Origin of the sequence: Mesorhizobium sp. M0074, assembly GCF_040322975.1 — a bacterium.
Taxonomy (GTDB): domain Bacteria; phylum Pseudomonadota; class Alphaproteobacteria; order Rhizobiales; family Rhizobiaceae; genus Mesorhizobium.
Genome location: NZ_JAMYUM010000006.1, coordinates 108,471 through 303,678, shown reverse-complemented (window position 1 = coordinate 303,678; position 195,208 = coordinate 108,471). Strand labels below are relative to the sequence as shown.

At 63.5% G+C, this 195,208-nt stretch carries 176 protein-coding genes and 1 riboswitch (1 of these 177 running past the window's edge); of the genes, 102 read left to right on the top strand and 74 right to left on the bottom strand.

All coding sequences use genetic code 11. The features are described 5' to 3' along the window. Positions 1 to 130 precede the first annotated feature (130 nt). The 3 genes from sbmA to NKJ73_RS11370 form a co-directional block, all read right to left on the bottom strand. The gene (gene sbmA / locus NKJ73_RS11380; protein WP_352569435.1) at positions 131 to 1,408 is read right to left on the bottom strand and encodes a peptide antibiotic transporter SbmA; all 1,278 of its coding nucleotides are present in this window, start codon (positions 1,406 to 1,408) and stop codon (positions 131 to 133) included. Between the two features lie 114 nt (positions 1,409 to 1,522). Further along, positions 1,523 to 2,638, bottom strand: coding sequence for a YbfB/YjiJ family MFS transporter (locus tag NKJ73_RS11375; protein WP_036237967.1), 1,116 nt, complete (start codon positions 2,636 to 2,638; stop codon positions 1,523 to 1,525). Between the two features lie 152 nt (positions 2,639 to 2,790). Next, positions 2,791 to 2,997 carry a hypothetical protein gene (locus NKJ73_RS11370; RefSeq protein ID WP_023674059.1) on the bottom strand — a complete coding sequence of 69 codons (207 nt, stop codon included), beginning with the start codon at positions 2,995 to 2,997 and terminating at the stop codon, positions 2,791 to 2,793. A gap of 97 nt (positions 2,998 to 3,094) precedes the next feature. Here NKJ73_RS11370 and NKJ73_RS11365 point away from each other — a divergent pair, with 97 nt between their 5' ends. The 3 genes from NKJ73_RS11365 to NKJ73_RS11355 all read left to right on the top strand — a co-directional run bounded on the left by NKJ73_RS11365 (position 3,095) and on the right by NKJ73_RS11355 (position 5,760). Next, positions 3,095 to 4,009, top strand: a complete 915-nt coding sequence (locus NKJ73_RS11365; RefSeq protein WP_352569433.1) for a LysR substrate-binding domain-containing protein — start codon at positions 3,095 to 3,097, stop codon at positions 4,007 to 4,009. A gap of 80 nt (positions 4,010 to 4,089) precedes the next feature. Continuing rightward, positions 4,090 to 5,346, top strand: coding sequence for an aminopeptidase (locus NKJ73_RS11360; RefSeq protein WP_352569432.1), 1,257 nt, complete (start codon positions 4,090 to 4,092; stop codon positions 5,344 to 5,346). A gap of 57 nt (positions 5,347 to 5,403) precedes the next feature. Next, positions 5,404 to 5,760, top strand: a complete 357-nt coding sequence (locus NKJ73_RS11355; RefSeq protein ID WP_352569431.1) for a DUF488 domain-containing protein — start codon at positions 5,404 to 5,406, stop codon at positions 5,758 to 5,760. Between the two features lie 191 nt (positions 5,761 to 5,951). Here NKJ73_RS11355 and NKJ73_RS11350 read toward each other — a convergent pair whose 3' ends face one another. After that, entirely contained in the window at positions 5,952 to 6,305 is a 354-nt protein-coding gene (locus NKJ73_RS11350) for an ArsC family reductase (protein ID WP_352569430.1), read from the bottom strand. A gap of 169 nt (positions 6,306 to 6,474) precedes the next feature. Between NKJ73_RS11350 and NKJ73_RS11345 the strand changes: the two genes are divergently transcribed. Both NKJ73_RS11345 and NKJ73_RS11340 read left to right on the top strand, forming a co-directional pair. Then, positions 6,475 to 6,825, top strand: a complete 351-nt coding sequence (locus NKJ73_RS11345) for an ArsR/SmtB family transcription factor (RefSeq protein WP_352569429.1) — start codon at positions 6,475 to 6,477, stop codon at positions 6,823 to 6,825. Then, positions 6,822 to 7,307: an SRPBCC family protein gene (locus NKJ73_RS11340; protein WP_502896663.1), complete on the top strand. Its 486-nt coding sequence runs from the start codon at positions 6,822 to 6,824 to the stop codon at positions 7,305 to 7,307. Before NKJ73_RS11345 ends, NKJ73_RS11340 begins: the two co-directional genes overlap by 4 nt. A 128-nt stretch (positions 7,308 to 7,435) precedes the next feature. Here NKJ73_RS11340 and NKJ73_RS11335 read toward each other — a convergent pair whose 3' ends face one another. From NKJ73_RS11335 to NKJ73_RS11305, 7 genes are all read right to left on the bottom strand, one after another. Then, complete coding sequence (locus tag NKJ73_RS11335) at positions 7,436 to 8,863, bottom strand: aldehyde dehydrogenase family protein (RefSeq protein WP_352569428.1); 1,428 nt, start codon at positions 8,861 to 8,863, stop codon at positions 7,436 to 7,438. 34 nt (positions 8,864 to 8,897) lie between these two features. Continuing rightward, positions 8,898 to 9,983 carry an ABC transporter ATP-binding protein gene (locus tag NKJ73_RS11330; protein WP_352569426.1) on the bottom strand — a complete coding sequence of 362 codons (1,086 nt, stop codon included), beginning with the start codon at positions 9,981 to 9,983 and terminating at the stop codon, positions 8,898 to 8,900. Next, a complete protein-coding gene (locus NKJ73_RS11325; RefSeq protein WP_352569425.1) occupies positions 9,973 to 10,581 on the bottom strand; it encodes a cupin domain-containing protein in 609 nt (202 codons plus the stop codon). The genes NKJ73_RS11330 and NKJ73_RS11325 overlap by 11 nt, the downstream gene beginning before the upstream one ends. A gap of 205 nt (positions 10,582 to 10,786) precedes the next feature. After that, positions 10,787 to 11,857: an ABC transporter substrate-binding protein gene (locus tag NKJ73_RS11320; protein WP_352569423.1), complete on the bottom strand. Its 1,071-nt coding sequence runs from the start codon at positions 11,855 to 11,857 to the stop codon at positions 10,787 to 10,789. Next, a complete protein-coding gene (locus NKJ73_RS11315; protein WP_352569421.1) occupies positions 11,842 to 12,720 on the bottom strand; it encodes an ABC transporter permease in 879 nt (292 codons plus the stop codon). Before NKJ73_RS11315 ends, NKJ73_RS11320 begins: the two co-directional genes overlap by 16 nt. After that, the gene (locus NKJ73_RS11310) at positions 12,717 to 13,604 is read right to left on the bottom strand and encodes an ABC transporter permease (protein ID WP_352569420.1); all 888 of its coding nucleotides are present in this window, start codon (positions 13,602 to 13,604) and stop codon (positions 12,717 to 12,719) included. Before NKJ73_RS11310 ends, NKJ73_RS11315 begins: the two co-directional genes overlap by 4 nt. A gap of 84 nt (positions 13,605 to 13,688) precedes the next feature. Next, positions 13,689 to 14,972: an NAD(P)/FAD-dependent oxidoreductase gene (locus NKJ73_RS11305; RefSeq protein ID WP_352569418.1), complete on the bottom strand. Its 1,284-nt coding sequence runs from the start codon at positions 14,970 to 14,972 to the stop codon at positions 13,689 to 13,691. A 226-nt stretch (positions 14,973 to 15,198) separates the two neighbouring features. On the opposite strand from NKJ73_RS11305, the gene NKJ73_RS11300 reads away from it, so the two are divergent. The 6 genes from NKJ73_RS11300 to NKJ73_RS11275 all read left to right on the top strand — a co-directional run bounded on the left by NKJ73_RS11300 (position 15,199) and on the right by NKJ73_RS11275 (position 21,384). After that, positions 15,199 to 16,356: a fumarylacetoacetate hydrolase family protein gene (locus NKJ73_RS11300; RefSeq protein WP_352569417.1), complete on the top strand. Its 1,158-nt coding sequence runs from the start codon at positions 15,199 to 15,201 to the stop codon at positions 16,354 to 16,356. Positions 16,357 to 16,432: 76 nt separating this feature from the next. After that, entirely contained in the window at positions 16,433 to 17,227 is a 795-nt protein-coding gene (locus NKJ73_RS11295) for an SDR family oxidoreductase (RefSeq protein WP_352569416.1), read from the top strand. Between the two features lie 250 nt (positions 17,228 to 17,477). Then, a complete protein-coding gene (locus tag NKJ73_RS11290) occupies positions 17,478 to 18,410 on the top strand; it encodes a substrate-binding domain-containing protein (protein ID WP_352455167.1) in 933 nt (310 codons plus the stop codon). Positions 18,411 to 18,517: 107 nt separating this feature from the next. Next, positions 18,518 to 19,504 carry an ABC transporter permease gene (locus NKJ73_RS11285; protein ID WP_023674041.1) on the top strand — a complete coding sequence of 329 codons (987 nt, stop codon included), beginning with the start codon at positions 18,518 to 18,520 and terminating at the stop codon, positions 19,502 to 19,504. Between the two features lie 3 nt (positions 19,505 to 19,507). Continuing rightward, the gene (locus NKJ73_RS11280; protein ID WP_352569415.1) at positions 19,508 to 20,302 is read left to right on the top strand and encodes an ATP-binding cassette domain-containing protein; all 795 of its coding nucleotides are present in this window, start codon (positions 19,508 to 19,510) and stop codon (positions 20,300 to 20,302) included. Positions 20,303 to 20,361: 59 nt separating this feature from the next. After that, complete coding sequence (locus NKJ73_RS11275; RefSeq protein ID WP_352569413.1) at positions 20,362 to 21,384, top strand: LacI family DNA-binding transcriptional regulator; 1,023 nt, start codon at positions 20,362 to 20,364, stop codon at positions 21,382 to 21,384. A gap of 549 nt (positions 21,385 to 21,933) precedes the next feature. Here the strand turns inward: NKJ73_RS11275 and NKJ73_RS11270 are convergent. Then, a complete protein-coding gene (locus tag NKJ73_RS11270) occupies positions 21,934 to 22,515 on the bottom strand; it encodes a TetR/AcrR family transcriptional regulator (protein WP_352569411.1) in 582 nt (193 codons plus the stop codon). Positions 22,516 to 22,767: 252 nt separating this feature from the next. Between NKJ73_RS11270 and NKJ73_RS11265 the strand changes: the two genes are divergently transcribed. Genes NKJ73_RS11265 through NKJ73_RS11255 form a run of 3 tightly spaced genes read left to right on the top strand, consistent with a single transcriptional unit; the run spans position 22,768 to position 27,384 of the window. After that, positions 22,768 to 23,040 (top strand): hypothetical protein, encoded by a 273-nt coding sequence (locus NKJ73_RS11265; RefSeq protein ID WP_352569409.1) that lies wholly within the window; start codon positions 22,768 to 22,770, stop codon positions 23,038 to 23,040. After that, on the top strand, positions 23,034 to 26,213 hold the full coding sequence (locus NKJ73_RS11260) for an efflux RND transporter permease subunit (RefSeq protein ID WP_352569407.1): 3,180 nt from the start codon (positions 23,034 to 23,036) through the stop codon (positions 26,211 to 26,213). Before NKJ73_RS11265 ends, NKJ73_RS11260 begins: the two co-directional genes overlap by 7 nt. A 16-nt stretch (positions 26,214 to 26,229) precedes the next feature. Continuing rightward, the gene (locus NKJ73_RS11255) at positions 26,230 to 27,384 is read left to right on the top strand and encodes an efflux RND transporter periplasmic adaptor subunit (RefSeq protein ID WP_352569406.1); all 1,155 of its coding nucleotides are present in this window, start codon (positions 26,230 to 26,232) and stop codon (positions 27,382 to 27,384) included. A 319-nt stretch (positions 27,385 to 27,703) separates the two neighbouring features. Here the strand turns inward: NKJ73_RS11255 and NKJ73_RS11250 are convergent, their stop codons facing one another. Then, entirely contained in the window at positions 27,704 to 28,114 is a 411-nt protein-coding gene (locus NKJ73_RS11250) for a cupin domain-containing protein (RefSeq protein WP_352569404.1), read from the bottom strand. 49 nt (positions 28,115 to 28,163) lie between these two features. After that, positions 28,164 to 28,784, bottom strand: coding sequence for a TetR/AcrR family transcriptional regulator (locus NKJ73_RS11245; RefSeq protein WP_352455172.1), 621 nt, complete (start codon positions 28,782 to 28,784; stop codon positions 28,164 to 28,166). A 251-nt stretch (positions 28,785 to 29,035) separates the two neighbouring features. Between NKJ73_RS11245 and NKJ73_RS11240 the strand changes: the two genes are divergently transcribed. From NKJ73_RS11240 to NKJ73_RS11225, 4 genes are all read left to right on the top strand, one after another. Continuing rightward, positions 29,036 to 29,761, top strand: a complete 726-nt coding sequence (locus NKJ73_RS11240) for a GntR family transcriptional regulator (RefSeq protein WP_352569402.1) — start codon at positions 29,036 to 29,038, stop codon at positions 29,759 to 29,761. A 50-nt stretch (positions 29,762 to 29,811) separates the two neighbouring features. Further along, complete coding sequence (locus tag NKJ73_RS11235) at positions 29,812 to 30,918, top strand: mandelate racemase/muconate lactonizing enzyme family protein (RefSeq protein ID WP_352569400.1); 1,107 nt, start codon at positions 29,812 to 29,814, stop codon at positions 30,916 to 30,918. A gap of 214 nt (positions 30,919 to 31,132) precedes the next feature. Continuing rightward, on the top strand, positions 31,133 to 32,455 hold the full coding sequence (locus NKJ73_RS11230) for an NAD(P)H-dependent oxidoreductase (protein ID WP_352569398.1): 1,323 nt from the start codon (positions 31,133 to 31,135) through the stop codon (positions 32,453 to 32,455). A gap of 20 nt (positions 32,456 to 32,475) precedes the next feature. Further along, a complete protein-coding gene (locus tag NKJ73_RS11225; protein WP_352569397.1) occupies positions 32,476 to 33,969 on the top strand; it encodes a xylulokinase in 1,494 nt (497 codons plus the stop codon). On the opposite strand, the gene NKJ73_RS11220 is transcribed toward NKJ73_RS11225, so the two are convergent. After that, the gene (locus tag NKJ73_RS11220; RefSeq protein ID WP_031211026.1) at positions 33,966 to 34,928 is read right to left on the bottom strand and encodes a sugar-binding transcriptional regulator; all 963 of its coding nucleotides are present in this window, start codon (positions 34,926 to 34,928) and stop codon (positions 33,966 to 33,968) included. The genes NKJ73_RS11225 and NKJ73_RS11220 overlap by 4 nt on opposite strands. 307 nt (positions 34,929 to 35,235) lie before the next feature. Here NKJ73_RS11220 and NKJ73_RS11215 point away from each other — a divergent pair, with 307 nt between their 5' ends. From NKJ73_RS11215 to NKJ73_RS11195, 5 genes are all read left to right on the top strand, one after another. Continuing rightward, positions 35,236 to 36,219, top strand: a complete 984-nt coding sequence (locus tag NKJ73_RS11215) for an ABC transporter permease (protein ID WP_198023514.1) — start codon at positions 35,236 to 35,238, stop codon at positions 36,217 to 36,219. A 150-nt stretch (positions 36,220 to 36,369) separates the two neighbouring features. After that, positions 36,370 to 37,308 (top strand): sugar ABC transporter substrate-binding protein, encoded by a 939-nt coding sequence (locus NKJ73_RS11210; RefSeq protein WP_023674026.1) that lies wholly within the window; start codon positions 36,370 to 36,372, stop codon positions 37,306 to 37,308. 33 nt (positions 37,309 to 37,341) lie between these two features. Next, positions 37,342 to 38,850 carry a sugar ABC transporter ATP-binding protein gene (locus tag NKJ73_RS11205; RefSeq protein ID WP_352455178.1) on the top strand — a complete coding sequence of 503 codons (1,509 nt, stop codon included), beginning with the start codon at positions 37,342 to 37,344 and terminating at the stop codon, positions 38,848 to 38,850. 126 nt (positions 38,851 to 38,976) lie between these two features. Beyond that, positions 38,977 to 39,741 (top strand): SDR family oxidoreductase, encoded by a 765-nt coding sequence (locus NKJ73_RS11200; RefSeq protein ID WP_352569396.1) that lies wholly within the window; start codon positions 38,977 to 38,979, stop codon positions 39,739 to 39,741. 8 nt (positions 39,742 to 39,749) lie between these two features. Next, positions 39,750 to 40,535, top strand: coding sequence for an SDR family oxidoreductase (locus NKJ73_RS11195; protein ID WP_352569394.1), 786 nt, complete (start codon positions 39,750 to 39,752; stop codon positions 40,533 to 40,535). Between the two features lie 57 nt (positions 40,536 to 40,592). Here the strand turns inward: NKJ73_RS11195 and NKJ73_RS11190 are convergent, their stop codons facing one another. Together NKJ73_RS11190 and NKJ73_RS11185 are read right to left on the bottom strand one after the other, a co-directional pair. Next, entirely contained in the window at positions 40,593 to 41,669 is a 1,077-nt protein-coding gene (locus tag NKJ73_RS11190; RefSeq protein ID WP_352569392.1) for a D-alanine--D-alanine ligase family protein, read from the bottom strand. Positions 41,670 to 41,701: 32 nt separating this feature from the next. Next, positions 41,702 to 41,830: a hypothetical protein gene (locus NKJ73_RS11185; protein ID WP_352569390.1), complete on the bottom strand. Its 129-nt coding sequence runs from the start codon at positions 41,828 to 41,830 to the stop codon at positions 41,702 to 41,704. A 399-nt stretch (positions 41,831 to 42,229) separates the two neighbouring features. Between NKJ73_RS11185 and NKJ73_RS11180 the strand changes: the two genes are divergently transcribed. From NKJ73_RS11180 to NKJ73_RS11165, 4 genes are all read left to right on the top strand, one after another. Then, the gene (locus NKJ73_RS11180; RefSeq protein WP_352473408.1) at positions 42,230 to 43,201 is read left to right on the top strand and encodes an ABC transporter substrate-binding protein; all 972 of its coding nucleotides are present in this window, start codon (positions 42,230 to 42,232) and stop codon (positions 43,199 to 43,201) included. Positions 43,202 to 43,275: 74 nt separating this feature from the next. Beyond that, on the top strand, positions 43,276 to 44,352 hold the full coding sequence (locus NKJ73_RS11175; RefSeq protein WP_031211022.1) for a quaternary amine ABC transporter ATP-binding protein: 1,077 nt from the start codon (positions 43,276 to 43,278) through the stop codon (positions 44,350 to 44,352). Continuing rightward, complete coding sequence (locus NKJ73_RS11170; protein WP_352569388.1) at positions 44,349 to 46,331, top strand: ABC transporter permease; 1,983 nt, start codon at positions 44,349 to 44,351, stop codon at positions 46,329 to 46,331. Before NKJ73_RS11175 ends, NKJ73_RS11170 begins: the two co-directional genes overlap by 4 nt. Before the next feature lie 158 nt (positions 46,332 to 46,489). Continuing rightward, positions 46,490 to 48,052 (top strand): hypothetical protein, encoded by a 1,563-nt coding sequence (locus NKJ73_RS11165; RefSeq protein ID WP_352569386.1) that lies wholly within the window; start codon positions 46,490 to 46,492, stop codon positions 48,050 to 48,052. Positions 48,053 to 48,175: 123 nt separating this feature from the next. On the opposite strand, the gene NKJ73_RS11160 is transcribed toward NKJ73_RS11165, so the two are convergent. The 5 genes from NKJ73_RS11160 to NKJ73_RS11140 all read right to left on the bottom strand — a co-directional run bounded on the left by NKJ73_RS11160 (position 48,176) and on the right by NKJ73_RS11140 (position 52,969). Then, positions 48,176 to 49,357, bottom strand: coding sequence for a M20 aminoacylase family protein (locus tag NKJ73_RS11160; RefSeq protein ID WP_352455185.1), 1,182 nt, complete (start codon positions 49,355 to 49,357; stop codon positions 48,176 to 48,178). Between the two features lie 45 nt (positions 49,358 to 49,402). Continuing rightward, on the bottom strand, positions 49,403 to 50,176 hold the full coding sequence (locus NKJ73_RS11155; protein ID WP_023674014.1) for an amino acid ABC transporter ATP-binding protein: 774 nt from the start codon (positions 50,174 to 50,176) through the stop codon (positions 49,403 to 49,405). Next, positions 50,163 to 51,083 (bottom strand): amino acid ABC transporter permease, encoded by a 921-nt coding sequence (locus NKJ73_RS11150; RefSeq protein WP_352452533.1) that lies wholly within the window; start codon positions 51,081 to 51,083, stop codon positions 50,163 to 50,165. The genes NKJ73_RS11155 and NKJ73_RS11150 overlap by 14 nt, the downstream gene beginning before the upstream one ends. Positions 51,084 to 51,091: 8 nt before the next feature. Then, complete coding sequence (locus NKJ73_RS11145) at positions 51,092 to 51,922, bottom strand: ABC transporter substrate-binding protein (protein WP_502897751.1); 831 nt, start codon at positions 51,920 to 51,922, stop codon at positions 51,092 to 51,094. Positions 51,923 to 51,994: 72 nt separating this feature from the next. Further along, the gene (locus NKJ73_RS11140) at positions 51,995 to 52,969 is read right to left on the bottom strand and encodes a substrate-binding domain-containing protein (protein WP_352569383.1); all 975 of its coding nucleotides are present in this window, start codon (positions 52,967 to 52,969) and stop codon (positions 51,995 to 51,997) included. Between the two features lie 109 nt (positions 52,970 to 53,078). Between NKJ73_RS11140 and NKJ73_RS11135 the strand changes: the two genes are divergently transcribed. From NKJ73_RS11135 to NKJ73_RS11120, 4 genes are all read left to right on the top strand, one after another. Further along, positions 53,079 to 54,416, top strand: a complete 1,338-nt coding sequence (locus NKJ73_RS11135; RefSeq protein WP_352569381.1) for an aminotransferase-like domain-containing protein — start codon at positions 53,079 to 53,081, stop codon at positions 54,414 to 54,416. 294 nt (positions 54,417 to 54,710) lie between these two features. Then, positions 54,711 to 55,985: an MFS transporter gene (locus tag NKJ73_RS11130; protein WP_352569379.1), complete on the top strand. Its 1,275-nt coding sequence runs from the start codon at positions 54,711 to 54,713 to the stop codon at positions 55,983 to 55,985. 121 nt (positions 55,986 to 56,106) lie between these two features. Next, positions 56,107 to 57,600 (top strand): cysteine synthase A, encoded by a 1,494-nt coding sequence (gene cysK, locus NKJ73_RS11125; protein ID WP_352569378.1) that lies wholly within the window; start codon positions 56,107 to 56,109, stop codon positions 57,598 to 57,600. 236 nt (positions 57,601 to 57,836) lie between these two features. Then, positions 57,837 to 62,555 (top strand): alpha/beta fold hydrolase, encoded by a 4,719-nt coding sequence (locus NKJ73_RS11120; RefSeq protein ID WP_352569377.1) that lies wholly within the window; start codon positions 57,837 to 57,839, stop codon positions 62,553 to 62,555. A gap of 63 nt (positions 62,556 to 62,618) precedes the next feature. Here NKJ73_RS11120 and NKJ73_RS11115 read toward each other — a convergent pair whose 3' ends face one another. The 4 genes from NKJ73_RS11115 to NKJ73_RS11100 all read right to left on the bottom strand — a co-directional run bounded on the left by NKJ73_RS11115 (position 62,619) and on the right by NKJ73_RS11100 (position 65,758). Further along, positions 62,619 to 63,449, bottom strand: coding sequence for an alpha/beta fold hydrolase (locus NKJ73_RS11115; protein ID WP_352569376.1), 831 nt, complete (start codon positions 63,447 to 63,449; stop codon positions 62,619 to 62,621). Then, positions 63,446 to 63,703, bottom strand: coding sequence for a YjiS-like domain-containing protein (locus NKJ73_RS11110; RefSeq protein WP_352569375.1), 258 nt, complete (start codon positions 63,701 to 63,703; stop codon positions 63,446 to 63,448). Before NKJ73_RS11110 ends, NKJ73_RS11115 begins: the two co-directional genes overlap by 4 nt. Positions 63,704 to 63,827: 124 nt before the next feature. Beyond that, entirely contained in the window at positions 63,828 to 65,114 is a 1,287-nt protein-coding gene (locus NKJ73_RS11105) for an NAD(P)-binding domain-containing protein (protein WP_352569373.1), read from the bottom strand. 44 nt (positions 65,115 to 65,158) lie between these two features. After that, complete coding sequence (locus NKJ73_RS11100) at positions 65,159 to 65,758, bottom strand: OsmC family protein (RefSeq protein WP_023674002.1); 600 nt, start codon at positions 65,756 to 65,758, stop codon at positions 65,159 to 65,161. A gap of 466 nt (positions 65,759 to 66,224) precedes the next feature. On the opposite strand from NKJ73_RS11100, the gene NKJ73_RS11095 reads away from it, so the two are divergent. Then, a complete protein-coding gene (locus tag NKJ73_RS11095; RefSeq protein WP_352569372.1) occupies positions 66,225 to 66,404 on the top strand; it encodes a hypothetical protein in 180 nt (59 codons plus the stop codon). A 26-nt stretch (positions 66,405 to 66,430) separates the two neighbouring features. On the opposite strand, the gene NKJ73_RS11090 is transcribed toward NKJ73_RS11095, so the two are convergent. Continuing rightward, positions 66,431 to 67,789: a trimethylamine monooxygenase gene (locus NKJ73_RS11090; protein ID WP_352569371.1), complete on the bottom strand. Its 1,359-nt coding sequence runs from the start codon at positions 67,787 to 67,789 to the stop codon at positions 66,431 to 66,433. Positions 67,790 to 68,048: 259 nt separating this feature from the next. Between NKJ73_RS11090 and NKJ73_RS11085 the strand changes: the two genes are divergently transcribed. Then, positions 68,049 to 68,768: a helix-turn-helix domain-containing protein gene (locus NKJ73_RS11085; RefSeq protein WP_352452528.1), complete on the top strand. Its 720-nt coding sequence runs from the start codon at positions 68,049 to 68,051 to the stop codon at positions 68,766 to 68,768. Between the two features lie 367 nt (positions 68,769 to 69,135). On the opposite strand, the gene NKJ73_RS11080 is transcribed toward NKJ73_RS11085, so the two are convergent. Genes NKJ73_RS11080 through NKJ73_RS11065 form a run of 4 tightly spaced genes read right to left on the bottom strand, consistent with a single transcriptional unit; the run spans position 69,136 to position 72,892 of the window. Next, the gene (locus tag NKJ73_RS11080; RefSeq protein WP_352569370.1) at positions 69,136 to 70,176 is read right to left on the bottom strand and encodes a heme-dependent oxidative N-demethylase family protein; all 1,041 of its coding nucleotides are present in this window, start codon (positions 70,174 to 70,176) and stop codon (positions 69,136 to 69,138) included. A gap of 9 nt (positions 70,177 to 70,185) precedes the next feature. Further along, positions 70,186 to 71,151, bottom strand: a complete 966-nt coding sequence (locus NKJ73_RS11075) for a PDR/VanB family oxidoreductase (protein ID WP_352569369.1) — start codon at positions 71,149 to 71,151, stop codon at positions 70,186 to 70,188. Next, entirely contained in the window at positions 71,148 to 71,744 is a 597-nt protein-coding gene (locus tag NKJ73_RS11070) for a dimethylamine monooxygenase subunit DmmA family protein (RefSeq protein ID WP_352569368.1), read from the bottom strand. Before NKJ73_RS11070 ends, NKJ73_RS11075 begins: the two co-directional genes overlap by 4 nt. 14 nt (positions 71,745 to 71,758) lie before the next feature. Beyond that, a complete protein-coding gene (locus tag NKJ73_RS11065; protein ID WP_352569367.1) occupies positions 71,759 to 72,892 on the bottom strand; it encodes an aminomethyl transferase family protein in 1,134 nt (377 codons plus the stop codon). Positions 72,893 to 73,177: 285 nt separating this feature from the next. Between NKJ73_RS11065 and NKJ73_RS11060 the strand changes: the two genes are divergently transcribed. From NKJ73_RS11060 to NKJ73_RS10985, 16 genes are all read left to right on the top strand, one after another. Then, positions 73,178 to 73,465 carry a hypothetical protein gene (locus tag NKJ73_RS11060; protein WP_023673993.1) on the top strand — a complete coding sequence of 96 codons (288 nt, stop codon included), beginning with the start codon at positions 73,178 to 73,180 and terminating at the stop codon, positions 73,463 to 73,465. Between the two features lie 11 nt (positions 73,466 to 73,476). After that, on the top strand, positions 73,477 to 73,854 hold the full coding sequence (locus tag NKJ73_RS11055; protein ID WP_352452523.1) for a hypothetical protein: 378 nt from the start codon (positions 73,477 to 73,479) through the stop codon (positions 73,852 to 73,854). A 16-nt stretch (positions 73,855 to 73,870) separates the two neighbouring features. Next, complete coding sequence (locus NKJ73_RS11050) at positions 73,871 to 74,032, top strand: hypothetical protein (protein ID WP_023673991.1); 162 nt, start codon at positions 73,871 to 73,873, stop codon at positions 74,030 to 74,032. 15 nt (positions 74,033 to 74,047) lie between these two features. Further along, positions 74,048 to 75,448 carry an APC family permease gene (locus tag NKJ73_RS11045; RefSeq protein ID WP_292653875.1) on the top strand — a complete coding sequence of 467 codons (1,401 nt, stop codon included), beginning with the start codon at positions 74,048 to 74,050 and terminating at the stop codon, positions 75,446 to 75,448. A 46-nt stretch (positions 75,449 to 75,494) separates the two neighbouring features. Continuing rightward, the gene (locus tag NKJ73_RS11040; protein WP_352569366.1) at positions 75,495 to 76,175 is read left to right on the top strand and encodes a hypothetical protein; all 681 of its coding nucleotides are present in this window, start codon (positions 75,495 to 75,497) and stop codon (positions 76,173 to 76,175) included. After that, positions 76,172 to 76,504 (top strand): hypothetical protein, encoded by a 333-nt coding sequence (locus tag NKJ73_RS11035; protein ID WP_352569364.1) that lies wholly within the window; start codon positions 76,172 to 76,174, stop codon positions 76,502 to 76,504. Before NKJ73_RS11040 ends, NKJ73_RS11035 begins: the two co-directional genes overlap by 4 nt. An 84-nt stretch (positions 76,505 to 76,588) precedes the next feature. Continuing rightward, positions 76,589 to 77,482, top strand: coding sequence for a class II glutamine amidotransferase (locus tag NKJ73_RS11030; protein ID WP_023673986.1), 894 nt, complete (start codon positions 76,589 to 76,591; stop codon positions 77,480 to 77,482). A 4-nt stretch (positions 77,483 to 77,486) separates the two neighbouring features. Beyond that, positions 77,487 to 78,221, top strand: coding sequence for a GltB/FmdC/FwdC-like GXGXG domain-containing protein (locus NKJ73_RS11025; protein WP_352453795.1), 735 nt, complete (start codon positions 77,487 to 77,489; stop codon positions 78,219 to 78,221). A gap of 6 nt (positions 78,222 to 78,227) precedes the next feature. Further along, positions 78,228 to 79,556 carry an FMN-binding glutamate synthase family protein gene (locus NKJ73_RS11020; protein ID WP_023673984.1) on the top strand — a complete coding sequence of 443 codons (1,329 nt, stop codon included), beginning with the start codon at positions 78,228 to 78,230 and terminating at the stop codon, positions 79,554 to 79,556. A 33-nt stretch (positions 79,557 to 79,589) separates the two neighbouring features. After that, a complete protein-coding gene (gene glnT / locus NKJ73_RS11015) occupies positions 79,590 to 80,897 on the top strand; it encodes a type III glutamate--ammonia ligase (RefSeq protein WP_352569363.1) in 1,308 nt (435 codons plus the stop codon). 36 nt (positions 80,898 to 80,933) lie between these two features. After that, the gene (locus tag NKJ73_RS11010; protein ID WP_352569362.1) at positions 80,934 to 82,187 is read left to right on the top strand and encodes a sarcosine oxidase subunit beta family protein; all 1,254 of its coding nucleotides are present in this window, start codon (positions 80,934 to 80,936) and stop codon (positions 82,185 to 82,187) included. A gap of 17 nt (positions 82,188 to 82,204) precedes the next feature. Further along, the gene (locus tag NKJ73_RS11005) at positions 82,205 to 82,480 is read left to right on the top strand and encodes a sarcosine oxidase subunit delta (protein ID WP_352569361.1); all 276 of its coding nucleotides are present in this window, start codon (positions 82,205 to 82,207) and stop codon (positions 82,478 to 82,480) included. Beyond that, a complete protein-coding gene (locus NKJ73_RS11000) occupies positions 82,480 to 85,464 on the top strand; it encodes a sarcosine oxidase subunit alpha (RefSeq protein WP_352569360.1) in 2,985 nt (994 codons plus the stop codon). Before NKJ73_RS11005 ends, NKJ73_RS11000 begins: the two co-directional genes overlap by 1 nt. After that, the gene (locus tag NKJ73_RS10995; protein WP_352569359.1) at positions 85,457 to 86,086 is read left to right on the top strand and encodes a sarcosine oxidase subunit gamma; all 630 of its coding nucleotides are present in this window, start codon (positions 85,457 to 85,459) and stop codon (positions 86,084 to 86,086) included. The genes NKJ73_RS11000 and NKJ73_RS10995 overlap by 8 nt, the downstream gene beginning before the upstream one ends. A gap of 273 nt (positions 86,087 to 86,359) precedes the next feature. After that, positions 86,360 to 88,729 carry a trimethylamine N-oxide demethylase gene (locus NKJ73_RS10990; RefSeq protein WP_352569358.1) on the top strand — a complete coding sequence of 790 codons (2,370 nt, stop codon included), beginning with the start codon at positions 86,360 to 86,362 and terminating at the stop codon, positions 88,727 to 88,729. 216 nt (positions 88,730 to 88,945) lie between these two features. Beyond that, on the top strand, positions 88,946 to 90,655 hold the full coding sequence (locus tag NKJ73_RS10985; protein ID WP_352569356.1) for a trimethylamine N-oxide permease: 1,710 nt from the start codon (positions 88,946 to 88,948) through the stop codon (positions 90,653 to 90,655). Positions 90,656 to 90,793: 138 nt separating this feature from the next. Here NKJ73_RS10985 and msuE read toward each other — a convergent pair whose 3' ends face one another. From msuE to NKJ73_RS10950, 7 genes are all read right to left on the bottom strand, one after another. Continuing rightward, positions 90,794 to 91,354 (bottom strand): FMN reductase, encoded by a 561-nt coding sequence (msuE, locus tag NKJ73_RS10980; RefSeq protein ID WP_352569355.1) that lies wholly within the window; start codon positions 91,352 to 91,354, stop codon positions 90,794 to 90,796. A gap of 115 nt (positions 91,355 to 91,469) precedes the next feature. Further along, positions 91,470 to 92,825 carry an LLM class flavin-dependent oxidoreductase gene (locus NKJ73_RS10975; RefSeq protein WP_352569354.1) on the bottom strand — a complete coding sequence of 452 codons (1,356 nt, stop codon included), beginning with the start codon at positions 92,823 to 92,825 and terminating at the stop codon, positions 91,470 to 91,472. 133 nt (positions 92,826 to 92,958) lie between these two features. Then, positions 92,959 to 94,452, bottom strand: a complete 1,494-nt coding sequence (locus tag NKJ73_RS10970; protein WP_352569353.1) for an aldehyde dehydrogenase family protein — start codon at positions 94,450 to 94,452, stop codon at positions 92,959 to 92,961. Between the two features lie 70 nt (positions 94,453 to 94,522). Continuing rightward, complete coding sequence (locus NKJ73_RS10965) at positions 94,523 to 97,663, bottom strand: efflux RND transporter permease subunit (protein ID WP_023675996.1); 3,141 nt, start codon at positions 97,661 to 97,663, stop codon at positions 94,523 to 94,525. A gap of 208 nt (positions 97,664 to 97,871) precedes the next feature. Beyond that, a complete protein-coding gene (locus tag NKJ73_RS10960) occupies positions 97,872 to 99,020 on the bottom strand; it encodes an efflux RND transporter periplasmic adaptor subunit (protein ID WP_023675997.1) in 1,149 nt (382 codons plus the stop codon). 62 nt (positions 99,021 to 99,082) lie between these two features. Further along, positions 99,083 to 99,691, bottom strand: coding sequence for a TetR/AcrR family transcriptional regulator (locus NKJ73_RS10955; protein WP_023675998.1), 609 nt, complete (start codon positions 99,689 to 99,691; stop codon positions 99,083 to 99,085). A gap of 237 nt (positions 99,692 to 99,928) precedes the next feature. Continuing rightward, positions 99,929 to 101,569, bottom strand: a complete 1,641-nt coding sequence (locus NKJ73_RS10950; protein WP_023675999.1) for an acyl-CoA synthetase — start codon at positions 101,567 to 101,569, stop codon at positions 99,929 to 99,931. 188 nt (positions 101,570 to 101,757) lie between these two features. Between NKJ73_RS10950 and NKJ73_RS10945 the strand changes: the two genes are divergently transcribed. Both NKJ73_RS10945 and NKJ73_RS10940 read left to right on the top strand, forming a co-directional pair. Next, positions 101,758 to 102,723 (top strand): sugar-binding transcriptional regulator, encoded by a 966-nt coding sequence (locus NKJ73_RS10945; RefSeq protein ID WP_023676000.1) that lies wholly within the window; start codon positions 101,758 to 101,760, stop codon positions 102,721 to 102,723. Positions 102,724 to 102,806: 83 nt separating this feature from the next. Beyond that, complete coding sequence (locus NKJ73_RS10940) at positions 102,807 to 104,861, top strand: bifunctional aldolase/short-chain dehydrogenase (protein WP_352569352.1); 2,055 nt, start codon at positions 102,807 to 102,809, stop codon at positions 104,859 to 104,861. 68 nt (positions 104,862 to 104,929) lie between these two features. On the opposite strand, the gene NKJ73_RS10935 is transcribed toward NKJ73_RS10940, so the two are convergent. From NKJ73_RS10935 to NKJ73_RS10925, 3 genes are all read right to left on the bottom strand, one after another. Beyond that, positions 104,930 to 105,985 carry a substrate-binding domain-containing protein gene (locus NKJ73_RS10935; protein ID WP_023676002.1) on the bottom strand — a complete coding sequence of 352 codons (1,056 nt, stop codon included), beginning with the start codon at positions 105,983 to 105,985 and terminating at the stop codon, positions 104,930 to 104,932. Between the two features lie 47 nt (positions 105,986 to 106,032). Further along, positions 106,033 to 107,028 carry an ABC transporter permease gene (locus NKJ73_RS10930; protein ID WP_023676003.1) on the bottom strand — a complete coding sequence of 332 codons (996 nt, stop codon included), beginning with the start codon at positions 107,026 to 107,028 and terminating at the stop codon, positions 106,033 to 106,035. A gap of 83 nt (positions 107,029 to 107,111) precedes the next feature. Beyond that, positions 107,112 to 108,623: a sugar ABC transporter ATP-binding protein gene (locus NKJ73_RS10925; RefSeq protein ID WP_023676004.1), complete on the bottom strand. Its 1,512-nt coding sequence runs from the start codon at positions 108,621 to 108,623 to the stop codon at positions 107,112 to 107,114. A gap of 135 nt (positions 108,624 to 108,758) precedes the next feature. On the opposite strand from NKJ73_RS10925, the gene mtnK reads away from it, so the two are divergent. The 10 genes from mtnK (at position 108,759) to dhaL (ending at position 119,452) form a co-directional block, all read left to right on the top strand. Further along, a complete protein-coding gene (gene mtnK, locus NKJ73_RS10920; RefSeq protein ID WP_023676005.1) occupies positions 108,759 to 110,030 on the top strand; it encodes an S-methyl-5-thioribose kinase in 1,272 nt (423 codons plus the stop codon). Continuing rightward, on the top strand, positions 110,027 to 111,121 hold the full coding sequence (gene mtnA, locus NKJ73_RS10915; protein ID WP_352569351.1) for an S-methyl-5-thioribose-1-phosphate isomerase: 1,095 nt from the start codon (positions 110,027 to 110,029) through the stop codon (positions 111,119 to 111,121). Before mtnK ends, mtnA begins: the two co-directional genes overlap by 4 nt. A 181-nt stretch (positions 111,122 to 111,302) precedes the next feature. After that, entirely contained in the window at positions 111,303 to 112,187 is an 885-nt protein-coding gene (locus NKJ73_RS10910; RefSeq protein WP_031211585.1) for a helix-turn-helix domain-containing protein, read from the top strand. A gap of 129 nt (positions 112,188 to 112,316) precedes the next feature. Beyond that, positions 112,317 to 112,976 (top strand): 2Fe-2S iron-sulfur cluster-binding protein, encoded by a 660-nt coding sequence (locus NKJ73_RS10905; protein WP_352453241.1) that lies wholly within the window; start codon positions 112,317 to 112,319, stop codon positions 112,974 to 112,976. A 3-nt stretch (positions 112,977 to 112,979) separates the two neighbouring features. Next, positions 112,980 to 113,966, top strand: coding sequence for an FAD binding domain-containing protein (locus tag NKJ73_RS10900; RefSeq protein WP_352569350.1), 987 nt, complete (start codon positions 112,980 to 112,982; stop codon positions 113,964 to 113,966). A 71-nt stretch (positions 113,967 to 114,037) separates the two neighbouring features. Continuing rightward, complete coding sequence (locus NKJ73_RS10895; protein WP_352569349.1) at positions 114,038 to 114,508, top strand: nuclear transport factor 2 family protein; 471 nt, start codon at positions 114,038 to 114,040, stop codon at positions 114,506 to 114,508. Positions 114,509 to 114,606: 98 nt separating this feature from the next. Further along, the gene (locus NKJ73_RS10890; RefSeq protein ID WP_352569348.1) at positions 114,607 to 116,916 is read left to right on the top strand and encodes a xanthine dehydrogenase family protein molybdopterin-binding subunit; all 2,310 of its coding nucleotides are present in this window, start codon (positions 114,607 to 114,609) and stop codon (positions 116,914 to 116,916) included. A gap of 116 nt (positions 116,917 to 117,032) precedes the next feature. Continuing rightward, a riboswitch (FMN riboswitch) is annotated at positions 117,033 to 117,179 on the top strand. A 77-nt stretch (positions 117,180 to 117,256) separates the two neighbouring features. Further along, positions 117,257 to 117,730 carry a 6,7-dimethyl-8-ribityllumazine synthase gene (locus NKJ73_RS10885; RefSeq protein ID WP_023676012.1) on the top strand — a complete coding sequence of 158 codons (474 nt, stop codon included), beginning with the start codon at positions 117,257 to 117,259 and terminating at the stop codon, positions 117,728 to 117,730. 66 nt (positions 117,731 to 117,796) lie between these two features. Further along, complete coding sequence (locus tag NKJ73_RS10880) at positions 117,797 to 118,804, top strand: dihydroxyacetone kinase subunit DhaK (RefSeq protein ID WP_352569347.1); 1,008 nt, start codon at positions 117,797 to 117,799, stop codon at positions 118,802 to 118,804. 9 nt (positions 118,805 to 118,813) lie between these two features. Next, complete coding sequence (gene dhaL / locus NKJ73_RS10875; RefSeq protein WP_352569345.1) at positions 118,814 to 119,452, top strand: dihydroxyacetone kinase subunit DhaL; 639 nt, start codon at positions 118,814 to 118,816, stop codon at positions 119,450 to 119,452. Here dhaL and derI read toward each other — a convergent pair. From derI to NKJ73_RS10860, 3 genes are read right to left on the bottom strand one after another with little or no spacing between them, the layout of a single operon-like run. After that, a complete protein-coding gene (gene derI / locus NKJ73_RS10870; RefSeq protein WP_023676015.1) occupies positions 119,449 to 119,892 on the bottom strand; it encodes a D-erythrulose-4-phosphate isomerase in 444 nt (147 codons plus the stop codon). The genes dhaL and derI overlap by 4 nt on opposite strands. 26 nt (positions 119,893 to 119,918) lie before the next feature. After that, entirely contained in the window at positions 119,919 to 120,677 is a 759-nt protein-coding gene (locus tag NKJ73_RS10865; RefSeq protein WP_352569344.1) for a triose-phosphate isomerase, read from the bottom strand. Positions 120,678 to 120,687: 10 nt separating this feature from the next. Then, the gene (locus NKJ73_RS10860) at positions 120,688 to 121,452 is read right to left on the bottom strand and encodes a DeoR/GlpR family DNA-binding transcription regulator (protein WP_352569343.1); all 765 of its coding nucleotides are present in this window, start codon (positions 121,450 to 121,452) and stop codon (positions 120,688 to 120,690) included. A gap of 255 nt (positions 121,453 to 121,707) precedes the next feature. On the opposite strand from NKJ73_RS10860, the gene fba reads away from it, so the two are divergent. Continuing rightward, positions 121,708 to 122,772 (top strand): class II fructose-bisphosphate aldolase, encoded by a 1,065-nt coding sequence (gene fba, locus NKJ73_RS10855; protein ID WP_352569342.1) that lies wholly within the window; start codon positions 121,708 to 121,710, stop codon positions 122,770 to 122,772. 47 nt (positions 122,773 to 122,819) lie between these two features. Here the strand turns inward: fba and NKJ73_RS10850 are convergent, their stop codons facing one another. From NKJ73_RS10850 to NKJ73_RS10805, 10 genes are all read right to left on the bottom strand, one after another. Then, the gene (locus NKJ73_RS10850; protein WP_352569446.1) at positions 122,820 to 123,758 is read right to left on the bottom strand and encodes a sugar phosphate isomerase/epimerase family protein; all 939 of its coding nucleotides are present in this window, start codon (positions 123,756 to 123,758) and stop codon (positions 122,820 to 122,822) included. After that, a complete protein-coding gene (locus NKJ73_RS10845; RefSeq protein WP_352569341.1) occupies positions 123,758 to 125,275 on the bottom strand; it encodes a glycerol-3-phosphate dehydrogenase in 1,518 nt (505 codons plus the stop codon). The genes NKJ73_RS10850 and NKJ73_RS10845 overlap by 1 nt, the downstream gene beginning before the upstream one ends. Before the next feature lie 19 nt (positions 125,276 to 125,294). Continuing rightward, the gene (locus NKJ73_RS10840) at positions 125,295 to 126,335 is read right to left on the bottom strand and encodes a 2-hydroxyacid dehydrogenase (protein WP_352569340.1); all 1,041 of its coding nucleotides are present in this window, start codon (positions 126,333 to 126,335) and stop codon (positions 125,295 to 125,297) included. A 7-nt stretch (positions 126,336 to 126,342) separates the two neighbouring features. Further along, positions 126,343 to 127,905: an FGGY-family carbohydrate kinase gene (locus NKJ73_RS10835; RefSeq protein ID WP_352569338.1), complete on the bottom strand. Its 1,563-nt coding sequence runs from the start codon at positions 127,903 to 127,905 to the stop codon at positions 126,343 to 126,345. Then, positions 127,905 to 129,029 carry an ABC transporter ATP-binding protein gene (locus NKJ73_RS10830; RefSeq protein WP_352569337.1) on the bottom strand — a complete coding sequence of 375 codons (1,125 nt, stop codon included), beginning with the start codon at positions 129,027 to 129,029 and terminating at the stop codon, positions 127,905 to 127,907. Before NKJ73_RS10830 ends, NKJ73_RS10835 begins: the two co-directional genes overlap by 1 nt. Further along, entirely contained in the window at positions 129,026 to 130,144 is a 1,119-nt protein-coding gene (locus NKJ73_RS10825; RefSeq protein WP_023676024.1) for an ABC transporter ATP-binding protein, read from the bottom strand. The genes NKJ73_RS10830 and NKJ73_RS10825 overlap by 4 nt, the downstream gene beginning before the upstream one ends. Before the next feature lie 4 nt (positions 130,145 to 130,148). After that, positions 130,149 to 131,006 (bottom strand): carbohydrate ABC transporter permease, encoded by an 858-nt coding sequence (locus NKJ73_RS10820; protein ID WP_023676025.1) that lies wholly within the window; start codon positions 131,004 to 131,006, stop codon positions 130,149 to 130,151. 9 nt (positions 131,007 to 131,015) lie between these two features. Further along, positions 131,016 to 131,939: a carbohydrate ABC transporter permease gene (locus NKJ73_RS10815; protein WP_352452414.1), complete on the bottom strand. Its 924-nt coding sequence runs from the start codon at positions 131,937 to 131,939 to the stop codon at positions 131,016 to 131,018. A 152-nt stretch (positions 131,940 to 132,091) separates the two neighbouring features. Continuing rightward, on the bottom strand, positions 132,092 to 133,537 hold the full coding sequence (locus NKJ73_RS10810) for an ABC transporter substrate-binding protein (protein ID WP_023676027.1): 1,446 nt from the start codon (positions 133,535 to 133,537) through the stop codon (positions 132,092 to 132,094). A gap of 44 nt (positions 133,538 to 133,581) precedes the next feature. Further along, entirely contained in the window at positions 133,582 to 134,556 is a 975-nt protein-coding gene (locus NKJ73_RS10805; protein ID WP_352569336.1) for a sugar-binding transcriptional regulator, read from the bottom strand. Between the two features lie 228 nt (positions 134,557 to 134,784). Here NKJ73_RS10805 and NKJ73_RS10800 point away from each other — a divergent pair, with 228 nt between their 5' ends. The 12 genes from NKJ73_RS10800 (at position 134,785) to NKJ73_RS10745 (ending at position 150,490) form a co-directional block, all read left to right on the top strand. Then, positions 134,785 to 135,828: a LacI family DNA-binding transcriptional regulator gene (locus NKJ73_RS10800; protein ID WP_352569335.1), complete on the top strand. Its 1,044-nt coding sequence runs from the start codon at positions 134,785 to 134,787 to the stop codon at positions 135,826 to 135,828. Positions 135,829 to 135,864: 36 nt separating this feature from the next. Further along, positions 135,865 to 137,133, top strand: coding sequence for an ABC transporter substrate-binding protein (locus NKJ73_RS10795; RefSeq protein ID WP_352569334.1), 1,269 nt, complete (start codon positions 135,865 to 135,867; stop codon positions 137,131 to 137,133). A 77-nt stretch (positions 137,134 to 137,210) separates the two neighbouring features. Beyond that, on the top strand, positions 137,211 to 138,056 hold the full coding sequence (locus NKJ73_RS10790; RefSeq protein WP_023676031.1) for a carbohydrate ABC transporter permease: 846 nt from the start codon (positions 137,211 to 137,213) through the stop codon (positions 138,054 to 138,056). Beyond that, positions 138,053 to 138,895, top strand: a complete 843-nt coding sequence (locus NKJ73_RS10785; protein WP_023676032.1) for a carbohydrate ABC transporter permease — start codon at positions 138,053 to 138,055, stop codon at positions 138,893 to 138,895. The genes NKJ73_RS10790 and NKJ73_RS10785 overlap by 4 nt, the downstream gene beginning before the upstream one ends. A gap of 21 nt (positions 138,896 to 138,916) precedes the next feature. After that, positions 138,917 to 139,957 carry an ABC transporter ATP-binding protein gene (locus NKJ73_RS10780; protein WP_023676033.1) on the top strand — a complete coding sequence of 347 codons (1,041 nt, stop codon included), beginning with the start codon at positions 138,917 to 138,919 and terminating at the stop codon, positions 139,955 to 139,957. Between the two features lie 32 nt (positions 139,958 to 139,989). After that, positions 139,990 to 141,270, top strand: coding sequence for an amylo-alpha-1,6-glucosidase (locus NKJ73_RS10775; RefSeq protein WP_023676034.1), 1,281 nt, complete (start codon positions 139,990 to 139,992; stop codon positions 141,268 to 141,270). Between the two features lie 192 nt (positions 141,271 to 141,462). Next, positions 141,463 to 142,863, top strand: a complete 1,401-nt coding sequence (locus NKJ73_RS10770; RefSeq protein WP_023676035.1) for an SWIM zinc finger family protein — start codon at positions 141,463 to 141,465, stop codon at positions 142,861 to 142,863. A gap of 305 nt (positions 142,864 to 143,168) precedes the next feature. Next, a complete protein-coding gene (locus NKJ73_RS10765; protein ID WP_352569333.1) occupies positions 143,169 to 144,293 on the top strand; it encodes a DUF5691 domain-containing protein in 1,125 nt (374 codons plus the stop codon). 20 nt (positions 144,294 to 144,313) lie between these two features. Next, a complete protein-coding gene (locus NKJ73_RS10760) occupies positions 144,314 to 145,393 on the top strand; it encodes an ATP-binding protein (RefSeq protein WP_023676037.1) in 1,080 nt (359 codons plus the stop codon). A 4-nt stretch (positions 145,394 to 145,397) separates the two neighbouring features. Next, entirely contained in the window at positions 145,398 to 147,656 is a 2,259-nt protein-coding gene (locus NKJ73_RS10755) for a DUF5682 family protein (RefSeq protein ID WP_352569332.1), read from the top strand. Then, positions 147,649 to 148,905, top strand: a complete 1,257-nt coding sequence (locus NKJ73_RS10750) for a VWA domain-containing protein (RefSeq protein WP_352569331.1) — start codon at positions 147,649 to 147,651, stop codon at positions 148,903 to 148,905. The genes NKJ73_RS10755 and NKJ73_RS10750 overlap by 8 nt, the downstream gene beginning before the upstream one ends. A gap of 184 nt (positions 148,906 to 149,089) precedes the next feature. Continuing rightward, complete coding sequence (locus NKJ73_RS10745; protein ID WP_352569330.1) at positions 149,090 to 150,490, top strand: FAD-binding oxidoreductase; 1,401 nt, start codon at positions 149,090 to 149,092, stop codon at positions 150,488 to 150,490. Between the two features lie 35 nt (positions 150,491 to 150,525). On the opposite strand, the gene NKJ73_RS10740 is transcribed toward NKJ73_RS10745, so the two are convergent. From NKJ73_RS10740 to NKJ73_RS10730, 3 genes are all read right to left on the bottom strand, one after another. Then, the gene (locus tag NKJ73_RS10740; protein WP_352569329.1) at positions 150,526 to 151,455 is read right to left on the bottom strand and encodes a pseudouridine-5'-phosphate glycosidase; all 930 of its coding nucleotides are present in this window, start codon (positions 151,453 to 151,455) and stop codon (positions 150,526 to 150,528) included. Positions 151,456 to 151,467: 12 nt separating this feature from the next. Beyond that, positions 151,468 to 152,577, bottom strand: coding sequence for a carbohydrate kinase (locus NKJ73_RS10735; RefSeq protein ID WP_352569328.1), 1,110 nt, complete (start codon positions 152,575 to 152,577; stop codon positions 151,468 to 151,470). A gap of 242 nt (positions 152,578 to 152,819) precedes the next feature. Then, entirely contained in the window at positions 152,820 to 153,668 is an 849-nt protein-coding gene (locus NKJ73_RS10730) for a MurR/RpiR family transcriptional regulator (protein ID WP_352569327.1), read from the bottom strand. A 186-nt stretch (positions 153,669 to 153,854) separates the two neighbouring features. Here NKJ73_RS10730 and murA point away from each other — a divergent pair, with 186 nt between their 5' ends. The 9 genes from murA to NKJ73_RS10685 all read left to right on the top strand — a co-directional run bounded on the left by murA (position 153,855) and on the right by NKJ73_RS10685 (position 164,502). Then, complete coding sequence (gene murA / locus NKJ73_RS10725; protein ID WP_352569326.1) at positions 153,855 to 155,111, top strand: UDP-N-acetylglucosamine 1-carboxyvinyltransferase; 1,257 nt, start codon at positions 153,855 to 153,857, stop codon at positions 155,109 to 155,111. Next, positions 155,108 to 155,998, top strand: a complete 891-nt coding sequence (locus NKJ73_RS10720; protein ID WP_352569325.1) for a glucosamine kinase nucleotide-binding domain-containing protein — start codon at positions 155,108 to 155,110, stop codon at positions 155,996 to 155,998. The genes murA and NKJ73_RS10720 overlap by 4 nt, the downstream gene beginning before the upstream one ends. 185 nt (positions 155,999 to 156,183) lie before the next feature. Further along, positions 156,184 to 157,107, top strand: a complete 924-nt coding sequence (murQ, locus tag NKJ73_RS10715) for an N-acetylmuramic acid 6-phosphate etherase (protein WP_352569444.1) — start codon at positions 156,184 to 156,186, stop codon at positions 157,105 to 157,107. Between the two features lie 99 nt (positions 157,108 to 157,206). Next, the gene (locus NKJ73_RS10710; protein WP_352569323.1) at positions 157,207 to 158,727 is read left to right on the top strand and encodes an ABC transporter substrate-binding protein; all 1,521 of its coding nucleotides are present in this window, start codon (positions 157,207 to 157,209) and stop codon (positions 158,725 to 158,727) included. 34 nt (positions 158,728 to 158,761) lie between these two features. After that, positions 158,762 to 159,721: an ABC transporter permease gene (locus NKJ73_RS10705; protein WP_352569322.1), complete on the top strand. Its 960-nt coding sequence runs from the start codon at positions 158,762 to 158,764 to the stop codon at positions 159,719 to 159,721. Next, positions 159,721 to 160,560, top strand: coding sequence for an ABC transporter permease (locus NKJ73_RS10700; RefSeq protein ID WP_352569321.1), 840 nt, complete (start codon positions 159,721 to 159,723; stop codon positions 160,558 to 160,560). The genes NKJ73_RS10705 and NKJ73_RS10700 overlap by 1 nt, the downstream gene beginning before the upstream one ends. After that, positions 160,557 to 162,305 (top strand): ABC transporter ATP-binding protein, encoded by a 1,749-nt coding sequence (locus NKJ73_RS10695; protein ID WP_352569320.1) that lies wholly within the window; start codon positions 160,557 to 160,559, stop codon positions 162,303 to 162,305. The genes NKJ73_RS10700 and NKJ73_RS10695 overlap by 4 nt, the downstream gene beginning before the upstream one ends. Positions 162,306 to 162,374: 69 nt before the next feature. Next, entirely contained in the window at positions 162,375 to 163,376 is a 1,002-nt protein-coding gene (locus NKJ73_RS10690) for a serine hydrolase domain-containing protein (RefSeq protein WP_352569319.1), read from the top strand. A gap of 10 nt (positions 163,377 to 163,386) precedes the next feature. Then, positions 163,387 to 164,502 carry an anhydro-N-acetylmuramic acid kinase gene (locus NKJ73_RS10685; protein ID WP_352569318.1) on the top strand — a complete coding sequence of 372 codons (1,116 nt, stop codon included), beginning with the start codon at positions 163,387 to 163,389 and terminating at the stop codon, positions 164,500 to 164,502. Here NKJ73_RS10685 and NKJ73_RS10680 read toward each other — a convergent pair. Both NKJ73_RS10680 and NKJ73_RS10675 read right to left on the bottom strand, forming a co-directional pair. Next, complete coding sequence (locus NKJ73_RS10680; RefSeq protein WP_352569317.1) at positions 164,499 to 164,930, bottom strand: GNAT family N-acetyltransferase; 432 nt, start codon at positions 164,928 to 164,930, stop codon at positions 164,499 to 164,501. The genes NKJ73_RS10685 and NKJ73_RS10680 overlap by 4 nt on opposite strands. Positions 164,931 to 164,985: 55 nt before the next feature. Continuing rightward, positions 164,986 to 166,167 (bottom strand): MFS transporter, encoded by a 1,182-nt coding sequence (locus NKJ73_RS10675; RefSeq protein WP_352569316.1) that lies wholly within the window; start codon positions 166,165 to 166,167, stop codon positions 164,986 to 164,988. Between the two features lie 48 nt (positions 166,168 to 166,215). Here NKJ73_RS10675 and NKJ73_RS10670 point away from each other — a divergent pair, with 48 nt between their 5' ends. From NKJ73_RS10670 to NKJ73_RS10660, 3 genes are all read left to right on the top strand, one after another. Next, entirely contained in the window at positions 166,216 to 166,755 is a 540-nt protein-coding gene (locus tag NKJ73_RS10670; RefSeq protein ID WP_352455265.1) for an Lrp/AsnC family transcriptional regulator, read from the top strand. A gap of 139 nt (positions 166,756 to 166,894) precedes the next feature. Beyond that, positions 166,895 to 167,434 (top strand): dihydrofolate reductase family protein, encoded by a 540-nt coding sequence (locus tag NKJ73_RS10665; protein ID WP_023676056.1) that lies wholly within the window; start codon positions 166,895 to 166,897, stop codon positions 167,432 to 167,434. A 10-nt stretch (positions 167,435 to 167,444) separates the two neighbouring features. Beyond that, the gene (locus NKJ73_RS10660; protein WP_352569315.1) at positions 167,445 to 168,362 is read left to right on the top strand and encodes an RNA polymerase sigma factor; all 918 of its coding nucleotides are present in this window, start codon (positions 167,445 to 167,447) and stop codon (positions 168,360 to 168,362) included. 75 nt (positions 168,363 to 168,437) lie between these two features. Here the strand turns inward: NKJ73_RS10660 and NKJ73_RS10655 are convergent, their stop codons facing one another. From NKJ73_RS10655 to NKJ73_RS10630, 6 genes are read right to left on the bottom strand one after another with little or no spacing between them, the layout of a single operon-like run. Then, positions 168,438 to 169,697: an ABC transporter substrate-binding protein gene (locus NKJ73_RS10655; RefSeq protein WP_352569314.1), complete on the bottom strand. Its 1,260-nt coding sequence runs from the start codon at positions 169,695 to 169,697 to the stop codon at positions 168,438 to 168,440. A 48-nt stretch (positions 169,698 to 169,745) separates the two neighbouring features. Beyond that, positions 169,746 to 170,186, bottom strand: coding sequence for a DUF4440 domain-containing protein (locus NKJ73_RS10650; protein ID WP_352569313.1), 441 nt, complete (start codon positions 170,184 to 170,186; stop codon positions 169,746 to 169,748). Beyond that, positions 170,183 to 171,238 carry an aldo/keto reductase gene (locus tag NKJ73_RS10645; protein WP_352569312.1) on the bottom strand — a complete coding sequence of 352 codons (1,056 nt, stop codon included), beginning with the start codon at positions 171,236 to 171,238 and terminating at the stop codon, positions 170,183 to 170,185. The genes NKJ73_RS10650 and NKJ73_RS10645 overlap by 4 nt, the downstream gene beginning before the upstream one ends. After that, positions 171,235 to 171,594, bottom strand: a complete 360-nt coding sequence (locus NKJ73_RS10640) for a TIGR04076 family protein (RefSeq protein WP_352569311.1) — start codon at positions 171,592 to 171,594, stop codon at positions 171,235 to 171,237. The genes NKJ73_RS10645 and NKJ73_RS10640 overlap by 4 nt, the downstream gene beginning before the upstream one ends. Then, positions 171,595 to 172,083, bottom strand: a complete 489-nt coding sequence (locus NKJ73_RS10635) for a DUF3830 family protein (RefSeq protein WP_031211593.1) — start codon at positions 172,081 to 172,083, stop codon at positions 171,595 to 171,597. Next, positions 172,080 to 172,817 carry a GntR family transcriptional regulator gene (locus NKJ73_RS10630; protein WP_352505374.1) on the bottom strand — a complete coding sequence of 246 codons (738 nt, stop codon included), beginning with the start codon at positions 172,815 to 172,817 and terminating at the stop codon, positions 172,080 to 172,082. The genes NKJ73_RS10635 and NKJ73_RS10630 overlap by 4 nt, the downstream gene beginning before the upstream one ends. A 126-nt stretch (positions 172,818 to 172,943) precedes the next feature. On the opposite strand from NKJ73_RS10630, the gene NKJ73_RS10625 reads away from it, so the two are divergent. The 6 genes from NKJ73_RS10625 (at position 172,944) to NKJ73_RS10600 (ending at position 177,878) form a co-directional block, all read left to right on the top strand. After that, entirely contained in the window at positions 172,944 to 173,741 is a 798-nt protein-coding gene (locus NKJ73_RS10625; RefSeq protein WP_352569310.1) for an ABC transporter ATP-binding protein, read from the top strand. After that, complete coding sequence (locus NKJ73_RS10620; RefSeq protein ID WP_023676065.1) at positions 173,738 to 174,487, top strand: ABC transporter ATP-binding protein; 750 nt, start codon at positions 173,738 to 173,740, stop codon at positions 174,485 to 174,487. The genes NKJ73_RS10625 and NKJ73_RS10620 overlap by 4 nt, the downstream gene beginning before the upstream one ends. Further along, the gene (locus tag NKJ73_RS10615) at positions 174,484 to 175,392 is read left to right on the top strand and encodes a branched-chain amino acid ABC transporter permease (RefSeq protein ID WP_352569309.1); all 909 of its coding nucleotides are present in this window, start codon (positions 174,484 to 174,486) and stop codon (positions 175,390 to 175,392) included. The genes NKJ73_RS10620 and NKJ73_RS10615 overlap by 4 nt, the downstream gene beginning before the upstream one ends. Continuing rightward, positions 175,389 to 176,366, top strand: a complete 978-nt coding sequence (locus NKJ73_RS10610) for a branched-chain amino acid ABC transporter permease (RefSeq protein ID WP_352569443.1) — start codon at positions 175,389 to 175,391, stop codon at positions 176,364 to 176,366. The genes NKJ73_RS10615 and NKJ73_RS10610 overlap by 4 nt, the downstream gene beginning before the upstream one ends. After that, positions 176,363 to 177,655, top strand: coding sequence for an NAD(P)/FAD-dependent oxidoreductase (locus tag NKJ73_RS10605; RefSeq protein ID WP_352569308.1), 1,293 nt, complete (start codon positions 176,363 to 176,365; stop codon positions 177,653 to 177,655). Before NKJ73_RS10610 ends, NKJ73_RS10605 begins: the two co-directional genes overlap by 4 nt. 76 nt (positions 177,656 to 177,731) lie before the next feature. Beyond that, positions 177,732 to 177,878: a hypothetical protein gene (locus NKJ73_RS10600; protein WP_352452379.1), complete on the top strand. Its 147-nt coding sequence runs from the start codon at positions 177,732 to 177,734 to the stop codon at positions 177,876 to 177,878. A gap of 51 nt (positions 177,879 to 177,929) precedes the next feature. Here NKJ73_RS10600 and NKJ73_RS10595 read toward each other — a convergent pair whose 3' ends face one another. The 6 genes from NKJ73_RS10595 to NKJ73_RS10570 all read right to left on the bottom strand — a co-directional run bounded on the left by NKJ73_RS10595 (position 177,930) and on the right by NKJ73_RS10570 (position 183,867). Then, the gene (locus NKJ73_RS10595) at positions 177,930 to 178,766 is read right to left on the bottom strand and encodes a GNAT family N-acetyltransferase (RefSeq protein WP_352569307.1); all 837 of its coding nucleotides are present in this window, start codon (positions 178,764 to 178,766) and stop codon (positions 177,930 to 177,932) included. 5 nt (positions 178,767 to 178,771) lie between these two features. Next, a complete protein-coding gene (locus tag NKJ73_RS10590; RefSeq protein ID WP_023676071.1) occupies positions 178,772 to 179,512 on the bottom strand; it encodes an aspartate/glutamate racemase family protein in 741 nt (246 codons plus the stop codon). 2 nt (positions 179,513 to 179,514) lie between these two features. Continuing rightward, entirely contained in the window at positions 179,515 to 180,333 is an 819-nt protein-coding gene (locus NKJ73_RS10585) for an ABC transporter permease (RefSeq protein ID WP_352451583.1), read from the bottom strand. A 4-nt stretch (positions 180,334 to 180,337) separates the two neighbouring features. Continuing rightward, entirely contained in the window at positions 180,338 to 181,249 is a 912-nt protein-coding gene (locus tag NKJ73_RS10580) for an ABC transporter permease (RefSeq protein ID WP_023676073.1), read from the bottom strand. A 203-nt stretch (positions 181,250 to 181,452) separates the two neighbouring features. After that, positions 181,453 to 182,742 (bottom strand): ABC transporter substrate-binding protein, encoded by a 1,290-nt coding sequence (locus NKJ73_RS10575; RefSeq protein ID WP_352569304.1) that lies wholly within the window; start codon positions 182,740 to 182,742, stop codon positions 181,453 to 181,455. 36 nt (positions 182,743 to 182,778) lie between these two features. Then, complete coding sequence (locus NKJ73_RS10570; RefSeq protein WP_352569303.1) at positions 182,779 to 183,867, bottom strand: ABC transporter ATP-binding protein; 1,089 nt, start codon at positions 183,865 to 183,867, stop codon at positions 182,779 to 182,781. Positions 183,868 to 184,125: 258 nt separating this feature from the next. Between NKJ73_RS10570 and NKJ73_RS10565 the strand changes: the two genes are divergently transcribed. Beyond that, positions 184,126 to 184,839, top strand: coding sequence for a GntR family transcriptional regulator (locus NKJ73_RS10565; protein WP_023676076.1), 714 nt, complete (start codon positions 184,126 to 184,128; stop codon positions 184,837 to 184,839). Between the two features lie 7 nt (positions 184,840 to 184,846). Here NKJ73_RS10565 and NKJ73_RS10560 read toward each other — a convergent pair whose 3' ends face one another. Continuing rightward, positions 184,847 to 185,944: a lactonase family protein gene (locus NKJ73_RS10560; protein ID WP_352569302.1), complete on the bottom strand. Its 1,098-nt coding sequence runs from the start codon at positions 185,942 to 185,944 to the stop codon at positions 184,847 to 184,849. 190 nt (positions 185,945 to 186,134) lie between these two features. Between NKJ73_RS10560 and NKJ73_RS10555 the strand changes: the two genes are divergently transcribed. The 9 genes from NKJ73_RS10555 to NKJ73_RS10515 are packed head-to-tail and all read left to right on the top strand — an operon-like array spanning position 186,135 to position 193,669. Next, positions 186,135 to 186,686 (top strand): MaoC family dehydratase, encoded by a 552-nt coding sequence (locus tag NKJ73_RS10555; protein WP_023676078.1) that lies wholly within the window; start codon positions 186,135 to 186,137, stop codon positions 186,684 to 186,686. Positions 186,687 to 186,689: 3 nt separating this feature from the next. Further along, positions 186,690 to 187,850, top strand: a complete 1,161-nt coding sequence (locus tag NKJ73_RS10550; protein ID WP_352569300.1) for a CaiB/BaiF CoA transferase family protein — start codon at positions 186,690 to 186,692, stop codon at positions 187,848 to 187,850. Between the two features lie 20 nt (positions 187,851 to 187,870). Further along, entirely contained in the window at positions 187,871 to 189,013 is a 1,143-nt protein-coding gene (locus NKJ73_RS10545; RefSeq protein ID WP_352569442.1) for an extracellular solute-binding protein, read from the top strand. Between the two features lie 20 nt (positions 189,014 to 189,033). Beyond that, a complete protein-coding gene (locus NKJ73_RS10540; protein ID WP_352569298.1) occupies positions 189,034 to 189,861 on the top strand; it encodes a substrate-binding domain-containing protein in 828 nt (275 codons plus the stop codon). Next, a complete protein-coding gene (locus tag NKJ73_RS10535) occupies positions 189,792 to 190,220 on the top strand; it encodes a type 1 periplasmic-binding domain-containing protein (RefSeq protein ID WP_352569297.1) in 429 nt (142 codons plus the stop codon). The genes NKJ73_RS10540 and NKJ73_RS10535 overlap by 70 nt, the downstream gene beginning before the upstream one ends. A 57-nt stretch (positions 190,221 to 190,277) precedes the next feature. Further along, positions 190,278 to 191,015, top strand: coding sequence for an ATP-binding cassette domain-containing protein (locus NKJ73_RS10530; protein ID WP_352569295.1), 738 nt, complete (start codon positions 190,278 to 190,280; stop codon positions 191,013 to 191,015). Beyond that, positions 191,008 to 191,751 (top strand): ATP-binding cassette domain-containing protein, encoded by a 744-nt coding sequence (locus NKJ73_RS10525; RefSeq protein WP_352569293.1) that lies wholly within the window; start codon positions 191,008 to 191,010, stop codon positions 191,749 to 191,751. The genes NKJ73_RS10530 and NKJ73_RS10525 overlap by 8 nt, the downstream gene beginning before the upstream one ends. Further along, complete coding sequence (locus NKJ73_RS10520) at positions 191,748 to 192,698, top strand: ABC transporter permease (RefSeq protein WP_352569291.1); 951 nt, start codon at positions 191,748 to 191,750, stop codon at positions 192,696 to 192,698. The genes NKJ73_RS10525 and NKJ73_RS10520 overlap by 4 nt, the downstream gene beginning before the upstream one ends. Positions 192,699 to 192,703: 5 nt before the next feature. After that, positions 192,704 to 193,669: an ABC transporter permease gene (locus NKJ73_RS10515; protein WP_352569289.1), complete on the top strand. Its 966-nt coding sequence runs from the start codon at positions 192,704 to 192,706 to the stop codon at positions 193,667 to 193,669. A gap of 68 nt (positions 193,670 to 193,737) precedes the next feature. On the opposite strand, the gene NKJ73_RS10510 is transcribed toward NKJ73_RS10515, so the two are convergent. Next, entirely contained in the window at positions 193,738 to 194,574 is an 837-nt protein-coding gene (locus NKJ73_RS10510) for an amidohydrolase family protein (protein WP_352569287.1), read from the bottom strand. A 91-nt stretch (positions 194,575 to 194,665) separates the two neighbouring features. After that, positions 194,666 to 195,208 carry the 3' portion of an IclR family transcriptional regulator gene (locus NKJ73_RS10505; protein ID WP_352569285.1) on the bottom strand. Its footprint extends 222 nt past the window's final position, so the window shows 543 of its 765 coding nt (coding positions 223-765); the start codon falls outside the window, past its right edge — the gene reads right to left on this strand; it ends in the stop codon at positions 194,666 to 194,668.

Below are 195,208 nucleotides of genomic sequence, written 5' to 3'. Positions count from 1 at the left end.
ACCGGTTTGCGGGGTTGGTCGGCGTTATCAAACAAGGCGAGTCAATCATTTTTCAGTTTTTTTTTTCGCGGCGCGGCTAAAGGCCCGCGGGGGTGGGCGGCTGAGGGTAAGCGCGCGCCGCCCGCCAGTCTTAGCTTGCCGGCTGGTCCTCAGGGCGCAACCCGGCTTGCTCACGTTCGAGATAACGCTGGTCGATTTCCGGCAGCGGCTCGCCTTCGAGCGTGGCCTCGAAGGCGCGCAAGCGTTTGTAGATCGAGATCAGTTCCACGACCGTCGGCCAGGCATTGACCAGATACTGAAATGAAGATCGGACCTGCTCAAAGGAGTTGAGAATCTGGTTCAGAGCGCCGAGCTTGATCTTTCCCGCGACCATCGTAGGGACAAGAACAATATATGGAAATATATTGTCGATCTGTAGATAGAATATTCTAGCGACGTTAAAATATAAGTAGTGGAAGTATTTACGAAAATAGATGCTTCTTACACTTCTAAAAAGGTCAGCGACAGTTGGCGGTTGGGCGCGATCTGCATCGTCCTCACCATAGACCAATTCTTTGCGGTAGGCTGCCTCGACACGTTGGGTGCGGAATTCGAGACCCGGCAGTTTGATTCCTACCGCAGCTAAGAAAGTAGTTCCGAAGGCCGACCAAAGGATTGCTACAACGACCAGGGAGTAAGGCACCGTGCCGACAATCGGCAGTTCCGTGACGTTTTCAGAGAGATGCAGCAGCACGGGAAGGAACGCTATCAGTGTCATGATGGACCCGACTAAGCTTACGCCCAGATCCTCCATCGTGCTGGAGAAGCGCATCGTGTCTTCTTGAACACGCTGGGACGCACCTTCGATGCGCCTCAATCTTTCCCAGTTGGTCATGTAGTATTCGTTCATTGCGGTGCGCCAACGAAATATCCAATGACTTACAAAAAACCGGTTGAGGGCGCCAACGGTCACAGCCAGAAGCGCAATCCACATGATTGTCAGCAGTTGGATATAGAAGTCCCACGGCGTCGTAGAGTACGGTGTGCCTAAAGCCTTCTGAATAAGATCGTAGAAAGGGCCATACCAGTCATTGAAGGCGACATTTACCTGCACCTGGTAATAGATCACAAAGAGAATCAGTGAGGTGCCAAGGATCGACCAATTCCGCCATGGATGAGGTCGGTACCAGGCCCAAAAGCCGTAGAAGATGAGGACGACAGCCGCAAAATATATATAGAACCAGAGAAATGGCTTCGACCAAAAGAGCGACACGCCAATGATCTTGTCGACGCCGGCGGCCATCGGGGGCAGTCCAAACACTGCTCCAAGTTGCTCTCCTCCAAAAAACCAAAACAGAACGACCGCGAGGCTCCAGACGGCGACCGAACTGAAGAACAGCTTCGGCTGCGGAAAAAACGATACGAACACTGTGGCGAAATCCTCGGTCGATGCGCAAATCAGCGGGTTCAGCGGGCATAAAGTCACACATTAGCGGGAAAGAAAATGCCCGTGCCCAACGCCCGGCGCCGAGCAAGACCATAATCATGGCGATTTTGGCGCAGCCGACCAGGCGATCGCACCCGAGGCGAGCAGGACGGCGGCGGCCACGATCGAGGCAAGGAAAAAGTTACCCGAGGCCTGCGCAAGCAGACCGGCGACGATCGGGCCAATGATCTGGCCGAGGCCGAAGGCGGCCGTCATCACCGCCAGCATCCGGCGTGGTGCTTGCGGGGCAAGCTGCCGTCCGGCCTGGAGGCCAAGCGCGGTTATGGCGATGAAGGTGCCGCCGACAAGAAGGCCGCCGAGCAGCGGCCCGGTGCGCCCGCCCATGACGACACTGGCGCTGACGCCGACCACCTCGACCAGGCACCCCAGGGCGTAGGTGGCATAGAGCCCGATTTTAGCCGTAAGCTTCTGCCACAGCCAGACCGATGGGAAACCGGCAAGTCCGGTGACCATCCAGACCACGGCCTCGAAGACGCGGCCGCCGCCGCCCTGGCGGACGATGGCGACCAGGAACGTTGCCGTGACGATGTAGCCGAAGCCGAACAGGCCGTAGGCGACGATGATCTTCACCAGCGACCGGTCTTTCGGCAGTGCCGGCTCGCTCCCGGTGGTGCTGTTCGCGGCCGAGGTGCCGCCGGCCAGCAAGGCGACGACGGCAAAGCCGCAGGCCGAAATCACCGCGGACCACAGCCAGCCCGCCGCCCAGCCGGCATGTTCGGTGACGAGGACTGCCAACAGCGCCGAGGACGCCGCGATGCCGAGGCCGACACCGCCGAAATACAGCGCCTGCAGGTCGTTTCGCCCGGCCGCGGCGAGATGACCGAAAACGATGCTGGTCATGAAGACCAGCACGAAGGCGCTGGCGAGGCCGGCAAGAAAGCGGATGAGGAGAAAGCCGGGCATGGTGCCGCTCAGGCCCATCAGGCCGGCGAGGATCGCGGTGGCGGCAAGGCCGGCCAGCATCAGCTGGCGCTCGCGGCCTTGCGCCCAGCCGCCGGTGGCGGCAAGCGCGCCGACGAGATAGCCGAGATAATTGGCCGATGCGATCCAGCCGGCATCAGCCGGCGACAGGCCGAGCTCTTCCATCATGCCAGGCAGGATCGGCGTATAGACGAAGCGGCCGATTCCCATGGCGACGGCCAGGGCAATCATGCCGGCGATTGCCAGGCGCAAGGGCGAAGCGGCTTTCATCGCGATGCACAATAGGTGCGCCTGCCGGTCAGACAATCCGCCTTTTGTTGGGCCAGAAGGGTTGCGCAGCCGCGTCGGCGGCCGGCTCACCTGAAGTGCCAGCAAGTCCTTGTTCAGCCGCAGCAGGTCCTTGGCGCCGTCTCGAAGCGGGTACGACACGCGGTCAGCCTGAATGGCATGTCGGCGAGTTCGCGCTCCGACATGGTGTCGAGCACCGGATGCGACAGCGGATCGGTCACCCAGCTGGTGGCCTGGCTGTCATCCCGGTGCGGCTGCGCCCCGATCGGGGAAAAGGCGCCAAGCCATGACAAAATCTTCATCGGATTTGCCTCCTCACTCTGAGTAGCCCACTTAGAATCCGCCGTTCCTTAGCGTCTGGCAATTGAGATTTCAGCCGCTCCAGTTTAGAAAAACTGTATGGCTACTCTGAACCGCGTCCATCTCAACGGCTTGCGCGCCGTGGAAACTGTTGCCCGCCTGGGCTCGCTCGCGGCGGCGGCCGGCGAGCTCAACGTCTCGGTCAGCGCCGTCAGCCAGCAGATCAACCGAACAGAAAAGCAGCTCGGCCGGGCGCTATTCGAACGAACGCCAGCTGGCCTGGTGGCGACGGAATTCGGCACCGTCTTTACCGCGCGGCTCAGCGCAGGCTTCCGCGAACTCGCACAGGCGGTGGCGCTTGCCGATGAAAGCTCGGAGTGCACGCTGGTGGTTTCGGTGGCGCCGGCTTTCGCCTCGAAATGGCTGCTGCCGCGGCTGTCGCGGCATTTCGCCCGGCATCCGAACGTGCTTCTGCGCATCGATGCCTCGGTGCGGCTTGCCGATCTCGATCGTTCGGACATCGACGTCGCCATTCGGCTCGGCGACGGCAAATGGCCGGGCGGGCGGGCCGAATTGCTGCTGGCGCAGGAGGTGTTTCCGGTCTGTGCACCGGTGATCGCCAGCAAGCTGAAATCGATCGAGGACCTTGCTTTGACCTGTGCGATCACGGACGAAAGATCGATGATCAGTTGGGAGAGCTGGTTCGAAGCGGCCGGAGTGGAGCCTGTCACCTTCATGAAGGGCGCGCGCTTCACCGATCCGATGCTGTGCCTGGAATCGGCGATTGCCGGCCACGGCGTCATGCTCGGCTGGCAGTTGCTGGCCGCCGACGCGCTGGCCGACGGCCGTCTCGTTGCGCCGTTCGGCATACGCGCCCAGAGCGGGCTCGGCTATTGGCTGGTGACCTCGGCCATCAAGAGCGAAAGCCGTAAGGTCAGGGATTTCAAGACCTGGATCCGCGAAGAGATCGAGGCGACGATGGCGCAGTTCAGGTCGCTCGAGAGCACGCGCTAAACCTGCCGGCACATCACAGTGGAAAGGTCGGCAGCGCCGGTCTATGTAAGAAACAGTCCCCAATCACGGCAGGCAGGATCATGACCACACATTCGCGCGGCGTTTCCGCAAGCATCGACCCGGTGAAGCTCGACAGGCTGGCGGAGGTCGCCGTCAAGGTCGGGCTGCAATTGCAGCCGGGGCAGGATCTGGTGCTGACCTCGTCTATTGCCGCGCTGCCTTTGACGCGGCGGATCGTCGAGCACGCCTACAAGGCAGGCGCGGGCCTGGTGACGCCGATCTTCAACGACGATGAGATCACTCTCGCGCGCTTCCGCTACGGCGCCGACGCCGGCTTCGACCGCGCCGCCGGCTGGCTCTATGAAGGCATGACAAAAGCCTTCGCCAACAATGCGGCGAGGCTTGCCGTGCGCGGCGAGGATCCGTCGCTGCTTTCGGCGCAGGACCCGGCAAAGGTGGCGCGTGCCAACAAGGCGAATTCGATGGCTTACCAGCCGGCGCTGGAGAAGATCACCGGCTTCGACATCAACTGGAACATCGTCGCTTATCCCGATGAGGCCTGGGCCAAGCAGGTATTTCCGGACGATGCCGAAGACGTCGCCGTGGCCAAGCTCGCCGACGCTATCTTTGCCGCCTCGCGCGTGGATGTCGAAGACCCGATCGGCAACTGGACGGCGCACAATGCGGCGTTGAAGAGCCGCACCGAATGGCTGAACGGCCACAATTTCCACGCACTGCATTTCACCGGCCCCGGCACCGACCTGACCGTCGGGCTGGCCGACGGCCACGAGTGGATGGGCGGCGCCTCGACCGCCAAGAACGGCATCACCTGCAACCCCAACATCCCGACCGAAGAGGTTTTCACCACGCCGCATGCAAGGCGCGTCGAAGGCCATGTCACCAGCACCAAGCCGCTGTCCTATCAGGGTACCCTGATCGACGGCATTGCGGTGCGTTTCGAGGCGGGCCGCATTGTCGAGGCCAAGGCCACGAAGGGCGAGGATGTGCTGCAAAAGGTGCTCGATACCGACGAAGGCTCGCGCCGTCTCGGCGAGGTGGCGCTGGTGCCGCATTCCTCGCCGATCGCCAAGAGCGGGCTGCTGTTTTTCAACACGCTGTTCGACGAGAACGCCGCCTGCCACATCGCGCTCGGCCAGTGCTATTCGAAGTGCTTCGTCGACGGCGCCTCGCTCAGCCAGGACGAGATCGCGGCGCGCGGCGGCAACAAGAGTTTCATCCACATCGACTGGATGATCGGCTCGGACAAGATCGACATAGACGGTGTCCATAAGGACGGCAGCCGCGTGCCGGTGATGCGCAAGGGCGAGTGGGTTTAGGCCCGGGATCTCTAAACGAAGGCCAGCAAGCAGCGGCGCCTGCTGGCCCATGCGGAGTTGGCAATGGAGCTCGCGGTCAAGCGCATCTATGAGCCGCCGGCGCCCGATGACGGGCAGCGGGTGCTCGTCGACCGCATATGGCCTCGCGGCGTCCGCAAAGAGGACGCGGCGCTGACGCTCTGGCTAAAGGACATCGCGCCAAGCAATGGGTTGCGCAAATGGTTCGGCCATGAGCCGGCGCGCTGGGCGGAGTTCCAGCGGCGATACCGCGATGAGCTCGACCGGAACGGCGAGGCGGTGGCGGAACTACGTGCCTTGCTCCGTGAAGGCAAGGTGACGCTGCTCTACGGCGCCCATGACGAGGCGCACAACAATGCGGTGGCACTGGCGAGCTATTTACGTGGGATCAATTAGCCACGCCGGCGGGACAGCGCCCCCCTCTGGCCTGCCGGCCATCTCCCCCTCAAGGGGGGAGATTGGCAGCTTCGCCGAAAGCGCCCTTCTTTGGAGACTAGCAAAAGCCGAAGTGACATCCAATCTCCCCACCAGAGGGGGAGATGTCCGGCAGGACAGAGGGGGGCGCGACGGATCGCGGCGGGTCGGTTCTACTTCCCACTCACCGCCTGCTGATAAACATCGGGCTTGAACCCGACGAGAACCCTGTCGCCAAGTTCCAGCACCGGACGCTTGATCATCGTCGGTTTGGCCAGCATCAGCGCCTTGGCCTTCTTCTCGTCCAGGCCCAGTCTGTCCTCGTCCGACAGTTCACGGAACGTTGTGCTCGCCTTGTTGAGCAGAATTTCCCAGCCGACCTTGCCTGACCAGCCGTTCAGCCGATCCGCGTCAAGGCCGTCTGCCCTGTAGTCGTGAAAGCGATAGGCAACATCGTGGCTCGCCAGCCAGGAACGCGCCTTCTTGACCGTATCGCAATTGGTGATGCCGTACATGGTGATCGTCAAAACGCGTCCTCGGACCAGTCGAATCTGACGGCACCCTAAAACCGCGCCTCTCACTTTTCCAGCGGCCTCGCCGGCCGTCTGCGATTTTCGCGCTTGCCAATAGTAAGGAATCTTCCTAACTATTTCCCGAGCTAATTTTCTCACGAAATAGCCGAGGCAAGGAAACGACATGACGGGCCTGCAGACCGAAAGCCCCCCGCCCATTGACGGCATTTTCCGGGCGCTCGCCGATCCGACCCGGCGACGCGTGGTCGAGCGACTGAACCGAAGCCCCGCCTCGGTCAGCGAGCTTGCCCGGCCGTTCGAGATGGCCCTGCCATCCTTCATCGAGCACCTCAGGGTTCTGGAAGGCTGCGGGCTGGTGCATTCGGAAAAGGCCGGCCGCGTCAGGACCTACCGGCTCGCGCCGGAGCCGTTGAAGCTCGCGGAAAACTGGTTGGCCGAGCAGCGTGCGCTGTGGGAGCGCCGTCTCGACCAGTTCGACGACTACGTGCTGAAACTCAAGGAGACAGACAGATGAATATGGTCCCGTTGTTCCAACCCGATCCGAAGCTCGACCTCGTGCTCCAACGGACGATCGAGGCGCCGCGAGAACTGCTGTGGATGGCCCTGACGAGACCCGAGCATGTCAGCCAATGGTTCACGCCGAAGCCGTGGATCATCACCGATTGCGAGATCGACCTGCGGCCCGGCGGCCTGTTCCGCACCCGCATGCAGTCGCCCGACGGCAAGGAGGTCAACGATAGGCGTTGCTGCTACCTCGAGATCGTCCAGGACGAGCGGCTGGTGTGGACCGATGCGCTGCTGCCCGGCTACCGGCCGTCAGGCGACCCATTCATCACAGCCGTCATAGCGCTGCAATCGCATGGCGAGACGACGCGCTACACCGCCACCGCCATCCACCGCGACGAAGCCACGCGCAACAGCCACGAGGAGATGGGCTTCTACGACGGCTGGGGCACGGTGGCGGATCAGTTGGCCGGCTATCTCAAGACGATCTGAGGCGACCCTGCTTCGCACTCACATTGCGGCCACGCAATCGTTGTGGCCGTTCAGCCGAACGCCGGTGCCGAAGGCACCAACGCTCGGAACAAATTTCGATGGTTGGCGCAATGCCAGATGTCGAAGGCTCAGGCGCCGTAGCCGATGATGCCCTTGATCTCGAGGAAGTCGTGGATCGCCCAGTCGGCGTATTCGCGGCCGTTGCCGGACTGCTTGTAGCCGCCGAAGGGCGCGAACGTATCCCATTCCGGATAGTTGATCGACACCTGCCCGGCGCGCAGCCGGCTGGCAATCTTGCGGGCGTGGTCGATATCCCCGGACTGCACATAGGCAGCCAGGCCATAGACGGTGTCGTTGGCGATCTTCACCGCATCATCATCGTCATCGTAGGAGATGACCGACAGGACCGGCCCGAAAATCTCCTCCTTCTCGATGGTCATGCCAGGCCTGACGTGGCCGAAAACGGTCGGTCGCACATAGTAGCCACGGTTGAGGTGCTCCGGCCGGCCGGGGCCGCCGGTGACCAGCGTCGCACCCTCGGCGATACCGGCCTCGATCAACCGCTGGATCTTGTCGAACTGGATGTTGCTGACCACCGGCCCGAGCTTGGTCTCCTCCGAGCGCGGGTCGCCGACCTTGTGCCGTTCGGCGGCCTTCCTGGCGATCGTCAGCGCCTCGTCGTGACGGGCGGCCGGCACCAGCATGCGGGTCGGCGCATCGCAGGACTGGCCGCTATTGCCGAAGCAGGCGTTGACACCCTTGCGCACCGCCGTCTCGAAGTCAGCGTCGGGCAACACGATGTTGGCCGATTTGCCGCCCAGCTCCTGCGCCACGCGCTTGACGGTCTCGGCCGCCGTCTTGGCGACGATGATGCCGGCCCGGGTCGACCCGGTGAACGAGACCATGTCGACGTCGGGATGGCCAGCCATGACCTGGCCGACATCCGGACCGGTGCCATTCACCATATTGTAGACGCCCTTCGGCGTGCCGGCGGCGTCCATCACCTCGGAAAAGATGATGCCGCTGATCGGCGCGATTTCGGAAGGCTTTAAAACGACGGTGCAGCCGGCGGCGATGGCCGGCGCCACCTTGCAGACTATCTGGTTGAGCGGCCAGTTCCACGGTGTAATCAGCGCGCAGACGCCGATCGGCTCCTTGACCACCATGGTGGTGCCGCGCTTCTCGCTGAACTCGTAATCCTCCAGCGCCTTGATAGTGGCTTCCATGTGCGCCCTGCCCGCCCAGGCCTGCGCCTCGCGCGCCCACCTGATCGGCGCACCCATTTCCTGGCTGACCGCCTGGGCGATGTCCTCGTAGCGCTCATTGTAGACTTCGAGGATACGCTTCAGCAGCTTCAGGCGCTCGGCCTTGGTCGTTTGCGAAAAGGCCGGGAATGCCGCCTTGGCTGCAGCCACGGCCTTGTCGACATCGGCTTTCGAGCCGACCGAGATTTTGGTGTAGGCCTCTTCAGTGGACGGATCGATCACATCCAGCGTTGCCGGAACCACGGGGCCGACCCATTTGCCGCCGATGAAAAAATTGAGATGATTGCTCATGGGCCGTGCTCCGGTTTTCTGGAAATGAGTGAGACTAGCTAGGCAGCATAGGGCAGTTGGCACCACGGCGCAGGCTGATATGCGCCACGTCGCCGACGCTGAATTGAAAACCCTCTGTCCGGCGCGGCGCGTCGATCACCACCTGTGTCCCCTGCCCCAACTCTGCATGAAGGCGCAAGGTGCGGCCGTGAAAGACGATGCTGTTCACCCGCACCGGTGCAGTACCGGCCGCCGCCTCGGTCGTGGCCAAAAGGTCCTCCGGACGCACGCCAATGGTGCGCACCGTGCCCTCGCCAGGCAGCTCGCCTTTATCCGAAATCGCTTCCAGCGGCAGAGCGCCGGCGATGAACCGCAAGCGCTCGCCGTCACGGCCGACAAAGCGCGACTGCAGAAGGTTCATGGTGCCGATGAAGCTGGCGACGAATTTGGTGGCGGGTCGATCGTAAAGGGTCGCCGGCGGCGCAATCTGCTCTATGCGGCCCTTGTTCATGACGACAATGCGGTCTGAGATCGACAGCGCCTCGGTCTGGTCGTGCGTGACCATGACGAAAGTGGTGCCAAGCCGCGACTGCAGTCGCTTCAGTTCGACCTGCATCTGCTCGCGCAGATGCGCGTCGAGCGCCGACAGCGGCTCGTCGAGCAGCAGCACACGCGGCTCGCAGACGATCGCGCGGGCAAGCGCGACGCGCTGGCGCTGGCCACCCGACAATTCCGACACGCGGGCGCCGAGCTTTTCAGCAAGGCCGACCATGTCGAGCGCTGCGCCGACGCGCTTTGCCTGTTCGGCACCGGAGAGCTTGCGCAGCGACAGGCCGAAGCAGACATTTTCGGCAACGTTCATGTGTGGGAACAGCGCGTAGTCCTGGAACACGGTATTGACGGGACGGCCGAAGGGCCTGAGCGCCGTGATGTCGCGGCCTTCGAGCAGGACCCTGCCGTTCGACGGGCTCTCGAAGCCGGCGATGACACGCAGGCTGGTGGTCTTGCCGCAGCCGGACGGTCCGAGCAAGGTCAGGAACTCGCCGCGGGCAATGTCAAGATCGACGGCGTCGAGCCCGATGATGCCGCCGGGGAAAATCTTGGAGACCTTGTCCAGCCGGACGAGCGGATCAGGCGCCATCGCGAACCTCGGACGGTTTGGTCGTGTTGACCCACAGGATCTGGCAGCGCTCGCTGCCCGGATTGCGGAAGGCATGCAGCAACGTGCTCTTGAAGGCGAAGCTGTCGCCGGCCTTCAGCCCGTACCTGGTCGAATCGACCACCAGCTCGACCTCGCCGGACAGGACGAAGCCGAATTCATGGCCGGCATGAGCGTAGGCTTCGGCGGTGCCGCCACCGGCTTCCACGGTCACCAGCATGCCGGTCAGCGTGGCGGCCGGCGGCGACAGCAGCGCCTTGGCGATGCCTTCCGACTTGACCGGGATCTGACGCCGGCTGTTGGCGCGCACACAATAAAGATCGTTGCCGACATCATTGCCGTCGGCGATCAGCGCCGACGGCTCTACATCGAGGGCGGCGGCAAGCGGCCAGATCACGCGGACCCGCAATGACGACATGCCGCGCTCGATCTGGCTTAGCGCACCTATCGAGACACCGGCTTTGGCGGCAAGTTCGGCCAGCGAGAGATTGCGCTCCAGCCTGAGCGCCCGCACGCGCCGGCCGACCCTGACGTCGGCGTCGTCCTTCGGCTTCTCAGCCGCTTCGTCCAGCATGTCCATTCGTTCGTCCTTGTTACAGTATTTTTGGCCGGCGCCGCGCGGTCTTTCCTTCTCCCCCTTGTGGGAGAAGGTGGCCGAGCGAAGCTCGGTCGGATGAGGGGTGTTCCAGAAAACACCAACGCCTCATTCCTTCCAACACCCCTCAACCGTCTTGGCGCTGCGCGCCAATCCACCTTCTCCCACAAGGGGAGAAGGAAGAGCGAACTCAGCCGCCTGCCTTGACCTTCTCGAACATCTTGGCGAGTTCGTCATTCTGTTTCATCGGCCCGGTGAAGATCGTGGTCTTCAGCATCACCTCGGGATCGGACGGCAGCTGCAGTTTCTCCAACTCCTCCTTTGGCACGGCGGCGAAAGCCGAGCTGGTCGAGCTGCCATAGCCGTAGGCCTGGATCAGATACTTTCCGGAATCCGTCTCCAGCCGGCTGTTGATGAAGTCATAGGCTAGGTCGACGTTCTTGGCGTCCTTGAGCATGACGAAGCCGCAAGCCCAGGTCAGCATGCCTTCTTTCGGCTTCATGAACTCGACAGGCACGCCCTGCTTCTTCAGCGAGGTGGCCGAGGCGTTCCAGGTCATGGCCGCGACCAGCTGGCCGCTCGCCAGTGCCTGTTCGACCGAGGTCATGTCGGTGGTGTAGTTCGAGAGCAGCGGGCGCTGCTCGCGCAGTTTCTCCGCCACCTTGTCCATCTGTTCCGGTGTCATGTCGAATGGATTGACGCCGGCCAGAAGGGCCGCCACCACCGGTGTGTCGTGGACGGCATCGATGGTCGCCATGCGCCCGGCATATTGCTTGTCCCAGAGCAGATTCCAGCTGGCTTCCGGGTTCTTCACCAGATCGGTGCGGTAGAGGATCGAGGTATTGCCCCAGTCCCACGGCACCATCCAGACCTTGCCGTCGCCGGCCTGCAGGTCGGGCAGGTTCTTGAAGACCGGGAAGATCGAATCCCAGTTCTTGATGCGCTTGGTGTCGATCGGCTGCAGCAGGCCTTCCTTGTTCCAGCGCGCCACCTTGTCATAGCAAGGGTGCGCGACATCGGGGCGGAAGCCGGCCTTGACCTTGGTGAAGGCGTCATCGTCGTCGCCAAACATCGAGGCTTCGACGCCATCAGGGTGCGCGGCGAGGAAGCTCTTGTTGAAGTCGGGCAGCTCGTAACCCGACCAGGTGAAATATTGCAGCTTGTCGCCGGCAAAGGCGACAGTCGATGCAAGCGCCAGCGCGAAGGCGGCCAGTCCGGTTTTCGCTGTCTTTGTCGTTATCGATTTCAAGTCGAATGCCATTGCAGTTCTCCTCTTTCGGTTTCTTCTGGTTTTGACAGGCTGGCGGGCGCTGGCCGCTGAGCGGCGGCAAGCCCGCGATGGCGCAGGATTTCGGCGAGTGCGGCGATGACGAACGACACGGCCAGGATCGCCGTGCCGAGCGCCATGACGGTCGGCAGCGATTTCGGGAAGCGCAGCTGGCTCCAGATATAAAGCGGCAGCGTCGGCTCGGTGCCGGCAAGGAAGAAGGCGACGATGAACTCGTCGAACGAGGTCAGGAAGGCCAGCATGAACGCCGAAATAATGGCGGGCAGGCTGAGCGGCAGCATCACCCGTCTGAAGGTCGTCCAGTCCGAGGCGCCGAGGTCGAGCGCTGCCTCGCGGATGGTCTTCGGGATGGCGGCGAAGCGGCTGCGCATGACCACCACCGTCGTCGGCAGCGCCACCAATACATGGCCGAGCACAATGGCAATGCGTGACGGCCCGAAACCGGCGAGATTGACCAGGATCAACAGCGAGATGCCGACGATGACGCCGGGGATCAGGATGGGCAGCCGCGCAATGGCACTGATCGTGGCGGCCAGCGGCGAGCGGCCGTAGAGGTCCATATAGGACACGGTGATGCCGCAGAGTGTTGCGCCGGTGGCGGCAATGGCGCCGATGACGAGGCTGGTGGCAAGCGCACCGGACAGCGCCGAATTGCCGACCAGCGTGCCGTACCATTCCAGCGTGAAGCCTTGCAGCGGAAATGCCGCCTGGATCGAATTGTTGAATGAAAACAGCGGGATCAGCAATATCGGCAGATACAGAAACACCAGATAGGCAAGGACGTAGGCTCCGAGCCAGCCGCCGCCTTGCTTTGCGTCCAGGCGCGCCGTGTTCATGTGCGGCTGCCGTATCGCCGGTCGGCGAAGCGCACCACCAGCACCACGGCGAGAATGACCAGCATGACGGCGACGGCGAGTGCGGCGCCGAACGGCCAGTCATTGGCCTTGCCGAACTCGGCCTGGATCAGTGTGCCGATCATTGTACTGGCAGGGCCGCCGACCAGCGCCGGCGTCACATAATCGCCGACGGTCGGCACGAAGACGACGAGAGCGGCCGCCAGCACGCCCGGCATCGAATTGGGCAGCACGATGCGGCGGAAACTGGTGAATGGTTTTGCGCCGAGATCGGAAGCGGCCTCGAGCAGCGATTTCGGGATGGTGTCCAGCGCCACATAGATGGGCAGGATGGCGAACGGCGCATAGGCGTGGGCAAGCGTGACGACGACCGCTGCCGGCGTATTCAAGAACGCCAATGTCGGCTCCGACCAGATGCCGCTTTCGATCAGCGCCGAGTTCAGCACGCCATTATAGGCAAGCACGATCTTCCAGGCGAAGACGCGCAGCAGATAGCTGGTCCAGAACGGCAGGGTCAGCAGGAACAGCAGCAGCCCACGCCGCCGCCCGGCATGGAAAGCCAGATAGTAGGCAACGGGATAGGCGGTGACGACGGTTGCCAGCGTCACCAGCCCGGCGATGCCCAGCGAGCGCAGCGTCACCGTCCAGTACAGCGGATCGGTGGCCACAGTGACGAAATTCGCAAGGGTGAAACCAGCCCCCAGCAGCGAGCCGTCATTGCCGCGAAAGGCGAGAAAGAACACCAGGCCGAGGGCGAAAAGGATCAGCAAGAAGGTGACCAACCCGCCGGGCAGCAGCATGGCGAAGCGAAAACCCGGCGAAGACCGGGTTTCCGGCAGCGGCTGCGTTGCGGCGATGGTCGACATCGACTACCCATCATAATTTGAAATCGACTAAACTTTTTTCATATTCGTGAAGCTGTCAAGCTGTTTCACGCTTGGGCATGAACGTCAGCGTTCGAAGGCGTCCAGCATCCGGTACCAGGCGATCGTCGCGGCAACGCCGACCTGCCGAAACGCATGAAACGGGATCGGCCGGATCGGCGAGACCGGGAACGGCAATTGCCTGGTGTCGCCGCTCGACAAATAGGAGGCGATGCGCTCGCCAAGCGCGGTCATCAGGCCGATGCCGCGGCCCTGGCAACCGACGACCGCCAGCAGGCCCTTCTCTGGCTCGTGGATATGCGGGAGATGGTCCGGCGTCATTGCCACCCGGCCGAACCAGCGCTTTTCAATGGCAATGTCTGACAGCGCCGGATAAAGCCGCAGCAGCGCGCGTTCCAGATGCGCCCAGTCGGCCGGGCCGTTCGGCAAAGCCATGCGGCCGCGCCCGCCGAGCACCAGCCGGCCGTCGGCACTCTTGCGATAATAGACGAGGATGCGGCGCGAATCCGACACCGCCTGCCCTTCCGGCAGGATCGCCGCCGCGAGATTGGACGATAGCGGCGCTGTCGCGATCTGAAAGGAATGCAGCGGCACGATCGTCTCGGCGAGGCTGGGGAGCAGGTCGCCGGTATAGGCGTTGGTCGCCAGAACGACCGCCTTGGCCTGGAGTTCGGCGCCGCTTTCCGTAGAAACGTGCCAAAAGCCAGCATTCTTGCTGATCTGCATCACGTTCTGGCGCTCGGCGATCTTTACGCCCGCCGCTGCAGCGACGCGCGCCAGTTCCGACGTGTAGGCGAGCGGATCGATGGCACCGGCGCGGCGATCGAGCCAGCCGCCGAGATAGCCTTGCGCGCCGGTCATCGTCGCGATCTCCGTCCCGCTCAGCAGCCGGACATCGGCGCCGCGGGCGCGCCACTGCCGATCCCGGTTCGCCGCCGCTTTCAGCGCGGTCTCGGTATGCGCGGCCTGGATCCAGCCATTGCGGACGAACGGCACCGCCAGTCTTTCGTCGCGGATCAATTCGAAGACGGTGTCAGCGGTCGAGGCGGCAAAGTTGACGAGCGCTTCGCCGCGTTCGAGACCAAAATGCTCCAGCAGCCAATCCGGATCGTATTTCAGGCCGGGAATGACCTGACCGCCGTTCAGGCCGGATGCGCCATTGCCAATTTCGCCGGCCTCCAGCACCTGGACAGCAAGGCCGAACCGGGCAGCGTGCAAGGCTGTCGACAGCCCCATGATACCGCCGCCGACGATAACGACATCGACGCATTGGCCGGCGGGAAAAAGCGACTGGAACGCGGTGGCTGTCCGCGGCTTCTGCCAGATTGGATCGGAAAACCGTACGGGCAAGCGTCCACCTGGAGATTTCAGTAGGTGAAAACCCTAGCGACGGTTTCATTATTTTGAAAGAGCGTTTTCCGTCGCCGTTGGCGCACGTCAGGCTCGATCAAGGTCCAGCGATGCGAAGACCGCTTGAAAGAATTGACAAAGCTCGCCCTGCAAGCGGGATAGACCTTTGGCGGGAATTTGTTGAAAGTGCCGCGGCCGAAGGACAAGACAACAGGAAATGTAAGCCATGACGAACGCCACACATTTGCCCGCCGAAGGCCTCTTCGTGGGCCGCGCCCGGGCGAGCGATGCTTCCCATCCGCTGGTGGTCACGGTGCGTGACGGCACGGTCTTCGACATCACGTCAAATGTGGCGCCGACCGTGCGCGACGTTTGCGAATTGCCGGATCCGGCGGGGCACGTCCGCTCGGCCAAGGGGCGGCCGATCGGCCCGCTCGATGCCATTGCCGCTAACAGTTTCGAGACAGCGCGCGATCCGGGGAAACCGTATCTGCTGTCCCCCGTCGACCTGCAGGCGATCAAGGCATCTGGCGTCACCTTTGTCGTCAGCCTGCTCGAACGGGTGATCGAGGAGCAGGCGCGCGGTTCGGCGGAAAAGGCCGACGCCATTCGCGCCGACATCGCCGGGCTGATCGGCCACGATCTGTCGAAGCTCAAGCCCGGCTCGCCGGAAGCGATGGAGATCAAGGCCAAGCTGATTGCGCGCGGCGCCTGGTCGCAATATCTGGAAGTCGGCATCGGCCCCGATGCCGAGATCTTCACCAAGTGCCAGCCGATGGCCTCGGTCGGCTTCGGCGCCGATGTCGGCCTGCATCCGGTTTCGACATGGAACAATCCGGAGCCGGAGATCGCCATGATTGCCGCCGGCAGCGGCAGGATTGTCGGGGCGACGATCGGCAACGACGTCAATCTGCGCGACGTCGAGGGGCGCTCGGCGCTGCTGCTCGGCAAAGCCAAGGACAACAACGCTTCGGCAGCACTTGGCCCCTTTATCCGGCTGTTCGATGAGACATTTTCCATTGGCGACGTGAAGCAGGCGATCGTACGGTTGAAAGTCGAAGGCGAGGATGGGTTCTCGCTGGAGGGCGCCAGTTCGATGGCCGAGATCAGCCGCTCGCCGGAAGAGTTGGTCGCCGCCGCCATGGGGCCACATCATCAATACCCCGACGGGCTGGCGCTTTATCTCGGCACCATGTTCGTGCCGTCGAAGGATCGGGGCGAAACAGGCAAGGGCTTTACCCACAAGGTCGGCGACATCGTCACCATCTCGTCGGAGAAATTCGGCGCCTTGGTCAACCGCGTGCGGCTGTCGCCCGACTGCCCACACTGGAGCTACGGCGCCAGCCACCTGATGCGTGACCTCGCAAGGGCCGACCTCATCTAGTCCCGCAGCCTAACATCCGATAGATTCTAGAATTCTCTGATTGGAATACCTGCTCGTCGGCATTCGGGAGAGTCCATTGATCGTCGCTCTTGAGGGCAAGACCCTTGTCGTTACCGGCGGAACGCAAGGGCTTGGCGAGACCATCGCCCGGCTGGCCTCAGCCGACGGCGGCGAAGGGATCGCCATTGTCGGCCGCAATGCCGAGCGTGGCAGACGCATCGCCGAAGAGCTTTCACGACCAAGCCGGCCCGTCGTCTTCATCCAGGCCGACCTTGGAGATCCGGCCGCGCCTGCAGCTGTCATGGCGGAAGCGATCAAAAGACTCGGCCGCATCGATTGTCTGGTGAACGCCGCGGCCCTCACCGACCGGGCCTCGCTGGAAACTGGCACAATCGACGACTGGGACAGGTTGTTTTCCGTCAATGCGCGCGCGCCGTTCTTCCTCATGCAGGCGGCCGTAGCCGACATGAAGACACGGCGGGCGGCGGGCGCCATCGTCAACATACTGTCGGTGAATGCGCATTGCGGTGCGCCGGACCTTGCCATCTATTCCGCAACCAAGGGCGCGCTTTCGACGCTGACCAGAAACATTGCCAACGCGCATCTTTCCGATCGCATCCGCGTCAACGGCATCAACATGGGCTGGGTAGCGACGCCGGCCGAACAAGAGATGCAGGCGCGCACGCTGGGCAAGGGCGAAAACTGGGCAAAGATTGCCGCCGCCGGCCTGCCGCTTGGTCGATTGCTGACCATGGACGAAGTCGCCCAGCTAACGCTGTTCCTGCTCAGCGACGCCTCCGGGCTGATGACCGGGACGCTTATCGACCTAGAGCAATACGTGCTCGGCGCGCCGCCGCGCAGCATTGCATGACGGTCGCAAGGCCGATCGTCGGCCGCCTGGAAAATATCAGCCAAACTGATGCAATCTGATGGGATTGCTGATGGCGTGGTGCCTTGCGCCAACGTCCATTGGCAATCGAGGCTTGCCATCGATCGAAAAAGGGAATGCTCTAATGCGCCCAGGTCGACGCTGGCAAATGCGATCACGGCTTTGGCCGCGCACGGTTTTTGGCCGCGATCGTCGTCGGAGGAGGAGTTCGGTTCAAATGGGAGGAAATCAAATGCTGACGAGGCTAAGACTGCTTGTACTTGGCTTGATGGTGGCGCTGGCCATTCCGGCCGCGGCACAGGCCAAGACGTTCTACTGGATTTCGCATGGCGGCCCGGCCGATCCGGTCTGGACATACTTCCTTGCCGGCGCCAAGCAATGGGCGGCGGACACCGGCAACACCGTCAACACGTCGTTCCACAATGGCGACGTGGCGTCGCAGCAGGAGGCTGTTCGCGCCGCGATTTCCGCCAAGGCCGACGGCATCACCACGACCAGCCCTGATCCGGGCAGCCTTGTCGAGATCGCCAAGGAAGCGCGGGCGGCGAACATCCCGATCATCAACTTCAACACGCCCGACCCGAAGGCGGACTTCAACGCCTATGTCGGCGGCGACAACGTCACCTTCGGCAAACATTGGGCGCAGTATCTGGTCGACAAGGGCCTTGTGAAGAAGGGCGACTTCGTCTGGATGCCGGTCGAAATTCCCGGTGCCACCTATGGCGTCCAGGAAGAGGAAGGCATCAAGAGCGTGTTCGAGCCGCTCGGCATCACCTACGAAATCACCGAAGCGACGCTCGACCAGGCCGAAGTGATCAACCGCATGGTCGATTACCTCACCGCCAACAGGGCCAAGGTCAAGGCGGTTATCGGTCTCGGCGATCTTGTCACCGGCTCGATCAAGCGGGTGTTCGACCAGGTCGGCGTCAAGCCGGGCGAAATCCCGGTCGTCGGCTGGGGCAACTCGCTCGACACCACCCAGGAAGTGCTGAACGGCTACGTCAATGCCGCGCAGTGGCAGGATCCGCAGGCGACCAGCTACGTCGCGCTCTCGCTCGCCAACATGGCGGCGAGCGGTATTCCGCCCGGCTTCGACGTGATCACCGGCGCGCTCTACGAGAAGGACACCGCGGCAGTCTACGACAAGATCCTGTCCGGCAAATAAATCCGCGATCGAGTTGGTCACGGCCGCTTCGGCGGCCGTGACTGTCTCATCATTCCGCCGAAGCCGGTTGCGGTCGCGGCCAAATCCAATCCTATCGCGGGTCCAAGGTGGAAAATCGTTCTCTTATCCAACGCTCGATCGCGCGGCCCGAGTTCGGGCCGTTTGTGCTGCTCGTCGTCGAGATCGCCGTGTTCTGGGGCATCAACCACGACTTCCTGTCGCCGCAAAACATCTCGAACACGCTGGCCTTCACGGTCGAGCTCGGGCTGATCGCGCTGGCGATGACGCTGTTGATGACATCAGGCGAATTCGATCTCTCGGTCGGCTCGGTGTTCGGCTTCTCGCCGGTCCTGATGTGGACGTTGTTCAACAGCGGCGTCGCCTCGCTGGAAGCCGCCTTCGTCATTGCGCTGGTGGTCGCTGCGTTCATTGGACTGGTCAACGGCTGGTTCGTGACGCAGCTCAAGATCCCGTCCTTCCTGGTGACGCTGGGCATGCTGCTGGTGGTGCGCGGCACCGCTTTGTTCGTCACCAACGGGTTTCCGCAGCGGACCTGGAGCGCCGAGGGCAGCTGGCTGGCGGAAGCGCTGGTCGGCGATTTCTTCATCGGGCCGTTCCGTATCTACATGTCGCTGTTCTGGTTCATCGCCGCCGCAATCGCGCTCGGTTACGTGCTGACGCAGAGCCGGACAGGCAACTGGATCCAGGCGGCCGGCGGCAACCCGAGTGCTGCAAGGGCGCGCGGCGTCAATGTCAGCGGCGTCAAGATCGGCCTGTTCATCCTGTCGTCGATCCTGGCCTCGCTGGCCGGCGTCATCTCCTCGCTGCGCACCTCGGCGGCCAACCCCAACAGCGGCACCGGCTACGAGCTCGAAGTCATCGCCATGGTGGTGATCGGCGGCACGGCGCTGACCGGCGGGCGCGGCACAATCATCGGCACGGTGCTCGGTATCCTGATCCTGCGCGTGATGCGCAACGGCATCGTGCTGATCGGTGTGCCGGGCCTTGCCTATAATATTTTCATCGGCGCCATCATCCTCGGCATGATGGCGCTCCATTCATGGCTGGAACGCCGGCATCAGGCAGGGACTTGAACCATGGCCGAACCGCTTGTCCGCATGGAAAATATCCGCAAGTCCTATGGGCGCGTGCAGGCGCTGGTTGATGCCAATTTCCATGTCAACGAAAGGGAGATCGTCGGCCTGCTCGGCGACAACGGCGCCGGCAAGTCGACGCTGATCAAAGTGCTGTCGGGCGCGGTCCCGCTGACCAGCGGCGACATCTTCATCCGCGGCAAGAAGGTGAATTTGCGCAGTACCAGCGACGCCATCGCCCATGGCATCGAGACGATCTACCAGGACTCGGCGCTGGTGACGCAGCTGTCGATCGCCCGCAACCTGTTCCTCGGACGCGAGCCGATCAAGCCGCCGCGTTTCCTCAACCGCATGGACCAGGAGGCGATGAACGTGGTTGCCCGTGACCTGCTCAAGCAGGTCGGCATCTCGAAGAACATCCCGCCGACGACGCCGATCGGCTCGCTCTCCGGCGGCGAGCGGCAGGCGGTGGCGATTGCGCGCGCCATGCATTTCGACAGCGATCTCATCATCCTCGACGAGCCGACCAACAATCTCGGCGTCGCCGAAACGCAAGGCGTGCTGAGCTTCGTGCGCAGTGCCCGCGATTCCGGCCATTCCTGCATCTTCATCGCCCACAACATCCATCATGTCTTCCAGGTGGTCGACCGCATCGTCGTCATGCGCCGCGGCAAGGTGGTCGCCGACGATATCGACCCGAAGAAGACCAGCGTCGCCGAAGTCGAACGCGTCATCACCGGCATGTCGGACAAGGAGATCCATGACGCGCTGGTCGAGGGCACGCAACGGCCCAGCTGAGCAGCCGGGGGTCGGCCTGATCGTCGAGGCACTGGATCGCATCGCCACATGGTTGCGCCATGAAAGCCACCGTTTCGGATATTGCCAGGAGCTGCGGCCTGTCGACCGCGACGGTCGATCGTGTGCTCAACAACCGGCCGGGAGCCAGTGCCGCCAACCGGCAGCGCGTAATGGAGGCGGCCAAGCAGCTCGGCTATCTGCCGGTCGTCGACCAGGTTGCGTTGCCCTCGCGGCCGGCGCATCTCGAATTCTTCCTGCCGATAGGCAGCAATGCCTTCATGGCCGATCTGGCCAGGCACATCGAGGATTATGCGGCGCGCCTGCCGCTGGTCGCCTCCTGCCGCATCCACAAGCTCGCCGGCATCTCGCCGAGTGCCTTGCAGGCGGCCGTCGAAAACCTCTCGCTCAAGGCCAACGGTGTCGGCGTCATCGCCATCGATCACCCGAGAACGCGCAACATCTTGCGCGAGATCGTCGAGGCCGGCATCCGCCTGGTCACACTGGTGTCCGATGTTCCGGGCGCGCCCCGCTCGGCCTATGTCGGCATCGACAACCGGGTGGCCGGCCGTACGGCGGCGCTGCTGATGGGACGGTTCCTCGGCGGCCGCCAGGGCCATCTGGCGATGGTCGTCGGTTCACGCTCCTACCGCGGCCATGAGGAACGCGAGATGGGCTTTCGCTCCGTGCTCGGCGAGGAGTTCCCCAACCTAACCGTCACCAGCGCCGTGGAGATCAACGACGAGCCGGAGGCCAGTTATACCGCGACCATGAAGGCGCTGCACAACGAGCCGGAGCTGCTCGGCATCTATTGTATCGGCGCCGGGCGCTCGGGCGTGGCAAAAGCATTGCTCGAAGTCAGGCCGCAGACGAAGCCGGTGTTCATCTGCCATGATCTGACGCGCGAGACGCGCGGCTATCTCGTCGACGATCTGCTCGACGTCGTCATCGACCAGAATGCGCGGCTGATCGCCGAACAGTCGGTCATTCGCCTGCTCGGCTCGATCGCCTCGTCGGCGCCCTATCTGACGCGGAAATTCATCGAGCCGCGCCTGATCTTCAAGGAAAATGTCCCGGTGCAGTGATGTCGCGCGAGGCGATGGTCGCTCGGGCCTCGATCGTTAAAATTCGGTTGATACCGCAAATCTGCACATCACCTATGCAACTTTTGTGGTTGCCGAATCATTGGGCAATCGATAGTTTCGCAGGTGTCGGCCATCTACTCCTCCCAGATGCGATGCCGACGCTGAGTGCGGTACACCTCCTCCCGTGCCGTATTCGAAATCGAGCCCGCTGCCACCTCCTCCCGGCAGCGGGCTTTTTTTGTTTCGGCTCCGGGATAGCGGCCAATGCTTGCGGTCGGGACAGCACCGGACACGTTTGCTGATCCGCGGATCGATGAGCTTCGCTGCGACCGCCGCGGCTTTGTCGGGCAGAATCCTGTCACACTTGTCACTCTCACCGGTTCGCCGGCGGCCCTATCCTGCCTCACGACCAGCAATCAACGCCGCGCCGGCCATGGTGCGGAGGATCGGCACAGGAGACGCGAGATGGCACATCGCGATGGGACGAGACATCACCCGGCGGCGCGGCCCGCAATCGAAACGCCACGTATCGTTTCGCCGCTTGCGAGACTATCTGGCCCTGAAAGACGTGATCAGGCCTTCCGCCATGCGGACGAACTGCGCGCTCGGGCCCTCGGCGCCGACGCTTTGCAGGCTGACGCGGGCGCCCTCGAGCAACAGCGACAGCGTGTCCGCAAGAAGCTCGGCCTGTCCGATGCCGGCATCGCGACACAGCGAAACCAGCCGCTCGCGCTGCGCTTCCTTGAGTTCCTTGATCACTTGCCTTGCCGGATGATCCGCCTCGCTCAGCTCGATGGCGGCGTTGGCCATGTCGCAACCGCGGCGGTCCGACATCAGGCAATCGGCCGCCATCCGGACCCAGGCATGCAGCTGCGCCAGCTTGTCGCCCGGATTCTCAGCCTCGAACTTTTCCCACATCGCGTTGGCGCTGCAGGCGGTTGCCCGCAGACATTCGATGATCAGGTCGTCCTTGGACTCGAAATGCCGGTAGAGCGTCATCTTGTTGGTGCCGGCGGCCTCGGTGATGGCGTCGATGCCGACGCCGCGAATGCCATGCTTGTGAAACATGTCCCGTGCCGTCTCCAGGATCCTGTCCCGGGGGCGAACACGCTCCACAACAACGTCTGTCATCAAAACCTCCGTGATTGCGTTTCCCGAAATTCCCTCGGTGCACCTCTTGACTAGGGTGTTACCGGTCTGTAACGTTAGAGATGTTACTTACCTGTAACACCCGCATTGCATCATGTCAAACTCGCAAGTGCCGGCCATCAGCCCTGCCCCGATCGGCAAGGGGACGAACCGCACCTCACGGCCTCGGCCGGCGAGCAAGAAAACACCAGATCCGCGGCTTGCCGCGGATACCAAAAACCAGGAGCCGCTTCGATGTCGCAGCGCAATGATCTGACGATCGATGAAGTCGTAAGGGATCCGATGATCCGCATGCTGATGAGGGCCGACCGCGTCGACCCGCGGTCCTTCGAGGCGATGCTGCGTGCGCTGGCGGACGAACAGGCCGAGCGCCGCAATGCGCCGCGCCGCCTTGAAGATTTCGGCTTTCTCGAAGATTCCGGCTCAACACGCAGCCGGCGGCTTTCCAGGGTAGCCAGGGCGTTTGGCCGGGCCAGAGCATCGGGCGAGGCGTGCATATCATGGTAAACTTCTTCATTCATCGTCCGATCTTTGCGTCGGCTATCGCCATCATCATGGTGCTCGCCGGAGCGATCTGTTATTTCCTCCTGCCCGTCTCGCAGTTTCCCGACATCACGCCGCCCCAGGTCGTGGTCAGCGCCCATTACCCGGGCGCCAGCGCGCAGGTCGTCGCCGACACGGTGACGACGCCGCTCGAACAGCAGATCAACGGCGTCCAGGGGATGACCTATATGTCGTCGTCGAGCTCCAATGACGGCTCCTCGACGATCACCATCACCTTCGACGTCGGCTACGATCTGAGCACGGCGGCCGTCGACGTCCAGAACCGCGTTTCGCAGGCGGCTTCCTCGTTGCCGGCCATCGTCAATCAGGGCGGCGTGACGATCAAGAAGCAGAACCCGAACTTCGTCCTGATCGTCGACCTCACCTCGCCGGACGGTTCCGTCAACCCGGTCGCGCTGAGCAATCTCGCCTATCTGCAGGTGGTCGATCCGCTGAAGCGCCTGCCCGGCGTCGGCGACGTGCAGATCTTCGGCGAGCGGCGCTATTCGATGCGCATCTGGCTCGACCCCGACAAGCTCGCCAATCTCGGCATTACTGCCGTCGACGTGCAGAACGCCGTCGCCGAGCAGAACGTCCAGGTGGCGGCCGGCAAGATCGGGCAGTCGCCGGCTCCGGCCGGCACCGCCTTCGAGATGCAGGTCAACGCCGTCGGCAGGCTGAGCGATCCCAAGGAGTTCGGCGACATCGTCGTGCGGGCCAATACCGCCAACGGCTCACTGGTCAGGCTGCGCGACGTTGCGCGCATCGAGCTCGGTGCGCTGCAATATTCGTCGTCGGCCTTCTTCGGCAAGGACCCGACGGTGGTGCTCGCGGTCTACCAGATGCCGGGGTCCAACGCGCTCGATCTGCAGCAGCGCGTCAAGGACAAGATGCAGGAGCTGTCGGCCCGTTTCCCGAAGGGCGTCAGCTACGCCATGCATTACGATACGACACGTTTCGTTTCGGCCTCAATGCACGACGTGCTGATCACGCTCGGCGAAGCGCTGGTCCTGGTCGTCGCCGTGGTGTTCATCTTCCTGCAAAGCTGGCGCACCACGATCATCCCGACGATCGCAATTCCGGTGTCGCTGGTGGCGACGCTGGCCGTCATGCACATGCTTGGCTTCTCACTGAACATGCTCAGCCTGCTCGGCATGGTGCTGGCGATCGGCCTCGTCGTCGACGACGCCATCGTCGTCGTCGAGAATGTCGAACGCCAACTTGAGGCCGGCCTCAAACCGCTGGCTGCCACGCGAACGGCGATGGCCGAGGTCACTGGCCCGATCATCGCCACGACCGCCGTGCTGATGGCTGTGTTCGTGCCGGTTGCCTTCATTCCCGGCGTGTCCGGCCGGCTCTACAACCAGTTCGCCCTGACGGTGGCGATCTCCTTCGGCATCTCGGCCTTCGTCTCGCTGACGCTTACCCCGTCGCTCAGCGCGGCCTTCCTGCGCCACCGGCCGGAAACACAGTTCGTGCTGTTCCGCTGGTTCAACATGGGCTTCGAACGGCTGGCGCATGCCTATGCGAATGGGGTCCGTATTCTCATCCGCCTGCGCTGGATCATGCTCGGCGTGTTCGCGGCCGGACTTGTCGCGACCTATTTCGTCTGGCAGCGCCTGCCCTCGACCTTCCTTCCGGTCGAGGACCAGGGCTATTTCTTCGTCGTCATCCAGCTCCCCGACGGGGCCTCGCTGGAACGCACCGACGCGGTGGCGCAAAAGGCACGCGACATCCTGCAGAACACGCCCGGCGTCGACATCGTCGGCTCGATCAGCGGCTTGAACTTCCTGACCAGTGCCGCGCAGTCGAATTCGGCGGTCGAATTCGCTATCCTGAAGCCATGGGACGAACGCGGCCCCGATCAGAGCGCGTCTAAGCTCGTCGCCGACGTGCGCAACAAGCTGCTGCAAATTCCGGAGGCTTTTGCGCTGAGCTTCGACCCGCCGTCGATCCCGGGCATCGGCACCACCGGTGGCTTCGAGTTCCAGGTCGAGGACCTGACCGGGCGCGGCAGCGTGGCGCTCAACGATGCGACGCAAGCGGTGATTGCCGAGGCGCGCAAGCAGCCCGAGCTCAACCCGCAGCAATTGTTCTCGTCGTTCTCGACCTCGACGCCGCAGTTCAACTACGATCTCGATCGCGCCAAGGCGAAGCTGCTCGGGCTCAACCTGCCGGACGTGTTCAACACGCTACAGATCTATCTCGGCTCGCTCTATGTGAACGATTTCAACCTGTTCGGCCGCACCTTCCGGGTGACGATACAGGCCGACAAGGACTCTCGCGCCGGTCCGGCCGACATATCGCGGCTCTATGTCCGCAATGCGTCGGGTGGGATGGTGCCGCTGAGCACGCTGGGCAAGCTTGTGCCCGTCGTCGGCCCCGAGACCGTGCCACATTACAACAACAATGCGTCGGCCCTGATCAATGGCGGCGCCGCGCCCGGCTTTTCGTCCGGCCAGGCGGTGGCGGCAATGGAACGTGCCGCTGCCACGGCGTTGCCGAGAGACTTCGGCTACGAATGGACCGGCATCACCTATCAGGAGCTCAAGGCGGGATCGATCGCATCCGTCGTCTTTGGTCTCGCGATCGTCTTCGTCTTCCTGATCCTCGCCGCGCAATATGAGAGCTGGGCGATGCCGTTCATGGTGCTGCTGGCGGTGCCGCTCGCACTGTTCGGTGCGTTCGTCGTGCTGTGGCTGCGTGGCATGCAGATCGACGTCTATTCGCAGATCGGCTTCGTCATGCTGATCGGACTGGCGGCCAAGAACGCGATTCTGATCGTCGAGTTTGCCCGGCGCCGGCGCGAAGAAGGCCTCAGCATCGTCGACGCCGCGATGGAAGCGGCGCGGCTTCGGCTGCGACCGATCCTGATGACCGCCTTCGCCTTCATCCTCGGCGTGCTGCCGCTGATGTTCGCTACAGGTGCGGGTGCCGCAAGCCGGCAGTCGATCGGCACCACCGTCTTTGGCGGCATGGTCGCGGCGACGATCCTGTCGCTGGTGTTCGTGCCGGTCTTCTATGCGGTGATCGAACAGCTGCGCGAGCGCCGCGGCGAGAGCGAACCGGTTTCCGAAGCGACCGAACAACCAACTGCCGAACCCGCCTTCGAGCCATTGGCCGAAGCGGCCGAATAGGACTGGAGAATTGATCATGCGTAAATGGAAAATCGCGCTGGGAACGGCCGTCGCCCTTGGGGCGATTTCGGTGGCGAGCGTTCACCTGCTCGACATGGGCAGCCTCAGCCTCAACGCGGGCACAGCCGGGGCGGCGACACCCAAGCCGGAAGCCTTTGTCATGCCGGTGCCGGTGGTGAGCGTCGTCAAGAAGACGATCCCGATCTATCTCGACTACGCCGCCCGGGTTGAGCCGATCCGCAGCATCACGCTGCAGGCGCGCGTGCCGGGCTATCTGCAGGAGCAGGTCGCCACCGACGGCAGCGACGTTGCGAAGGGCGACCTTCTCTACAAGATCGCGCCGGAGGATTTCCAGGCTGCCCTCGAGCAGGCGAAGGCGCAGGTCCAGCGCGACACGGCAACGCTCGACTATGCGCGCTCCAATCTCGGGCGCGGCAGCGAGCTCGCCAAGAGCGGCTATCTCGCCAAGGACGTGTTCGACCAGCGCACCAGCACCTTGCGCGGGGCACAGGCCTCGCTCGCCGTGAATCAAGCCGCCGTACGGACCGCCGAGCTCAATTTGAGCTACACCGAAATCCGTGCCCCGTTTGCGGGACGTATCGGTCGCAGCCAGGCTTCCGTCGGAACGCTGGTCAGCGTCGCCGGCACGGTGCTCAACACGTTGGTGCAACTCGATCCGATCTACGTCACCTTCAATCCGAGCGAAACGGACCTGGCCCAGATCGAGGAGGCCCGCGCCGCAGGACCGATCAGCGTCGACGTCCTGCTTCCCGGTGAAACGGAACCGCGCCAGAAGGGCGATCTTACCTTCATAGACAACACGATCGATCGCTCGACCGGCACGATCACGGCACGGGCGACGGTCGGCAACGGCAAGTTCACGCTGCTCCCCGGCCAATATGTCCGCGTCCGGCTGCACGTCAAAGAGCAGCCCGATGCGCTGATGGTACCGCAGACGGCACTCGGCTCAGGCCAGCTCGGCAAATACCTCTATGTCGTCGGCAAGGACAACACGGTCGACCAGCGTATCGTTTCGCTCGGACCGACCAATGGCGATCAGGTCGCCATCTTGAGCGGTGTGGCCGAAGGCGACCGGGTGATTACCGGCAATCTGCAGAAGATCGGCCCGGGAATGCCGGTCTCGCCGCTGCCCGAGAAACCGGCCACCTGATAACCCCCATCAGGTCCGGTCCCGCGGCGCCCTCGGCTCCCACGCCAAGGGCGCCGTTTTTGCTGATGTTTTCGACACGGCCGATTCAAGCCGTAGTGCGAACGGCGGCTCTGGCGACGATGGCAGCATAGAGGCGCTCTCCAACTGTGAAGGCAGTTTGTGGATCAGCAAACGAGACATCCATCCAGCCGACGGCTTGTCGCGGCCACACGTATCACTCGCGCGAACGCCCGCTTCGACCTGGATGGATGGACTGCTGGATTTAGGCGGCATAAGGCACCGTCTTCCAGGTCAAATCCTGGCGCAACGGTTTCGCCGGTCAGGCCGCCTGCAGGATCCGGATCCCATGGCGTCCGGTAAGCTCGATCACGCGGTTAATCATGCCAGCGGTCGGCGGGCCGGAGGGCGCGTCCTTGGATGCAGCCTCTTCGAAAAATGCGATCATCTGGTCGTCGACGATCGCCATGAAAATAACCGGCACGGGACCAGCATTGCGATAGCCATGGGGCGCGTTGCCCGGAATGGTGACGACATCACCGGGTTCCACCTCATATTCTTGCGCGACCCCATCGATCATTGTCCATATCGTGAGGGTGCCCTCGAGAATGCGGAAAATTTCCGCGGAAGGATGCGTGTGGGGCGGCGTGCCGCTTCCAGGAGGTACCGTGACGTCGATCACGTTGAGTGCCGTCCCAGCGAGCTTTGCCCGGACAGCGACCTGATCGCCCATCACCCAGAAGCCTTGAACCGAATCGGCCGGATGGACCGTCGCTTTGGTCTTATGCCAAGTCACTTGCTTTTTCCTTTCGAACAGCGCCTTGCTGCGATTTTGCCGCATTGAGCAAGGCGCGAATTGCCCAGGCGGCTGCCTCTCCGGCCTCACGGCCGGTAAGACCCCAGTAGTCTTTCATCGTCTGCCAGGCAGTGGCGCTGAACAGGAGCTGGATCACGGCCTCAAGCTGGCGCGCCGCCTTCGGGTCCATTCCGTTTGCGACTTGCGAAAGGCTGCTCTGAAAGGCACGTTGCCGCTCACCATTGGCTTGCAGGCGCATCTCGCGCCCGGTAGCGCTCGCATGCGAGGCTCTGACTACGCCTTCGATTGCGTCCAACGAGGCGAAAAGGTCGGGAGGAAGATCGATCAGATCCTGCTCCCGCTCAGGCCAGAACCGCACTCCCAGAGAGGCATTGGTGCTGGCCCAAAAGGCCTCCAAAAGCGCTTCCTTCGTCGGGAAATGGCGGAAGATGGTCCGTCGGTTTACGCCCGAAACCTCGGCAACCTCATCGAAGCCAAGGAGGCTGTACGGATTTTGCTCCAGAATCGTTCGAATGGACGCGAGGATGCGCTCGCGCGTGGCCTGCGCCTGCTCTGCCCGCAGCGGGCTCTCGTATTTCTGAGTCATCGTTTGTGAATTCATGTCACTGCTAGTGACACAAACCTTCCCAGTCGTCAATGGACATTGCGAAGGCTACGCACCGGGCCGTTTCCCGCTGCGAGAAGCCAGCTGACGCTCAGCGGCCGGGACCTAGTCGGCTTGCATGGCCAAGCTGGCTGAGGCCGGAAGGGCGCCAATGTCTCCAGGATCGCGAATCCAGCTCTTGTTAGATTGTCGACAATCTGCTTGTCTTGCTTTCGGTTCCCTGGAGCAGCCGAATGGCAAAGCTGGATTTCAGTCCGATCGCCGACACGACAAGACGCGCCGAGATCGTGGGGCTGCTCCGGCGGGCGATCCTGACCGGCCGGCTGGAACCGGGACAGAAGCTCAACGAACTCAGGATTTCCGAGCAGATGCGGGTGAGCCGCGCGCCGCTGCGCGAGGCGATGCGCGAGCTGGTGCAGGAAGGCATCCTGACCAGCATTCCCTACGCCGGAACCTTCGTCATCAACGTCACCGCCAAGGACATCGACGACGCCTATTCGCTCAACAAGGTGCTCGACGAGTTCGCCATCGAGCGGACCTGGCCGGTTCGCGACCAGCGCTTCTTCGACGAACTCGACCGGCGCCATGCGGCGGTGAAGCAGGCGACGCGCGACCTGGACACCACGCGACAGATCGAAACGGCGCTGCAACTGCATGGCCTGATCCACGAATGGGCCGACAATTCGGTGCTGCTTGAAACGTGGCAACGGCTGACCAGCCGGCTGCAGATGTATTTCGCGCTGCACCAGCGGGCGCGCAACGAGCCGGTGCCTGCCGTAGGTGCTCACGAGACCTATGTTCGGCTGCTCAAGGGCAGCGACATGCGCGCCGCACAGCGCCACGCCAAGGACCATATCGATTTGGATTTCGAAGAACTGCTCGCCTATGCGCGCGGGCTGGAACAGCGCGGCTCAAAGGGCGCCGGCGCCGATCGTGCCGGCCGACCTAGAGGCGGCTGAGCCCGACAAATTTGACGGACATCCCGGAACACAGACAACGGACAGAACACGTGCAGATCAAAACCATCAAGGCCTACCATGTCGTGCAGCCCTTCGTGGATGGGCCTTACCGCATGTCCAAGGGGCGTGTCGCCGATGCGTTCGACGCGGTGATCGTCGCCGTCATCGCCGATAGCGGGCTCACCGGCTGGGGCGAGATGGCGCCGCTTGGCAATTTCTATTCGCCTGCCTTCGCTGCGGGTACTCGCGCCGGCGTCGTCGAGATCGCGCCGCATCTCATTGGCCATGACCCACGCGGGCTTGCCAGTATCAACAGGCTGATGGACACGGTGTTCAAGGGCCATCCCTACGTCAAGTCGGCGCTCGACATGGCGTGCTCGGATCTTGCGGCGCGCGCCGCCGACGTGCCGCTGGTCACCCTGCTCGGCGGACGCGAGAGCGAGACGGCCGAACTCTACAAAGTCGTCACCCACGGCACGGTCGACGCGATGGCCGCGCTCGCCAAGCACATCATCGGGGAAGGATTTCACCGGCTGCAGGTCAAGGTCGGCGGCAACGTCCATGACGACATCGAACGCGTCACAGCCGTTGCCGCCGCGGTGCCGAAGGGCACCGTCATCTTCTGCGACGCCAATGCCGGCTGGACGCCTTACCAGGCGCGCCAGTTCGTGGATGCGACGCGCACCATCGACTACACGTTCGAGCAGCCCTGCACGACGATCGACGAATGCCTGTCGGTGCGCCGCTCGCTCGACAAGCCGATGGTGCTCGACGAATCCGTTGCCTCGCTGGACGATATGCTCGACATCCACCGCAAGGGCGCGGCCGACGGGCTGACGCTGAAGATCTCGCGCCTCGGCGGCGTTACCAAGACGCGCCAGATCCGCGACCTTGCCGTCGACCTCGGCTTCATGATCACGGTCGAGGACACCGGCGGCGCCGAGATCGACACATCGGCGATGGCGCATCTGTCGCTGTCGACGCCGGAGGAGCGCCGGCTGCACGCCATCGCCTTTCACGAATGGGTGACGGTGCGCACCGCATCCAACATGCCGCCGGTTTCGGGAAGCCGTATGGGCATTCCGGATGGGCCGGGCCTCGGCATCGATGTCGTTCCCGGCCTGCTTGGTGCGCCCTTCTTCGAAATCGGCAGCTGAGCTGCAATAAGGCTGCACCCAATCAACCTGAATATGCCGCGTCCTTCTGACTGCGGAGGCACGGCCGCGTGGACCGACCGCTCATCCAATCGTCTTCGGCCGATTGCAGAGCGACAATGCCCAATTGCCGGTTGAAATATTTTTCATTTGCAAATAGAAATGTTCAAAACGTTGATTTGGACGCTGCGGCGCGTCAGGAACTGGAGGAAGCGACATGTCCCATCCGCAATTTGCAGCGGAACTTCTGCAGCGCGCTGAACAGCAGGGGCCGATCACCATCGGGCTTGCCGGCGCCGGACAGATGGGCACCGACATCGTCGTCCAGGTCGCGCTGATGCCGGGCATGCGGATCGGCGCCATTTCCGAAGTCAGGCCGCAGGCAGCGATCGACGCGGCGCTGCTCGCTGGCCATGACCGTTCCGACATCGTCCAGGCCGGCAATGCGGCCGCGATCGACCGCGCCATCGAGGCCGGCAAGATCGCGGTGACCGAAGATTTGCATGCGCTGGCGGCGGCCGGCCGGATCGACGTCATCATCGACGCGACGGGCAATCCCAATATCGGCACGCTGTTCGCGCTCGAAGTGATGAAGAACGGCAAGCACATCGTCATGCTCAATGTCGAGGCCGACATCACCATCGGCCGTTTCCTCAAGGACGAAGCGCGTAAGGCCGGCGTCGTCTATACGGGTGCGGCCGGCGACGAGCCGGCCTGCACGCTGGAGATCATCGGCTTTGCCAAGAGCCTCGGCTTCAACATCATCGCCGCCGGCAAGGGCAAGAACAATCCGTTGAAGATCGACGCCATGCCGGCCGACTACGAGAAGGAGGCGGCCGAGCGCAACATGAATGCGCGCATGCTGGTCGAATTCGTCGACGGCTCGAAGACGGCGATCGAGATGGTGGCGATCGCCAATGCGACCGGCCTGGTGCCCGATGTGCCGGGCATGCACGGCCCGACCGCGACGCTGGAGGAGCTCGCAAGCGTGCTTTGCCCGCGCGAGGATGGCGGCGTGCTACACCGCAAGGGCGTTGTCGATTACTCGATCGGCAAGGGTGTGGCGCCCGGCGTGTTCTGCATCATCGAGACCCGGCATCCGCGTGTGCTGGAGCGCATGATCGACCTCAAGGTCGGCAAGGGCCCCTATTTCACGATCTTCCGGCCCTATCATCTGACCAGCCTGGAAGTGCCGCTGTCGGCGGCGCGCGCCGTGGTCTACAAGCGGGCCGACATGGAGCCGCTCGACCATCCTGTGGCCGAGGCGGTGGCGGTCGCCAAGAGCGATCTTGGCGTTGGCCAGTCGCTCGGCATGATCGGCGAGAACGACTATCGCGGCTTCGCCATGACCTGGGGGGATGCGCGCGCCCGCGGCGCCCTGCCGCTCGGCCTTGCCGAACGCGCCAAGGTGGTCAAGCCGCTCAAGACCGGCGACTTCCTGACCTATGAAAATTGTGTACCCGACGATTCGATGGTGATAACCCAGATCCGCCGCCGTCTCGACCAGTCGGACGGACGGTTCGTTACAAACGCAGCCTGACCCCGCCGGATCTCCGCCTGATGGACGATGTCGTAATCGGGATCGACGCCTCGACCACGGCCGTGAAGGCGATTGCCTTCGCGCGCGACGGCGAGGAGCTGTTCCAGGCGCGCGAGCCGTACCCGCTTTCAAATCCGAAGCCCGGCCGTTTCGAGCAGGACGCCGAACATTGGTGGACGGCGCTGCTTGGCGCATTGAAGCAGGTCACCGAGGCGGTCGGCGCTGCGCGGGTGGCGGCGATCTGCATCGCTCACCAGCGAGAGACCTTCACGCTGGTGGACAGCGCCGGCAAAGCACTCATGCCGGCGATCCTGTGGCTCGACGAACGCGCCCGGCCGCAGGTTATCAGGCTTTCGGCCGAACTCGGCCGCGAGGCGATCCGCGACTGGAGCGGCAAGCCGCCGGACCCGACGCCGGCGCTCTACGCCATTGCCTGGCTTGCCCAGCACCAGCCGCAAGTGCTTCGCCAGGCAGCGGCACTGGTCGACGTGCACGGTTTCTTCGTCCAGCGGCTGACCGGGCGATTGGTCACCAGCACCGCGAGTGCGGACCCGCTCGGGCTGCTCGATGTCGAGAAAGGTACCTGGCATCCCCGCCTCGTTGCGGCCGCCGGACTGCAGATGGAGCAATTACCCGAGCTGGTCGCGCCAGGCGTGGTCTGCGGCAGTCTTTCCGCAAGCATAGCCCAGCTGACCGGCCTGAGGGCCGGCACGCCGATCGTTGCCGGCGCTGGGGACGGCCAGGCGATGGGCCTCGGCATGGGCGTCTACGGCGAGGGCAAGAGCTATCTCTCGCTCGGCTCCGGCGTGGTCAGCGGCTGCTATTCCGGCAAGGTGAAAACCTCGGACGCCTTTCGCACGCTGGTCTCGCCGACCGGCTCCGGTTTCATGCTGGAGACCGTGCTGCGCTCGGGCATGCAGCTGGTCGACTGGATCGTGCGAACCACCGGTTCGCCCTCGGCGGCAGCGCTGGAGAAAGTGGCGCTGGATGTTGCCGCGGGCAGCGAGGGCCTGCTCATCATGCCCTATTGGGCCGGCGTCATGAGCCCGTATTGGGACGGTGCGGCGCGCGGCGCCATTGTCGGCCTGTCGCTCGATCACCGGCCGGAGCATCTCTTCCGCGCTGTCCTGGAAGGCATCGCCTTCGAGCAGGCCGTCGCCACCGAGGCCATGGAAGCCCAGGCCGGCGGACCGGCGGCGATGATAGCCGCCGGCGGCGGCACCAATTGCGCGCTGCTAATGCAGATCATGGCAAGCGTGCTCGAGCGGCCGCTCTCGGTTTCGCCGGTCAACGAAGCCGCCGCACTCGGCGCTGCCATGCTGGCGGCAGCGGCTGTCGGCTGGTTTGCCTCGCCGGAAGCCGCAGCAGAGGTAATGGCTGCCGCTCCCACCAGGCATGTCGATCCGGTCGACGGGCTTGTCGCCGCCTATCGCAGCCGCAAGGAAATCTACCGCGACCTTTACCAGGCGACGCGCGATATCCACACCCGCCTCGGCGCTCTCGGCGAAATCTAGCGGTTGAGCAGCCCCTTTGCCGCGTCTTCGTCGGTGATCAGAACCGATACCTTGGTGTTGGCGAGCGCAGCCCGCATTACCGCTACCTTCTCGCTGCCGCCCGACACCAGGATGATGCTCGGGATATCCGACAGATCCTGCAGCGGATAGGCGCAGACGCGGCGGTTGACCTCGTGGTCGACCGGGCGGCCCTCGGCGTCGATGAAATGACACAGAATATCGCCGACGGCACCGGCCGCCTGCAATTCCTCGAGTTCGCTTGGCTTGATGAAGCCGTAATTGGCGATCGGGCTGTCGTTGGAAAACGAGCCGACGCTGAGCACGGCGATGTTTGCCCGGCGTGCACGGAAGACGACGTCCTGAACGCTGCGCTGGCTCATGAAAGCGTCGCGCTGCTCCGGCCTGTCGGCATAGACCGGCACCGGCAGCAGGAAGCACTCTGCACCGATCTTTTCGGCGAAATCCCAGGCGCTTTCTGTCGGGTTGAGCGGCTGGGCATGGGTGAGGCCGCCAAGCATCGAAACCACCGTCGTCCTGGCGATGGGCCGCCGCGGCAATTCATTGATGGCGAATTTCAGTGTCCGCCCCCAGCCCAGTGCGATGACATCGCCGGCATTCACATGGTCGGCCAGGTAGGCGGCGGCGGCGTGGCCGATCATCAGCGGCGCGTTGCTTCGGTCGGCCGCCGACGGCACCACAACAGCCTGGCTGAGCCCGAACCGCTGCTTGAGGCTTTCCTCCAAAATCACGCATTCGACGACGCTGTCGCGGATGCGAAACTGGACGACACCCTCTTCGCGGGCGGCGGAGAGAATGCGATGCACCTTGATGCGGCCGACGCCGAGAATTTCGGAAATCCGCTCCTGTGTAAGGCCCTCGACATAATAGTGCCAGGCGGCGCGGGCCTTGAGTTCGGCGTCGGGGAAGCGCGAGGCTCTTTCGTTCTCTACGATCGTCATCTGTTTGCCTTGCCGCAGCCGCCGGCTCTGCTCATGATATTCCAATCCGGCGACTTCGAAATGCCCAAGATTTTCGAGACCTTGCGTAAGGCAAACCGGCGGACAGCGCAAACCGTGCTCGAATGAAGCGGCAGGCCTTGACAATTTTCCGATGAACAGTTTAGCTGAACAAAATTGCATGTTAAAGATAAATTGTTCACAGGGAGGGGCCTGGTGAACAAAGTGGCCCGGTGATGCAGCGCCGGATTGCTGTGGAGGAGACAAAGTGGCTGTGAGCAACGACGCAAGCAATTTGAAGGCAGGCGAGTTGAAGGCAGGCTCTGGCGCGCAGGCTACGGCGGGCGCAAGGTTTTCAGCTGTCTTTGCCGGAACCATGGGTCCGCTGATCGGGCTGGTTCTGCTGTGCCTGGCGCTCTCGCTGACTACCGACACCTTCCTGACCATCCGCAACATCCTCAACGTGCTCGACCAGGTCACTGTGCTCGGCATCATGGCGATCGGCATGACGCTGGTCATCCTGATCGGCGGCATCGACCTGTCCGTCGGCTCGGTGCTGGCGCTGGCTTCCATGGTGATGGGCTTCGTCGCCCATCCGGACTATCTCAATCTCGGCCTGCCGGCCGGTATCGCCGCAGCCCTCGTCGTCGCCGGCCTTTGCGGGCTGGTTTCGGGCCTGCTGGTGACGGTCACCAAGCTGCCGCCCTTCATCGCCACGTTGGCGATGATGTCGGTGGCGCGCGGCCTCGCCAACATGATCACCGACGGCTCGCAGATCGTCGGCTTTCCCGACTGGTTCACCAGCCTGTCGATAATCCGCCATTTCGGATTCCTCTCGGTCACCGTCGGGCTGATGATCGTGCTTGCCGTCATTTTCGCGATCTTCCTGAATTATCGCGCTACCGGCCGTAGCCTGTACGCAATCGGCGGCAGCGCCGAAGTCGCCCGGCTGTCCGGCATACCAGTCAAGTCGCTGACAAACTGGGTCTATGCGATCTGCGCCGTGCTGGCCGGTCTCGCCGGCATCGTGCTTGCCGCCCGGCTCGATTCCGTCCAGCCGAGCTCCGGCCTTGGCTACGAACTCGACACCATCGCGGCGGTGGTGATCGGCGGCGCCAGCCTGTCGGGCGGCGTCGGTTCGATCGGCGGCACAGCCATCGGCGTCCTCATCATCGGCGTGCTGCGCAACGGGCTGAACCTGCTCGGTGTCTCGCCCTTCATCCAGCAAGTGGTTATCGGCGTGGTGATTGCGCTGGCGGTGGCCACCGACACGTGGCGGCGCCGAGCACAATGAAGAATGGGGCACAATGAAGAATTGGGCTCAATGAGATTTGCCCCGATATTCGGGCGAAAACGGATCGGTGATCCGAAACTGGGAGTTGTTCAGCCAAGGGGCGCCGCGATGCGCGGGCAGGACAGATTGAACATCAACGGAGGAATAAACATGCTGACCAAACGTTCATTGCTGCTTGCCGCCGCGGCCGTCATCCCGCTGCTTGGCCTGTCCGACATGGCCTCGGCCAAGGAGGCCAAAAAGCTCGGCCTCGCCGTCGCCAATCTGCAGGCCGACTTCTTCAACCAGATCAAGCAGTCCGTCGAAGCCTACGGCAAGGAAAAGGGCATCGAGGTCGTTACCGTCGACGCCAAGGGCGATTCGGCGACCCAGGTCAGCCAGGTGCAGGACCTGATCACGCAGAACATCGATGCGCTGATCTATATTCCAGCCGGCGCCACCGCCGCCACCGTGCCGACCAAGACCGCCAAGGCTGCCGGCATCCCAGTCGTCAATGTCGACCGCAACGCCGATGGCGCGCCCGGCGATACCTTCATCGCAACCAACAGCGTGGCATCGGCCAAGGCGGTTTGCGACTACATCGCCAAGCAGGCCGGCGGCAAGGGCGAGCTGATCATCATCCACGGCCAGAAGGGCACGACGCCCGAAGTCGACCGCTCGAAGGGCTGCGGCGAAGCGCTGAAAGGCTATCCCGACATCAAGGTTGTCGGAGAATTGTGGAGCGAAGGCTGGCACCAGGACGAAGGCTTCAAGCTGACGCAGGATCTGTTGCAGTCGCACCCCGACGTGTCGATCGTCATCGGCCAGGCCGACGCGCTGGCGCTCGGTGCGGCACAGGCCGTCAAGGTCGCCAATCCCGGCCACAAGGTCTGGGTTGCCGGCTTCGACGGCGACGTGGCGGCGCTCAAGGCACTGAAGGACGGCGTCTTCGACGTGACCGCGACGCAGCAAACCCAGGGCATGGGCCGGCTCGCCGTCGATGCAGCAATCAAGCTGGTGGCCGGCGAGACCATTCCCGCCGAACAGCTGCAGGATGCGACGCTGACCACCAAGGACAATGTCGAGCAGTTCATCGCCAAGCATCCCTGATTGAGACCAGTCCGGCAGTCGACGAGCGCAACGATGTCCACCGATCCTCGCCACACGCACAGCCCCCATAACGGGCTCGTCGTCAGCGGCCTCTGCAAAAGCTACGGGCCGGTGCAGGTCCTGGCCGATGCGAGCTTCGAGGTGCGGCCGGGCGAGGTCGTGGCGCTGCTTGGCGAAAACGGCGCCGGCAAGTCGACTGTCTCGAACATCATCGCCGGGTCGACGAAACCCGATGCCGGCACCATCACCTGGCGGGGGAACGCTTATTCCCCCGCCAATCCTGCCGCGGCGATCGACGCCGGCATCGGCATGATCCACCAGGAGCTGAAGCTCTTGCCCGATCTGTCGGTCGCCGAAAACGTCTATGTCGGGCGCCTGCCGATGCGTGGCGGCCGCATCGACCGCGCAGCAATGAATGCACGGGCATCGGCCCAGTTGAAGCGCCTCGGCCTCGATGTCTCGCCCGAGCGCAAGGTGCGCACGCTGCGTATCGCCGCCCAGCAGCAGGTCGAGATCGCCAAGGCGCTGACGCTCAATGCCGAGCTGCTGATCTTCGACGAACCAACGGCAGCCCTTGGCGGCGAGGAAACGGAGCTCCTGTTCCAGCAGATCCGCAAGCTCAAGGCAGAAGGCATGTCCTTCATCTATATCAGCCACCGGCTGGACGAGATCGCCCAGATCGCCGATCGCGTGGTGGTGATGCGCGACGGGCGCATCGTCGCCCGGCACGAGCGCGCCGACATTCCGGTGCGCACTGTCGTCGAGCAAATGGTCGGCCGCAGTGTCGAGCGGATGTTCCCTACGGTATCGGCGCCGGGCAACGACACGCTGCTCGAGGTCGAGAACCTGTCCTCGCCGGAACGCAGCTTTCAAAATGTCAGCTTTTCAGTGCGGGCCGGCGAAATCCTCGGCATTGCCGGGCTGATCGGCGCCGGACGCACGGAGCTGGTGCGGGCGATCGCCGGTGCCGATCCGATCTCATCGGGATCGGTGCGCGTCGCCGGCAAGCCGGTGCATCTCAATGGCCCGGCGGCGGCGATCAAGGCCGGCGTCGTCCTGGTACCGGAAGACCGCAAGGCTCAGGGCGTGGTGCTCGACCAGACGATCGGCGAGAACCTGGCGATCGGCAATTTCGACCATGTCGCGCCGAATGGCTGGGTGTTCCCGAAGGCGGTGCAGAAATTCGCCGAGGCCGGCATTCGCCGGCTCGGCGTCAAGGGCCGGCCGAACCAGGCGGTCAGCAAGCTCTCCGGCGGCAACCAGCAGAAAGTGATCATCGCCAAATGGGTGTCGCGCCCGCCCAAGGTATTCATCCTGGACGAGCCGACGCGCGGCATCGACGTCGGTGCACGCGCCGCGATCTATGATGTCATCGCCGACCTTGCCCGCTCCGGCATGGCGGTGGTGGTGGTGAGCTCCGACCTCGAGGAAGTTCTCGGCCTGTCGCATCGCGTGCTGGTGCTGAGCCGCGGCCGGCAACGCGGCATTCTCGACCGCAGCGAAGCAAGCAATATCGCCGTCATGGAACTCGCCACGAGCTAGGAACAGCCATCGAAACAAAGCGCAGCAGGTGGTATCCTCCCGAGCACCAGACCGCGCGGGGCGCCAGCAACAGAGTTGGCGCCCCTTTATTTCCGGAGGACGGCGGTTGGAGTAGAGGGACCGACGATGAAATTATTCGACCTTCATGGTGACGTGGCACTTGTGACAGGCGCCGGCAGCGGCATCGGGCAGGCAATCGCCATTGGGCTGGCCGAGGCCGGCGCCGACATAGCCTGCTTCGGCCACGCCTCGAAAGGCGGGCTACAGGAGACCGCGCACCGGATCACGGCACTCGGCCGCAAGGCGCTGGTGCTGAACGGCACGGTGACTTCAGAGGCCGATCTCGCGGCCGCGATCGAGCGTACGGAGATGGAACTCGGCGCGTTGACCATCGCCGTCAACAATGCCGGCGTCGCCGGAGCTGAGCCGGCAGAGACGCTGTCGCTGGAGAAATGGCAGAAGCTCTATGACGTCAATGTCAGCGGCGTGTTCCTGTCCTGCCAGGCCGAGGCCCGCGCCATGCTGACGCGGCGCAAGGGCTCGATCATCAACATCGCGTCGATGTCGGGCTCGATCGTCAATCGCGGCCTGACCCAGGCGCATTACAATTCGTCGAAGGCCGCGGTGATCCACATGTCGAAGAGCCTCGCCATGGAATGGGCCGATCGCGGCCTGCGCGTCAATGTCGTCAGCCCCGGCTACACGCTGACGCCGATGAACAAGCGGCCGGAGGTCGCCGACCAGGTCAGGATCTTTGAGCGCGACACGCCGATGGGCCGCATGGCGGCGCCGGAAGAGATGGTCGGCCCGACCGTGTTCCTGGCCAGCCGCGCCTCGAGTTTCGTCACCGGCATCGACCTGATCGTCGATGGCGGCTTCGTCTGCTGGTAGGAGAAAAGATGCAGAAGCGATTCCTGGGAAAAACGGCGGTCATCACCGGCGCCAGCGGCGACATTGGCGCGGCAATGGCCAGGCGCTTCGCGGCGGAAGGTGCCGCGGTCGTTGTCAGCGCCATCGACCCGCGCGTCGAAGAGGTCGCCGCCGATCTCAAGGCTACGGGCGCCAGGGTCGCATCGCTGCGCATGGACGTGACCAAAAAGGACGAGGTCGTCGCCCTCTATGACCTGGCCGAGCAACAGTTCGGCCGCGTCGACATCTCCGTGCAGAATGCCGGTGTCATCACCATCGCCAGGATAGAGGCGATGACCGAGGCCGAATGGGACAAGGTGATGGCGGTCAACACCAAGGGCGTGTTCCTGTGCTGCCAGGAGGCGATCGCGCGCATTCGCAAGCATGGTGATGGCGGCCGGCTGATCAACACCGCATCCGGCCAGGCGCGGCAGGGCTTTATCTACACGCCGCATTATGCGGCCTCGAAATTCGGCGTCGTCGGCGTCACCCAGAGCCTGGCCAAGGAAGTGGCCAAGGAGAAGATCACCGTCAACGCGATCTGCCCCGGCATCATCGACACCGATATGTGGGCCTATAACGACGCCGCATGGGGCAAGTTGATGGGCGAGTACAAGCCCGGCGAGCTGATGGCCGAATGGGTGAAGAACATCCCGATGGGCCGCGCCGGCAGCGGCGAAGATGTCTCCGGCCTGGTCAGCTTTCTGGCCAGCGACGATGCAGCCTACATCACCGGCCAGACCATCAATGTCGATGGCGGCCTGATCATGTCGTGAGCGGCGGCGCGGGCCAACGTACCATCCACCGGGATCTGAAAGCCCCCTTCGCCGCGTTCAGACCGGTCGGCCGGCCCGTGCCAATCCATGCTCCACGAGCCGGTCGATGATTTCGGAATAGCTGACGCCGCTCGCCGCCATTGCCTTGGAATACATGCTGATATCGGTGAAGCCGGGGATGGTGTTGATTTCATTGACCAAGAATTGCATGTCCGGTGTCAGGAAAAAGTCGACGCGCGCCATCCCGTCACAGCCGACGGCTCTGAAAGCCCTTGCGGCCACGTCCCGCATGGCTGCCTCGACCTCCGGCGGCAGTTCGGCCGGCACTTTAAGTGCCGCGCCGTTCTCGTCGATGTATTTGGCATCGTAGCTGTAGAAATCGTGGCTTTCGGCCGGCACGATCTCGCCTGGCCGCGAGACGAACAGGTCGCCTGCCGGGTCCTCCAACACGCTATATTCGATCTCGCGCCCACGAATGAATTCCTCGGCCAACAGCTTGCAATCGTGCCGGAAGGCTTCAGCAAGCGCTCCATCGAATTCCTGGCTGGCATGGACTTTTCCGACGCCGACAGACGATCCCTGACGCGCCGGTTTGATGAAGAACGGCAGGCCGAGTTCGCTTTCCAGTATGGCGAGGACAGGCGCCGCACCTTCATGGATCGTCACTGAGCGCGCGATTGGCAGCCCCGCCGCTTCCAGGAGCCGTTTGGCGATGTCCTTGTCCAGCGCGGTTGCCGAACCCAGGATGCCGCAGCCGGCGAGCGGCACCCGAGCCACCTCGGCCACCCCCTGTACCGAGCCGTCTTCGCCATGAGGGCCGTGCAGGACAGGAAACAAGATGTCGATCTTCGGCAGATCATAGGGCGTGCCGTCGGCCGGGATCGCCATCATCCGTCCGCGCCCACCCGGAACCAGGCAAACTTCCGTGCCGGCCGCAGGTTTTGCGAGCGTACCATCCTGGAAGCTGCTCAGCAGCCACTGTCCTTCGCTCGTGACGAAGATTGGGAGGGCATCGTATTTGGCGGACAGCAGCGCACGCATGACATTGGTTGCTGAAAGCACCGAAACGTCATGTTCGGCGGAACGTCCGCCAAAGAGCACGGCAATTCGCAGTCTGTTCAAGGGAGAGGTCATGAAAGCCTCGGATATGATCTGGTGTTGAAAGGTCACAAGCCGGCGGCGATCCCGCGGTTGGCGAAGAAGTAAGGCATTTTGGTGTGCTGCATTGTATCGGTACCCTGTCCTTGCGGCTCGCACACGGGATGACCGGCAATCTTGGCTTTTTTCAAACTCATCTACGGGTCCACGCAAAAGACGGGCCGTGAAATTGGCACCGGCGTTAATCGTTGCGCGACGTGAACGTTGGTATATATAATTTCATCCCATGAAAGTGGCGCTGGGCGAGTTGCCGAGCCAACAGCCGAGATCATGGGACTTTGATGGTTTGCCCCTCAAGACCGGCGATCGATCCGTGGATGACTGCCTTGGCAGCAATCCTTCGGCAGTCATGACGCGGCCGGTCCCGCCACATCTTCACCAATTTGGGCACCAACCCCGTTTTGCGCCGGCATCCGCTTCGGCAGCATTGTGGCGCCTACGGCCTTGCGCAACGACCAGCTGTTCCAACACAATCAAAAAAGACGCAAGAAGGGAACTAACGATAACGTCCACCAGAGCTTGACAGGAGAACAAGCATGTCACTTCGGAGCATGATTTCGAATTTCTCAATGGGAGCCTTAACACTTGCCGCAGCCGCACTGACATCTTCGGCCTATGCGGCAGCGCCGGAATCCAACGACCCGATCAAGATCGCACTGTTCGATTGGACCAGCGTCAATCTGAACGCCAAGATCCTCGGCGGCATCCTCGAAAAGCTCGGCTATACCGTCGAGTATCCGACCGCCGACTATCTCTCCAGCCTGACCACCGGCCTGACCAATGGCGACATCGATGTCGGCCTGGAATTCTGGGACACGACGGCCGGCGAGGCGATGAAGGCCTCGGACGCGACGGGCCAGACCGAACGCCTCGGCAAGCTCGGACCCAAGGCCAAGGAAGAATGGTGGTTTCCCGAATATATGAAAGAGAAATGCCCCGGCCTGCCGAACTGGGAGGCGCTGAAAGACCCGAAATGCGCCGAGGCCTTCTCGACGGCCGAAACCGCGCCGAAGGGGCGTTATCTCGGCGGACCCGTGACATGGGAAGGTTTTGACGACGAACGCGTCGAGGCGCTGAAACTGCCCTTCACCGTCATCCATGCCGGTACCGATGCGGCGATGTTCGCCGAACTGGACTCGGCCTATCAGCGCAAGGCGCCGATCATGCTGTGGATCTATTCGCCGCATTGGGCGCCGGCCAAATACAAGGGCGAATGGGTCGAATTCCCCGACTATACGACAGAGTGCTACACCGACCCGAAATGGGGTGTGAACCCCGACGCGAAATATGACTGCGGCAAGCCGCATGGCGAGATCTGGAAATATTCCTGGGCCGGCATGAAGGACAAATGGCCTGTCGCCTACAAGGTCGCGAAAAACTACACGGTCGACACCGACGAGCTCAACAAGATGAGCGGCGAGATCGATCTCGAAGGCAAGACGCCGGAAGACGTCGCCGCCGCCTGGATCGCCGCCCACGAAGCCGACTGGAAAGCCTGGGCCGAGTGACCGTCTGACTGGAAATCCGATGACCCGGCCATCCGTGGCCGGGTCGCGATCCCGTGTTCCAGAAGGACGATCGCATGACCGATACGATTGAACAGGCGGCGAAAGCGGGCAACGACGCCCGCCCGATAAAGCTTGCCTGTCGCAATGTCTGGAAGCTGTTCGGGGCGGACGCGGCCGATTTCATCCGCCGGCGCGACGGCAAGGCCAGCCTGGCGGACATCGCCGCTGCCGGACTGGTTGGCGCGGTGCGCGCCGTCGATCTCGAAATCCGCCAGGGCGAGATCTTCATCATCATGGGACTTTCGGGGTCCGGCAAATCGACGCTGGTGCGCTGCATGTCGCGGCTGATCGAGCCGACCCACGGCAAGGTCGAGTTTGAAGGCAAGGACCTGCTCAAGATTTCCGATGCCGCGCTGATCGAGCTGCGACGCCACCGCATGGGCATGGTGTTCCAGAATTTTGCCTTGCTGCCGCATCTCAACGTACTGGAGAACATTGCCTTCCCCCTCGGCATCCAGGGGCAGGACCGGCCGACGCGCGAGGCGCGCGCGCGGGAAGTGATCGAGCTGGTCGGCTTGCGCGGTCGCGAGCATTTCTATCCGCGCGAGCTTTCCGGCGGCCAGCAGCAGCGTGTCGGCATCGCCCGCAGCCTCGCCACGAAGCCGGAAATCTGGTTCCTCGACGAGCCGTTCTCGGCCCTCGATCCGCTGATCCGCCGTGAGATGCAGGACGAGCTGATGCGGCTGCAGACCATGCTGCACAAGACCATCGTCTTCATCACCCATGATTTCGACGAGGCCATCCGGCTGGCCGACCGGATCGCCATCATGAAGGACGGCGAGGTCATCCAGATCGGCACGCCGGAAGAACTGGTGGTCAATCCGGCGACCGACTATGTCGCCGAATTCACCCGCGATGTCGATCGCGCCAAGGTGATATCGGCGCGCAGCCTGATGCGCGCCTGCGACGGCGCCGAGTACGGCGGCACGGTCGCGCCGGATGCCAAGATATCAAGTTTTTCGGCTGATATCGTCTCTGCCGGCAAGCCCTTCGCGGTGGTCAACGGCACCGGCAAGCCGATCGGCTTAGTCACGCCGCAGGCGGTGATCGATCTTCTCGCCGGCATAGAACGTCGTGGGGCCGGCGCATGACGGTCACGGCAAGCGCCAGCGCAGCGAGGCCCCGGCCGGTTCAGACCTGGCTGGCGATCTGGGCCTGCGCGCTCGCCGCCGTGCTTATTGTCTTCCTGCTGCAGGAAAGCCTGCCCTGGGCGGTCAATTACCCGGCCGGCGCGATCGTTCCTGTCGCAGACTGGGTCGGTGCGCTGATGAACTGGGTGAAGTCGAACTTCTCCTGGCTGACCCGCTCGATCACCGCGGTGCTCGGCGTGCCGCTCGATTTCGCGCTCGGTCTTCTGGCCAAGAATTTCAAGATCGGCCATGGCGCGGATATGATCGTCTTGCCGCGCCTGTCCTGGGTCGGCGTCTGCGCTGCCGCCTACCTTGCCGGACGCGCCGCCGGCGGCTGGAAGCTGGGTGCGCTGGCCGGCGGCTGTTTTCTCTACATCGCGCTGTTCGGGCAGTGGACCAGCGCCATGCTGACGCTGGGCTTGATCTCGATCGCCGTGCCGTTTTGCATTGTCACCGGGCTGTTCGCCGGCATCTGGGCATGGCGCAAGCCTTGGGCGGAGAGGTTGTTGATCTCCCCTGCCCTCGATCTGATGCAGACGATCCCGACCTTCGCCTATCTGATCCCGATGCTGCTTCTGTTCGGCAACAGCCCGGTCTCGGCAATGATCGCGACGGCAATTTTCGCGACGCCGCCAATGGTGCGGGCGACGATGCTCGGCCTGTCGCGGGTGCCGTCGGAGATCGACGATTTCAGCGAGATGGCCGGCTGCACGGCACGGCAGAAGCTGTGGCGGGTGCTGTTGCCGTCGGCGCGGCCGACATTGATGGTCGGCGTCAACCAGGTCATCATGCTGGCGCTCAATATGGTGATCATCGCCTCGATGATCGGTGCCGGTGGGCTCGGCTATGACGTGCTTTTGGCGTTGCGCGCGCTCAAGGTCGGCGAGGCCATGGAAGCTGGCCTCGCCATTGTCGCACTGGCAATTGCACTCGACCGGCTGAGCCAGGCGATCGCGCACAATCACGCCAAGGGCAATGTCCGCCACCAGGCCAGCACCAGTTTCTGGCGGCGCTATCCCAATCTGACGCTGGCCGTTGCCATCCTCGCCGTCGCCACGCTGCTCGGCCTGTTCGTGCCGGCGTTCGCCGCGGTGCCGAAAGCGATCACCTTCACCACCGCGCCTTTGTGGAAGGCGGCGGTGAACTGGATCACCATCAACTTCTTCGACACGATCGAAGCGTTCCGCGTGGCGCTTATCCTCAACGTGCTGAACCCGGTGCGCGCCTTCTGCGAGGGTTTTCCGTGGCTGGGCGCGGTGTGTCTCCTCGGCCTTGCCGGCTACCAGCTCGGCGGCTTGCGCCTCGCCGCCCTGGTCGCGGCTTTGACAGCGTTCTGCGCCGTCACCGGACTTTGGGAAAAGACCATGGCGACGGTCTATTTGTGCGGCATCTCGGCCTTTATCGCCTGCCTGATCGGCATCCCGATCGGGCTGATGGCATCGCGCAGCGACCGCTTCGAAAAGACCGTCACTCCGGTCATCGACACGCTGCAGGTGCTGCCGTCGTTCTGCTTCATCATTCCGGTGGTGATGCTGTTCAGGGTCGGCGACGTCACCGCGATGATCGCCACCGTCGCCTTCGCCGTGGTGCCGGCGATCCGCTACACCATTCACGGCATCCGGCAGGTGCCGCCGGCGCTGATCGAGGCGGCGAAGGTTTCGGGCTGCACCAGGCGGCAGACCTTCTTTCGCGTGCAGCTGCCGCTGGCGTTGCCCGAGATCATGCTCGGCGTCAACCAGACCATCCTGATGGCGCTGGCGATGATCATCATCTGCGCCATGGTCGGCACGCGCGATCTCGGCCAGGAGGTGTTCATCGCCCTGTCCAAGGCCGATTCCGGTCGCGGCATCGTCGCCGGCCTGGCCATCGCCTTCATCGGCATCGTCGCAGACCGGCTGTTCAACGCCTGGACGGCGAAGGCTCGGGCAAGGCTGGGATAGTCCGGAATAGGACGGCCTCAGGAAGCTGCCGCCAAGCGCGCCGGTGACGAGGCACCGATCCCTACGTCTAAAGACATAGCCATTCGGGATTATTGCTCGTTTTTGCCTCACATCTTACGGCTGTCATGGGACGGGTAGGCTCAACAGGAGAGCGGATAATGTCTAAACGTGTTCCCTTTACTACCGGTGATCTAGCAGATCATCAGTGGGGTATCGATGACGCCCTCACAGGCGATCCGAATACGAATATCTTGACCGGCGACGCTGGCGGCAGCCTGCTCGATTTCTCAAGAGGCGGCAACGACACCTTTACGGAAACCGCACCGTCGACCTACACCTTCTACGGCGACGCGGCTCGGAGCTTGTTCAATTTTGCTCGGGGCGGTGACGATACCTTCACCACGGGGCTGTCATCCTCCACCACCACTGCCTTTGGTGACGCGGGCGACGATATGTCGGACCATAGCAGGGGCGGCAACGATACCTTCAACAGTGGAGTGGCAAGGCAGGTAGTCGATACCTTCTATGGTGATGCCGGTGGCAAGATGTTCGGCTATGCTCAGGGGGGTGACGACACTTTCCTGACCCAAACCAAACAAGGAACTGCCCACACCTTCTACGGTGATGCGGGCGGCGAAATGTCGGACCACAGCAAGGGCGGCAACGACACCTTCCAGGGTTCCCAACAGGCCACCAACACTTTCTTCGGTGACGCCGCCACCAACATGTCCGGCCATGCGCAAGGCGGCGACGACAGCTTTACGAGCCGGACCGACTCCGTCAATATTTTCTACGGTGATGCCGGCGGCGATATGTCAGGCCACAGCAAGGGTGGCAACGACACCTTCACGAGCAGCTTCTTTTCCACCAACACTTTCTTCGGCGATGCCGGCGGCAACATGTCTGACCATGCTCAGGGCGGCGACGACCATTACACGGACACGGGTGGGGCTCTTCTGAGCAAAACTCTCTATGGCGATGCGGGCGGTGATCTTTCCGGTTTCGCCGAGGGCGGCAACGACAACTTCACGAGCGCTGGTGGGTCCCAGATAAGTTTCTACGGTGACGCGGGCGCCAACATGTCCGACCACGCTCGCGGTGGCGACGACGTGGCCGTGCTGCAAGGCACTCATGATTTGGGGTATGGCGATGCGGTCACGATGCTGGGCAGCGCTGTGGGCGGCAATGATTCCCTGACTGGTGGCGACAGGAACTCCGGTCCGGATGTTCTAAGCGAGTTGTACGGCGACGCCCTCGCTATGTCCGGTTCCGCCAGGGGCGGCAACGACATTCTTACCGGGGGCCACAATAGCGAAAGCGGCCAGGTCCGCAACTTCCTGTGCGGCGACGCTCTACAAATGTCCGGTTCGGCTCTGGGCGGAAACGATACCCTGTACGCCGGGAGCGCGGCACCCGGCTGCACCGTCATCAACGACATGTGGGGTGACGGGCAACTGAGCGAACTGGCTCAGGGCGGCAGAGATCAATTCATATTCAAGGACGATGGTTCAATGACGGTCGGAACCCAAAACACCATCTACGACTTCAGCCAGACCCAAGGCGACACCATTGTATTTAGTGGCGTGGAGGGCGTGCAATCGTTCGATGATCTCACAATTGCGCAAAGTGGAACCGACACCATCATTACCGCAGGAGTCGATCAAGTTACTCTCGCAAACTTTACAAGCCCGCTGACGACGAGTGACTTTTTGTTTGTCTGAAAGCGAAGCTCTTATCGCATTCGAAGAGGGGGAATGCGTGAGAATTCGTTGAGCATCGTCGCGCGGCCGGTCGCCCCAATAATGCTCGACCGGCCGATCGACAATCCCAGCCGCAAGTATGGATCAAGCGGCCAGGAATCTCTCGGTCAAACGAGCCCAGAGCGCTGCGCCGACGGTCAGATTGCCGTCGTTGAAATCATATTTCGAGCTGTGCAGGATGGCTGAATCCTCGCCGTTTCCGAGGCGCAGGAAGCAACCGGGTTTGTGTTCGAGGAAATAAGAAAAATCTTCGCTGCCGGGGATCAACGGGCAGACGGACACCTTGTCCTGACCGACGAGTTCGACAGCGATGTCTGTCGCAAAGGACGTCTCGCGCTCGGAGTTGACCACCACTGGGTAGCCGCGCTCGTAATCGATCTCGACCGTTGCGCCATGCGCCTGCGCCACAAGTGCTGCGATATTGCGAATACGCTGCTCGAGCGTGTCGCGGATCTCGGCCGAGAAGGAGCGGACGCTCAGCGTGATTTCGGCGTGTTCCGGGATGACGTTGGAGGCCGTGCCTCCGTGAATCGTGCCGACGGTGACGACAGCTGTCTCGATCGGGTTGACGTTGCGCGACACAACCGTCTGCAGGGTCATGACGATGTTGGCGGCAGCGACGATCGGGTCGACCGTCAGGTGCGGACGCGAGGCGTGGCCGCCACGCCCGGCGATCCTGATGGTGACGGTATCGCTCGCCGCCATCAGCGGCCCGGCGCGCATCAGGAACGAACCCGTCGGCGCGCCCGGGTGGTTGTGCAGCCCGAATATCGCATCGCAGGGAAAGCGCTCGAACAGGCCGTCGGCGATCATCGCCTGCGCCCCGCTTCCCTTGCCGGCTTCCTCGGCCGGCTGGAAGATAAGGTTCACCGTGCCGTTGAAATGCCGTGTGCGTGCCAGGTATTCGGCGGCGCCGAGCAGCATCGTGGTGTGGCCGTCATGACCGCAGGCGTGCATCTTGCCGCTGGCCTGGCTGGCATAAGGGAGATTGGTAGCTTCGGTGATCGGCAGGGCGTCCATGTCGGCACGGATGGCGATGCTGCGGCCGCTGCCCTGGCGCAGGCGGCCGACGACCCCGAGCCCGCCGACATTGCGCGTCACCTCATAGCCCCAGCTTTCGAGCCGTTCGGCAACGTATGCAGCCGTTTCGTGCTCCTGGAATGAAAGCTCGGGATGCGCGTGCAGGTGCTGGCGGGCCGCTGCAAGCTCGGCGGCCTTGTCGGCGAAGTCGGAAATGTCGGCGAACTGGTTGGAGGTCTTTGGCATGGGAGGTCCTTTGCCGGCCGAGCAGGTGCCGCGCCGGCTTTGCTTTTAGATGAAACGGCTTAAGAAAGCCCGCGTGCGCGGGTGCCTGGGTTTAGCGAGAACCTCGTCCGGAGGCCCGGCCTCGATCACATTACCGTCGTCCATGAACACCACCCGATCCGCCGCTTCGCGGGCGAACCCGATCTCATGCGTGACCACGATCATGGTCAAGCCCTGCCTGGCGAGATCGCGCATGGTGGCGAGCACCTCGCCGACCAGCTCCGGATCGAGCGCCGACGTCGGCTCGTCGAAGAGCATCAATTTCGGGCGGATGGCGAGCGCACGGGCGATGGCGACGCGCTGCTGCTGGCCGCCTGAAAGCTGGCGCGGATAGGCGTCGATCTTGTCGGCAAGACCGACACGGGTCAGCAGTTCGCGGGCGTAGCCGATCGCCTCCTTGCGGTTCTCCCGGTGAACGCCGACCGGAGCCTCGATGACGTTCTGCAGGGTCGTCATGTGCGGATAGAGATTGAACTGCTGGAACACCATGCCGATCTTGCGCCGCTGCGCGGCGATCGCGCGGTCGGAAAGCTTGTCGAGGCGGCCGTCGTGCAACCGGTAACCGATCTGCTCGCCGTCCACCTCGATCGACCCCTGGTCGATCGCCTCGAGATGATTGATGCATCGCAGGAAGGTCGACTTTCCGGAGCCGGACGGTCCGAGAATGACCACCACCTCGCCAGGCGCGACGTCCAGATCGATGCCCTTCAGCACCTCGAGCGGGCCGAAGGCCTTGTGAACGTTGCGCGCCCGGACCAGGGGCGTGTCATGCGCGCTCATTGGCGGCCTCCAGGGTGGCGGTCGCCGTCTTCTCGCGCGCGCCGCGGTCGCCGCGGCTGTAGTGGCGTTCGATCGCGCCTTGCGCGACATTGAGGACCGAGGTGATCAGCAGGTACCACAGCACTGCAACCATCAGCAGCGGAATGATTTCGAAGGTGCGGTTGTAGATCGACTGCACCGAGTAGAGCAGGTCGGCCATGGCGATGACGCTGACAAGCGACGTCGCCTTGATCATGCTGATCAGCTGATTGCCGGTCGGCGGCACGATCGACCGCATCGCCTGCGGGATGATGATGCGCCGCAAGGCCCGCGCGCGGGTCATGCCGAAGGCTTCAGCCGTTTCGGCCTGTCCCTTGTCCACCGACAGCAGCCCGCCACGGATGATCTCGGCCATGTAGGCGGCCTCGTTCAGCGCCAGACCAAGAACGGCGGCCGTCAAAGGCGTGATCAGGTCGTTGGTGTTCCAACTGGCGAAGCCAATGGAAATGCGCGGAAACAGCGTCGAAAGGTTGTACCACAGGATCAATTGCACCAGCAGCGGCGTTCCCCGGAAGAACCAGATGAACAGGCCGGAGAGAAGGGATGCCAGCCTGTCGTTCGACATGCGCGCGATGGCGAGCAGCAGGCCGAGCACGATACCCAGGATCATCGCCACGACCGTCAGGCCGAGCGTTACGGAAAGCCCCTGCATGACCGTCGGATCGAAGAAATACTGGGCGACGACCGGCCAGCCGAAATTCGGGTTGACCGCAACGATATAGGCGAAGCCGGCTGCCACGGCGACGGTGAACGCCCAGAGCGCCAGCCGGACGAGCGGAAACGGCCGGTGGGCTCGTTTGACGTCGCGCAGCGCGTCGTCGGGATGTCGCGGCAGCCCGGCCGCGTAGGCAGCGGTGGCGTCGGTCATGGCAGCCTCTACTGGCCCTGGTTGATGCCTGGCGCATCGATCATGTTCTTCTCGAGACCCCACTTCTTCATGACCGCGGCGTAGGTGCCGTTCTTCATCAGGATCTTGAACGCGTCGAGCAGCACGCCGCCCAGCGGCGAGCCCTTCTTGACGACGGCGCCTTGATAGATGTCCTTGAAGCCGTTGGCCTGGCCGACCCCGGCGAGTTCCAGCTGGCCCTTCGCCTGCTCGACGAAATAGGTCAGCGGCGCCTGCGAGGAGAAGAATGCGTCGGAGCGTTTCGACCGGACGGCCAGTATCGAGCTCGGCTGGTCGGTGAAGGATTGCACCTCGACGGCCGGCTTGCCCCCCTCGGTGCATTTCTGCGCCTGCTGCTTGATGACCTTTTCGGCCGAGCCACCCGACATGACGGCGATGCGCTTGCCGCACGCGGTGTCGAGCGAGGTGATGCCTTCCGGGTTGCCCTTCTCGACGGCGAAGACGACGTATTCGCGCACCCAATCGATGAAGTCGTTGGATTTCTGCCGGTCGGGATAGTCGCCGACAGGCCCCATCGCGAACTGATAACGGCCGGCATTGATGCCGCTCAGCAAAGCCGGCAGGCCGGCGACCGAGGCATGATCGATCTCGACACCGAGCAGCAGGCCGATGGCGTCGGAAATGTCCTTGGTCGCCCCCGACAGTTCGGTGCCGGTGACGATCTCATAGGGCGGGAACGAGCCGTTGTTGACGGCTGTGATCTTTCCCGCCGCGCGGATCTCTTCCGGCAGCCGGGCCCGCAAATCCTCGTTCACCGATTGCTTCTGGATATCCTGGGCAAAGCTGGCCTGCGCCAGCATGGTGACGAGCGAGGCGAATATGAAGCTGATTGTCCTCATGGCATTCTCCTTCGTGTTCTTCGTTGTGCGTTCTCAGGCTGCGGTGGCCCGCGATCTGGCCTCGAAAGGAAACAAGGCTTCGGCGGAAATCGGTTCCGCCAGAATGCCCTGGGCATGGAGCTCGGTGACGAAATCCTCGATCATGCGCCGGTTGGCCGGCAGGCCGCTGGCGTTCCAGGAGGCAGGCAGGTCGCGCCCCGCATGAAGCAGCTCCTCGAGGATCCAGGGCGAGGTATCGGCATATTTTCGGCGCTTTGCCGTCCAGACGCGCTGGCTTTCGTTGATCAGCCTGGCGAGTTCCTGCGGCAGCCAGGGGTGCTCCCTGACTAGGGCGGCCTTGACAGCGACCAGATGCATGCCCGGGACATAACCGACGTCGGCGAAATAGGCGCGTTCGGCCGCGCGAAAATCGCGCAGCACTTGCCGGAAGCCGGAAGCCGGGCCGAAAAAGCCGTCCGGCATGAAGGGCGTGAAAACGGCGTCGAGCTCGCCTTGCGCCAGCAGCTCCATCATCGGGCGCTCGCCTGGTGCTGCTTCGATGCGCCCCGGCCTGCCGAATCCGTCGAGGCGGTCGGCGATCGGGTGCCCCGATGTCAGCCTGCCGGCGAACCAATAGGCATCCTCGACGCCGACGCCTCCCCGGCGAAGTGCTGCGCGCGTCCATGTGTTGCCGGAATCGCGCCAGCCGGTCACGCCGATGCGTTTGCCGGCAAGGTCGGAAAGCCGTTCCAGCGGGCTGGTCTCGACCGTTATGATGCAGCGATGGCGAAAGCCGCGCATGATGAAGCACGGTAGTCCAACCACCGTATCGACGCCCGAAGCCATGGCCGACACATAACGGCTGAATGAGACCTCCGCCGCATCGTAGTGCGGATCGGTGCCGAGGTCCGGAATGAGCGTGGCGACGCGATCAACCTTCACCGACAAGCGGCTCGAAGTAACGTCACCCAGCACCAAAGGGGTGAGATAGTCCCAATCGCGGGTGGCTACAGTGATGGAAACGGGCATCGGCATGAACTTCAACGCTATGTTTGACCGGCGATTGGTAAATGTTTATTTTTGGCCGATCAAATGTTATTATGTTATTGAACATTAGCTTTAATGGTCGCGGGTGCCGATGGATTTCGATGCAGGATGGTTCGCTGATCGCCTTGGCGACCGCACGATGCGCGGCATCGCGCGCGAGACCAGTGCGCTGATCAGAAGCGGCGCGCTGCCTGTCGGCGCAAAGCTTCCGCCGGTGCGCGATCTGGCCTATGTGCTTGGCGTCAGCCCGGCGACGGTCTCGCAGGCGTGGAGCGAGTTGCGGCGCTACAAGATCATCGGCGGCCGCGGACGCAACGGCACCTGGATCATGGGCAACCGCTTTGCCGCCCGGCCCGAGCGCCACATGAGCGGCGGCAATTACGGACAGGATGTTCTGAACCTGGCGATCGCGGAGCCCGATGTGAGGCTCTTGCCGCCGCTCGACATCGCGCTGGCGCATGGTGCGCGCGCCGAAAAGCTCAACAGCTACGAGCGGGTGCGCATCCTGCCCGAGCTGGAGGCCGCAGTGCGCCCGTCATGGCCGTACGATCCCGGCGCGTTCCTGGCCACCAATGGCGGTTACAACGCCATCTACACCTTGCTGCATGCGCTGGTCCCGCCGGGGGCGCCGGTGGCCATCGAGAACCCGACGGCGCTTCGCCTGCTCGACATCCTCGAGGATCTCGATGTGCCGATCATCCCGGTAGACGGCGACGGTGACGGTCCCTTGCCGGATGCACTTGCCAACGCTCTGCGGCAGCGGCCCGTCGCGTTCCTGTTCCAGCCGCGCGTCCATTCGGTTACCGGCGCCTGCATGTCGTCGGCGCGGCTGGAAGTCATCGGCGACCTGCTCGCCGGCACCGACGTGCTGATTGTCGAAGATGACGGCGTCGGCGATATTGCCTCGGCGCCGCGCATTTCGCTTGGCCGGCGTTTTCCCGATCGCGTCGTCCATATCCTGTCCTATTCCAAGACCCACGGCCCGGATCTGCGGCTCGCTGTGCTGTCCGGATCGGCGACGATCGTCGAGCAGATCCAGTCCTACCGCAGCTTCAGCTCGGGATGGACCAGCCGCATCCTGCAGGCAGCCACCGCCTGGCTGCTGCAAGACCCGGCCACGGCCGCCCTGGTGGAGCAGGCGAAGGAGGTATACCGCGGCCGTCGCGAACGGCTCGCTGGCGAACTGGCCAAACGCAATGTCGATATCGACGCCGGACACGGTCTCAGCGTCCTCATTCCGGTTGCTTCGGAACCTTACGCGATGGTCACGCTGGCCGCCCACGGCATCGCGGTCCATGCCGGAGCGAAGTTTTCGACGGGAAAAACGAACGCTGTCCGCGTCGCGACCAGCATTCTGGACGAGGAGCACCTCGAGCACGTCGCAAATTCCCTGGCGCTGGCAGCCGATCCGGCGCGGGAGGTTAGCTAAAGGGTCAGCTGCTCCGACGGATAGTTGGCGACCGGCCATATACAGACCCTGTCTTCTTTCGCGTTCAACTGCCGCTGGCCGGTCCCGAGATCATGCTCGGCGTCAACCAGTCCGTCATGGTGGCGCTGGCGATGATCATAAGATCTCCCTGATCCGCCGTTCACCGAGAGGAGGCTGCAAGTTTAGGCGGGGCGTTTCCACGGCCCGCGTTGGAGCTTTCCACGCTGACGCACACGCCTGCTTCCATACCGCTGGCCGATGACAGCTTCGAAGAGGTCCTTCGAGGTCAGAAACATGTCGAATCGTCAGGTATCACCAACTGGAGGCAGGGAGGTTCGGGACGGCGCAATACGGCTGCGCGGCCTGTTGGCTGCGGCCGGTGCCACAACCGCCATGGCGTTCGGATTTGGCAGCCTGGCGCTGACATCCGTCTTCATCAGACCGCTTGAGGCGGAGTTTGGCTGGTCGCGAGCCGACATCAGCCTTGCCTACACGCTATCAAGCGTCGGCATGGCGTTGGGCGGGCTGTTCTGGGGCCGGCTGTCGGACCGCCTGAATGTCAAAAGCCTGCTATTCATCGGCTCGGCTGGCATGGTGATCGCGCTCGCCGCGCTTTCCTCCGCCACTTCGCTCTGGCAGATCTATGCGGCCAACTTCGCTTTGGGCGGGCTAGGCTTTGCCTGTCTGTACGCGCCGGTACTTGCAGTGACCGGACTCTGGTTCGACCGCCGCCGCGGCCTGGCGATAGGGATCGTCACAGCAGGCGGAGCCCTAGGCCAAGGCATAATGCCCTACGCCGCAAATGCCTTGATTGACGGCGTCGGCTGGCGCCTCGCATACGCGATCATGGCGGCGGGGACGATGGCTGCGCTGGCGATCTCCATGCCGGCGGTTCAGGCGCCGCCCGTCAGTGAGGTCCTTCCCGCGCCGGTGCGTTTTTTAGCAAAGCCAGGGTTCCAAAGTGGCCGGCTTTCTCCGGTGGCGCTGCTATCAGCTGCAGCCTTCCTTTGCTGCGCCTGCATGGGCGTCCCGCTGATGCACCTCACGAGCTTCGTCACGGCTGTGTGCGGGTTTTCGGATGTCGGATCGCTCAGCCTGCTGACCGCCATGCTGTTCGGCGCCGTCGGGCGGATCGCGTTCGGGCTCCTCGCCGACCGGGCAAGCAATCTTGCCGCCTATGCCCTGGCGTCGTTTATTCAGACGGCATGCGTTGCGATTTTTCCCGCGCTGGACCAGCAGCTGAGCCTGCTGGCGCTGTCGGCGGTTTTCGGCTTCGGCTTCGCCGGAAACATGACGTGCCTGATCCTTTGCGTGCGCCAGTTTGCGCCAGCCGAACGCTTTGGCCAGTCACTCGGCATCGTCATGCTGATCGCCTGGCTGGGCATGGGGGTGGCCGGTTATTTCGGCGGTTTCGTCTATGACAGCTTCGGCAGCTATGGGCGTGCTTTCCTGGTGGCATTTGTCGCTGGCGCGGCCAATCTCGTGGTTCTGGGCGTATTGGCGGCGTCATCCGGCGCGAGAGCGCAGGTCCCATGCGGCCGCCTTCCGGACCCTGCGATGAGCCGCTGATTCAAACGTCGAAATCCATTTGATTCCACGTTGGTTCGAACGCTGCAAACCACGGCCTTCCTGCCAACCTCAGAGATCGAAGAGGGCGGAGCACCGTCATCACCAGGCAAGGACAGCTGAGATGAGCAGTATCTACGACAGCATTCTCGACACGATCGGCGATACGCCGGTCGTCCGTCTTTCCCGCATCAACAACGGCGCCGCTTCGCTCTATGCCAAGCTCGAGGCGTTCAATCCTGGCGGCTCGGTCAAGGACCGGCTTGCCGCCGCGCTCATCGAAGAAGCGGAGAGTTCCGGGGCACTTCGGCCTGGCCAGACGGTGATCGAGGCGACGAGCGGCAACACTGGCATAGGACTCGCCATGGTTTGCGCGAGGAAAGGCTATCCTCTCGTCATCGTAATGCCGGAGAACGCCAGCCTCGAACGCCGCAAGCTGATGCGTTTCTTCGGTGCCAAGGTCGTGTTGACCCCTGCCGTCGAGCGCGGCAGCGGCATGCTCGCCAAGGCGGTCGAGCTGGCCGGAGCGCACGGCTGGTTCCTCTGCCGGCAATTCGAGACGCCCGTCAACGCCGATGTCCATGCCCGCACGACAGCGCTCGAAATCCTCGCGGCGTTCCAGGACCGTCCACTCGATTACTGGGTCACCGGCACCGGGACCGGCGGAACGCTGGCCGGTGTGGCGCGAGTACTCAAGCGCGAGCGCCCGGAAACGCGGATCATCGTCTGCGAGCCCGACAATTCGGCGCTGCTGTCGAGTGGCATTCCCCAAACTTTCGACGAACACGGACTGCCCACTCGGGCGCACACTCGCTTCCGGCCACACCCGATGCAGGGCTGGAGCCCTGATTTCATTCCGCAGATCGTCGGCAACGCGATGGCTGACGATCTTGTGGACGAAATCTTGCCGGTTTCAGGCGCCAGCGCTTTGGAAGCTGCGCGCCGGCTTGCGACGGAAGAAGGAATACTGGCGGGGATCTCCGGCGGGGCTACCTTGAGCGGGGCACTGGAAATCGCTGGACGCGTCGGACCGGAGCGGAACGTGCTCTGTATGTTGCCTGACACGGGCGAGCGGTATCTCAGCACGATCCTGTTCGATCACATCAGCGAGGAAATGTCGCCAGCCGAAGAGGCGATCTCTCGCTCCACACCCGGCTACCGCTTCGACCGGCCGCCGTCCTTCGCCCTTTCATCGGCGCCCGTGAACGAAATCCAAATCGATCAGTCGGCGCATGCGTTTGTCGATGAGGCGATCTATGATCCGGAGCATCCGGTGGTCATATTCGCCCTGACATGGTGCGAATTCTGCTGGACGGTAAGAAAGCTTTTCGACCGTGCCGGAATCGCCTACAGGTCCATCGACATCGATGCTCCGGAATTCCAGAAGAACGGCCGGGACGGGGAAATCCGCAAGGCTCTGAGGGCCCGGATCGGTTCGCCTACAATTCCGCAGGTCTTTGTCGGCGGCGAGCATATCGGTGGCTGCATGGATACGCTTGCGGCCTGGCGGGACGGCACGCTCGCCGCCCGGCTGGAGTTCGTTGGCGCAAACTACACGCCCGGCGCATGCGCAAATCCCGAGAGCCTGCTGCCCCGATGGGTGCGCGCGGCAGCGTGAGACCCCGCCTCCGGGCCTTTTCAGAGTGCCGTCGGCACCATCAAAGCGAGCCGGAACGGGCGTGATCCCGTTCCGGCTCGGCATTCATGTGGACTTGTCCGTGTCGGCCTTCCCACGAAGGGAAGGCAAATCAGAGCGCAGGCGGAAACCTCACGCTTCCGGAAACGAAAGCTTTCGGCAACGGCACGGACTTGATACAATCCATGGCTAATTTAGCAGCGACTGGGATTGGCAAAGTGTCGCTCGAAATTCGCGTTCTCGGAGATCTGACCGTTCTTCGCCTTGGCGAGGTCGTTTCCTTGCCGCCTTCGAAAAAGACGCGGGCGCTACTGGCCTATCTTGCGCTCGTAGAGCGCCCGCAGCGGCGCGAGCGCCTTTGCGAAATGTTTTGGGAGGTACCGGACGATCCTCGCGGCGCCCTGCGCTGGAGTCTCTCGAAGATCCGACAGGTCGTCGACCTCGGGAACGGCGAGATCCTGCAAGCCGACCGCAACGCAGTTCGCCTGAACACCAGCGAAGTCGTGCTGGACATCGCGCCGCTCCGGGGCCTCGGCGGTCGTGACATAGAGGCTCTCGAACCGGAGAAACTGGAGGCCCTCGCCGGAGCGTTCCGCGGCCGTTTCCTGGATGATCTTTCACTGCCGCGCTGTCCGGAATTCGAAGCCTGGCGCCTTGCGACCGCCGACGAACTGCACGTGACGCATCTGCGCATCCTTCGGGTGCTCGTCGACCGGCTTGAGCCGGCGCGGGCACTTCCGTACGCGCATGTCCTGGACGGGTTGGAGCCTGGGGACGAGGCTCTTCGAGCGGACATCCGCCGGCTGAGCGAGGCAGCACGGCAATCCGCCATGGTCCAAAGCCGCGCTTCGAGAACCGACATCGAGGTCGCTCCCGCCGATGAGACCGTCCCTCCGACTCGTGTTTTGCCTGCGTCGGAGATACAGCTTGCCTCTCCGCCGGAGCGAACCCTGGCGCAGGAGATTCGCCGGTGCACGACGCCCGACGGCGCGCGCTTGGCCTATTCCTTGAGTGGTCAAGGCCCCCCTTTGGTAAGGGCCGCCCACTGGATGTCCCATCTCGAGCTCGAATGGGACAGTCCGGTGTGGAAGCATTGGATCGAGGGCCTCTCCGCGCACTACCAGCTGATACGCTACGACCAGCGCGGCAACGGCCTGTCGGACCGGTATCCCGCCGACCTGTCCTTCGAGGCCATGGTTGCCGACCTGGAGAGCATCATCGATGCCGCTGGTCTGCGCCGCGTTTCCCTGCTTGGCATTTCCCAGGGGTGCGCCGTTTCGATAGCCTATGCCGTCCGGCATCCAGAGCGTGTGGCGGGGATGGTGCTGTATGGCGGATTCACCAAAGGTTGGCGCAAACGGGGCAATCAGCGCGAAATAGCGCGCCGCGAAGCGATGGGAGCGCTGATACAGGAAGGCTGGGGCCAAGACGACCCGGTGTTCCGGCAAATGTTCACCTCCCTCTTCATTCCGGAAGCAACGCCGGAACAGAGGAATTGGTATAACGAGCTGCAACGCAATACCGTCTCGCCGGAAATTGCCCATCGCATTTTCGAGGAAGGCGCCGTCATCGACGTCGACGAGCTGTTACCGCGGGTCCGCGTCCCAACCCTGGTGATGCATGCCACGGGGGACGCGGTCATTCCATTCGATCATGGCCGGGCGATGGCCGGCAAAATCCCCGGCGCGCGTTTCGTTGCGCTAGACGGCGTCAACCACGTGCTGCTTGGCCACGAACCGGCATTCGCGACCTTCGTCGACGAAACGCGTCGTTTCCTTGCCGACCCCGAACAGACGCAGCAACTGGCAGGCCCTCCGGCGTCCTTGGGAATCAACCGCTCTCGGCAATACATAACAGTGCTGGCCGCGGAAGTGGTCAGTCCCATGCATCTCCTCGAAACGGAGGATCCCGAAGTGGCGATCCGCGAATTCCAGCCCGTCGAGGATCGGGTGGTAGAAGTCGTGGAGAGCCATGGCGGCGTCGTCACGTCGGCTGCTGACGGGACAATCACCGCAGCATTCGGCCTCGCTCGCGCCACCGAGGATCACGCTTATCTTGCATGCCGCGCCGCGCTTGCGGCCAAGCTGGCAGTGGAGGAGCTTTCCCAGGGCGGGATCCAGTTGAGGGCCGGAATAGACACCGGCGAGGTGATCGTACGGCAGCAATGGACGACCAAAGCCAGCAAGGTTGAACTGGCCGGAGCCGCGCCGCGTGCGGCCAACCGGCTGATGCGTGCCTTGCACCGTGCGACGATCGCCGCGACAGGCCGGGCGCGCGCAGCCGCCGGCGGCTATGTGCAGATGCACCGCTTAGCGCATTCGGAGCATCCGCAACTTGGCCAAGAGGAACGCATTTACGAGCTGTTGGGCGAAAATCACGCTTTGTCGCGCTGGCACCTGAGGGCCAACCGTGGCCTCACCGGACTGGTGGCGCGCGAGCTCGAGCTGAAAATCCTGCTTGCAACCTGGCGCCGGGTCAGGGAGGGCCACGGCCAGGTCGCCGGGATCGTCGCCGACGCCGGCATGGGCAAGTCGAGGCTTGCCCATGAATTTCTCTCCCTCGACGAGGTGGCCGGTTTTACTGTGCTTGAATGTGGCGGTCTGGAGTTTGATTCATCAGTTACTCTGGGTGCTGTAAAGAAGCTGCTGCTCTCGGCTTGTGGCATTCGTGGCGAAGACGGCTTGGCGGAAGCCCAGCGCCTGTTTGCCTTCAAACGGGCTGAACTGGACCTGGACCCAAGTCATACGGCGCCGCTTTCCTTCCTCGCGGACCTGCCGGTCGACGATTCTTCCTGGTGGCATCTCGACGCGCGGGAGCGGACCTCACGGGTATCCGAGGCGATGAGCGCATTTCTCGTTGCCTTGAGCCGGGCCTCGCCCGTAGCCGTGCTTATCGAGGATCTGCACTGGATCGATGCCGAGAGCGAGGCCGTAATGAACAGGCTGGTCGAGGTCATGGGCGCCAACCGTATCATGCTGCTCGCCACCTACAGGCCGCAGTACCGACACGAATGGAACCGCCGCGGCTATTTCCAGCAGATAAGGTTGGAGCGGTTCGCGCGGGACGAAATGGAGCAGTTCCTCACCGAATTGCTGGGATCCGATCCCAGCTTGGGGGAACTGCGGCAATCGCTTGCCGAGCGGGCCGAGGGCACGCCGCTATTCCTGGAAGAAATGGTGCGCGGATTGGTTGCGGACGGTGCACTTGCCGGCCAGTCCGGCCGCTACGAGCTCAAGAGGCCAGTGGATTCCATCACCATCCCGTCGACAGTTCAATCGCTCATCGCCGCACGTATCCAGCAGCTGGGTGACTCGGAAAGGCAGGCACTCCAACTCGCTTCGGTTATCGGCAAGAATGTTCCGTATCCCCTGCTGAGGGCGCTCTCGCCGCTCTCGGAGGCGGAGCTGGGGGTATGCCTGGCCAAACTGCAGAGTTTGGAATTCCTGTTCGAGGTCCAGAGCTATCCTCACGTGGAGTATACGTTCAAGCACGCGTTGACGCTCAAGGTGACCTACGAATCTCTCCTGGCGGAGGACCGAAAAAGGCTGCATCGGGCTGCATTGGTTGCGATGGACAGACTCTATGCCGGATCGCTGAACCACCACATCGAGGAACTGGCCGAACACGCGCTTCGTGCCGAGGCTTGGGAACCGGCCGCGGATTATCTGCTGCAAGCGGCGGGCCGGGCCGAGGAACGCTCGGCCTATTCCGCCGCGGTCCAGTTCCTCGAAAACGCCCGCAAAGCAGTCGCCGCGCTGCCCCGAAATCCGAAAACCCTCGCCCAGGCGATCAACCTGCGGGTGCGGATGCGGCCCGCCTACGGCGCCCTGGGTGCCTATCGGAAGGCGCTGCCGCAGCTATTGGAAGCGCGCGAACTGGCCATGGAACTGGGCGATCCGCAACTCATCTCCGACGTGTTGCTCCACTTGAGCTATCTCAACAGCTCCCACGGCCGCTACGAGGAGGCGCTGGAACCGGCCGACACACTCAAGCGCGGCGCGACGGCAAATGGCGTGCAGCGCTGCATAAGCGAGTCGGACCTGGCCGCCTCACAGGCGCTTCTGATCCGCAGCGAGGCGCGGCAGGTGCTGGAGCGGCTTGTTCCGCATGAGGAGAGGTTCACCAAAGCTTGGCGTCTGGAGCGTTTCGGACAGCTCGGTGCGCGTGCGGTTTGGTACCTTGGGCACCGCGCGCAGGCGGAAGCGCGGCTTGGCCGGTTCGATGATGCGGAACGTTCGCTTGCCGAACTGCAGAAGGTCGCCGCCGAAGTGGCGCGCCCGATCGATAGCTGCGCGGCCGCCTATTTCACCGGTGTGGTGGGCGTCCTGCGCGGGCCCGAGCCGGCGCTTGTCGAGGCGCTGCAATTGTGGTCCTCCGAAGCCGCTACCAGCGCATCTATCCTACTCCGGCCATGGCTGTTGACCGTGCTCGGGCATGCGGAATTCCTGCTCGGCCGCAACCACGACGCGGGCGCCACCTTGGAAATGGCGGTGACCGAGGCTGAGCGGCTCGATCTTGCCCAGTTCGAATGTCACGCGCGCGCGGTGCTCGCATGCGTGCGTGCGCGCCTGTATGAGCCGGAAGCTGCGGCCAATCTCGGCCATGCGCTCGAGCTTGCGCGGGGACGCGGCGACCCGTGGAGCGAGATCATCGTACTGCGCGGCCTTGCGGAGCTGAAATCTTCCAGATCGGCCATTAGTTGGCTCGAACAGGCCTGCAGCCTTGCCAGGCGCGTTGAGCTACGGCCAGAGCTTGCCCGCTCCTTGCTAGCTCTCGGGCTCGCGAAGCGGCGCGGCAAAATCGCTGGCGTGGATGCCACTCTCGCGGAAGCGGCCAAGCTCTACAGAGAAATGCAGATGCGGGAGGATTTCTCCGGCACGGAAGAGCCGGCCGGAAGTGTCCTGCCCGATCGCGTTCGCATGGCGGTTACGGCTTGATCCCTCCGCATCCAGGGATCTGCTTCGAAGGTTTGCGCTGCCTGTAGGGCAAGCAAGCCGCGGTCACGCAGCTCGCGACCCCGCGGTGTCATGGAACGATATCTGCCGGACCAAACGATCCGCCACCACGTCTGCGTGGGTCAGCGGTCCCATATGTCCGGCGCCAGGAACAATCGCCCCGATTGCGGCCGGAACGCGGGAAACGAGTTCGCGGGCGATGGGCCGCGTCGGAGCTGGTGCAAATTCGCTGCGCAATACCAAGACCGGAAAGCCAAATCGGGCATATTCGCTTGCTGGCGTCGATTCATGGATCAATGCGTGGAAGTCCAGGCTGGCCTTCGGCAGAAACCGCACGAGTGCGGCCTGAAGTTCCGGCTTCATCGCGGCGAAGATGCCGGCCCCACCCCAGTAGTCGATGAAATGAGCTGTCGCGGTCAGGTAACTGCCGTTGATCAGGCCGTCATGGACGGTGCCTGCGATCGCCAAGACTTCGCCGAGCGCCTCGTGGCCCTCACAGTCCAGCTCGCGCAGCAGGTGAAAGGCAGACGGCTCATAAAGCGAGAGGCTGGCCGGCCGGTCTGGACGCACCGCTGCTATATGCAGGGCCAATCCACCACCATAGGAATGGCCAACAAGATGCACAGGCCCGTCATGGTGGTCGATCATCTCCAGGATACCGGCGGCTTCGTGGGTCAGATGGAAAGCGCCGGCACCAGTCCAGGTGCCGCCGCCCGGCGCCCCGATCAGATCGGGTGCGATGAGCCGGTAGCTGTCATCGAGCCGCTCCGCCAGGCTGCGCCATTGCCGTCCGCTGCCGCCTGAGCAGTGCAGGGCGATGACAAGCGGTGCCTGGCACGCCCTATGCGAGACGTGGGACGTCGATGCGGCAATCATCGAGCCCCGCCCTCCTCCGCCCTCAAAAAACGCGTGCGGCGGCTGGGATCACGCCCGGCAAACGAAATGATCCAGTTGATCTCGAAGCGGGTGATGCCGATGTCGCGCAAGATGTAGTCCGGCAACTCATAAAGCTGTCGACGGTCCCGTTGGATACGAATGAAACGCCAGACTGCGGCCAACATTGTTCCGCCAGCCCAGCGCAAACCTCGCGTTGTGGTGAGGCACAGGGATGGGTTCACCATTGCACTCATTTTGATTTTCTCCATGGTTGCGGGCGCTGACTACGGCGCCAGTGGAGCCCTTGTCGTTGTCCGCCGTGAGCGTCATCGTTGAAGGCAACGTCGATTTTTGCCGCGCCAGCGTTGTATTCGGCGGTCAGGCCGCGGCTCGGCGGGAGACGTCGAGAAACATTGCCAGGTGAGCCGCCAGCGCCTCCGCATCGCGGCCGACGCCGTCGAGGAAGCTGGAGCTTCGATGGCGCATGAAATTGAGGCCGAGCACATAGAGTCCCGGATACGCGCAGACGCCGCCATCGTTCAGGATTTCGCCCCGGGCGTCGAACACATCCAGCTTCAGCCATGGGTATTCCCGGCGATAGCCGGTGGCCCATATGATCGTCTCGATACCCTGGTCGATGAGGTCGATTTCGGTCGCCTCGGCGCTCAGGATCAGGCTCGGAATGGAACCGGGATCGATCGAGTAGAGGCCGTCTCCGGCGGCCGCGCGGTCGATATTGGCCAGCACGCGCCTCAGCCTGCGTTCCGCCGCCATGGTCGTGTCGGCGAGATCGCCGTTGAACCGAATGCGTGTATCGCAAGCGGCAGCCGCTCGACCGACAAGACGAACGCCTTGCTCCCGAAGACCGGCAAGGTCGAGCGTCCTGCGCTCGGGTGTGCCTATCAGCTGCAGGGAGGGCTGCCGCCGTGCCGCGGTGAGATCCGGAACTTCAGCGACAGGCTTGGCAAGCATTCCCAGCCGGTCGAGCCACCACAGGATGTCGTGCCCGCGGTAAAGCCTCGGTAGGCGTGTATGACTGCCGACCGACAGGGTCACCGGGCGCCCGGAGCGATTGATCTCCTCCGCAAGTTGTATGCCGGTCGCCGAGGCCCCGGCCACGAGAACGCCACCCTGGGGCAGTTGCTGAGGATTGCGATAGTCCCGCGGCACGATTTGCCTGATACGAGAGGAGATCTGCTTTGCGATTGGCGGAATGTATGGCCGGTCGCTGTATCCGGTCGCGACCACGATCGCACGCACGCTCCATTGGCCGCGATCGGTCAGCAGCCGGAAGCCTCCGTCGACCCTTTCGGTCGAAAGCACCTCCACACCGTCCTCCACCGGTGCGGTGATCGAGCACGCGTAATCCTCTAGGAACCCCACCGTCTCGGCCATTGTCATGAAGCCGTCGGGCTTGGCCCCGCGATAACCGCCGCCGGGCAGGCGCGTCATCCAGTTAGGCGTCAGCAGGCGGAGCGAATCCCACCGTTCGCTGCGCCAGCGCTCCGCGATCCGGCCGCGCTCCAGCACGACGTGGTAGACCCCGCGCTCGGACAGGCACCGGCTCATGGCTAAACCCGCCTGTCCGGCGCCGATAATGGCCACGTCTGTATGCTGCATGGAATCCGCGCCTTGTAAGCAGGGGCAACAGATCGCCGGCGCCATCCTTTTCAGGACGAGGCCGGCGATATTGCTCTTGCGGACCGAAGTCAGCCTTTCACGGCAACCGAGACCGGCACGCCGTTGGTCAGCACGTCGAACACCGCGGAACGGGCGCGCGACTGCATCACGATTTCCTCGAGCTTCTCAGCCGAAGCATCGCCCTTGATCTTGAAGGAGATACGGATGCCCTGGTAGCCGTTGCGGACTTCGTTGGAGATGCCGAGGATGCCGCGAAGGTCGATGTCGCCTTCGACGGTCGATTCCACCTCATGCAGCGTCACGCCGCGCGCGGCCGCGATGTTCGCGATGCCGGCGGTGAGGCAGGAAGCAAGCGCGTGGAGTAGGTATTCGACCGGCGTCGGGCCGTTGTCTTCGCCGCACAGGACCGCCGGATGATCGCTGTCGGCCTGGTATGCCGTCACATGCGGCTGCTCGGCGCCAGCGCCGAAGAAGTTGGCCATCGTGCTGCGGCTGTGCGTGCCGGTGATCCAGCGGCTCTTGGCCCGGAACTGGAACTTGGCAAGCTCCGGCTGGCCCGCGACGGCATTGATGGTGGCCAGAAGGGTGGGCGTATTGACGCCGTTCCTCGGCTCCCGCGACGCCTTCTTAACGGAAGCCTTTTCCATGACCATTGTATCGTCCTGCATGTCATTCACTCCTGGGTTCGGATGTTGCGCGACCGGGATCGCCCCGGACGGCTAAACCTCGGCCGGCAGCGTTTGACGTGCAGTGGGAACAACAGTGGGAAAACGAGAGGTTTTTTTGCGTCAACCAGTCGTGAACAGCGCCAGATCCGCAATCAGCGAAACGGCGGGCCTTCAAACGCTTTGCTTCCTCGCGCGGTGCGATCTCCCGTAAGCGCCGAGAACGCTTCGCAACCGAAACCACAGGAGATCAGACCATGTCTCGTTCATTTGGAAAGGATACCCGCCCGTCCTCAACCGACTGGGCTGTCATAGCTCGCGGGCCAAGCAAGGCCGAGGTGCTCGCCCATATCGCGAAGATTCACACATACGCGAGCACCCTAAATCGGCCCGGCCGCGAGAAAACCACATGAGGCTTGTTGCGGCGGGAGTGCCGATCGGCCCCCCGTCGACAACAGTTGTCGGGATAATGTTTTCGGTCGACGCCCAGCTGGCCGCACACGGCATCGCGGTCCATGCCGGAGCGAAGTTTTCGACGGGAAAAACGAACGCTGTCCGCGTCGCGACCAGCATTCTGGACGAGGAGCACCTCGAGCACGTCGCAAATTCCCTGGCGCTGGCAGCCGACCCGGCGCGGGAAATTGTCTGAGGCAAGTCAATCGCCGTTCGGACTGCCTACTCCGCCGCGACGCCCTTCACCTCGAGATAGCTCTCCATTGAATCGTCCATCGCCTGCAGCCAGGGCGTATGGTGCAGCGGCGCCATCGTGCCGGTCATCAGCGAGCGATAGGAATGGTCACGGAAGCCCATAATGTCTTGCGCCTTGTGGTGCTCCCACTCCATGAAGGTCTGATTGACAGCCTCGACATCGAAGCCCGGATAATCGGTCTGCTCCATCAGCTCCCCGGTGTAGTCGCCCTGGAACCAGATCATCTGCTCGGCGTCTTCAAGTGTTTCTTCACGTGCCCGCCATTTCCGGCCGTGCTCGGCCATCGCTTCGGCCGATGGCAGCTTGATGCGGCCCATGATGACGTCGCGGGCGAACCAGGCCTGCGCGTCGAACATGTTGAAGGTGTAGAACTGGTCCTGCATGCCGATATAGGACAGCTTCGGGTTTTTCTCCCAGACGACGCCCTCGTAGAGCCCGTCCGGCCACATACGGTTGGCGGTCTTCAGCTTCAAATCCTCGGTGAGGAACGGGAAGGAATGGAGGTAGCCGGTGCACAGGATGATGGCGTCGACGTCTTTGGTGCTGCCGTCCTTGAAATGCGCCGTCTTGCCGACGACCCTCTGCAGCAGCGGCACTTCCTTCCAGTTCTCCGGCCATTTGAAGCCCATCGGCTTCGAGCGGTAGCTGGAGGTGATCGATCTGGCGCCGTATTTGTAGCATTGCGAGCCGATGTCCTCGGCCGAATAGGAACGGCCGATGATCAAAATGTCCTTGCCCTTGAATTCCATCGCGTCGCGGAAATCGTGGCTGTGCAGGATACGGCCGTTGAAGGTCGAAAAGCCCTCGAAATAGGGAACGTTGGGCACGGAGAAATGCCCCGAAGCGACGACGACATTGTCGAACTCTTCCGAATAGGTGACGTCGCTGGTGCGGTCATGCGCGGTGACGGTGAATTTTTTTGTTGTTTCGGAGAAGGTGACCATGCGCACCGGGCTGTTGAAGCGCACCCATTGGCGCACGCCGGATTTTTCGACGCGGCCCTTGATGTAGTCCCACAGCACGGCGCGTGGCGGATAGGAGCCGATCGGCCGGCCGAAATGCTCCTCGAAGGTATAGTCGGCGAATTCGAGGCATTCCTTCGGCCCGTTCGACCAGAGATAGCGGTACATCGAGCCGTGCACCGGATCGCCGTGCTCGTCGAGGCCGGTGCGCCAGGTGTAGTTCCACAGGCCGCCCCAGTCGGACTGCTTTTCGAAGCAGACGATCTCGGGAATATCGGCGCCCTTGTCGGCGGCCGACTTGAAGGCCCTGAGCTGGGCCATGCCGGACGGCCCGGCTCCGATGACGGCAACACGATCTTTCATTGCGGGCCTCCCGATCTCATTTCCCTAACGAAACAAATTTCACTGACAGGACAGTAATTGCCCCTTCGATGCTGTCAACAGGGCTTGTCGCGAAACCGCGCTTCGCCCAGCTGGATTTCCAAGCGACGCAGTAGCTCGGGCGAAATCCGGACATTGCGCAATTCGACACGGGTGGCTTGCCGTGGCAGTTGCGCTTCTGTATCGGCACCGAATATGTTCACCGTGAGTGAAATGAATCGGCAAGGTCCGGGGTGGCAACATGGCGAAAAAAGCATCCAGTCTAAAGCCCGCTGCGGCCGTCGTCGCCGCCAAAGCCAAGCCGTCGGTCGCTGCAATCGATCCGCGCAAGATACGCGCGCCGCTCACCCAGAACCCGCACGCCATTCGCGACACCCGCGAAAAAGTGCTGGAGGTCGCGATCGGCCGCGAGGTGCGGGCATTCCGCAAGAAGCTCGGCATCACCGTCGCCGATCTGGCTGCCGCCACCGACATTTCGCTTGGCATGCTGTCGAAGATCGAGAACGGCATCACCTCGCCGTCGCTGACCACGTTGCAGGCGCTGTCGCGGGCACTCGGCGTTCCCGTCACCGCATTCTTCCGCCGCTTCGAGGAAGAGCGCAGTGCCGTCTTCGTCAAGGCCGGCGAAGGCCTCGACGTCGAACGCCGTGGCACGCGCGCCGGCCACCAGTACAATCTGCTCGGCCATATCGGCTCCAACACCAGCGGCGTCGTCGTGGAACCCTATCTGATCACGCTGACCGAGGATTCCGACGTGTTCCCGACCTTCCAGCACGAAGGCATGGAATTCCTCTATATGCTCGAGGGCGAGGTGGTTTACCGGCACGGCAGCAATCTCTACCCGATGAAGCCCGGTGACAGCCTGTTCTTCGACGCCGATGCGCCGCACGGACCGGAAGTGCTGAGCGTTCTGCCGATGCGCTATCTGTCGATCATCTGCTACCCGCAAAGCGCGGGGTGAGAGTTCGATCTCCCCCTCGTGGGACCTCGTGGGGGGAGATCGGCAGCTTCGCCGACGACGCCTCTTTTGCAGCGTTGGCGATTGGCGAAAGCCGAAGTGAAATCCAATCTCCCCCCTTGAGGGGGAGATGTCCGGCAGGACAGAGGGGGGCGAACCGCGATGTCATTCGCGATATCGATAATGTCTGCCAGCATATCGTGATTGTGGCTGGGCTGGCTGGCGCGTCGTGATCTTCGCCGAAGCGGTGGAGTGGGCATTATGGGAAGGCCGGCGCTCTACGGCGCCCCCCTCTGCCCTGCCGGGCATCTCCCCCTCTTGGGGGGAGATTGGCAGCTTGACGGGCAGCGCGAACCTCGCAAACAGAACCTCAATCCGGCCCAAACCCCGGCGACGTCGCACTCCCGTCATCCAGCTTCGACAGCCATTCGACCAGCGTCGCGCGGTAGCGCGTCAGGCCCTTGTAGGCGGCGAGTTCGTCGGGAAGGTCGCGCATGACGCGGTGCAGCCGCCTTGCCCATTTCGGCTGCGTCACCAGCTCGTCCATCTTGATCAGGTAGCAGCGGATCGGGAAGACGATCGCATTCGAGCGCGGCAGCCGCCAGAAGCTCTGCAGCTCGACGCGCAGATGCACTTTTTCGCCGACATTTTCCGGCGTCACCGTGGCGCGGTCCGGACCCCACTTGTGGTAATTTTCCGGGCTGGTATCGAGGCGCGGATTGATGGTCATCGTCCAGTTCAGCCGGCGCGCCGGCTTGCCCTGCTGGATGTTGGTGAGGAACTTCAGCGCCCGGACGAATATCCCCTTCTCGTGCGCCAGCGGTACCGGCGCGTGCCACTCGAAGAAGTTCATGCCGATGTCGAAATCGAGCGACCAGTCGGCCTGGGTGGTGACCATGCCGGCGTCCATCCACAGATTGCCGTCGCGCTGGTCGAGGATGCAGAAATCGCCCTGGCTCTGGCGGGTGATGTATTCCATCGGCCCATAGGGCAGCGTCGAAACGTCGCCGAAGGTGAAACTGTCGTCGATGCCGAGCGGCCGGTTGATCCAGCGCCAGCGGTCGCCGTCGCGGATCAGCGTGAAATGCTCGGGATAGCCCAGCGCCTGCTGCTCCATCAGCAGTTCGAGCAGGTCCCAGCCGGCCAGCGTCATGTGCGGCAGCGACTGGCAGCGCAGCGGGTCTTCGGCCAGCACCAGCGCGCGGTCCTGCATCTCGGCGACATAGTGCTCGTCGACGTCGATCAGGTTCTCCAGCACGCTGCCCTTCGGCCCGACGACATGCGGCTCGATGTTGACCGCATACATGTAGCTGTCTTCATGGAACGGGAACGGGAACCGCCTGATGTGCTCGGGGCTGTTCCTGAAGGTGAAGTCGTCGCGGAAGGTTTCCTTGCGAAAGGTGATGCCCAAGCTCGCCTCCTATCTTTCCAGCACCAGCGACCTGCCCTCGAAGCGCGAGACGCAGGGCATGATCTTGCAGCCCGAACGGTGGTCTTCCTCGCTCAGCCAGTGGTCGTTGTGGATGAATTTGCCGTCATGCGAGATGACGTTGGTCTCGCACTGGCCGCAGACGCCGCCGCGGCAAAGATAGGGCGGATCGACGCCGGCCGCCTCGATCGCCTCGAGCAGGCTCTGCTGCTCGTCGACGCGGATGGTCTTGCCGCTGAGCGCCAGCGTCACGTCGAAGGGCGCGCCGGGCTGCGGTGCCGCGAAATGCTCGAAATGCACGGTCTCGGCAGGCCAGCCTAAGGCAGCCGCGCGATCGCGCACCCAGTCGATCATGCCGGACGGGCCGCAGACATAGAGATGCGTGCCGAGCGGCTGCGAAGACAGCAGCCGGTCGAGATCGACGCGCTCGTCGCGGTCGTCGTGATAGAGCCTGACCCGGCGATCGTAGCGCTCTCTCAGCAGGTCGGCATAGGTGCCGAGCGAGGCGGTGCGGCAGGTGTAATGCAATTCGAAATTGCCGCCTTCCGCCGCCAGCTGCGCGGTCTGCGCCATGAACGGGGTGATGCCGATGCCGCCGGCCAGCATCAGATGCTTCCTGGCGCGCAGATCGAGCGAGAACAGGTTGACGGGATAGCTGACCACCATCTCCGTGCCCGGCCTGACCTGCCTGTGCATGAAAAGCGAGCCGCCGCGACCGGCGTCGTCGCGGCGCACCGAGATGGTGTATTCGCGGGTGTCGAGCGGCGAGCCCATCAGCGAATAGGGATTGAGCCTGGTGCGTTCGCCATCGCGCATCTCGACGACGACATGCGCGCCGCCGGAAAAGGTCGGCAAAAGCTCGCCGTCGCGCCGGCGGAAATGAAAGCGCGTCACCAGCTCGTTGACCGGGACGACATCGCTGACGACGACATCGAGTTTGGTGGTGCCGGTGCTCATCGAAAGACCTCCTCGATCGGAGGAATTTCGCTGCGGTCCTCGGCGTTGATGCAGACGCCCTGGAAGGCGGCGAGGCGCCGCGAATAGTGATCGCGCACCAGAAGCAAGAGGCCGCAATGCGAACAGGTTGCCGGCTGCGTCGTCACGTTCTCGGTGATGCCCTTGCAATGGACGCACTGCATGCGGCGCGCCAGCGAGCCGCGATGCTCGGTCTGAACCGAGGTGTGGTCGATGCCGGCTTCGAGCGCCGCCTGCATGGCCTGGCCGATCAGCCCCTCGGTGCCGGCAAGGTAGAGCCTGAGGCCCATATGGGCGTTGGCCAGCGTCTGCTTCAGCCGCGGCAGGGCACTGGTGAAGGAATGGCCGAGGTAGAATTGTGCCGGCTTCAGGGCTTCGAGCGCATCGGCGTATTTGCCGTCGCGGCCGGGAATGAAGATGATGTGGGCGCCGCCGAAGAAATCCGCCGGTGCCTTGGCGGCCAGATCGGCAATGGCCAGCGCTCCTTCTGCATCCGCTATGAAAAGATGATGCTTGCCGGGCTGCGGAGACAGGGTCCCATAGACCGGCCGGCTGATGATGCTTTTCGCTGCCATACCCGCAGTATGCCTCAGCCTTTCGCCGTGCGCTTGGTCTTCTTCGGATCGTTGAAAGGAAGCGGCTCGGCGGTTGCGCTGATGGCGCCGCTCTTGTTGCGGATCTCGAGCCTTGTGCCCTGTACGGCGCAGTCGGCGTCGAGCCGGGCGATGCCCATCGATTTTTTGACCAGCGGCGAATACATGGCGCAGGTCACCACGCCGACCTTTTTGCCGTCGCGATAGACCGGTGCGCCCTCGTCGGCCGGCTCCTTGCCTTCGAGCAGCACGCCGAAGATCTTGAAGCGCTCCTTGCCCTTGAGGCGATAATGCTCCTCGGCACCGCGAAAGCCCGTCTTGCCGGGGCTGACGGTGAAGTCGAGACCAAGCTCCCACAGCGTGTCGCCCGGGCCTTCGTTCTCAAACGGGTATTTCTGCGAATTGTCGTAGGGGTAAAACAGCAGGTAGCTCTCGACGCGCAGCATGTCGAGCGTGGTGAAGCGGCACGGGATGATGCCGGCGCTCTTGCCCTCGTCGAGGATCCTGTCCCAGATCGTTCCGGCGTCCTGGCCACGGCAGAAGATCTCGTAGCCGCGCTCGCCGGTGTAGCCGGTGCGCGAGATCATCACCGGAAAGCCGAACAACTGCGTCTGCATGTGGTGGAAATAGTTGAGGTCGCGAATGCCGGGCACATGCTTTGCCAGATAATCCACGGCTAGCGGCCCCTGCAGCGAAAGGTCGTGCAGATTGTCATCGAAGCGCAGCGACACGTCACGACCGACCGAAGCGCGCTGCAGCTCTTCATGGCCGGTGCCCGAGCCATGCACGACCATCCAGGAATTCGGGCCGGTGCGGTAGAGGATGCAGTCGTCGGTGAACTTGCCGGCCTCGTTGAGCATGCAGGCATAGGCCGACTTGCCGGGATAGATCTTTTCGACGTCGCGCGTCGTCGCCAGATCGATCAGGTGCGAGGCGTGCGGCCCGGTGATGTGGACCTTCTTCAAGCCGGACACGTCCATCAGGCCGGCCTTGGTGCGGATGGCGATATACTCTTCGTCGGCGTCCTTGTCGTAGGTCCAGGCGGTGCCCATGCCGCTCCAGTCCTCGAGCTTCGAGCCGAGCGCGCGATGGCGGTCCGCAAGCGTCGAAAATCTCCAGGATGCCGTCATCCGCTGTCCTCCGTTCGAAAGAAACTTTTTTGCTTTCCCCTGCTCCCTGCACACAGGCGGGAGCGTTGCCTTGAATATTGACCGCAAACGCCGGGAGCCTGCAATACCCGTAAGCAAATAATTTCATTGTCAGGCAAATCCGGCGAGCCCAAACAAACGGTTAACGTCGCGTAAAATCGTCTTGACAATTCCAGAATTCGGCCGGATTTTATGAAAAAAATTTCACTCTCTTGAAAGAGGGCAATGACCGGCCAATCCGGACCGGCGTTGAAAAGGGGAAAGCCGATGTCCGACCTGCAACAGCGCGTGGAAGCGTTGTACCGTTCCGACGTGCGTGGATCCATGCTCCTGATCGTCTGCCTGTGGGCGACGATCCTCTTTGTCCTGTTCATGACATGGCCATACGTCCCCGACGCCGGCATCAAGCTCGTCGTCGCGGTCGCCGCCGCCGCCGTGCTGATCTTCAACACGGCGGCGATCCTGGCGATGGTCAACCACTACAAGGAAGACAAGGACTTCATCTACGGCCTCGACATCAAGAATGCCGACGCCTACCGCAACCGCAAGTCCTGAGGGGGAGACGCATGGCCCGCTATACACCGCCCGAACAGAGCAAGGCCGGACAGGTTTTCGATATCGCCGTCGTCGTGGTCGCGATTTTCGTCGCGCTGTGGCTGCCGCTGAAACTAGGGCTGGCAGGGGCGGCAAAATCCATCGACGCGCTCGACGCCAAGACGTGGGAAGCGCTCGGACAAAACCCGACCATGGCCTCGATCTGGGAAAAGCTCGGCTACACGCCGGAAACCGCGCACGACGTCATCCAGAACCGGTTCCACTACATCATCGACTGGCCGACGCTGATCATCATGGCGGCGGTGCTGATCGGCTATTTCATCTTTCTGTTCCGCGCATCGGACCGCGAATACCGCGACGTCATCGACGAAAAGTTCGGCGACAAATAGATAGGGAAGCATCGTCATGTGGGTGGCACTCTCTTACGCATGCTGGGGCATCTCGATCGTGCTCGCGCTGTGGATGCTCTACGACTGGTTCAAGATCGACACGACCTATTCCGAAGAGATGCTGACCTCGTCCAGGGAAGGCGAACTTGAAGCCGTGTCCGAAAAACACCGGATCTGAGTGGGGGATTGAACGATGACGATCACGGCTGAACCAGCGGTGCAAGTGCAAGGCGACAGGGTTTCACTGCTCAGGGTGCTCGGCCCCGCCCATGTCTGGGCGCTCGGTGTCGGCATCGTTCTGGTCGGCGAATTCACCGGCTGGAATTTCGCGGCGGACAAGGGCGGCGCGCTGGCGGCGCTGATCGTCTGCTGGATCGTCGGGCTGCTCTACACGTCGGTCGCGATGATCGATTCCGAAGTTACCTCGACGGTTGCCGCCGCCGGCGGCCAATATGCCCAGGCCAAGCACATTGTCGGGCCGCTGATGGCCTTCAACGTCGCGCTGTTCCTGGTCTTTGCCTATACCATGCTCGAAGTGTCGGACGCGATCCTGCTCGGCGACACCATCGTCGCCAAGGCCGGCGTCGAGGGCCTCAACCACAATTCCTTCATCGCCGCGACAATCGTCGTGCTGGCATGGCTGAACTATCGCGGCGTGCTGATGACGCTCAACGTCAATTTCGTCATCACCGCGATAGCCTATGTCTCGATCGTCATCCTGTTCTTCTCGGTCAGCCCGTGGACGCAAGGCGCCGTGCTCAAGCTGAACGAGTTGGTGACCCCGGGCAACGCCCTGCCCTATGGCTGGATCGGCGTCATCGCCGCCTTCCAGTTCGGCATCTGGTACTATCTCGGCATCGAGGGCACCACGCAGGCCGCCGAGGAAGTGCGCTCGCCGGCGCGCTCGCTGCCCTACGGCACGATGGCCGGCATGATCACGCTTCTGATCGCCGCCGCCATGACCTGGTATGTCTGCGCCTCGCTGATGCCCTGGGAATATCTCGGCATCACCTATTATCCGCTGTGGGACGCGGGCAAACTGACCGGCAGTGCGCTGCTGGAAAACCTGTTGTTCATCGCGACGCTGCTTGCCGCGCTCGCCTCCGCCAATGGCTGCATCAACGACGCCGCGCGCGCCTGGTTTTCGCTCGGCCGCGACCGCTATCTGCCGACCTGGTTCTCGGCGGTGCATCCGAAATACCGCACGCCCTATCGCTCGATCCTGTTTCTGCTGCCGATCGCGCTCGCCTTCGCCTTCATCGCCGACCTCAACCAGGCGATCACCTTCTCGATCCTGTCGGGCGTGCTGCAATATACCTTCATGAGCATCAACATCATCATGTTCAGGAAAAAGTGGCCGCTCGGCTCGATCCGCCGCGGCTACACCCATCCGTTCCATCCGCTGCCGGCGATCGTCTTGTTCTGCCTTTGCGTCGTCACCTTCTTTGCGATCTTCCTCGGCTTCGGCTCGCAGCTGATCGCCATGGTCGCCTTCTACTTCCTGATCTCGCTGTGGTTCCACTTCTACCGCTACAAATTCGTGCGCCGTGGTGCCCAGTTCACCATGCCGTGGCCGAAGCCGCAGGGCTACTGACGGCGCGCCCGGTCTGGGCGGGCATTTGCGTGACGAGGTGCGTTAGGTGATCTCAGCATTGCTCGCCGGGGCGGTTGCCCTGGCTCTCGTCCTCCATATAGCCTGGCTTGCGCGGGCCAGCCGCGCCAAGGCTTCGACCGGTCTTGCCGCCGACGAAGCCGGCGTCCGCGCCGTCATCCCCGACGTGGCCAACATCTCGGACGGCACTGCCGGCGTCGTTACCTTCGCCGGCTCGTGGAACGGCCGGCGGGTGCAGGTGCGGACCATCGTCGACACGCTGGCGATCAGGAAGCTGCCGGCGCGCTGGCTGAGCGTTTCGATCACCGAAAAGGTCGCGATACCAGGCACTTTCGATATGATGATGCGGCCGGGATCGCCGACGACTTTTTCCAATTTCGATCATCTCGTCCATCCGCTGCCGAAGGCGGCGGGGTTTCCGGCCGAGGCGGTGCTGCGGAGCGACCGCAAGGGCGTGCGCTTCCCCGAAGCCATCATCGCCGGCCACCTCGATATCTTTGCCGAGGAGCGCACCAAGGAATTGCTGATCACGCCGAACGGCGTGCGCATCGTCTGGCTTCTGGCCGAGGCCGAGCGCGCGCGTTACGGCGTATTCCGGCAAGCCGAATTCGGCACGGTCAGGCTCGATCCGGTGCTGATCGAGAGGCTGCTGTCGTCGGCTTCGGCGCTGCGCGATGCCATCAATCAAAGCGAACGGCAAGCGGCATGACCAGCCAGATCACCACCTCCCCCGCACCACCGAGCCCCTATCTGGTTCTGGGCGCTGCGATCGTCTTGCCGGCGAGCGGGCATGTCGTGCTCGGCGTGCCGGTGCGCGGCCTGCGATTTCTGTTCTTCATGGTGATCCTCGCCTGGGTCACCGCCAAGATCGCGCCGCCCGATGCCAGCTTCGTCGGCCGCCATGCCGGCGGCTTCCTGATCTATGCCCTATCGATCCTGGATGCCTACAAGATCGCCCGCATCCGCTATGCCAAATGGGCTCACAATGGCGGCCAGCGCGGCGATAGTGCGGCCGGCGGCGCCTCAGCCGAAATATAACGACAGGAAAATTTTTTTCATACCAATTGAATTCTCGGGACTCATTCGATACATCTCGGAGGGAACGAACTCGCGGAGGCTGACATGTGCGGAATCGTCGGACTGTTTTTGAAGGACAAGTCGCTCGAGCCCCAGCTTGGCGCGATGCTGTCGGAGATGCTGATCTCGCTCAGCGATCGCGGTCCCGACAGCGCCGGCATCGCCATCTATGGCGCGCCCTCCAGTGAAGCCAAGATCACCATCCAGTCGGCCAAGCCGGAGCGCGATTTCCGCGGCCTCGACGCCGAACTCGCCAAGGCAATCGGCGCGCCGGTGAGCATTGCTGCGAAGTCGACGCATGCGGTGGTCCGGACGACGCCTGCCAAGATCGACGAAGCGCGCGAGGCGATCCAGACGCTGCGCCCCGACATCCGCATCATGGGCGCCGGCGACGTCGTCGAAATCTACAAGGAAGTCGGCTTGCCGGAAGCGGTCGTCGACCGTTTCGGCGTCCGCGAGATGACCGGCACCCACGGCATCGGCCATACCCGCATGGCGACCGAATCGGCGGTGACGACGATGGGCGCGCATCCGTTCTCGACCGGCGCCGACCAGTGCCTGGTGCATAATGGCTCGCTGTCCAACCACAACAATGTCCGCCGCGAGCTGATCCGCGAAGGCATGACATTCGAGACCGAGAACGACACCGAGGTCGCTGCCGCCTATCTCTCCTCGCAGATGGCGCATGGCAAGAATCTGGGCGAGGCGCTGGAAGGCACGCTGAGCGATCTCGACGGGTTTTTCACCTTCGTCGTCGGCACCAAGAACGGCTTCGGCGTGGTGCGCGACCCGATCGCCTGCAAGCCCGCAGTAATGGCCGAAACCGACCAGTATGTCGCCTTCGGCTCAGAATATCGTGCGCTCACCAAACTGCCCGGCATAGACAATGCGAAGGTCTGGGAACCCGAGCCCGCAACCGTCTATTTCTGGGAGCATTGAACCAATGCCGGCAATTAACCTCTCCAAGGCGGCTCGCGAGCCGGGCCATGCGTCACGGGTCTTCGATCTGGCCGAAATGTCGCTGCGCGAGCTCAACCAGGCGCTGCACGATCTGGCGCCCGGTTCGAACGAGACCGCCTGGGAGGTGCTCCACCCGCGAGGCAGCCATTCGGTCGCCGTCGGCGTCGACCAGCCGGTCGCCATCGATGTGCGCGGCAGCGTCGGCTATTATTGCGGCGGCATGAACGACGGCGGCACCATCACCGTGCATGGCTCGGCCGGGCCCGGCGTCGGCGAGAACATGATGTCCGGCCAGATCGTCGTCAAAGGCGATGCCAGCCAGTATGCCGGCGCCACCGGCCGGGGCGGGTTGCTCGTTATCGAAGGCAACGCGTCGTCGCGCTGCGGCATCTCGATGAAGGGCATCGACATCGTCGTCCATGGCAATATCGGCCACATGTCGGCCTTCATGGCGCAGTCCGGCAACCTCGTGGTGCTGGGCGACGCCGGCGATGCGCTCGGCGATTCCATCTACGAGGCGCGGCTTTTCGTGCGCGGCAAGGTCGAAAGCCTCGGCGCCGACTGCATCGCCAAGGAGATGCGGCCCGAGCATCTCGAATTGCTGCAAGGCTTGCTCGACCGCGCCGGTGTGACCGGCGTCAAGGCGGCGGAGTTCAAGCGTTATGGCTCGGCTCGTACCCTCTACAATTTCAATATCGACAACGCCGACGCGTATTGAGGCTCAATGACCTATCGCAACCCGCCGACGACGCCGCGCAAATCCGCGACCTTCGACGACTACACGCTTTCCGAGATCCGCCGCGCCGCGGCGACCGGCATCTATGATATCAGGGGCGCCGGCGCCAAGCGCAAGCTGCCGCATTTCGATGACCTTCTGTTCCTTGGTGCCTCGATCTCGCGCTACCCGCTCGAAGGCTATCGCGAGCGCTGCGACACCAGCGTCGTGCTCGGGTCGCGCTATGCGAAGAAACCGATCGAATTGAAAATCCCGATCACCATTGCCGGCATGAGCTTCGGCTCGCTGTCCGGGCCGGCCAAGGAAGCGCTTGGCCGCGGCGCGACGCTGTCCGGCACCTCGACGACCACCGGCGACGGCGGCATGACCGAGGAAGAGCGCGGCCATTCGAAGACGCTGGTCTACCAGTATCTGCCGTCGCGCTACGGCATGAACCCGCGCGATCTGCGCCGTGCCGACGCGATCGAGGTGGTCGTCGGCCAGGGCGCCAAACCCGGCGGCGGCGGCATGCTGCTCGGCCAGAAGATCTCCGACCGCGTCGCCGAAATGCGCACGCTGCCGAAAGGCATCGACCAGCGCTCGGCCTCGCGCCACCCCGACTGGACCGGGCCGGACGACCTCGAGATCAAGATCCTCGAACTGCGCGAGATCACCGACTGGGAAAAGCCGATCTACGTCAAGGTCGGCGGCGCGCGGCCGTATTACGACACCGCGCTTGCGGTGAAATCGGGCGCCGATGTCGTCGTCGTCGACGGCATGCAGGGCGGCACGGCGGCGACCCAGGAAGTGTTCATTGAAAATGTCGGCCAGCCGACGCTTGCCTGCATCAGGCCGGCCGTGCAGGCGCTGCAGGATCTCGGCATGCACCGCAAGGTGCAGCTGATCGTCTCCGGCGGCATACGCAACGGCGCCGACGTCGCCAAGGCGCTGGCGCTCGGCGTCGACGCGGTGTCGATCGGCACGGCAGCGCTTGTCGCGCTCGGCGACAACGACCCGCGCTGGGAAGCGGAATACAACGAGCTCGGCACCACCGCCGGCGCCTATGACGACTGGCATGAGGGTCGCGACCCGGCCGGCATCACCACGCAGGATCCCGAGCTAATGAAACGGGTCGATCCGATTGCGGCCGGCCGACGGCTGGCGAATTATCTTAAGGTGATGACACTTGAGGCTCAGACAATCGCCCGCGCCTGCGGCAAGAACAGCCTGCACAATCTCGAGCCCGAGGATCTTGTGGCCTTGACGATCGAAGCCGCCGCCATGGCCGGCGTGCCGCTGGCCGGCACCAACTGGATACCGGGCAAGAACGGCTTCTAAGACAAACCAAATGCCAGTAAGCGAGGAACTATAATGGGGAACGATCTCGCCGCCTTCGCCAAGGAGAAGGGCGTCAAATATTTCATGATATCCTACACCGACCTGTTCGGTGGGCAACGCGCCAAGCTGGTGCCGGCGCAGGCGATCGCCGACATGCAGCGCGACGGTGCCGGCTTTGCCGGCTTTGCCACCTGGCTCGACCTGACGCCGGCGCATCCCGACATGCTGGCGGTGCCGGATCCGGCCTCGGTGATCCAGTTGCCTTGGAAGCCGGAAGTCGCCTGGGTCGCCGCCAACTGCATCATGGACGACAAATCGGTCGAGCAGGCGCCGCGCAACACGCTGAAGCGGTTGATCGCGGAGGCCGCTGGCGACGGCATGCACATCAAGACCGGCGTCGAGGCCGAATTCTTCCTGATCTCGCCGGATGGCAAGACGATTTCCGACGAATATGACACGGCGTCGAAGCCCTGCTACGACCAGCAGGCGGTGATGCGCCGCTACGATGTGATCGCCGAGATCTGCGACCACATGCTGGCGCTCGGCTGGGGCGCCTACCAGAACGACCACGAGGACGCCAACGGCCAGTTCGAGATGAACTGGGCCTTCGACGATGCGCTGGCGACCGCCGACAAGCATTCCTTCTTCAAATTTATGGTGAAATCGGTCGCCGAAAAGCACGGCCTGCGCGCAACCTTCATGCCTAAACCCTTCCAGGGCCTGACCGGCAATGGCTGCCATGCGCATATCTCGGTGTGGGACAAAGACGGCAAGACCAATGTCTTTGCCGATGATGCGATGGAGCTCGGCCTGTCGGCCAAGGGCAGGAATTTCCTCGGCGGCATCATGAAACATGCGTCCGCGCTTGCCGCCATCACCAACCCGACAGTCAATTCCTACAAGCGCATCAACGCACCGCGCACCATCTCCGGCGCCACCTGGGCGCCGAACACGGTGACCTGGACCGGCAACAACCGCACCCACATGGTGCGCGTGCCTGGGCCAGGCCGCTTCGAGCTGCGCCTGCCGGACGGCGCGGCAAATCCCTATCTGCTGCAGGCCGTCATCATCGCCGCCGGCCTTGACGGCGTCCGCTCGAAGGCCGACCCCGGCCGGCGCTACGACATCGACATGTACCAGTTCGGCCATACGGTCGAAGGGGCGCCGAAGCTGCCGCTCAACCTGCTCGACGCATTGCGCGAGTTCGACAACGACAAATCGCTCAAGGCGGCGCTGGGTGAGGAATTCTCGTCGGCCTATCTAAAGCTCAAGCAGCAGGAATGGAATTCCTATGCTTCCCACTTCACCCAGTGGGAGCGCGACCACACGCTCGACATCTGATCCGGAATTGTTGCACGCCCGGCGCGAAACAGGTTCATGAAATACTCGATCTTCTCCCTCGCCCGGGCGGCATTTTCCGGCCATAAGAACTGGCAGCGCACCTGGCGCGACGCCAGCCCAAAGAGCCACTACGACGTGGTGATCATCGGCGGCGGCGGCCATGGCCTGGCGACGGCATGGTTCCTCGCCAGCGAATACGGCATCAGGAATGTCGCCGTGCTGGAAAAGGGCTGGATCGGCTCCGGCAATGCCGGCCGCAACACCACCATCATCCGCTCCAATTACGGGCTGCCCGGCAATACCGGCTTCTACGAGCTGTCGATGAAGCTGTGGGAGCGGATGGAGCAGGACCTCAACTACAACACCATGGTCAGCCAGCGCGGCGTCATCAATCTCTACCATTCCGACGCGCAGCGCGACGCCTATGCGCGGCGCGGCAACACCATGCGCATCAACGGCATCGATGCCGAACTGCTCGATCTGACGGCGGTCAGGAAGATGATGCCGTTCCTGAACTTCGACAACGCACGTTTCCCGGTGCAGGGCGGGCTTTTGCAGCGGCGCGGCGGCACGGCGCGCCACGACGCCGTGGTCTGGGGCTATGCGCATGCGGCGAGCGCGCTCGGGGTCGACATCATCCAGAACTGCGAGGTGACCGGTTTTGTCCGCGATGGCAGCGGCAAGGTGACCGGCGTCGAGACGAGCCGCGGCAGGATCGGCGCGGCCAAGGTCGGCATGGCGGTCGCCGGCTCCTCGTCGCGCGTCGCGGCGATGGCCGGCATGCGGCTGCCGATCGAAAGCCATGTGCTGCAGGCCTTCGTCTCCGAGGCGATCAAGCCGCTAATCCCCAATGTCATGACGTTCGGCGCCGGGCATTTCTACGTCAGCCAGTCCGACAAGGGCGGCCTGGTCTTCGGCGGCGATATAGACGGCTACAATTCCTACGCCCAGCGCGGCAATCTGCCTGTCATGGAAGACGTCTGCGAAGGCGGCATGGCGCTGATGCCGATGATCGGCCGGATACGGCTGCTGCGTCAGTGGGGCGGCATCATGGACATGTCGATGGACGGCTCGCCGATCATCGACAAAACACCGGTCGACGGGCTCTATCTCAACGCCGGCTGGTGCTATGGCGGCTTCAAGGCGACGCCCGGCTCCGGCCTGGTCTTTGCTCATCTTCTGGCGCGCGACGAGCCGCACAAGGAGGCTGCCCGCTTTCGTCTCGACCGCTTCCGGCGAGGTGCGATGATCGACGAAAAGGGCCAAGGCGCCCAACCGAACCTGCATTGAAGGCTGGCTGAAGAAGCATGCGCATTGTCTGTCCCTTCTGCGGCGAACGCGAACTCGGCGAGTTCACCTATCTGGGCGACGCCAAGCCGACGCGTCCGGCGGCCGGCGCCACCGAAGACGAGGTCTTCGACTACGTCTATCTGCGCGACAACATCGCCGGGCCGATGAGTGAGTACTGGTACCATGGCGGCGGCTGCCGGGCCTGGCTGAAAGTCGCCCGCAACACGCTGACGCACGAGATTTCCTCCGTCGAGCCGGCTGCGGGCGTCGGTGCCGCCGAGGTTGGGGCCTGATGGTTGGCCCCGCGCAGACACACCGGCTGGAGAGCGGCGGTCTCATCGATCGCGCCGCGCCGCTGGCCTTCCGCTTCGACGGCAAGAGCTTTGCCGGCTTCCAAGGCGACACGCTGGCCTCGGCGCTGATCGCCAATGGCGTCAAGCTGGTCGGCCGCTCTTTCAAATACCATCGACCGCGCGGCATCCTGACCGCTGGTTCGGAGGAGCCCAACGCGCTGGTCGAACTGCGCAGCGGAGCGCGGCGCGAGCCGAACACCAAGGCGACCACGGCCGAACTCTATGACGGGCTCGAAGCCGCCAGCCAGAACCGCTGGCCGTCGCTGCGCCACGATCTGATGGCGGTCAATCAGCTGTTCGCGCCGATCTTCGTCGCCGGCTTCTACTACAAGACCTTCATGTGGCCGGCGAAATTCTGGGAAACGATCTACGAGCCAACGATTCGCCGCGCCGCCGGCCTCGGCCGCGCTGCAGGCGTCGCCGATCCCGACCATTACGACAAGGCGTGGGCGCATTGCGACGTGCTGATTGCCGGGTCCGGCCCGGCCGGGCTGGCTGCGGCATTGGCGGCTGGGCGCGGCGGCGCCCGCGTCATCCTGTGCGAGGAAGATTTTGCGCTTGGCGGCCGCCTGCTCGCCGACGGCGGCATGATCGACGGCGCGCCGGCGGCCGAATGGATTACGCGCACGCTGGCCGAACTCGCCGCACTGCCCGATGTCCGCATCATGACCCGCACGACATTGTTCGGCGTCTATGATGGCGGCACCTATGGCGCGATCGAGCGGGTCAACGACCACCTGCCCTCGCCGCCCGAGCACCAGGTGCGCCAGCGGCTGTGGCGGATCGTGGCGAAGCGCTCAATTGTTGCCGCTGGCGCCATCGAGCGGCCGATCGTCTTTGCCGGTAACGACACGCCGGGCGTGATGATGGCTTCGGCTATGCGGACTTATGTCGCGCGCTACGCGGTTACCCCTGCCAAGAGGATCGCGCTGTTCACCAACAATGAGGATGGCTGGCGCACGGTCGAGACCGCGCTTGGCGCCGGTTTGCAGATCGCGGCGGTCGTCGATGCGCGCCCGGACGTCTCCGCCGCGCATCGCGCGCTTGCCGCCAAAGGCGGCTTTGCCGTGCTCAACGGCTCGGTCAGCGGGGTCGAAGGCGGCAAGGACGGGCTCCGGAAAATCGTGGTGGCGCTGACCGGCGGCGCACGGGCGGAAGTCGAAGTCGACGGGCTTGCCGTGTCCGGCGGCTGGAATCCGGCGGTCGGGCTGACCTCCTATCATCGCGGCCGGCCGAAATGGCAGGACGATATCGCAGCCTTCGTACCGGATGGTGCGCCGCCCGGCATGGTGGCCGTCGGCGCCGCCAACGGCGCCTTCGGGCTGGGCGACTGCCTGCGCCAGGGCTTTGCCGCGGGTGCTGCGGCAGCGCAGGGTGCTGGACGCAGCGGCAATGCCGGCACATCGCCGGTCGCCGACAGCGAGGCGTTTTCGCTGACGCCGCTTTGGTATGTGGCCGGCAAAGGGAAAGCCTTCGTCGATTACCAGCATGACGTGACCGCGTCCGATATCGAACTGGCGCAGCGCGAAGGTTTCGAATCGGTCGAGCATCTCAAGCGCTATACGACGCTCGGCATGGCCACCGACCAGGGCAAGACCTCGAACGTCGCCGGTCTCGCCATCATGGCGGCAATCAGCGGCAAATCGATCCCCGAAACCGGCACGACGATCTACCGCCCGCCCTATGTGCCGGTCGCCATCGGCGCCTTCGCCGGCCATCATCGCGACGAAGACTTCCATGCGACGAGGCTGACGCCGTCGCATCACTGGGCAGCCGAACAGGGCGCGGTGTTCGTCGACACCGGCCTGTGGAAGCGGGCGCAATGGTATCCGCGCGCCGGCGAAAAGGACTGGCTGGAATCGGTCACCCGCGAGGTCAAGGCGGTGCGCTCCGGCGTCGGCTTCTGCGATGTCTCGACGCTCGGCAAGATCGACGTGCACGGCCCGGATGCCGGCGCCTTTCTCGACCGCGTCTACATCAACACCTTCTCCAGTCTCGCCGTCGGCAAAGCCCGCTACGGGCTGATGCTGCGCGAGGACGGCATCGTCTATGACGACGGCACGACGTCGCGGCTGGCCGAGGATCATTATTTCCTGACCACCACCACCGCCAAGGCCGGGCTGGTGATGCAGCATCTCGAATTCTGCCGGCAGGTGCTGTTCCCGGAATTCGACGTGCAGTTGACCTCGGTCTCCGACCAGTGGGCGCAATTCTCGATCGCCGGGCCGAAGACCCGGGACCTGCTTCGGGAAATGGTCGATCCGGCGGAGGATTTGTCGAACGAAGGCTTTCCCTTCATGGGGGCGCGGGAAGTTGCGCTTCGCGGTGGCATCAAGGCGCGGCTGTTCCGCATCTCGTTTTCGGGCGAAATGGCGTTCGAGATTTCGGTTCCCGCCCGCTATGGCGAGGCGCTGGTGCGCAATTTGATGCTGGCCGGCAAGCCGTTCGGCGTTACGCCCTACGGTACCGAGGCGCTCGGCGTCATGCGCATCGAAAAGGGCCATGTCGCCGGACCGGAGCTGAACGGCACGACGACGGCCGCCGACCTCGGCCTTGGCAAGATGATGTCGACCAAAAAAGATTTCATCGGCCGCGTCATGGCCGGCCGCGAGGCGCTGATTGCCCCGGACCGGCAGGTCGTCGTCGGCATCAAGCCCGTCGACAAGACGCGCCGCCTGCGCTCCGGCGCGCATATCATTCCGAAGGGCGAGACGCCCGGCCCCGATAACGACCAGGGCTACGTCACCTCGGTCTGCTTCTCGCCCATGCTCGACCAGTGGATCGGGCTGGCGCTTGTTGAGCGTGGCCGCGAGCGCATCGGCGAGATCGTCCATGCGCACGATCCGCTACGCGGCGAAGACTACGACGTCGAGCTGTGCAGCCCGGTCTTATACGATCCGGATGGAGGGCGCCAGCGTGGCTGAGTTTTCCTGGATTGCCCGCAGTCCGCTGGAGAAAGCGCTTGTTGTCGGCGCCTATGGCGCGCGCGGCACGGCGGCCGGCGTATCGCTCACCGAGATCCGCAATTTCGACCTGATCCAGGTGATGGCGCGGCGCGGCAAAGCGGCAGAACTGGCGAAGGCCGCCGAAACCCGCTTCGGCGTTGCCGCCCCGGAAACGCCCAAGGCGACCCGAACTCCCGACGCTAGGCTGATCTGGTCGGGACCGGATCAGTTCCTGGTCCTGTCCAATGGCGGCAAGCACGCGAGCGAACCGCTGAGCCAGGCGTTTGCGCAATCCGCCTCGTTGTCCGACCAGTCGCATGCGCGCGCGCTGATCAGCGTTTCCGGAGAAAAGGCGCGCGCGATGCTGGCCAAACTGTCGTCGCTAGACCTGCACCCCGCGGCGTTCCCGGCCGGCACCGCTGCGGCGACCTCGGTCGATCACACCAGCATCAATCTCTGGCGCGCCAATGACCGGCCGAACGGACAGGCGGTGTTCAATCTTCTGGTGTTCGCCACCTTCGCGGAAAGCCTGTGGCATACGATGCTGGACGCTGCCGCCGAGTATGGCGTCGAGATCGGGCATTCCGAGGAATTGGGGTAGGATTGTGCGCCACCTTCCCTTCTCCCCCTGTGGGAGAAGGTGGCCGAGCGAAGCTCGGTCGGATGAGGGGTGCTCCAGCTTGGCTATGACGGCACTCCGTCCAACACCCCTCAACCGTCTCGGCGCTGCGCGCCGATCCACCTTCTCCCACAAGGAGAGAAGGAAGAGGCGCGCGCGCCGCCTTCACTTGCCAACTCCGGCTCTTCTATCCTATTCTTCCCGCTAAAATAATTTCACACACAGGCAAACTTGTTTCTCGAAACCAAGGTTGAGATGAGCCAGTCGCCCTACCCCGCCGTCGTCGCCGGACCGCCCCGGCCGAGCCTGATCCTGCGGCCAGGCCAGATTACGCTGCCGGCCGGGATGGAGCGCTACTCGGTTCAGGGCAATGGTGCGGTGCTGATCGAGGTCGAGGCCGGCGACATTGTCACCGTGCGCGATGTCGAGGGCGGGCAGGCCTGCGAGCTGCTGGCATGGGACAGCAGCGACGCGACCGATCCCGGCATTCTCGGCGAGAAATCGAACAGCAATGCCGCCGGCATCAAGGCGCTGCTGGCCGAAGGCGACGACAGCCTCGCATCCTTGCGCCGGGGGCTCGAGCGGCGCCAGGTGCAGATCGACCAGGCGAAGGCGGTTCGCGTTTTCGGCGGCGCCACCCCTGCCGGTACCGAACAGGCTTTTACCGTCGCCCGCGATGGGTCGATGCTGATTGCCGCGCCCGGCGGGCCGATGCTGGTCGACGGCCACGATACGGCGACGCCGGTTAGCGTCATCGTCCGCCGCGCCACCATCCGCCCGGCGGCAAAATCCGGGCTTGCCGACCCGCTGGCCGATCCCGTGCTCGACCTGCGCGTCCATTCGGCGACGGCGGAGGCCTACTTCGTCAAGGCGGGCGACTATCTGCAGATCATCGATGTCGACGGGCGTCAATGCACCGACTTCCAGTGCTTTTCGGCGCGCAAGCTGGACAAGGGCCGCGATCATCCGCTCGACGTGACGACGACGCGCACGCTGATGGGTTCGAGCTATCCGATGCCCGGTCTGCACTCGAAATACTACGACCAGGACATGGAGCCGCTGGTCGAGGTTGTGCAGGACACTTGCGGCCGCCACGATGCATTCGCGCTCGCCTGCGCGGCCAAATATTACGACGACATCGGTTATCCCGGCCATCCCAACTGCTCGGAGAATTTCAACCGCGCGCTGGCCGACAAGGGTGTCACGCCTCGCGCCGGCTGGATGGCGATCAACTTCTTCTTCAACACGGCCATCGACGCGCATGGCGTCGTGGTATCGGACGAGCCGTGGTCGCGGCCGGGCGACTATGTGCTACTCAGGGCGCTCACGGACATCGTCTGCGTCTCGTCCGCCTGCCCCGACGATACGACGCCGGCCAATGGCTGGAACCTGACCGACATCCATGTGCGAACCTATTCCGGCCAGCACAAATTCTCGCGAGCGATCGCCAGACGCATGACGCCCGATTCGGAACCGAAAATGACCCGCGAGACCGCCTTTCATTCGAGCTTTGCCAAGCACACCCGCAACTTCGTCGAGTACAAGGGCTATTGGCTGGCCAATTCCTTCGCCAGGCAAGGCCCGATCGATGAATACTGGGCCTGCCGGCAGGACGCCGTGATCATGGACCTGTCGCCGCTGCGCAAGTTCGAGGTCACCGGGCCGGACTCCGAGGCGCTGCTGCAATACACGCTGACCCGCGACATCAAGAAGCTCGGCGTCGGCCAGATCGTCTATTCCGCCATGTGCTACGAGCATGGCGGCATGATCGACGACGGCACACTGCTCAGGCTCGGCAAGGATAATTTCCGCTGGGTCGGCGGCGACGATCTATCCGGCGAATGGCTGCGGGAAACGGCGCAAAAACTCGGCCTCACCGTGCTGGTGCGCTCCTCGACCGACCAGATGCACAATGTTGCCGTGCAGGGACCGAAAAGCCGCGACATCCTGCGGCAGATCATCTGGACCTCGCCGCTACAGCCGTCGATCGACGAGCTCGAATGGTTCCGTTTCGCCGTCGCCCGCATCGGCGGCGGCAACGGCATTCCCGTCGTGGTGTCGCGCACCGGCTACACCGGCGAGCTCGGCTATGAGATCTGGTGCCATCCGCGCGACGCCGAAAAGGTGTTCGACGCGATCTGGCAGGCCGGCCAGCCGCACGGCCTGAAGCCGATGGGGCTGCAGGCGCTCGATATGGTACGCATCGAGGCCGGGCTGATCTTTGCCGGCTACGAGTTTTCCGACCAGACGGATCCGTTCGAGGCCGGCATCGGCTTCACCGTACCGCTGAAGACCAAGAGCGACGATTTCATCGGCCGCGAGGCGCTGATCCGGCGCAAGGAAAACCCGCAGAAGAAGCTGGTCGGCCTCGACATCGACGCCAATGTCGCCGTCGGCCACGGCGATTGCGTGCATGTCGGCCGGGCCCAGATCGGCGTCGTCACCTCGGGCATGCGCTCGCCGGTGCTGAACAAGACTATCGCGCTGGCCAGGCTCGACGTCGCGCATTCGGCGATCGGCACCGAGGTCGAAATCGGCAAGCTCGACGGCCACAGCAAGCGGCTACCGGCGCGCGTCGTCGCCTTCGCCCATTACGACCCGCAAAAGACCAGGCCGCGCTCGTGATCGACGCTGCCTGGTTCTTCCCTTCTCACACAAGCGCAATGTGCACAGCGTCACAAAGCGCTTGACGTGAAAGCGCGTTGGGTCAATCTTCACTGCTAAGAAAAAAATACTACTGAGCGGAAAACGCCTGGGGCCGTTCAACGTGAGCGTCGATGACGCCTCGCGAGATTGCGGCTGTTGCCGATGGGGAACATCAAAAATGGGGAATCCACGTAAATGAGCACGATAGTCACCACCTTGGTGCCGCCTGCCGAAGGGCAGCTGCACCGGAACATCGATTGGCGCGGCGCCTTCTGGGTGGCAAGCGGCGTTCCGGCCCTTGTCCTGTTTTCGATCGGCGGCATCGCCGGCACCACCGGAACACTGGCCTTCCTGATCTGGGCCGTATCCATGGTCATGGGCTTCCTGCAGTCCTTCACCTATGCGGAGATCGCCGGGCTGTTCCCGAACAAATCCGGCGGCGCCTCGGTCTACGGCGCCACCGCGTGGCTGCGCTATTCGAAATTCATCGCGCCGCTTTCGGTGTGGTGCAACTGGTTCGCCTGGTCGCCGGTGCTGTCGCTCGGCTGCTCGATCGCCGCCGCCTATATCCTCAACGCACTGGCGCCGGTGCCGCTGTTCACCGACACTTCGCCGGAAGTCGCCGCCTATATTGCGGCCCATGCCGGAACCAGCGCCGCTGACGCCATCACCGCGGTCACCGCGGCGGCGACGCCGGCGATCCGTAACTGGACGCTCTACGGTCACACGCTTGGCCCGGTTTCCTTCACCTTCAACGCAACCTTCTTCATCGGCGCGGTGCTGATGCTGATCATCTTCTCGATCCAGCATCGCGGCATCCTGGGCACGGCCAACGTGCAGAAATATATCGGCCTGCTGGTGATCATCCCGATGCTCATCGTCGGCGTGGTGCCGATCGTCACCGGCCAGATCAACTGGGCAAACTTCTCGCCGCTGGTGCCGCTCGCGGCAGCCTATGCGCCGGAGCCCGGCGCATGGAACATCGCCGGCTGGACGCTGGTGCTCGGCGGCATGTTCATCGCGGCATGGTCGACCTACGGCTTCGAGACCGCGGTCTGCTACACCTCCGAGTTCAAAAACCCGGGCACCGATACCTTCAAGGCGATCTTCTACTCCGGCCTGCTATGCATGCTGCTGTTCATCCTGGTGCCGTTCACCTTCCAGGGCGTGCTCGGCTTGAACGGCATGCTGGCGACGCCGATCGTCGACGGCTCCGGCGTTGCCGATGCGCTGGCCGGCATGGTCGGCGGCGGACAGCTGATCCACAGCCTGCTGGTGATGCTGATGATCCTGGCCCTGGTGCTCTGCATCATGACGGCGATGGCCGGCTCCTCGCGCACGCTCTATCAAGGTTCGGTCGACGGCTGGCTGCCGCGCTATCTCAGCCATGTCAACGAGCACGGCGCCCCGACGCGGGCGATGTGGACCGACCTGATCTTCAACCTGATCGTGCTGGCCATCGCCTCGGCCGACGCAACGAGCTTCTTCTTCATCCTCGCCGTGTCGAATTGCGGCTACATCATCTTCAACTTCCTTAACCTCAATGCCGGCTGGATTCACCGCATCGACAATGGCCACATCGCGCGGCCATGGAAGGCGCCGAGCTGGCTGCTCGGCCTCGGCGCGATCTTTGCCTACGTCAACGCGGTCTTCATGGGCGCCGGCGCCAAGGTGTGGAACCCGATGGCATTGTGGGCCGGGCTGATCACGGCAGCCTTGATCATCCCGGTGTTCTGCTTCCGGCACTACATCCAGGACAAGGGCAGATTCCCCGACCACATGCTGGCCGATCTCGGCATGAGCTCGTCCGACCTTGCGGTGAAAAAGGCGGGGATGCTGCCCTATCTGACGCTGGTCGCCGGCGTCGTGGTGATGCTGCTCGCCAACTGGCTGTTCGTCATCTGACGGCTTGCCTTGAGAATCGGGCGCGCAAGGCGCGCTCGATCCCTGCATTTTGTTCTTGCTTTGTGCCGGCAGCTATGCTACTAACTTTGGTATTCGCCCCGAGACCCGCCGCCGAGGCGGGTTTTTTCTTTTTAGGGGCTATTCGGCAGCGGTGCCAGCGCGGGAGCGACCGCCAAGCGCTGCACCGATATCCTCGATCACCTGTCCGACGCGCGCCTGGATCGTCTCGGACGCAAGCACGCCGTCGATGAAATCCCTGTCCGAAGCGTAGATCGCGGTCGGCAGCGTAAAGGCCTCGAAGAAGCCGAACAGCGGTCTCAGCTGGTGCTCGATGATCAGCGCATGCCGGTCGCCGCCGCCGGTCGCCAGCAGCACCACCGGCTTGCCCCTGAGCGCCGTTGGGTCGACAAGATCGAAGAAGTGCTTGAACAGGCCGGTATAGCTGCCCTTGTAGGTGGGCGAGCCAACGACGAGCACGTCCGCCGCGACGACGCGCTTGAGGATATCGCCCGCTTGCGCATCCAGTTCACGCGCCCATTTGGCGCCACCGAGGCTGGGGCCGAGGTCGACGACGTCATGCGTGCTGGCGGCCAGGCCATATCTGCCGGCTACCTCGTTCACGATACGATCGACGAAGCCGCGCGTCTTGGACGGCCGGGTGAAATTGCCTGAGAAACCGACAACGGCCGGATTGGTCATGATGCAAAGCCCTCGCGATGATTTCGGGCTGCCAGCCCGCTGCTCATGACCCTATGGACATTCGGACCGAACGAAAAGAACGGATGCTTGCCACGGTCTAAAATCATTACCGGTTCTAACCAGCTTTGCGGATCGCTGCCGTCTCAGGTTGGAAGAACCGGTTTGGCGGCCGCTTCAGGCCAAGATTTTCGCGCAGGGTCGATCCTTCGTATTCGCTCCTGAAAATGCCGCGCCGCTGCAATTCGGGCACGATTTTCTCGACGAAATCATCCAATCCGGCGGGAAGATAGGGGAACATGACGTTGAACCCGTCCGAGCCTTCGGTGACCAGCCATTCCTCCATCTCGTCGGCGATGGTTTTCGAAGTGCCGACGAAGGCAAGACCGGAATAGCCGCCCAGCCGCTGCGCAAGCTGCCTGACGGTCAGGTTTTCCTTGCGCGCCAGTTCGATGACGCGCTCGCGGCCGCTCTTGCTGGCGTTGCTTTCCGGGATTTCGGGCAAGACTGAATCCGGATCGAACCGCGACGCGTCGTGGCCGAGCGCGATCGACAGCGAGGCGACGCCGCTCTCGTAATAGACGAGGCTGTCGAGCTTGGCCCGCTTCGTCTGCGCCTCCTCGACGGTCTCGCCGACAATGACGAAGGCGCCGGGCAGGATCTTGATGTCGTCGCGCGACCGGCCAAGTTTTTGCGCACGTTTCTTGACGTCGGCAAAGAAGCGCTGCCCCGAGGCGAGATCGGCATGGGCGGCGAAGATCACCTCGGCCGTTTCCGCGGCGAGCTGCCGTCCGGCCTCCGACGCGCCGGCCTGCACGATGACCGGCCAGCCCTGCACCGGCCGCGCGATATTGAGCGGTCCCCGCACCGAAAGATATTCGCCCTTGTGGTCGAGCACATGCAGCTTCGCCGGATCGAAATAGAGCCCGCTTTCGGCGTCGCGGATGAAGGCATCGTCGGCAAAACTGTCCCACAGGCCGGTGACGACATCGTAAAACTCCCGCGCCCGGCGATAACGCTCGTCGTGCTCGACATGCTCGTCGAAGCCGAAATTCAGCGCGGCGTCGGGATTGGATGTGGTGACGATATTCCAGCCGGCGCGCCCGCCGCTGATATGGTCGAGAGAGGCGAAACGACGGGCGATGTGGTACGGCGCGTCGAACGTCGTCGAGGCGGTTGCGATCAGCCCGATACGATCGGTGACGGCGGCAAGCGCCGACAACAGCGTGAACGGCTCGAAGGACGTGACCGTGTGGCTGCGCCGCAGCGCCTCGATCGGCATGTTGAGCACGGCCAGGTGGTCGGCCATGAAGAAGGCGTCGAACTTCGCCGCTTCCAGCCTTTGCGCGAAGTGCTTGAGATGCGCGAAATTGAAGTTGGCGTCGGGATAGGCGCCCGGGTAGCGCCAGGCGCCGGTATGAAGGCTGACGGGCCGCATGAAAGCGCCAAGCCGCAATTGTCGATTTTCTGCCATGGAAAAACGCACCGATGACGACGAGCGTAACGCTCCAATTGCTCGAGCATGGGATGGCTTTGCGGCCATGGGAAGGAATTCTGTTTTGCAAAACCGGCGTCGGGGAGCATTTTTTGTGCGGGCGGCGGACCGATCAATCGATCTTGATGAACACGCCCTTGGTGTTGAGATATTCGGCGAGGTGCTCGGCGCCGCCCTCGCGGCCGTAGCCGCTCATCTTGTAGCCACCGAAGGGCACGGCCGGATCGATCGCGTGATAGGTGTTGACCCAGACCGAGCCGGCGCGGATCTTTCGCGACAGCTGGTGGGCGGTGGCGAGATTTTGGGTGCAGACCCCTGCAGCCAGGCCGTAAGGCGTGTTGTTGGCCCGCTCGACCGCCTCGTCCAGAGCATCGAACGGCAAGGCTGAAATCACCGGCCCGAATATCTCCTCACGGGCGATCTTCATGTCGTCCGAGACGCCGGCAAAGACAGTCGGCGCGACGAAATTGCCGGCGGCAAGTGCGCCTTCCACAAGCCGGGTGCCTCCGGTGACGAGTTTCGCCCCTTCCGCGGTGCCGGCCTCGAGGTAACCGGTGACCCGTTGCAGCTGCTTTTCGGAGACGAGCGGACCGATCTCGGTCGCCGGGTCGATGCCGTCGCCGACCCTGAGACCCTTGGCGTATGCCGCGAGCCGCTCGACGAACTCGTCATGGACGGCGCGTTCGACGAAAAGGCGCGAACCGGCGATGCAGATCTGGCCGGAATTGGCGAACACCGACATCGCCGCCACCGGCACCGCCTTGTCGAGATCGGCATCGGCGCAGACGATGACCGGCGACTTGCCGCCGAGCTCCAGCGAGACGCGCTTGAGGTTGCCGGCCGAGGCCCGCACGATCGACTGGCCGGTCGCCGTCGAGCCGGTGAAGACGATCTTGTCGACGCCCATATGCTCGGCGAGTGCGGCACCTGCCTCGGTGCCGGTGCCGGTGACGATATTGACGACGCCTTCCGGAACGCCGGCCTCGTTCATGATGTCGGCGATCAAAAGCGGCGTCAGCGGCGCCTCTTCCGATGGTTTCAGCACGATGGTGCAACCGGTCGCCAGCGCCGGGCCGATCTTCCAGATCGACGCCGCCGTTGGCGCGTTCCAGGGAATGATGGCGCCGACGACGCCGACCGGCTCCTTGCGGGTGAAAGAGACGATTTCGCCGGGCAGCGAGTTGTCGATCGTCTCGCCGTGCAGCGCCGTCGCCATGCCGGCATAGTAGCGCAGCATGCCGATGACGCGGTTGCGATTGGCGCGGGTGCGTATGATCGGCATGCCCATGTCGGTGGTGTCGGAGCGGCTGATCTCTTCCCAGTGCTTTTCGAAGAGGTCGGCGATCCTCAGCAGCAGCACCTGCCGCTCATAAGGCTTGAACCGGCTCCACGGGCCCTCGAACGCCTTGCGCGCAGCAGTCACCGCCGAGTCGATGTCCTGCCGGTCGGCGCGCGGCACCGTGGCGATGACCGCGCCGGTGGCGGGATTGCGGCTCTCCGTGGTCCGGCCGGAGCGGGCATCGACCCAGCCGCCGCCGATGAACATCTGGCGATGGCGCCCGTCGATCGGCAGCCGCAGCGGTGCCTTTGTCTGAGCCATGGTCATGACGGTCCTCCTCCGGCGCCTACGCCTGGTGGGCGGATTAAACCGCCGGAGGTCACATTTGCCAACAGCTCTATTCGGCCGCCAGGGCCAGTTGCGGCCTTTCGCTTTCTTCTGCCACCTTGGCCGCCTCTTCCGTTGCCACCACCTTCTTGGGCTCCCTGCCGAAGAACAGCGCATAGGCTGCCGGCAGGACAAGGATGGTCAGCACCGTGGCGACGAGAATGCCGCCCATCATGGCGTAGGCGAGCGGCCCCCAGAAGACGCCGCGCGAGATCGGGATCAGCGCCAGCACCGCCGTCAGCGCCGTCAGCACGATCGGCCGGAACCGGCGCACCGCCGAGCCGATGATGGCCTCGGAGCGCTCCACGCCGGCGGCGATGTCCTGGTCGATCTGGTCGACCAGGATGATCGAGTTGCGCATGATGATGCCGAGCAGGGCGATGACGCCGAGGATGGCGACGAAGCCGAACGGCGCGCCGCTGATCAAAAGTGCCGCGGCCGCGCCGATGATGCCGAGCGGACCGGTGGCCAGCACCAGCATGGCCTTGCCGAAATGCTGCAGCTGGATCATCAGCAGCACGACGATGACGGCCAGCATGATCGGCGCTTTCGCCGCAATCGAGGCCTGGCTTTCGGCCGCATCCTCGGCGCCGCCCTGGATCTCGATCTTGTAGCCGGGTGCGAGGCTGGCGCGCAGGCCCTGCATCTCGCTGTACATTTTCATGGCGACATCGTTCGGCTGCACGCCGTCCGGCAGCGTGGCGCGCACGCTGATGGTCGGCAAGCGGTCGCGCCGCCATTCGACGCCTTGCTCCAGCACCGGGACGATCTTGGCGACCTGCGACAGCGGCACGGAGCCACCGAAATCGGTCGGGATGTAGACGGAGTCGACCGCCGACAGCAGGTGACGGCTTGCCTCCGGCTCACGGGCGACGATCGAAACCGTCTCCTCGCCGTCGCGGAAGTCATCGAGCGGCGCTCCCGACATGGTCGCCTGCAGTATCTGGCGGATGCGCTGCGAGGTGACGCCGAGCGCACGGGCGCGATCCTGGTCGATCACCAGCTTCATCGCCGGCACCGGCTCCAGCCAGTCGTCGTGGATGGCGCCGAGCAGCGGATTTGCCTGGAACTTCGCCTTCACCTCGTCGGCGATGCGGCGCACCTCCTGGCGATCCGGACCCATGACGCGCATCTGCACCGGCCAGCCGGTCGGCGGACCAAGGAACAGGCGATCGACCTTGGCGCGGATCGATGGGAAATCCTCGGCCAGGATGGTGCGCAGCTTGACGATCAGCCGCTCGCGGGCTGGTTCGTCATTGGCCATCACCAGAAGCTGGGCGAAGTTCGGGTTGCGAAGCTGCTGGTCGAGCGGCAGGAAGAAGCGCGGCGCGCCTTCGCCGATATAGGTGGCGATGAAGCGCTTGTCCTTGTCGTCCATCATCCTGGCTTCGAGCGCCTTGGCCTGGGTCTCGACTTCCTTGATGCTGGTGCCTTCCGGCAACCAGAGGTCGACAAGGATTTCCGGGCGCGACGATTGCGGGAAGAAATTCTGCGGGATGAACTGGAACGCCCACAGGCTGGTGGCAAACGTCATCAGCGTCATCACCAGGACGATGATGCGGTGGCGCACCGCCCATGCAACGGTCGAGCGAAGACGGCGGTAGAAGCGCGTGTCGAAGACATCGTGATGGTTGCCGGCGTGCTTGCGCTGCTTCAGGATCATGTGGCCGAGCCATGGCGTGAAATAGACCGCCGCGAACCAGGACACGATCAGCGCGATGCCGACGACGTAAAAAAGGGTGCGCACATATTCGCCGGCGGTCGAGGCAGCGAACCCGACGGGAATGAAGCCGGCCGTCGTGATCAGCGTGCCGGTCAGCATCGGGAAAGCGGTCGAGGAGTAGGCGAAGCTCGCCGCCTCGACCTTGACCAAGCCTTCCTCTAGTTTTCGCTCCATCATTTCGACGACGATCATCGCGTCGTCGACCAAGAGCCCAAGAGCGATGATCAGCGCGCCGAGCGAAATGCGCTGCAGGTCGATGCCGAGCTCGTACATGATGGCGAAGGTGGCGGCCAGGACCAGCGGAATGACGATCGCGATCACCAGGCCCGAGCGCCAGCCGATCGACAGGAACGATACAAAAAGCACGATCAGCAGCGCTTCGCCGAGCGCTTCCATGAACTCGCTCACCGCCTCCTTCACGACATGCGGCTGGTCGGAAATCTGATCGACCGAAACGCCATAGGGCAGCGCCTCTTCGAAGCGCTTGTAGGTCGCTTCGACGTCCTTGCCGACGTCGGTGACGTTGAAGCCCTTGGCCATGACGACGCCGAGCTGGACGCTGTCGTGTCCGTTGAAACGGTACTTGCGCTGGTACGGATCCTCGAGGCCCGAGGTCACGGTGGCGATGTCGCCGAGGCGCGTCACCTGGTTGCCGGCGCGCAGGCGAAGCTCGCGGATGTCGGCCGCCCTGGTGACATCGCCCTCGACCGAAATGCGCACCGAACGCTGGCCGGTGTCGACCGAACCTGCCGGGTCGACATTGTTCTGGCCTCGGATCGCATTCTGCAGGTCGGTCAACGTCAGGCCACGTTCGGCAAGCGCCTTGGATGAAACGTCGATGTAGAGTTTTTCCGGCTGGTCGCCGATGATCACGGCCTTCTCGACACCGGGCGTCGTCAGCAGCATGTCACGCGCCTGGATGGCGAATTTCTTCAGCTCGGGATAGCTGTAGCCGTCGCCGCTGATCGAATGCAGGGTGATGAACGTGTCACCGAATTCGTCATTGAAGTAAGGCCCAAGCAGCCCCTGCGGCAGCTCATTGGCGATATCGCCGACCTTCTTGCGCACCTGATAGAAAGCATCGGCGACCTGCGCCGGATTGGTGTCGCCCTTGACCTGCAAGGTGATGATGGCGCTGCCGGCGCGGGTGTAGGAGCGGACGAAATCGAGGTGCGGCGTTTCCTGCAGCTTGCGCTCGATCTTGTTGACGACCTGGTCCTCCATCTCCTTGATCGAGGAGCCTGGCCAGATCGCCTGGACGACCATGACGCGGAAGGTGAAATCGGGGTCTTCCTTTTGGCCCATGCGCATCAGGCCGAGCGCACCGGCCACGATGATCAGCCCGAACAGGAAGCGGGCAATGCTCGGATGGCCGATTGCCCAGCGCGAAAGATTGAAAGACCGCTTTTCATTGGTGTCGATGGTCATCGGCGTCAGTCCGTTTCAATTTGATCAACAGAGCACGCGCTTTCGCATGCCCAAGGAACTTCCGATGTGGGCTTCCGGGCGGCGTGGCTTTCCGAGTTGAGAGATCTACATCGCGGTGGGACGCGAGGATCGACGTGGGGGTTACATCGACCTGAGATCTCGAAAATCGGGGGCGCCTGCCGCCCGGAAACCGTGAATTGCCTGGCCGTCAGCGCAAGCGCCTTGCAGCGTCATCGGCCGACGCCGACTGTTGCGCCGCATCACCGGTCAGCTTGACTTTCAGATTCTCGGTCATGAACTGCGTGCCGGCGGCGACGACGACGTCACCCGGCTTCAGCCCATCGGCGACACTGACGCCGTCGGGGGTGAAGGCGGCGACCTTGACCGGATGCGCATGGACGGTCCCGCCGTTGCGGTCGACTGTCCAGACGATCGATTGGCTGTCCTTTTGCGCCAACGCGGCCAGCGGGATCGACACCAGTTGCTGCCGGTTGTCCGCCGCGGCTTCGATGGAGGCGGTCATGCCTAGCAGCACGCGAGAATCGTTGGGCAGGCTGACGCGAACGGCAAAGGTGCGCGACTGCGGATCGGCGCTGCCGGCGACTTCGCGGACCTTGCCGTCGAGCGTCAGCGCCTCATCGGACCAGAAGCCAGCCTTGACGGTCTTGCCCGGCTTGAATTCGGCGATATCGGTTTCCGGAACAGCGATCAGGACTTCCTTCTCGCCGTCGATGGCAACGGTCACCACCGGCGTGCCGGAGCCGACCACCTGGCCGACATCGGCGGCAACGGCAGTGACGATGCCGTTCTTGTCCGCCTTGAGATCGGTATAGCGGACCTGGTTCTGTGCCTGGGCAAGCTGCGAGCGGGCGGAGTCTCGCGTGGCGACAGCCTGATTATAGGCGAGCGTCGCCTGCTCGAGCTGCGACTTCGGCGCGAAATTCTTGGCGTAGAGCTGTTCGGCCCGCTTGCGCGTAAGCTCGACTGTCTCGACCTGACGGTCGGCAGCATCGAGGCTGGCCTGAGCGCTTCTCACCGAAAGCTCGTAGTCGGTGGGATCGATGCGGGCGAGAACGTCGCCCGGCTTGACGCGGTCACCGATGTCGACAAGGCGCTCGGTGATCTTGCCGTTGATGCGAAAACCGAGATTCATCTCGGTGCGGGCACGCACCGATCCGGAATAGGAAAGCTGACGGGTATCGCTCGCCTTAGCGATCTCGACCACCTTGACCGGGCGGATGATCTCGGTGACCTCGGCTTTCTCCTGCGAGCAGCCGGCGAGGCCGAGAGCGACAACCATAATCAATGCTAGGCCGGCGGCCGGTCGCCTGTAGGTGATGGACTTGGACAAAGACACTTTTCGTACTCCCGAACTGTGGGGATGAATTGCCGGTATCGCCGCCCGACGGGCGGCAACGGTCATTTCTTCAAGGCTCTGATGGCAAACTCGGTAAGCTCGTCCGGCGTCGCCCGGTTCTTCTTGGCGAGGCACTGGGCCATCATCTGCGGATGACAGAGGCTGATAATGGCAGCGCCGAAGCACCGGGAAGCGATCACCGGATCCTGATCGACGAACTCGCCGGTAGCGATTCCCTCGCGGATCACTTCCGCGACCAGTTCATGGATGCTGTCGATGTGCTTTTCGATGACGTGCCAGTCGCGCTCGATGGCGACGATGACCATCTCGTGCACCTTCTCCTGGTCGATCATGGTCTCGAGCGTCCACTGGTAGTGCGTATGCACGTAGCGGCGGAGCTTTTCGCTGGCGGTGCCGGGGCCATGGCAGGCTTCGTAGGTCAACCGGTAGCAGGTCTCGAGCATACGGCCGCAAACCGCCTGGTGGATTTCCACCTTGGAGGCGAAGAAGCGGTAGATGTTGGCGGTCGACATGCCGAGTTCGCGCGCTATGTCGGCGACGTTGGTCTTGCCGTAGCCGTAGTGGCGAAACAATCGCTCCGCGCAATCCAGGATGCGCGTGACATTTTCCTGGCGGGCGGAATCGGCGGTGGTGTCTAGGGTTTCAAGCATCTCGTTGGCCAATTTACGACTGACGAATTTAGAATTTCGTCACTCGTAAATTGAAAACCATCACCTGTCAAGGCACGATTTTGGCTGCTGATGACAGATGGTGACATCCCTGGACGGAGTTGGCCCATGAAACGCATGTGGTTTCCGCCGGGCGAGCCTGCAACGCCGCCCCGTGTTTTTTTGCGAAGGATCTTGAAAAGATGCTTTCCGAAATCGGTTCCGTTTTCGGATCAGGCCCTAAGGCTGCTTTGCCATCTCCCGCAGCCGGAACTTCTGGATCTTGCCCGTCGAAGTCTTCGGGATTTCCGCGAAGATCACCGCTTTCGGCACCTTGAAGCGGGCGAGCAGCGCGCGGCAGTGCTCGATTACCTCCGCCTCGGTCGCCGCCTTGCCCGGCTTCAGCTCGACATAGGCGACCGGGACCTCGCCCCATTTGTCGTCGGATCGGGCGACAACGCCGCAAGAAGCGACGGCGGGATGCTTGTACAGCGCCTCCTCGACCTCGATCGAGGAGATGTTTTCGCCGCCGGAGATGATGATGTCCTTGGAACGGTCCTTGAGCTGGATGTAGCCGTCCGGATGGATGACGCCGAGGTCGCCCGAATGGAACCAGCCGCCGGCAAAGGCCTCGTCGCTCGCCTTGCGGTTCTTGAGATAGCCTTTCATGACGATGTTGCCGCGGAACATCACCTCGCCGATGGTCTCGCCGTCGGCCGGCGTCTCTTGCATCGTCTGCGGGTCCATCACCGTCAGGCCTTCGAGCGCGGCATAGCGTACGCCTTGCCTGGCCTTCTTCGCCGCCCTCGCCCCTTTCTCCAGCCGGTCCCACTCGCCATGCCATTCGTTGACGACGGCCGGGCCATAGGTTTCGGTCAGGCCGTAGAGATGGGTGACGGCAAAGCCCGCATCGGCCATGCCCGACAGCACCGCCTCGGGCGGCGGCGCCGCGGCGGTGTTGAAGGTGACGGTCTGCGGGAACTGCCGCTTGTCCTCGTCCCTGGCGTTGATCAGCACCGACATGACGATGGGTGCACCGCACAGATGGGTGACGCCGTGATCGGCGATGGCGTCGTAGATCGGCTTCGGCCGCACCCAGCGCAGGCAGACATGCGTGCCGCCCTGCACGGCAAGCGTCCAGGGAAAGCACCAGCCGTTGCAGTGGAACATCGGCAATGTCCACAGATAGACGGGGTGCTTGCCCATGCCGGCATGGATGGTGTTGGCATAGGCCATCAATGCCGCGCCCCGATGGTGGCAGACGACGCCCTTCGGATTGCCTGTCGTGCCGGAGGTGTAGTTGAGCGAAATGGCATCCCATTCGTCGTCCGGCATCGACCAGGCGAAATCCTCGTCGCCGCCGGCGACAAACGCCTCATAGTCCAGCGTGCCGATCCGCTCGCCCTTGGGATAGGGCGCATCGGCGGCATAGTCGGGATCGTCGTAATCGATCAGCAGCGGCCTGACCTTGGCCAGCGTCAGCGCTTGCCGAACCACGCCGGCGAATTCGCGGTCGACGATCAGCACCTTGCTTTCGGCGTGATCGAGCTGGAAGGCAATGACGGCGGCGTCGAGGCGGGTGTTGAGCGAATGCAGCACCGCCCTGGTCATCGGCACGCCGAAATGCGCTTCCAGCATCGGCGGTGTGTTGGACAGCATGACGGTGACGGTGTCGCCCTTGCCGATACCGCGCTTCGCCAGCGCCGAGGCAAGCCTCAGCGAGCGCTTCCAGAAATCGCGATAGGTCGTGCGCTGGCGGCCATGGATGATGGCGGTCTGATCGGGAAAGGTTTTTGCCGCCCGCTCAAAATAGGTCAGCGGCGTCAGCGGCTGGTGGTTGGCCGGGTTCCTGTCTAGGTCCTGTTCGTAGGGATTGCCCATCCCGTCCTCCGCAATGTGTTCGTCGAGAACTTTAGCTACCGGCTTCCGACCCGTCACCACCAACGATGCCATCATAGACCGCGTTTGGCACAAGAAAGGTCTAGATTCGGCGAGCGAAAGGGCATCTATGCCTTCCTCCCAATTTGACTTTTGTCGAGAGCCGTGAATAATGTCAGCAAGGAGATGGCATGGCGATCCGACCGGCAGAACAGCTTATCCACAAGGCCGCCTGGCTTTACTATGCACACGGCCTGCGCCAGGACCAGGTGGCCAGCCAGCTCAAGATTTCCCGTGCCTCGGTGGCGATGTATCTGCGCAAGGCGCGCGAGACCGGCATCGTCAACATCTCGACCTCGACCCAGCTTTTCACCGACGACGTGCTGGCACGCAAGCTGGAAGACGCGCTGAAGCTCGACGCGGTCTGGATCGCGCCGGAAAACGGCTATGTCGCCGACCCCTCGACCGACATCGCGGTGCTGGCGGCAAGCGTCTTTCTCGAGCTGATCAGGAAGGGCGACCGCATCGGCGTCGCCTGGGGACGGACCATCTACACGATCGCCGACATCATGTCCTATGCCGATCTGCAGGACGTCACCGTGGTGCAGCTCTGCGGCAATCTGGGCGCCCCCTATTCGTACCGGCCGGACCAATGCACGATGGAAATCGCGCGCCGGCTCAACGCCAAGGGGCTGAATTTCTACGCGCCGCTGGTGCTGACGACGGAAGAACTGGCACGCGGCCTGCGCGCCGAGCCGGTGATCCGCGAGCAATTGTCGGGCATCGGCGAATGCGGCCTGGCGCTGTATTCGGTAGGCTCGGTGGACACCGACAGCCATCTGGTCAAATGCGGCGCGCTGACGCCAAGCGAAATGGCTGTATTGCGCAAGGCGGGTGCGGCCGGCGTCATTGCCGGGCAGATCATCGACGCCCGAGGCCAGGCGCTCGACTGCAGCTACAACCGCCGGCTGATTTCGGCAGAGCTGTCATCGCTGCGCAGGATCGGAAAGCGCCTTGTAGTGGTGCAGGAGGACAGCAAGTTCGAACCGCTCGCCGCGGCGATCGCCGGCGGGCTCTGCACCCATCTCGTCGTCGGCGCGCGCATGGCGCGGCGGCTGCTCGACCACGCTGGAGCAACAGCAGAAGAGGTCGCCTGATACCCAGTTCCAGCCGCCGGCGCGTTGGCATCAATGTGTCGCGGCATTCCTGTTCCAACAAAGAGAAATCGGACGAAGCTGACATGAAGAACCTGTGGAATGACGGCGAGGCGGAGAAGCTGGTCGCCGACTATGCAAAGAAGGGTGTGGCCCGCGATCTGGCGCTGCGCGTCTATACGACCAGGCTGCTGGGCGGCGAGCCGCGGCTCGTCCTGCATGGCGGCGGCAACACCTCGTGCAAGACCAAGGCCACCGACCTTGTCGGCGACGAATGGGACGTGCTCTGCGTCAAGGGCAGCGGCTGGGACATGGGCGTCATCGAGCCGCAGGGCCTGCCGGCGGTCAAGCTCGGCGCGCTGTTGAAGGCGCGGTCGCTCAAGAAGCTCTCCGACGAGGACATGGTCGCGCTGCAGCGGGCGAACCTCATCGATCCGTCCTCGCCCAATCCGTCGGTCGAGACGCTGCTGCACGCCTTCCTGCCGCACAAATTCGTCGACCACACGCATTCGACAGCGATCCTGGCCATCGTCGACCAGGAGGACAGCGAAGCGCTGAGCCGGAAGGTGTTCGGCGAAAAGATGGGCTTCGTGCCTTACATCATGCCGGGCTTCGATCTGGCCAAGGCGGCCGCCGATGTATTCGACGCCGATCCGACGGTCGAAGGCCTGATCCTAGACAAGCACGGCATCTTCACCTTCGGCGACGATGCCAGGCAGGCCTATGACCGGATGATCCATTATGTGAACGTCGCCGAGGATTTCATCGCCGGGAACGGCAAGCCGCGCACCGAAAAAGTGGCACTGCCGGCCAGGCTGGCGAAGCCCGCGGACATTGCGCCGATGCTGCGCGGCGCGGTGGCGGTGGCACGCGGCGAAGGCCGCTTCGATCGGATGATCAGCGATTTCCGCACCTCGGATGCGATCGTCGATTTCATCAATTCGGCAAAAATTGCCGACTATGCCGGACGCGGCGTGTCGACACCCGACCTGTCGATCCGCATCAAAACCGGACCGATGGCACTGCCGGCGCCCGACGCGGACAAGGTCGGCGACTACAAATCCGTCATCCGCCAGCATGTCGAGAAATTCGCCAAGGACTATCGCGCCTATTTCGAAACCAATGATGCGCTCGACGACGTGAAGCGCACCATGCTCGACCCGATGCCGCGGCTGACGCTGGTGCCCGGCCTCGGCATGTTCGGCCACGGCCGCACGCTGAAGGATGCGAAGATTGCCTCGGACGTCGGCGAAATGTGGATCGAGGCGGTACGCGGCGCCGAAGCCGTCGGCGATTTCCGCCCGCTCTCCAAAAGCGATCTGTTCCCGCTCGAATACTGGTCGCTGGAACAGGCCAAGCTCGCCGCCAACAAGCCGAAGCCGCTGACCGGCCAGGTGGTGCTGGTCACCGGCGGCGCCGGCGCGATCGGTGCTGCCACGGCAAAGCTGTTCGCCGACAACGGTGCCCATGCCGTCGTCGTCGATCTCGATGGGTCAAGGGCTGCCGAGGCGGCAAAAAAGGCTGGCAACGGTTCGATCGGCATTGGCGCCGACATCACCGATCCGGTGCAGATGCGCGCCGCCTTCGACAAAGCGGTCGACGTCTACGGCGGCCTCGACATTCTCGTCTCCAATGCCGGTGCTGCCTGGGAGGGCCGGATCGGCGAGCTCGACGACGCCACCTTGCGCAAAAGCTTCGAACTCAATTTCTTCGCCCATCAGTCGGCGGCGCAGAATGCCGTGCGCATCATGCTGGAACAGGGCACCGGCGGCGTGCTGTTGTTCAACACCTCCAAGCAGGCGGTCAATCCGGGGCCGAAGTTCGGCGCCTATGGCATTCCCAAGGCGGCAACGCTGTTCCTGTCCAGGCAATATGCGCTCGACTACGGCGCGCATGGCATCCGCTCCAATGCCGTCAACGCCGACCGCATCCGTTCGGGGCTGTTGACCGATGCCATGATCACCAGCCGCTCGGGCGCGCGCGGCGTCTCGGCGAAGGAGTACATGTCCGGCAACCTGCTCGGGCAGGAAGTGACGGCCGAAGACGTCGCCCAAGCCTTCCTGCATCAGGCGCTGGCCGAGCGGACCACCGCCGATGTGACGACAGTCGATGGCGGCAACATCGCGGCGGCGTTGAGGTAGATCTAAACACCGGACCAACAAAAAGAGCGGCCCGCGAGCCGCTCTTTTCCTTTGCCTATAGCGAAAGACTACTTCGCGTTCGGGTTCGGCATCCAGGCCGGCATCGCGACGTCGGCATGGGCGAATTGCGGCAGCTTGGCCGAGAGGTCTTCCATGTTCTTGATGTCCTTGTCGACGAGGTCCTTCTGGGTGATCAGCGTCGGCGGTACAATGACGTTGTGGCCGGGATCTTCACCGGCCAACAGCTGCGCCAGCGCACGCACCGAGACCTGGCCGACGACGGCCGGGTTGGTGGCGGCGGTTGCCGCCCAGGCGCTGTCCGGCTCGCGCATCGCGGCGATGTCCGAGGTCGAGATGTCGGCCGAATAGATCTTGATGTCCTTGTTCAGTCCGGCTTCGTCGACCGCGATCTTCACGCCCTTGGCGAATTCGTCATAGGGCGCGAACATCACCTTGATGTCGGGGTGGGCCGATAGCACCGAACGGGCCTGGTTGGCGACCGAATTGGCGATCGGATTGTCGAGCGTGCCGAACATGGCGGCTTCGTTGATGCCCGAATATTTCTTCTTGAATTCGACCCAGGTCTCGTTGCGGCGGTCGAGCGGCGCGATGCCGGCGACATAGACATAGCCGGCCTTCCAGCTCTCGCCATTGTCCTTGACCGCCTGTTCGAGCGCCAGGCGCGCGAGGTCGCGGTCGGATTGCTCGATCTGCGGGATCTTGGGGTTTTCGACATTGACGTCGAAGGCGACGACCTTGATGCCGGCCTCGACCGCGCGCTGGGCGGCGTCCTTCATCGATTCCGTCAGGCCGTGCTGGATGATGATGCCCTGGACGCCGAGCGCGATGGCCTGGTCGACCATGTCCGCCTGAAGCGCCGCGTCCTGGCGGCTGTCGAGCACGCGCAGGTCGACACCGAGTGCCTTGGCCTGCGCCTCGACGCCGGACAGATACGCCTGGAAGAAGTCGCCAGTCGAGAGATAGCGGACCAGCGCTATCTTGACGGCGCCCGGCTTGTCGAACGGCGCCGGCCTGTCCTGCGCCATCGCCGGCAACTGCATAAGCAATGTTGCGCCGGCAAGCCCGAGCGCTGCCTTCCCTAAAAGCCTTCTTGTGATGTTCACGTCGTTTCCTCCACTTGTTGAACCCAAAATGTGACCCGGTCGAACCCCTATCTCCTGCCCCTGCCGGAAAGGGCGAAGGTAAAGACAAGGGCGACCACGAGAACCACGCCCTTGACGAAATCCTGCGTGTAGTAAGGCGCGTTCATCATCGTCAGGCCCTGCAACAGCACGCCGACAAACACCGCGCCGACAGCCGTGCCGAAGGCGTTCGGCTTGGCGGCGCCGAGAACCGCGTAACCGATGAGTGCCGCAGCCACCGCGTCGAGCAACAGATTATTACCCGAGGCGATGTCGCCGCGTCCAAGCCGGGCAGCGAGCAAAATGCCGCCGATCGAGGCAAAAACTCCCGAAATCACATAGGCCCAGATTTTGTATGCCTTGACAGGCGCGCCGGCGAGTTCTGCGGCGCGTTCGTTGCTGCCGACCGCATACATCATGCGCCCGAAACGCGTGTATTCGAGAAAGAACCAGATCAGCACCGCCAGCACGAGCAGGACGACGACCGACACCGGAATGAGGTTCGGGATGAAGAAATCGAAGCGATGGCGGCCAAGCGCCAGGAACGCGGCGCCGAAACTGCCGTTGGCGACCGAGCCGTCGGGCATGGTCATGCCAGTGGCGATCGAACGGCCCTCGGTCGGTATGCGCTGCAGGCCGACAAGCAGGAACATCATGCCGAGCGTCGCCAAAAGGTCCGGAACCCGCATATAGACGATCAGCCAGCCATTGATCAGGCCGACGACGGCGCCGATCACAAGACAGACGACGACCGCCACGACGGCGTTCTGCCCCAGCACCACCATGACATAGGCAGCCGCCATCATGGCGCTGGTGGCGACAGAGCCGATCGACAGGTCGAAGCCGCCGACGACCAGCGTGGCGGTGACGCCGAGCGCCAGAACACCGGTGATGGCGACCGACTGGAAGATGAAGACGGCGCTTTGCGGCGAGACGAAACCATCGGCGGCAACAGCGAAATAGGCGATCAGCCCGAACAACAGAACGATGAAGCCGTAGCGAATAGCATTGTCGCGCAGGATCATTCAGCGCTCCCGCACGCTGGCACCGTCTTTATCCGACCCGAATTCATGCCCTCTCCATTCCAATTCTCATCGTCTTCCCGCTCTCAGGCTGCGCTGTGCAAAGGCCCGCCCGCCACTTCGGCCAGCAGACGCTCGAGATCGACATCGGTATTGCGGTGCTCGCCGACGATCGTCTGCTCCGACATCACCAGGATGCGATCGGCCGTCTCCAGGGCTTCGTCGAGTTCGGTGACGAACAGCAGCGTCGCGCGGCCGTGGGCGCTGGTCCGCAGCTTGGCGGCGATATCGCGTCTGGCCGAGATGTCCACACCTTGAAACGGCTCGTCGAGGATGAAAAGCCTTGCCGCCTGCGACATCCAGCGGGCGACCATCACCTTCTGCTGATTGCCACCGGAAAGCGACGCCATCTCGTCCCTCTCGGAGCGACAGACGATGCCCAACTCCTGGATCTGCTGGCGAGCAATGGCGCGTTCGATACGGCGCTTGAGGACGCCGAGACGCGACATGCGCCTGTGGAACGGCAGGCTGATATTCTCCTGGACGTTGAAGTCGCCGACGATGCCGTTTTCGCCCCGGTCCTTGGCGACGAGAAACACACCGGCGGCAATCGCTTCGCCGGTCGATGCCGGCGCATAGGGTTTCCCGTTCAGCATCATGGTCCCGCCCAGCGGCTGGCGCAGGCCGAACAGCGTCTCGGCGAGCGCGGTCTTGCCGACGCCGACGAGGCCGGTGATGGCAACGACCTCGCCGTCGCCGAGGGTCAGCGAAATCGGCCGGGCGCCTTCTGCAACCCGCAACCCGTCCGTGGCAAAAATTGCTTTGGCCGAATTCCTGGCGACGATCCGCTCGAGCTGGATCTTGCGGCCGAGCATGGCGTTGACCGCACCTTCGTAATCCAGCGGCTTCTTGTCGAAGATGCCTGAGATGACCCCATCGCGCATCGAAATGATGCGATCGGCAAGCCGCCTGATGTCAGACATACGGTGCGAAATGTAGAGGATGGCCACGCCTTGCTGGCGAAGCCGGTCGAGCAATGCGAACAGCCGGTCGGCCTCGGCGCTGGACAGCGAGGAAGTCGGCTCGTCGAGGATCAGCACTTTCGGCCGGTGCGCCATGGCGCGGGCGATCGCCACCATCTGGCGGTCGGCCAGAGAGAGATCGCTGATCCGGGCCTTGAGGTCGATGGCCAGTCCCATGCGGTCGGCCACCGCCTTTGCCTCGCGACGCACCCGGCCTGGATTGAACAGGGTCGGCACGCCGCTGCCGCTCAACCTGTCGAGGGTAAGATTGGTGGCGACGTCGAGGTCGGCGACGACACCGTCATTAATGTTCTGGTGGACGGTGACGACGCCGGCGCGGATCGCCTCCGCCGGCGTTTTCGGGTCGAACTCATGACCGGCAAGCGACATCGAGCCGCCGCCATGGTCGTAGACGCCACTGATGATCTTGACGAGGGTGGATTTGCCGGCGCCGTTGGCGCCCATCAGCACGGTCACTTCGCCGGCATGCAATTCGAGCGAGACGCCGCCAAGCACCTCGATATGGCCAAAGGATTTCCTCAGGCCGTCGACGCGGAACACGGCATCATTGCCCATTCGTTCCTCCCTGACCATGACGCTATGGGCTATATCGGCAATTGTCAACACGATTGACAATTGCCAGCAGGCTTCCTAGCTTGGCCCGACCGCGTTGGCTCCGCTATCATCGGAGCACATGAGCGGGAGGTGAGGATGACTGGGAAATCGCCGTTCGAAGCACTGTCGGTCGAGACACTGGCGGGCCGTCTCGGTGCCAACGAGCCCCTGTGTTCGCAGATCGGCAAGGATACGAGCCAGTGGAAGGTTCGTGAAGTCGGCGATGGCAATCTGAACCTGGTGTTCATCGTCGAGGGTGCTGAGGGTGCGGCCGTCGTCAAGCAGGCCCTGCCCTACGTCCGGCTGGTCGGCGACAGCTGGCCGCTGCCGCTAAAACGCTCCTTCTTCGAATACCATGCGCTGACGCGGCAACAGGCGCGGGCGCCGGGTTCGGTGCCCGATATCTATCACTTCGACGAAGGCCAGGCGCTGATCATCATGGAGTATCTGTCGCCGCACATTATCCTGCGGCGGGCGCTGATCGAAGGCCGGCAATTGCCCAACATCGCGACAGACATCGGCTTGTTCATGGCCCGCACGTTGTTTCGCGGCTCCGACCTGCATATGGCGACCAAGGACCGCAAGGCCGATCTGGCACTGTTCGCCGACAATGTCGAACTCTGCGACATCACCGAGAACCTGGTTTTCTCGGATCCGTATTTCGATGCCAAGATGAACCAGCACACCAGCCCGCAGCTCGATGGCATTGTCGCCGAGCTGCGCGCCGACCGCGACCTCAAGGTCGAGGCGCAGCGCATGAAGCACATCTTCGCTGCCAATGCCGAGACGCTGCTGCATGGCGACCTGCATTCCGGCTCGATCATGGTCACCGACATCGAAACGAGGATGATCGACCCCGAATTCGCCTTCTACGGGCCGATCGCCTTCGACGTCGGCATGCTGCTCGCCAATTTCTGGATGGCGTTCTTCTCGCAGCGCGGCCATGAACAGGACGGAAGCCGCGACGCCATGCGTGACTATCTGCTCGGCGTTACGGTCGAGACATGGTCGGTGTTTCGCGCCGAGTTCTCGCATCTGTGGCGAACCGAGCGTACCGGCATGCTCTACCAGAAGAGCCTGTTCGAAGATCAGGGCGACAGGCTTGGCGCCGAGCAGGCGCTAGACCACATGCTGCATTCGATCTGGACCGATCTGCTCGGCTTTGCCGGCGTCGAGGTTCACCGGCGAATTCTCGGCCTTGCCCACAATGCCGATTTCGAGACCATTGCCGATCCGGATCTGCGCGCCAGATGTGAGGCAAAGGCGCTGAAATTCGGCCGTCACCTCGCCGTCAACCGGCGCCAGATCCACAGCATCGACGAGGTCAACCGGTTGGCCGCGCTGATCGAACGGGAGAGCAGGATTTGAACGTCGGCGACCGCCACTACCGCACCATCTGGCCGAGTGACGACGGGCGTTCGGTGGAGATCATCGACCAGCGCTGGCTGCCGCATGATTTCCGCATCGAAAAGATCGATTCCGTCGCCGGCATCGCCACGGCAATCCGCGACATGTGGGTGCGCGGGGCGCCGCTGATCGGCGTCACCGCGGCCTATGGCGTCGCCATGCAGATGGCCGACGATCCGTCGGATGCAGCACTCGACGCCGTCTGGGCAACCTTGCACGAAACGCGCCCGACGGCGATCAATTTGCGCTGGGCGCTGAACGAAATGCAACGCTTCCTGCTGACGCTTCCCCTGGCAGAACGTGCCGCGGCTGCCTATCGGCGTGCCGGCGAGATCGCCGACGAGGATGTCGGCCTCAACCGCGCCATCGGCGCCCATGGGCTCGAAATCATCAAGGCGATCGCGGCGCGCAAGCAGCCGGGCGAACCGGTCAATATCCTGACCCACTGCAACGCCGGGTGGCTGGCCACGGTCGACTACGGCACCGCCACCGCGCCGATCTATCTGGCGACGGAAGCCGGCATTCCAGTCCATGTCTATGTCGACGAAACACGACCCCGCAACCAGGGTGCCCAATTGACCGCCTGGGAGATGGCCGGCCACGGCGTGCCGCATACGCTGATCGTCGACAATGCCGGCGGCCATCTGATGCAGCGCGGCCAGATCGATATGGTCGTCGTCGGCACCGACAGGACCACCGCCGACGGCGATGTCTGCAATAAGATCGGTACCTATCTCAAGGCGCTTGCCGCCGACGACAACGACGTGCCGTTCTATGTCGCGCTGCCGTCGCCGACGATCGACTGGACTGTGGGCGACGGGCTGGCCGACATCCCGATCGAACAGCGCTCGCCCGACGAGGTCTCACTGGTCTGGGGCAAGACCGCTTCCGGCGAGATCGCCCAGGTCCGCGTATCGCCGGAAGCCACGCCGGCGGCCAATCCGGCCTTCGACGTGACGCCGGCGCGGCTGGTCACCGGCTTGATCACCGAACGCGGTGTCGCTACGGCCTCGCGCGAAGGCCTGAGGGCGATGTTTCCCGAGCGCGGATGATCCGCTTTGCCGAGAGGGCGCTCCGGATTTGCCTGATCTCACGATTTCTTGAACGCGGCACGGTTAAAAACGCCCGTTGCCTGTCCCACATGGACGGCCGTATGCGTAGCGGCGGGGCGGCGCCCAACGCTCGAAGCCGGGGTTGCCCACGGCTCGGCGAGTGAACCAGCGGGATACCGCGATGTCATTCAGACCGTTGCTTGGTGACGGACGGGTTCGGAGCCAGGACGAGAAGTCGGAGCCCCTGCAAACCGCGTCATGGGTCAGCTCCTCGATCGTCTTCGACAACCGGCGGTGGGCGTGCCGGGAGGCGGAGCTCCGCTGGACAGCCCCTCATCATCTGATCGTGCTGACCGAAGAAGGCGGCACGTCCCATACATCCATCCGGCACGAGGCACGATCCCTTTACGACGGAATGGACCGTCCCGGAGCCCTCACCTTCGTCCCGGCAGGCGCGGAACGACAGGGCTTCTATCGCGATGTAAACCTCTCCTATTCAGCCCTGTGGATCGATCCCGATATCGGGCTTCCCGGATGCGAACGCCTGAGGAACCTGCCTATACTGGTAAACAAGAAAGACGCGGTCGTCGCCACGCTCTTGAGTTCGCTTCGTGACGAGATGGCACTCGGCCACAAGCCAGACACTGCCTATGTCGAGCATCTGGTCGCCCTCGTCAGTCTCCGCGTGGCCAACCTGAGCCGGGAGCAACCGCGGTTTGTACGTCACGGCTGTCTCAGCCGCCGGGCACTTGGTCGCGTTCGGGATTACATCGATGCGCATATGAATTCCGACATTTCGCTAAGCGAGCTGGCAGCCGCCGCGGGCATGGCCGTCGACAGTTTTGCGCGTCGCTTCAAGGCGACGACCGGCCTTGCACCCTACGCCTATGTGATCGAGGAACGGGTGCGGCGAGCGGAGGCGCTGCTGCGCGAAACGGGTTTGTCGATCGGTGTCATTGCCTTTCGGCTCGGCTTCTCAAGCCAGAGCCACTTCACCACGACCTTCCGACGTCTGAGGGGCATGACGCCTCGTGCCTATCGGGTGAATTCTTCTCCAGAATCCTGATAGTGCCGCCGGTTTCTTGAAAGAAAGCCGCCGCCCGCACTCCCACCTCCAGTGTCGTTGGGTGACAGAACCCGAGGGTTCGCTCGGGTCAAGTTGCCGTCTGCGCTTCATTGCGGCTGGGAGATCATGATGGCCAAAACGGACAACAGGAGCGGGCCGACGCGTCGGATGGTATTGGAAGGCGGTGTTGCGACCGGGGTGCTCCTGGCTACCGGACTACCGGTTGACGCCGAGCCGGCCGAGACCGTCACGGCGGCTGCGTCGTCCTCACCGCTACCGACGATGACGATGTCGTTACGGATCAACGCGAAGGATCTTGCCATCGAGCTCGACCCGCGGACGACGCTGCTCGACGCCCTGCGCAACCATCTCGGCCTCACCGGCTCGAAGAAGGGCTGCGACCACGGCCAGTGCGGCGCATGCACGGTGCTCGTCGATGGGCGCCGGATCAATTCCTGCCTGACGCTTGCCGCAATGCATGAAGGCGACGAGATCACCACGGTCGAGGGCCTTGCCGAGGGTGACCGGCTGCATCCGGTCCAGGCCGCCTTCGTCGCCCGCGACGGTTTCCAGTGCGGCTACTGTACGCCAGGCCAGATCTGCTCGGCGGTTGGCATGCTGGGCGAGGCGCGGGCCGGCTGGCCAAGCCATGCGAGCGCCGACGTGGCAGCGGCTTCCGTCGCTCTCACCGATGCCGAGATCCGCGAGCGGATGAGCGGCAACATCTGCCGTTGCGCCGCCTATCCGAACATTGTCGCTGCAATCCGCGACGCGGCAGAGGAGGCATGAGCAATGCAGTCCTTCACTTATGAACGTGCGACGAGTGCTGAGCAGGCGGCGGCCGCGGTTGCGGCCCGGCCGGACGCCAAGTTCATCAGCGGCGGCACCAACCTGCTCGACCTGATGAAGCTCGAGATCGAGCGCCCAGCGCATCTCGTCGACATCAGCCGGCTGCCACTTGATCGGATCGAGGAGACGGCGGAAGGCGGGCTTCGGGTCGGCGCCCAGGTCCGCAATAGCAATCTCGCCGCCGACCCGCGGGTAAGGTCGCGCTACCCGATGCTCACGCAAGCGCTGCTGGCGGGAGCGTCCGGCCAGATACGCAACAAGGCCTCGACCAGCGGCAATCTCCTGCAGCGCACGCGCTGCCCCTATTTCTACGACCGCAACATGCCCTGCAACAAGCGCCAGCCGGGTTCGGGCTGCGCGGCACTTCAGGGCTTCAACCGCATGCACGCCGTACTCGGCGCGAGCGAAGCCTGCATCGCGGTCCATCCTTCTGACATGGCGGTCGCCATGTCCGGGCTCGACGCCAGGATCGAGACCGTCTCGCCCGGCGGCGAGACCCGCACGATCCCGATCGGCGATTTCCATCGGTTGCCCGAGGCGACGCCCCAGGTGGAGACCGTGCTCGGCCACGGCGAAATAGTCGTTGCGGTTGCCCTGCCGCCACCACCGCCCGGCCGACAGGCTTACCGCAAGGTGCGCGACCGTGCTTCCTACGCCTTCGCGCTGGTGTCGGTGGCAGCAATCGTCGAGAAAAGCGGCGACCGTATCCGAAGCGCTCGGATCGCCATGGGCGGCGTGGCAGCGAAACCCTGGCGCGCGACGGAGGCGGAGCGCGCGCTGGCAGGCGCGGCGGCGTCCGACGGTGCCTTTAGCGACGCGGCCGAAGCCGCGCTCGCCGGAGCCGTCGGGCATGGCGTCAATGATTTCAAGATCCCGCTGGCGAAACGGACGATGCGGCACACGCTCGCTGCTGCCGCCGAGAGTGCATGAGGCGACACGATGACAGAGACGACGACCCCGAACCGCGGTTCCCAGCTGCAGGCGCCGAGCAGGAGATCGATATGAAACTCACGCGACGCGCCGTTGCCGCCGCGGGTGGCGGCCTTCTCGTCTCTGCCGCCACAGCCTGGGGCGCCGCATCCGATCCGGGAGCTCGTCACGGGCTCGAGGCCGCCGTCGACGCCTTCTTTGCCGGCTGGGCCTCTGGCGACTGGACGGCATTCCTTGATTGTTGCGATGAGACGATGACCTTCCAATTCCCTGTCGGCGAGCAACGAGGCCGACACGGACCGCCGGAAGGCAAGCGGGCACTCGCAGCCTGGACCGCCGCGCATCAAGCGCAGGGGAACAGGATCACGAAATCGACCGTCGATCTCAAGCTCTTCGCCGCCGACTGGGTCATCGTCTGCGATCGCGGGAGCGGGACAATCAGTGGCGCGCCCTACACTGGCCTGCATGCGATCTTCATGCGAGCCGGCCCAACAGGGAGGCTGGTCGAGTTTCGCGAGTATTTCGGCGAGATCGCCGCGTGAGTTCCGGCCGCCGCGCGACGAACATAAAGGTGCGAGGAAGCGGCGTCGTCGCGGCCTCGATGCTTCCGAACTCCAGATGAAAAATCTTTAGGTGACTTATGAACGAGACCATACCCGGACTGCCCGGCTCCGCCACCCATTCAAGGGTGAAACCTCGTGCCGATGTTGGCATCATCGGGCGGCCGATCGACCGCATCGACGGTCCGCTCAAAGTGACGGGCGGCGCCACATACGCTTACGAGAATGAGCTGGATGGTACAGCCTATGGCTACATTCTCGGCGCCTCCGTCGCCAAGGGCCGCATCGCCGAGATCGACACGGCCGAAGCCGAACGGGCGCCGGCAGTGCTGCTCGTCATGACGCACCGGAATGCGCCGGCCCAGCCGGATTTCGGCCCAACGGTCACGCCAACGGTGCCGGAGGTCTTCACGCGCCCCCGGCCCGCGCTCAACAGCGATCGGGTACGGTATTACGACGAGCCGGTCGCGCTGGTCGTTGCGGAGACGTTCGAGGCTGCACGCGCTGCTGCGGGCCTCATCAGAGTACGCTACGACGAGGAGCCGGGCCTCTACGATCTACCGGGATATATCGCCGACGCCTACGCGCCAAAGCGGACCAATGCCGGCTTCGAGACCGACAGCGTGGTCGGCGACTTCGAGCGCGCCTTTGCGACGGCGCCGATCAAGATCGATTCCACTTACGGGACCCCCTTCGAACATCACAATCCGATGGAGCCGCATGCGACGCTTGCTGCCTGGTCAGGCAACGAGCTGACGATCCGTACATCGGCGCAGACCCTCGCGAACTTCCGGGCCGGGGTCGCCAGCACGCTTCGCATCCCGCTCGAGCGAGTGCGCATCGTCAGCCCCTTCATCGGCGGAGGCTTCGGCTCCAAGCTGATTGCCCATGCCGACACGATCCTGGCCGCACTTGCAGCGCAGGTGCTGCAGCGCCCCGTGAAGATCGCGCTGACGCGACAACAGATGTTCGCCAATGCCGGTCATCGCGCAGAGATGGTCCAACAGGTACGTCTCGGCGCGGACACTGACGGGCGGCTCACCGGGATCGCACACGATGTCTGGTCCGCAACGTCCAGCTTCGAGGAGTACTGCGAACAAACGGCAGTTTTTGCGCGCTCGCTCTACGCGGCGCCGAACCGTCTCACCCGCCATCGCCTGGTTCCGCTGGACATCAACCGCGGCGAATGGATGCGCTCTCCCGGCGAAGCGCCCGGCATGCTGGCTTTCGAATGCGCCATGGATGAGCTCGCCGAGCGCGCCGGTCTGGACCCGATCGAACTCAGGATCCGCAACGAACCGGCACAGGATCCCGAGCGCGGCGTGCCGTTCTCCACCCGCAATCTCGTCGCCTGCATGGAGGAAGGCGCCCGCCGTTTCGGCTGGGAGCGGAGAAACCCGACACCGGGCCGAACTCGGGAGGGCCGCAAGCTTATCGGCCACGGCATGGCGGCGGCGATCCGTCCGAACTATATCGGCGCGGCGACGGCGCGGGTTGCGATCGACCGGGACGGTCGGGTGACGGCGCGGCTCGACATGACCGATATTGGGACCGGCACCTATACGATCCTGACCCAGATTGCCGCCGAGAGCCTCGGCCTGCCGATCTCGTCCGTCAAGGTGGAGCTCGGCGACAGCCGCTTCCCGCGTACCGCCGGCTCCGGCGGGTCCTGGGGCGCAGCAAGCGCGGGTTCGGCCTTGTATAATGCGTGCAACGTCCTCAAGAAACAGATCTTGGAGGCGGCGCAGTCGAACGAAGCCTCGCCGTTGCGCGGCGCGAACGCCACCGAGGCAAGCTTTGCCGACGGCGAGGTCAGGGTCGGCCAGCGATCGGCGAGCCTGGCCGATCTTATCCGAGGGATCTCTCCCGACGGGCTCGAAGCCGAAGGCTCCGTAGCCGCGGGCGCCACCACCCAGTCATACAAGACCTATTCGCAGCATTCCTATGGCGCGCATTTCGCAGAGGTCGCTGTCGATTGCGATACCGGTGAAATCCGCATGCGCCGGATGCTGGCTGTGATCGGCGCGGGCCGTATCCTCAACGCCAAGACCGCGCGCTCGCAAATCATCGGCGGCATGACCTGGGGGATCGGTGCAGCGCTGATGGAGCAGACGGTGCTCGACCCGCGCTACGGCCATTTCGTCAATCACGATCTTGCCGAGTATCATGTGCCGGTCAATGGCGATGTCCCCGATATGGAGGTCGCCTTCCTCGAGGAAGACGACGACAAGGCCAACCCGCTTGGCGCAAAGGGTCTCGGCGAGCTCGGCGTGTGCGGTGCGGGGGCTGCTGTCGCCAACGCCGTTTACAACGCGGCCGGCGTGCGAGTGCGTGAATTTCCCATCACCTTGGACAAGGTGCTGCCTGCCTTACCGGTGATCGCCATTTGACGCTCTCCTCCCTCGCCCTCAACGGTGACCAGGTCGAAACGGATCGCTATTTCTGCGCCATCGACGACGACGCCGGTGGTTGACAGCGCTTTCCGGCCCTTCCATACAAACGCCGTCAATGTTCTCAGGGCGGGGTGAAAGTCCCCACCGGCGGTAAGGGTCTCGGCCCAAGCCCGCGAGCGCTCTCCGGTTAGCCGGAGGGGTCAGCAGATCCGGTGTGATTCCGGAGCCGACGGTCACAGTCCGGATGGAAGAGAACGAAATGGAAGACGGTCCGCTTTCGCGGTTCGGACTCCGTATCGTGCGTCCTGATTCTGGTTCGAAACGGAAGGATGGACCCATGAATCAGCATTCCCACAACGACTATGAAACGATCCGCGTTGCCGTCATTCGCGCGCGTTGGCATGCCGATATCGTCGACCAATGCGTTGAAGCATTCGAGGCGGAACTGGCGGTTCTCGGAGAGAAACGCTTTGCCGTCGATGTCTTCGATGTGCCTGGCGCTTATGAGATTCCCCTGCATGCAAAGACGCTTGCCGTGACCGGCCGCTATGCCGCTATCCTCGGCGCCGCGTTCGTCGTCAATGGCGGCATCTACCGGCACGAGTTTGTTGCAAGCGCGGTCATCGACGGCATGATGAATGTGCAATTGTCGACTGGCGTGCCGGTGCTTTCGGCGGTGCTGACGCCGCACAACTACCATGACAGCGCGGACCATCACCGCTTCTTCTTCGAACATTTCAAGGTCAAGGGCAAAGAGGCGGCCAGTGCCTGCGTGCAACTGCTGGCAGCACGCGAACACATCGCGGCGTGAAACCTCCACCGCCGGGTGGAAATCCCGGTAAGGCGCTGTAGTATCTCACGAAGCAGGAGGATGCCGGTGCAGACCAAGAAGATCATCAATGACGGCAATCGCTCCGTCGACGAGATGCTGGAGGGTATTCTGGCCGCGCATCCGCGCCACCTCAGAAGCGCGGACGGCAGTCCGCGCGCCATTATCGCCCGCGACGGACCGCGCCCAGACAAGGTCGGCCTTGTCATCGGCGGCGGCTCGGGCCATGAGCCGACCTTCCTCGGCTTCGTCGGCAAGGGGCTGGCCGACGCCGCCGCGATCGGCAATGTCTTCGCTTCGCCGCCGCCGGACCCGATCCTCGAATGCGCCAAGGCGGCCAGCGGTGGCGCCGGCGTGCTGTTCATGTACGGCAACTATGCCGGCGACGTGATGAACTTCGACATGGCCGCCGAAATGGCGGCAATGGACGACATCGAGGTGCGCACCGTGCTGACCACCGACGATGTCGCCTCGGCGCCGCGCGACCAGAGGCAGAAGCGGCGCGGCGTCGCCGGCAATTTCTTCATCTTCAAGGCCGCCGGTGCCGCATGCGACCAGATGCTGTCATTCGATGAATGCGAGCGTATCGCCAGGAAGGCCAACGATCACACCTTCACCATGGGCGTGGCGCTGTCGCCCTGCTCGCTGCCGCAGACCCGCCGGCCCAATTTCGAGATCGGACCGGACGAGATGGAGATCGGCATGGGCATCCATGGCGAGCCAGGCATCGCGCGCGGAAAGTTGAAAACGGCCGACGAGATCACCGACGAAATGCTGGACAAGGTCCTCGACGAGATGGCGCCGGCGCGCGGCGATAAGGTCGCCGTTCTGGTCAATTCGCTCGGCTCGACGCCGCTGATGGAACTCTACATCATGAACCGGCGGGTCAAGCAGAGGCTCGACGAGATCGGCGTTTCCGTCCACGCGACCTGGGTCGGCAATTACTGCACCTCTCTCGAAATGGCCGGCGCCTCGGTGACGCTGATGCATCTCGACGGCGAGTTGCAGGCGATGCTCGACCATCCTTGCGACTGCGCCATGTTCCGCGCCGGCTGAGAAAGCATCATGACCTCGATCGATTCAGTCGGCTTGAAAAGAATGTTCGATGAGATCGCGGCGACGATCGACGCCGACAAGGACAGGCTCTGCCAACTCGACGGCGTCATCGGCGACGCCGACCATGGCATCGCCATGGCACTAGGCTTCACTGCTGCGCGCGATGCACTAGCGCAACTCGACCTCGCGGCGACCGAGCCGACGGCGCTGCTCAACACTGCGGCGAAATCCTTCCTCAACGCGGTGGGCGCCTCGTCAGGCCCGCTCTATGCGACCGCCTTCATGCGCGGTGCCGCCGCCGTCAAAGGCAAGGCAATTCTGGAGGACGCTGACATCATCGCCATGCTCCGGGCGATGGCGCAAGGCATCCAGGATCGCGGCAAGGCCGAGCTCGGCGAAAAGACCATGGTCGACGCCTGGCTGCCGGCGGCGCAAGCAGCGGGTGCCGCGCAGGAAGCCGGCAAGAGCCTGTCCGAGAGCCTGGAGGCTGCACTTGCAGCGGCTGAACGAGGTGCCGAGGCGACCAAGGACATGATCGCCGCCAAGGGCCGCTCATCGCGGCTCGGCGAGCGCTCGCTCGGGCATATGGACCCCGGCGCCGCATCGGCCGTGACGATCATCAGAGCGATGTGGAACAGTCTGGCTTAACCCCGCTTCGCCGCGTCGAGCCTGTCGATCGCCTGGACATTGCCGGCCGATGGTCCCTTCTCATCGAATTCCGATGCAAGCCATGCATCGACGATCGACTTGGCCAGTTCCGGGCCGATAACCCGGGCGCCCATGGTGATGATCTGGGCGTTGTTGGATTTTGCCGCGCGCTCGGCCGAATAGGTGTCGTGGGTGAGTGCGGCGCGAATGCCGGGCACCTTGTTGGCGGATATGGATACGCCGATGCCGGTGCCGCAAAACAGGATGCCGCGATCGTTTTCGCCGTCCAGGATGGTCTGCGCGAGCTTCTGTGACAGGTCGGCATAGTAGCCCGACTGGCTGAGGTCGCTAACCGTGAGGCCGGGCTTGGTAGCGAGGTGAGCGGCAATGACGTCGAGCAGCGGCTTGCCGGCGCTATCAGCTCCAATGGCAATTTTCATGTTCCGTTTCCTTCCTGTTTGATGATTCAGATCGCCGCCGAGGCGCGCTTGAGGATGTCGATATAGCCGTCCGCCTGCCAGGCCGAGCGGCCGATGAACAAGCCGTCGATGTTGGGCTGGCCGACCAGTTCGGCGGCATTTTGCGGATTGACGCTGCCGCCATAAAGCACCGGCGGCACCACCGGCAGCAGGTCGCGTGCGATTTTCTTGATTAGCGCCTGCTGCCTGTCGGCATAGTCCGAACTGGCCGGCACGCCCTTGTCGCCGATCGCCCAGACGGGCTCATAGGCAAACAGGATCGTCGCCGCCTTCGCCGCGCCTTCGAGAAACTGCAGCGCGCCGTGCACCTGCAAGGCCAGCACCGCAGCGGCCTGCCCGCTGTCGCGTTGAGCCAAGGTCTCGCCGACGCAGATGAGTGGCACGAGACCGTGCTTCACCGCCGCCGCAGTCTTCAGCCCGACAGCCTTGTCGGTCTCGCCGAAATGCTCGCGCCGTTCGCTGTGGCCGAGCTCGACCATGTCGAGCCCGCAGTCTTTCAGCATGGCCGGCGAGATCTCGCCGGTCCAGGCACCGGCGTCGGCCCAATGCATGTTCTGCGCGCCGACCTTGATGCGCGTCGGCGACAGCGCTTTCTTGACCTCGCGGATCGCCGTGAAGGGCGGGATGACGAAAGGCTGGATGCGCTCGTCGAAACCGGGGACGAACTCCGCCAGCGCCTCGGCGAAAGCCAACGCCTCGGCGAGCGTCTTGTTCATTTTCCAGCTGGTGCCGACCCAATAAACCATACGTGCCCTCCTATTCTGCGATCACTGTCAGCGAAACGCCGGCACCATCCAGCGCGGCGCGCATCTGCGGCTGCGGCTCGCGGCCGGTGAAGACCGTGTCAAAGGCCTTGAGATCTGTCAGGAAGTGCAAGGCAGTGCGGCCGAATTTCCCATGATCGACCAGCAGATATTTGCGCGCTGCTGCGGCCATCATCAGCCGTTTGGTCTGGACCACTTCCTGATCCTGGTGAAAGGCAGAGGCACCATGGATGGCCGATGACGACATGAACGCGACATCGGCGCGCAATGATTTCAGCGTGTCCTCGGCGAGCAGGCCGAAGAAGCCGTGAAACTTCTTGTTGTATTGGCCGCCGAGCGCAATCAGGTTGATGCCGGCAACGCCCGCCAAATCCTGGATGACAGCCAGATTGTTCGAGATCACCGTCAGCGGACGCAGATCGGCAAGCTGCCGAGCAACGCCGCCCGCGGTTGAGCCGTCGTCGATGATCACCGTCTGACCCGGTTCGATCATCGTCACGGCAGCGGCGGCGATGCGCTTCTTCTCGTCGCCGGCCAGCCGCTGGCGGTAGCGGAAATCGCTCTCGAAAAGGCTGCTCGGCTGGATCGAGGCGCCGCCGCGCACCTTGCGCAGGAAGCCGCTTTCCTCGAGCTCGTCGAGGTCGCGGTGGACAGTCATCTTTGACACGCCGAAGCGTGAGGCAAGATCGTCGACACTGGCGGTGCCGATGTCCATCAGAAAATCCATGATGCCTTGCCGACGGCCGTCGCTCTTCATTTCCGCGGCTTCCTCGTGCAATCCGGTTCCGAGATATAACAGCAAACGTTGCACAAGCCACCAATTTTTTGTGATAATGTTATATCTCTATGGGATGTCATGACGCTTCTGGTCGCGTCCTGTAACAAGAATTGCTGCCGGCCGAGCGCCCAGCGGTTGCGGTGCCGCGGAAATCCGGCCAGAAGCATCAGGGGCTCGACGACAACCGAACGGCCCGCAAACACTGGCTCGAAACCGGATACGGGAGACTACTGAGTGGCTCGCATCACACTGAGACAATTGCTCGATCATGCCGCCGAATACGGCTATGGCGTGCCTGCCTTCAACATGAACAATATGGAACAGGGCCTCGCCATCATGGAGGCAGCCGAGGAGACCAAATCGCCGGTTATCCTGCAGGCCAGCCGCGGCGCGCGAGCCTACGCCAACGACGTGGTGCTAGCCAAGCTGATCGACGCGCTGGTCGAAATCCATCCCGATATCCCGGTCTGCATGCATCTCGACCATGGCAACAACGAAGCCACTTGCGTCACCGCGATCCAGCACGGCTTCACTTCGGTGATGATGGACGGATCGCTGAAGGAAGACGGCAAGACGCCGGCCGACTACGCCTATAATTCCGGCATCACCCGCCGCGTCGTCGACATGGCGCATTGGGGCGGCGTCGCGGTGGAAGGCGAGATCGGCGTCCTTGGATCGCTTGAGATGGGCGGCGGCGAGCAGGAAGACGGCCATGGCGTCGAGGGCGTCATCAGCCACGACCAGCTGCTGACCGACCCGGTGCAGGCCGAACAATTCGTGCGCGACACCCGTGTCGATGCGCTGGCCGTCGCCATGGGCACCAGCCACGGCGCCTACAAGTTCAGCCGCAAGCCGGACGGCGCTGTACTGGCCATGAACGTCATCGAGGAAATCCACCGCCGTCTGCCGAGTATGCATCTCGTCATGCACGGCTCGTCCTCGGTGCCAGAGGAGTTGCAGGAGATCATCAACAAATATGGCGGCCAGATGAAGCCGACATGGGGCGTGCCGGTCGAAGAGATCCAGCGCGGCATCAAGCACGGGGTGCGCAAGATCAATATCGATACCGACAACCGCATGGCGCTGACCGGCGCAATCCGCAAGGTGCTGACCGAGAACCCGAGCGAATTCGATCCGCGCAAATATCTGACACCGGCAATGGCCGCGATGCGGAAGCTGTGCAAGGAGCGCTTCGAGCAATTCGGCACCGCCGGCAACGCACCGAAGATCAAGCCGCTGCCGCTGTCGGAAATGGCCAAGCGCTACAAGTCCGGAAGCCTCGATCCGAAATTTGGCTGACGTATTCCGGTTCTGAGCAGGAGCTGCCTCAGCTCCTGCTCATCCGATCATGCTCGCGGCAAGAGATCGGCCCTGCCGGTCTCGATAAATGGTGCCCAGTAGTCGACCGACTCGCGGATCATGGCGATGACCTGGTGGTCGACGGGCTCGCGCTCGCGGAACGACAATTCGAGGCAGATCTCGTTGTCGACGCCGCCGCCGCGACGCACCGTCTGAAGGAGCTTTTCCGGCGTGATACGGCCGTCGTTGTTGTAGGTCGCAGTGAACGGCCAATGGCCGCCCTTGTTCATCGACGACTGCTTGACGTGGATGATCGGCGATTGCCTGGGAAAGGCTTCGGCCCAGGCATAAGGGTCGGTGTCCGCCGGATTGCTCGAGGTCACGTCGCCATGGTCGATGTCGACCATCATCTTGAGCGGGACGGCCATGCCGGCCGCTTCGATCTCGCGCTGCAGTGCCCGGCAGCTTTCGATCGTATGGCCGAATTCGCGGCCGACCGACATCGGCTCCCAGAACAGGTAGGTCAAGCCGGCTGTTTTGGCATGCTCGGCGACCTCGCGCCAGCATTCCAGCGCGATGTCGAAAAGCCGCGCGCGACGCTCAGGATTGTCGTAATCCCGGTGGGTGAAGATCGCGAATTGCGTGCCCATGCCCGCGGCGCCGAGCTCGGCCGAAACTTCTGAAAAGGTCTTGAACCAGTCGACGTAGTAGCGCCGCACGTCGGCATCGGGATGGCCGAAATGATTGAGCCGGCCGTAAGGGCCGGTCATCGCGGAGGTCACGCGCACACCGGTGCGGTTGAGCGCGGTGCGAAACAGGCGGAGGAATTTCGAGATCGTCGCCGCCGGCCAGCCGGGATTGACGAATTCATGCGTGAGCTGCACGTCGCGGATGCCGATGTCGTAGGCGATCGTATCGATCAGGTCGTCCGGCTCGGCAAAGCGGTTGACCAGCGGATTGGTGTTGAGCGAAAGCGTAAAGGCCATCAGCCGGCCTTTGCCAGCCGGCTCGAGCACCAGTCCTCGAAGGCTTCTCTTTCCGCGGCGGACAGATGCAGGCCGTGCTTGGTGCGCCGTTCGAGGACATCGGCGGCGGTCTCGGCCCATTCATGCTCGAACAGGTAATTGGCTTCGCGCTCGAAAAAATCCTTGCCGAAGCGCCGGCCCAGTTCGGCGAGCGAGGTGGCCGCGCCGACCAGATCGCGCGTCCTTGTGCCGTAGAGCCTGCCGTAATGCTTGACCAGCGATGCCGGCATCCAGGGAAATTCATGGCCGAGGTCGCCCAGAAACTGCTCGAAATCGGCATTGGCGATATCGCCGCCCGGCAGGTGCCCTTTCGAGGTCCACGGCTTGCCCATTTTCGGAAAGAACGGGGCGATACGGTCGAGCGCGTGCTCGGCCAATTTGCGGAAGGTGGTGATCTTGCCGCCGAAGACCGAAAGCAGCGGCGCCTGCCCAGCCGGTGCGTCGAGTTCGAATATGTAATCGCGGGTCACCGCGCTCGGATTGTCGGCATTGTCGTCATAGAGCGGCCTGACGCCGGAAAACGAGTAGACGACATCGCTTCGTGCGAGCTGGCGCTTGAAGTAGCGATTGACTGCCTTGATCAGGTAATCGATCTCGCTCGCATCGGCGGTCACGTCTTCCGGCCGCCCGTCATAGGGAATGTCGGTGGTACCGATCAGCGCCAGATCGTTCTGGTAGGGATTGATGAAGATCACGCGCTTGTCGCTGTTTTGGACCAGATAGGCCTGCCGCCCTTCCCAGAATTTCGGCACAACGATGTGGCTGCCCTTGACCAGGCGCACGTTGCGCCTGGAATTCTGGCCGGCGACGCGGTTGATGACGTCGTTGACCCAGGGTCCGGCGGCGTTGATCAGCGCCCGTGCCCGGACTGTGGTCCTGACGCCGGTTCGACCGTCGCGCATCTCCACCGACCACAGGCCGTTTTCGCGACGGGCGGCTATGCAGGCGGTGCGGGTGAATATCCTGGCTCCGCGCTCAGCGGCGTCGAGCGCGTCGATGACGACCAGGCGAGCGTCGTCGACCCAACAGTCGGAATATTCGAAGCCGCGCTTGAAGGCGTCCTTGATCGGCGCGCCTTCGGGCGCGGTGCGCAGGTCGAGCGTACGCGTGGCCGGCAGCCGCTTGCGGCCGCCAAGATGGTCGTAGAGGAACAGGCCGAGCCGGACCAGCCAGGCCGGCCGGTCATCGGGGCTGTGTGGCAGCACGAAGCGCATCGGCCAGATGATGTGCGGCGCCGATTCCAGCAGCACCTCGCGCTCGATCAGCGCCTCGCGCACCAGGCGGAACTCGTAATATTCGAGGTACCGCAAACCGCCATGGACGAGCTTTCCCGATCGCGAACTGGTGCCCTCGGCGAGGTCGTCTTTTTCGCAGAGGATGACCGACAGCCCCCGGCCTGCTGCATCGCGCGCAATGCCGGCGCCATTGACACCGCCGCCGATGACGAAGAGATCGACGATTTCGCTGTCACTGCTCATCTCACCTTAGGCCCCACCGTCAGCATGGGTTGACCGGCGGCAGACCGGCGATGAAGCGGCGCACTTCCTCGGCCGCCTGCTCGGCCGCGTAGGTCACGGTGCGTACCGACGCGCCGGCGATATGCGGCGTCAGCGTCACGTTCGGCAGTTGCAACAGCGGCCAGTCGGCAGGCACCGGCTCGACGGCGAACGTCTCCAGCATAGCGCTGCCGATCTGCCCCGAGACGAGCGCCTCGTAGAGCGCATCGTAGTCGACCAGCGGTCCGCGCGCGGTATTGACGAAGATTACGCCGGGTTTCATCCGGGCGATGGCGTTCTTGCCGATCAGGCCGCGCGTCTCCTCGGTGACCCGGGAATGCAGCGTGACCACATCGGAGCGCGACAGCAGATCGTCCAGCGCAACCAGTTCGACGCCGGCATTGCGGTCCTCGGCGCTCAATTGCACATAGGGATCGCAAACCAGGATGCGGCAGCCGAAGGCGCGCAGCAGGCGAACCAGCCTGGTGCCGATATTGCCGTAGCCGATGACGCCGACGGTCATTTCGTTGAGCTCGCGGCCGGTGCGATCGGCGCGGTAGAGATCGCCGCGCCATTCGCCCTTGCGCAAGGCTTCGTGACCGACGCGGATCAGCCGCGTTTCAGCGAGAATGGCGCCGATGGTGAACTCGGCCACGGCGCTGGCGTTGCGGCCGGGCACATTGACCACGGTGATGCCGTGGGCCTTGGCGGCGGCCATGTCGATGTTGATCGGTCCGCCGCGCGAGACCGCAACCAGCTTGAGCGTGGGCAGGCGCTGCATCATGCTTTCGGAGAGCGGCGCAAGCTGGGTGACGAAGATTTCGGCGTCGCCGATGAAATCCACCACCTCGTCGGGATCGCCGAAATACTCCTTGACCTTGTCCAGACCAAGCGCGGCATTGCCGAATTGCATCGGCTCGTCGGGCCAAGCGGTCTCAATGCTGCGGATGTCGAGGTTGTCGCCGCAGGCCGCCTCGATTTTCTCGCGAAACACTTCCGGAAGCATGAAGCGGTCGCCGATGATCGCAATTTTCTTGGGCATGCTCTTCTCAATTCACGTCGGTTTGCCTGGACGCGGCCATCGAACGCCAGACCGGCCGCAGCGCCTCATGCGCCAATGTGTAGGACGGAGCCATCGCCTCATAGGCACCGGCAAGTTTCCGGTCGCTGGGCTCGGCCGCACGGAGCAAAGGCGTGACCCATTCACTGACGCAATCGTCCATCGATGCGTACTGGCCGACGCAGACCGCAGCAATCATTGCGGCGCCCGCAGCACCGGCCTCCTCGCGCTCGCTGGTGCGAATGTCGGCGCCGACCGCAGCACCCAGGATCTTGCGCAGAGCCGGGCTCCTGGCCGCTCCGCCGGTCAGGCGGATTTCCTTGGGCAGTGGCCCCATGGCGGCGTAGCAATCGCGTGCCGCGAAAGCCAGCCCCTCGAACACCGCGCGGACCATGTCGGCATAGCCGTGCCTGGACGAAATGCCGATGAAGCCGGCCCTGGCATTGGCATCGACGAACGGGCCGCGCTCGCCGGCCTCCGAGACATAGGGCTGGTAGAGCAGCGAGCCTGGCTCGGACGACGATATCCACTGGTCGACCAGCGCGATCATCTCGCCATTGGTCCGCGTAATACCTTGCGAGGCGAGAATGCCGGAGGCGAGGCCAAGGACCCAGTCGATATTGAGCGTTGCCGCCATGTTCGACTGCATCTGCGCAAAGACGCCGGGTGCCGGCATCGTCATCGTGTAGCCGGTTGCAGCCTCGTTGAGCAGAACCTCGTCCGGCGTTTCGGCAAGCCGCATATGCATTCCGGTGGAGCCGATGATCGAGCATCCCGGCTTGCGTTCGCGATCGAACAGGCCGGCGCCGAGCGCCGTGCAGGCGACATCGACATAGGCCAGAACGACCGGTGTGCCGGCGAGCAGGCCAGTCGCATCGGCTGCTGCCACCGACAGCGAGGTGCTTTGCCTGGTGCCATCGACGATGGGCGGCAACAGATGCCGGAGATCGGTGACGCCGAGTACCTCGAGCACATCATCGCAATAGCCGCGCGTGCGGAAGTCGCCGAAGGTGAAGGTGCCCTCGGACGGGTCGGTGGCGCGATGGCCGGTCAACTTGAAATAGAGCCAGTCCTTGCAGTGGAACGCCGTCGCTGCATTGACAAGCATCGCGGGCATGTGGCGCTTCATGAACACGAACTGCGATCCCTGCTGGCAGGCAGCGAGCCCGCTGCCGGTCTTTTCGAAGCGCAGCCGGTCCTCCGGCCGCGCGCGGATCTCCTCGACGACCGCGGCAGCGCGCGCGTCGAGCCACAGCCAGCCCTTGGCAACCGGCTCGCCATCCTTGTCGATCAGCCAGGTACCGTCGCCCTGCCCGGTCACGGCGATGGCAATGGTCCGGCTGGCGAGATCCGGCACCTTGTCGGCAAGCTCGCGCAAGGTCGTCGCGGTATCGGCCCAGGTGCGTGTCAGGTCCTGCTCGGCGCCACCGCCCGGCAGTGTCTCGTATTTATTGGGCAGCGCGGCGGACGCGATCTGCCTGCCCGCCGTGTCAAAGGCGACGGATTTTATGACAGACGTGCCGGCGTCGATGCCGATCAGCACATCCTGCATCAAGCAAGCTCCGTGCCGTGCGAAATGGCATTGCCGCTCGCCTGATCGAAGACGTGAAGGTTTTTCGGATCGATGCTGATCTTGATCGGCGCGCCAAGCTCCAAGCGGGTTCGGTCATGTTCGACCAGGACCAGCGAACCGCCGGCGAAATCGGCGGCGATATGGGTCTGGTCGCCGAGCCATTGATTGGCCGAAACCGTCGCCGGCACACCATCCTTCGAGCGGCGGACCGCATAGGGCCTGACGCCGATGACGACGCGCTGCCGGTTGAGCAATTCGTCGCGAACCGGGCCGCTGAACGCATCCTTGTCGTAGTCGAGCGAAAGCCCGTCGGGCAGCTTGAGACTGATCTTGCCGGCAGCCGTGCCGACATAGGCCTCGAAGACATTCATCGGCGGCTCGCCGACGAAGGTGCCGGTGAACAGGTTTGCCGGCCGCTCCTTGAGCCTGTCAGGCGTATCGAACTGCTGCAGCACGCCGCCCTCCATAACGGCGATGCGGTCGGCCAGCGCATTGGCCTCGGTCTGGTCGTGGGTGACCAGAATCGCGGTCAGGCCGCGCTCCTTGATGAAGTGCTTGATGCGGCCGCGCAGCACGGCGCGAAGCTGCGGCTCGAGCTGGCCCATCGGCTCGTCCAGCAGATGCAGGTCGGCCTCGCGGATCAGCGCCCGGCCGAGGCTGGCGCGCTGCTGCTGGCCGCCGGAGATCGAGCTCGGATAGCGCTCGAGAATGTCCTCGATCTCGAGCAGCTTGGCGATGTTGGCAACCTTTGCATCGACCGCACTCTTCGCCAGCCTGGCGGCCTTGAGGGCGAAGGCCATGTTCTCGCGCACGGTCAGCGGCGGGTAGAGCGAATAGCCCTCGAAGGCCATTGCGACGTTGCGCCTGACCGGCGGCAGCATGTGCACCTTGCGGCCGGCAACCGAGATGCTGCCGCGCGAGACCTCTTCGAAGCCTGCGATCATGCGCAATGTCGAGGTCTTGCCGCAGCCGGACGAGCCGAGCAGCGCCACGATCTCGCCCTTGGCGATTTCCATCGTCAGGTTCTTGACGGCGTGTACGCCACGGTCGATCGGACCGTAGAACTTGTCGACGCCCGAAATGGTGATTGCGGTCGGGCTCATGCCGCTTCTCCGCTGCGCAAATTGACGACGTTTTTCGAGCCGATGCGCTCGCCGCTTGTGCGATCGAACAGCAGGGCGCTTTTGCTGTCGACGGCGATGTAGACCTTGCCCTCGGATTGGCCCGGTGTCCCGGAAGGACGCGAAACCAGGATTTCACGGCCGCGCACGGTGCGCACCAGCGTGACGATCTTCTCGTTGAGCGGCGTCTCGGCCTCGACCGTCACCGGGATGGCGCCGGGCGTGCGTTCATCGACAAACGCCAGCGCCTCCGGCCGCAGCCCGATCACGCAGTCGCGGCCGACCGCCGCCTCATGCGCGCCGGCGAGATGGACCTGGACGTTGGACAGGCCGACATAGATGCCCTTGGCGTCCCGCGCCGGCTTGACGTCCAGAAGGTTGATGGTCGGGTCGCCGAACAGCCGGGCAATCTCGACATTGGCCGGCTCGCGATAGATCTGCTCGGGCGTGCCGAGCTGTTTGACGACGCCCTGCGACATCACCGCGATGCGGTCGCCGAGCGCCATCGCTTCCTTGTAGTCCTGGGTGACGTAGATGACGGTCGCGCCACGATCCGCCAGCAGTCTTGGCAATTCCAGCCGCATTTCGAAGCGCAATTTGGCATCGACGTTGCGCAAGGGATCATCGAGCAGCAGCAGCGGCGGCGAGCCGACCAGGGCGCGGGCAAGTGCGGTGCGTTGCTTCTGGCCGTTGGACAGCGCCCGTGGCTTGTGGCTGAGCACATGGCCGATTTTCAACAGCTTGGCGACGCTCTCGACGCCGGTCTTTATCGTGCCTTGCGATGAGTGCTTCGCCTGCAGCGGCGTCGCAATGTTATCGAACGCCGTCATATGCGGGAACAGCGCGAAGTTCTGAAATGCCATGCCGACGCCGCGGAACTCGGCGTCGAGATCGGTCATGTCCTCGCCGCCGATGAGTATCTTTCCCTCGTCGGGGTCGATGACGCCGGCCACCAGCCGCAGCAGCACGGTCTTGCCGGCGCCGGACGGCCCGAACAGGACCAGCGTTTCGCCGTCGGCGACGGTTAGCGACAGATTGTCGAGAACAGTCTGGCTTTTATAGCGCTTGACGATGTTTCGCAGTTCGAGGCTTGCCATCGGACTATCCTTTCACCGCGCCAAGCGACAGGCCTTCGACGAGATAGCGTTGCGCATAGAGCGCGAGCGCCAGCGTTGGCGTGATCGACAGCACGATCGCCGCCGAGATCTGGCCATACTGGATGCCCGAGGAGGTGATGAAGGCAAGCGCGCCGACCGTCACCGGCTGCTTGTCGGCCGAGGCGAGCACCAGCGCAAAGACGAAGTTGTTCCAGGCAAAGATGAAGGCGAGCAGACCGGCAGCGGCAATGCCTGGGCCGGCGAGCGGCAGCGCGATCTTGCGGAAGGTGGCAAACCAGGAATGTCCGGCGATGCGGTAGGCGTATTCGATGTCGGCGGGAATGTCCTCGAAATAGCCGCGCACGATCCACAGGATCAACGGCAGGCAGATCAGCTGATAGACCCAGATCAGCCCGATATAGGTGTTGGCCAGCCCGAGCTTCTGGAAATAGAGGGTGAGCGGCAGGAGCACCAGCAGCGCCGGCGCAAACCGGAACGACAGCAGCGTAAAGGCAATGTCCTCCGAGCCGCGGAATTTGTGCCGCGCAAAGGCGTAGGCCGCCGGAACGCCGAGCAGCAACGCGACGGCAACCGAGGTGACCGACAGGAAGACGGAATTCCAGAGGTTGCGCATGAAGGCGATGTCGAGCGTGCCGGCCGCCGTCATCAGCTTGCCGGTGATCAAGGCAGTGTAGTTGGCGAGCGTCGGCTCGAAGACAAGCTGCGGCGGAATCCGCAGGATTGTCTCGTTGGTCTGGAACGACATCATCAGGATCCAGACGATCGGGAACATGAAGAAGATCACGACCAGCGCCAGGGCAATGCCGCGCAGGATGCGTTCGAGAAGCGAGGTGTGTTCCACGCCAGCCTCCTATGCCTGGCCGCGGGCGCGTTCGCGCAGCCGCAGCCAGTTCTTGATGAAAATGTTCGAGAGGAAATAGGTGATCGCCCACAGGATGATCATCAGTGCCGCCGAGCGGCCGACATTGGTCGACTGGAAGAAATTGAGATAGGCCTCGACCTGGAACACGGTCAGCGTGTCGCCCGGACCGCCCTGCGTCATGGCGTAGATGATGTCGAACTGCTGGATGGAATCAAGCAGGCGGAACAGGGTCGCCGTCAGGATGTAGGGGGTCAGCATCGGCAGTGTGATGCGGAAGAAGACGAAGCTGCGTGGCACGCCGTCGAGTGCTGCCGCCTCGAAGGGCTGCGTCGGCAGGCTGCGCAGGCCTGCAAGCAGCAGGATCATGATGAAGGGCGTGTAGACCCAAATGTCGACGAGCACGACGGTGAGCAGCGCCGTCGACGGAGACGAGGCCCAGCGGAAATCCTGCAACCCGATCAGGCTGGCGAGATAGCTGAGCACGCCGAAACCGGGATTGGTCATCAGCTTCCACATCAGCGCGGCGAGCGCCGGCGCCGTCATCAGCGGCATCAGCAGCATGATCGAGATGAAGTTGTTCAGCGTCGAGCGCTTTTGCAGCAGCATGGCGATGCCGAGACCGAGAAGCAGTTCAAGCACAACGGTGATGCCGGCGTAGAGCAGCGAGATCTCCAGCGTGTTCCAGAACTTCGGGTCGGTGAAGAAGGAGATATAGTTGTCGCCCCAGTTGAACTGCCGCGCCCAGGGTTGGCTCAACCGGTAGCGCTGGAACGAATAGACCACCGACGTCAGGAACGGGATCAGGATGCCGATGCAGACCAGCAGAGCCGGCAGGCTGAGGAGATAGGGCAGCACCCGCTTGCTGATCCTGAAGCCCGACGGCCTGTTTCTTTGTATTGTCGCCGCAGTCATCGGCTGCTCCGTCATCCTGTTGCTTCGCCGTCCCGGCCGCCCAAGGGAGCAAGGCGGCCGGTCGGGCGAGCAGGCGGCACCTTTCGGGACCGCGTCGCAAACGTATCACATCTCAAAGGCTGGCCCGCGGACGGATCAGCCTTGGCCGCGGCTTAGCCGAGCCCGGCTTCCTTGAGCTGGCTGTTGATGCTCTCGGCCAGCTTGTCGAGGCCCTCGTCGACCGGCACTTCCTTGGCCACCATCTTCTGCAGCGTCGCCGCCCATTCGGTGGTGAGATCGAAGAACAGCGGCTGCGGGGTGAACTTGATGCTGGCGCCTGGCGCCGAGACGTCGAACATCTCGACATAACCCGGATAGCTCTTGTTCAGCTTCTCGCGGAACATCTCGTCGTTCCAGACCGACTGACGAACCGGATTGACGAAGTCCATCTTGGTCGCACCGAACAATGCATGCTCGGGTCCGGATGCCCATTGCATGAAGTACCAGGTGGCGTCCTTGTCCTTGGAGAAGTTGGACATCGACAGCGACCAGATCCAGATATTGGGCGTCGGTGCCTTGGCGGCGGGATTGGCCTTGAACGCCGAGAAGGCGAGCTTGCCGGCCATCTTGTTATCGCCGCCATTCATGAAGTAGCCAAGGATGTCGGCGTCGTAAATCATCGCCGAAGCACCTGCACCGAGATCGGTGCCGACCTGGTACCAGGTGTAGGTCGACCAGTCCTTCGGGCCGCTCTCCTGGATCATCTGGACCCACTGCTTGTGGAAAGCCTTGGATTCGGCGGTGTTCATCGCGGCCGACAGCTTGCCGTCAGCCGAGACGTTCAGGTCCTTCTGGTCGAAATTGGCGTAGGCCGACAGGAAGCCCGGGTGGATCGTTGCCCAGGAGCGCGAGCCGCGCACGCCGATGCCGTAGACGCCACCGCCGACGTCCTTGGTGAGCTTCGCCGCCGTAGCGACCATCTCATCCATATTGCCGGGAACGCTGACGCCGACCTTGTCGAACATGCCCTTGTTGTAGGTGATGTTGTTCTGCTCGAAGCCCCACGGAATGCACCATTGCTTGGCGTCCGCCGAACCGAGCGCGCCGCCCGGCTGGCCGTTCCAGGCGCAGGAGTTCTTGACGCCTGGCAGGAAGTCGTCCCAGGCATATTTCGGGTTGGTCTTGGCCGGATCCTTGATCCATTCGTTGAGGTCGGTGATCCAGCCGGCCGGACCGTAGGTCCAGGTCATGTAGGCGCCGGTCATGAAGGCATCGTATTCGGGCGAGCTGGCCGACAGCGCGGCGGTAACCTTGTCGAAATAGACGTCTTCCGGGAATACGTCATAGACGACTTCCATGCCGGTCAGCTTCTTGAAATTGTCGAGGTTGGCGATCATCGCATCGGCGTAAGGATGCTTGTTGAGCAACAGCTTGATGGTTTTGCCCTTATGCGCCTGCCAGTCGAAATCAGCCGCCAGGGCGCGGGTCTGCCCGAAATTGAGCAGTGTGCCGGCGGTGCTGGCGGCAAGGCCCATTGCACCGAGGCCCTTGATCAGCCCACGGCGGTCGACTTGTCCACGCAGGAATGCGTCGATGAGGTCTTTCTCTTTCTCATGCATTTCTCTTCTCCTCCACAGGGTAGTTTCAACGAAATGGTTGCCGGCTACCCGACCGGCGTCTGTTCCACGAGCGATCGCGCCGTCCGCTCGTCGGTTATCAGGCCTTTGAGATAACGGCCCTCCAGCACTGACTTGATGGCGCGAACCTTCACCTTGCCGCCGGCGACGGCGACAATCCTGCGGTTGCTGATGTCTTCGCGCGCCAGTGCCAGCGCCCGGTCGGAAAGCGTCGTCGCAACGGCCTTTCCGGCATCGTCGAAGAAATGGCCGAGCAGTTCGCCGACACCGCCGTTGCGGCGGATCTCCTCCATCTCGCCCTTCTCGATCATACCGGTGGCGACAAGCGAGGCCTCACGTTCGGCGGTGCCGATGCCGGCGATGAGCAAGTCGGCGGACTTGGCGAGGTCGAAGACATCGCTGACGCCTTTCTGCCCGAGCAACACTGTTCGATCCTCGACCGTGTTGGCGAACATCGGTACGGGCATCACATAGGCCTCCGCACCAGTCCGCTCGGCGACGCGGTGGATGACGTCATGCGGATTGGCCGAGAACTTGCGCGTCAGGCCGCCAAGCAGCGAGACGAAACGGATCCTGCCGGCCGATATGCGCGGCAGATATTCCACGCAGGCGGCAAGCGTGCGGCCGTGGCCGACGCCGATCAGCGCCTCTTCGCCGCGTTCGATCTCGCGCTTGAGAAACTGCGCGCCAGCAATGCCGAGCGCCTTGAGCGGCAGGTCTTCGGCATCGAAGTCCGGAACCACCTCGCAGTAGTCGAGGCCGTACCGGCCGGACAACTCATCCTCAAGCTGCACGCATTCGGAGACTTCGCCGTCGATGTAGACTTTGACCAGGCCTTCCTGATTGGCCTTGGTGATCAGGCGATGCGCCTTGAGACTGGTCAGGCCAAGCCGTTTGGCGACTTCCGACTGGGTCAGGCCGCCGGCATAGTGAAGCCAGGCGGCACGGGCTGCCATGCCGGTCTCATCGTCGCGCAGCAGGCCGTTGCCAAAACCAACCATTTCCGCCCTTTGATATTTTTATCAGTTGCTGCAAAATTTTTCACAAGGCGTCGCCCGAGTCAAGCAACCGCTGCGTTTAAATCTCCGGCCAGGAGCTTGCCGGCCGGGGCCGAATAGGGGCCGCGCTAACCAACGGGCAAGAAACAACACCGACCGCGCACCATTTAAAACGTTTGCAATTTCGCTTGAAGTGATTACAAACGTTTCAAACTTCGTTCGGGAGGAACGATGCCGGCCCGCGTTACCACCCTCAAGGAACTTGCTGCGCAGCTCGGCCTGTCGATTACCACCGTTTCGCGCGCCCTTGCCGGTCACGAGCAAATTGCCTTGAAAACGCGCCAACGTGTCGCCGAGGCTGCGCATCAGGCCGGCTATGTGCCGAACACCGCAGCCCGCACGCTGGTCTCCGGCCGCAGCGGCTTTGTCGGCATGGTGCTTCCGATCCGCGGCCCCAATCTGGTCGATTCCTTCCTCGGCGAATTCGTCACCGGGCTCGGCGAAGGGTTGGTTTCGCACGGCTCCGACCTGATCCTGGCCGCAGCGGCGCAAGGCCAGTCGGAACTTTCCGTGCTTCGCCATGTCGTCGAATCCGGACGCGCCGATGGGGTCGTCGTCACCCGCATCGCCGAGGTCGACGAGCGGCTTGCCTATCTGCGTCACCGCAATTTCCCGTTCGTCGCGCATGGCCGGCTGCTCGACGGCGACTTTGCCTACCATTGGCTCGATACCGATGGCGCGCACGCATTCGGCGAGGCCTTCGACATGCTCTACGATCTCGGACACCGCCATTTCGGCCTGGTGACGATTTCCGAGCCGATGACATTTCGCCATCTCAGACAGGACGGGCTCGCCGCCGCGATCGCCCGCCGGGGCGATCCGTCCGTCAGGCTCGATGTGGCGACGGCGCCGCGTTTCGATCGCGGTGCCCGCATCCAGGCAATCAACCGGCTTCTGCACGCCACCGAGCGGCCGACGGCGATTGTCGCGCTGTTCGACGAGCTGGCGCTGACTGTGATGGAAGAGGCGGGGCGCGCCGGACTTGCCATTCCTCGCGACCTTTCGGTGATCGGCTTCGACAACATAGCCGCCTCCGCCTATGCGCCGCCGGGGCTGACCACTTTCGACGCCTCGATCCGCCGGTGCGCGCGCGAGATCGGCGAGATGCTGCTGACCGTAATCGGCGACAGGCCGGACGCGCCACTGACGCGGCTGGTCCGGCCGACACTTGTCTCGCGGGCAAGCCATGGCCCGGCACCCACAGGACGGAACTGACGCCTTAGCGGCGCACAACCAGGGAGGAAGACGACGATGAATGCGTTGAGGACATTGGCAGGTGCGGTGCTGGCGTTGTCGCTTGCTGCCGGCGCAGCACAAGCCCAGCAGGTGTTGTTCTGGTCGACACAGGCGCGACCAGTGGAAGAGACACAGAAGATGCGCAGCGAAGTGCTGAAGGGGTTTGACGGCCAGGTCGACTATCAGGTCGCCGAGGACGGGCCCTGGCTCACCCGCCTTCAGGCCGAACTGCAGGCCGGCTCCGGCACCATAGGCGTGCTCGGCGGCCTGCACGGAGACTTCTCCACCGTCGGCGCGAACCTTGTCGATCTCTCTGGCGTCGATCTCGGTGGCGTCAAGGTCAACGAGACCTACAAGAAGCTCGGCATGCTCGGCACCGGCGAGCAGAAGTACCTGCCATGGATGCAGGCCACCTTTCTGATGGCGGCCAACAAACAGGCGCTGCAATATCTGCCGGCCGGCACCGATCTCAACACCATCACTTATGACCAACTGATCGAGTGGGCGAAAAACATCGCTGAAAAGACCGGTTCGCCCAAATTCGGTTTTCCGGCCGGCCCGAAAGGGCTGAAGCACCGTTTCTTCGAGGGTTTTCTCCTTCCATCGTATACCGGCTCGATGGTGACGAAGTTCCGCTCGGCGGAGGCCGAGACGGCGTGGAATAAGTTCAAGGAATTGTGGCAATACACCAACCCGAATTCGACCAACTATGCCTTCATGCAGGAGCCGCTGCTGACCGGCGAAGTCTGGGTGGCATTCGATCACGTGGCGCGCCTCGCCGACGCCTTCAACCAGAAACCCGACGAGTTTGTCGCCTTCCCGGCGCCGGCTGGCCCGGCAGGCCGCGGCTACATGTCGGTGGTGGCCGGTGTCGCTATCCCGAAGACCTCGCCTGACATGGACAAGGCCAAGGCGCTGGTCGCCTATATGCTGAAACCGGAAACCCAGATCGCGACGGTGAAGGCGACAAACTTCTTCCCCATCGTCGACGTCAAGCTGCCCGACGACATGCCGGCCTCGGTGAAGGCCTTCAGCCCAGTGATCGCCACCATGACCGGAGCTCCCGATGCGTTGCCGGCGCTGCTGCCGATGGGACTTGGCGGCCTCGGCGGCAAGTTCAACCAGGTCTACACCGACAGCTTCGAGCGCATCGTGCTCGGCGGCGAGGATGTGCACGGCGTGCTCGACGAACAGGCGACGGCGCTGAAGGCGATCATCGACCAGGCGAAGGCGCCATGCTGGGCGCCCGACAAGCCCTCGCAAGGCGCCTGCCCGGTCGATTAAGAATCCTCCCGGGCGTCCGGATTTCCAGCGCGCCGGGCGCCCACCCCTTTTGAAGCTTCGAATAGAGAGAGCGCTCCATGCACAGCAAGGCCCTGCCCTATCTGCTGCTGACGCCGGCGACGCTGTTCCTCTGTGTCTTTTTCCTTTACCCGTTCGTGTTGGTCGCCTTCGAGGCGTTCACCCGCGACGGCGGCTTTACGCTCGACAATTTCCGTACCATGGCGGGCAGCTGGAAGTTTCCGGTCACTGTCCGCAATACGCTGCTGCTGAGCGCCATCGTCGTGCCGATCCAACTGGTGATGGCGCTGCTGATGGCAACGGTGGTGTCGCGGCTTGAAACCGGGCGCAGCGCTGCGCTTTACATCTTCGCTATTCCGCTCGGCATCTCCGATCTCGCCGCCGGGCTGATCTGGCTCGCCATCTTCGACCAGTCCGGCTTCCTGAACACCTTGCTCTCCAATCTCGGCGTCATCGACAGGCCGGTTATGTTCCTCGGCTACCAGAGCAAGCTGACGATCTTCATCGCCGTGGCGCTGGCTGAGATCTGGCGCGCGACCGCCATCATGATGGTCATTCTGGTCGCCGGCATGGGGCTGATCCCCCGGGAATACTACGAGGCGGCGGAGGTCTTTGGCGCTAGCCCGTGGAAGCGCTTCATCAAGATCACGCTGCCTCTGCTGCGCCCAAGCCTGCAGACCTCGATCATCCTGCGCGTCATCCTTGCCTTTGAGGTCTTTGCCGTGGTTGCAGCACTCGGCGGCACCAATCTGCCGGTGCTGATGGGCGAGACCTACAATTGGCAGTTCACGCTGCAGGACCACAATGTCGCCGCCGCCATGGCGCTGTTCATCCTCGCCATCTCGATCGGCTTCACGCTGTTCTTCCTGCGGGTGCTGCGTGTGCCGAAGGAGACTCGCATATGAGCACTGTCGCGGAGCTCTCGATCGCCGCGCCTGAGGCCCGCAAAGCCGGCAACTGGTTGCTGGTCGCAACGGTCATCCTGCTTTGCGTCTGGGTGCTGCTGCCGATCTATCTGTTGATCGTCAACGCGCTGTCGTCGCCGGAAGAGGTGACCGCCTTTCCCAAGCGCTTCTTCCCGTCATTCGATTTCGGCAGCCTTTCTTTCTTCATCAATTTCGCCGGCGTCGCCAAGGCGCTGTGGAACTCCGTTCTCGTCGCCACGCTGACGATGCTCCTCTCGATCGGCTTCGGCGCACCCGCGGGCTACGCGCTGTCGCGCTTCGAATTCCCGGGCAAGGAAACGTTCCGTTTCCTTGTGCTGATGACCCGCGCCTTCCCGCTGCCGCTGCTGGCGCTGCCGCTGGCGGTGATGTTCATCCGCACCGGCCTCGACGACACCGCGATCGGGCTGGCGCTGGTCCACACCACGCTGGCGCTGCCGTTTGCGGTGCTGATCACCTTCTCGCTGTTCTCCGGCATTCCCGTCGAGCTGGAGGAGGCGGCCTGGACGCTCGGCTGCACGAGATTGCAGGCATTCCGAAAAGTCATTCTGCCGCTGGCGCTGCCGGGCATCGCGGCGTCGGCGGTGTTTGCCTTCACCATCTCCTGGAACGAGGTGTTTGCTGCCGCAGTGCTCACCATAGAGAACCGGACGCTGACTGCCTTCCTGTTGCAGAGCCTCGGCGAATCGCCGCTCTACCTCAAATTTGCCGGTGGCGCGGCACTGGTCATTCCGGCGCTGATCTTCATCTTCGCCGTTCGCAAATATCTGTTCGCCATGTGGGGGATCGCCAACCGATGACGCGCACAAAAGAGAACGCCGATGGCTGAGATCGTCATCAAGCAGGTGGCAAAACGTTTCGGCGGCTTCACAGCGCTGCATTCGATCGACCTGACCATCGCCGACCAGGAATTCATGGTGCTGCTTGGCGCCTCGGGTTGCGGCAAGACCACGCTGCTGAGGATCGTCGCCGGGCTGGAAACGCCAAGCCAGGGCGAGGTCTGGATCGGCGGCCGTCGCGTCGACCATCTGCCGCCGCGCGAACGCGGCATCGCTATGGTGTTCCAGAATTACGCCGTGTTTCCGCACCTGACGGTATTCGAGAATATCGCCTTCGGCCTGCGCATGAAGAAGCTGCCGCAGCAGGAGGTCGACGGGCGCGTCAACCGCACCGCCGAGCTCATGCATATCGAACAGCTTTTGAAGCGCTATTCGGGCCAGCTTTCCGGCGGTCAGCGCCAACGCGTGGCTGTGGCCCGGGCCCTGGCGATGGAGCCTGACGTGATCTTGATGGACGAGCCGCTGTCCAACCTAGACGCGCTGCTGCGGCTCGAAATGCGCGCCGAGCTCAAAGGTGTGCTCGCGGCGTCCAAGACCACCACCATCTACGTTACCCACGACCAGGTCGAGGCGATGAGCCTCGCCGACCGCATCGCCGTCATGCATCAGGGCCGTATCGTCCAGGCCGCCTCGCCGGTAGAGGTCTACCGCAATCCGGCGGCCCGCTTCGTCGGCTCCTTCATCGGCAACCCGCCGATGAATTTCATCCCGGCGACGAAGACGGCCGACGGCAGTTGGACCGTCGCCGGGCTGACGCTGCCCGGCCCCAAATCGGACAAGCAGACGATAGAATTCGCCATTCGCCCCGAGGATGTGGACGCCGGCAACGAAGGTATTAACGCCACCGTGCGCGTTGTCGAGCCGCTCGGACCGCACACGCTGGTCACCTGCGACGTCGAGGGCGGCCTGTTCCGCGCCATCCTCGAATCGAATGCCACGGTCGCCGTCGGCGATCACTTGCGGCTTTCGCCCAAACCCGATCGCGTCCGCTGGTTCGATCCCGAAACCACCAACGCCCTTTGATCCCCTTCGATTCTGAAAGTACGAACGCCCCGATGATATCTCTTGCTGTCGACGAAACCATCGCCCGCGCCGTCGAGGTGCTCAGGGAAAATGACCAAGGCACCTATACCATACCGACCAAGGGGCTCTACCCGTTTCAGTGGAACTGGGATTCCTGCCTGACCGCGCTCGGCCTTGCCCACTATGACGAGGCGCGCGCCTGGACCGAGATCGACACGCTGTTCGCCCACCAATGGCCAGACGGCATGGTGCCGCACATCGTCTTCCATGTCTGGAGCGACGGCTATTTCCCCGGGCCGGAGGTCTGGCGAACCAACCGCCCGACTGCCACCTCCGGCATCACCCAGCCGGCGGTCGCCGGCTTTGCCGTGCGCCGCTTGTTCGACCAGGCCAAGGACAAGGCCCTGGCGGCCGATCGCGCCCGCGCGCTGTTGCCGAAAATCGATGCCTGGCACCGCTGGTTCTACGAAAATCGCGACCCGGACGGCGAAGGGCTGGTCGCCATAATCCACCCATGGGAGTCCGGCCGCGACAACTCGATCGACTGGGACGAGGCGTTCGAGCGCGTGCCGACCGAAGGCGTCGAGCCCTACACCCGCCGCGACATCCTGCACGCCGATCCGGCGCATCGTCCAACCAAGGCACAGTATGACCGCTATGTCTGGCTGTTGCAGCATTTCCGCGGGCTTGGCTGGGATAATGCCCGGCTGCACGATGCCTCGCCATTCCAGGTCGTCGATCCCGGCTTCAACGCCATCCTGATCCGTTCCGCCGCCGACCTTGCCGATCTCGCCGAGGCACTTGGCGAAACCGAAATCGCAGAAGCCAATCGCGCCCGTGCCGAAAAGGGGCTTTCGGCAATGGAACGGCTGTGGAGCGACGCGCATGGCCAGTACATTTGTTTCGACCGAGTGGCCGGAAAGCATGTTGACAGCGCGTCGGTCGGCGGCATTCTGTCGGTATTTTCGGCCATCCCGGAAAGCCGGGCAGCGACCATCGCTGCAACGATCGAGCGCATCGCCGGCAAAGCGCGTTACATCGTCCCGTCGCACGATCCTGAGGATGGGCGCTTCGACCCAAAGCGCTACTGGCGCGGCCCGGTCTGGCTGGTGGTCAACTACATGATCGCCGACGGCCTTGCCGCCGCCGGCCACAGCCAAATCGCACAACGGATCACGCAATCCAGTCTCGAGCTGATCGCCGAGAGCGGTTTTGCCGAATATTACGATCCCCTCAGCGGCGAGCCGCTCGGCGGCAATCGCTTCACCTGGACCGCGGCAATGGTGATCGAGTTCCTGAAGGGCAGAGCCTGAACGCTTCCGCCTAGGCCGCCGGCTACCAAAGCCCGTTCTGTCTGCCGAATAACAGTCGACCCCATTTGCGTCTGAGGCATGTCCCGGCCCATCAAAACAGGGCCAAGGCATGCCAATCTTCACCATGCCAGAGCTATAATAATTCTTCACAAACCGCTATCTATACTGCGTCGGGGCGGGGAGAAGCGCGGCTTGGAATTCGATCTGAAAACCATTGAGGCGCTTGCTCCCGATCAGGCGTCGCTGAGCGCCGCCTCCAAGCTCACCAAACGAACGAACTGGCCGCGGCTCGAAAAGCATGAGCAGCAGGCGCTCATCTGGGGCGAATGCCAGGGCTCCGGCTCCAATCCTTATCGAGTGGTGGTCGACACGGGTGATCACGGCTACAAATGCACCTGCCCTTCGCGCAAATTCCCATGCAAGCACACTCTGGCCCTGATGTGGATTGCCGCCACCGCGCCAGCCAGTTTTGCCGCTGCCAATACCACGCCGGAATGGGTGAATGACTGGCTTGGCCGACGCAGGAAGACAACGCCACAGCCGGCGCAACCGGTACCCGGTGCGGAAGCCAAGCGCATCGGCGAAGCCTCACAAGCCGACGAGAGCACCGCCATTGAAGACATCGCGGCGCTGGAGCGTCGCGAGGCGGCGCAGCGCAAGCGGGCGGAAAGCACACGAGAAGCAGTGTCGGCTGGGCTCGATGAGCTTGACCAGTGGATTGCCGACCAGTTACGGCTCGGTCTGTCCGGGTTTGTCGACGCCAGCAGCGACCGTTGCCGGCGGATTGCTGCGCGGCTGGTCGATATGAAGGCAGCCGCGCTCGCCGGCCGTATCGACGAGATTCCGTCGCGGCTGATGGCGCTGCGCAGCGAGGAACGGTCTGATGCGGCAATCCGCGAGCTCGGCAAGCTCGTGCTGCTGGCCAAGGCGTGGCGGTCGGAGCCCGACGACCCCGAGCTGAAGCGCCTCGTATCAACGTCGGAACCCCGCGAACAGGTTCTCAGCAGTCCGGATGCAAGACAGGTTGAAAGCCTCTGGGAAGTTCTCGGCGAGAAGATCGAGAGCCGCCGCGATGGTCTGGTCAGCCATTCGACCTGGCTGCTCGATTTGAAAAGCGCCACCCCGCAATTTGCCGTGCTGCTCGACTTTTTCCCGGCTTCGGCCGGGCGCCGGTCCAACGCTTTTGCACCAGGCGACCGTTTCAATGCCCGACTGGTGTTTTATCCATCACGCCTGCCGCTCCGCGCCCTCGTGGTGGAGCGCATGGGGGAGGTTGTGCCCGGCGCGTGGCCCGATTTTGCTTTTGGCACCGCGAAGGATCCGCTCGCCACGCATGCTTCCCATCAGGACGCCGCGCCCTGGATCGCCGATTGTCCCCTCATGCTGCCGCCCGGTGCTATCCTGCTCGACGATCGGGGCACGGCATGGTGGCAGGCGGAGGATGAACCGCAGGGGATCGCCTTGCCGATCGCCGGCGCGGTAGATCAAACCTTGCTCGGCCTCGACCTTGCAGCCACGGCAGCGCTCTGGAACGGCGCCCGGCTTGAGCTTCTGGCGGCGCAAAGCGAGTTCGGGAGGCTTGATCTGGCGTGAACGAAAGCGAGCAAACAGGCCTGGCGGCAATGCGCGATTGCTGGATCACCGGCGGTGCTACGTTCGATCTGGCTCCGGCCGGATGGAAGGCAATCGCCGGCGGTGCAAGTCCCGACGAACAGGAGCGCCGGCTCCTGGCAATCGCAGCACAAGCGCTCGACGTCGCGCTGCGGCCGGCCGCGCCGACGACACTCAAGCGTCGTCCGCCGCTGCCCAGACTTGCCCTGCCCATTCTGCCGGCACGATTTCGGCCGTTGTTGAGAGCCGCTCTGAAGCACGCCGCCGACGCGAGGCGAAAGGCACGCGTGGCGGCGCTCGTCGCCAGCCGCGGCTTTGTGCTCCATCCCATGGACTGGATGCCCTCGGATCAGAACAGCCCTGACGTCTACGCACCATGGGTAGACTGGCAAGCAAGCATGAACGGGGAAAGGCTTGCCCCACAAGAGAAACTGACTGCGGAAAACTGGGATGAGTTCTATCCCGCCGCGCGACGCTTGGCCCTTGCCGATATGCGCCGTACTGACCCGACATCGGCTCGAATGTTGATCGAAGCCAAGGCGTCGGGCGAACCGGCGGAAGTCAGACTTGCGCTGGTCGAGCTTATGCGCTTCGGCCTGAGTGCCGAGGACGTGCCTTTCCTGAAAAGCCTTTCCGCCGACAGGTCCGGCAAGGTGCGCGAACTGGCTGGCCGGCTGCTGGCAAGATTAGGAGAGCACGTTCGCCCGAGCGACGGTGGACCGGACGATCCCGTAGCCGAACTCGCCGCCTTTATCACTGAAGGCAGATCGGGCTTCATCCGCCGCCGGACGATCTACACTCCAGCAAAACTAAAATCCCAAGCGCAGGAGCAACGCCGCGCCGAACTGTTCGAGATATGCAACCTCGTCGAGGTTGCCGAACGGTTCAACACTACGGAAGCCGAATTCATAGGAGGCTGGCAATTCGGTGCCGACAATAAAGCCGACATCCTGATCGCACGAATGGTCGCCGCCTCAGGGAGCGAAGCCGCCCTTACGCAGATGGCGGATACACTTATCGCCGAAGGCGGCAAACCGGCGCTGTTCGTGCTTCACCTCATGCCGCGCCTGGACAGCCGCAGAAAGCGTGTCCTCATCAGGCTGATCCTCAAGGAGACAACTTATCTTGGCATGATCAACCTGGCGGAAGGCATCGATGTCGACTGGCTGGAATGGGACGACCTGACGAATGGACAGGCGCTCGCCGCACTGCGTTCCGCCGCCGGCGGAAAAGACGACGCCGCGCGGCGGGGTCTCGACGATGTACTGGAGACGATCGGCTTCCTTGCCACCGCGACCACGGCAGCGAAATTGATCGACGACATGGTCGCGGCGGGCGTGCCGCCCGCGGCTCCTTCACTCGGGCTTCTACGTCTCAATGCATCACTGGCGGGGCCTGGAAGCAACACATGACCAATCCGGAGAACAGCAAAATGAACGCAGCCATCCGCCTCCCGGTCGAGCAGGCCTACGCTTCGGAATTGCAGGCGCTGGCGCGCGATGACGACCGGCAGAGGCCTGCCGGCTGGAGCCTGTCGCCACAGGCTGTGCTGACCTATTTGCTAGGCGGGAAGGCCGGTGACGGCACCTTGGTAACGCCAAAATATGTCGGTCGCCGCCGGTTGATGGAAACCGCGGTAGCGACGCTCGCCACCGACCGTGCACTCTTGCTGCTCGGCGTTCCCGGAACCGCCAAGTCCTGGGTGTCTGAACATCTTGCCGCCGCCATCATGGGCGACTCGACGCTGATCGTGCAGTGCACGGCCGGCACCGACGAGAACCAGATCCGCTATGGCTGGAACTATGCGCAGCTACTGGCAAAGGGCCCGAGCCAGGAAGCGTTGGTGCCGACGCCGCTCTACCGAGCCATGCAGAACGGCAAGCTCTGCCGGCTGGAGGAACTGACCCGCATGGGCTCAGACGTGCAGGACACGCTGATCACCGTGCTTTCCGAAAAGATGATGCCTATCCCGGAATTGAACACCTCGATCTACGCCCAGCGCGGCTTCAACATTATCGCCACGGCAAACAACCGCGACAAAGGTGTCAACGAGCTCTCCTCGGCGCTCAAGCGTCGCTTCAATGTCGTGGTGCTGCCATTGCCGGAAGACATGGCCGAAGAGGTGGCGATCGTCTCCAAACGGGTCGACGAGATGGCTGGCGGACTCGACCTGCCGGTGCCGAAAAATGTCGGCGAGGAGATCGCCCGTGTGCTGACCATTTTCCGCGAATTGCGCTCCGGCGCGACTGCCGACGGCAAGGTGACGCTGAAGACGCCTTCCGGCTCGCTGTCGACCGCAGAAGCGATCGCCACGATGGTTGGCGGGCTCAGCCAGGCGGCGTGGTTCGACAGTGGCAAGCTCGGCGCCGAAGGTCTCGCCGCCAGCCTTGTCGGCGCGATCGTGAAGGATCCGGTACAGGACAAGGTGGTGCTGGAGGAATATCTGGAAACCGTGCTCAAGAAGCGGGCCGACTATGCCGGCTATTACGCGGCGCTGAACGCAGCGATCTGACGCCATGGGCCACGGCGACATTGCCTATTTCGGGATACGCCATCACGGGCCGGGTTCCGCCGACAGCCTGGTGCAGGCACTGAAGGATTTGAACCCGGTCGCCGTGCTGATCGAGGGACCGATCGACGCCTCTGAGCTTCTGCCCATGCTGGCCCGCCCCGAAATGCAGCCGCCTGTGGCGCTCCTTTGCTATCCGGAGGACGATCCGGCTTCGACAAGCTTCTGGCCTTTTGCCGAGTTCTCGCCCGAATACCAGGCGGCGCTTTGGGCTGTGGGCAATAAGGCGACGTTGCAGTTTATCGACCTGCCGTCATCGGCACGGTTCACCACTGCTGCGATCGGTGGCGCGGAGGACACCGATGCGACCGAAGCTACCCAAGCCCCCGAGGATGGTGACGCGGCTCCGCTTCCGCGTGATCCGATAGCCATGCTGGCACACGCCGCCGGTTATGAGGACGGCGAAAGCTGGTGGTCGGACATCATTGAACAGAACCCGGAACCCGGCCCCATATTTGCGGCCATCGCCGATGCGATGACGACACTGCGGAATGGTGAGGGTCCGATCGCGCAGTTCGAAGCCAAGCGCGAGGCGCATATGCGGCTCGAAATCGCCAAGGCGCGTAAGCAGTTCGACGGGCCGATCGCCGTCGTCTGCGGGGCATGGCATGTGCCGGCGCTGCAGGCCACCCACACTCAGAAAAACGATCAGGTCCTGATCAAGGGAATTGCCCGGCGCAAGAGCACAATGACATGGGCACCGTGGACGGGACCGCGCCTGGCGCGGGGATACGGCTATGGCGCGGGCGTTGTCGCACCGGGCTGGTGCAAGCATCTCTGGCGCACGCGCGGCCGGCGCGATGCGGCGACCCTGTGGCTTGCGACGATCGCCGCCGTGCTGCGGGCGAAGGGTCACCTGATCTCGACCGCTTCGTTGATCGAAGCGGAGCGGCTCGCCCGGACGCTAGCCGCGATTCGCGAACGACCGAAACCCGGATTTGAGGAATTGCGCGACGCCGCGATCGCCGCCCTCTTCAACGGCGAAGCGTTGCTGTGGGGGCTGGTCGAGGCCGAGCTGCTTCTGGGTTCGGACGTCGGCGAAATTCCGCCCGACACACCGCTGGCGCCACTGATCGAGGATCTGCAGCGTAGCCAAAAGGCGGCGCGCCTAAAACCCGAGGCGCTGGAGCGGGAACTGTCGGTCGACCTGCGAAGCGAGAGCGGGGTGTTTCGCTCGACATTGCTGCATCGGCTGCACGTGCTTGGTGTGCATTGGGGCAGACTGACCGATGCCGGTCGCAGCCGTGGCACCTTCCGCGAGCGGTGGACCCTAGCGTGGGAACCGGAATATGCCGTTCGTCTGGTCGAGAACCTGATCTACGGGCCGACCATCGAAAAGGCTGCCAATGGCCGCCTGATCCAGATGATCGAAACGGCGGCGACGCTCGATACGCTTGCGGCACTGGTCCAGAGCGCCATCACTGCAGGCCTGTCGGAAGCATCGACTGCCGGCCTCACGGCGTTGGAGGCACGCGCGGCGCGCAGCAGTGAATGCCTGGAGATCCTGGCGTCGGTGCCGCCGCTCGCCGACATTGTCCGCTACGGCGAGGCCCGCAAAACGCAAACGGACCGGCTGTCCGGCCTCATGGAGCGGCTGATCGTCGAAGGTGCGATCGCGCTTCCCTACGCTGCGCGCGATCTGGATGAGCAGGCCGCCGCGACACTGGTTGGTGCGATGCGCAAGGCCGATGAGGCGATCAGGCTGGTCGAACCCGGCCAAGACGTGCTGGACGGATGGCGCAACGGGCTGGCGGCCGTACTGGAGGCGTCACGGTCGACGGCGCTGCTGGCCGGGTGCGCCGCACACCTGCTGTATGAAGCTGGTCGCCTGTCCGCCGAAGCCGCTGCCGGGCTGCTCGGGCGACGCCTGTCACCGGGGACGCCTGTCACTGACGCGGCCGGGTTCTTCGAAGGCTTCTTCAGCACAGCCGGTCAACGGCTGATTTATGACGAGGGTCTGCGCGGTGCGGTCGATGGGTGGCTCAGATCCCTGGACGAAGATGCTTTCATCGCGCACCTGCCGTTGCTGCGCCGCGTCTTTTCCAATCTGGATCGCATGGAACGCCGCCGGCTGATCGAAGCGGTCCTCGGCCGCGCCGCGCGCTTGCCGGCTGGCCTGACGCCGACGCCGGATGGCGGCGAGGCATGGCGCCGGCACCTGGGGCTGCTTGGACCATTGCTCAACGGAGAAACCGGCAATGGATGACGAGGCCGAAATGAACGAACCCGGCCCGCTCACTGCCGATGGCGGAAGGGAGCGCCGCTGGCGACTGGCGATCGGCGCCGATGACGAAACGTCTGGGGCACTTTCCAGCGACGACAAACGGCTTTCGGCGGCACTCGACGCTCTCTACGGCGACGGCATTAGCGCCGCTTCTGCCGACCCACGCAAGCGGCGTGGCGGCCTTGGCCGGTCGGCGCCGCGCGTTGCACAATGGATGAGCGACATCCGCTCCTTCTTTCCGGCGCAGGTCGTCCAGATCGTCCAGAAGGACGCCTTCGAACGGCTGGACCTGAAGCAGATGCTGATGGAACCGGAATTCCTCAAGGCGATCGAGGCGGACGTCAATCTCGTCGCCGACCTGATTTCGCTGCGCTCGGTCATGCCGGCCAAGACCAAGGACATTGCCCGGACGATCATTGCCGATATCGTCGGCAAGCTGATGCAGAAGCTGGAGCAGAAGACCGCCGAGGCGATACGCGGCGCTCTCGATCGATCGAGACGCACCAACCGCCCGCGTGCACGCGATATCGACTGGCAGCGCACTATTTCGGCGAACCTTCGCCACTATCAACCCGAGCATAGGACCATCGTGCCGGAGAAACTGGTCGGCTTCATGCGCAAGCAGCGCCGGCTTGTCGATCTGGATGAGGTCGTTCTCTGCGTCGACCAGTCCGGCTCGATGGCAAGCTCGGTGGTCTACGCCTCGATCTTCGCGGCTGTGATGGCCTCGCTGCCGGTTGTGCGCACCAAGCTTGTCTGCTTCGATACGGTGATCGTCGACCTGACCGAAGAGCTCAGCGATCCCGTCGAGGTGCTGTTCGGCGTGCAGCTTGGCGGCGGCACCGACATCAATCAGGCGGTCGCCTATTGCGCCGACCGTATCGAACGGCCCACCAAGTCGCATCTGGTGCTGATCACCGATCTCTATGAAGGCGGTAATGGCCAGGATCTGCTGCGGCGACTGGCAGCGCTGGTTCGATCCGGCGTAAATGTCGTCGTGCTTCTGGCGCTGACCGATCAAGGCCGGCCCGGCTACGATCCCACAATGGCAGGCTCGGTAGCAGCCCTTGGTATTCCCGTCTTTGCCTGCACGCCGGATCTGTTTCCGGACATGATGGCTGCGGCCTTACGCCGCGACGATATCGGAGCATGGGCGGCAGGCGCCGACATCAAGGTGGTCCGCGCCGAAACGCAGGCGTCGAGCCACCCATCACCAACTGCCACAGTTTGACAAAACGCGGTCCGCGCCTATGGTCGACCTGTTACACAGGAGCGGTGCATGGCGACAGCAACCGACTGCATTTTTGGCGGGTTTTCCGCATGTTTCTTTCCAGCGAAATTCGCGTCAAGCCGCTCCTGCAATCCTCGCCGGTCTTCGCGTGCGTTGCATCGATATCTGCGCGCCAATAGCATCCGTGAGCGCCCTCTCCTCGCGAACCGCCGAGCTTCTGTCGCGACTTGAGGGTCGGCTCGATCGGTCGGCGATCGTCTCGGCAGATGAGGCCGGGCCGCGTTACAGGGAAGACCCCGACGGCAAGACCGGTGCGCGGCCGGAGGTCGTGCTGCGACCGCGCACTGCCGGCGAGGTGTCGGACATACTGCGCCTGTGCAATGAGGCGGGGCAGAGGCTCGTGGTCCAGGGCGGCCGGACCGGGCTTGCCGGCGGCGCTCGCATCCAACCCGGCGAAGCTGTGCTGTCGCTGGAGCGCATGACTTCCGTTGAAGCTCTCGACCGCGAGGCGGCGACCATCATCGCCGAGGCCGGCGCGCCGCTGCAAGCGGTGCAGGAAGCCGCCGATGCGGCCGGCTTGCTGTTCGGCGTCGACATCGGAGCGCGCGGCACGGCCACCGTCGGTGGCAATGTCGCCACCAATGCCGGCGGCATCCGTGTGCTGCGCTACGGCATGTACCGGGCGCAGGTGCTTGGGCTGGAAGCGGTGCTTGCCGACGGCAGTATTCTGACCTCGCTCAAGGGTTTGGCGAAGGACAACTCCGGCTACGATCTCAGCCAATTGTTCATCGGCAGCGAAGGCACGCTCGGCGTGGTCACACGCGCATGCCTGCGGCTGCATCCGAAGCCGGCCACCGAGATCAACGCCTTCTGCGCGCTTGCTTCGCTCGACGCGGCGATCACGTTGCTTGCGCTGCTCAGGCGGAAGCTCGGGCCCTTGCTGTCGGCCTATGAGGTGAATTTCGCACCGCTCTATGGCGCCATGATCGCCGGCATGGAGGCGCAGGCGCCGCTGCCCGCCGGCTCGCCCGTCTATGTGCTTGCCGAGATACAGGGCAGCGAGCCCGACCGCGACGGCGAACGTTTTGCCGCGGTGCTGATGCAGGCGGTTGAAGATGGCGTGATCGACGACGTGGTCGTCTCGCAATCGCCGCGCGAATTCCGGGCGCTCTGGGCGGTGCGAGAAGAGGCCAACCGTTTCCTGTTTTCGATGGCAGGCCTGATCGGCGTCGATATCAGCATCCCACTGGCGAGAATGGCGACTTTCCTGGGCGAAACAGAAGCCGCCATCAGGGCCGTCGACCCTGGCGCCGACATCTACGTCTTCGGCCATCTCGGCGATGGCAATCTGCATTATCAGGTCCGCACCGCGGATCCGGCGGCCGCATACGGCATCGTGTACCGCGGTGTTGCCACCGCCGGCGGTGGCGTTTCGGCCGAACATGGCATCGGCCTCGACAAGAAGGAATGGCTGCACCTTGTGCGCAGCGACGCCGAGATCGCGGCCATGCGCCGCCTGAAAGTAGCCTTCGACCCGAACAACATCCTCAATGCCGGGCGCATCTTCGACCTCGCGCCGGGCTGAAATCGAAGGCCGGTAGCGCTGGCCGGATACTGTCTCTATCTGGTCGCGCTCTTCAATTCCGCATGCGCAACCGCAATGCGGGCAGCAAGCGCGGCGTTGTTGCGGACCAGCGCGATGTTGGCCTTCAGGCTGCGGCCTTGCGAAAGCTCATTGATGCGTGCGAGCAGAAATGGCGTTAGTTCCTTGCGCCCGATGCCGCGCTTCTCGGCCTCAGCCACGGCCGCTGCGATCGTGCCGTCGATGAACGCCGGATCGAGCGCGTCCGCTTCGGGGATAGGGTTGGCGACGAGAATGCCGGTGCCGGATTCCATCTCGTCATGCAGCAGCATGGCTCGCGCGATCTCGTCGGGCGTGTCGAGGCGATGATCGGCCTTGAGCCCGCTAGAGCGGGTGTAGAAGGCCGGAAAATCGTCGCTCCGGTATGCGATCACCGGCACACGCTGGGTCTCCAGGTATTCCAGCGTCTTCGCAATATCGAGGATCGACTTAACTCCGGCGCAGACGACGGTCGTGCCGGTTTGGCCGAGTTCGGTCAGGTCGGCGGAGATATCGAAAGTGGCTTCGGCGCCGCGATGCACGCCGCCCACGCCGCCGGTCGCAAAAATGCCGATCCCGGCTAAAGCGGCGATCCGCATCGTCGCCGAGACGGTGGTTCCGGCCGAGCCGCCGCGCACCATGATGGCGGCGAGATCGCGCCCGGAAGCCTTGACCACGCCCTTTGCCGCTGCCAGCTCTTCCAGTTCACGGTCGTCGAGGCCAACCTTGATCTTGCCGGCGACCACTGCGATCGTGGCGGGCACGGCGCTGTTTTCACGCACTACGGTCTCGACACCACGGGCAGTTTCCAGATTGGCCGGATATGGCATGCCGTGGGTGATAATCGTCGATTCCAATGCCACCACCGCGCGGCCTTCATCAAGCGCAGCAGCGACTTCATCGTTCAGGCGGACAAGGAAAGGTTTCATATCATCTCGCTTTCAGGCAGGAATGCGGTACATGCCGGCGGCAAGGAAGCGCGGCGACAGATCGGGATGGACGCTGGATTCGCTCTCGGTGGTCAGTGTGGCAAGCAGCGCGCCGGTGCGCACGGCATGAGCGACCGGCTCACCCGAAAGCACCTTGTACAGTGTGCCGGCGATCATCGCGTCACCGGCGCCGGTGATATCGACGGGCTGCGCCGGGACGGAGTGCATGGTCGTCACACCGCTCTCGGTCGCAACCGCAAATCCATGCGCGCCCACGGTCACGACCACCTCGCCGGCGCCGGCCGCGCGCAGCGCTGCCGCTGCTTCCTCCGGCGTCAGCCGCCTGTCGGCATCCGTCATGCCGAGCATCGTATTGGCCTCGTCATGATTGGTGAACAGAAGATCGATGCCGGTCAGGTCCTTCGGCAGGCGCGCTGATTTCGGCGCCGATACCGTGTCGACTGCGAGCTTGAAGCGCGCACCCTGCTTGCGCGACATCAGTGCTGCGAGGGTCGCGGCCGGCAGATTGCAGTCGATGAACACCCATGTCGCCGAAGCCAGATGCGGCCAGAAGCGGTCGAGATAGGACGACGAAAACAGATCGAAGATCTCCATGTCGGCAATGCCGAGCACGAGGTCGTTGTTGCGGTCGAGGATGGCCGCGTATTCCGCCGTCGGCCGTTCCGTGGTGGTGATGACCTGGCTGACATCGGCGCCGAGGTCGCGCAGATGCCGCACCAGTGAGCGGCCGGTTTCATCGTCGCCGACGATCGAGACGAAGCTTATGTCGACGCCGAGGCGGGCAAGGTTTTCGGCGACGTTGCGGGCAACCCCGCCGAAGCTGCGATAGCCGTCGACCGGGTTCGACGTCTCGAAAATCAGATCCTTCTTGGCGTGGTATTTGCGGTCGAGCACCGCGCCGCCGACGCAGACCATGCGCTTGGACGTCGGCAAGACGTAACCACGGCCGAGAATGTATCCCTTGTTGACGAGTTGCACGATGTGGGCCGCGACCGTCGAGCGGGCGATGCCGAGCACCGTTGCTATGTCCTGCTGGCCGGCGAATGGGTTCGCCGCAATGAGGTTGAGAACCGCTTGTTCCTGTGCTCCAAGGTCGTCCATTGTCTCACCCGGCCGTCAAATTCGAGGCTGAACGCTTTCGCAACAACAGATGACATTGTCAACATTTGTTTCGACCGGCGGCATTTGACCAATCAGCGCTCCCGCGACTCTCTGCCAACCGGACGAAGAAAGCGGGTGAGCACATTGAAGAAAGCTATTTCACCAAGGAGGACGAAAGTTGCTCTTGTCGGCGTGCAGCGCCAGGGAGGAACTGAGGCCTTAACGCGAGACGGCGAAGAGCGCTAAGCCTTCAGCACCGAGACGGCCAATTCGCTGTTGTGGACGTATTCGTTGGCGTCAGGTTGCTTCTGCACGAGCAGGATGAACAGCAGGTCGGTCAGCGTCAGTTGTGCGTCGCGTGCGGTTATCGACGAAGAGCGCGCGCGCTCTTCGTTGGCGATCGTGTGCAGGCGAATGTCGGCAACCCGGCTCAGCGGATTGTCGCGAAGTCCAGTGACGGCGATCACGGTCGTGCCACGTTTGCGGGCAAGTTCGGCTATCCGCAGGGTTTCGATGCTCGCCCCGGAATAGGAGAGCGCGAACAGCACGTCACCTCGTCCAAGCGTCGAGACATTGGCCATCTGCACGTGGCTGTCGCTGTCGTGCAGCACGTTGCGGCCGAGCTTCATCAGCTTGTAGGAGAAGTCGCGCGCCACCAGCGAGGATGCGCCGACGCCGGCCAAATGAATACGGCGCGCATCGTTCAACGCTTCGAGGGCCTTGCCGATTTCCTGCTCGGTGTTGGCCGCGACGGTCTGTTGCATCGACAAAAGCTTGCTGCCGATCAGCTTGCGCAAGATGACCAGATAGCTGTCGCCGACCTCGATCGAACCGTGGATCATGCCGGCCGGCACGTGCCATTCCTGCGACTTGGCCTCGCTGACGGCGAGCTTAAGCTCCTGATAGCTGGAATAGCCGAGCTTCTGGCTGAACTTGACGACGCTCGACTGGCTGCGGCCGATCTCGGCGGCAAGCGCCGCCGTCGACAGGCGGAGCATCTCGTCGGGATTATCGACGATATACCGACCGATCTCGCGGTCGCCGGGCGCCATGACTTCGAGCTTGGCCTCGATCTTCTTCAGGACGGACATGCGTTCCTCCATTGCCTGTCATCGACAATGCCAAGCCAAGGAATAAATTATTCCGTCTCTGATTGACAGCGAAGAATGAACCATCAAATCTCGACTGGTGCGGTTGCGGCCCAGCCTTCGGGCATGTCGACGATTCGGACATGAAAGATCGTAGACACGCCGACAGCTCGGGATTAGGTCAGAGCCATGGACAAATTGCGGATCGTCGGCGGGCACAGGCTTGAGGGCGCGGTGACGATCTCCGGCGCCAAGAACGCGGCCTTGCCGCAAATAGCAGCGGCGTTGCTCAGCCCCCATCCGCTGCAGCTGACCAACCTGCCTGAGGTGACGGATGTCGACAACATGCTTGGCGTCGTCGGCCTTCATGGGGCCGAAGTCACCAGATCGGCCCATGCCGCCACAATCGATACCAGTGCTGCCGCTTCCAGGGAGACAAGCTACGATACCGTCAGGCGCATGCGCGCGACGGTGCTGGTTCTCGGTCCACTGCTTGCCCGCTTCGGCCATGCCCGGGTCTCGCTGCCTGGCGGCTGCGCGATCGGCGCACGGCCGGTCGACATGCATGTCGCCGCACTTGCCGCACTTGGCGCCGATATCGCGATCGAAAACGGACTGATCGTCGCGTCTGCGCCGGGCGGACTGAAAGGCGCGCGCATCGTTTTGAGCTCGCCGTCGGTCGGCGCGACCGAAACGGCGATGATGGCGGCGACGACGGCAAACGGCGAGACCGAGATCCTCAACGCGGCCCGCGAGCCGGAGGTGGCCGATCTTGCCGCCTGCCTGAACGACATGGGCGCGCGGATCGAGGGCGCCGGCACGCACCGCATCCTGATCGGGGGCAGCACAGATTGGCGCGCCGCCACGCACGACATCATCCCGGACCGGATAGAGGCCGGCACCTATGCCGTCGCAGCGGCCATCACCGGCGGTCAGCTCGAGCTCACCCACGCGCGGCTCGAGCACATGGCATCCGTCGTCCAGCTGCTCGAAGCAGCCGGTGTGAAAATATGGCCGGGCGACCGCGGGCTGATCGTATCGAGAGACGGGCCGCTCAAGGCGGTCGACGTGACGACGGAGCCCTATCCGGGCTTTCCGACCGATCTCCAGGCGCAGTTCATGGCGTTGATGTGCTGTGCCGAGGGCGCTTCGCTGTTGCGCGAGACGATCTTCGAGAACCGCTTCATGCATGTGCCTGAACTGATGCGGCTCGGCGCCAATATCAAGCTGCAAGGCACCATGGCGCTGGTGCGCGGAGGCGAGAAGCTGAAGGGCGCGCAAGTGATGGCGACCGACCTGCGCGCCTCCGTCTCGCTGGTGCTGGCAGCGCTGGTGTCGGAGGGCGAGACGACGATCAATCGCGTCTATCATCTCGACCGCGGGTACGAGCAGTTGGACCGCAAGCTCCGGCTGTGCGGCGCCCAGATCGAACGAATAAGGCAATGAGTGCCGGTGGGGCGTCTCCGCATTATTTCCTGGGCGTCGATGGCGGCGGAACCGGCTGCCGGGCGCGTATCGAAGACGAGGCAGGAAGCGTGCTCGGGCAAGGCCTGTCGGGCCCGGCGACAACGCGACTCGGTATAGAGGTGGCCTGGGCCTCGATTGCCAAAGCCTTTGGCGCGGCGATCGAAGAGGCAGGGTTCGCGGCGGCGGAAATCGCCAGGATCCGCGCGGGTATCGGTGTTGCCGGCATCGGCCGTAAGGGTGCGCTCGAGGCGTTTCATGGCATCGAACAACCCTTTGCGAGCATCGACTTCCTCAGCGACGGCGTCGCGGCTTGCCTTGGCGCGCATTCGGGTCAAGACGGCGCCATCGTCATAGCCGGGACCGGTTCGATCGGGCTCGGCTTTGTCGAAGGGCGCGACCTGCGCGTCGGCGGCTACGGTTTTCCGATTTCCGACGAGGGCAGCGGCGCCGATCTTGGACTGAAGGCAGTGCAGCTTGCCTTGCGAGCCCATGACGGCCGGCATGAGCGGACGGCGCTGCTGGCCGAGGTGATGCAGCGCTTCAAGGACGATCCGTTCGAGGCGGTGGCCTGGATGGACCGCGCCAGCGCGACGGACTATGCCGCCATGGCGCCGATGGTGATCCGCCATGCCGACCAGGGCGATCCGGCCGGTCGGCGGATCGTGCAAGGCGCTGCCGAGCAGATCGACACCTTCGTGCGGGTGCTGTTCGAAAAAGGCGCGCCGCGGGTTACGTTGCTCGGAGGGTTGTCCAGCCCGCTTGAGCCATGGCTCGCTCCCGACGTCCGCCGACGGCTGAAGCCGGCCGACGGCGATGCGGTTTCGGGAGCCATAATCCTGGCCAGAAAATCCCTCTGCCGCCAGTGATGCCTTGCTCGGCAAGGAATATAATATTCCTACTTTCCGTTGACAGAGGGAATATCGAATTCTAAAAAGTTAACGAAACAGAACCGGCGCAGCCGGTACGGAGCCGACGGCCAGGTGCAAGCACTGGACGCCGCTTGCCGCGGGCATCACAGTCCTGCTCGCAGTCGCACTTGAAAGTAAGCGAAGTGGTCGAACAAGGGTTGATGTCGGAGCTGGAGCGGCTGGTTTCCGAGGACCGGAACCCGAAGACCATGGACATCGATCTGTTGCCGACCCTCGAGGTGCTGCGCAAGATCAATGACGAGGACAAAGGCGTTGCGGCAGCCGTCGAGAAGGTCATCCCCGATATTGCTGCGGCCGTGGACCGGATCGTGAGCGCGTTCCAGAACGGTGCACGCCTTGTCTATATGGGGGCTGGCACCAGCGGCCGGCTCGGCGTCCTCGACGCCTCGGAATGTCCGCCGACCTTCGGCGTACCCGAGGACATGGTGGTGGGCCTGATCGCCGGCGGCGTCGACGCGCTGATGCACTCTGCGGAAGGCGCCGAGGACGATCCGAAACAGGGAATAAAGGCGCTGCAGGACATCAAGCTGACCGCTGGCGACGTGGTGGTCGGCATCGCTGTCAGCGGACGCACACCTTATGTCATCGGTGGCCTGACCTATGCCAAGGAAGTGGGAGCCACCACCGTGGCGTTGTCCTGCAATCCTCGATCGACCATTGCGGGCATTGCCGATATTGGCATCTCTCCGGTGGTTGGCCCGGAGGTCCTCACCGGCTCGACCCGGCTGAAATCGGGAACCGCGCAAAAGCTGGTGCTCAATATGCTGTCTACCGCCAGCATGATCCGCATCGGCAAGAGCTATCAGAACCTGATGGTTGACCTCAATCCAAGCAACAAGAAGCTTGTCGCAAGGGCGGTCAGGATCGTGATGCAGACGACCGGCTGCGCGGCACAGCAGGCACGACAGGCACTCGACCAGACCGGCAATGATGTAAAACTGGCAATCCTGGTGACGATCACCGGCATGGGTGTCGAAGAAGCACGTAAGGCGCTTGCCAACGCGGGAGGTTTCCTGCGCAAGGCGATAGGCGAAAAGACGGTGTAAGACCGCATGGATACTGGGCCGATGTTCCGGGGCGTGTGTCCCTTTGAAGCGGTCCGGGGAACTGCAAGGCATCTGGTTTAACAATAATGGGAGACGACAATGGTACGGCACATTGGCAAGAAACTGCTTTCCGGCATGACGCTCGCGGCAATGGTTGGCATCGCCGCGCTACCGGTGCAGGCGAGTGCGGCGACGCTGCATATGGCGTGGTCGCAGGACGCCACCGGTCTTGATCCGCACAAGCAGACGGCATTCTCCTCACTGCGGCTGCTGGAGCTGATCTACGAACCGCTGGTGCGGCTCGACGCAAACCTGCAAATCACGCCCGCGATTGCCGATTCATGGCAGTTCTCGCCGGACGGCAAGGAGCTGAGCTTCAAGCTCAATCTGAAAGCAAAATTCCAGAACGGCGCCGCCGTAACCTCGGCCGACGTCAAGGCATCGTTCGAGCGCATACTTGACGAGAAGACGGGTGCTGCGGCGCGCGCCAACTTTCTCTCGATCGCCAGCATCGACACGCCCGATCCCGCCACCGTCGTGTTCCACCTCTCGCAGCCGGACGTGCCGATCCTGACGGCGATGAGCGACGTCAATGCGGCGATCGTCCCGGCAAGCGAAATCGCGGCCGGCTCGATCGGCACGACAACGATCGGCTCGGGTCCGTTCAAGCTCGAAAAATGGGATCCGAATTCCAAGGAAGTGCTTGTCGCCAACAAGGACTGGGCAGGCGGCGCGACCGGCGTCGACGGCATCGATATCAGCGTGCTGCCGGACGAGACGGCGATCCTGGCGGCGATGCGCACCAAGCAGATCGATTTTGCCCTGCTCAACGATCCGCTTGTCGCCACGCTGGTGCCCAAGGAAGCCAGCCTGCAGTTGAACCGCGTGCCGGTGCTTGCCTATCACGTGCTGCAGCTCAATCCCTCCCGCAAGCCGATGACCGAACTCAAGGTGCGTCAGGCGATTTCCTGCGCCATCGACCGGCAGGAAGTGCTGGACACCGCCTCGCTCGGCGAAGGCAAGGTCACCGGCCCGCTGACCATCCCGGCACTGGCGACCGATCCGAAGCAGTTGTTCTGCTATAAGCGCGACATTGAGAAGGCCAAGCAGTTGATGGCCGAAGCCGGCTATGCCGACGGCTTTTCGGCGACCGTGATCGGCGCCACCGGCGAGCCGCCGACGGCAGCGGCGGAAGCCCAGGTCATCCAGTCGCAGCTCGCAGAAATCGGCGTCAAGCTCGACATCAAGATGATGGAGCTCAACGTCTATGTCGACGCCTGGCTGAAGGGCGATTTCGACATGGCCGTCGCGCTGAACGGCGGCAGGGCCGATCCCTACACTATGTACAACCGCTACTGGACCAAGACGGGCAATCTGCAGAAGGTGGCGAACTATATCGACGACACGCTGGACAGTCTTATGCAGAAGGGCCGCACCGAGACCGACCCGGCAGCGCGCAAAGCGATCTTCGCCGACTTCGAGAAGCACATCACTGAGATGTCGCCCTGGATCTGGCTCTACACGTCCTACAGCTACACGGCACAGCAGAAGAATATCGCAGGATTCGAACCGGTGCCGACAGGCTCGCTGTTCAGCCTCGCCAAGGTGACGATCCAGTAGCTGCTTTGATGCCGGACGAGAGGATATTCTTCGCGTGAACTATCTGATGCGGCGACTGGCGACCTTCCCTCTCGTCCTGCTTGGCGTGTCCATCGTGGTGTTCCTGGCGATCCGGATGGTTCCGGGCGATTCGATCACGGCAATGCTGGGGACCGAAGCCGGCCTGCTGACGCCGCAGCAGCGCGATGCGCTTGCAGCTTATTTCGGCATCGACCAGCCCTGGTTCGTCCAATACTGGCGCTGGCTGCTTGGTCTTTTCCAAGGTAATCTCGGCATTTCGTCCACCTATGGCAGGCCGGTGCTCGACGTCATCCTCGAGCGTTTCCCGCTAACGTTGGAACTCGCCCTGCTGTCGATGGTCATCGCCCTGCTTGTCGGCATGCCGGCGGGGATCTTTGCCGCCACCCATAACGAAAAGCTGTCCGACCTCGGCGTGCGCGTTGTCGCAATGATCGGGCAGTCGACGCCGAACTTCGTCCTTGCCCTGCTGATCATCTACACGCTGTCGGCGGGGTTTGGCGTTTTGCCGGCGATGGGCGAGTTTTCGCCGCTGTGGCAGGATCCGCTGCGCAATCTCGGCCAGCTGTTGCTGCCTGCGGTCACGCTTGGATTTGCCTTCGCGGCTTCGGTGACCCGCATATCGCGTTCGGCGATGCTCGATGTGCTCAGCGACGACTATGTCAGGACGGCGCGCAGCAAGGGCGTTTCGGCGCGCGGCGTCATCTGGCGGCATGCCTTGCCCAACGCGCTCATCCCGGTCGTGACGCTGAGCGGCATAGAGTTCGGCTACCTCCTGGGCGGAGCTGTCATCGTCGAGCAGATCTATGCGCTGCCCGGTCTCGGCCGCATGGTGCTGGATGCCATCCTGCAGCGCGACTACGCGCTGGTGCAGGGAAGCGTGCTGTTCATCGCCTTCAACTTCATGATCGTCAATCTCCTCGTCGACCTCGCCTATGTCGCGCTCGACCCGCGTATCCGGCTAAGCGAGCACTGATGGCGACATTGCGGGCTATATTTGCGCATCCCAGCGGCCGCATCGGCGGTGCGATCGTTGCGCTTTATCTGCTGCTTGCCGTGCTTGGCATGCTGGGGCTGACGCCGCACAATCCGCTGACGCAGCACCGGGTCGAACGGCTGCATGTGCCTGATAGCACCTACTGGATGGGCACGGACCTATTCGGCCGCGATGTCGCAAGCCGGCTGATGACCGGGATCGGCCAGTCCTTCATCGTGGCCTTCTTTTCGGTCGCCGTCGCGACACTGGCCGGCACCGTGCTCGGGCTGGCGGCAGCCTGGTTCGGGCGCCGCTGGGACGGCCTAGTGATGCGCATCATGGACGTTGTGCTGGCGTTCCCGGCGATCCTGCTGGCGCTGCTGATCGTCGCGGTTGCGGGACCGGGAACCTTGACCAGCGTCATTGCCATCGCCATCGTCTACACACCGATCTTCACGCGCGTCGTGCGAGGTCCGGCTCTGTCGCTCAAGGCGCGCGAGTTCGTCGACGCGGCCCGCACGTTCGGCAGCAGTGCGGGCTATATCGTAACACGGCATCTGCTGCTCAATCTGGTGGCGCCACTGACGGTTCAGGTGACGCTGGCGCTGGCCTGGGCACTGCTGACCGAAGCCGGCTTAAGCTTCCTCGGACTCGGCACGCAGCCGCCCGCCGCGTCGCTCGGCCTGATGCTGAGCGACAGCCGCAATCTGATGGAGACAGCTCCCTGGCTGATGATCTTCCCGGGCGTGGCGATCATGATCGGCATCCTCGGTTTCAACCTGCTCGGCGATGCGTTGCGCGATGTCCTCGACCCGAAGATGCGGAGATCGATCGCATGATCCCGCTGCTGTCCGTCAGCGGATTGCGCGTCGGCTTCGGTCGCAACCCGCAAGCCAATGAGGTCGTGCGCGGCGTCAGCTTCGATCTCGCCGACGGCGAAACGCTGGCCATCGTCGGCGAAAGCGGCTCGGGCAAATCGGTTACGGCGCTGTCGATCAATCGCCTTGTCGATTATGGCGGCGGCCGCATCACCGGCGGGTCGATCAAGCTGAGGCGGGCCGACGGCAGCACCTTCGACCTGACCGCCGCAGCCGAGCCGCAATTGACGAAGATCCGCGGCGGCGAAATCGGCATGATCTTCCAGGAGCCGATGAGCTCGCTCAATCCGGTGCTGACCATTGGCTGGCAGATCGAGGAATCATTTCGCCTGCATCGCGGCCTGACCGGACGACAAGCAACGGCGGCGGCCAAGGACGCGCTCGACCGCGTCCGTATTCCGGACGCAGCGAGGCGGTTGAAATACACGCCCAACCAGCTGTCGGGCGGCATGCTGCAGCGGGTGATGATCGCCATGGCGATTGCGTGCAACCCGCGCCTGCTCATTGCCGACGAGCCAACGACGGCGCTGGATGTTACGGTGCAGGCGCAGATCATGGCGCTGCTCGCCGAATTGAAACAGGAAACCGGGATGTCGATGATCTTCATCACCCACGACATCGGTCTGGTTGCAGGCATCGCCGACAAGGTGATGGTGATGCAAGGCGGAGAAGCTGTCGAGCAGGGCGCATTGAACCAGATATTGGACGATCCGCAGCATCCCTATACGCGGCATCTGCTACATGCGGTTCCGCATTTCGCCGGCGGCAGCGCGACACGCAGGGACGCGCAACGCGAAAAGCAAAAAGCTGCCGAGCCGGCGCTGAAGGTCGATGGCCTCGTAGTGCGATTTCCGGTCAAGGGTGGGTTTTTCAGCCGCGCCAGCGGTGCCGTGCACGCGGTGGACGGTGTGGATTTCGAGCTAATGCCGGGCGAGACATTGGCGGTCGTCGGCGAGAGCGGTTCCGGAAAGTCCACCACCGCCCGCGCGATTCTGGGGCTGGTGCGCTCGACGCGCGGCACAATCTCGGCCAGCGCGCGCAAGGCCGCCGCCGGGCAGAGCGCCCTTCCCGTGCAGATGGTGTTCCAGAATCCCTATGGCTCGCTCAATCCCAGACTCACCGTCGAAAATCTCCTCGCAGAGCCGGTGATCGCTACCGGCGGACGGATAACTGCTGAAACGCGAGCGAAAATGGCCGCGCTGCTGAAACGCGTCGGCCTTCCGGAAAACAGCCTGCAGCGCTATCCGCACGAATTCTCCGGCGGCCAGCGGCAACGCCTGTGCATCGCTCGCGCGCTGATGCTCAATCCTTCGGTTATCGTCCTCGACGAAGCGGTTTCGGCGCTCGATGTGTCGGTGCAGGCCAGGGTGCTGGAGCTTTTGGTCGAGCTGCAGCGTGAATTCGGGCTGGCCTATCTGTTCATCTCGCATGACATGGCTGTCGTCGAGCGGATCGCCCATCGCATCGCGGTCATCTATGCCGGCCAGATTGTCGAGATCGGCGATGCCAGATCGGTGCTCTCGGAGCCGAAGCACTCCTATACCAAACAGCTTATCGCGGCAGTTCCTACTATAGACCGGCGGCATGAACGTTTCGAGCTGGACACGCGCCAGGTCCCCTCGCTCGTGCGTCCGCTGGGGTTTGAGCCGGGCCCGGCCAATTGGCAGCAATTCGGGCCGGATCATAGAGCACGGGTGGAAGTGTGATGATTGTCGCCCAAGAATATGAAAGGCCGGAGGGACAGCCCCATCGCTGCCTTCCGAACGGAGGCGTAGTTGATCGACCATGATCTCTTCTCCCGCGCATTCGCCCCGCTCGAAGCGGCCGTGGCCGCATCGCGCATTCCGGGCGGCGTGCTCGGCACAGTTGACGGGGACGGCGAACGCATCGTCCGGGCAATCGGCTCAGCCCAAGTCGTGCCCAAGATACGGCCGATGCATGTCGGGACATGGTTCGACCTGGCATCCCTGACCAAAGTCATCTTCACCACGTCGCGTATCCTGGCACTGGCGGAAGAAGGCTTCATCGACCTCGACGCGCCGCTGATTTCCGTCCTGCCCGACCTTCGCCAATATGACGAAAAAGCCTGGGAACGGAACGTAACGTTTCGCCAGTGTCTCGGCCATCAGACACCGTTTCCCGCCGTCGCACCGATCTACACCTATGGCCACGATCCGGACCTGCTGCGCGCCTTCATCCTGCAGCGCGAATGGCAGGCTGGCGAGCCGGTCTATTCCGATATCAACTTCATCCTGCTCGGCTTCGTCCTGGAGCGCCTGTCTGGCAAGACCATTCGCGACATGGATCCCGGTCCGGGCTTCGCGTTCTCCGCCGAACCGGATCAAGCGGCGGCGACCGAAGACTGCACATGGCGCCATCGCGTGCTCTGCGGCGAAGTCCACGACGACAATTGCTCGGCCTTGCAAGGTGCCGGTCACGCCGGCCTGTTCGGAACGGCGGCTTCGGTCCTCGACTTTGCGCAAGGGCTGCTGGACGGGACCGGCGCGTCGCAGCGTTCGATCGCGCTAATGCGCACGCCCTTGTCGGCAACCCGCACCCATGGCTGGGAGCGACCCCACGAAGGCTGGTCCGGCGGCCGGGTATGCAGCCCCGAAACCATCGGGCATACCGGCTTTACCGGTGTCGGGCTGTGGGTCGACTTCGACAAAGGCAGAGCCTGGACCTTGCTCACCAACCGGATCCATCCGACACGTCATTTCAACAGCGGGATTGTTACGCTTCGCCAGTCGGTCGGCGATCTCGTCAACGGAGCTTAGGAGCCAAATGATGGAACCAATCTGGGCCGTCGGCCTGATGACCGGCACCGTGCTGGACGGCAATATCGATGTCGCGCTGATCAAGACCGACGGCGAACGGATTGACGACTTCGGCATCTACACGCTGGCCCCCTACCCGCAGTCGATCCGGACCTTGCTGGAAGAGACGCTGCGGCAGGCAAGGAGCTGGAATTTCACAGGGCCGGAACCGGCAATCTTCCACGAGGCAGAGGAAGCGCTGACGCGCGCCCAGTCCGCGGCGGTCAAGGATCTGGTCGAAAGCCACGGGCTGACGATGGCCGATATAGGGGTCGTCGGCTTCCACGGCCAGACCGTGCTGCACCGTGCCCCGCAAGTGGGCCGACTGGGCCAGACCCGCCAGCTTGGCGACGGCGAGCTGATGCATGCCATCCTTGGCACCAGGGTCGCCTATGACTTCCGCTCGGCCGACATGCGCGCCGGCGGCCAGGGCGCGCCGCTGTCGGCCGCCTATCACGCCGCGCTGCTGCGCGAAGCCGACGCCACCGGCGACACGGCGGTACTCAATCTCGGCGGCGTCGCCAACATCACCTGGTGGGACGGCACGGACAATGTTGTTGCCTTCGACACCGGGCCCGCCAACGCACCGCTGAATGATTTCATCAAATCGAAGGGGCTCGGCGAAATGGACCGCGACGGCGCCCTTGCCCGCGCCGGCACGGTCGACGAGGCACGGCTGGCCAAGCTCCTGCAGCATCCGTATTTGACCAAACCCTACCCGAAATCGCTGGACCGTTTCGATTTCGGCGCCTCGATGGCGGACGGAATAAACGCCGAGGATGGCGCAGCCCTGCTGACGGCCTTCACCGCGGCCGCCGTCGGCAAGGCGCTCGATCTCCTGCCGCGCCGGCCGAAGCGGCTGGTGGTCAGCGGCGGCGGGCGCCACAATCCAACGATCATGGCCATGCTTGCCAGCCGCGCCGGTGTCGAGGCCGTGCCGGCCGAGGTGATGGGCTGGAAGGGCGATGCGGTGGAGGCGGAGTGTTTTGCGTTCCTGGCAGTGCGCGTGCTCAGGGGCTTGCCGATCAGCTTCCCCAGTACGACCGGCGTGCCCCAGCCGATGTGCGGCGGACGCCTTGCCGGCTAGTCAGGCTTCAGCCTCTTCTGCAGGAAGATGCGGCTGCGGCCGACGGGAAAATCGGCAAGCACGCCGAAGGGCTGATAGCCCTGGCGCTCATAGGCCTTGGCGGCCTTGGGATTGAACGTGTCGATCCAGGCGCCGTGACAGTCGCGCGCGATCGCCTCCCTCTCGGCCGCCTCGAGCATCCTGCCAGCCATGCGGTGACCGCGCAGTTTTTCATCGACCCAGAGCCATTGCACATAGAGCCAGCCCCAGGCGGTGTATCCCGAGATGCCGGCGACAATAGCGCCGTGCTCATCGCGCACGAACACGGCCAGTGTCTTCCTGCCGGAGGCACCGACATCACCGTCGTTGAACGCCGTAAGCCGCTCTCCGAGAAAAGCCAGCTCGTGCGGCAAGGGATCGGCGGTTGTCTCAAGCGTTGTATTGTCCATCCACCAAGCATCTATCGAAGGACGGGACCGAGAAGCAAGCCTTGCTGCGCTATAGCTATAGCTTCGGCGAACGCCACGCCGCTGCCGCAGCAGCGATTAGCATGAGCAAAGCTGCAATCACCGCCGATGCTGCAAAACCGAACGTGGAATAGAGCGGTCCGAACGCCGTGGTGCCTACGAACACCGCAAGATAGGTCACCGCGCTGTTCAAACCCATGATCGTGCCGCGACGCGCAGGGTCGAGCGCCGACAGGCGCATCACCAGGACGTTCAGCCCGAAATGATTGGCAAGGCCCCAGAGGGCTATCACCGCTATGGTCAGATGAAAACTACTGCTTGCCGCGGCAATCACTACATAGACGACCGCGACAAGCAGATAGGCAAATGGCATGACACGCCGCGCGCCTAAGCGGTCGATAACGCCGTCAAGAAGTGCCGCCGCGCCGAAGCCGGCGCCATAGGCGAGCGCGGCAAGCCCATTGGCACTGACCGGCCGTCCCAAGCCGTTGTGAAGGTGATCGCCAAGATAGCCGTAGATGCCGTAGAACGCGGTCATGAAGGCGGCGCAGGCAACCAGAAGCGGCACGATGCCCGGAACGCTCAAGGCGCCCAGCGGCGTCGGCGCCGGACCGCTCTTCCTGACATCGCTGAGCGACGTCAGAGACAGGCTGGCCAATGCGAGTGCTGCGAGCACCGCGACCGCCGCGAAAACGGCGCGCCAATGTACCAGATCGGCAAGTACGGCCGACAGCGAAACGCCGGCGACCATGCTCAGCGTCCAGCCGGTCAGCACGACGCCTATGGTGCCGCTTTCGCGGCCGGGCGGTGCAATCGCGGCGGAGCTGGCATAGATTGCCGGCATGGCGACACCTGCAGCGATGCCGGCGAGAAGCTGGGCCGCGACCAGCGCCGTCACGGTCGGCGCAGCGGCGCTGGCGACGAGCGCTATCGCCAGCAGCAGCAACGCCCCTTGCAGCATGCGGCGGGCGCCAAGCCGATCGATATAGCGCGCCAGGAACAAGGCGCTTGCCGACGTCCCGAGCCCGAACGCGGCCGACGCGATCATGACCGCCGGCACGCTTGTGCCGAAGGACGCGGCCACCGCCGGCGCGATCGGACCGAGCACCAGCGAGTTCGAGCCGATCACGGCAATGCACCCCGTCAGCACGTAAGCGAGTGCCGGGATTGGCGGCTTGGGGGCCGCTGCGAATGTGGCGACTTGATCAGTGTTCGACATATGGCAATAATGGCCGTATTAAATTCTGCATCAATCGGGAATTTTAATATGAATGAAGAAACAGATGGCATTCCGCAGAACAGGCCCGCCGCCCGCGATATCGATGCAACCGATCGAAAAATATTAGGCGTTCTGGTCGACGACGCCACGATCAGCTATGCCGAGCTCGGCGACCGCGTCGGCCTTTCACCGCCGGCAGCCCATGAACGCGTCAAGCGCCTCCGGCGCAGCGGCGCCATCCGCAACACCGCGGTCATCATCGATCCCAAGGCGGTGCACAAGCCGCTGCTTGCCTTTGTCCATATCGACACAAAGGGGTGGGGAAAGACGCCGGAGCTGATGGCAATCTCCGAACACCCCGAAGTCGAGGAGATCCATTCGGTGGCCGGCGACACATGCATGCTGATCAAGGTCCGCACCGAGGACACGCGGGCGCTCGAGGGCCTGCTGTCGCGCCTCTACGAAACGCCTGGCGTCACCTCGACGCGAAGCTATGTGGTCCTGTCGACCTATCTCGAGCGGCCGGTGCAGCCGGGGATAACGACGGAATGGCCGACCCCCCGGCATATGGCCAAGCCGCTTTATTAGCTCAAACGATTCTCACGCGTATCCAAAGTCGGACCGGAAACGTCTTAGGCACTGCATCCTGTGGTCATCCGTCCGGCCGGTTCGTTTGCGCCGGTTCTTGGATCCGACGGGATGCCTGTTGCGCAACCGGAGACACGCGATGAGAAAATTGATCGTGGGCAGCTTCATTTCGCTGGACGGCGTCATCGAAGCACCAATGGAATGGGCGTCACCGTTCTTCGACGAGGAGATGAAGGAACACTCCTATGAAAAGGCCGGCGAGGCGGATTTTTTCCTGCTCGGCCGCGTCACCTACGAAATGTTTTCGGCGCGTTGGCCGCAGGTCAAAGGCAGCAAGTACATGGATCGCATGAACGGGCTGAAGAAGCTCGTCGCGTCGCGCAGCCTCAAGGAAGTGAGCTGGAACGCGTCGCTGATCGAAGGCGACATCGCTGCCGAAATTGCCAGGATCAAGCAGCAGGCCGGCGGCAACATTTTGAAGTACGGAGTGAGCAATCTCGACCAGACGCTGCTCGCCAACAGGCTTGTCGACGAGTATCAGCTCTCGATCGTGCCGACCCGCGTCGGCCATGGCAAACGCGCTTTCCAGGATGTCGACCCGTCCCTGGTCAGACTGGAGCTTATAGATACCCACCGTTTCAAGAACGGCGTCATTACGTTGACCTATGTCCCGCTATGATCCGTATGCCATGAAGATGCAGCCAAGACTTGACCCGACCGGGCTTTTCGACGTCCGCTGCGCCGGTTTTCTGGAGACAGTCGCGCATTTGCGTGGACGGCTGCACCGCTACTGTGCACGCATGACCGGTTCAACGCTCGACGCCGAAGACGTGATGCAAGAGGCGCTGTTCGAGGCCTATCGGAAGATCGAGAAGCTGGACGATGCGAGTGCTCTTGGCCCCTGGCTGTTTCGCATTGCACATAATCGCTGCATCGATTTTCTGCGAAGCCGGCAGGTGCGTCAGCATGCGGAGGCCAATTTCGCCGAAGACGAGATCATCCTGCCGGTCGAGCCGGCGGGCCAGGGCGCGGATCGCGCGATCGAACGGCTGGTGATCCACCTGCCGCCCAAAGAACGCGCCTGCGTCCTGCTCAAGGACGTCTTCGACTATTCGCTGGAAGAGATCGCCGACCTCGTCGGCTCGACTGTGGGCGGCGTCAAGGCTGCGTTGAGCCGTGGCCGTTCGAAATTGGCCGCCTTGTCAGGCGAGCCAATCGTCCGTTCGGAGCCCCAACGCGATCCGGAACTCCTGGAATTGCTCAGCCGCTATGTCGAACTGTTCAACCGCCGCGACTGGGATGGGGTACGGGCGTTGACCAGCGCCGACGCACAATTGCGTGTCGCGGATTGCTTCAAGGGCAGGCTGTCGGAATCACCTTACTTCGTTGAATATGAAAGAGCCTCGACGACCTGGAAAATGGCGGTTGGCGAGATCGATGGCCAGGCGGTGCTGCTCGTGCTCCACCATGGCGAAAACGGTTGGAAGCCGGCCCATCCAGTTCGGATCGAAGCCGCCGGCGGGACCATAAATCGCATCGCCGATTACTATGCCTGCCCTTGGATCATGCCGGCGGCTGGTGCGGTGGTCGTTTCCAGGCCGGCCTAACCAGCAACAGGACATGCAAGTGTCCGGCATCAACCTCAATGGAATGGGATCGATGCCGAACAAGACATAGGCGGCTTACTGAAGCTTCGCCTGCAGGGCGTTGACGTCATCCGTGGTCATTTCGCCGTCGGTCGTCACCTTGCCATCGACGATCTTCCAGAGGCGGAACGGGCCGGTGATGTCGCCGTATTTGTCGAAGGCAACCGGGCCGATGACGCCTTCGTAACGGATCGGCTTGCCATCCTTGATCAGGCCGAGGGCCTTGGCGAACTCGTCCTTGCCGGCATAGATCGGCGTGCCGGCCGGGTCGACCGCCTTGTACATAGCCTCCTTGATCTTGGCCGGATCCTCGGAGCCGGCAATGGCGATGGCCAAGCCGACGATGGCGCCGGCATCATACGACCGGTCGGCCGCCGGGTTCGACGGTTCGATGCCCGAAAATTCCTTGTAGTTCTTGGTGAAATACTCGGTCGATGCGGTCGGGCTGGTGCCGGAGGAAGTGCCGTACGCATCCTTCAGGTAATCCGCGCCAACGGATTCGATGAAGTCCGGGCTGTTCATGCCGTCATTGAGCAGGAATTTCTGGACACCGCCCTGAGAAATCCAGGTACGGGCGATGGTTGCGCCGTCGACAGGCGTGCTGACGAGGTAAAGCCCGTCCGGTTCGCCGGCCATGGCCGCGGTTACCTCCGAGGCATAGCTCGACTGCTTTTCATTGTAGGGCGTGTCGGAGACGATGGTGCCGCCGAGTGCCTTATAGGCGCGCGAAAATTCCGCCACCATGTTGACGCCGAAATCGTTGTTGACGTGGATGACCGACAGCTTCTTGAAGCCTTTGTCGATGGCATATTTGGCGGCAGCGACGCCCTGCAGCGCATCAGATGTGATGGTGCGGAAGAAGATGCCGTTGGTCTTGCCGTCGCGCCCGAGCGCCGTCAGCGTCGGCGACGAGGAAGCAGGCGACACCTGGACTATCTTGGCCGGAGCGGTGACCGAGGTCAGGATCGGGATCGACACCGAGGAGATGATGCCGCCGATGATCACCGGCACCTTCTTGACCTGCACGAGCTGCGTCGCGGCGTCGACCGCAATGTTGCCCTGGCTCTGGCTGTCGCGCGTGTCGGTCGCGAGATCGCAGCCGCGGACGCCGCCCGCATCGTTGATGTCGCGGAAGGCCATCTCGACCGATTTGGCGCCGGCCTGGCCGTACTCGCCGGCCGGGCCTGTCAGTTCCATGACGAGGCCGACGGTGATCTTGCAATCGGCGGCTTGCGCTGCGCCGGCCGCTGTCAGCAGTGCGAGCGCGGTGGTGATCTGAAGTATGGTCTTTTTCATTGTTGTTCCCCTTTTGTTACACGACTCTCATTGATGTCTTGAGCCTGTTCAGCCTTCCGGCATCTGCAGCCAGGTTTCATGCAGATGTCGCCATTCGACGCCGTTGGGCGCCGATGAACTGGTGGTGAAAACGGCACTCGAGCGGCGGCGGCTATGTTTGCCGGCCCGCTGCTGCGTTTCGATGTAGCAGACGACGATCGTGTCGCCTGCCTGCCAGCCGGCCCGGATATCCTCGATCGAGATACTGAAATCGCCATCCGAGGTGGCGCGGCTTGCCCTGACATGGTCAAGCACCGCGTCACGATCGAGGACCTGACCGTCCGGCGCAACCATCTGGAAGCCTTCGCCCATGACGCTTTCGAACCGGTTGAAATCTGCATTGTCCGCACTCGCCGCATTGAACCAGTCGACGAAGAAGCGGTGGAGATCGACCACCTCGGCGCTGGCGCGGGAAAGCAAGGAAGGTTTTTCGTCCGTGGCCGCGTTCATTTCCTGCCTGCATTCAAATTGTAATGCATGATCGAGCCGTGGCGGCCGTGACGGTCGCGTTCCAATGTGTAGACGTCGCCCAGCGGCCCACGGCTTTGCGCGATCACGGCAGCGATCCTCGCCCGGTCGTCGGCATCGAGCGCGACGTCCATGATTCTGGCATTGGCAAGGGCGTACGCCTGGTTGCGGGCGCCGACGATGACGGCCGCCACTTGCGGCTGCTCCAGCACCCAGGCGCTGGCGATGGTGGCGATATCGACGCCGTGGCGGTCGGCGACGGCCTTCAGTATGCGAAGCAACTCCTGGAAAAGCTCCCAGCCACCAAAGTCGTCAATGATCAGCTTGTATTTGACCAGCGATCGGTTTTCGAGCGGCGTCTGCGGCTCGGCAGCGCCAAGCCATTTTTCGCTGAGGAAGCCGCCCGCCACCGAACCGTAGCAGAGGAAACTGACGCCGTGCCGGCTGGCGAGCGCTGCAAGGCTGTTGGCTGGCCGCTGGTCGAGCACCGAGTATTGCAATTGCTGGCTGACCAGCGGCACACCGGCGGCCAGGATCTCGGCCAACCGCGGCGTGTCGAAGTTCGTGGTGCCGATGTTGCGCACCTTGCCTTCCCTGCGGATTTCGTTGAGCCAGCCCATCGCTTCGACGTAGCCGGGCAGCGCACAGTCCCACCAGTGGAACTGCACGAGATCGAGCCGCTCGGTCTTCAGCCGCCGCAGCGACTGCTCGACGATGCCTCTGATGTAGTCGCGGCTGATATTGGAAAGCCTTTCCAGGTCAGGCACCAGCTTGGTGTGCACCTTCATTTTGGTGGCAGCGTCGAGGCCACGCTCATTGGCAAGGCGCAGGCGCGCCGCGCCGATCAGCTCTTCGACACCGGCATAGATATCGGCGCAATCATAGGTCCTGATGCCGGCGTCGAAGGTGGCGATCAGGTCAGTTACCGCCTGTTGGCGGTCGATCGCGCCGTGCCCGCCGGCAAGCTGCCAGCCGCCGCGAATAACGCGCGAGATCGTATAGCCGGGGCTGAGCTCGAAAGCCTTGGCGGTCATCTCCGGTCATTCTCCTTCGGCAGCGGCACCGTCGTCGTTTCGGCATGGCTGAACCGCCGCTTGCCGGTCCTGACGATCCGGAGCCGGCTGGCACAATTGGGATCCGGACAAGCGATCTCGGCGTCCGACGTCATCCAGTCGTTCCTGTGGGTCGGGCGCTGCTTTGCGGCCAGAAGCGGCAACACTGCCGCAATGGAATAGATCGAGAAACCTTGCCCCGCCGGCATCGACAGCATCTCGCCCTTCAACTCGAAATAGTCGCCGGGCTTGGCGCCGCAATAGATCGGCTTGCCCTCGGGGATAACCGCCTCGACGCGAAGGTCGAAGAGTTCGAAACTGTCGTCGGTCTCAGCCATTCAGATCTCCACCCGGGTGAAGGTGATGTCGCAGGCACCGTTGCGGCGGATCACGCCACAAGCGGCTGCGAATTTATCGCGATCCTCAGGCACCACCTGCGCGACGACGCTTCCGGCAAGCCAGCCGATCGGGAACAGCAGGCGTGCACCCGCTCCGTAGAACAGGCCGACGTCAAAGATGGCATTCGGGTTGCCGCCCCACATGCGCGGCGGCACGTAGGACAACACGATGTCGCCCGGCTGCGGCGTCAGCGTTGCGTTCTCCGCCGGCAAGGGCCTGGCATAGGTTTGGCCCTCAAGTTCGGCTGATGGAACCGGGCAGGAGATTTCCGGCCCCGTCCACATAGCATGGATGCCGGCAACGACGCGCGGCTGCTCGAGATACGCCAGCAGGAAGGCAGCGTTGTCGGGCGCCTTTTCAGGCAACAGCAGCGCGGTCACGGAAAGCATCGAGTGTGGCTCGGTGATGTTGATGCCAGGCACCGTCATGCCCTCAATCCTTCCTTGCTTGTGGATTGGAGCTTGTCGCGCAGAAAGGCGAAGGGCCGGCTGATGTCGGCCACCAGCGCCTCGCGCGCCGCTTGCGCATCCTGCCTGGAAAGCGCTGCGACGATGCTGCGGTGGTAGTGGGCCGTATCGACCTCGCCGGCGTCGGAGAAGGCGTAAATGGCAACGCGGATGCAAGGCCCGGATTGCAACCACAGGCTCTCGATCATCGGGATCAGCACGGCGGAACCGCAGCAACGGTAGATCTCGAAATGGAAGCTCTGGTTGAGCGTGGCCTCGCGGTCGATATCCTTCTTGTGCTTCAGCGCCCGCATCTCGTCCCACTCGCCGAGCATGGCTTCGACCGAAGCGATCTGGCGCGGGTTCATGCGCGTGGCAGCCAGCGCGATCGCTTCGCCCTCGATCAGAGAACGGGCGCGCAAGAGGTCGTCGATGCGCTCCAGCGTGATCGGCGGCACGCGCACCGAACGGTTGGGAAGCGCTTCCAGTGCCTTCTCGGTGATCAACCGTCCGAGCGCCTCGCGCACCGGCATGGTGCTGGTGACCAGCGCGTCGGCGAGGCCGCGGATGGTCAGAACCTGGCTCGGCTCGAAAAGGCCGCCGATCAAGGCGCGGCGCAGCTCCGAATAGACGCGATCCTGCACGGTCTCGCGGCCGACCGGCGTAAGCTGGGCTGCGATCATCTCATTGTTCTTTTCGATGGCGGCCTTCTGCATAGGCAATCCCGGTCTTGGCCGTTTTCGGCTTGCGGAAGAAATTAAAGCCGAATAGCGTGATCAAAGCAAGCGTGATCACAAATCAAATCATAGGCGATGAAGGTCGCTTTTCGGCCAGAGGAATTGATGAGCGACACGACGGAACGGCAGGAGGAGATCCGTACGCCGGTCCTCACGGCCAGGAACGTCCTCAGACGCTTCGGCGGCCTGGTCGCGGTCAACAATGTCTCGTTCGACGTCCGGCCGAGCGAAATACTTGGCCTTATCGGCCCGAACGGCGCCGGCAAGACCACGATGTTCGACCTGCTCGCCGGCAGCATTCTGCCGACCAGCGGCGAAATCCTCCTCAACGGCGTATCGGTGTCGGGGGAAGCTGCCCATCGCCGCATTGGCCGCGGCCTTGGCCGCACGTTCCAGATCCCCCGGCCCTTGCCTAACCTGACGCTGATCGAAAACGTCATGCTGGCCGCGCAAGGGCAGGCCGGAGAAAAACTGCTCGCCAATTTCCTGACGCCCCGGCGGGTCGCTGCCGAAGAAAGGGCTGCCGAGACAAGAGCCGTCGAACTGCTCGAGCTCGTCACGATCGCTCACCTCGCGCACGAACCTGCGCGCGTGCTTTCAGGCGGCCAGCGCAAGCTGCTCGAGTTGGCCCGCGTGATGATGGCCGACCCGGCGATCATCCTGCTCGACGAGCCGGCGGCCGGGGTCAACGCAACCCTGCTCGAGGTCATTATCGACCGCATCCGCGACATCAATGCGCGCGGCATCACCTTCCTGCTGATCGAGCACAATATCGACATGGTGACGCGGCTTTGCCACCGCGTGCTGGTCATGGCGAGCGGGCAGCTTCTGTGCGAAGGCACCCCGGAGGAGGTGGCGCGCGACCCGCGCGTCATCGAGGCCTACCTCGGAGGCACGGCATGAGCCAAAAGGTACTCGATGTCCGCGATCTCGAAGCCGGCTACGAGCCTGGCGTTCCGATCGTGCGCGGCGCTTCGATCACCGTCGACCAGGGCGAGATCGTCGTCGTTCTCGGTCCCAACGGCGCCGGCAAGTCGAGCCTTATCAAGGCCATCGCCGGCCTTGTCCCGATCACCGGCGGCACGGTGCTGCTGGACGGCAAGAATATCACGGCGTCGCCCGCTCACATCATGGTCCGCCTTGGCCTTGCCTTCGTGCCACAGACAGAGAACATCTTCCCGCTGATGTCGGTCGAGGACAATCTCAGGGTCGCCTGCGGCATCCTGAGGCCGCGCGAGGTCCCAGCCCGCATCGAGGAAATGTATGCGGCCTTTCCCGATCTCGCCCGTCAGCGCAGAACGGCCGCGGGCAATCTGTCGGGTGGACAGCGGCAGATGCTGGCCGTCGCCCGGGCGTTGATCGTCCATCCCAAGGTGCTGGTGCTCGACGAGCCGTCGGCCGGCCTGTCGCCGAAATTCGTGGCGATGGTGCTCGAGATGCTGGCCGGCATCCGAAAGTCCGGCGTCACCATTCTGCTGGTCGAACAGAACGCCAAGGCAGCGCTTGCCATTGGAGACCGCGCCTATGTGCTGGTCGAGGGCAAGGAGCGGCACCAGGGCGTCGCCTCCGAGCTCTGGAACGACCCGGTCGTCGCTGAACTCTATCTTGGCCAGCGCCGCCTCGACCTTGGACAAGGAAGCGCGGCATGAACCTGCAATTCGTCGTCGACGGACTGCTGGCAGGGTCGATGATCGGCCTCGGCGCCATCGGCGTGACACTCACCTATTCGATCCTGCGCTTCTCGAACTTCGCCCATGGCGACTTCATGGCCTGGGGCGCCTATGCGACGCTCGCCGTGGTTGGCGCCATTGGCGCGATTTTCGGCAAGATCGCGCCGATCGCGCCCCTCTCCTTCGGTTGGCCGCTGATCGTCGCGCTCATCATCGGCATGGCGGCCACCGGCCTGCTGGCGCTGGCGCTCGACATCGTGCTGTTCGCGCGGCTGCGGGCCAAGGGTCAGGCGATCATCGTGGTGATGGCGAGCTTCGGCGCCTCGATGGCGCTGAGAAGCCTGCTCGAATTCATCTTCACCTCGCGTCCGACCTATTTCAGCCGGGCGATCCAGATCGCCATGCCGATAGGTTTCGGCATCCGCATCACCCCGGACCAGATCGCGCTGCTGTTGCTGACCGCCGTGCTGGTGCTCGGCGTGCATCTCCTGATGACGCGGACCCAGACCGGCCGCTCGATGCAGGCATTGAGCCAGAACGCGGCACTTGCCCGCATCGTCGGCATCGACGTCGCCAGGGTGGTGCGCGTCACCTGGATCATCGGTGGCGCGCTGGCCTGCGTCGCCGGCGTCATGATCGGCATTCTCATCCAGATCCGCCCGTTCATGGGTTTCGAGATGCTGCTGCCGATGTTCGCGGCCGCCATCCTCGGCGGCATCGGCAGCGTGCCCGGCGCCGTTCTCGGCGGCCTGATCATCGGCATGGCCGAAGCCGGCGCGGTGCAGCTGATCGGCGCCGAATGGCGGGCAGCCGTCTCGTTCATCATCCTGATGGCGGTGCTGTTCGTGCGGCCCATCGGCCTTTTCGGAGTGAGGGAACGCTGATGGATCTGCTCGGCTACGGCGCCTTCTTCCTGACCACCGCGCTGATTTTTTCGCTCATCACGCTCGGGCTCAATCTGCAATGGGGGCTGACCGGGCTTTTCAATGTCGGGGTCGCCGGCTTCGTTGCCATCGGCGCCTACACCTCGGCGCTGCTGACCACGCCCGACGATGCCGCGCGCCTGGGCGGCTTCGACCTGCCGATCCTTATCGGCTGGCTTGGCGCCATGCTGTTGGGCGGCGTCGCCGCCGCCATCACCGGCATTGCCACGCTACGTCTGAGATCGGACTATCTGGCGATCACTACTTTCGGCGTCGCCGTCGTCGTGCAACTGGTAGCGCTCAATGCCCAGAAGCTGACCGGCGGGCCGTTCGGCATCGGCTTCATTCCGCGTCCGTTCGGCGGTCTTGCCGAAACGCCGTTGCTGTTCAACCTTTCGAACCTTGCGATCGTCTCGGTGGTGACGCTGATCGTCTATCTCGCGCTGGAGCATCTGTCGCGCAGCCCGTGGGGGCGCGTGTTGAAGGCGCTTCGCGAGGATGAGCGGGCCGCGATATCCCTAGGCAAAAGCGCACGGTTCTACCGCGTCCAGGCCTTTGCCGTCGGTGGCGCCATCATGGCGCTTGCCGGTGCGCTGCAGGCGCATTTCACCGGCTTCATCGCGCCGGACAATTATTTGCCGGCGCTGACTTTCCAGGTCTGGGTGATGCTGATCGTCGGTGGCTCGGGCAGCAACATCGGCGCCGTCATCGGCAGCATCCTGGTCTGGGCGATATGGGCCGGATCGGGAGCCTTGACCAGTATGTTGTTCTCGCCCGAACAACAGGCCCGCGCCGCTTCGCTGCAGATCGTCGCCATCGGCGTGATGCTGTGCGTCATCCTTCTGGTCAGGCCGAACGGCCTGTTTGGCGACAGGCCGCGGCGTCCAAGGTTCGGCAAGCGTGCACGCGTGGCCTCGAGCGAGAGCGGCTCATGAACGCTGTGACCCGGCCGCACGGCGTTTCCCTTTGGCATGCCGTCAGCCGCAGTCGCCGCGACCGGCCCACCCTCGAAGGCGCACTCGATGTCGATCTGGCAATTGTCGGCGGCGGGTTTTCAGGCCTTTCCACCGCGCTGCACAGTGCCGAGAAAGGCATCTCGGTTGCCGTCCTCGAGGCGGAAATCATCGCCTGGGGGGCAACCGGCAGGAATGCCGGCTTCGTCGTGCCGAATTTCGCGAAAAGAGACCCCGACGATATCATTGCCCAGCTCGGGCCCGAACGCGGCGAACGCCTTGTCGATTTCGCCGCCGGCAGCGCCGACCTCGTCTTCGACCTGATCAGGCGGCATGCCATCGAATGCGATGCCGTCCAGAGCGGCTGGATACAACCAGCCCATTCACCGGCCGCTTTGCAAAAGACCAGATCGCGCGCCGAACAATGGGCACCACGCGCAAGGCCGGCTGTTGCGCTGGATAGACAGGCGGTCGAAGAGCTGACCGGCGTTCGCGGTTATCTCGGCGGCTGGATCGACAGATCGGGTGGCGTCCTCAATCCGGTCGAATATGCGCGCGGATTGGCCGACGCGGCGGAAAAGGCCGGAGCGCGCATCTTCGAGCATACGCGTGTCGCGTCGATCGATCACATAGGCGATGGTTGGGCTTTGAAGACGGCCTCCGGTTCGGTACGCGCAGGAAAGGTGCTGGTCGCCACCAACGCCTATGGCGGAGCGCTGGATCGCGCGTTGCAGCGAACCTATTTCCCGCTGAAAATCTTCCAGATCGCGACAGCGCCGCTGCCGCGCGAAATACGCACTCGCCTGCTTCCTGGCGGGCAAGGCGTCGGCGACACAAGACGCAATCTCTTCACCTTCCGCTTCGACGGCGAAAACAGGCTGATAACCGGCGGCATGCATATTTTTGGTCCCGGCGCCGACGCCCGCGTGCCGCGGGCGATCTGGCGGCGACTGGCCAAGCATCTCGATCTTCCGGAAATCCCGCCGCTTGAATATAGCTGGTCCGGGATGGCTGCCGTCGAGCCCGACTTCCTGCCGCACCTCGTCGATCTCGGCCCCGGGCTGATCGCCGGCTTGGCGTGCAACGGACGCGGCATCGCCATGACCACTGCGATGGGCAAGGTGCTTGCGGATTGGGCTGATGGAACAAAACCTCAGGATTTGCCGCTGCCGTTTGCGCCGCCGTCGCCGATCCCGTTCCATAGCCTGATGCGGCATGCACCAAACATGGTGCTCCCCTGGAGCATGCTGCGCGACCGGCTGGATGGCTGATCGACGTGCGTCTCCGGCCGCCGTCCTGATACCCGAACTGCTAGACTCGCCCACATCATGTTGTTAACGACAGCGGATGAAGCAGAACTATCTTTATCTCATCATCGGCGCTTTGGCCGTCGCCGTTATTGCGTTGGGGATTTACGTTTATCGCGAGGAGACTAGGCCGAAAGGCGTGGAACTTCGCATCGACGATTCCGGCATTTCAGTTCAGGAGAAATAGACCGCGTAGTCCTGTTGCCCGACTTTGCACTGGAAGTCGGCTTGTACCGCCTCACCCCAACTCCAACGTCGTTATCGCAAAAACTCCGGACTGCACGAGCTGCGGCGCCTTTCCCTTGTACATCCGAGCCGTCTCGAAGCCCGGCTGAAGGCCTGCGGACGACAGCAAGTCTGCAAATTGCCGGCTGGTTTCGGGAACGTCGAGATGGACGTTTCCGGGACCGGACATGTGCGCGAGCGCGGCGAAGAGATGGCTTGCCGCGTCCAGGCTGTCGGCAAAGAGCGGGCCGATCTTGCAGCCGTCCCGGCATTGGCGCGCGACGCCGTATCCCGCAATGGCGCCGTGCTTGAGGATCGCAAGCGCCATATGCGGCGGGCGCAGCCAGTGTTCCAGGAAGGATCGCCTCGGACCGGGAAAGAAGCGGCGGTCATAGTCCAGTATGTCCGGCACGAGTTCCGGCCCTATGGCGCGAATGTCGTTGCCGACGGCTGCCGGGACATTCGGTGACCCCATGAACCGGATCGTCCGGTAGGCCGGTGCAAAACCCATGCTGCGGTAGTTGGCCTGCTGTTCGACGACACCGTCGAGGCCGATCGTGCGCTTGCCGAGCCGCGCTATGCCGGCATCCCAAACGACCTTGCCATGGCCTTGGCCACGCTTGTCCGGCCGGCAGATGTAGAGGCCGATGAAGCCGAAACCGTCGCCATAGGCAACGGCCGAAATGCCGGCCGCCATCTCGCCATCGATAAAGGCACCGATGAAGCCCTGCGGGTCGGCTGCCTGAAACAGCGCGGCATCGTTAAGGCCGGGATTCCAGCCTTCCGCCGCCGCCCAATCGACAAGGGTTTGCACTTCTTCACGTGCGAGCGTTCGGATCGTTCGGGGCATTGCGATCACTCGGCGGCGCCAGGCGCGAAGGATTTCAACGCGCCATGATAGGACTTTGCCAACGGGCTTGCATAGGCGCCGCGCTTGGATGTCGTCAGGCCAAGGGCGATCAAGGCCTCGGCCTGTTTCACGGCAGCGCCCACGCCGTCGATGACCGGAAGCCCGAATTCCCGCTGCAGCGCCGCCGCCAGATCGGCCATGCCGGCACAGCCGAGCACGATCGCCTCGGCGCGATCCTCGTCGATGGCGCGCGCAATCTCGTTGCGCAGCCTGAGCAGTGCGTCGGACGCCGGATCTTCGAGGGCAAGAACCGGGATGTCGGCGGCGCGCACACGCGCGCGCCCTGCCATGCCATAGCGCTGCACCAACCCTTCGACCGGCACGCGCGAACGTCCGGTGGTGGTGACGACGGTGAAGCGCTGGGCGATGAACGAGGCCGTGCTGAGCGATGCCTCGCAAATGCCGATGACCGGAATGTTGGCCATGGCGCGCGCGGCATCGAGGCCGGTGTCGTCGAAACAGGCAATGATCGCGGCTTGCGCGCCCGAGCGTTCGCCGGCGGCGATCTCGACCAGCAGGCCGGGCACGGCAAGTGCTTCATCGTAATAGCCTTCGATCGATACAGGTCCCATCGACGAGGTGACGGCAACGATCTTCGTCGATTGAGCAGCGACCGATCGGGCGGCGACCGCGATAGTATCGGTCATGCTGGCGGTGGTGTTTGGATTGACGACGAGGATCTGCACTGTCAGGCACGCTCGCGGCGGCGGCCGACATAGACGATTGCGCCGAGCGTCAGCAGGATCACCAGGAAGGAAAACACGGTCGTCACGGTGCCCAGCGCATAGAGCACCGGCGTCGTGACATTCGTCGTCATGCCGTAGATTTCGAGCGGCAACGTGTTGAACGTGCCCGAGGTCATCAGCGTGCGGGCGAACTCGTCATATGACAGAGTGAAGCCGAACAGGCCGACGCCGATCAGGCTGGGCGCGATCATCGGCAGCACGACATGGGCAAAGGTCTGCCACGACGATGCTCCGAGATCGCGCGCGGCTTCCTCATAGGCTGGCGAGAACCGGTTGAAGACAGCAAACATGATCAGCACGCCGAAAGGCAAGGTCCAGGTCAGATGGGCGCCGAAAGCGGAGGTGTACCAGGCGGGGCGGAAGCCGATCTGCTGGAAGACGACGCCGATGCCGAGACTGATGATGATCGACGGCACGACCAGGCTGGCGACGGCCAGATAGAACAGTGCGGTTGCGCCGCGAAATTTCTGCCGGAAGGCCAGGCCGGCGAGCAGCGACACGGCGACAGTGACGACCATCACCATCAGGCCAAGGACGAGCGAGCGTTTGAAGCTGCCGCCGAAGTCGCCGACCGCCTGGCGCTCGAACAAATTGGCGAACCAGTGCAGCGACACGCCGTTCAGCGGAAATGTCAGACCGCCGTTCTCGCCCTGGAAAGAGAGGATCAGGATCGCCGAAAGCGGGCCGTAGAGGAACAACACGAAAAGACCGAAGAACGCCGCCAACACATAGAATTCGAGGGTGCGCTTGTCCTGGCTCATCGCCTCACAGCTCCTTGCGGATGTCGACGATGCGCAGGATGCCCGCGACCATCAGCAGCACCAGCACCAAGAGCACGACGGCGTTGGCGGCGGCTGCCGGATATTGCAGCAGCGACATCTGGTTCTTCATCATCAGCGCGACGGAGGCGCTCTGCCCGCCGGACATCACCTGCACCGTCGAGAAGTCGGCCATCACCAGGGTGACGACGAAAATGGTGCCGATCGCCATGCCGGGCTTGGCGAGCGGAATGACGACGTTCCACAGAACCTGCCAGCCGGAAGCGCCGGCGTCGCGCGCGGCTTCTATCAATGACTTGTCGATGCGCATCAGCGTGTTGAAGATCGGCGTCACCATGAACAGCGTATAGAGATGCACCATGGCCAGCACCACGGCGAATTCGGAATAGAGCAGCCATTCGATCGGCTTCGGGATCAGCCCCATTTGCACCAGCGTCGAGTTGACCAGGCCATTGCGGCCAAGCACCGGAATCCACGAGATCATGCGGATGATGTTGGAGGTCAGGAACGGCACCGTGCAGACAAGGAACAGCACCATCTGCATGGCCGTGGTCCTGATATGGAAGGCAAGGAAATAGGCGACCCAGAAACCGATGAACAGCGTCAGCGCCCAGACGATGGCGGCGTATTTCAGCGTATTCAGGTAGGTTTTCCAGGTGACCCAGGAGCCGAGCGTGTCGGAATAATTGGTGGTCAGGAAATCCGGATACATCGCTGCGAAATCGTAATCCCAGAATGAGACCACGGCGATCATCAGAATTGGCAGCAGGAGGAACGCGCCGAGGATCAGGGCAAGTGGTGTTGCCTGGAGATAGGGGACGAGGGCGCCGATCGAGAGCCGGCGGCGTCTGGCGGGTTTGGCGGCGGCGGTGGCGGGGCGTTCGAGCGCGGCTGTCATGAACATCTCGGTATAAGTCAGCGATGCGGCGAAGCCGCCTTTCCTTCTCCCCCTTGTGGGAGAAGGTGGCCGAGCGAAGCTCGGTCGGATGAGGGGTGTTCCAGCTTGGCACCAACAGCGCTCCGGCCGGCACCCCTCAACCGTCTTGGCGCTGCGCGCCAATCCACCTTCTCCCACAAGGGGAGAAGGGGAAGACGTTGTACCTACGCAGCGATGAACTCGTTCCAGCGCTTCACCATGTAGCGGTCTTCGTCCATGACCGAGTTCCAGCAGGCGACCTTGCCCATGCGCTCTTCGAAAGAGCCGCCGTCACGCACGGCGCCAGCCTTTTCCATGACCTTGCCGTCCGGCGACAGGATATCGCCCTTTGCCGGCTTGCCTTCGATCCAGTAGCCCCACTCGTCCTCGGACATGAACTTCTTGGCCGACACCATGTTGGCCGAGTAATAGCCCTGGCGGTTGAGATAGCCGCCAACCCAGCCGGACGTGTACCAGTTGATGTATTCATAGGCGGCATCGAGTTCGGCGCCGGAGAGATGGGCTGCCAGGCCAAGCCCGCCACCCCAGGACCGGTAGCCTTCCTTGAGCGGCTGGAACCGGCACGCGATGCCCTTGGAGCGGACCGCGGCCACGGCCGGCGACCACATTGACTGGATCACCACTTCGCCTGAAGCCATCAGGTTGACGCTCTCGTCGAAGGATTTCCAGAAGGCGCGGAACTGGCCGGCTTGCTTGGCCTTGATCAGGAAGTCGATCGTCTTGTCGATCTCCTCCTTGGTCATGTTGCCCTTGTCGGCGTATTTGATGTTGCCGGTGGCTTCCATGATCATCGCCGCATCCATGATGCCGATCGACGGGATGTTGAGGATGGCGGTCTTGCCCTTGAAGGCCGGATCCATGATGTCGGCCCAGGTGGTGATATCGCGGCCGACGAGGTCGGGGCGGATGCCGAGCGTATCGGCATTGTAGATCGTCGGCACCATGGTGAACCAGTTGGTCGGCGCCTTGGCGAAGACCTTGCTGTCCTGCGCCTCGACGTAACCGACCGTGTGCGGCGCGGTGCCCTGGGCGATAACGCTGTCCGGCGCCAGCTTGCCGGTTTTGAACAGCGGCACCAGCTCGTCGTAATATTTCAGCTTGGTGACATCCATCGGCTGCAGGACGCCTGTCGGGAACACCTTCTTGCAGATCCAGTATTCGATGTCGGCGATGTCGTAGCTGTCGGGCTGCGTCACGGCGCGCTGTGCGGCGGCGTCGGAATCGGTTGCTGTCATCTCCAGCGTGATGCCGAGATCGGCCTTGCACTTGTCGGCGATGGCATTGAGGTTGGATACGCCGGTGCCGAACTGGCGCAGCGTGATGTTCGATTGCGCCCAGATGGTCGGAAAGCCAGATATGGTGCCGGAACCGGCGGCGAAACCGACGGCGGCGGCACCTGTCTTGAGCAGCGAACGTCGCGATATTCCAGTCTTCTTGTCGGTGGTGTTGGTCATGTTCAGTTCCCCTGTTTTGATTGGTTATGCTGGATTTCAGGAATCGAGACGACCAAGGACGATCGCGTCCTCGGCGTCCCAGGCGATCGGCACTGCGTCGCCGACGGCAACCGGGCTGGCGAAGAAGCTGGTGTCGTCGACGATTACGGTGAAATCCTCGATGCCGGCGCCATTGACCGAGAGCTTCACGGTCGAACCGCGGTACTCGACGTTTGAAACGATGCCGGTGAAGCCGAGCCCGGCTGCCGGCGGCTCGCCGATGCGCACGTGGTCGGTGCGAATGGCGATGTCGATGGGTTCCCCGGTCTCCCTGCCCTGCCCGCTGGCCGCGAGCGTGACGCCGCCGGGCACATCGAAAACGACCATGCCGTCGCGACTGCCGGCGACGCGCCCGGAGATGACATTGTGGTCGCCCATGAAACGAGCGACGAAGGCCGTGGCCGGCCGCTCGAACACCGTGCGAGGGTGCGCCGCCTGCTCGATACGGCCATCGTTCATCACCACGATCAGGTCGGCCAGCGCCATCGCCTCTTCCTGGCTGTGGGTGACGTGGACGAAAGTGATGCCGAGCGACGTCTGCAGCTTCTTCAGTTCGGCTCGCATGCGGATCTTCAGGAAAGGATCGAGCGCCGAAAGCGGTTCGTCGAGCAACAGCGCCTCGGGATCGGTGATCAATGCGCGCGCAAGAGCAACGCGCTGCTGCTGCCCGCCGGAAAGCTGCGCCGGGCGGCGGCTGGCATAGGCCTCCATCTGCATCAGCTTCAGCATGTCGAGTGCCTTGGCGCGGCGCTCCTCCTTGCCGACGCCTTTCATCTTCAGGCTGAAGGCGACATTGTCGATCAGGTCGAGATGCGGAAACAGTGCGTAGGACTGGAACATCATGGCAGTGCCGCGCCTGGCCGGCGGCAGGTCGGTGACCACTGTGTTGCCGAGACGCACGTCGCCACTCGATATGCTCTCGTGCCCGGCGATCATGCGCAGCGTCGAGGTCTTGCCACAGCCGGACGGACCGAGCAGGCAGCAATAGGTACCCGCAGGGATTTTCAGGCTGATGCCTTCGACGGCAGTCGTCGCGCCATAGACTTTCGAAACGGACACAATGTCGATTTCGGCGGCTTTGGACATCCAGCTTCCCCTTTGGTCGGATTAGCCAAAGCATCATGCGTGCCAGTTGCGCGCCGCCGCACCAACCGACTGAATCCTCGAAGAAATCAGGGCCGCCTCTATATAGCTGCCGATACGTCGCCCTTGTGCAATGCACAAATTATAGGCGATTGCCGCCGATCTTCGCAAAGATCGTATGCAATCTTTTTCATCTCTGTATTCACTTTGTCTCTCGTCCAAGCGATGCGATTCAGGGTAGAAGAACGCAGGACCACTGCCATGAACATTGCCGACCAGACCTTCCCTGCTATCGAGGCCGCCAACGAGGATCGCGCGCAGGCGATCCGCGACCAGTTGCGCGACGCGATCGTCGATCGCCGGCTAGCGCCGGGAACAAAGCTATCCGAAGGCGAAGTCGGCACGCTGTTCGATGTCAGCCGCACCGTGGCGCGTGCGGCACTGCAGATGCTTTCCTTCGAGGGATTGGTGCGCACCGAGCGCAATCGCGGCGCCTTCGTCGCCAATCCGTCGCCGGAGGAAGCGCGGCAGGTTTTTGCTTCGCGCCGGCTCATCGAACCAGGCATCGCGATTGCCGCCGCCGGACGGATGACGCCGGCGCATGTCGCCGCGTTCAAGGCCCAGCTCGACGAAGAAGGCCGTTTCATCGCCGAACGCGGACCGAACGCAAGGCGATCGGAGATCAAGGCGTCGGGGGATTTTCACCTGCTTCTGGCGTCGGTCGCGGGAAACGTCATCCTGCAGCGCTTCATGGAGGAATTGGTCGCTCGTTCATCGCTGGTGATCGCACTCTATGGCCGCTCGGGCATCTCGAGCTGCGGCCACAACGAACACACGCAGATCCTCGAGGCGCTGGAAAATGGCAATGCCGAACGCGCCAGCGCGCTGATGCTGCACCACATCGACCATATCGAGGCCGACCTCGATTTGCGCGTCAGGAGCGGCCCGGCACTCAGGCAGGCGCTCGAGTTCTGAGATCGCGTCAACGCACGATCCTCACGCACATCGGTGTGCCAATCTCGATGGATCGGCCGGTGTCGGTCAGCCGGCCGGTTGCGGCATCACGGGCGAAAATCGAGATGCGGTCGGCATTCTGGTTGGCCGAGAACAGATGGCCGCCCGAGGGCGTCAGTGCCAGATTGCGCGGCGTGGCGCCGCCGCAAGGCGTATAGCCCACAAGGGCAAGCCTGCCGGTTTGCTGGTCGATCGAAAACACCACTATGCTGTCATGGCCGCGGTTGGAGCCGTAGAGAAAGCGGCCGTCAGGCGAGATCTGGATGTCGGCGCAGTGATTGCCGTCGCGCGCCTCGGGCGGCACGGCCGGCTTGCTGTCGATCACCGTAAGCTTGCCTGATGCTTCGTCCAGCGCCAGCGAGACAACCGTCGAATCCAGCTCGTTCATGACGAACACGAAGCGACCGCCCGGATGCAGTGCGAGATGGCGCGGACCCGCGCCTGGCGCAAGCGCCGACTCGGCGAGCTTCGTCAGGCTGCCGTCTGAGCCGATGCGATAGGACACCAGCCGGTCGATGCCGAGGTCAGCGACGATCGCCATGCCGCCGGCAACCGTCTCGGTTACGCTATGGGCATGCGGCCGCTCCTGGCGGGCAGGATCTGGTCCGGTCCCGCTATGGGCAACGCTCGACAACGGCGCTGTCAGGCCGCCATTCTCACCCAACCCATAGACCACGACCGAGCGATCGGGGCCGCCCTCGCCCATGCCGTAATTGGCGACCAGCAGCTTCGTCCGGTCGCGCGTGATGGCGTTGTGCGCCGTGATGCTGCCCAGCGTCGGCTGCTTGTTGATGTAGGACAGCGTGGCGGTCTGCCTGTCGAAACGGTAGGCCGAGACCACCCCTTCGCGCCAGGTGAACACTTCTGAGTTGGCATAGATGTGGGAGCCGTCCGGCGTCACCGACAGGAAGGTGGGATTGTCGATGTCTCCCGTCTCGGCCAGTTTCTTCGTCTGCAGCGTCCCTTCGTCGAAACTGTAGACACCCAGCCCGATGCCGCGCGCGCCCTGAAAATACGGGGCGTCGCGATTGAGGCTGCCGACGAAAACCAGACAGGCATTCTGCATCACTTCCTCCCTTGTTCCGCCGGCATTGGCCCCGACGGAGCAGGCAAAATTTCGCCTGTTCACGCTTGCAACACAACCCCATATGTGAAAATACTATTCACAAAAGAAGATTGACGGGAGGATCGATCATGCATTTCGCTGGTCTGCGGCGCGCCCTGATGGACGATTCCCGCTCCCAGAGGAAGTCGTCATGAGCGGTTTCGCGCCAACCGTGGGCGTGGCATCGACACACCCCGCCAACATGCCTAGGAATCACGCCGACCTTCCCGTCTGGAACGCGGAGAACTGGTTCTACGAAGACTGGCCGGTCGGCCAGAAGATCCGCTCGCTGCGCCGGACCATTGCCGAGGGCGACAGCCATCTCTTCAACACGCTGGTGCTCGACATCCATCCATACGTGCAGGACCAGATGTTCGCCGAGACGCAAGGCATTTTCGGCAAGCGGCTGGTGGCAGGGGCCTTCGTGTTCTCAGCCGGGCTCGGTCTCGTCGCCACCAATTGCATCAACGCCTTTTCGTATGGCTACGACAAATTGCGCTTCATCAAGCCGGTGTTCATAGGCGACACGATCTATTCGATCCGCTCCAACCTCGACAAGAAGCCAAAATACAAGGAAATGGGGCTGATCCGCGCCAGCTATGAAGTCTTCAAGGGTGAAGGCGAGCTCGTGCTTTATTGCGAGCACCTGCAGACGGTGAAGTACCGCAATCCGGCCGATTTCGCCGGCAAGACGGAGAAATAGGCAATGGCTGCCATTGCCGAACTGCCGCTGACCGGGCTCATCGTTGTCGATATGAGCCAGTTCTTGTCCGGGCCTTACTGCTCGCTGCGACTACTCGACCTCGGCGCTCGCGTCATCAAGATCGAACGGCCGGACGGCGGCGATCTGTCGCGCCGGCTCTATCTCAGCGACACCGAGATCGGCGGCGATTCCACCATTTTCCATGCGATCAACCGCGCCAAGGAAAGCCTTGCCATCGACTTAAAGGACGAGGCCGACCTTGCGGCGCTGCGCGGCCTGCTGGCCAAGGCCGACGTGCTGATCCAGAATTTCAGGCCCGGCGTCATCGAACGCCTGGGCTTCGATTACGAGGCGGTGCGCAAGATCAATCCGCGCCTGGTCTATGCCTCGATCAGCGGCTATGGCGAGGAAGGCCCGTGGGTCAAGCGGCCCGGGCAGGATCTGCTGGCGCAGGCCCGCTCCGGCGTGATGTGGCTGAACGGCGACGAGGACCAAGGGCCGGTGCCCTTCGGCCTGGCGATCGCCGACATGCTGGCGGGCTCCGCCGCCGCGCAAGGCATCCTCGCCGCACTGGTGCGGCGCGGCGTGACCGGCAAGGGCAGCCATGTCGAGACCAGCCTGCTCGAAGCGCTGGTCGACTTCCAGTTCGAGGTGCTGACCACGCATCTCAATGACGGGCGCCGGCTGCCGCGGCGGTCGAGCTTCCGCAGCGCGCACGCCTATCTCTCGGCGCCCTACGGCGTCTATCCGGCCAAGGGCGGCTATCTGGCGATCGCCATGACGCCAATCTCGAAACTCGCCGATCTCCTCGGGCTCGAGGAGCTTGCGCCCTATCGCGACCAGCCGTCGACCTGGTTCACCGCCCGCGACGAGATCAAGGCGATCATCGCGCAAAAGATCGCAACGAAGACGGTCGACGAATGGCTTGCCATTCTCGAGCCTGCCGACATCTGGTGCGCCAAGGTTTTGACCTGGCCGGAAATGATGGCCAGCGAAGGCTTCCAGGTCCTCGACATGCTGCAGACGGTGACGCGCGAGGATGATGTTTCGATCCTCACCACGCGCTCGCCGCTCAGGGTAGACGGCATCCGCGCGAAGGTCGAGCGGGCCGCGCCACGCATCGGCGAGCACAGCGCAAAAATCCGCGTGGAGTTCGGGCTGTGAGCGACGTCACGCTCAAAGGCATGACCTGGAGCCATCCGCGCGGCTATGACCCGATGGTCGCCTGTTCGAGACTGTGGAAGCAACAAACTGGCATCGCCGTTGAATGGGACAAGCGCTCGCTGCAGGATTTCGAATCCTTCCCGGTCGAGGAACTGGCCCGTGCCTACGACCTGATCGTCGTCGACCATCCGCATGTCGGCCAGATCACCGCCGAGAATTGCCTGGCGCCGCTCGATGTCGCCGGCCGGGAAGCCGAACGTGCAGCACTTGCGGCGGGCAGTGTCGGCCGGTCCTTTCCGAGCTACGACTGGCAAGGCCGGCAGTGGGCGTTTCCGATCGACGCGGCCAGCCAGGTGCAGGCATGGCGGCCCGACATGCTTTCGGCTGCGCCGGCGAGCTGGGCCGATGCCCTCGATCTGGCCCGGCAAGGCCACGTGCTGTTGCCGCTCAGGCCGCCGCATTCGCTGATGGTGTTCTACACGCTTGCCGGCAATCTCGGCCGGCCCGCCGGTGAAGGCCCTGGCGACCATGTGGATCCGGCAGCGGGCAAGCAGGTCTTCGAGATGATGCGCGAGATCGCAGCCCTCGTCGACCCGGCCTGTCTTGGCATGGATCCGATCGCGGTTCTGGAGCAAATGGCCGGATCCGGCTCGCGGATCGCCTGCGCGCCGCTGATCTATGGCTATGTCTCCTATGCCATCGCCGGGTTTCGACCCAACCGCCTGGCTTTCGCGGATATCCCGGCCGCTGGCAATGCCGGCCCCAAAGGCTCGGCGCTCGGCGGCACCGGCATTGCCGTGTCGGCCTTTTCGAAGGCCAGGCAGGCGGCAATCGACTTCGCCTACTGGATCGCCAGCGGTGACGTGCAGCGCGGCCCTTACGCCTCGGCCGGCGGCCAGCCCGGCCATGCGGCAGCCTGGACGGATGCCGCCGTCAACGCCGCCGCCGGCAATTTCTACAAGGACACCCGGGCCACGCTCGAAGATGCCTGGGTGAGGCCGCGGCACGACGGCTACATGGCGTTCCAGCAGGCGGCGTCCGATCGCATCAATCTCGGCCAGAGCGAAAGGCACAATGCCGCTCGCGTCGTTGCCGATCTCAATCGCCTGTTTCGGGAGAGCCTTTCGACGCAGGTGTCCGGCGTTGCCGGCGGAGGAGCCTGAACAACCGAACGGAGGAGAACATGAACAGCCTGATCCGCGGCCTTTTGGCCGCAACCGCACTTGCATCGGTCACGACCATAGCCTGCGCTCAAGACGTTTCGGGCGTGATTGCTGGATTGCCGACCGAACTGAAGGCACAATATGACGGCGCGCCGCAAAAGGTGCTGCCGTCGGCCTGGGATAATTTCACGCCGCCGTCAAAGCCGTGGAAATGGTGCCACTCCGAGTCCTACCAGGGCAATCCGTGGCGCGTCACCGTGACCAAGGAGTTGAAGCGGCTGGTCGACGGCCTGATCGCCGACGGCACCGTGGCGAGCTTCGAGGTGTCGGATTCCAACAACGACGCCAGTCAGCAGATCAACCAGATCCGCGCCTTCATCGACAAGAAATGCTCGATCATCACCTCGATCCCCGGCTCGGCAACGGCGCTGGACGACGCCATCGATGCCGCAGCCAAAGCCGGCATCCCCTTCATCACGGCAGCTGGGTCTGTGACCAGCCCGAATGCGATCAACGTCGATTCCAACTATGCGCGCTGGGGCTACGACATGATGACCGCGATCGGCAAAGCAATGCCGGACGGCGGCAGCGTGCTTCTGGTCGAAGGCATTGCCGGTCACCCGATCGTCGTGCAGGAGCGCCAGGGTGCCGACAAGGCGCTGGCCGAAAATTCAAAGCTCAAGGTCTCGCGCACCGTCAACGGCAATTGGACGGCCAACGTCACCAAGACGGCGGTGCTGCAGGCAATCGCCACCAATCCGGCGCCGATCGATGCAGTGTGGACGACGGGCAGCGAAAGCCGCGTCGTCGCCGAGGCCTTTGCCGAGCCGGCCGCCCTGCCCCGCTGATCACCGGCTCGATCACCGGCGATGCGCTCGGCTACTGGAAGGCCAATCCCGACAAATACCGCTTCGAAGGCCATGCGGTTCTGCCGCACTGGACGGCCGAGACGCTGTTTCGTGTCGGTGCGCGTATGCTCGAGGGCCAGAAGCCCAGGCTCAACACGCTGCTGATCCCGATTCCGCCGGTGCACAATGCCGACCTCGGCGCCTGGTACAAGGACTGCATGACGCCGGACGCCGTCTCGATCTTCCCGGTCCCGCCGAAGGATCCGATGCCGGAGGAATGGCTCGATGCCTATTTCGCCAATCCGGCACCGACCAAGGGCTGGGACTATTCGAAGGTGCCGGACGCCTGCGCCAAGTAGCATTTATGAGGGCCGGCTCCGCACCAGCGGTGCCGGCTTTCTCCATCAGGATTGCTCATGCTGGAAGTCCAGGCCATCTCGAAACGCTACGGCGAAACGATTGCGCTGGCCAATGCCTCCATCGCATTCCGCGCCGGCACGATCCACACCATCCTGGGCGAGAACGGTTCGGGCAAGAGCACCCTGGTCAAGCTGCTGTCGGGGATCGTGCAGCAGGACAGCGGCGCGATCCTGCTCGACGGAGCGCCCTTTACCGGCCTCTCGCCGGCGGCGTTCCAGACCGCCGGGTTGGCCACCGTGTTCCAGGAAGTGCTGATCGCGCCTGACCGTTCGGTGACGGACAACATCCTGCTCGGCCTCGACGGCCTGCTGACGCGCACCGTGCCGCGCGCCGAGCGGCGGCAACGCGCGCAAGCGGTGCTGAAGCGCTTTGCGGTGACCGAGATCCCGCTCGACCAGTTGGCCGGGCAATTGCCGCTTGCGGTTCAGCAATTGGTAGTGCTCGCCCGCGCTGTGGTCCGCAGCCCGCGCATTCTCATCCTTGACGAGGTTACGGCTGCGCTCGACTTTGCCGATCGCGAGGCGGTCTTTGCCATGATGCGCAAGCTTGCTTCGGAAGGCTGCCTGATCCTGTTCATCACCCATCGCATGGACGAGGTGATGTCGCTTTCGGACCGGATTTCCGTGCTGCGCGGCGGCAGCGTGGTCACGACTGAGGAACGCGGCACGTCCACCGCATCCGAACTTCTCAAGGCAATGGCGCCACGCACGGCGGCGGAGCTGGCGCATGGCTGATCGCGCCAGCCTTTCGGTGCGCGGCCTGGTGATCGCGCCGGGCGCAAGCCCCATGACGCAAACCATTGGGCCGGGCGAGATCGTCGGCCTTGCCGGCCTCGACGGCCACGGACAGGAGCGGTTCCTGAAAGTGCTGGCCGGCCTGGAACGCCCGGCCGGCGGCGAGGTGACCGTCGAGGCGCCAACCGGAGCGCGCGCGATCACCAATTTCCGCAAGGCGGTCGCCGGCGGCATCGCCTATTTGCCGCGCGACCGGCGCACCACCGGCATTTTTCCGACCCAATCGGTGCTCGACAATTTTGCCGTCTCGACGCTGTCGCGCGATATGCGTTTCGGTCTGCTCAGCTTCGCCGCGCGGCGGCAGCGCTATGAGAGCTACCGGGACAGACTGTCGATCATCGCGCCACGGCCGGACGCCCCGATCACCACGCTTTCCGGCGGCAACCAGCAGAAGGTGCTGCTGGCCCGCGCATTGGCGCTGGAACCGGCGATCCTGCTCCTCAATGATCCGACGCGCGGTGTCGACGTGGCGACGCGCCATGTCCTCTACGATGTGTTTCGTGGACTGGCGGCGGACGGCATGGCTCTGGTCATCCTGTCGAGCGAGATCGAGGAGATCCTCCTGCTTTGCCATCGCGTGCTGGTGTTCCGCGAACAGCAGGTGGCGGCTGAAATCACCGGAGACGCGATGAAAAGCGATACGGTGATCGCCGCCATGTTCGGGCGCGCCGCATGAGCGGGTTGCGGCGCATGGCGGCGCGATGGCGCGGCGCTGGCTTTGCGGCAGTGCTGCTGGTCATCCTGATCGCGGTCAATCTGCTGCTCAATCCGGCGCGCTTCCATCCTGCCGCCTGGGGCGCGCTGATCGGGCTCGCCGCGCCGCTGATCGGCGCAGCGGTCGCCTCGGCTCCGGTGATCCTCGCCGGGCGCGGCGGCATCGACATTTCCGTCGGGCCATTGATGGGCTTCGTCAATGCGATGGTGATCCAGCTGCTGTTTCTCAGGCTCGGCATGTCTTCGCCGCTGGTCATCGTGCCGGCGGCGCTTCTGATCGGCGCGATCGTCGGCGCCGCCAACGGCTTTCTGGCGACCATCGTCCGCATCCAGCCGATCGTCGCAACGCTCGGCACCTATCTGATCCTCACCGGCATGACGCTGACCATCCTGCCGGCGCCGATCGGCCCGGCGCCGGGCTGGCTGAAGGCAATGGCCGGACCCTGGTCGGCGCTGCCGCTGGCGCTGATCTTGCTGTTCTGGTGGCTGGTGCGGCAGACGCCTTATTACGACCAGCTGATGGCGGTGGGCAGCGACGATCGCGCCGCCTACACGGCCGGCGTTCAGGTCACCAAAGTGCGTTTCATCGCCTATGTCATGACCGGCATACTTGCCGCCTGCGCCGGCCTGATGCTGACCGCGCTGATCGGTTCGGCCGACCCCAATATCGGGCCAACCTACACGCTGATCGCGATTGCCGCGGTGGCGCTCGGCGGCGTCAGCCTTGCCGGCGGGCGCGGCGGGCTCGCCGGCGCCGCCATCGGCGCTGTCGACATCTTCCTGCTGCAGAGCGTGCTGACCGCCTTCAACGTCTCCACCTATGTGCTGCAGATCGCCTATGGCGCGATCCTGGTTGTGGCCGTCATCATGACGGCGCTGCAGGAGCGGCTCTCGGCACGGAAAGGCTGAGAAGCATGAGCCAGACCTGGCTCCAATCCACCAATGCCCGCGTCGCCGGTGCCTTTGCGGTCGCTGTCGCCTTGCATCTCCTTGGCACCTTGCTCATCCCGGGCTACTCCCAGCCGTTCGCCATCCGGGCGCTGCTGGTGATCGCCTCGCTGCTGGCGGTGGCATCGATCGGCCAGACCCTCGTCGTCATCCTCGGCGGTATCGATCTGTCGATCCCGTTCATCATCGGCTTTGCCAATGTCGTTGCCGCACAGCTCTACGGCGGCGGCTGGAATTTTGCCCTTGTCTGCACAGTCGTCGTCGTGCTCGCCATACTGATCGGGGCGCTGAACGGCCTGATCTCGCGTGGGCTCGATATCCACCCGCTGATCGTCACGCTCGGCACTGGCATGATCGTGCAAGGTGCCGTCCTGTTGTGGACCGGTGGCTTTCCATCCGGATCGGCGCCTGCCGCGGTTTCCGCCTTCGTTTCGATCGGCGGTTCGGTCGGACCGCTGCCGGTGCCGGGGCTGGTGCCATGCGTCGCGGTGCTGACCTTGCTGGTGGCGCTGGTGCTGGCGCGCACGCCATACGGCCGCCGTCTCTACGCCCTCGGCAGCAATCCAGGTGCTGCGCCGCTGGCACTGATCGATCCGGTCCGCATGTGGACCGTGACCTATGCCGCGAGCGCCTTCTTCGCCGCCGCGGCCGGCGTGCTGCTGCTCGGCTTCACCGGTTCGGCCTATGGCGATGTCGGCCAGCCCTATCTGTTCCAGACGATCGCGGCAGTGGTGGTCGGCGGCGCCGCCCTTGTCGGCGGCCGCGGCAGCTATTTCGGCACCATTGCCGGCGTGCTGGTGCTGACGGAGATCAACACGCTGCTGATCGGCCTCGGCTTCCGGCCCTCGACCGTGCAGGCGGCACTTGGCCTGGTCATCGTGCTCCTGGTTTCGCTCTACGGTCGCGAGCGGCACGTCTCGGCGACGATCTGAGGCCACCTATTCGTTTGAGCCGCATTTGTGCGACGCCGAGTGATTCCATCACTTGGCTGCAAAATGCTCTACAAACTCCACAGCCGCTTGGCGTTGCCGGACAGCAGTTGTTGCCGTTCATCGGTGCTGGTGCCGGCAAGCAACGCATGCGTTGCCGCAATCCAGGTCGCAAGCCCGCCGCCAAGCGTGCAGACCGGCCAGTCGCTGCCCCAGACGACCCGGTCCCAGCCGAAGCATTCGATGGTGTGCTCGACATAGGGAAGCAGCGTTTCGACAGTCCAGGATCCGGCATCCGCATAGGCGACCACACCGGAAATTTTGCCGACGACGTTCGGGCGCCGCGCGATCTCCGCCATGTGCTCGCGCCAGGGGTGCTCGGCGCCACCCTTGATGTCGGGCACGCCGCAATGGTCGAGCACGAACTGCACGTCCGGCGCGAGGTCGGTGAGTGCAATCGCCTTGGGGATCTGGTGCGGCAGAACGACAAGGTCGAAGGTCAGGCCGCTGCCGGCAAGCCGCTTGATGTTTTCACGAAACAGCGCGCCCTCCGAAAGCTCGTCCGGCATGACGTGCAGCACGCGGCGAAAGCCCTTGACGAAAGGATCGGCGCGCTGGCGCTCGAGATAGGCGGCAAAGCCGGGCTCTTCCGGACGGCAGGAGGCAATTGCCCCCCGCAGCAAGCTGGCCTTCTCCCGCGACAGCGCTTTGACACGGCCGGTTTCGGCCTCGATGTCGGCAGGATCGACATCGACCTCCATATGCAATGCGCCCTCGATGCCGGCGCGGCGGGCCTGGACTGCATATTCGTCGTAGGAGAAATCGCGGTTGAGTGCCGGCACGCCGGCCAGCCAGGGATAGCGCAGCGCGGACTGATCGATCAGGTGCAGATGGGTGTCGAAGATCATGGCGGCGCGCTCCTCCTTGGCGACTTCGAGATCATCTCACGGAGAAAATCTTCATTCAAATAAGAATTCATCGCGATTGCTTGACGGTCGATCACGCCAGTTGCGACAGCTTTTCGGTCGCTGCCAGCAGCAGCTCAATCGTCCTCGTAATGTCGGGCGCCTTGGGTGCGTTGACCAGGGTTATGTAGGGGATCGACAGCGCGGCGATCGCCCTGCCGTCCGAACCAAGAACCGGTGTCGACAGGTTGAAGACACCGGCGGTCTGCATCGATGCCATCATCTCGTAGCCGCGTTCCCGGATCTGGTCGAGGCGGGCAAAGAACTCCGGCGATTGCGGTGGCTTGTCGGTGCTGCGCAGATGTTCTGAGATCATCATCTGCCGCTCTTCCGGCGGGCGGAACGCCAGCAACACATGGCCGGAGCCGGTGTCGAACAGGCTGATATGCGAGCCGACGCGGATCGAGATGCCCCAGTAATCCGGCGCTTCCTGCTGTGCAATCACCACGGCGGAGCCGCGATCGAAGACGACGAGCTGGTTTGCCTGCTGCGAGGTTTCTGCCAGCTCGCGCATCAGCGGGGTCGCATAGGAAACCAGCCGGCGCACCGGCGCGTGCAGCTGCGCCAGGCCAAACAG

Coding starts and splice junctions, on each gene's coding strand:
- NKJ73_RS10850 (WP_352569446.1), bottom strand. CDS start 123,758: ATGGCCTTTACGCTTTCGCTCAACACCAATCCGCTGGTCAACCGCTTT.
- NKJ73_RS11010 (WP_352569362.1), top strand. CDS start 80,934: ATGAAATACTCGATCTTCTCCCTCGCCCGGGCGGCATTTTCCGGCCAT.
- NKJ73_RS10830 (WP_352569337.1), bottom strand. CDS start 129,029: ATGAGCCCGACCGCAATCACCATTTCGGGCGTCGACAAGTTCTACGGT.
- NKJ73_RS10890 (WP_352569348.1), top strand. CDS start 114,607: ATGAACGAGACCATACCCGGACTGCCCGGCTCCGCCACCCATTCAAGG.
- NKJ73_RS11170 (WP_352569388.1), top strand. CDS start 44,349: ATGACGGTCACGGCAAGCGCCAGCGCAGCGAGGCCCCGGCCGGTTCAG.
- NKJ73_RS11300 (WP_352569417.1), top strand. CDS start 15,199: ATGACGAACGCCACACATTTGCCCGCCGAAGGCCTCTTCGTGGGCCGC.
- NKJ73_RS10975 (WP_352569354.1), bottom strand. CDS start 92,825: ATGGCAGAAAATCGACAATTGCGGCTTGGCGCTTTCATGCGGCCCGTC.
- NKJ73_RS10605 (WP_352569308.1), top strand. CDS start 176,363: ATGAACGCTGTGACCCGGCCGCACGGCGTTTCCCTTTGGCATGCCGTC.
- NKJ73_RS10810 (WP_023676027.1), bottom strand. CDS start 133,537: ATGCATGAGAAAGAGAAAGACCTCATCGACGCATTCCTGCGTGGACAA.
- NKJ73_RS10675 (WP_352569316.1), bottom strand. CDS start 166,167: ATGTCGAACACTGATCAAGTCGCCACATTCGCAGCGGCCCCCAAGCCG.
- NKJ73_RS11255 (WP_352569406.1), top strand. CDS start 26,230: ATGCGTAAATGGAAAATCGCGCTGGGAACGGCCGTCGCCCTTGGGGCG.
- NKJ73_RS10885 (WP_023676012.1), top strand. CDS start 117,257: ATGAATCAGCATTCCCACAACGACTATGAAACGATCCGCGTTGCCGTC.
- NKJ73_RS10695 (WP_352569320.1), top strand. CDS start 160,557: ATGATCCCGCTGCTGTCCGTCAGCGGATTGCGCGTCGGCTTCGGTCGC.
- NKJ73_RS10680 (WP_352569317.1), bottom strand. CDS start 164,930: ATGGACAATACAACGCTTGAGACAACCGCCGATCCCTTGCCGCACGAG.
- NKJ73_RS11360 (WP_352569432.1), top strand. CDS start 4,090: ATGACCACACATTCGCGCGGCGTTTCCGCAAGCATCGACCCGGTGAAG.
- NKJ73_RS11020 (WP_023673984.1), top strand. CDS start 78,228: ATGACCTATCGCAACCCGCCGACGACGCCGCGCAAATCCGCGACCTTC.
- NKJ73_RS10560 (WP_352569302.1), bottom strand. CDS start 185,944: ATGCAGAATGCCTGTCTGGTTTTCGTCGGCAGCCTCAATCGCGACGCC.
- NKJ73_RS11105 (WP_352569373.1), bottom strand. CDS start 65,114: ATGGCGCCGGCGATCTGTTGCCCCTGCTTACAAGGCGCGGATTCCATG.
- NKJ73_RS11065 (WP_352569367.1), bottom strand. CDS start 72,892: ATGACGGCATCCTGGAGATTTTCGACGCTTGCGGACCGCCATCGCGCG.
- NKJ73_RS10990 (WP_352569358.1), top strand. CDS start 86,360: ATGAGCCAGTCGCCCTACCCCGCCGTCGTCGCCGGACCGCCCCGGCCG.
- NKJ73_RS10530 (WP_352569295.1), top strand. CDS start 190,278: ATGCTGGAAGTCCAGGCCATCTCGAAACGCTACGGCGAAACGATTGCG.
- NKJ73_RS10860 (WP_352569343.1), bottom strand. CDS start 121,452: ATGAAGAGCGACGGCCGTCGGCAAGGCATCATGGATTTTCTGATGGAC.
- NKJ73_RS10965 (WP_023675996.1), bottom strand. CDS start 97,663: ATGACCATCGACACCAATGAAAAGCGGTCTTTCAATCTTTCGCGCTGG.
- NKJ73_RS10640 (WP_352569311.1), bottom strand. CDS start 171,594: ATGGCTGAGACCGACGACAGTTTCGAACTCTTCGACCTTCGCGTCGAG.
- NKJ73_RS11345 (WP_352569429.1), top strand. CDS start 6,475: ATGACGGGCCTGCAGACCGAAAGCCCCCCGCCCATTGACGGCATTTTC.
- NKJ73_RS11370 (WP_023674059.1), bottom strand. CDS start 2,997: ATGAAGATTTTGTCATGGCTTGGCGCCTTTTCCCCGATCGGGGCGCAG.
- NKJ73_RS11115 (WP_352569376.1), bottom strand. CDS start 63,449: ATGATTGCCGCATCGACGTCCCACGTCTCGCATAGGGCGTGCCAGGCA.
- NKJ73_RS11095 (WP_352569372.1), top strand. CDS start 66,225: ATGTTTTCGGTCGACGCCCAGCTGGCCGCACACGGCATCGCGGTCCAT.
- msuE (WP_352569355.1), bottom strand. CDS start 91,354: ATGACCAATCCGGCCGTTGTCGGTTTCTCAGGCAATTTCACCCGGCCG.
- NKJ73_RS11225 (WP_352569397.1), top strand. CDS start 32,476: ATGGACGATGTCGTAATCGGGATCGACGCCTCGACCACGGCCGTGAAG.
- NKJ73_RS10595 (WP_352569307.1), bottom strand. CDS start 178,766: ATGCCCCGAACGATCCGAACGCTCGCACGTGAAGAAGTGCAAACCCTT.
- NKJ73_RS11180 (WP_352473408.1), top strand. CDS start 42,230: ATGTCACTTCGGAGCATGATTTCGAATTTCTCAATGGGAGCCTTAACA.
- NKJ73_RS11330 (WP_352569426.1), bottom strand. CDS start 9,983: ATGGCGCCTGATCCGCTCGTCCGGCTGGACAAGGTCTCCAAGATTTTC.
- NKJ73_RS10740 (WP_352569329.1), bottom strand. CDS start 151,455: ATGAAACCTTTCCTTGTCCGCCTGAACGATGAAGTCGCTGCTGCGCTT.
- NKJ73_RS11240 (WP_352569402.1), top strand. CDS start 29,036: ATGGCAAAGCTGGATTTCAGTCCGATCGCCGACACGACAAGACGCGCC.
- NKJ73_RS10785 (WP_023676032.1), top strand. CDS start 138,053: ATGAGCACTGTCGCGGAGCTCTCGATCGCCGCGCCTGAGGCCCGCAAA.
- NKJ73_RS10555 (WP_023676078.1), top strand. CDS start 186,135: ATGAGCGGTTTCGCGCCAACCGTGGGCGTGGCATCGACACACCCCGCC.
- NKJ73_RS10700 (WP_352569321.1), top strand. CDS start 159,721: ATGGCGACATTGCGGGCTATATTTGCGCATCCCAGCGGCCGCATCGGC.
- NKJ73_RS10520 (WP_352569291.1), top strand. CDS start 191,748: ATGAGCGGGTTGCGGCGCATGGCGGCGCGATGGCGCGGCGCTGGCTTT.
- murA (WP_352569326.1), top strand. CDS start 153,855: ATGGACAAATTGCGGATCGTCGGCGGGCACAGGCTTGAGGGCGCGGTG.
- NKJ73_RS10720 (WP_352569325.1), top strand. CDS start 155,108: ATGAGTGCCGGTGGGGCGTCTCCGCATTATTTCCTGGGCGTCGATGGC.
- NKJ73_RS10790 (WP_023676031.1), top strand. CDS start 137,211: ATGCACAGCAAGGCCCTGCCCTATCTGCTGCTGACGCCGGCGACGCTG.
- NKJ73_RS10865 (WP_352569344.1), bottom strand. CDS start 120,677: ATGGTTTATTGGGTCGGCACCAGCTGGAAAATGAACAAGACGCTCGCC.
- NKJ73_RS10650 (WP_352569313.1), bottom strand. CDS start 170,186: ATGAACGCGGCCACGGACGAAAAACCTTCCTTGCTTTCCCGCGCCAGC.
- NKJ73_RS11005 (WP_352569361.1), top strand. CDS start 82,205: ATGCGCATTGTCTGTCCCTTCTGCGGCGAACGCGAACTCGGCGAGTTC.
- NKJ73_RS10685 (WP_352569318.1), top strand. CDS start 163,387: ATGGAACCAATCTGGGCCGTCGGCCTGATGACCGGCACCGTGCTGGAC.
- NKJ73_RS11175 (WP_031211022.1), top strand. CDS start 43,276: ATGACCGATACGATTGAACAGGCGGCGAAAGCGGGCAACGACGCCCGC.
- NKJ73_RS11250 (WP_352569404.1), bottom strand. CDS start 28,114: ATGGGCGATCAGGTCGCTGTCCGGGCAAAGCTCGCTGGGACGGCACTC.
- NKJ73_RS11205 (WP_352455178.1), top strand. CDS start 37,342: ATGTCCACCGATCCTCGCCACACGCACAGCCCCCATAACGGGCTCGTC.
- NKJ73_RS11310 (WP_352569420.1), bottom strand. CDS start 13,604: ATGTCGACCATCGCCGCAACGCAGCCGCTGCCGGAAACCCGGTCTTCG.
- NKJ73_RS10515 (WP_352569289.1), top strand. CDS start 192,704: ATGAGCCAGACCTGGCTCCAATCCACCAATGCCCGCGTCGCCGGTGCC.
- NKJ73_RS11160 (WP_352455185.1), bottom strand. CDS start 49,357: ATGCCAAAGACCTCCAACCAGTTCGCCGACATTTCCGACTTCGCCGAC.
- NKJ73_RS10625 (WP_352569310.1), top strand. CDS start 172,944: ATGAGCGACACGACGGAACGGCAGGAGGAGATCCGTACGCCGGTCCTC.
- NKJ73_RS10825 (WP_023676024.1), bottom strand. CDS start 130,144: ATGGCAAGCCTCGAACTGCGAAACATCGTCAAGCGCTATAAAAGCCAG.
- NKJ73_RS10665 (WP_023676056.1), top strand. CDS start 166,895: ATGAGAAAATTGATCGTGGGCAGCTTCATTTCGCTGGACGGCGTCATC.
- NKJ73_RS10800 (WP_352569335.1), top strand. CDS start 134,785: ATGCCGGCCCGCGTTACCACCCTCAAGGAACTTGCTGCGCAGCTCGGC.
- NKJ73_RS10895 (WP_352569349.1), top strand. CDS start 114,038: ATGAAACTCACGCGACGCGCCGTTGCCGCCGCGGGTGGCGGCCTTCTC.
- NKJ73_RS11075 (WP_352569369.1), bottom strand. CDS start 71,151: ATGAGCACCGGCACCACCAAACTCGATGTCGTCGTCAGCGATGTCGTC.
- NKJ73_RS11130 (WP_352569379.1), top strand. CDS start 54,711: ATGTCGAATCGTCAGGTATCACCAACTGGAGGCAGGGAGGTTCGGGAC.
- NKJ73_RS10925 (WP_023676004.1), bottom strand. CDS start 108,623: ATGGGCAATGATGCCGTGTTCCGCGTCGACGGCCTGAGGAAATCCTTT.
- NKJ73_RS11055 (WP_352452523.1), top strand. CDS start 73,477: ATGGCCCGCTATACACCGCCCGAACAGAGCAAGGCCGGACAGGTTTTC.
- NKJ73_RS11340 (WP_502896663.1), top strand. CDS start 6,822: ATGAATATGGTCCCGTTGTTCCAACCCGATCCGAAGCTCGACCTCGTG.
- NKJ73_RS10760 (WP_023676037.1), top strand. CDS start 144,314: ATGAACGCAGCCATCCGCCTCCCGGTCGAGCAGGCCTACGCTTCGGAA.
- NKJ73_RS10900 (WP_352569350.1), top strand. CDS start 112,980: ATGCAGTCCTTCACTTATGAACGTGCGACGAGTGCTGAGCAGGCGGCG.
- NKJ73_RS10570 (WP_352569303.1), bottom strand. CDS start 183,867: ATGTCCAAAGCCGCCGAAATCGACATTGTGTCCGTTTCGAAAGTCTAT.
- NKJ73_RS11100 (WP_023674002.1), bottom strand. CDS start 65,758: ATGCAGGACGATACAATGGTCATGGAAAAGGCTTCCGTTAAGAAGGCG.
- NKJ73_RS10615 (WP_352569309.1), top strand. CDS start 174,484: ATGAACCTGCAATTCGTCGTCGACGGACTGCTGGCAGGGTCGATGATC.
- NKJ73_RS11270 (WP_352569411.1), bottom strand. CDS start 22,515: ATGACAGACGTTGTTGTGGAGCGTGTTCGCCCCCGGGACAGGATCCTG.
- NKJ73_RS11145 (WP_502897751.1), bottom strand. CDS start 51,922: ATGCTGGCGCAGGCCAGCTTTGCCCAGGATATCCAGAAGCAATCGGTG.
- NKJ73_RS10600 (WP_352452379.1), top strand. CDS start 177,732: ATGAAGCAGAACTATCTTTATCTCATCATCGGCGCTTTGGCCGTCGCC.
- NKJ73_RS11200 (WP_352569396.1), top strand. CDS start 38,977: ATGAAATTATTCGACCTTCATGGTGACGTGGCACTTGTGACAGGCGCC.
- NKJ73_RS10940 (WP_352569352.1), top strand. CDS start 102,807: ATGAAGAACCTGTGGAATGACGGCGAGGCGGAGAAGCTGGTCGCCGAC.
- NKJ73_RS10710 (WP_352569323.1), top strand. CDS start 157,207: ATGGTACGGCACATTGGCAAGAAACTGCTTTCCGGCATGACGCTCGCG.
- NKJ73_RS11185 (WP_352569390.1), bottom strand. CDS start 41,830: ATGAGTTTGAAAAAAGCCAAGATTGCCGGTCATCCCGTGTGCGAGCCG.
- NKJ73_RS11135 (WP_352569381.1), top strand. CDS start 53,079: ATGGATTTCGATGCAGGATGGTTCGCTGATCGCCTTGGCGACCGCACG.
- NKJ73_RS10805 (WP_352569336.1), bottom strand. CDS start 134,556: ATGGTTGGTTTTGGCAACGGCCTGCTGCGCGACGATGAGACCGGCATG.
- NKJ73_RS10510 (WP_352569287.1), bottom strand. CDS start 194,574: ATGATCTTCGACACCCATCTGCACCTGATCGATCAGTCCGCGCTGCGC.
- NKJ73_RS10950 (WP_023675999.1), bottom strand. CDS start 101,569: ATGGGCAATCCCTACGAACAGGACCTAGACAGGAACCCGGCCAACCAC.
- NKJ73_RS10840 (WP_352569340.1), bottom strand. CDS start 126,335: ATGCCCAAGAAAATTGCGATCATCGGCGACCGCTTCATGCTTCCGGAA.
- NKJ73_RS10775 (WP_023676034.1), top strand. CDS start 139,990: ATGATATCTCTTGCTGTCGACGAAACCATCGCCCGCGCCGTCGAGGTG.
- NKJ73_RS10985 (WP_352569356.1), top strand. CDS start 88,946: ATGAGCACGATAGTCACCACCTTGGTGCCGCCTGCCGAAGGGCAGCTG.
- NKJ73_RS10910 (WP_031211585.1), top strand. CDS start 111,303: ATGTCATTCAGACCGTTGCTTGGTGACGGACGGGTTCGGAGCCAGGAC.
- NKJ73_RS10815 (WP_352452414.1), bottom strand. CDS start 131,939: ATGACTGCGGCGACAATACAAAGAAACAGGCCGTCGGGCTTCAGGATC.
- NKJ73_RS11320 (WP_352569423.1), bottom strand. CDS start 11,857: ATGGCATTCGACTTGAAATCGATAACGACAAAGACAGCGAAAACCGGA.
- NKJ73_RS11090 (WP_352569371.1), bottom strand. CDS start 67,789: ATGAAAGATCGTGTTGCCGTCATCGGAGCCGGGCCGTCCGGCATGGCC.
- NKJ73_RS11260 (WP_352569407.1), top strand. CDS start 23,034: ATGGTAAACTTCTTCATTCATCGTCCGATCTTTGCGTCGGCTATCGCC.
- NKJ73_RS11220 (WP_031211026.1), bottom strand. CDS start 34,928: ATGACGATCGTAGAGAACGAAAGAGCCTCGCGCTTCCCCGACGCCGAA.
- NKJ73_RS11110 (WP_352569375.1), bottom strand. CDS start 63,703: ATGAGTGCAATGGTGAACCCATCCCTGTGCCTCACCACAACGCGAGGT.
- NKJ73_RS10545 (WP_352569442.1), top strand. CDS start 187,871: ATGACCTGGAGCCATCCGCGCGGCTATGACCCGATGGTCGCCTGTTCG.
- NKJ73_RS11275 (WP_352569413.1), top strand. CDS start 20,362: ATGAAAGCCACCGTTTCGGATATTGCCAGGAGCTGCGGCCTGTCGACC.
- cysK (WP_352569378.1), top strand. CDS start 56,107: ATGAGCAGTATCTACGACAGCATTCTCGACACGATCGGCGATACGCCG.
- NKJ73_RS10750 (WP_352569331.1), top strand. CDS start 147,649: ATGGATGACGAGGCCGAAATGAACGAACCCGGCCCGCTCACTGCCGAT.
- NKJ73_RS11070 (WP_352569368.1), bottom strand. CDS start 71,744: ATGGCAGCGAAAAGCATCATCAGCCGGCCGGTCTATGGGACCCTGTCT.
- NKJ73_RS10525 (WP_352569293.1), top strand. CDS start 191,008: ATGGCTGATCGCGCCAGCCTTTCGGTGCGCGGCCTGGTGATCGCGCCG.
- NKJ73_RS10585 (WP_352451583.1), bottom strand. CDS start 180,333: ATGAGCCAGGACAAGCGCACCCTCGAATTCTATGTGTTGGCGGCGTTC.
- NKJ73_RS10670 (WP_352455265.1), top strand. CDS start 166,216: ATGAATGAAGAAACAGATGGCATTCCGCAGAACAGGCCCGCCGCCCGC.
- NKJ73_RS10735 (WP_352569328.1), bottom strand. CDS start 152,577: ATGGACGACCTTGGAGCACAGGAACAAGCGGTTCTCAACCTCATTGCG.
- NKJ73_RS11155 (WP_023674014.1), bottom strand. CDS start 50,176: ATGAGCGCGCATGACACGCCCCTGGTCCGGGCGCGCAACGTTCACAAG.
- NKJ73_RS10905 (WP_352453241.1), top strand. CDS start 112,317: ATGGCCAAAACGGACAACAGGAGCGGGCCGACGCGTCGGATGGTATTG.
- NKJ73_RS10635 (WP_031211593.1), bottom strand. CDS start 172,083: ATGACGGTGCCTGGCATCAACATCACCGAGCCACACTCGATGCTTTCC.
- NKJ73_RS10540 (WP_352569298.1), top strand. CDS start 189,034: ATGAACAGCCTGATCCGCGGCCTTTTGGCCGCAACCGCACTTGCATCG.
- NKJ73_RS11280 (WP_352569415.1), top strand. CDS start 19,508: ATGGCCGAACCGCTTGTCCGCATGGAAAATATCCGCAAGTCCTATGGG.
- NKJ73_RS11150 (WP_352452533.1), bottom strand. CDS start 51,083: ATGACCGACGCCACCGCTGCCTACGCGGCCGGGCTGCCGCGACATCCC.
- NKJ73_RS10580 (WP_023676073.1), bottom strand. CDS start 181,249: ATGACAGCCGCGCTCGAACGCCCCGCCACCGCCGCCGCCAAACCCGCC.
- NKJ73_RS10930 (WP_023676003.1), bottom strand. CDS start 107,028: ATGATCCTGCGCGACAATGCTATTCGCTACGGCTTCATCGTTCTGTTG.
- NKJ73_RS10845 (WP_352569341.1), bottom strand. CDS start 125,275: ATGAGCAGTGACAGCGAAATCGTCGATCTCTTCGTCATCGGCGGCGGT.
- NKJ73_RS11210 (WP_023674026.1), top strand. CDS start 36,370: ATGCTGACCAAACGTTCATTGCTGCTTGCCGCCGCGGCCGTCATCCCG.
- NKJ73_RS11165 (WP_352569386.1), top strand. CDS start 46,490: ATGTCTAAACGTGTTCCCTTTACTACCGGTGATCTAGCAGATCATCAG.
- NKJ73_RS10575 (WP_352569304.1), bottom strand. CDS start 182,742: ATGACCAACACCACCGACAAGAAGACTGGAATATCGCGACGTTCGCTG.
- NKJ73_RS10955 (WP_023675998.1), bottom strand. CDS start 99,691: ATGCTTGAAACCCTAGACACCACCGCCGATTCCGCCCGCCAGGAAAAT.
- NKJ73_RS10945 (WP_023676000.1), top strand. CDS start 101,758: ATGGCGATCCGACCGGCAGAACAGCTTATCCACAAGGCCGCCTGGCTT.
- NKJ73_RS11245 (WP_352455172.1), bottom strand. CDS start 28,784: ATGACTCAGAAATACGAGAGCCCGCTGCGGGCAGAGCAGGCGCAGGCC.
- NKJ73_RS11085 (WP_352452528.1), top strand. CDS start 68,049: ATGGCGAAAAAAGCATCCAGTCTAAAGCCCGCTGCGGCCGTCGTCGCC.
- NKJ73_RS11375 (WP_036237967.1), bottom strand. CDS start 2,638: ATGATTGCCCTGGCCGTCGCCATGGGAATCGGCCGCTTCGTCTATACG.
- NKJ73_RS10630 (WP_352505374.1), bottom strand. CDS start 172,817: ATGCAGAAGGCCGCCATCGAAAAGAACAATGAGATGATCGCAGCCCAG.
- NKJ73_RS11025 (WP_352453795.1), top strand. CDS start 77,487: ATGCCGGCAATTAACCTCTCCAAGGCGGCTCGCGAGCCGGGCCATGCG.
- NKJ73_RS10730 (WP_352569327.1), bottom strand. CDS start 153,668: ATGTCCGTCCTGAAGAAGATCGAGGCCAAGCTCGAAGTCATGGCGCCC.
- NKJ73_RS10835 (WP_352569338.1), bottom strand. CDS start 127,905: ATGCAGGATGTGCTGATCGGCATCGACGCCGGCACGTCTGTCATAAAA.
- NKJ73_RS11140 (WP_352569383.1), bottom strand. CDS start 52,969: ATGCCCGTTTCCATCACTGTAGCCACCCGCGATTGGGACTATCTCACC.
- NKJ73_RS10655 (WP_352569314.1), bottom strand. CDS start 169,697: ATGAAAAAGACCATACTTCAGATCACCACCGCGCTCGCACTGCTGACA.
- NKJ73_RS11230 (WP_352569398.1), top strand. CDS start 31,133: ATGTCCCATCCGCAATTTGCAGCGGAACTTCTGCAGCGCGCTGAACAG.
- NKJ73_RS11050 (WP_023673991.1), top strand. CDS start 73,871: ATGTGGGTGGCACTCTCTTACGCATGCTGGGGCATCTCGATCGTGCTC.
- NKJ73_RS11035 (WP_352569364.1), top strand. CDS start 76,172: ATGACCAGCCAGATCACCACCTCCCCCGCACCACCGAGCCCCTATCTG.
- NKJ73_RS10565 (WP_023676076.1), top strand. CDS start 184,126: ATGAACATTGCCGACCAGACCTTCCCTGCTATCGAGGCCGCCAACGAG.
- NKJ73_RS11045 (WP_292653875.1), top strand. CDS start 74,048: ATGACGATCACGGCTGAACCAGCGGTGCAAGTGCAAGGCGACAGGGTT.
- glnT (WP_352569363.1), top strand. CDS start 79,590: ATGGGGAACGATCTCGCCGCCTTCGCCAAGGAGAAGGGCGTCAAATAT.
- NKJ73_RS10780 (WP_023676033.1), top strand. CDS start 138,917: ATGGCTGAGATCGTCATCAAGCAGGTGGCAAAACGTTTCGGCGGCTTC.
- dhaL (WP_352569345.1), top strand. CDS start 118,814: ATGACCTCGATCGATTCAGTCGGCTTGAAAAGAATGTTCGATGAGATC.
- NKJ73_RS11000 (WP_352569360.1), top strand. CDS start 82,480: ATGGTTGGCCCCGCGCAGACACACCGGCTGGAGAGCGGCGGTCTCATC.
- NKJ73_RS10645 (WP_352569312.1), bottom strand. CDS start 171,238: ATGACCGCCAAGGCTTTCGAGCTCAGCCCCGGCTATACGATCTCGCGC.
- NKJ73_RS11190 (WP_352569392.1), bottom strand. CDS start 41,669: ATGACCTCTCCCTTGAACAGACTGCGAATTGCCGTGCTCTTTGGCGGA.
- NKJ73_RS10660 (WP_352569315.1), top strand. CDS start 167,445: ATGAAGATGCAGCCAAGACTTGACCCGACCGGGCTTTTCGACGTCCGC.
- NKJ73_RS10795 (WP_352569334.1), top strand. CDS start 135,865: ATGAATGCGTTGAGGACATTGGCAGGTGCGGTGCTGGCGTTGTCGCTT.
- NKJ73_RS11030 (WP_023673986.1), top strand. CDS start 76,589: ATGTGCGGAATCGTCGGACTGTTTTTGAAGGACAAGTCGCTCGAGCCC.
- NKJ73_RS11335 (WP_352569428.1), bottom strand. CDS start 8,863: ATGAGCAATCATCTCAATTTTTTCATCGGCGGCAAATGGGTCGGCCCC.
- NKJ73_RS10970 (WP_352569353.1), bottom strand. CDS start 94,452: ATGACCATGGCTCAGACAAAGGCACCGCTGCGGCTGCCGATCGACGGG.
- NKJ73_RS11315 (WP_352569421.1), bottom strand. CDS start 12,720: ATGAACACGGCGCGCCTGGACGCAAAGCAAGGCGGCGGCTGGCTCGGA.
- NKJ73_RS11365 (WP_352569433.1), top strand. CDS start 3,095: ATGGCTACTCTGAACCGCGTCCATCTCAACGGCTTGCGCGCCGTGGAA.
- NKJ73_RS10755 (WP_352569332.1), top strand. CDS start 145,398: ATGGGCCACGGCGACATTGCCTATTTCGGGATACGCCATCACGGGCCG.
- NKJ73_RS11265 (WP_352569409.1), top strand. CDS start 22,768: ATGTCGCAGCGCAATGATCTGACGATCGATGAAGTCGTAAGGGATCCG.
- mtnK (WP_023676005.1), top strand. CDS start 108,759: ATGACTGGGAAATCGCCGTTCGAAGCACTGTCGGTCGAGACACTGGCG.
- NKJ73_RS11060 (WP_023673993.1), top strand. CDS start 73,178: ATGTCCGACCTGCAACAGCGCGTGGAAGCGTTGTACCGTTCCGACGTG.
- NKJ73_RS11325 (WP_352569425.1), bottom strand. CDS start 10,581: ATGGACATGCTGGACGAAGCGGCTGAGAAGCCGAAGGACGACGCCGAC.
- NKJ73_RS10550 (WP_352569300.1), top strand. CDS start 186,690: ATGGCTGCCATTGCCGAACTGCCGCTGACCGGGCTCATCGTTGTCGAT.
- NKJ73_RS11290 (WP_352455167.1), top strand. CDS start 17,478: ATGCTGACGAGGCTAAGACTGCTTGTACTTGGCTTGATGGTGGCGCTG.
- NKJ73_RS10620 (WP_023676065.1), top strand. CDS start 173,738: ATGAGCCAAAAGGTACTCGATGTCCGCGATCTCGAAGCCGGCTACGAG.
- NKJ73_RS11195 (WP_352569394.1), top strand. CDS start 39,750: ATGCAGAAGCGATTCCTGGGAAAAACGGCGGTCATCACCGGCGCCAGC.
- derI (WP_023676015.1), bottom strand. CDS start 119,892: ATGAAAATTGCCATTGGAGCTGATAGCGCCGGCAAGCCGCTGCTCGAC.